This window comes from Enterobacter sp. 4974935, assembly GCF_058661735.1.
On the sequence record NZ_JBZWGT010000003.1, the window covers coordinates 3,707,903 to 3,936,391 of the forward strand.

Here is a 228,489-nt window from a genome sequence, read left to right on the forward strand (position 1 = left end):
AACATGATTGTTCACCCTGTACGAACGCTGAGTTCTTGATTGTCCATCTTATCATGCAGCTGACCACTTAATAGACTAGCCTCAACACAACGCATTCATTGAGGAGAACACCATGTCTGTTAAAGCCATTGCCGTTAACCCAGAAAATCCCTCCACCTTCGTTGAAATCATCCCGCCGATGCCGCAGCCCGGCGAGTACGATCTGCTGGTGGAGGTGAAAGCCGTCTCCGTAAACCCGGTGGACACCAAGGTACATGCAGGCATTGCTAAAAGCGGGCTGAAGGAGCCGCGCATTCTCGGGTGGGATGCCAGCGGGATCGTCAAAGCCGTCGGGCCTGGCGTCACCGGATTCAAACCGGGTGACGAAGTATGGTACGCGGGGGATATCACCCGACCGGGCAGCAATACCACGCACCAGCTTATCGATGCGCGCATTGTCGGGCACAAGCCTGCAAACCTTGGCTGGGCCTCTGCGGCAGCACTGCCGCTGACGGCGCTCACCGCGTGGGAAGGCCTGTTTGAACGGCTGAAGATTCAGGATGCCGACGCAGATAAAACGCTGCTGATAATTGGCGGCGCGGGTGGAGTCGGATCGCTGGCGATCCCGTTTGCGAAGCACAACAGCAAGGTGAAGATCGTCGCAACCGCCTCACGAGAAGATTCCGGCCGGTGGTGTCGCGATCGCGGGGCTGACGTTGTCGTAAATTACCGCGACCTGAAGGGTGAACTGGCGAAACAGGGGCTCACCTTTGTGGATTACATTTTTATCCTCAACGACACCGACGGGCACTGGGATGCGGTCAGCGATCTGATTGCCCCTCAGGGACACATTTGTTCCATCGTTGAAAATGCGCATCCGCTAAACCAGGACAAGCTGAAGTCCAAATCTGCCGCCCTGCACTGGGAATTTATGTACACCCGCAGCATGTACCAGACCGCGGATATGGCGCGCCAGGGCGAGATTTTAAATGAGGTGGCGAAGCTGGTGGATAACGGCGTGGTGGAAAGCTCGCTCAGCGAAACGCTGCACGGGCTGAGCGTGGAAAGCATTACCGAAGCGCACCGCATGGTGCTAGAGGGGCATATGCGTGGGAAAGTGGTGGTTGAGTTCTGAGTGGTTTGTTCCCCCTCACCCTGCCCTCTCCCCACGGGGGAGAGGGTAAAGACAGCTCCGTGCGATCCCCTCTCCCCTTTGGGGAGAGGGTTAGGGTGAGGGGTAAGTTTTTTACCCCTGCTCACCCATCATCTCTTTCACCAGCTCGACGCAGCGCAGGAAACGGGTGTCGTAATCCGACTCTTCCACATGCACAAACTCAACGTTGTTCTCGTTGAGCATCTCCACCAGCATGGTCTGGAACTCACGCCTGTCTACCGAGCTGCCCAGGCTGCGCATACCGTCGGCTACCCATGGGGTGTTGTTTTCCAGCAGGATAACCAGATCAAAGCGGTATTCATCAATCAGCGCCTGCACAAACGGGTGCTCGCGCCCCTCGTACTTTTTACAGAACGCCTGCGTGGTGACGAAATCGGTATCAATAAAGGCGACTTTATTGGCGTATTTCACCGCGAAATCAATGTACTGGGCATGACCAAGCGCGATTTTATCGTAGTCGGAATACTGTAATGCCATCTCGTCACCACCGAGGTGTGAGAAGACGTAATCGCGGCCATACTCCCACGCACTGGTGGTATTGAAGATATTCGCCAGCTTATTCACCAGCGTCGATTTCCCGCTGGACTCGCCGCCGAGGATCGCCACCGTACGCACGAAGAATGGCTTCACCTCGGTCGGAATGTAGTCCCAGTAGCGGAACGGGTTCTCGCGGATCTGCGCCCCGCTGATGTTCATAAAGGTGCGTTTAGGATCGATCAGCACGGTTTCGATGCCCAGATGCTCGCGGAACTGCGGCGCGTCGGACTCTTCAGAGGTGTAGATCCAGTTAGGCGCAATGCCCTTCTCTTCCATAAACGCTTTGATGCCGTTGCTCCATACGTCCCAGCCGTGCGGGTACGGCTCCATGCCCTCTTCGTTAAAGGCATGAATACGAATATTTTTCTGATACTTAAAGGTCTGAAGCAGCCAGCGCAGGCGATCCGGCACGGTGGGCTGCTGCGACATGGCGCTGTCTTCAAACAGCTGGCGATCGCGGGTTTCATCATAACCCATGATGATATGCAGCTCGTCGACCTGGCTACAGGCGCGCTGGATCAGATAGATATGCCCGGTATGCAGCGGGTAGAACTTACCGAACACCACGCCAATGTTCTTTTGCATCCGCGGAAATTCAAGCCCCAGAAAACGGTGCAGCGCTTCCAGCTTCTGCGCGCTGGGGCTTTTGATTTTGGCGTTCAGCAGTTGGCTCAGGTAGCCCTTGGTCATGCCGCTGGCGTCCGCTACCTGCTGTAATGTGCAACCCTTCTGGCGGATAGCGGTCTTGATGTAGTCAAATGATGACATAAATTACGGTGCCTCCTGCAAAATCGAATACGTAATTATAAGTCGTCAAAGACATTTAACGCATCTGCGAGTTTTTTAACGCCAAAAACCTGCATCCCTTCCGGGATTTTTTTCGGCACGTTGGCGGCCGGAACAATTGCGCGGCGGAAGCCATGTTTTGCCGCTTCGGAGATACGCTCCTGACCGCTCGGCACCGGGCGAATTTCGCCCGCCAGCCCTACTTCGCCAAATACCACCAGATCCTGCGGCAACGGTCTGTCGCGCAGGCTGGAGACCATCGCCAGCAACAGCGCCAGATCCGCGCTGGTTTCCGTAACCTTCACCCCACCAACCACGTTGACGAACACGTCCTGATCCGCCATTTGCAGGCCGCCGTGACGGTGCAACACCGCCAGCAGGATCGCCAGGCGGTTCTGTTCCAGACCGACCGCCACGCGCCGCGGATTACCCATCATCGAGTGATCCACCAGCGCCTGAATTTCAACCAGCAGCGGACGCGTCCCCTCCCACAGCACCATCACCGAACTACCGGACGTAATTTCGTCGCCACGGCTCAGGAAGATGGCCGACGGGTTGCTGACTTCGCGCAGCCCCTGCTCGGTCATGGCAAACACGCCCAGTTCATTCACCGCGCCGAAGCGGTTTTTATGGCTGCGCAGGGTACGAAAACGGGAATCCGCATCGCCGTCGAGCATCACCGAGCAGTCGATACAGTGCTCAAGCACTTTCGGGCCGGCCAGCGAGCCGTCTTTGGTGACGTGGCCCACCATCACTATCGCTACGCCGCGCGTTTTGGCAAAGCGCGTTAAGTACGCAGCCGTTTCACGCACCTGCGCCACGCTCCCCGGTGACGACTGAATGTCCGCCATGTGCATCACCTGGATGGAGTCGATCACCATGAGCTTCGGCTGCTCTTCTTCGGCGATCATGCAGATCTGCTCGATGCTGGTTTCCGAGAGCATATTCAGATTGCCGGTCGGCAGACCGAGGCGGTGCGCGCGCATCGCCACCTGCTGGAGTGACTCTTCGCCCGTGACGTACAGGGTTTTCATCTGTTCGGCGAGCTTGCAGAGCGTTTGCAGCAGCAGGGTCGATTTACCCGCGCCCGGGTTACCGCCGATCAGAATAGCGCTGCCCGGCACTACGCCACCGCCGAGCACGCGGTCAAATTCTTTGAAGCCGGTTGAGAAGCGCGGCAGCGCCTCAAGGCTGATATCCGAAAGTTTTTGTACCTTCGACACGCCTGCATTGCCCGCATAGCCGCTCAGCCGTTCATTGCGGGCCACGCTCGGCGAAGCCGCCACACCACGCACTTCGGTGATGGTGTTCCAGGCATGACAGGCGCTGCATTGCCCCTGCCAGCGCGGATAATCCGCACCACATTCATTACAGACAAATGCGCGTTTTGGAGCTTTCGCCACGGTTTACCTCGTTATTTCTGTGCGGTCTGCGCGCCGGATAGCGCTGACGCTTACCCGGCCTACAAAAGCAGGCCGCTATTTTTGATTAATGCTGCCGGAGAGAATGCAGAACACGCCCATCAGGTCAGCATGACGGATAGTGACTTCCGTCTTTTCATTCACTTTCGGCTTGGCGTGGTAGGCAATACCCAGTCCGGCAACTTTGATCATCGGCAGATCGTTCGCGCCATCGCCGATGGCGACGGTCTGTTCGACCGGAATGGCGTATTTCTCCGCCAGACGCGTCAGCGTATTGGCTTTGTACTGCGCATCCACGATGTCGCCAATCACTTGTCCGGTGAGTTTGCCGTCCATGATCTCCAGCTCGTTTGCCACCACGGTGGTCAGACGCAGCTTGTCACGCAGGTAATCGGCAAAGAAGGTGAACCCACCGGAGGCAATCGCCACTTTCCAGCCGAGCGTCTCCAGCTTGAGCACCAGCTGCGTCAGCCCTGGCATCAGGGGCAGTTCATCGCGCACCTGACGCAAAATGTTAGCATCGGCCCCCTTCAGGGTCGCCACGCGCTGTCTCAGGCTGGCGGTGAAATCCAGCTCGCCGCGCATCGCGCGCTCGGTGACTTCAGCCACCAGCTCGCCGCTGCCCGCCAGTTTAGCAATCTCGTCAATACACTCGATCTGAATGGCGGTAGAGTCCATGTCCATCACCAGCAGGCCCGGCGTTTTCAGATGCGGGATCTTGCCGAGCGGGGCTACGTCCAGCCCGGCGTCGTGCGCCAGACGCGTGGCGCGCTGCGTCAGGGAACCCGCCAGGCGAATAACCTGATAATCTTCCACGCACCAGGCCGCAACGATGACCATCGCTGCGCCCAGTTTAGTTTGATACTGGGTGAGGCGTTGCTTATCCAGGCCGCGTCCGTACAGCAGCCAGCCGCTACGGCCAGCGTGGTAATCGAGAGGCATCACCTCATCGCCACTTAAAGAGAGCGGCAATCCTGGCCATAAAGAGACATCCGTTGGCAGGTCGCACCAGGTAATGTTCGGCATTGAAGCTCCTGTAATTTCGTTCGCGCCGGAAGGTTCCAGAGGGAAAATAACGCATGAGGCTACCCTGTAACCATCACTTCTGGCAACATTAAGCCGTAAATTTTAAGCAGGTGGAATATGGCTCGCGCAAAACTGAAATTCCGGCTTCATCGCGCCGTGATTGTCCTGATCTGTCTCGCACTATTAGTGGCGCTTATGCAGGGGGCATCCTGGTTTAGCCAGAATCACCAACGACAGCGTAACCCACAGTTTGAAGAACTGGCCCGTACGCTGGCGCGCCAGGTGACGCTCAACGTTGCGCCGTCTATGCGCACCGAAACGCCGGATGACAAGCGGATAGCCCAGGTATTGCGCCAGCTTACGGAAAACAGCCGCATTCTGGATGCGGGCGTGTACGATGAACAGGGCGACCTGATTGCCCGCGCGGGTGAGCATGTCGACGTGCGCGACAGGCTGGCGCTGGACGGCAAAAAAGCTGGCGGTTATTTCAATCAACAAATCGTTGAACCCATTCAGGGCAAGAATGGCCCACTCGGCTATTTACGTCTGACACTCGACACCCACACCCTGCCAACCGAAGCCAAACAGGTGGATAACACCACCAATATTTTGCGCCTGATGCTGCTGCTCTCGCTGGCGATTGGCGTGGTACTGGCGCGCACGCTGCTGCAAGGCAAGCGCACCCGCTGGCAGCAGTCGCCGTTCCTGTTAACCGCCAGCAAGTCAGTTCCCGAAGAGGAAGAGAGCGAGAAGAAAGAATAGTGATAAAGTAGGCGGATGATTCGGAAAAGGAACTCTGCCATGTCGACGTTACGCCTGCTTATCTCTGACTCTTACGATCCCTGGTTTAATCTCGCGGTAGAAGAGTGCATCTTCCGCCAGATGCCCGCCACCCAGCGCGTCCTGTTTCTCTGGCGCAACGCTGATACGGTCGTTATTGGCCGCGCGCAAAATCCGTGGAAAGAGTGTAACACCCGCCGTATGGAAGAGGACAACGTCCGCCTGGCGCGCCGCAGCAGCGGCGGCGGTGCGGTGTTCCATGATCTCGGCAACACCTGCTTTACCTTTATGGCGGGCAAGCCGGAATACGACAAAACCATCTCGACCTCCATTGTGCTCAACGCGCTCAATTCGCTCGGCGTGACGGCTGAAGCCTCGGGTCGTAACGATCTGGTGGTGAAAACACCTGAAGGCGACCGGAAAGTGTCAGGCTCAGCCTACCGCGAAACGATGGATCGCGGATTCCACCACGGCACATTATTGCTGAATGCCGATCTGAGCCGTCTGGCAAACTATCTGAACCCGGACAAGAAAAAGCTCCAGGCGAAAGGCATTACCTCCGTGCGCGGTCGCGTGGCGAATCTGGTGGATCTGCTGCCGGGGATTACTCATGAGCAGATTTGCGACGCGATCCGTGAAGCCTTTTTCAAGCATTACGGTGAACGCGTAGAAGCCGAGGTGATTTCTCCGGATAAAACCCCGGACCTGCCCAACTTCGCGGAAACCTTTGCGCGCCAGAGCAGCTGGGAGTGGAACTTCGGTCAGGCACCGGCGTTTTCACACCTGCTGGATGAGCGATTTACATGGGGCGGCGTTGAGCTGCACTTTGACGTGGAGAAGGGCCATATCACCCGCACGCAGGTCTTTACGGATAGTCTCAATCCTGCACCGCTGGAGGCGCTGGCCGCACGTTTACAAGGCTGTCTGTATCGGGCGGATATGTTGCAGCAGGAGTGTGATGCATTAATTGGGGATTTTCCGGAGCAGGAAAAAGAGCTGCAGGATGTATCGGCGTGGATTGCTCAGGCCGTGCGCTAAGTGCAAACTGGTGCCCTCACCCCAACCCTCTCCCACAGGGAGAGGGAGGGAAGAGACAGAATTACTCTTTATCGCCCAGCAGAACGGATTCCAGCGCGATTTTGATCATGTCGTTGAAGGTGGTCTGACGCTCGGCAGCGGTGGTCTGCTCGTGAGTACGGATATGGTCAGACACGGTGCAGATGGTCAGCGCTTTCGCACCGAATTCAGCCGCCACGCCGTAGATACCGGCCGCTTCCATTTCCACGCCCAGAATGCCGTATTTTTCCATCACGTCGAACATGTCGCCTTCTGGCGAGTAGAACAGATCGGCAGAGAACAGGTTGCCCACGCGCGCGTCAACGCCCAGCGCTTTTGCTGCGTCAACCGCGTTACGCACCATGTCAAAGTCAGCGATGGCCGCAAAGTCATGATCTTTAAAGCGAATGCGGTTGACTTTAGAGTCGGTGCACGCGCCCATGCCGATCACCACGTCACGCAGCTTAACGTCCATGCGCACCGCGCCGCAGGAGCCGACACGGATGATTTTCTTCACGCCGAAATCGGTGATCAGCTCTTTGGTATAGATGGAGCAGGATGGGATACCCATGCCGTGACCCATCACGGAGATTTTGCGGCCTTTATAGGTACCGGTGAAGCCCAGCATGCCACGCACGTTGTTCACTTCACGCACGTCTTCGAGGAAGGTTTCTGCAATGTGTTTCGCGCGCAGCGGGTCGCCCGGCATCAATACGACGTCAGCGAAATCACCCATTTCTGCATTAATGTGAGGAGTTGCCATCTTCAGTTCCTTTTACATTGTTGTTTTTGCCGGGTGGCGGCTGCGCCTTACCCGGCCTACATTCTGTTCTCCCTCTCCCTGTGGGAGAGGGTCGGGGTGAGGGCATCAGGCCTCACCCAATCCGTTTAGAACATAGCCTTGCCATATTCCATGTCAGACGTACCAAAGTATTTCGCAATCGTCTGGCCGATGTCCGCGAAGGTTTCACGATGACCCAGCGAGCCCGGTTTGACTTTCGGGCCGTACACCAGCACCGGAATGTGCTCACGGGTGTGGTCGGTACCGGTCCAGGTCGGGTCACAGCCATGGTCAGCGGTCAGGATCAGAATGTCATCTTCCCCCACCAGCTCCATCAACTCTGGCAGACGGCGGTCAAACAGCTCCAGACCCGCAGCATACCCGGCGACGTCGCGACGGTGACCCCAGGAGGAGTCGAAGTCCACGAAGTTGGTGAAGACAATGGTCTTGTCGCCCGCTTCTTTCATCTCTTTGATGGTGGCGTCGAACAGCGCATCCAGACCGGTCGCTTTAACCTTTTTGGTGATGCCGCAGTTAGCGTAGATGTCCGCGATTTTACCTACGGAAATGACCTGGCCGTCTTTCTCGTCGACGAGTTTTTGCAGCACGGTCGGCGCCGGTGGCTCCACGGCCAGATCGTGACGGTTGCCGGTACGCTGGAAGTTACCCGCTTTGTCGCCGATAAACGGACGCGCGATAACACGGCCAATATTGTAGCCGCCTTCGGTCAGCTCTTCACGGGCGATCTCGCACAGCTCGTACAGTTTATCCAGGCCAAACGTCTCTTCGTGGCAGGCGATCTGGAACACAGAGTCAGCAGAGGTATAGAAAATCGGTTTGCCGGTTTTCATGTGCTCTTCGCCGAGCTGATCCAGAATCACGGTACCGGAAGAGTGGCAGTTGCCGAGGTAGCCCGGCAGGTTGGCGCGCTTCACCAGCTTATCGAGCAGCTCCTGCGGGAAGCTGTTCTCGTGATCGGAGAAGTAACCCCAGTCAAACAGCACCGGCACGCCAGCGATTTCCCAGTGACCGGACGGCGTATCTTTACCGGAAGAGAGCTCGTGCGCCCACGCGTAGGCGCCCACCACTTCCGCGTTTCCGTCCATACCGGCTGCGATTTTACCGGTAGAACCTTCATGCGCTTTTACCAGCCCGAGGCGGGTCAGGTTTGGCAGGTTCAGAGGGCCTTTACGACCGTTGTCCGCTTCGCCTTTTGCACAGGCTTCCGCGATGTGACCCAGGGTATCGGAACCCACGTCACCAAAACGTTCTGCATCTTCGGTTGCGCCGATGCCGAATGAGTCCAGCACCATAATAAATGCACGTTTCATAATTGTTCTCCGTACTTAGTGCTTCATAAAAATGCGATCAGATCAGTATACCGCTATTCAGTGATACGACGATAGACCGTCGGTGTGGTTTCCGGTGCTTTATCGTCAAGAGTTATTGCCGCCTTCACCGCTTTCGCCGCGTCCTGCCAGCTGGCTTCGTCTTTCGCGTGGATCACCGCCAGCGGACGTTGGCCGTCAACGCTGTCGCCCAGACGGGCCATATCGGTAAAGCCGACGCTGTAATCAATGGTGTCCGATGCCTGACGACGACCGCCGCCCATAGACACGACCGCCATGCCGAGCGCGCGGGTATCCATAGCCGAGACAAAGCCTTCACTGTCCGCATAGACCGCTTTGCTGAGCATCGCGGTGGGCAGGTATTTCGCGTAGTTTTCCACGAAGTCGGTCGGGCCTTTCTGCGCCGCCACCATCCGACCAAAGATCTCCGCCGCTTTGCCGTTGTCCAGCACAGCCTGAAGCTTCGCGCGCGCGTCAGCGTCGTCTTTGGCCAGCTTGCCGGAGATGAGCATCTCAACGCACAGCGCCATGGTGACATCGAACAGGCGCGGGTTACGGTATTCGCCTGTGAGGAACTGCACGGCCTCGCGGACTTCAACGGCGTTACCGGCGCTGGACGCCAGCACCTGGTTCATGTCCGTCAGCAGTGCGGTGGTGCGCACGCCCGCGCCGTTGGAAACGCCAACGATCGCTTCAGCCAGCGCCTCAGAGAGTTCATAGGTCGGCATAAACGCGCCGCTGCCCACTTTCACATCCATCACCAGCGCGTCCAGCCCTTCCGCCAGCTTTTTGGCGAGGATAGAGGCGGTGATCAGCGGGATGGAGTCTACGGTCGCGGTAATGTCACGCGTCGCGTAGAAACGCTTGTCTGCTGGCGCAAGAGAGCTGGTCTGGCCGATAATCGCCACGCCAACGTCTTTAATAATGTCGCGGAAGCGGTTGTCATCCGGGAAGATATCGAAGCCCGGAATGGCTTCCAGTTTGTCGAGCGTACCGCCGGTATGACCCAGGCCGCGCCCGGAAATCATCGGGATGTAACCGCCGCAGGCTGCCACCATCGGGCCAAGCATCAGGGAGGTCACGTCGCCCACGCCGCCGGTGGAGTGTTTGTCCACAATCGGGCCGTTGAGGTTAAGGCTTTTCCAGTCCAGAACGGTTCCTGAATCTCGCATCGCCATGGTCAGGGACACGCGCTCAGGCATCGACATATCGTGGAAAAAAATGGTCATCGCCAGAGCCGCAATCTGCCCTTCAGAGATGGTGTTATCACGAATGCCGTTGATAAAGAAGCGGATCTCTTCGTCGCTTAATGCATGACCATCACGTTTTTTACGAATAATTTCTTGTGCGAGAAACACGGTAACCTCCATGCGGAATCGGGTGAATGGCGGCGGGTATGTTGACCCGCCCTACGATCCTGTAGGCCGGGTTAGCGTAGCGCCACCCGGCAATTCAAACTTAGTAGCTGCTTGCGCTCTTACCGTCACCGTGACCCAGCGCTTTCAGCAGGCTGGCCAGCAGGCTGGACGCGCCGAAGCGGTAGTGGCGGGAGTCCGCCCAGTCGGCGCCGAACAGCTCGTCGGCAATCGCCAGGAACTGCTGCGCGTCTTCTGCGGTACGCACGCCGCCTGCCGGTTTGAAGCCAACGGTTTTGGACACGCCCATATCACGGATAACTTCCATCATGATGCGTGCGCTTTCCGGAGTCGCGTTGACCGGCACTTTACCGGTAGAGGTTTTAATGAAATCCGCGCCCGCTTTGATGGAGATTTCAGACGCCTTACGAATCAGCGCCTCTTCTTTCAGCTCGCCGGTTTCAATGATCACTTTAAGCAGCACGTTTGCCGCCGCACACGCGTCTTTACAGGCTTTCACCAGGTCAAAACCGACCTGCTCGTTGCCGGCGATCAGCGCGCGGTACGGGAATACCACGTCAACTTCGTCTGCGCCGTACGCAATCGCCGCGCGGGTTTCCGCCAGCGCGATCTCGATGTCGTCATTACCGTGCGGGAAGTTAGTCACGGTCGCAATGCGCACGTCCGGCGTGCCCTGTTCTTTCAGCGTTTTGCGGGCAATCGGGATAAAACGCGGGTAGATACAGACGGCGGCGGTATTACCCACTGGCGTTTTTGCCTGATGGCACAGGGCGATGACTTTTTCATTGGTGTCGTCATCATTCAGGGTGGTCAGGTCCATCAGTTTCAACGCGCGCAGGCTGCTTGCAGTTAAATCGGTCATAACATTCTCCAACGGCAGTGCCGTATAAATTTTACCTTGCGGGTCTGTGAGTATTCTAACATTCACCCGCATCCACACTTCGACATTCATCACAGTTAATGAAAACTGTGTGCAAATTTGCATTACTGTAATGAGATCTTCTTCAAACTTTCATGCGTCAACCGCCGACAAAAGCAGCGATACCCCCTGTCGGATCAAAAGCCCCGGCAGGCTGGCTTCTTACAATTCGTTCACCATCCGCAGAACCCTCAAGGAAGTTGAACATGCCCGACGCCCTGCAACAACGATGCCAGCACATTGTGACCAGCCCGGTGTTAACCCCGGAACAAAAACGTCATTTTCTGGCGCTGGAAGCGGAGAACAATCTGCTCTATCCCGCTCTGCCAGAGGCGGCCCGCGCCGCGCTGGACGAGGGATACATCTGCGACATGTTCGAAGGTCATGCGCCTTACAAACCGCGCTACGTGCTGCCGGACTACGCTAAATTTCTGGCTAACGGCTCAGAATGGCTGGAGCTGGAAGGGGCGAAAGATCTGGATGATGCCCTCTCACTGCTCACTATCCTTTATCACCATGTTCCGTCCGTCACATCGATGCCAGTCTATCTGGGTCAGCTCGATGAGATACTCAACCCATATGTTAAAATTCTAACACAGGATGAAATCGATAGCCGAATAAAACGTTTCTGGCGTTACCTGGACAGAACCCTGCCCGATGCCTTTATGCATGCCAATATCGGCCCGGCGGATACGCCCGTCACGCGTGCCATTTTGCGAGCGGACGCAGAGCTGAAGCAGGTCGCGCCGAACCTGACCTTTATTTACGACCCGGACGTCACCCCTGACGATCTGCTGATGAGCGTGGCGAAAAACATTTGTGAGTGTAGTAAGCCGCATATTTCCAATGGCCCGATAAATGATAAAATTTTCACAAAAGGTCGCTATGGCGTGGTGAGCTGTTACAACTCCCTGCCGCTGGCGGGCGGCGGCAGCACGCTGGTGCGCCTTAACCTGAAAGCGATTGCGGAGCACAGCCGCTCACCGGAAGACTTTTTCACCCGTACCCTTCCCCACTACTGCCAGCAACAAATCGCGATCATCAATGCGCGCTGCGATTTTTTATATGAACAATCCGGCTTCTTTGAGAATAGCTTCCTGGTGAAAGAGGGGCTGATTGATGCCGATCGTTTTGTACCGATGTTTGGCATGTACGGTCTGGCCGAAGCGGTAAACGTGCTGTGCGAGAAAGCAGGCATTACGGGACGGTACGGTAAAAACGAGCAGGCCAATGCGCTGGGTTACCGCATCAGTGAACAGCTGGCGGCGTTCGTTGAAAACACGCCGGTGAAACACGGCTGGCAGCACCGCGCGATGCTGCACGCGCAGTCAGGGATCAGTTCTGATTCAGGCACCACGCCGGGGGCGCGTCTGCCGTACGGTGACGAGCCAGATCCCATCAGCCACCTGCTGGCCGTAGCCCCGCACCATAAACACTATCATTCGGGGATCAGCGATATTCTCACCCTGGATGAGACGGTTAAACGCAATCCTCAGGCGGTGGTGCAGCTGTGCCTGGGAGCGTTTAACGCCGGTATGCGTGAGTTCACCGCGAATGTGGCCGGAAACGACCTGGTGCGCGTTACCGGGTATATGGTGCGGCTCTCCGATCTGGAGAAATATCGGGAGGCCGGCTCGCGCACCAACACCACCTGGCTCGGCGAGGAGGCCGCGCGCAATACCCGTATTCTGGAACGTCAGCCACGCGTGATAAGCCATGAACAGCAGATGCGCTTTAGTTAGTCAGGTTATTCCCTTCTCCTGCGTGGACGGGCCGGGCAGCCGCCTGGCGCTGTTCCTCCAGGGCTGTAACCTGCGCTGCAAAACCTGCCACAACCCGTGGACCATCGGGCGCTGCAACGACTGCGGCGACTGTGTTCCCCACTGTCCTCATGATGCGCTGACGATTCAGGCCGGGCGCGTCTGGTGGCAGGAGAGTCACTGTCAGCAGTGCGATACCTGCCTGCACCTGTGTCAGCAGCAGGCGACGCCGATGGCGCAGCGATACAGCGTCGAGGAGATCCTCTCACGGTTCCGCACGTCCGCGCCGTTTATTGAGGGAGTGACCGTCAGCGGGGGTGAGGCCACCACGCAGCTGCCGTTTGTGGTTGCGCTGTTCACCGCGATCAAAGCCGATCCGTCCCTGCGCCATCTGACGTGCCTGGTGGACAGCAACGGCCTGTTAAGCGAAACCGGCTGGCAAAAGCTGTTACCGGTGTTTGACGGCGCGATGGTGGATCTGAAAGCCTGGGGCAATGAACATCACCGTTTTCTGACCGGGCGTGAAAACACGCTGATCAAGCAGAGCATCCGCTGGCTGGCCGATCGTCATCGCCTGACGGAGCTGCGCCTGCTGGTGATCCCCGATCGGTGTGATTATCTACAACATCTGTCATCGCTGACCGCTTTTATCCACGCGTTGGGGAACGTTCCGGTGCGGATCAACGCGTTTCATGCCCATGGGGTTTACGGGGAGGCGGCGCGATGGCGGAGCGCCACGCCGGAGGACATCGAGCCGCTGGCGCAGGCCCTGGAACGACAGCAGATCACGGTGATCCGCCCGGCCCTTTATCTATAGCGTGATGCCGAAGACCGCGCGGGTATTTTCCAGCAGCGCGCTGGCAATCACATCTTCAGGCTCCTGACGCAGCTCGCACAGCACATCAAAAACGCGCGCCGCCTGCTCCGGGCGGTTGGGCTGGCCCTGAAAACCATTCAGCGGCATGTCAGGGGCATCCGTTTCCAGCAGGAGCGAAGACAGGGGGAGCTGCGCCATCACATCCCGGGTTTTGCTGGCACGCGGATAGGTGATAGTGCCACCGACACCAATTTTATAGCCCAGCTCGATAAAACGCTGCGCCTGCTGAAGGCTTCCAGCGAAACCATGGACCACGCCCCTGCGCGGCACGTCGATGCGCTTCAGGTGCATCGCCAGTTTGTCATGGGTGCGCCTGGAGTGGAGGATCACCGGCAGATCGTGGCGCTTTGCCAGCCGGAGCTGCGCATCCAGGATCGTCTGCTGGCGTTCAAACTGCGGATCTTCACGATAGAGATCGAGGCCGATCTCACCGATGGCAACCAGCTTCGTATCCGCGTTTTGCAGCGTGGCATCCAGCCTGTCGAGATGGTCATCAAGATGGTGCTCAATCACGATCGGATGCAGACCCAGCGCGGCATACAGCGCATCGTGACCCTGGGCAAGCGCCAGGACTTTCTCGAATCTCGCCGCTTCAATAGCGGGCACAATAATGGCTCTCACACCGGCCTCAGCCGCACGCGCAATACTTGATGTTTCCACCCCGCTAAACGGCGGGAAATCAAAGTGGCAATGGGTATCGATAAAAGAGTGCGTCACGCCAGGTCCTCGTTATCGAGTATGCCGTCGTTGGCCTGCGGCGCGTCCACCAGCGGCATCGCCACCGCGTCATTGGCCACACTAGCGGGTGGCAATATGATGCTTTTATGCCGATGAAGAGGCGGTTGCTCGGCCAGCATTTTCCCGACGGTCGCCAGGAAGTAACGCCCGCATAGCCGCCCCGTTTTGTAATCCATACGCAACGCAGGCAGCCGACTGCCCAGCGCCATGCTCAGCAGCGGCTTCGGCGGATAAATTTCAAAGATGCGCAGCTTGCCCGGTGGTTTTTCAATAAAACGCTGCATCGCGCCGTAGGTGGTTTCATGCTGCTTCGCGATATTCACCAGCGGTTGCAGGCTGCTGTCGCCCAGCCAGCGTTCCATCCGCTTAAACCACTGTGGGGTGTAATACATCTGCGAAGGTACCGTGCGGATCACCACAATGGTTTTCGCCCCGCGCCGTGCGGCCTCCTGTACCGGCACCGCGTCGCTGATACCGCCGTCAAGATAGTTTATCCCCTCCAGCAGCGCGCCGGTACGGTAGAAACCCGGGATCGCGCTGGAAGCGCGAATGATATCCAGCCAGTTCTCTTTCTGCGGCGAAAAGTAACCCGGTGAATAGTCATCGCCACGGCTGGCGCACATCCAGAACGCTTTGCCGGTATCGAACAGTCGTGACGCGGTATCCATGGCCAGCGGCATCTGGCTGGAGGTGGCATCCAGTAACCAGTCGAGATCGATCAGGTTCCCGCCGCGCACGAAGCGTACCGGATTGAAGAATTCTTTGGAGGTGGTGTAGCGCATAATCACTTTGCGCGCATAGCCGGGCTGGTTGCAGACATAGGCGGAGAGGTTCTGCGCCCCGGCAGAGGTACCGAAGTAGAGATCGAACGGGTTGAATTGCGCGCGCATAAATTCGTCGAGCACGCCGGCGGTAAAAATACCGCGCTGCCCGCCCCCTTCACAGACCAGCGCAAGCTGGCCTGCATGAAACGGTTTTAACGTCAGCGGCGCAATATTGCCGAGCGTCACGGGAATTCGTTGCCCCACCTCTGCCTTCCTGTTTTCATTATTTTGATGAGACACAGTAACGCACATTCCCGATGGTTCTCAAACGAGAAAAAGCCAGTCACGAGGACTGGCTTGAGTTTGTTTAATAACTATTGCGTTTGCTACGGGCGACGTCGACCCGTAAACAGGCTGACCAGGAACAGAATAATACCGACGACGAAAACAATTTTCGCTGCCCATGCCGCGGTACCCGCCAGTCCACCAAAGCCCAATGCGGCGGCAATTAACGCGATAACCAGAAATATAATGCCCCAACGAAACATAAGCCTCTCCTTTACCATAGTTAATGTCGGCCGCTAAACGTGAGCGCTCAGGTCACTCACCGGCTTTTCCAGAGTCGTTTTTATTTCGCCCGCGGTTTTCAGCCAGACGGGCGAGTGGTACTGCTTTACTTCGTTTTCAGATCGTTTTTGACGCTTTTCACACCATCAATAGCTTTCGCAATTGACTCGGCACGATCGCTTTGTGCCTGGTTCTCAACCGTACCGGACAGCTGGACCACGCCATCGGTGGTTTCAACTTTCACCATACGGGATGGCACGATGTCGTCAGCTAACAGTTTAGCTTTGATTTCGCTGGTAGTTGCTGCATCTCCGGCATAGCCCTTCACCGACGATTCTTTGCTGTCACGTACGTGCAGTTTGTCGCTTACAGAGCTTACGCCCTCAACGCCTTTCGCTACTTTAACGGCCTCTTCAGCCTGAGTCTGGCTTTCAACGAAACCGCTCAGAGTGACAACCTTGTTGTCGGTTTTAACAGAAATATCGGTGCTCTTAATGGATTCATGATCCACCAGTGCGGCTTTCACTTTTGCTGTGATAGAGCTGTCATCCATGAAATTACCGACTTTATTCATAGAGCTATCGATTTTTTCCCCTGCGGTATTAGCGGTATTTTGCGCTTTATCCATGGTGCTGGATTCCGCCAGAGCAGAACCGCTTACCAGGACACTACCCAACGTTACAGCCAGCAGAGTTTTAGAAATCTTCAGTCTTGTCATATTCATCGATTTATTCCTGTGTTTTGCCCGTTATTTGGGCGACATACTTCCCTAAATCTTGGTTTTATATATTGCGAATTAACACACGGGCGAAATGGAGAACCAGTGGACATGCATTGAACAGTTAATTCATCCACGCCCGGTGCTAAACACTGAGTTAAATATAGATCACAATCAGAGGGGTGCATTCAGAATTGGGGAAAAAACGAACGAATAGCGAAAAATTACGTTGAATTAAGAACATTCCGCAAGGGTTTAATAACACTGGAATTAAAGAAGAGCACGGCGGCTGCCGTGCTCTGTGAGGGAATTAATGCTCGCGCGTTTTGCGGAACTGAACGTCGGGATAACGTTCCTGCGTCAGGTTCAGGTTAACCATAGTCGGGGCGATATAGGTCAGATTATCGCCACCGTCCAGCGCCAGCTGAACTTCGTTCTTACGCTTAAACTCTTCGAATTTCTTCACGTCTGAACATTCAACCCAGCGCGCGGTCGCCACGTTCACCGATTCGTAAATCGCTTCCACGTTGTACTCGCTCTTAAGACGGGCAACTACCACGTCAAACTGGAGCACACCCACCGCGCCCACGATCAGATCGTTGTTGGCGATAGGGCGGAACACCTGTACAGCCCCCTCTTCCGAAAGCTGGACCAGGCCTTTCAGCAGCTGCTTCTGCTTAAGCGGATCGCGCAGGCGAATGCGACGGAACAGTTCCGGCGCGAAGTTCGGGATACCGGTGAACTTCATCATCTCGCCCTGCGTGAAGGTATCGCCGATCTGAATGGTACCGTGGTTGTGTAAACCAATGATGTCACCCGGATAGGCTTCTTCCACGTGCGAACGGTCGCCCGCCATGAAGGTCAGCGCATCGGAGATCACTACGTCTTTGCCAATACGCACCTGACGCAGCTTCATGCCCTTTTCGTACTTACCGGAAACCACGCGCATAAAGGCGACGCGGTCGCGGTGTTTCGGGTCCATGTTGGCCTGAATTTTAAAGACGAAGCCGGAGAACTTCTCTTCCTTCGCTTCTACTACGCGGGTGTCGGTTTTACGCGGCATCGGCTGCGGGGCCCACTCAACCAGACCGTCGAGCATATGGTCAACGCCGAAGTTGCCGAGTGCAGTACCGAAGAAGACCGGGGTAATGTCACCGCTCAGGAACAGCTCTCTGTCGAACTCGTGAGAGGCGCCTTTGACCAGCTCAAGCTCATCGCGCAGTTGCGCGGCCAGCTCTTCACCGACAGCGGCGTCCAGCTCCGGGTTGTCCAGCCCTTTCACGATACGGACTTCCTGAATGGTGTGGCCCTTACCGGTCTGATACAGGTAGGTTTCGTCTTTATAGAGGTGGTAAACCCCTTTGAACAGCTTGCCGCAGCCAATCGGCCAGGTGATTGGCGCGCAGGCGATTTTCAGCTCGTTTTCCACTTCATCCATCAGCTCCATCGGATCACGGATGTCACGGTCGAGTTTGTTCATAAAGGTAAGGATCGGCGTATCGCGCAGACGAGTGACTTCCATCAGCTTGCGGGTACGATCTTCAACACCTTTCGCGGCGTCGATCACCATCAGGCAGCAGTCCACCGCCGTCAGGGTACGGTAGGTATCTTCGGAGAAGTCTTCGTGCCCCGGGGTGTCCAGCAGGTTCACCAGGCAGTCATGATACGGGAACTGCATCACGGAGGTGGTAATCGAAATACCACGCTGCTTTTCCATCTCCATCCAGTCGGATTTAGCATGCTGGCTGGAGCCACGGCCTTTAACGGTACCCGCGGTCTGGATCGCCTGTCCGAACAGCAGCACCTTCTCGGTGATGGTCGTTTTACCGGCATCCGGGTGCGAGATAATGGCAAAAGTGCGGCGTTTGGCCACCTCTTGCAGATAAGGAGACAACGTCATAATCAATTCTTCTTAGGTAAGCGCGGCAGCAGGCCGCGCATCATGGAATACGAAAAATGCGGCTATTTTACCCATCAACAGGGGGCAGGCAATCATTGTTTACACAGGAGCTGCTCCAGTTCGTTCAATGACGTAACGGTCCAGGTCGGCTCGATGCCTTCCGGCAGCGTGCGGCCATGCGCATTCAGCCAGACGGTCGACAGGCCCGATCTCATACCTCCCAGAATATCAGATTCTGCCGTATCCCCCACCATCAGCACGCGATCGCGGTCAGGATTGCCCGCTTGCGCCAGCGCATAATCGAAAATACGCGGATCCGGCTTCGGCACGCCTACCTCTTCGGAGATCACCAGCGCGTCGAAATGATCGCGCAAGCCAGTGCGTTCAAGGCGGATCTGCTGAAGCGCGGTAAAGCCGTTGGTGATGATCCCAAGCTTCACCTTCCCTTTCAGCGAATCCAGCAGAGAAACGGCGCCGGGCAGCGGCGCGCAGATATCCGCCATCGCATTCAGGAAGGCCTCGTTCAGCACCCCAGGACTGATGTTTAACCGTTCAGCCCAGACGTCAAAACGCTGATGCTGAAGCTGTAACGCGGTGATGGCACCGTTCTGGTAATCCACCCACAGCGGCTTGTTCACCGCCTGATAGTCCTGAAAATCTTCCGCGGTGAACGTCACGCTATAGTCGAGAAACATCCGCTGTAGGCCGCCGAACGAGTCAAACGTAAACAGCGTTTCGTCGGCATCAAAGAAAATCCAGTCCCATTTCATCGTTACAACCTTATTTTCGTTATCCAATCGGCAGAGCCATGATAATGGCGTCTTCACGTCCCTCTGCGGTGGGGTAGTAGTTACGGCGGATAGTCGCCTCGTTGAAGCCTAAGCTTTCATAGAGCGCGATGGCGGCGACATTGGACGCGCGCACCTCCAGCCACAGGGTGAAAACGTCACGGGTTTCCAGCTCACGAATGAGGTGCTCAAGCAGTTCCCTGCCCAGCCCGCGGCGCTGGTAAGCGGGATCGACCGCGATATTAAACAGCGTCGCCTCGTCCAGAACGACCTGCGTGATGGCGAACGCGGCCATCGCACCGTCAACGTCCAGGCGGAGATTTAAATAGCGTTCGCCCTGATTGCTGGCAAACGTCTTTTCGCTCCACGGAAAGGCATGGGCGCGTGTTTCAATCGCGAACGCGGTGGCCAGGTCAGCCGTCGTGAGGGAAGAAATCGTGTTCATATTCGCAAATTTGTTGCCATAGCGCGCTACGCGCTTTTGGGTTGGCTTTCAGTTCGTCCAGCGCTGGCGAGCTGATCTGGCTTCCTTCAAGAGGTAGCTCATCCACCGCCCCGATTCGCCAGCTGTTACAGCGGCTGTCAGGGGGAAGCATCGCGACGCTTTCGGGCGCCAGCTGTAATACCTGATCGTTTGTCACCTTCAGGGTGCGAAGGACATCCTCAATCAGGGGTTCGTTCAGGGCAGGCGGCGCTTCTGCCACCATCACCAGGCGGACATGCGCAGGGATGGAGATGGCTATTTCGCCCCGCAACGCCGTCGGGCGACGCAAAGCCCACTGGGTGATGCCCAGCTGCTGCAACTGCCAGTCTCGTCGGGATGTCATAGCGAAAACTCCTGTCTCTCAGGCGCGCAAATATAGCAAATGTGTCGAAACTGCGCCATCTACCTACTATAATCCCCGCCTGAGTTTATTGAGGAACAATTCATGTCTGCATTTACCCCGGCAAGTGAAGTCTTGCTGCGTCACAGTGATGATTTCGAAGAAAGCCGTATTCTGTTTGCCGGAGATATGCAGGATGACCTGCCCGCACGTTTCGACTGTGCTGAAAGCCGTGCCCACACCCAATACTACCACCACTGGCAGGTGCTGAGCCGACAGATGGGCGAGCGCGCACGCTTTAGCCTTGTGGCGGAGCAGAGCGATATTGCTGACTGCGATACGCTCATTTACTACTGGCCGAAGAACAAACCGGAAGCCCAGTTCCAGCTGATGAACCTGCTTTCTCTGCTGCCGGTCGGCTGCGATATTTTTGTCGTCGGTGAGAACCGCAGCGGGGTGCGAAGCGCAGAGCAGATGCTCGAAGGCTACGCGCCGTTGACGAAAATCGACAGCGCCCGACGCTGCGGCCTGTATCATGGCCGTCTGGAAAAACAGACCACTTTTGATGCCAACACCTTCTGGGACGAGTACCAGCTTGACGGCCTGACCATTAAAACCCTGCCGGGTGTGTTTAGCCGTGACGCGCTTGATACGGGCAGCAAGCTGCTGCTGTCCACCCTGACGCCGCACACCAAGGGCAAGGTGCTGGATGTCGGCTGTGGCGCGGGCGTGCTGTCAACGGTTCTCGCCAGCCACTCACCAAAAGTGCGTTTAACCCTGTGTGACGTGAGCGCCCCGGCGGTAGAAGCCAGCCGCGCCACGCTTACTGCGAACGGCATTGAAGGCGAAGTGATCGCCAGCAACGTCTTCTCCGACGTGACCGGTCGCTTTGACATGATCATCTCTAACCCGCCGTTCCACGACGGGATGGAGACCAGCCTTGAAGCGGCGCAAACGCTGATCCGTGGCGCAACCCGTCACCTTAACAGCGGCGGTGAGCTACGTATTGTGGCGAATGCCTTCCTGGCGTATCCGAAAGTGCTGGATGAAACCTTCGGCTTCCACGAAGTAATCGCCCAGACAGGCCGCTTTAAGGTGTATCGCACCGTGATGACGCGCCAGGCGAAAAAGTAATTCCTCTGCCCGGCGATGGCTGACGCTGCCATCGCCCATTTTTGCAGCAATCAAAACAACGTGCGCAATTTTCTGTTGACGTAAAGCTGAAAACATCTAGAATGCGCCTCCGTGGTTACGATACTTTTACAGTGTCGATGGTATGCGAAGGTGGCGGAATTGGTAGACGCGCTAGCTTCAGGTGTTAGTGTCCTTACGGACGTGGGGGTTCAAGTCCCCCCCCTCGCACCATAAATCACGTTGATATTGCTCGCACTGGGCGAAGGTGGCGGAATTGGTAGACGCGCTAGCTTCAGGTGTTAGTGTCCTTAGGATGTGGGGGTTCGAGTCCCCCCCCTCGCACCAACGAGGCGATATCAAACCAGTAAGATGACTGTGCGAAGGTGGCGGAATTGGTAGACGCGCTAGCTTCAGGTGTTAGTGTCCTTACGGACGTGGGGGTTCAAGTCCCCCCCCTCGCACCAATTATCTTACATCCCTTCAGCAGTACCTCTTTTTTTCCCTTTTATTTCAAACTCATCAGAATCACCAGCAGTCCACTGATTAGCGCAACGCATGATGGCAACAGCACGTAATGCCGTAACTGTTTGTGCCAGATCATCGCGGATGTCACCAGCAAGCCCGAAACAATCATTGCTTTCCAGACATCAATGGGAAGATCGGCAAACATCAGCCCACCGATAATGGAACCAGGCAGCAATATTCCCCACCCACTTCCCAGCGCTTTGCTCAACATGGTTTCACCTCTCGCACTGATAATGATAACCAGTATCATATGATAGTAATTATCACTTGTCAGCATGCGACGTAAGAAATTGCGCCAGCAATTGCTTTCCCATAATGACAGAGAATGTGTAAGGTGATAAATTGCCCACCTGTTAACTTCCGATAACGTTTTTCTGATAATAAAAATTCAATTTTGTAGCGACCAATAATACATAACAACACCTTGCTCATTGTTTTAATTGAGTTTTAATAAAAACGCACGCATATGACATCACAATCCTGGCTGTCCTTAGTCAACAAGAAATATCAGCTTTCTTTACGTTTATTTTTATTTCTGAACGCTGCATCAGCATTGTTCTCGGTAACAAACCCTCTCTATTCCGTTCGTGTGTTATCATTCCCCCTGTTTGCCGTATTGACTGCCAGCACTGGCTTACTTATCTGGCACTGGAAAAATAGCACGCGAAAAATAAATATCCCTGCTGTTTCAGCTATTTTTGGGTTTTTATGGGCATGGCAGATCGTCTCAAAATTTCTGTTAATAACGCACGATCACGCAACCTATTTAATGATGGCGCTATTAACAGTGCTTTTTATAGGGTCTCTGGCTTTCGCCAGTAATATTAAAGCCTTTACGTTACATTCATTTCCCGCTTTTATATCCTGCCTGTGGCTTAGCCCGTCCGAAAACTGGCTGAGAATGGCCTATTTTTTCGCGCTGCCGGTGGTCGCCATTGGTATCCATCATGTTCTTCAGCGGCGTAATGACCGTTTCGCCCAGGAGCTGCTTTCCGAACTGCTGGAAGAGCGTGAAACCCTGACCGATCTCAGCATGATGGACCCGCTCACCGGCCTATATAACCGTCGCGGGCTGCAAAGCCGGCTTGAGAACCTCCCCAGGCCTGACGCTGGCGAGCACTTTGTGCTGCTGATGGATATCGACCATTTCAAAGCCTACAACGATCATTACGGCCATATGATGGGCGATCAGGCCTTGATCAGGGTCTCGGCTGCGATCCGCGACGCCGTGCGCTCACGCGATGTTGTCGCCCGGTTTGGCGGGGAAGAATTTATGGTGCTGTTAAGTAACATCCCACTGGAGCAAGCGCGCCAGACAGCTGAACGCATACGTCAGAAGGTTTACGATCTCAAAATCCCCCACATGTTTAACGAAAGCGTCGCCACTAACGTGACCATCAGCATTGGCATAGCCATGTTCGAAGGTGAAGACGTTGATGGCGCACTGGCGAAAGCCGATAAAGCCCTCTATGAAGCCAAGCATATGGGACGCAACAGCATTCTGCTAAGCGACGAGCTTCATATCGCCTGAAACCGCCTTCACAGCGCCAGGATAAAACGCTTGCGCTCGGTTTTATCTATAGTTAGGATTGGCAATCATTATCATTTAGATTTGTAATCCACACTATGGCGACTCGTACCGCACACATCGTTGAGCCACTGCTCTGGCGAGCTCCACTCTCCGCCGGAGAAACGACGCTTGCGGATGCCATTCGGGAAAAAATCGCCGTAACACGCGCCCATCTGCTGGATTTCATCAAACTGGATGAAGCACCGCCGCATCATGCTCTGACGCTGACTCAGTGGCAACGACCTGCCGAGCTGCGGTCACTGCTGGCAACCTATTCCGACCATATTTATCGTAACCAACCGACGCTGGCGCGGGAAAATAAACCGCTGCTTTCCCTCTGGGCACAATGGTATATCGGGCTGATGGTGCCGCCTGTCATGCTGGCCCTGTTGACCCAGGAAACGATGCTCGATCTCTCGTCGGAACATTTCCACGTCGAATTCCATGAGACCGGACGCGCCGCCTGTTTCTGGATTGATGTACACGAAGATCCGAGCGCGAGTCACCTGTCAGCGCAGGCGCGAATGGAACGACTGATTACAAGAGCGCTGGTTCCGGTCATTGATGCGCTGGAAGCGACGGGGGAGATCAACGGCAAACTGATCTGGAGTAATACCGGGTATCTTATCCACTGGTATTTAACGGAGATGAAGCCGTTGCTCGGCGACGAGAAAGTGGATGCGCTGCGTCAGAGCTGTTTCTTTGCCAGACAGCTGTCGGATGGGCGGGATAACCCTCTTTACCGCACCGTGGTTCCGCGTGAGGGACTTCTGGTGCGTCGTACCTGCTGTCAGCGCTACCGTCTGCCGGATGTCCAGCAGTGCGGCGATTGCACGCTTAAGTAGTCTGGCCCTGCCTGAAACCCGCAGAGAGAGAACAAACACTAAAAACGGCAACCTGCGTTGCCGTTTTGCTTTTACCTAAGCGACCTGCTGATTTTCCTCTTCCCCATTACGCTGTGCTTCTTCCGCTTCCTGCTGAAGCAACTGTTTCTCGTACACCTTGAAGAACGGGAAATAGATAATGGCGGAAACGCAGGCCAAAACCAGCACCAGAATGGCTGCACGGAAATCCCAGCCCAGCGCCCAGGCGGCACCAACCGGAGCCGGTGCCGTCCACGGCACAACGGAAATCACGCGGCCAATCAGATCAAACTTCATCGCTGCCCATGCCAGCACGGCATTGACCATCGGCGCCAGCAGGAAAGGAATAAAGAACACCGGGTTCATCACAATCGGCGTACCAAAAATCACCGGTTCATTGATATTGAAAATGCTTGGCACCACGCTCAGACGTCCAATGGAGCGCAGGTGCGCGGAGCGGCTACGCAGGTAACAGAACACCAGCCCCATCGTCGCTCCTGACCCACCGATCACAATAAAGAACGTCCAGAAGGCTTCCATAAAGATGTGTGGTAAAGGCAGGCTCGCCGCCAGCGCGGTCTGGTTCGCCCCCAGGTTCGTCAGCCAGAACATTTGCAGCATACCCGAGACAATCGCTGCACCGTGGATCCCGGCAAACCACAGCAGGTGGCCAATCAGCACCGCCAGCAGGATCGCTGGCAGCGAGTCCGCCGCAGAGACCAGCGGTTTGAATATCGACATGATGGCCTGCGGGATCAGCATACCGAACTGCGACTGGATCAACAGACTCAGCGGATAGAGCGTCAGCACCACCACCAGCACCGGGATCAGCAGGTCAAATGAGTTTTTGATCATCGGCGGAACCTGGTCTGGCAGGCGGATCCCGATATTGTGTGCTTTCAGGAAACGCATCATCTCAACGCAGTAAATCGCCACCAGGATCGCGGTGAAAATCCCGGTGCCTCCAAGGCTATCAACCGGTAAGGCGCCTTTGGTTTTAGGGGCGGCGACCAGCAGGAACGCCATCAGCGACAGCATCGCGCACATGAACGGATCCAACTGATGGGTTTTAACGTAATGTTTGCCCAGGTTGTAGGCGATAGCCGCACAGATATAGAGGGACATCACCCCCATCGTCATATCAAACGGCGTCAGAATTTGACCTTCAAACTGCTTCGCCATATCCAGCCAGGCGCGAGCAAAGCCCCAGGTGGTATCTGGCGAAAAAGGTGGGTAAGCGAACACTAATAAAAACGACCCGACAATCATAAACGGCATTGCCGAGATGAACCCGTCACGAATCGCCATAACGTGACGCTGGGAAGAGATGCGCCCGGCAATAGGGCTGACATAATTTTCAACGAAGCGGAAAATCAGATTAAATGCAGCATGGTTGGCAGACATAGCAGATCTCCTGTCAGACGTTCGTTTCGGACGTTCTCACGTCACACGTTGTTCCATACATCAGCGTCACAACCTTGCCGGATCGTGTACCTGCGGTACTGCTCAAACGGAATGGTTTCATACTTAGCTCTTATTATTAGATACAGGGGAAGTTACACACTCAGTATTAATCTCTGCATCACGCTCTGCAACCGGTTACTGTAACCGGTTTCTGTGAATGTGAAGGCGATCCAGAAATCGCCCCTGACGGATATTTGTTACTTAAGGGATATTTACAGCGACTAAATTCTTATGACAGATTACGGAAGATATTTGTCAGGAGGAATCAATGAGTTTGCAGTCTGTACAGCAGTTTTTCGCCGAACACGCTCCGGATATAGAAATCATCGAGCTTAACCAAAGCACAGCGACTGTTGCCCTTGCTGCTGCCGCGCACAACGTTGAACCCGGCCAAATTGCCAAAACGCTGTCACTGAAAATTAAAAATGATGTGATTCTGGTGGTTGCAAAAGGCGATGCGCGTCTGGATAACAAAAAGCTCAAAGAGACATTCGGCGCAAAAGCCCGCATGCTCAGCTGCGATGAGGTAGTAACCCTGACGGGTCATCCTGTTGGCGGGGTCTGCCCTTTTGGACTGGAAAATCCGCTCTCTGTTTACTGTGACATCACTTTAAAACAGTACGCCGAAGTGTTACCCGCAGCGGGCGCCATCCACAGTGCGGTGCGTATATCGCCCGACAGAATGGCGGAACTGACCGCAGCAAAATGGGTTGATGTCTGTATTTGAACGTTGCGCCAGAAAAATTCTGGCGCATCACTTAACACTACGAGAAAGAAGGAACGGTGAGAGCGGAACGGCGTATTTCCCTGACCGGGAGATGCGCCAGGATATCTGCCGCATCCAGTAATCCCACATCAGAATTGACGCCCAGTTTTACCATTGCGTTAAACTTATGCGCCCGGATGGTTTTGATATTGCGTTCAAGCTGTGCCGCAATTTCAGGGATCGAAAAACCCGATGACATATATCGCAGAATCGCCCTTTCAGTTGGGCTTAGCATACGATGCTGGCTCACACACCAGTGATTGTACACGTTGTCGTTCACGTGATGCGTTTCGCTGAGTAATGTCTCCAGCCCCTCCATTAACTGCTTCAGCGGAACCGATTTACTGATAATTCCATGTAAGCGAGAAGGCGAAAGATGGCTGACCAGTCTCGCCTCCATTTCATCAGAGGCCAGCACGATACGCTTGACGTCGCTGTGGGTGAAGGTGAGATCCCGCAAACAGGCCAGACAGTTTCGCCGCTCCTCACGCTCATCGGACAATGAATAAATTACGGCAAAGAATGAGATTTCCGAGAGCGCCGCTTTGAAGTTGTCAAATCTGGCAAACAGGTGCACCTGGTAATGGCTCAGGGCGGGCATCGCAAAAAGATGCTTCAGCCCCATAGCGCTCATTGAGCAGCTTTCGATGACGGCGATATGTTTTGTTGCAGTGGTCTTTTCCATTCCTCAAACTCTCCATAAGCCGACATTAAACTGAGTTCTCGCATTCCCTGGGTACTGCTTATCCACGCGTACATATCGGCATTACTGCGAAGTGATAAGCGACGCATTGCACTGTTTTTCTGTGCACTGATCGTTTTATTACTTTTATTAAGTAGCGTGGCTATTTGGTTGATTCCCCAACCTTTACCTAACAAACGCAACACCTTGCGTTCAGAGTGGGTAAGCGCAATCATTTGCTCACTCTCCTCTTCAATATCAGGATTTTCCGGTATCAATAACGTCTGGCTTATTCGCTCGGCACGTTCACTCCCCGCGCGAATAGCGTTAATTACGCCTTCAATGGGTTCCATATCCGAAAGCAGCGTGCTTTCCGGACGCATAAGAAGCTCTACTGCAAGTGGATAAAGGGGGCGCGAAACGAGGAATATCCAGTGAATATCCCGGTACTGATTCATTAACCCATAATATTGCTCAAGCGTGCCGCGTGGATTACGATACTCACCCGAAATATCGGCAATAACGACCCCAGCGCGACGCAATTGTAATAACGTCAACTCCTGCATCGAACGGCAGTACGTTATCTCAAAATCGGGAAAATGACGCGACATGACGCCACCTAACCCATTTTGCATAACCGGTACTCTGCTGATCACCACTCCGTGTTTACCATTCAATGGCAACATAGACCCTCCCTGTCATGAATTCTTTATTTAAGAACGAACTAACCCTGCAAGGTTAAACACGTTTGCATTCCGAAGTACAAACGGGTTAATACTCGCAAAATAGAACAAATATCACATGGGTTAAGAAACGCCCAATACAGGCCTAATATCGCATAAAGACCATTTAAATTTAATTCAAATTGCGTGAAAAGATCGAAAATATGAAATTAGAAATACTTAATATATTGTTTTTATAAATCCTAATTTCATATTCATTAAATAAATAACAATGCTGTCTTTCCTCCGCCCCCATCGCGCCACTGATCGCACAAATGTTGATCTGGCCCAGCGCAAAGGGCCCTGCACTTTGTGTTAAAAGTAAGCAATCTCTCTTCTCTTCAGGGCGTTTCATGCAGGCAGATCGGTCTACGCAACGTGCCACCACGCGGCTATGTATTCAGTGCGGGCTTTTTCTCTTACAGCACGGCGCAGAAAGCGCCCTCGTCGAAGAGCTCTCCACACGCCTTGGGCTGGCGCTGGGGATGGACAGCGTTGAGAGTTCCATCTCGTCAAATGCCATTGTGCTGACCACCATTAAAGACGGACAGTGCCTGACCTCCACCCGTAAAAATCATGACCGCGGCATTAACATGCACGTCGTGACGGAAGTGCAGCACATCGTGATCCTTGCTGAACACAAGCTGCTCGATCTCCGGGAGATAGAAAAACGTTTCAATCAAATCAAACCCCTCCGGTATCCGCGCTGGCTGGTTGTGCTGATGGTGGGACTGTCCTGCGCCTGCTTCTGCAAGCTCAACGCGGGCGGCTGGGACGGCGCTGTCGTGACCTTCTTTGCCAGCAGCATCGCAATGTATGTCCGCCAGCTGTTGACGCACAGACAGCTACATCCGCAAATTAACTTCTGCATCACGGCATTTGTGGCGACAACCGTATCCGGCCTGCTTTTGCGCCAGCCCTACTTCGCCAGCACGCCTACTGTTGCGATGGCCGCCAGCGTATTGCTGCTGGTGCCGGGTTTTCCCTTAATTAATGCCGTCGCTGATATGTTCAAAGGCCATATCAACACCGGTCTGGCGCGCTGGGCGATAGCCAGCCTGCTGACGCTGGCGACCTGTATCGGGGTGGTTATGGCCATGACACTCTGGGGGTTACGCGGATGGGCGTGATGGATTTTATGCTCGCACTGGCACAGGACATGCTCTTGTCTGCCCTTCCCGCCGTTGGTTTTGCGATGGTGTTTAACGTCCCACAGCGTGCATTACCCTGGTGTGCGCTGCTGGGTGCCATTGGCCACGGCTCTCGTATGATCATGATGACAGCGGGCTTTAATATTGAATGGTCGACGTTTATCGCCTCCATGCTGGTTGGCAGCATCGGTATTCAGTGGTCCCGCTGGTATCTGGCGCACCCGAAGGTATTCACCGTGGCGGCAGTGATTCCTATGTTCCCGGGCATTTCAGCCTATACGGCGATGATCTCCGCCGTCAAAATCAGCCATTTTGGCTACAGCGAACCCCAGATGATCCTGCTCCTGAGCAACTTCCTTAAAGCCTCGTCGATCGTGGGTGCGCTCTCCATCGGCCTGTCGATCCCCGGCTTATGGCTTTACCGCAAACGTCCACGCGTATAATAAAATCGCTTGCAATTGTATCGCGCACTATCTATATTCATTTCATGGACGCAAAAACGAACGACACCACCAACGCGCTTCTGCTGGATAACCAGCTCTGTTTTGCCCTCTATTCGGCAAATCTGGCGCTTAACAAGCTGTACCGGCAACTGCTGGCGCCGCTTAATCTGACCTACCCGCAATACCTGGTGATGCTGGTGCTCTGGGAACAGGATGATATTACGGTGTCAGACATTGGCGAGCGGCTGTTCCTGGATTCCGCCACGCTGACTCCCCTGCTGAAACGCCTGGAAAGCGCAGGATTGATCCTCCGCCAGCGTTCCCGTCAGGATGAGCGTCAGGTCGCCGTCACCCTGAGCGACGCGGGTCGGGCGCTGCAACAGCAGGCCGTGACGATACCCCACGCCGTGGGCTGTGCAGCGCAGTGTGATACCGACACCATGCTGGCGCTCAAGCAACAGCTCGAAAGTTTGCGCCAACAGCTGCATCGCGCGTAAGGCTGTACTTTACGCGTCTAATTTTAACTTAAAACATCGCGCGCTATTTAATAGCGCATATAAACGTAAGATGAGGAACCTGCCATGTCTTTAGAAAAAGTTGTCTACACTGCCAAAGCCAAAGCAACCGGAGGCCGTGATGGCCGCGCCACGTCTTCCGATGGCGTTCTGGATGTCAAACTGGGTGTGCCAAAAGAGATGGGCGGCATGGGGGGTGAAGTAACCAACCCTGAACAGCTGTTCGCTGCGGGCTACTCCGCCTGCTTCCTGGGCGCAATGAAGTTCGTTGCGGCACGCGATAAATTCGCTCTGCCAAAAGACGCCTTTATTGAAGGCGAAGTAGGGATCGGCCCGCTGCCAACCGGTTTTGGTATCGAAGCGAAGCTGAACATCCACGTTGAAGGGATGGACGCAGCGGAAGCCAAAAAACTGGTGGATGCGGCGCACATCGTCTGTCCGTACTCTAACGCGACGCGCGGCAATATCGACGTGACGCTGAACATCATCGCGTAACCAGCCCCTGTGATTTTAGCCCCGGTAAGCGTAACGCCACCGGGGAAATCCTCTCCTTTCCTCCCCTCTCTCTGTGCTACCATAACCCTCAATCACGCCCGTAGTAATCAGTTGAGAAAGTGTTATGTCCTCCAGAATTCTGACCACCAGCATTGCTGGCATTGATGCCTTTATGCGCGATCCTCGCGGTGTGTTGACGCACGCCGAAGGCGGCACGCTCGCGGTATTTGCCGACAACGCCCCGGCGTTTTATGCGGTCACGCCGGAGCGTCTGGCGCAGCTTCTGGAAATTGAAGAGAAGCTGTCGCGCCCGGCGAGCGATGTCATGCTGGATAATCAGTTTTTTGACGAACCCGCCAGCGCCCCGGTGGCCGTTCCAATGGGGAAATTTCCCATGTACGCCGGTTGGCAGCCGGACGCCGATTTTCAGCGGCAGGCGGCCTTATGGGGAATAGCCCTCTCGCAGCCCGCAACACCGGAAGAGCTGGCAGCCTTTACCGCATACTGGCAAGCTGAAGGAAAAGTCTTCCACCATGTTCAGTGGCAGCAAAAATTCGCGCGCAGTCTGCAAATCAACCGCGCCAGCAACAACGGCCAGCCAAAACGTGATATCAATGCTTTTTCAGAACCGGACAAAAAAATCCCTGATGGATTCCGAGGTGCGAAATGAAAAACGTCGGCGACCTGATGAAACGTTTGCAGAAGATGATGCCTGCCAACGTGAAGCCCGCCTTCACCACCGGTGAAGAGCTGCTGGCATGGCAAAAAGAGCAGGGTAAAATTCGCGCGGCTGCCCTCGCCCGCGAAAACCGCGCGATGAAAATGCAGCGCACCTTTAACCGCTCGGGCATTCGCCCTCTGCACCAGAACTGCTCCTTCGAGAATTATAAGGTCGAGTCTCAGGGGCAGATGAACGCCCTTAACCAGGCGCGCCAGTACGTGGATGAATTTGACGGCAACATCGCCAGCTTCATCTTTAGCGGAAAACCCGGCACCGGGAAAAATCACCTCGCCGCCGCTATCTGCAACGAGCTGCTGCTGCGCGGGAAGTCAGTGCTGATTATCACCGTGGCCGATATTATGTCCGCCATGAAAGACACCTTCAGTAATCGCGAAACCAGCGAAGAACAGTTGCTAAATGATTTAAGTAACGTGGATTTGCTGGTCATCGACGAGATCGGTGTCCAGACGGAGTCCCGCTACGAAAAAGTGATCATCAACCAGATTGTCGATCGCCGTTCGTCGTCAAAACGCCCAACCGGTATGTTGACGAACCACAATATTGACGAGATGACCCGACTTCTTGGCGAGCGGGTGATGGATCGCATGAAGCTGGGTAACAGCCTGTACGTCATCTTCGACTGGGACAGCTACCGCAGCCGCGTCACCGGCAAAGAGTATTAAGATATTTCCAGGGAGCGCCGGAAGAGCAGAGGTATATACTGAACCCACTTCTGGCCCAAAACGGACCTTGTTGAGTAAATCATTATGAAAAAACAATTTTTTATCAGCATCCTTACTGGCGCCCTGCTGGTGACTGGCGCAGCGCAGGCCGCATCATGGCAGGAGTCGCTCTCCAGCGCAGCAAGTGAGTTAACCAAAGAGAGCGGCACGTCCCAGGGCGGGCTGTCAGCCTCGTCCCTCACCGGCCTGCTGGGCAACAGCTCCCAAAGCCTGAGTGCCGGAACGATGAACAACGCCGCGGGTATTCTGGAATACTGCGCGAAGCAGAAACTGGCTTCCGTCACCGATACCGAAAACATCAAAAACCAGGTGTTGGGTAAACTGGGACTGGACACCCAGGAGCAGAAAGCGGACACCAACTATATGGACGGTATTCAGGGCCTGCTTAACGCGCAGAATGGTCAGCAGCTGAACCTCAGCACCCTTGGAAATTCATCTCTGGCGAAACAGGTGAAAACGAAAGCCTGCGATCTGGTGCTGAAACAAGGCGTTAATTTCCTCTCCTGATTGTCCCCCTTTTTCTGCCACAACACGCCGCGTTTATTACATTAGTCTTATACCGCGGCGTGAAGTGCGTTTTTTTACCCCCTGCCACCACCTCAGCCTCCGTATGCCACGATGCGACTGTATTCAAAAATCCGATTTTATAAACCAAATCCTAACAACAGCACACTTTCGTGACACTAAAATTGCAGCTAAGCGACATCGCAATTACATTGTATTACCCAAAAAATAAGCAATTAGCCGGCTAAGCGTCCGGCATGATGAGGATCTGCTGTTGTCAGAGTTAATGTCCCTTGTCCTTTTCCTGGCTTCCATCGGCGTTTATGCCTGGAAAGCCGGTCGTCACACCTGGTGGTTTGTGGCCACCCTGGTGGTGCTCGGTATTTTTATTGTTTTAAACATTACGTTATATGCCAGCGATTACTTTACCGGCGACGGTATTAACGACGCGGTGCTCTACACATTGACCAACAGTCTGACCGGCGCAGGTGTGGGTAAGTACATCCTTCCGGGTCTGGGGCTGGTGGTCGCCCTGGTGGGCATCTTCGCCGCGCTGGCCTGGGTTCTGCGCCGTCGCCGTCACCGTCCGCATCATCATGGCTACAGCCTGCTGGCGCTGTGCCTGGCGCTGGCCTCCGTGGATGCCAGCCCGGCATTCCATCAAATTACCGAGCTGGTAAAATCCCAGTCGCGCGATGGCGATCCGGACTTTGCGGCCTATTACAAAGAACCCTCGAAGAAAATCGACAACCCTAAACTCAACCTGGTCTATATCTACGGCGAAAGTCTGGAACGCACCTGGTTTGACAACGATGCTTTCCCGAACCTGACGCCAGAGCTTGGCGCGCTGAAAAACCAGGGCCTCGACTTCAGCCACACCATGCAGTTGCCTGGCACGGATTACACCATCGCCGGGATGGTGGCTTCCCAGTGCGGCATTCCCCTGTTCGCCCCGTTTGAAGGCAACGCCTCCGCCTCGATGTCGAGTTTCTTCCCGCAGAACATTTGTCTCGGCGATATCCTGAAAAACTCGGGCTATGAAAACTACTTTATGCAGGGCGCTAACCTGCGCTTTGCCGGGAAAGATGTGTTCCTGAAATCCCACGGTTTCGATCACTTATATGGTTCCGAAGAGCTGAAAACCACGGTCGCCGATCCGGCCTACCGCAACGACTGGGGCTTTTACGACGATACCGTTCTGGATGAAACCTGGAAGAAATTCGAGGAGCTTTCCCGCGCCGGTAAACGCTTCTCGCTGTTTGCGTTGACCGTCGACACGCATCATCCGGATGGTTTCGTCTCACGCACCTGTAAACGTCAGGGCTACGACATTGACGGTAAAAACAACAAGTCGTTCAGCGCTGTGACCTGTAGCCAGGAACATATCGCGGCGTTAATCGAGAAAATCAAAGCGTCGCCGTATTTCAAAAATACGGTCATTGTCGTTTCATCTGACCATCTGGCGATGAAAAACAGTGCCTGGGATGAGCTGAATAAGCTGGATCGCAGCAACCTGTTCTTTGTGCTGCGCGGCGATAAACCGCAGCAGGAGATCATTGCCGCTAAACGTAACTCGATGGATAACGGCGCTACCGTGCTGGATATTCTGGGTGGCGATAACTTCATTGGCCTGGGCCGCAGTACGTTGTCGGGCCAGTCCCTGTCGGAAATCTTCCTCAACATGAAGGAAAAAATCCTCGCCTGGAAGCCGGATATCATTCGCCTGTGGAACTTCCCGAAAGAGATAAACGACTTCACCATCGATCAGGATAAAAAAATGATCGCGTTCTCCGGCAGCCATTTCCGCCTGCCTCTGCTGCTGCGCGTGTCGGATAACCGCGTCGAGCCGCTGCCGGAAAGCGAATACTCCGCGCCACTGCGCTTCCAGCTGGCGGAATTCGCCCCGCGCGATAATTTCGTCTGGGTCGATAAATGCTACAAAATGGGCCAGCTCTGGTCACAAGAGCTGTCACTGTCCACCGACTGGTGCGTCTCACAGGGGCAACTCGGCGGCGAGCAGACCGTGCAACACGTTGATAAACCGCAGTGGCAGGGGAAAACCGCGTTTAAAGATACGGTTATTGATACCGCACGCTATCAGCGCAACGTTGACCTGCTGAAAATCGTCGACAACGACATTCGTTATAAAGCTGACAGCTTTATTTTTAACGTTGCCGGCGCGCCTGAAGAGGTGAAGCAGTTCAGCGGTATTTCACGTCCCGAATCGTGGGGGCGCTGGTCTAACGCGCAGTTAGGTGATGAGGTGAAAATTGAGTATACCCATCCGCTGCCGGAGAAATTCGATCTGGTGATCACCGCCAGGGCATTTGGTCCCAACGCAAACCGTCCTGTGCCGGTGCGCGTCGGCGATAAAGAACAGATGCTGACGCTGAGCAATGATGTCACCACCAGCACGCTGCATTTCGTTAACCCCACGCGCAGCAATACGCTGGTCATTGTGCCGCCCGAGCCGCAGTCCACTAACGAAGGGAATATTCTCGGTCACGCTCCGCGCAAGCTGGGGATCGGCATGGTGGAGATTAAAATTGTGAGCAGCGCTGGCTGATGACGGCGTTCACACTCCGCCCGACGCGCATCGACGACGTCGCTGCCCTGCCCGCCATTGAACGCGCGGCGGGGCAGCGATTTCGCGATGTTCCTGAGCTGGCCTGGCTGGCAGACAGCGAGGTTATTTCCGTTGAAGATCACCTCGGTTACGCCGGACGCGGATTAAGCTGGCTGGCGCTGGCTGACGACAGGCCCGTGGGCTTTATTCTCGCCGAAGCCCAGCCATCTTCGCTGTTTATTGTGGAACTTTCGGTTCATCTGGACTGGCAGGGACGAGGTCTCGGACGCCGGTTGATTAACCGTGTCGCAGAGCATGCCCGCACGCTGGGGCTAACCTCGCTGACGTTAACGACGTTTCGTGATGTCCCGTGGAACGCGCCCTACTACAGGCGATTAGGGTTTGAAATGATGACGACGCTGACGCCGGAAATGCGCCAGAAACGTGAAGAAGAGACGGCGCACGGTTTAGCGTATGGTTCCCGCTGCGCCATGCGCCTGCCTCTGTAAAATCGCCCGGTGGCGCTGCGCTTACCGGGCCTACAAAACCCAATTCCGCAGCCGCCACCCGGCAAAATGCACATCCCGTAGGCCGGGTAAGGCGCAGCCGCCACCCGGCAAAACCCACAATCCGTAGGCCGGGTAAGGCGCAGCCGCCACCCGGCGAAACGCACATCCCGTAGGCCGGGTAAGGCGCAGCCGCCACCCGGCAAAACCCACAATCCGTAGGCCGGGTAAGGCGTAGCCGCCACCCGGCAAAACGCACAACGTCAGAACGTTTCCCAGTTATCGCCCGCATCTGCGGTCGCCGGTTTACGCGCCACTACCGGTGCGACAACGCTTTTCGCGGAGGCGAACTCGCGCGCCTTCATCTGTTCCTGCTGAATACGGAACACCGCAACGGCCTGCGTCAGACGGCTCGCCTGCTCTTCCAGTGCCGCCGCGGCCGCCGCAGACTCTTCCACCAGCGAGGCGTTCTGCTGGGTCACGCGATCCATCTCCGCCACCGCCAGCCCCACCTGGTCGATACCGCGGCTCTGCTCATCAGACGCAGACGCGATTTCGCCCATGATGTCCGTCACGCGCGTTACCGCATTCACGATCTCACCCATGGTTTCACCGGCGCTTTCCACCAGCGTTGAACCCACTTCCACCCGGCCAACGGAGTCCTCAATCAGGCTCTTGATCTCGCGCGCCGCCTGGGCGCTACGCTGCGCCAGATTTCGCACTTCACCTGCAACTACCGCAAAACCACGGCCCTGCTCGCCCGCACGCGCCGCTTCTACCGCCGCGTTCAGCGCCAGAATGTTGGTCTGGAAGGCAATGCCGTCGATTACGCTGATAATGTCGGCAATCTTCTGCGAACTGCCGGCGATGTCGCGCATGGTCTGCACCACGTTATCCACCACTTTACCGCCTTTTTGCGCCGTCTCAGAGGCGCTCAGCGCCAGGTTGCTCGCCTGACGGGCGTTCTCGGCGTTCTGCTTCACGGTGGCAGTCAGCTGTTCCATGCTGGCCGCCGTCTCTTCCAGAGAGGCAGCCTGCTGCTCGGTACGGGATGAGAGATCGTTATTGCCCATCGAGATTTCGCTCGCACCGCTGTAAATGGCGTTTGCGCCGTTACGCACGTCACCCACGGTACGCACCAGCTCGCCCTGCATATGGCGCAGGGAGTCAGCCAGTTCACCCATCTCGTTGGAGCCTTCCACGTCGATGCGCTTCACCAGGTCGCCGCTGGCGATATGACGAATGCTGTCAATCAGACGGTTCAGCGGCGAAATCAGTGCCTGACGAATACCCAGCCAGACGGCAACAATCACCACCAGCACCGCAGCCAGCACGCTAATCAGCACCCAGATAGCCTGGCGGTAAGAGCTGTTGCTGTCTTCAACCGCGGTCTGATAGAGCGCGTCGTTTTGTTGCAGGTAGCTGACGTACTGCTTCTCAAAGCCATCCTGATAGCTCTGGGTCGGCTGGTCGAAGAACTCGTTGATCTTGCCCGCCCCCAGCAGCTGGATCAGCTCGGCCAGCGCGCCGTGGTAGATATCGTAATTACGTTTGATTTCCAGTGCCGCAGCGTCGCTCTGACGCGGGTCACGCGGAAGTGCTTCGTAATCCGCCCAGTTTTTTTCCGCCTGTTTCAGAGACGCAGAGGCAATCTGCATCAGCTCGGCGACGGTTGAGCCGCTGCCGATATTGTTCTGATCCATCATGTAGCGGATACCCGCGCGGTTCAGGGTGTTACGGGTTTGCAGCAGCGCCACCCAGCTACCGTTCAGGGTGGATTGTTGCTGGCGAATGGTTTGCAGAATGGTGAAATTCTCTTTGTCATGCTTCAGGGCATTGAAGAAAAGACCACCGGATGTGAGTTGTAAAAGGCCAAATATCGCTAAAACCAGCAGTAAGCTGGTGACAATCTTGATACGATTTAACATGTTTTCTCTTTCCTCAGGCAGATACAGAATATTCGGCCTGGCATGAGAAAACTTTACGAAAATCATCCTGGAATTTAGGGTTTTTACGCTTCGTCCCGCGCGGCAATATGTCGGTTTCCGAGTTCAATAAACTCTTCCAGCAGCGCCGTGAGCTGCTTCATCTTCTCCGGGGTATATTCCGCCTCAATCTGCTGGTACGCCTCTTCCACCTGAGCCTGAGCACGCTGGTACAGCGCGTTGCCTTCTTTCGTCAGCGATACGTACAGCTTGCGCTGGTCATTCACCGGCTTTAAGCGCAGCACCAGACCGTCGCGCTCCATCCGCGTCAGAATGCCGGTCAGGCTTGGGCGCAAAATGCAGGTGCGGAACGCCAGATCGTGAAAATCCATGGAGGGATGCTCGGCCAGCACGCGGACGATACGCCACTGCTGCTCGGTCAGATTATGCCGCTTCACTATCGGGCGGAAGTAGCCCATCGCCGCTTCACGCGCCTGCAACAGCGCGATGGTTAATGAATCATGCATCACCTTCCCCCTTACATCATTAACAAGTAAACAATTTAAAACAGATGCTTTTATAGACAATACGTTGTAACCCCAAAAGTCTAACAGAAACAAAGTCATTTTTTTAATGCATTGATTTAAATGATAATTAACCCATTGGTGTAAATTTATTGTTATTCATATCACAAATTATTCACTTCTGATTGCGAAACGAACAGCAAAAGCATAAAACCAGATCATTAACATATTAATGAAATCATAACTGGACAGTCGGTTTGAGGAGTATGGGAATGAAAGGTACTGTTTTTGCCGTAGCGCTAAACCACCAAAGCCAGCGTGCGGCCTGGGCTGAGGCGTTTGAAAAAGCCCCCTATAACGCGCCGCCAAAAACGGCGGTGTGGTTTATCAAGCCACATAACACCGTTATTCGCGCAGGCGAGCCGATTCCCTTCCCGCAGGGAGAAACCGTGTTAAGCGGCGCAACGGTGGCGCTGGTGGTGGGCAAAACCGCCAGCAAAGTACGCGTTGAAGAGGCGGCGGCGTACATCGCCGGCTACGCGCTGGCCAACGAAATCAGCCTGCCGGAAGAGAGCTTCTACCGCCCGGCGATCAAGGCCAAATGTCGGGATGGATTTTGCCCGCTCGGCGAACCTGTCGCCGTTGATAACGTGGACAAACTGACCATCATCACCGAGATCAACGGTCGCGAAGCGGACCACTGGAACACGGCCGATCTGCACCGCAACGCCGCCGAACTGCTGAGCGCCCTGAGCGAATTTGCCACCCTGAATCCCGGCGATGCGATATTGCTCGGTACCCCGCAAAGCCGCGTCGAAATTCGCCCGGGCGATCGGGTACGCATTCTGGCAGAGGGATTTCCGCCGCTGGAAAACCCGGTGGTGGAGGAACGCGACGTTACCATCGCTTCGCGCACGCCGCCGCACGCCACGCTGTTCGCCCTCGGCCTGAACTACGCCGATCATGCCAGCGAGCTGGACTTCAAACCGCCCACCGAGCCGCTGGTGTTTATCAAAGCGCCGAACACCTTTAACGGCGACAACCAGACCTCGGTGCGCCCAAACAACATTGAATACATGCATTACGAAGCCGAGCTGGTAGTGGTCATCGGTAAAACCGCGCGTAAGGTCAGCGAAGCCGAGGCGATGGACTATGTTGCGGGCTACACGGTGTGCAACGACTACGCCATCCGCGATTATCTCGAAAACTACTATCGCCCGAACCTGCGGGTGAAAAGCCGCGACGGGCTGACCCCCATCAGCCCGAACGTAGTGCCAAAAGAAGCCATCCCTGACCCGCACAACCTTCGTCTTCGCACCTACGTCAACGGTGAACTGCGTCAGGAAGGCACCACCGCCGATCTCATTTTCAGCATCCCATTCCTGATTGCGTATCTGAGCGATTTCATGACCCTGCAACCGGGCGACATGATTGCCACCGGCACGCCGAAGGGGCTGTCCGACGTGGTACCGGGCGATGAGGTGGTAGTGGAAGTGGAAGGCGTAGGCCGTCTGGTAAACCGAATTGTCAGTGAGGAGACTGCAAAATGAAAAAGATTAACCACTGGATCAACGGGAAAAACGTCGCCGGAAGTGAGTACTTCCAAACCACTAACCCGGCCTCCGGCGAGGTGCTGGCAGAAGTGGCCTCCGGCGGCGAAGCCGAAATCCATCAGGCCGTTGCCGCCGCCAAAGAGGCGTTCCCGAAATGGGCCAACCTGCCGATGAAGGAGCGTGCGCGCCTGATGCGTCGCCTGGGGGATCTGATTGACCAGAACGTGCCGGACATTGCCGCGATGGAGACCGCCGACACCGGCCTGCCGATCCACCAGACCAAAAACGTGCTCATTCCACGCGCCTCGCACAACTTTGAGTTCTTCGCCGAGGTGTGCCAGCAGATGAACGGCAAAACCTACCCGGTCGATGACAAGATGCTCAACTACACCCTCGTGCAACCGGTAGGCGTTTGTGCGCTGGTGTCGCCGTGGAACGTGCCGTTTATGACCGCCACCTGGAAGGTCGCGCCGTGCCTGGCGCTGGGTAACACCGCGGTGCTGAAGATGTCCGAGCTCTCCCCGCTGACCGCCGACCGTCTGGGCGAGCTGGCGCTGGAGGCGGGCATTCCGGCGGGCGTGCTGAACGTAGTGCAGGGCTATGGCGCCACGGCGGGCGACGCGCTGGTGCGTCATCATGACGTGCGCGCCGTCTCCTTCACCGGCGGCACCGCCACCGGGCGTAACATCATGAAAAACGCCGGGCTGAAGAAGTATTCCATGGAGCTGGGCGGCAAATCTCCGGTGCTGATTTTTGAAGACGCGGACATTGAGCGCGCGCTGGACGCCGCCCTGTTCACCATCTTCTCCATCAACGGCGAACGCTGCACCGCCGGCTCGCGCATCTTCATCCAGCAGAGCATCTACCCGGAGTTCGTCAAACGCTTTGCCGAGCGCGCCAGCCGCCTGCGCGTGGGCGACCCGACCGATCCGAACACCCAGATTGGCGCGCTGATCAGCAAGCAGCACTGGGAGAAGGTCTCCGGCTACATCCGCCTCGGCATTGAAGAGGGGGCAACCCTGCTGGCGGGCGGCCCGGACAAACCGACCGATCTGCCTGCGCACCTGAAAGGCGGCAATTTCCTGCGCCCGACCGTGCTGGCGGATGTCGATAACCGCATGCGCGTGGCGCAGGAAGAGATCTTCGGGCCGGTGGCCTGCCTGCTGCCGTTTAAGGACGAAGCGGAAGGCCTGCGCCTGGCAAACGACGTGGAGTATGGCCTGGCGTCGTACATCTGGACGCAGGACGTCAGCAAAGTGCTGCGTCTGGCGCGCAACATTGAAGCCGGCATGGTGTTCGTCAACACCCAGAACGTGCGCGACCTGCGCCAGCCGTTTGGCGGCGTGAAGGCCTCCGGCACCGGGCGTGAGGGCGGCGAGTACAGCTTCGAGGTCTTCGCGGAGATGAAAAACGTCTGTATCTCCATGGGCGACCATCCGATTCCAAAATGGGGGATCTGATCATGGGAAAATTAGCCTTAGCAGCAAAAATCACCCACGTGCCGTCAATGTATCTCTCTGAACTGCCGGGCAAAAACCACGGCTGCCGCCAGTCAGCCATCGACGGGCATAAAGAGATCAGCAAGCGCTGCCGCGAGCTGGGCGTCGACACCATTATCGTCTTCGACACCCACTGGCTGGTGAACAGCGCGTATCACATCAACTGTGCGAACCATTTTTCAGGCATCTACACCAGCAACGAGCTGCCGCATTTTATTCGCGACATGACCTACGACTACGACGGCAACCCGGAACTCGGCCAGCTGATCGCCGACGAAGCGGTGAAGCTTGGCGTGCGCGCCAAGGCGCACAACATCCCGAGCCTCAAGCTGGAGTACGGCACGCTGGTGCCGATGCGCTACATGAACGCGGATAAGCACTTCAAAGTGATCTCCATCTCGGCGTTCTGCACGGTACACGACTTCGCCGACAGCCGCAGGCTGGGCGAGGCCATCGTCAGCGCCATCGAAAAATACGACGGCACCGTGGCGGTGCTCGCCAGCGGCTCGCTGTCGCACCGCTTTATCGACGACCAGCGCGCGGAGGAAGGGATGAACAGCTATACCCGCGAGTTTGACCGCCAGATGGATGAGCGGGTAGTGAAGCTATGGCGCGAGGGGCAGTTCAAAGAGTTTTGCAGCATGCTGCCGGAGTACGCCGACTACTGCTACGGCGAGGGCAACATGCACGACACGGTGATGCTGCTGGGGATGCTCGGCTGGGACAACTACGACGGTAAGGTGGAGTTTCTCACCGAGCTGTTCGCCAGCTCCGGCACCGGCCAGGTCAACGCCGTTTTCCCGCTGCCCGCGTAAGGAGCCACCATGCCGCACTTTATTGCTGAATGTACCGACAACATCCGCGAGCAGGCCGACCTGCCGGGGCTGTTTGCCAAAGTGAACGAGGCGCTCGCCGCCACAGGTATTTTCCCGCTCGGCGGTATCCGCAGCCGCGCCCACTGGCTGGACACCTGGCAGATGGCCGACGGCAAGCACGATTACGCCTTTGTGCATATGACGCTCAAAATCGGCGCCGGGCGCAGTCTGGAGAGCCGGGAAGAGGTCGGTGAAATGCTGTTTGCGCTGATCAAAACGCATTTTGCAGCGCTGATGACCGCCCGCTATCTGGCGCTGTCTTTCGAGCTCGACGAGCTGCACCCGACGCTCAATTACAAGCAGAACAACGTGCACGCGTTGTTTAAGTAGCCGTCTGCTCGCCCGGTGGCGCTTCGCTTACCGGGCCTACAACGGCTCGAACGTAGGCCGGGATCGCTACGCGCCACCCGGCAACAACAGGATATCGCCATGCTCGACAAACACACCCATACCCTGATCGCCCACCGCCTGCATCAGGCGGAACAATCCCGGGAGCAGATCCGCGCGATCTCGCTGGAGTACCCGGAGATCACCATTGAAGACGCCTACGCCGTCCAGCGCGAATGGGTGAGCCTGAAAATTGCCGAAGGCCGCGTGCTGAAAGGCCACAAGATCGGCCTTACCTCCAAAGCGATGCAGGCCAGCTCGCAGATCAGCGAGCCGGACTACGGCGCGCTGCTGGACGATATGTTCTTCCACGACGGCAGCGACATCCCCGTGGATCGCTTTATCGTCCCGCGCATCGAAGTGGAGCTGGCCTTCGTGCTGGCAAAACCGCTGCGCGGCCCGAACTGCACGATCTTCGACGTCTACAACGCCACGGATTACGTCATCCCCGCCCTGGAGCTGATCGACGCCCGCTGCCATAACATCGACCCGGAAACCCAGCGTCCGCGCAAGGTGTTCGACACCATCTCCGATAACGCCGCCAACGCGGGTGTGATCCTCGGCGGCCGCCCGATTAAACCCGACGAGCTGGATCTGCGCTGGATCTCCGCCCTGCTCTACCGCAACGGCGTGATCGAAGAGACCGGCGTGGCCGCAGGCGTCCTTAATCATCCGGCGAACGGCGTGGCGTGGCTGGCGAACAAACTCGCGCCATACGACGTGCAGCTTGAGCCAGGCCAGATCATCCTCGGCGGCTCGTTTACCCGCCCGGTTGCAGCCAGCAGAGGCGACACCTTCCACGTCGACTACGGCAACATGGGCTCCATCAGCTGCCGCTTTGTGTAAGGAGATGATCATGCAAAACGCATTCAAAGCGGCGCTGAAAGCAGGCCGTCCGCAAATTGGGTTATGGCTGGGGCTGACCAGCAGCTACAGCGCTGAGCTGCTGGCCGGGGCAGGTTTTGACTGGCTGCTGATCGACGGGGAGCACGCGCCGAACAGCGTGCAGACCGTCCTGACTCAGCTCCAGGCCATCGCCCCTTATCCCAGCCAGCCGGTGGTGCGCCCGTCGTGGAACGATCCGGTGCAGATCAAACAGCTGCTGGACGTGGGGGTGCAAACCCTGCTGGTGCCGATGGTGCAAAACGCCGACGAAGCGCGGCTGGCGGTCAGCGCCACCCGCTATCCGCCCGCGGGCATTCGCGGGGTGGGCAGCGCCCTGGCGCGCGCCTCGCGCTGGAACCGTATCCCGGACTATCTGCATCAGGCTAACGACGCCATGTGCGTGCTGGTGCAGATCGAAACCCTAAGAGCGTTAAAAAACCTGCCGCAGATCCTGGACGTGGACGGCGTCGACGGCGTGTTTATCGGCCCGGCGGATCTGAGTGCCGACATGGGCTTTGCCGGTAATCCGCAGCATCCGGAGGTGCAGGCCGCCATTGAGCAGGCGATCGCGCAGATACGCGCCGCCGGTAAAGCGCCCGGCATCCTGATGGCCAACGAGCAGCTGGCGAAACGTTACCTTGCACTCGGCGCGCTGTTTGTCGCCGTCGGCGTCGACACCACCCTGCTCGCCCGCGGCGCGGAAGCGCTGGCGGCACGCTTTATCGAACAACCGGTTACGTCAGTTAATAACAATAAATCCGTCTACTAAACGTAAGATCTGGAGCGCAGCATGACGACCTCTACCCTGCAAGATAAGAAAGCTATAGAACATCGCGTTATCAACAAGCTGTTCCGTCGTTTGATCGTGTTTCTCTTTATCCTGTTTGTCTTTTCGTTTCTCGATCGCATCAACATCGGCTTTGCCGGGCTAACGATGGGCAAAGATCTGGGCCTCACGTCGACCATGTTTGGCCTGGCCGCGACCCTGTTTTACGTCACCTACGTGCTGTGCGGGATCCCCAGCAACATCATGCTGGCGAAAATCGGCGCGCGGCGCTGGATCGCCGGGATCATGGTGGTGTGGGGCATCGCCTCTACCTGCACCATGTTCGCCACCAGCCCCGAAACGCTCTACGTCCTGCGCATGCTGGTGGGCATTGCCGAAGCCGGTTTCCTGCCGGGGATCCTGGTCTATCTCACCTGGTGGTTCCCGGCCTATCACCGCGCCCGCGCCAACGCGTTGTTTATGATCGCCATGCCGGTGACCATGATGCTCGGCTCGATCCTCTCCGGGTACATTCTGGCGATGGACGGGCTGTGGAACCTGAAGGGCTGGCAGTGGCTGTTCCTGCTGGAGGGGCTGCCGTCGGTGGTGCTCGGCGTGGTGACCTGGTTCTACCTTAACGACACCCCGGATCAGGCCACCTGGCTGGATGATGACGAAAAGCAGGCACTCAAAACGATGATCGCCCGCGAGCAGGAGCTGGCCATTGCGCACGTCGCCACGCCGCGCTCGACGCTGCGCGAGGTGCTGACGCCCGCCGTGCTGCTCTACACGCTGGCCTACTTCTGCCTGACGAATACGCTGAGCGCGATCAACATCTGGACGCCGCAGATCCTGCAAAGCTTCAACACCGGCAGCAGCAATATCGTGATTGGCCTGCTGGCGGCGATCCCGCAGTTTTGCACCATCCTCGGGATGATCTGGTGGAGCCGCCGCTCCGACAGGCTGAAAGAGCGAAAAAAGCACACCATCCTGCCGTATCTGTTTGCGGCGGCGGGATGGATGCTGGCCTCGGCGACCGATCACAGCCTGATCCAGCTGCTTGGCATCATCATGGCCTCAACCGGATCGTTTACCGCCATGGCGATATTCTGGACCACGCCGGACCAGGTGATTAGCCTGCAATCCCGCGCGGTGGCGCTGGCGGTGATCAACGCCATCGGCAACGTCGGGTCTGCCGTCAGCCCATTGCTGATTGGTATTCTGCGCGACGCGACCGGCAGCTTCAGCTCGGGGCTGTGGTTCGTGGCGGGTCTGCTGGTAGTGGGCGCGCTGGTGCTGACGCGCATTCCGATGACGCAGCGGGTTCAAAAGAGGAACGATCATGTGCCAGAGCCCTATCGCCAACATTGATATCAGCAAGGAGTACGACGAAAGTCTGGGCACCGACGATGTGCACTACCAGTCGTTCGCCCGCATGGCGGCCTTTTTTGGCCGCGACATGCAGGCGCACCGCCACGACCAGTATTTTCAGATGCATTTTCTCGACACCGGGCAGATTGAGCTGCAGCTCGACGACCACCGCTACTCGGTGCAGGCGCCGCTGTTCGTTCTGACGCCGCCGTCGGTGCCGCACGCGTTTATCACTGAATCCGACAGCGACGGCCACGTGCTGACGGTGCGCGAGGATCTTATCTGGCCGTTGTTAGAAGTGCTCTACCCCGGCACGCGGGAGGCGTTCGGCCTGCCGGGGATCTGCCTGTCGCTTGCCGACAGGCCTGACGAGCTGGCGGCGCTGAAGCATTACTGGCAGCTCATTGCCCGGGAATCCACGGAACAGCTGCCGGGCCGTGAGCATACGCTGGTCCTGCTGGCGCAGGCCGTATTTACCCTGCTGCTGCGCAACGCGAAGCTCGACGACCACGCTTCAGGCGGCATGCGCGGCGAGCTGAAGCTGTTTCAGCGCTTTAACCAGCTGACAGATGCGCATTACCACGAGCACTGGACGGTGCCGGAATACGCCAGCGAACTGCATCTTACCGAATCCCGCCTGACCGATATCTGCCGCCGCTTTGCCAACCGCTCGCCGAAACGGCTGATCTTCGACCGCCAGCTGCGGGAAGCCAGGCGCTTGCTGCTGTTTTCCGACAGCACAGTGAGCGAAATTGCCTGGCAACTGGGGTTTAAAGATCCGGCCTATTTCGCCCGTTTTTTCAACCGACTGACGGGGTGCTCACCCAGCGCATACCGGGCGCAGAAAGTACCGGTTTCCTGAACGCATCACGGTTCGTAGGGCGGGTAAGCGCAGCGCCACCCGCCGAAAAGCCGCACAGATCACAAAACAACATCCCACCCGAAAAGTACCTGCCGTTGTCCCAATCGTCCCTTCACGTTCCGCCCCTCTCACGCTTCAATTAAACAACAAAAACAAAACATAAATTTAACAACCATCTTCCGATACGAGGTCCCTATGAAGCCTGAAGATTTCCGCGCTAATGCCAAACGTCCGTTAACCGGTGAAGAGTATTTAAAAAGCCTGCAAGATGGCCGTGAGATTTATATCTACGGCGAGCGCGTTAAGGACGTTACTACCCACCCGGCATTTCGCAATGCGGCGGCGTCCATCGCCCAGATGTACGATGCCCTGCACAAGCCAGACATGCAGGATACACTCTGCTGGGGCACCGACACCGGCAGCGGCGGCTACACCCATAAATTCTTCCGCGTGGCGAAAAGCGCCGACGATCTGCGCCAGCAGCGCGACGCCATCGCCGAGTGGTCGCGCCTGAGCTACGGCTGGATGGGCCGCACGCCAGACTACAAAGCCGCGTTCGGCTGCGCGCTGGGGGCTAACCCTGCCTTCTACGGTCAGTTCGAGCAGAACGCCCGCAACTGGTACACCCGTATTCAGGAAACCGGCCTGTACTTTAACCACGCCATCGTCAACCCGCCTATCGACCGCCATAAACCGGCGGACGAGGTGAAAGACGTTTACATCAAGCTGGAGAAAGAGACCGACGCCGGGATCATCGTCAGCGGCGCGAAAGTGGTGGCCACCAACTCTGCGCTGACCCACTACAACATGATTGGTTTTGGCTCTGCGCAGGTGATGGGCGAAAACCCGGACTTCGCGCTAATGTTCGTCGCGCCGATGGATGCCGAAGGGGTGAAGCTGATCTCCCGCGCCTCTTACGAGATGGTGGCAGGGGCGACCGGCTCCCCGTACGACTACCCGCTCTCCAGCCGCTTTGACGAGAACGACGCCATTCTGGTGATGGATCATGTGCTGATCCCGTGGGAAAACGTGCTGATCTACCGCGATTTCGACCGCTGCCGTCGCTGGACGATGGAAGGAGGCTTCGCCCGCATGTACCCGCTTCAGGCCTGCGTGCGTCTGGCAGTGAAGCTCGACTTCATCACCGCTCTGCTGAAGAAATCGCTGGAGTGCACTGGCACCCTCGAGTACCGCGGCGTGCAGGCGGATCTCGGCGAAGTGGTGGCGTGGCGCAACATGTTCTGGGCGCTGAGCGACTCCATGTGCTCCGAAGCCACGCCGTGGATAAACGGCGCGTACCTGCCTGACCACGCGGCGTTACAGACCTACCGCGTGATGGCGCCGATGGCCTACGCGAAAATCAAGAACATCATCGAACGCAACGTGACCTCCGGGCTGATCTACCTGCCGTCCAGCGCGCGGGACCTGAACAACCCGCAGATCGACCAGTATCTGGCGAAGTACGTACGCGGCTCCAACGGGATGGATCACGTCGAACGCATCAAGATTCTGAAACTGATGTGGGATGCCATCGGCAGCGAGTTTGGCGGACGTCACGAGCTGTACGAAATCAACTACTCCGGTAGCCAGGATGAGATCCGCCTGCAATGCCTGCGTCAGGCGCAAAGCTCCGGCAACATGGACAAGATGATGGCGATGGTTGACCGCTGCATGTCCGAGTACGACCAGCACGGCTGGACCGTACCGCACCTGCACAACAACACTGATATCAACATGCTGGATAAGCTGCTGAAATAACGCAGCGGGAGGTTTCAATGCAATCTGAAGAACGCCTGCGTTTTCGCGACGCGATGGCCAGCCTGTCGGCGGCGGTGAATGTGGTCACCACCGAGGGCGATGCGGGCCGCTGCGGCATTACCGCCACCGCCGTCTGTTCGGTCACGGATACCCCGCCCTCGGTCATGGTCTGCATCAACGCCAACAGCGCCATGAACCCGGTCTTCCAGGGCAACGGCAAACTGTGCGTCAACGTGCTGAACCACGAGCAGGAGATCATGGCCCGCCACTTTGCCGGGATGACCGGCATGGCCATGGAGGAGCGCTTTGCTCTCTCCTGCTGGCAGAAAGGACCGCTGGCGCAGCCGGTGCTGAAAGGCGCCCTGGCAAGCCTGGAAGGTGAGATAACCCAGGTGCAAACCATCGGTACCCATCTGGTCTACCTTGTGGAGATTAAGAACATCATCCTCAGCAGCGAGGGGCACGGCCTGATCTACTTCAAACGCCGTTTCCACCCGGTGATGATGGAGATGGAAGCCGCGGTTTGATCCCGTTGCACAAAAAAACGCTAAGGTTTCCGCAAAGGTGCGCCGTTAACTATCCATAAGATAAATTTTCCGGGGCGGCTGGCGACGTCGTCAGCCGCCCCCTTAACGCTGGAAAGTCTTATGGCCCCTTCACCCCGAAGCCGCTCGGCTGAGCGTCTGGTTGACATCATTATTGCTCTGCACCGCAACGGAAGCGTTAATCGCCGCGATCTGATGCAAAAATTTGGCATTACCGAACGTACGGTGTACCGCGATCTACAGGCCCTTTCCCCAATTATCGAACACGACGGCAAAGGACGCTATCAGCTGCTGCCCGCATATCAGCCCTGCCGCTGCACGCAATGCCCTGATGCGAACGACGAAACCCCGCAGGGCTAGATTATTCTCAGTGATCTCAATCACATATTTTCTCCCGCCGGGGGTGAGCCTTAACCACTCACCCTCGCTTTTGACCGCTCACGCATCGCTTTCAACCACTCACCCATTTACCGTGCTTTACACGCGCGAGGATCTGGCACGATCGCTCCAGCATTAATCAATACCTCCTCACAACGAACCCTGACCCTTTTTTCTTTACATAAAAAACCAGGTCTTACTATGGATACTAAAAAACTACTTAAGCACGTGCCCTGGGCCATCCTCGGGATCATCGGCGCTTTCTGTCTGGCGGTTGTCGCATTACGCCGGGGCGAGCACGTCAGCGCCCTGTGGATCGTGGTCGCGTCGGTTTCCGTCTATCTTGTGGCTTATCGCTACTACAGCTTGTACATCGCGCAGAAGGTCATGAAGCTCGACCCGACGCGCGCCACCCCGGCGGTCATTAACAATGACGGCCTGAACTATGTGCCAACCAACCGTTACGTGCTGTTTGGTCACCACTTCGCCGCCATTGCAGGCGCGGGTCCGCTGGTCGGTCCGGTGCTGGCTGCGCAGATGGGCTACCTGCCGGGTACGCTCTGGCTGCTGGCGGGCGTAGTGCTGGCGGGAGCGGTGCAGGACTTTATGGTGCTGTTTATCTCCTCGCGCCGTAATGGTTCGTCGCTGGGCGAGATGATCAAAGAGGAGATGGGCCGCGTGCCGGGCACGATCGCCCTCTTCGGCTGCTTCCTGATCATGATCATCATCCTGGCAGTGCTGGCCCTGATCGTGGTGAAAGCGCTGGCCGAAAGTCCGTGGGGCGTCTTCACCGTCTGCTCTACCGTGCCGATTGCGCTGTTCATGGGCATCTACATGCGCTTCCTGCGCCCTGGCCGCGTTGGCGAGGTGTCGGTCATCGGTATCGTGCTGCTGGTCGCCTCTATCTACTTCGGCGGTGTGATTGCGCACGACCCGTACTGGGGCCCGGCGCTGACCTTTAAAGACACCACCATCACCTTCGCGCTGATCGGTTACGCGTTCATCTCAGCGCTGCTGCCGGTGTGGCTGATTCTGGCTCCGCGTGACTACCTGGCGACCTTCCTGAAAATCGGCGTGATCGTCGGGCTGGCAATCGGGATTGTGATCATCAACCCTGAACTGAAAATGCCGGCGGTGACGCAGTACATTGACGGTACCGGTCCGCTGTGGAAAGGTGCCCTGTTCCCGTTCCTGTTTATCACCATTGCCTGCGGTGCCGTGTCTGGCTTCCACGCGCTGATCGCCTCCGGCACCACGCCGAAGCTGATGGCCAACGAAACCGACGCGCGCTTCATCGGTTACGGCGCAATGCTGATGGAATCCTTCGTGGCGATCATGGCGCTGGTTGCGGCGTCGATTATCGAGCCTGGCCTGTACTTCGCGATGAACACCCCACCAGCGGGTCTCGGCATCACCATGCCAAACCTGCATGAGATGGGCGGCGAAAATACCGCGCTGATCATGGCGCAGCTGAAAGACGCCAGCGCACACGCGGCGGCGACCGTCAGCTCCTGGGGCTTCGTGATTTCGCCTGAGCAGATTATGCAGACCGCGAAAGACATCGGCGAACCATCCGTGCTGAACCGCGCAGGTGGCGCACCGACGCTGGCGGTGGGTATCGCACACGTGTTCCACAAAGTGCTGCCGTGGGCGGACATGGGCTTCTGGTACCACTTCGGTATCCTGTTTGAAGCGCTGTTCATCCTCACCGCGCTGGATGCCGGTACGCGTGCAGGCCGCTTCATGTTGCAGGATCTGCTGGGTAACTTCGTGCCGTTCCTGAAGAAAACCGACTCTCTGGTAGCAGGTGTTCTGGGTACTGCGGGCTGCGTAGGTCTGTGGGGTTACCTGCTGTATCAGGGCGTTGTAGACCCGCTGGGCGGCGTGAAGAGCCTGTGGCCGCTGTTCGGCATCTCTAACCAGATGCTGGCGGCTGTGGCCCTGGTGCTGGGCACCGTTGTCCTGGTGAAGATGAAACGCACCAAATACATCTGGGTAACCGTGGTGCCTGCGCTGTGGCTGCTGCTCTGCACTACCTGGGCGCTGGGTCTGAAACTGTTCAGCACCAACCCGCAGCTGGAAGGCTTCTTCTTCATGGCTAACCAGTACAAAGAGAAGATTGCCGCAGGCGGCGCGGATCTGACCGCGCAGCAGATTGCCAACATGAACCATATCGTGGTGAACAACTACACCAACGCGGGTCTGAGCATTCTGTTCCTGGTGGTGGTGTACAGCATTATCTTCTACGGCATTAAAACCTGGATGAAAGTGCGTAATGCCGATGGCCGTACGGACAAAGAAACCCCGTACGTGCCGGTGCCGGAAGGCGGCGTGAAGACGTCTTCACACCATTAATAAAATGGCGGGTGGCGCTGCGCTGACCCGCCCTACAACGTTACTGTAGGCCCGGTAAGCGTAGCGCCACCGGGCTTTTTCTTATCAGGACACGTTATGTTTGGTAACTTAGGCGAAGCAAAAAAATACCTCGGTCAGGCGGCGAAAATGCTGATTGGCATTCCGGACTATGACAACTACGTTGAGCATATGAAGACCAACCATCCGGATAAGCCGTACATGACCTACACTGAATTCTTCCGCGAGCGTCAGGAAGCGCGCTACGGCGGAAGTGGAGAAGGCGGCGTCCGCTGCTGCTAAAGGAGAAACCATGACCCCGATTGCCGTTACCCTGCTGACCGGTTTTCTCGGTGCCGGTAAAACCACCCTGCTGCGCCACATCCTGAATGAACAGCACGGCTTCAAAATCGCCGTCATTGAAAACGAATTTGGCGAAGTCTCCGTTGACGATCAGCTGATTGGCGACCGCGCCACGCAGATCAAAACCCTGACCAACGGCTGCATCTGCTGCACCCGCTCCAGTGAATTAGAAGACGCCCTGCTGGACCTGCTCGACAGCCGCGATCGCGGTGACATCCACTTCGACCGTCTGGTGATCGAGTGCACCGGCATGGCCGATCCCGGCCCAATTATTCAGACCTTTTTCTCCCACGATATTCTGTGCCAGCGCTACCTGCTGGACGGCGTCGTCGCGCTGGTGGATGCGGTACACGCCGACGAGCAGATGAACCAGTTCACCATCGCCCAGTCTCAGATTGGCTACGCCGACCGCATTCTGCTGACCAAAACCGACGTGGCGGGTGAAAGCGAAAAACTGCGTGAGCGCCTGACGCGCATCAACTCGCGCGCACCCATTTATACCGTGACGCACGGCGATATCGACCTGTCTCAGCTGTTCAACACCAACGGCTTTATGCTGGAGGAGAACGTCACCGCGAAACCGCGCTTCCACTTTATGGCAGACAAGCAAAACGACGTAGCGTCGATTGTGGTGGAGCTGGACTACCCGGTGGACATCAGCGAGGTCTCGCGCGTGATGGAGAACCTGCTGCTGTCGTTTGCCGACAAGCTGCTGCGCTATAAAGGAATGCTGTGGATCGACGGCGAGCCGAACCGCCTGCTGTTCCAGGGCGTGCAGCGCCTGTACAGCGCCGACTGGGATCGTCCGTGGGGCGATGAACCGCCGCACAGCGTGATGGTGTTTATTGGAATACAGCTGCCGGAAGAGGAAATTCGGGCAGCGTTTACGGGACTGAAAAAGTAAATCGTCGCTCCCCTTTAAACAGTAAAGGGGGCGTATTTCATTAAGGCAAAATGCGGGTTTCGCCCTTTCTGTTTGCAATATTGTCTGTTAATGTTCTTATCATGAATGAAATCATGCTTTGATTAATATTGGTTACAATATTAATTAATTGGATTCATATAATTTTCATGAATTGGTAGGCGTAATATGGCAATCATTATTCCCACGGTTAGCAGCTGTAGCGAGAAAATTACGGCAGGAGAAAAAAGACTGGCAAGGCTTCTGGAGGGTGGGCTCAGCGAACAATGTACCTGCTGGTATGATACCCGAATGGGAGACAAAGACGATCATCCTGATTTTGTGATTCTGGCCCCCGATAAAGGGCTGCTGTTTATAGAAGTGAAAGACTGGTATATCACAAAAATAAAATCGGCTAATAAAACCCATATTAATTATGAAACCAAAAACGGCATAGAGCCGTTGAAGAACCCACTCGAACAAGTTCGACAATATACCTTTCATATCATCAATAGCCTGAAAAAAGATCCCCTGCTTCGCCAGAAACAGGGAGAGCATGAGGGCGGTTTTATTATGCCGTATGGATACGGTGTTTATTTGAGCAACATCACTCGGGCACAGCTGGAAAAGAGTTTTACACCTGAGGAGTTGAATGAAATATTGCCCGCCAGCCAGGTGATATGCAAAGACGAACTCAACGAGTTTATGACTCGAGAACAAATCTCTGGCCGGCTCGAATCCCTTATCAAACATCACTTTGTTCATAACACAACACCACAGCAGCTCGACCGCATCCGGTGGCATCTTTATCCCGATGTCCGCATTAACCCATCCGTTACGCGGGTTGACCTGGATAATTTTACTTTCCACACCCCTGATGTGGTATGCATGATGGACAGGAACCAGGAACAACTCGCCAGAAGTATGGGGGCGGGACACAGGGTAATTCATGGCGTGGCAGGTTCGGGCAAAACGCTCATTTTGCACCACCGATGTATTGAGCTTGCCAACAACATTGAAAACACCAAACCGATACTGGTGATTTGCTACAACATTACGCTGGCTAAAAAACTCAAAGCGCAGCTCGAACAGCATAGCCTCAGACTTCCCGTCGAAGTTATCCATTTCCACGCCTGGTGTTATCAGCAATTAAACGCGCATCGGCGTCTTCCCCCCAGGAGCAAAAACTTTATTGAGCTGATGGAAAATGCGCTGACGGTGGCATTTGAAGAGGGAGCAATCAAACCGGAGCAGTACAGCGCCGTTTTGATAGATGAAGGACACGATTTTAAACCGGAATGGCTAAGAATCCTCGCCAAAATGCCGGACAATAAAGATAGCTCCCTGCTGTTTCTGTACGATGACGCTCAGTCAATTTATCAGAAAAAGAAAGCTCTCGATTTTACCCTGTCCAGCGTCGATATAAAGGCTCAGGGCCGTACAACTATTTTGGATACCAATTATCGCAACACCCGGCAAATACTCCATTTTGCCAGCAGCGTAGCATTTAATTATCTCAATAATCACATAGAAGCTTCTCTCAAATACCAGCAGCCTGCCGCAGGTGGCCTGTCCGGGAAGTATCCCGCGCTGGCCAGCTTTGATAATCAGGACGAGGAGATTACGCGCGTCCTCGATTGGGTCACAGAGCAGCGACAGGAAGGTGTTGCGTGGTCAGAAATCGCCATACTGTGCCCCTCAACCTACAGCATTTCAGGCATGCTCGCGCCAAGGCTTGAAGCCCGCAAGATCCCATACCAGATGATTGTCTACAGCGATGATAAAAAGCACTGGTCCCCGCAGAATGATTACCTCTGCGTCATGCCGCTGCCCAGCAGCAAGGGGCTTGAGTTTAATTCGGTCGCCATTATGGATGCGGCAAAGGAAAGGGACAGTGAAGATCTGAGTGACGATATCAAGCGCCTTTACGTCGGCATTACCCGCGCACGACAGAATCTTCTGGTGACAATGCACGGAACCGGAAGCCTGCGAGATCATCTGGTCGAGACCTGGGAAAAGAGCGTTAAGTCGATCTAACTATTCTGCGTTGAAAAGTATCTGCACCGAACAATCCCCTCTCCCCTGTGGGGAGAGGGCCAGGGTGAGGGGTAAAGTCCAATATTATTTCAACGCCTCCGGCAGCGTCACAATCCATAGCTCGCTGTCGGAATCCGGCTTCTTCAGCGGCTTGACGCTGAGGGTAGTTTCAACCGCTTTGTCATCCAGCGTCAGCTTGCCTTCCGCGTTCACCCGATAATCCTTGAGCTTCTTGCCCTCGGCCGGGTTGTGCATCGCCACCTTCACGCCAAAGTCATTATCGTTCGCCACCGCCAGCGTTTTGTCGTCAATCAGCGCCAGCCCTTCGGCCTTTTCCTGCTGCCAGCCCAGCGCACGCAGATCGACCACCTGCGTTTTTTCCGCAAGTGAAATGCCGCGCTGCGCCAGCGTTTTCTCATCGTCAAATTCCGGGTATTCGCCCGGCTTGTCGAAGGCGGCCAGATCGCTCGCCTTGCTCAGATCCACCCTGTAGATGAGGTTACGCATTACGTCGTTTTTATCTTCGCCCTGTTCAATCAGCAGGATAGTGTGGTTATCCAGCGCCACGATATCGCCGATTTTGGCGTCGCTGTTTTTGCTGTAGGCCGCGCTGTCGACAGGGTAGCCGTACATCGCGGTTTTTCCGGTCGCCGGATCGAAGCTGACCAGTCGCGTAAACAGCGCCTGCTTTTTGCTCTTCCCGTCGATATCCAACGTACTCTGGACAGCGGCGATAATACGTCCGTCCGGCATGCGGGTCAGGCCTTCAAATCCCCGGTTTGCCTGGCGCCATTTGATAACATTTGGCAGACCGCCGGCGATGGATTTCTCCCCTTCCGCCGCCTGTGGGCCGTGGATCGCGAGGATTTTCCCTTTACTGTCAATATTAATCAGGAACGGACCATACTCATCGCACAGCCAGTAGCCGCCCTTCCCGTCCGGCGTGATGCCTTCCGTATCCAGCCCGCGGTTATCGCCTTTCAGCACTTTTAAGGTGTCGCTTAGCGCGATTTCATTGGTGGAACCAATCACGCCACTTTGCAGCGGCAGACCGTTGATTTCGCCTTTATCGTCATGCAAAGGACGCGCGTCCACGGCCTCCGCTTTACCGTTTTGCACGCGGATCGTCATTAGCAGCGGGGCGAAATCCGGGGTAACAAAGATTTTAGCGTCATTTTTCCCCATTTTTGGCGAATCCGCGTTAGGACCGCGATCGGTCACGGTCGTAAACGTCAAGGCATCGCCCTGCTTGCCCGTAAACAGCAGGCCAGAGCCAGTCCCCACAGGCAGCCCGTTCGGAAACGCGCTGGCAAACGCACCGCTGTATTTGACATGCGCGCCTTCGGGAAAACTGACGACGTAACGCTCCGCGGTTGGCTGTGCCGCCAGGCCAGAGAAAGAGAGCGCACAACCAATTAGCACAGGAATGATTTTTCTTTTCATAGTGTTAGCACCCAGTAAGTGAAGCCAACAACGTAATGAAGAAACGTGTCAGAAAAATGACATGGTGAAAGCGGTTCGGCACAACGGGGCGTATAGCCACCTCCAGAAATGTAAACCTGTGTCTTTATCTGTGACAACTGAAACACTTTTGGAAATTATTAGAAACTCAATTAATTCATCCTGAACTAATTTTTCCGACCCGTTCAGCGTACGTTTAATGAGAATCCTGAACCCTTCCTAAACGCGAATGCATTACGTATTGACTCCTTGCCGGGTCAACATTCGAACAACATTTAAAATTCAAAAACCAAACAAAATCAGCATAAAAACGTGACAAGCATCGCATTTGCAGAGATAAACAGCTCTTGTTAAGGTGCCCTCAGATTAATTTGATGACGAGGAAAAACTCATGAAAAAGCTCAACGTTCTCCTTCTTTCCGCTCTGACTGCCGTATCGGGCTCCGCACTGGCCATGGGCGGCAGCATTGAGCAGGGTAAAAACTTTACCAACCTGAATGTGGAAATGGGGAAATCAACCTCCGGTCTGTACACCGAAGGTAGCTGGCTGAAAAACACCGATGACGGCACCACAACCGGTGGCGTAGGAGCAGGCTACAACTTTGAAGTCGGCCCGGTGATGCTGAACGCAGGCGCTAAGGCCCTCTACGTTGGCCCGAAAAAAGGCGATAACGGCGTGGCGTTCCCGGTCGGCGGCGGTGTGAACGTTGCCCTGACCGACAGCATCAGGGTATTCGGTGAAGGCTACGTTGCGCCAGACGGCCTGAACAACAGCGTGAAAAACTACGTTGAAGCGAATGGTGGCGTAAGCTGGACGCCAGTGAAGCCGGTGACGCTGAAGGTGGGTTATCGTCACGTGAGCGTTGATGGTAAAGACGGTCGTCCTAACCACACGCTGATTGACGGCGCATATGTTGGCGGTGGCGTGTCCTTCTAAGCCTGTTTGCCCGTTTCGCCCGGCGGCGCTACGCTTGCACGGGCCTACAATGAAGGGTGCAATTTATGAATATTATTGCACCTTGTAGGCCGGGTAAGCGCAGCGCCACACGGCAAAAAAGGCGATGAGACTGTTAATAAAAAAACCTGCCGGATGGCAGGTTTTTTTATGTCCGACATTACTTGCGAACGACCACCAGCTTCTGGTTCACAAACTCTTTGATCCCCAGGTCCGACAGCTCGCGTCCGTAACCCGAACGTTTTACGCCGCCGAACGGCAGTTCTGCCGCCGTATCGGTGAGCCAGTTGATGTACACCATCCCGGTCTCAATACGCGATGCCATCTTCTTCGCGCGCTCAATATCCTGGCTGAACACCGCTCCGCCCAGGCCGTAGTGGGAGTCGTTCGCCAGCGCGACCGCCTCGTCGTCGTTTTTCACCACGTAAATCTGCGCTACCGGGCCAAAGAACTCTTCGAAGTACGCCGGGTTGTCGCGTGAGATGTTGGTCAGGATGGTCGGCTCAAAGAAGCTCCCGTCTCGCTGCACAGGTTTGCCGCCATAGTGCAGCGTAGCGCCGTTTTTCACCGCCTCGTTAACCTGTTTGGTCAACGTGTCGAGCGCGTCTTTAGAGGACAGCGGCCCCAGCGTGGTGCTTTCGTCCAGCGGATCGCCAATCTTCACCTGCTTAAATGCCTCGGTGAATTTGCTCAGGAAGGCATCGGCAATCTTTTCATGCAGGATAAAGCGCTTCGCCGCGGTACAGACCTGCCCGGCGTTGTTGAGCCGCGCGTTAACGCCGATCTTCACCGCTTTATCCAGGTCCGCATCGTCGAGCACCACGAATACGTCGTTACCGCCAAGCTCCAGCGTGGATTTCTTAATGTGCTTCGCCGCCTGGGCCGCTACCACGCTGCCCGCTTTTTCTGAACCGGTTAGCGCCGCGCCCTGTACGCGATCGTCAGCGATGATGTTCGCCACCTGATCGGACGAGATAAACAGGTTGGTCCACGCCCCTTCCGGCGCGCCCGCCTCACGCACCAGATGGGCGAAGGTTTCCGCACAATGTGGCACAATGCTGGCGTGTTTAGCGATGACAGGGTTACCCGCCGCCAGGTTTGGCGCCAGAACGCGCATCAGCTGATAGTATGGGAAGTTCCATGGTTCGACGGCCATCAGCACGCCGATGGGGTGATGTTCAACCCATGCTTCCCCGAGTTCAGAGTCATACTTCACCGGGGCCAGGAACTGCTTCGCGTTGTCCGCATAGTAGCGGGCGATTTGCGCGCACAGCTTCACCTCGCCGCGGCTCTGTTCGATGAGCTTACCCATCTCCTGGCTGGCGATTTTCGCCAGCTCCTCCACGCGTTCGTCGATCAGGTCCGCCAGCTTATGCAGTACCGGCAGGCGCTGGCTTATGTCGCCTTTCGCCCAGTCGGAGTGATAGAGCGCATCGGCTGCCTTCAGCGCCGCTTCAACATCTGCGTCAGTGTGGGAGGGATATTCTTTGATGAGCTGGTTAGTGGCAGGATTTACTGTCTGATAAGCCATATCGAATCTCCATGTTTTACCGCTTAGGGTATTAAGGGTAGTCAACATGACTGGCTATGGACGTAAAGTTGGGTATATCCGGAAGGTTCTGAGTAAAGCGATGCCATACCGTGGCTGGCGTGGTATAAAAAACCTTCATAAGGAGTTGCTATGACCGATACCCGCCACATCCGTCAGACCTTTCACCGCGCCTCGGGCCTTGAACTACGCAGCACGTGGCAGAGCATGCAGGCGTACAAACGCCATTGCCACCCTCAGCTCTCCATCGGCGCAATTGTGGAAGGCCAGACATGCTGCGTGTGTAATGGCAGAGAATACATCCTCCAGCCCGGGGACCTGATTGTGATCCCGGCTTATGTCCCACACAGCTGCAACCCTGTTGCCGGGCAGCCGCGTAGTTATCATATGCTTTATATCGATACGGACCTTCCCCTTGCGGTTCAGGTGATTCGCAACGCTACGCTGTTTATGTATTACCGGGAAGTTGTTGAGAGGATGTCCCCTGCGTCCGTAGACAGGCTGCTTACTGCCCTTCCCCATTGCATGGATGAGGCAGAAAAGCCTGGATCAACCAGCCAGCAGGTTCAGCAGGCATTTCTTTCCAGTCTTTCCAGCCCGCCTTCCCTCGACGCACTTGCGCAACGATTCTCGCTGCGAAAGGAGACGCTGATCCGTACCTTCAAGAAGGACACGGGCCTGACGCCTGGCAGCTTCCTCAATATCTCCCGCGTTGAGTACGCCAAAGCGCGGCTGCGTGCCGGGGATGATATCGCCGATGTCGGCTACCAGAGCGGGTTTGCCGACCAGAGCCATTTTCATAAGACCTTTGTGCGCTACACCGCCGCCACACCGCGCCAGTACGCTACGGGCCGATCAATATCAGACAATAAATAGGTTCTGTGTTTTCGTAGTCTGGCCCCAGTTTTGCATTCTGAGGTCGCTATGGAACTGTTCTTCCCTTCCGCTTTTCTCGCCCTGGCGCTGGCGCATTTTGTTGCCCTGTTAAGCCCGGGCCCGGATTTTTTCCTGCTGATGGGCTACGCCGCCCGCTACCGACTGCGCGGCAGCGCCGGATTGTGCATCGGGATAGCGGCAGGAAATGGGCTTTACATTTTGCTGGTCATTATGGGATGGAGCGCGCTGCGTCAGTTCGCGTGGCTGTTCACGTTGATTGAATTATCCGGCGCACTGTATTTGCTCTGGATCGGCTCGCATCTTGTACGCAGCCGACCGCAGACGCTGGCGCTAAATGAAACACATGAGCGCTGCCCCTCGCTGCGTAAGCAGATCCTGCTGGGGCTGGGTTCGGCGCTGTTGAATCCCAAAAACGCGTTGTTCTACCTGGCGCTGATGACGGCGTTACTCGGGCCGGACGTCACGCTGCTTCAGCAGGCGACCTGCGGCGTCTGGATGGTGATGGTAGTACTGGTATGGGATTTTGCGCTGGTGTCGCTGATGGGGTTACCGGCGGTTCAGCGAAAGCTCAGCCGTTCGCTCTGGCTGATAGAGCGCACGGCGGGGGTGGTATTGATGGGGTTTGGTGGGTGGGTGCTGTGGCGGTTTTTGCACTTTTCCCCCGTATCCCTCTATCCTTAACCCATGGAAAAACATACCGAACTCAAACGCGCCAAGCTTCTCGCGCTGTCGCTGCTGCTGATTGCCGCTGCGGCCTTTATCACTACCCTGTTCCTGCCGCAAACCTTCTGGGTACGCGGCGCAAAAGCTATTGCCGAGGCGGCGATGGTCGGCGCGCTGGCGGACTGGTTTGCCGTTGTCGCGCTGTTCCGCCGGGTGCCAATTCCCTTTATCTCGCGCCATACGGCGATTATCCCGCGCAATAAGGACCGCATCGGCGACAATCTTGGCCAGTTCGTGCAGGAAAAGTTTCTGGATACCCAGTCGCTGGTCGCATTAATTCGCCGCTACGAGCCGGCCCAGATGATTGGTGCCTGGTTCAGCAAGCCCGACAACGCCCAGCGCGTCGGGCTGCATCTGATGCAGGTGATGAGCGGTTTTCTTGAGCTAACTGACGACGGGCGCATTCAGCGCCTGCTCAAACGCGCGGTGCATAAGGCTATCGACAAGGTCGATTTAACCGAGACCAGCGCCGTCATGCTGGAAAGCATGACCAAAAACAACCGTCACCAGGTGCTGCTGGACGCCATCATCAACCGTCTGATAACCCTGATTCAGCGAGAGAGCACGCGGGAATTTATCTCTGACCAGATCGTCCACTGGCTGAAGACCGAGCATCCGCGCAAGGCGATGGTGCTGCCCACCGAGTGGCTGGGCGATCAGAGCGCAGAGATGGTGTCGAACGCGGTGAACACGCTGCTGGATGATATCAGCCACGACCGCACGCACCAGATCCGTCGGGCATTTGACCGCGCCACGCTGAAGTTTATCGACAACCTGAAAAACGACCCGGAGATGACGGCCAAAGCCGACAACATCAAGCACTATCTGAAGAATGATGAAGCATTTAACCGCTACCTGGGTGAAATGTGGGCTGACCTGCGCCAGTGGCTGAAAAATGACATGCAGAGCGACGATTCCCGCGTGAAGCAACGTATCGCCAACGCCGGGCTGTGGTTTGGTGAGACGCTGTCGAATGATGCCAGCCTGCGTGCGTCGCTGAACGAGCATCTGGAGCAGGCCGCGCACCGCGTCGCGCCGGATTTTGCGGCATTCCTGACGCGCCATATCAGCGACACGGTGAAAAGCTGGGACGCCAAAGATATGTCACGCCAGATAGAACTCAATATCGGTAAAGATCTTCAGTTCATTCGCGTAAACGGTACCCTGGTAGGCGGAACGATTGGCCTGATCCTGTTTTTACTTTCTCAGTTGCCCGCCGTGCTGGGGCATTAATCCGCTTTTGGCGGCGCGATAACGTAGCGCGTCGCCTCGAAGCGGTTCAGGATCAGGTGCACCAGAAAGACCATCGTCAGCGTGACCACCAGCGCGAAGGTAACGGAGGTGATACGGTACAGATCGCTGAACACCAGATCGCTGTCCGGATGCATGTTTTGCCCGAACATAATGCCGATGGTGGTAATGCTGGAAAATCCCACCCCGGCCCCGACCTTCTCCATCACGTGCAGGCGCGCGCCAAATGCCAGCCCGAGGCCGATCAGCGGCATCATCAGCAGCATATGGCTGCTGTGATCGTACAGAATAAGCTGAACGACGAGGATATAGAGACAGCCCAGCACCACGCCGACCACGCGCCAGATGGAGCTCATGACCGCGCCGCGGTAGTGCATCGGGAACAGGATCAGAATGCCCGCCATCAGTGCCGAGAGCGAATCGCTTAAGTCGCTCATCTGAAATACCACGAAAATCAGCGTCGCCACGGTGCCGGAGAGCAGCGACTCGTGGCGCACGCGGGCATCGTCTTTCTCTATCAGCGGCGGCGGTTTACGTGGCTCCACGTCCGGCAGCAGGTAATTCATCAGCGCGCTCAGACACACCGCCATCACACTCGCTTCAATGTTGGAGAACAAAAGCGTGTGCCAGTTGGTGGTGGGGTAGCTCATAAAGTTGAGCATTACGCTCTGGCACACCACGCCCATCGAACCGAACAGAAACAGCGGCCCCTTGCTCATAAAGCGAAAGCGCATCACGTACAGGGCAAAGACCACCAGCGTCATAATGACCGGCCATTGCGACAGAAAGCCGATGATGATCACCATTTCGACGCAGTTGAGCGATGCGCTGAAGATAAACTGCTTCGCCACGTGGCGGTTAAACACCGGCACCAGCGACAGCAGCATGATCGGATAGACCACAAAAAACACGCCGTAGCTGGTGTTATAGAAGCTCGAAATACTGAGCGCAATCATCCCGGCAAAGACAATGCGCAGGGTCTGGCGGAAGTCGTTTGCCGTGTAGACGATGTTGCCGTGCGGGGTAAATACCCGCGCCAGGGTGCTAATAGACATAGTGAAGCAGGCTCACCAGATGGATTTGCATCCCGGAGAAGAAGCGCGCAAAGGGCCCTTCGCTGTTGTAGAGCTGTACGGTGGCGCGCGCGCCGGTCGGCAGCGACTTCGGTAAGGCTTCGTCCAGCGCCACGTGAATGCGCATTCGCTGGGCATCGCGCACCCAGCGGTTAGAGGTTTCCGGTTCAGAAAGTTGACCGTTAACGGCTTCCTGACCGGCGAGGATCCCCGCGTCACTGCTGGTCACGTGGGCGCGGAAAACCCGTCCCGGAAAGGCGTCAAACACCACGGCGGCGTCGGTCCCCTGGTGGGTATGACGCAGGCTCTTCTCGCGGAAATCCGCCACAATATCCGTCTGCGTATTCACCAGCGCCAGCGCTGCCGAACCGGACGAGGCGTAAAAACCGGGGCTTAATTGCAGATTACTCACCGTGCCGTCCGCCTCGGCGTAGACCTTCGTCCAGCCAAGATTCAGCTCCGCTTCATCCAGCGCGTTACGGTATTTTTGCAGCGTCACGTTACGGTGTTCATTCCGCTCGCCGCGCTGAATGCGCAGGTTACGAATATTCGCCTGAATCGAGCTGACGGACTGCTCGCTGCTCTGCCAGGTAGTGCGGACCTTATCCAGATCCGCCTGCGACACGTTCTGCAGGGTGCTCAGTTTCTGGTAGCGGTCGAAAGTCACTTTGTCGTTACGCGCGGTCAGCACGGCGGTCTTCAGGCTGGCCTGCGCGGCGGCGATCTGCGCGTCCAGTTGTTCGTTGGAAAGGCGAGCTTGCTCAAGCGCGATCTGCGCCGCTTCCACTTTATTGCGAAACGGGGTGTCGTCGAGCTCAAACAGCAGATCGCCTTTCTTCACCTGGCTATTGTTGTGGACATGGACCGCCGCCACATAGCCGGAGACACGGGCAGACACCGGCGTCACCACGCGCATCACGGTGGAATCCGGCGTCAGCGGGATCCAGATATCCGCGACGATAAAGTAGACAAACATCAGCAGGAAAGAGGCAATACTTACCCTTACCCAGCGGGCAAACTTTTGTTCAGGAGTCATTATTTTTCGGTCTTGTTATCTTCTTCGCGGATTGTCCGCAAATTGCAGGCGATTTGATTCAGGGTGGCGCTGAAAATGTCGAGATGTTCAGGCGCGATGTTTTGCGATACGCGCGTCTGAAGCGTCTCAATTACCTGGGTGAGCCTGTTAAGTACAGCTTTTCCCTCAGGCGTCAGCGTCAGAAGCCGGATGCGCTTGTCATACGGCGAGACGGTGCGCAGCAGGTAACCCTGTTTTTCCAGCTGTGTCAGGGTGCGCATTAGCGGCGGCAGTTCAATGCCCTGCACCTCCGCCAGCTCACTCACCGAGACGTTATCCCCGAGCTGATGCAGCTGCATCATCACCGTCCAGCTCGACTGGGTTAACCCGGTATCGAGAATGGCGTCGTCAATGACGGCACGCCACTGGCGCACGATCATCGCCATCCGCATGCCCATCGGCCTGCGGCTAAACAGTTCTTCTTCACTCATGGGGAAACCTCTCGTCACACGCGGTCACAATAATAGTTATCAGGGTAAGTATCAAGAAACGAGAAGTTAAAGCGCAGGAATTGCGAAATGAGATTCTCCCTCTCCCTGTGGGCTGAGGGTTCCCCACAAATTAATGCGAGCACTGAGCAATCCCCTCGCCCCTCCGGGGAGAGGGTTAGGGTGAGGGGAACATACGGCGGTGGTGGTCATTCCGTTCACTTTATGTTCCTTGCTACTCTGTAACGACATGACCGGTGAACGTGCCAGGGTGGCTCAGTCGCCACCACCCTGGCGACCCGGGCTCCCGGCGGTAAATCGCCGCTTCGCGGTGCCCTCGGCTTATTCCTTCCGGCTTATCGGGTACGGGCGGAGGCAACGTCCCTGTAAAGCCGCCCTCTCGGCGCATCCCTGCGCCTCGCCCCGGCCGGAAGGCAAACGCCTCAGCGATTTACAGCCGGACCAGGGCATCGCTGACAGCCCTCAGTCATTTAGAAAGCAACTTTATTGCTTCTGCATAAAAAAATTACTGGGGATCCCTCAGCCCTGTGGGAGAGGGCCAGAGTGAGGGCACAGCCCGCAGCGGAGTTTAGCGGCTAAAATGTCTGGTGATGGCGCCCTGTCCTGAAGCCGTCACAACCACCTCCCTGTACCCCGCCACCCGCTGGATCCACCCTTTGCTTTCCAGATAAAGAAGCAGCGCTGCGCCGGCTTCGCCTCCGAGATGAAACCGCCGCTCGCTCCAGTCCAGGCAGGCGCAGCACGCTTTTCGGCGCGAATGAGCGCTTAACGAAACGCCGAGCTTCAGAAATTGCTCCCGACCATACGGCGTAAGCGCTGAACCGTCTGCCTCCAGCCAGCCTGCTGCCTGCATGAAATCGTAGATCTGCACCGCCACCGCGCCTGCGAGATGGTCGTAGCAGGTCCGGGCTTTACGCATGGCTTTCGGCGCGGTAGTTTCCGGCGGGGTAATGCGGCTCCACGAAAGCCCCATCATCTGTTCCACCAGCGCCGCCACGTCGTGCCCGGCAAGACGATAATAACGATGCCGCCCTTGCGACAGGCAGGTAATTAGCTGCCCTTCAACCAGCCGGGCGAGATGCCCGCTGGCGGTCGACGGCGCAACGTCTGCCGCCGCACTCAGTTCGGTGGCCGTCCACGCCCGCCCGTCCATTAGTGCACAGAGCATTTTCACGCGCGACGGATCGGCCATTGCAGCCGCTACAGCGGCAATGGCCTTTTCCAGCATCGCGCTGTTATCAGAGGGTAAGCTCGTCTTTAACATTTGTCGCCCAGGGTGTGGTGATCTCAGCGGCCAGCTTATCATCATCCGTCAGCAGAATAAGGTGATTCGCGTGGTCGCTGTACTGAGTCAGGATAGACACGCCCTTTGCGGCCAGCGCCGCCGCTATCTCGCCCAGCTCGCCAGGACGCTCCTGCTTAAGCTTTCTGATCACCGGCTTTCGCAGCGCCTGCACGGTAAACCCGGCGTCGAGCAGCACACGGCGGGCTTTTTCCCCGTCCTCCACCAGGAAATGGGCATCCGTACCGAAAACGCCGCCCCCCTCCAGCCCCACGCCGTTGCGGCCTAACAGCTGTCCAAAGCGCGCCAGCTCGCCGGGCCTGTCGCTAAAAATCACGTGAACGTCATACATCCGCGTGCCCTCTCGTTTCAGAGCTGTACTCCCGCACCAGCTGCGCCACGCGAATACGGTAGAAAGAAAAAATCGACTCCCGGCCTTCGGCCTGCGCGGCCTGATGGAAGACATTCTGCTTCCAGCGGCGGACGGCCTCTTCATCCCGCCACCAGGAAAGGGACAGGATTTTGCCGTCGATGCTCAGGCTCTGAAAACGTTCTATATCAATAAAGCCGTCGATGTCCGCCAGCAAAGGCTTGAGTTCAGCGGCAAGCTGCAGATAGCGCGCCTGATGATGAGGCTCCGCTTTGGCTTCAAAAAGGACTGCGATCATGGGTGTCTCTCCGTTGTGAGGGTGTGGAGAGAATGCAGGAGGAAAAACCACAATGCTTCGGTATGGAGCGAAGTGTTTGCCGGATGGCGCTGCGCTTATCCGGCCTACGGGCTCATGTAGGCCCGGTAAGCGTAGCGCCACCGGGCAGGGTTTAACCCACCATCGACTTCGACTCCATAAACGCCCCAATCCCCCACTCGCCTGGATTACGGGCGCTGATGGCGATGATCCGCGAGCGCGGAATTATTCCAGGTTAGCCTTGTTCAGACCGTAAGCCGCATCCAGCGCGCCCGGCTCCATGCGGGAGGTAATGCCCAGGCGGTTCCAGGCGTTGATCGCTACGATGGCGAAGTTCAGCTCTGAAATCTCGACGTCCGAGAAGTGCTCCGCCACGCTGCGGTACAGTGCATCGCTCACACCATGTACGCCAATCTGGGTCAGCGCTTCGGTGAAGGCCAGCGCCGCTTTTTCACGGGCGCTAAACAGCGGGGACTCGCGCCAGGCCGCCAGATGGTACAGGCGCAGCTCGCGCTCACCGGCGATTTTAGCCTCTTTCGAGTGCATATCCAGACAGAAGGTGCAGCCGTTCAGCTGCGATACGCGAATGTCGATAAGGTGCTTAAGCGCCGGGTCGATGGAGGTTTTCGCCACCTCCATGCTCAGGGCAGAAAGCGCGTTGGCAAGTGCAGGTGTGGCTTTGTGGTGGTTTACGCGGGTGCTCATTGTCTTTCCTCTTTTTGTGCCGTTTTTTTCATGCGATAAGGCAAATCTACGCCGTAAATGACATAGTAAAAAGACACAAAAAGCGTGAAATGAGGTAGGACATGAAGCCGGGCTATCATGAGATTTATTCCCGCTATCGCGACAACATCACGCGCGGCGTGCTGAAGCCGGGCGATAAAGTGCCTGCCATCCGCGTGCTGGCGGAAGAGCTTAAGGTCGCGCGAAAAACCGTCGAGACGGCGTATGCCATTCTGACGGGCGAAGGGTATCTGGTAAGCCAGGGCGCGCGCGGGTCGCGGGTGAACCCGGATCTTCTGCTGCCCACGCAACACGCCCCCACAGAACAAACGACCGGCACGCTGCCGGCGTCGTTGATTAACCAGCGCGAACGGGCCGGTTTTCTGCGCCCCGGCATTCCGGCGCTCGACAGCTTCCCCTATAAAAAATGGCTGCTGCTGGCGGGCCAGGCGACGCGCGCCATGCGTCAGGATGAAATGCTCAACCCGCCGGTGCTGGGCTGGTATCCGCTGCGCGAGGCGATTGCCCGCTATCTCAATATCTCGCGCGGGTTATCCTGCACCGCCGAACAGGTACTGATCACCAGCGGCTACAGCGGCAGCCTGCGCCTGATCCTTGACACGCTTGCCAGCCGCAGCGACAAGGTGGTGTTTGAGGATCCGGGCTATTTTATGGGCCAGCAGCTGCTCAAGCGGATCGTGCCCCGCCTGCACACCGTGCCGGTTGATCGCTGCGGCATCGATACGGACTACCTGCTCCGTCATCATCGCGACGCGCGTTTTGCCATCGTGACCCCGTCGCATCAGAGCCCGCTGGCGGTGACGCTCTCACTGCCGCGCAAGCAGCAGCTGCTCGACTGGGCGTCACAAAACGAGGCGTGGATTATCGAAGACGATTACGACGGGGAATTTCACTACACCCGCAAAGTGCTGCCGTCGATGAAAAGCCTCGATCGGCATGACAGGGTGATCTTTATGGGCACCTTCAGCAAAACCATCATGCCTTCACTGCGCATGGGCTACGTGGTGATGCCCGCCAGCACCGTCGGGACCTTTACCGACTGCGCGGACATTACCACCAGCGGCCAGCCGGTGCTGACGCAAAAAATCCTCACCGCATTTCTCAACGAAGGGCATTTTTTTCGTCATCTGAAAAAGATGCGCGCCCTGTATCAGATCCGCCGCGACTGGATGATTGCCGCCCTGGGTGAGGTCTATGGTGATCTGTTCTTCACCGAGCAAAACGACGGTGGAATGCATATTGTCGCGTTCCTCGCAAAGGGAAGCGCTGACCGGGAGATCGCCCGCTGCTGGCAGGAACAGCAACTACAGGTTAATGCGCTGTCGGAGTGGTATCGCGGGTCGGGCAAACGCTACGGGCTGGTGATGGGCTATAACAACGTGCGGTCATATCAGGAGGCGGTTGAGCTGCTGGAAAGGCCGAAACGGCAGACGCTTGCGCTGTTGAGTTGAAAACCGCCGGGTGGCGGCTGCGCCTTACCCGGCCTACGGTCTCCTGCAGGCCCGGTAAGCGTAGCGCCACCGGGCAACCCTATGCTTACACATCATATCGCGATAACCCAACGTCCTTGAGCTGCTCGTCGCTCATCTGGCTCAGAATGCGGCGGGTACGGTTGATGCGATACCAGTTACGCAGCGTTTTCGCTACCCAGACAAACGCGATAAACGGACGTTTTGAACGATTCTCGTAGAATTCCATGATGCTCTCCTCGCTGTGCCAGTGGGGTTATCATCATGGAAAACGGCCAGTACAATACAGATTCAAAAACTGCTTTTGTTTACCATACAGATCCGCTAAAACGGTATCTGCATGGCGTTTTACCCACCAGTCTGTACTGGTTTAATAATCTGTATGGTGAAAACAAAGGATACAGCATGACGCGCTATCAACATCTGGCCAACCTACTGGCAGAACGTATCGAACAAGGGCTGTATCGCAGCGGCGAACGTCTGCCGTCGGTACGCACGCTGAGCCAGGAACACGGCGTGAGTATCAGCACCATACAGCAGGCCTACCAGATCCTCGAAAATCTCCAGCTGATCACGCCCCAGCCGCGCTCCGGTTATTTTGTCTCGAAACGCAAAGCGCAGCCGCCCGTACCGGCGATGACGCGCCCGGTGCAGCGCCCCGTGGACGTCACCCAGTGGGATGAGGTGATGATGCTGCTGGACGCCCGCGCCGACAAAGAGATGATCTCCTTTGGCGGCGGCTCGCCGGACATCAACCAGCCGAGCCTGAAGCCGCTGTGGCGCGAGATGAGCCGCATTGCGCAGCATAACCCTGGCGAAATGCTGAGCTATGACGTGCTCGATGGTCGTCTGGAGCTGCGCGAGCAGATCGCCCGCCTGATGCTGGACGGCGGCTCCACCGTGGCGGCAAACGAGATTGTGATCACCAACGGCTGCCACGGCGCGCTGTCGATCGCCCTGCTCTCGGTGTGCAAGCCTGGGGACATCGTGGCGGTCGAGTCGCCGTCGTTTCACGGCACCATGCAGATGCTGCGCGGATTCGACATCAAGGCGATTGAAATACCTACCGATCCCGAGACCGGGATCAGCATCGAGGCGTTAGAGCTGGCGCTGGAGCAGTGGCCGATCAAAGCGGTGATCCTGGTCCCCAACTGCAATAACCCGCTCGGGTTTATCATGCCGGAAGCACGTAAAAAGCAGGTGCTGGCGCTCGCCCAGCGGCACGATATTGTGATTGTGGAGGATGATATCTACGGCGAGCTGGCCGCAGAGTACCCGCGCCCGCGCACCATTCACTCGATGGACATTGATGGCCGCGTGATCCTCTGCAGCTCCTTTACCAAAACCGTGGCGCCCGGGCTGCGCGTCGGCTGGATTGTGCCGGGGCGCTATTACGACCGGGTGATGCACATGAAATACGCCGCGGGCGGTTTTAACGTGCCGGGCACGCAGATGGCGGTGGCGGCGTTTATTCGCGACGGCCATTACCATCGCCACGTGCGGCGCATGCGCCAGATTTATCAGCAGAATATGGAGACCTATACCTGCTGGGTGCGGCAGTATTTTCCGGCAGAGATATGCGTTACCCGCCCGCAGGGCAGCTTCCTGCTGTGGGTCGAGCTGCCGGAGACGGTCGACATGGTGTGCGTCAGCAAGCAGCTGTGCCGTCTCAAAATCCAGGCTGCGGCCGGGTCGCTGTTTTCCGCCTCCGGTAAGTACCGCAACTGTCTGCGGATCAACGTGGCGCTGCCGCCGACGGATAAACATCGCGAGGCGTTGAAGAAGATGGGTGAGGCGATTGTGATTGCGATGGAGGGGTAGTGCGGCCTGTTGCCCTCACCCCGGCCCTCTCCCACAGGGAGAGGGTGAAAACCGATCCCGTAGGCCCGGTAAGCGCAGCGCCACCGGGCATTGGCTAACGACTCAGAACGTCCACGAAACGCTGCCGACAATGCTGCGCTCTGCACCGAAGTAGCAGTAAGAGAGCGAATTACACGCCGCAACGTAGCTTTTGTCCGTCAGGTTATTGACGTTCAACTGCGCGCTCACGCCCGTGAGCCCCACTTTCGACAGGTCATACCCCACGACCATATCCACCAGGGTGTATGACGGTAGCGTATGGGTGTTCTGACGATCGCTGGCGATCCCGTTGACATAGCGCACGCCGGAGCCGACGGTCAGGCCGTCCAGCGGGCCGCTTTTGACGTCGTAGCTCAGCCAGGCGCTGGCCATGTTACGCGGGGCATAGACGGCGCGCTTGCCCTCCTCTTCCGGGCTGCTCTTCTTGTAGCGAATATCCGTATAGGTGTAGGCCGCCTGCATGCGCAGGCTGTCGGTCAGCTGTCCAATCGCCTCCAGCTCAACGCCTTCGGATTCGATTTCACCGATGGAACGGTACGGATCGGTCGGCTCCTCTTTAGTGGCAATGTTCTTCTGGTTGATGCGGAACACCGAGGCGCTGAACTGGCTGTTCATCCCCTCCGGCTCATACTTCACGCCCGCTTCCCACTGCTTGCCCTTCATCGGATCCAGGATATTCCCCTGCTCGTCGGCAAAGCTGGTCGGCGTAAAGGCGGTGGAGTAACTGACGTACGGCGCGACGCCGTTATCAAACAGATACAGCAGCGCCGCGCGGCTGCTGAAGTTGTTTTTATCCAGATCGCTGCGGGTATGGTTGAAGTTGTCGACGTTCGACACGCTTACCTGGTCGTAACGCCCACCCAGCGTGAGGCGCCAGCGGTCAATGGACATCTGATCCTGCAGGTAGTAGCCGGTCTGGCGCAGCTTATGCTTTTCCCTGCTGTACTGGGTGATGTAGTCCGGCTTCGCGCCATAAGCAGGATGGAAAGCGTCAATCGGCGGGAAGCCGCCGTAGTAGCCGGTGACGTTGTTGGTGCGGTCCTGGTAGTCCATGCCGATCAGCACGCGGTGGTTCACCTCGCCGGTATCGAAGCTGCCGTCGACCTGGTTATCCAGGGTGATGGCGTTCATCTTCTCATCGGAGCCGGAATAGCCGCGGTTCAGCTCGGTGTCGTTCAGCCAGCCTGCGGCATACACCTGGTTCAGCTCGACTTTGGTGTGCAGGTAGCGCAGCTTCTGGCGCACGGCCCAGCCGCTGTCAAACAAGTGCTCGATGTTATAACCGACCATGTTTTCCCGACGATCGTACTTGTCGTAATCGTCTTCACCTTCAAAAAAGGTGTTGGAGATTTTCTTACCGCTGTGCGGCACGACGGTGCCCTCATACGGCAGGCCGGAGTGGCTGCCGCCTTCCGGATCGCGGTGCAGGTAGGCCATCAGATCCAGACGGGTATTATCGGTGATACGCCAGGTCAGGCTCGGCATCAGCGCGTAACGCTCTTCTTTGAGCGGATCGAACTGGGAATCGGCATAGCGGGTCATCCCGCTGAGGCGCACCGCCACGCGGTCGTTATCATCAACCGGGCCGGTGACGTCGAACATCGCCCCGCGCTGGTTATTGTTACCGGCGAAGAGCTTGATCTCCCCGCCCGGATCGAACGATGGCTTACGGGAGGTGAGCGCCACGATGCCGCCCGGCGATGAGCGACCGTACAGCACGGAGGCCGGGCCGCGCACGACTTCGATACTGTCCAGGAACCACGGATCAACCACCAGCGAGCTGTGGGAATTGGTGTCGCCCATCATCTTCAGTCCGTCGAGGTAGACGTTGTCCAGGCTGCCGTCCGAGAAGCCGCGCAGCACCATGTAGTCGAAGCGGTTTGATGCCCCAATCTGGTTGCTGTAGACCCCCGGCGTGTAGCTCACGGCCTGACGCACGCTGGTTGCGCCCTGCTCTTCGAACTGCTCGCGGGTGACGATAGAGACCGATTGCGGGGTTTCAATATCCGGCGTTTCAAGCTTGGTGGCCGCAGACTGCATCTGCGAGGTCACCACCACGGTGTCAGTTTTTTGGGCATCCTGCGCCAGTAAAGGAAAAGCGACGCTACCGGTAACCCATCCCACCAGCAGTGCCAGACGCGATTTAGCAAACATAACCCTCTCCAGAGATATTTCTTATTGTTAATAAGAATTATTACCTTTTTGAGGGTGCAAACAGCTATGCGCGCCGCCAGGTTATGTATGCGCGATGCTAAACCGCACGGGATACGTTCGCGCGATGGACAAAATTACGTTAGCGGAGTTTGCGCACGTCACCCGGTGAAATCCCGTAATGACGACGAAACGCGGTGGCGAAGTTGGTGGCATGCTGATACCCGCACATCCACGCCGCCTGCTGTACGCTGTGGCCTTCCAGCAGATAGCGACGCGCCAGCGCAAGGCGACAGTCGCGGAGATAATCGAAGAGTGTGCAGCCGTAGCGTTGACGGAACTTGCTGCGCAGGCTGCTTGGGCTCATGGCAGCAAGGGCTGCCAGCTGCGCGAGTGTATGGTCACGTTCAGGAGACTGTTCCAGCAGGCACCGGACGCGTTCCAGACGCGCATGCTCAGGGCGGCTCGGGCAGGGCAGCTGGCACTGGTTCAGGCCGTGGCCGAGCAGCTGGTACATGAGCCCCTCCAGCAACAGCTTACGCGTGAGCACGCTTCCCCCCTGCCGCTGTGCATGCTGAATGCCTGACATCACAAACTCGGGAACGTGCCAGACAAACGCGGGGGTATTCAGGCTTTGCCATTCCAGCAGTAGCGACTCAAGCAGGGCTTCACGTCCGGCATCGTGCGGGTACACGCCAAACGAGAGCGTTTTCAGCGTGCTGTCAGCATCGTGACGCGCGCTCATCACCTGATCTTCACTCAGACGCGAGCTGAACGCCATGCCCGGGCGGACGGGATAATCGATACCATTGAGCGTGAGCGTCACGCACCCTTCCAGCACCACCAGCATATAAAGCGGGCTGCTGTGGCGAGAGGTGGTTTCATAGGGCTGTAATACACGTACGTCGGAATGGGTCAGTGAAATGCCGGACGAGAGCGTCATCTCTTCAACATTCCCCTGCAACACGGGGCTGCCGCTGACCTGCTCATCTTTTAGCTGCGGGAAACGGTAGTCGATGCCGTAGCGCTCGCCGAATATTTGAAAATCCTCAACAAAAAATATGCGCTTCGCTGATGTATTTTCACTCTGGAGCATAATTCGGAGCCTGCATCGGGGAAAGGACAGGCAAAACAGTACCATTCATTTGCCATGGCAGCAATCACCGGGCGCAGACACTATTACGCTCCGGACGAAGCCGGAGCGAAGGCGTATATTTCTTTACGAGAAATATATTTATGCTTCCTGCCACTCAGCAAAAACCTCTTTATGGTTTTTGGTCAGGACAACTTTATTATCTTCGACCTTATCGACCCAGCCGAGAGGAATAAAGTGGTGCTTGCCGCCTGATTCCGGGTCGCTCTTCGCAAGCTTGATACGCTCACCATCAAGATGGTCTACAACCCCGACATGCGTTCCGCAGCTGGCGACAACCTGAGTGTGATCCTTAATTGCGCTTTTATCTACCATATTCATTCTCCTGTTTCGGTTATTTGCCTGTTGCACGAAATTAACTGTAGCGCATAAATTCGGACCTGAAATGCGTATTAGCATTTTGAAACATCATTGACAGAACCGAATATTATGTCTATTTAGCGCCGAATTGAAAAAATAAGAATAAGATTAATTATTAGCGACTGATTATTTCCCGTTCATAATTAAAGTATCGCAACCAACGAGGAGGTATTTATGACGATTCGCAACAATCGGACAGAAATTTCGCTGGCTCTTGGTGAAGCGGTCTTAGACATCGTGCAAAAAGGCCATGAGGTATCGCGAGAAAATCTCGCCCAGGCGATGAAAATCAAAGCGGAAAAAGAGCGCGACGATGAGCGGCTTCTGAACTACTGGAAGGCCTGTAATATGCTGGTTTGAACGTAGCGGCGTTTAGTCTGACTAAACGCCGCTGTCTGTTACTCGTCGAAGTACCAGTATCCCTGGTTAATCAATCCGGTCAACTCTTCCACAAACGCCGGATTATTCAGCGCTACACCCAGCTCGGCCTGGCCGAGCTGGGTGTAGCGGGACAGCGCGTCCGCCCCGTTCACATCCGCCGTCTCCAGCTGTTCGCTGTTGATAAAGAAGCTGCCGTTGACGTTCAGCACGCGCAGCCCGCTCAGGCGTGAAAGCGTTTCGCCCCCTTGCAGCGCGTCGAGCACCTCGTCTGCGGAATACGGCGGCTCGGCGGCGGCAATATCCAGCTCGTGACGCGGCGTGGAGACGAAGCTGCCGAACCATTTTGTAAAATCATCCGGCTTGCTAATCATGTCGATCATCATCTGGCGAATGCGATCGAGCTCGTACTGCTCCACGCGGCCCGGGTGTTCGCGGCAGGTCAGATCCGGATCGCTGTAGTGCTCGCCACCCAGATCGTTTTCCAGCGCGTAATCGGCAAAGCTGCTAATCAGATCGCGACCGTTCGGCCCGCGGAAACCGACAGAGTAGTTGAGCGCGGTTTCATGGGTGAAGCCGTCATGCGGGAATCCAGGCGGAATATAGAGGATATCGCCCGGGGCCAGATCTTCGTCAATGATTGGCTCAAACGGATCGACGTGCAGCAGGGCCGGATGCGGACAGAACTGACGCATCGGCAGCTTGTCACCCACGCGCCAGCGACGGCTACCCATCCCCTGAATAATAAACACATCGTACTGATCGATATGCGGCCCAACGCCGCCGCCCGGGACGGAGAAGGAGATCATCAGGTCATCGAGACGCCAGTCCGGCAGGACGCGGAACGGACGCACCAGCTCTGCGGCGGGCATATGCCAGTGGTTCACCGCCTGCGCCAGCAGAGACCAGCCGGTTTCACCGAGGTTATCGAAATGCTCAAACGGGCCATTGCTCGCCTGCCACTTGCCGTTAGCATGGCTTACCAGGCGGCTATCGACTTCCGGCTCCATCGCCAGACCCGCCAGTTCATCAGGGGTAATGGGGTCGACAAAATTCGGGAAGGCATTTTTCAGCACAACGGGTTGTTTTTGCCAGTATTTCTCAAGAAATTCCGGCCAGTCGAGGTTCAGTTGATACGCCATGGTTAGCACCAGTGAGAGGGGAGACAGGCGCGATTATAGAAGAGACAGCCAGGGGGGAACTTGTCATGGGTCAATCGAGCGCGCGTAGGTCGGGTAAGGCGAAGCCGTCACCCGACGCACGCGCGGGCTAAAACTTAATCCAGGTTCAGCTCGTCATAATGGGTGATCAGTTTGCCCACGATGCCGTAGTCCAGCGCTTCCGCCGGTGACATCCAGAAGTTACGGTCGGTGTCCTTCTTCACTTTCTCCAGCGGCTGGCCGGTGGCGTCAGCAATCAGTTTGTTCACGCGTTCCAGCATGCGGATAATCTCGCGCGCTTCGATTTCGATATCCGTTGCCTGACCGCGCACGCCGCCCAGCGGCTGGTGGATCATAAAGCGGGTATTCGGCAGCGAGTAGCGGTGCTCTTTTTTCGCCGCCAGGAAGATGGTGATCCCGGCGCTTGCCACCCAGCCGGTGCCAATGACGTGCACTTCCGGTCGGATAAACTTAATGAAGTCGTGGATGGTGTCGCCCGCTTCCACGTGGCCGCCCTGGCTGTTGATGTACAGCTTGATCGGATCGTTGCTGACGCTTTGCAGCAGGATCATCTGAGTGATGACTTTCTGGGCCAGCTCCTGGTTGATCTCACCGGAGATGACAATCGAACGGGATTCCAGCAGTTTTTGCTGTAGAGCGCCCGCGCCGCTTGTTCCTTCCGCTTTTTCTTTATCGTCACTGCTTTTCAGTGTGTAGTGCATCGTTATGTCCTCAGCTTGTCGCGCTCAAAATCAGAGTGTAGCCTGTTTTACCCGTCGGCGTCCTCACACAAAACATCGTGGCTCAGGATGAATATCGCCTGTGTCACGCTCTGGCTTCGCAGCCGGAAAGGTCTCTAAAAACAGCGTTCCGATCCTAACCAATTCGCCACATTTTTATTACACTTTCATATCATCTTCATATTGCCGAATGATAATAATTATTAATGTGTTAGTATGAATGAGGATAGCAAACAGTCGCTTACGTTCAAAAAGGCGCATTTTATTCTCGATGGTTTACTGATCACACCGGGGCGGTGAATGGAACACATTGTTTATGTGGTTGATGACGATGACGCAGTCAGGCAGTCCGTTGTTGGGCTGCTGGAATCAGCGGATATACACGCCCTTGGCTTTTCCTCAGCAGAAGCCTTTCTCAGCCATCCCTTTGAGGATCTGCCCTCCTGCGTGATCCTCGATATGCAAATGCCCACGATCACCGGGTTTGATGTCGCAGATGCGCTGAAAGCCAACGGGCGGGAAATACCGATCATCTTTCTCACCGGTCACGGCACTATCCCTATGTCCGTCCGGGCGATCAAAGGCGGGGCCTACGAATTTCTCACTAAACCCGTTGAATCCAGCGCCCTCATTGGCTCTATCGAATCCGCGCTCAGGCTGGCACAGCACAACGCCGCCCGCGTCAAAGAGCACTACGCCCTGAAACAGCGCCACATGTCCCTCACGCCGCGCGAGCATGAGGTGCTTGAGCTTGCCATCAGCGGCAAGCTCAACAAGCAGATCGCCGCCGAGTTGGGCGTCAGTGAGATTACGGTGAAAGTACACCGCCGCCGGGTGATGGAGAAAATGCAGGTCCGCTCCGTGGCCGAGCTGGTCAGGGCCGTCGAGCGCCTGACAAAACATCAGCCAGCGGAATAACCGTTACGCCTCCTGTCCGGCAAGCGGCAACGCGAAGGTAAACACCGTGCCGTACGGCTCTCTGCGGCGCGCGCTCAGTTTTCCCCGGTGCCGTTCAATGATGCTGGCGCTGATGGTCAGCCCCATCCCCATTCCCTGCGCTTTGGTCGAATAGAACGAGTCAAAGATCCGCTCGGTGAGCTCCGGCTCAATGCCGCTGCCGGTATCGGCGATCTCAAAGATCACCTTCCCTTCGGCGCAGTTCGCGGTGGCGATCGTGATGCTGCACGGGCGATCCGTCACTTCCGCCATCGCTTCCATCGCATTCATCACCAGGTTAAGCAGCACCTGCTGGATCTGCACGCTGTCGCCGATGATAAAGCTGTCGTCAGCGTTCAGGAGATAATCAACGCTTATGTGTCGCAGCTCAAGTTCGCTGCGGGAGAGCATAATGATGTGGTGGATCAGGAAGTGCAGATCGATTCGCGTAAACGTGGGGTCCTGTTTGCGCGTCAGAGATTGAATGCTGCGGATGATCTCCCCTGCCCGCTCGCCCTCGGCGGCGATCTCCTCCAGCCCCTCTCGCACTTTGTCCAGCCGCGCCGGATCGCGGTTGAGCCAGCGCAGGCTCGCGCCGGCGTTCGAGACAATCGACATCAGCGGCTGGTTGATCTCGTGCGCGATCGAGGAGGTGAGTTGCCCGACGGTGGTGGCCCGTGAGACTCGCGCCAGATCCGCCTGCGCCACCCGCATCGCATCCTCCGCCGCCCGCTGGCTGGTGATGTCGGTAATGATGCCGTAATACTCATTCACTTCGCTGCCCACGCCCACCGGATCGCCAATCCCGAGAATGTAGCGAACGGAGCCGTCGGTGCGGATAATGCGAAACTCCGCGCGCATCGACAGCCCGTCACGCACGCTCTGATTAACGAGGTTACCAATCCGGCCATAATCATCCTCATGCACGAAGGTCAAAAACTCCGCCATTGAGATCATCTTTTGCTGCTCCGGCAGGCCAAGAATACGGGCGTACTCTTCGGACATAAACATCAGATCCTGCACCAGCTCCCAGCGCCAGCTGCCGGTATGACTGATCTGCTCACCCAGCATCAGCGAGGTCTGGCTGGCGCGCAGCTCTTTCTCCACCCGTCGGCGGTGGATGTTTTCCGCCAGCAGCTCGGCGTAAAGCCGCGCCGTCTCCAGCGAAACCGCCGCCTGCGCGCCCAGCAGGCTGACCACGCGCGAATGTTCGGCGGTAAACACTTCCGGCATCAGGCGGTTTTCCAGATACAGCACCCCCACCAGTCGCGCCTGTTTGAACATCGGCACGCACATCACGGCGGCGCCGGACGTCACCAGATAAGGATCCTGGCTGAACGGGTGAAATTCCTCCGGTTTGCCGGTGCGGATCTCCTGCCCGGTGCGGATCACCGCGGCCAGCACCGACAGTGGCATGTCCGTCGCCATCGGTGTCTCTTTCAGGATGCGAACCCGCACCCCGTCGGTGCTGGTCCAGGCGCTGGCTTCGATCTCCGGGATGTGATTATCGCTGACGCGAAGCAGCAGGCCACGCTGCGCCCCGGCCCGTTCAAGCAGCAGCGTCATCAGGTTTTCAATTAAACGCTCGAGGTTGATTTCTTCGGACAAGGCGCGTGAGGCTTTGATGACGCTCTGTAAATCGCGGATCACCTCGTTCTGGGCAAATGCCACGGTGTCGTACGCGCGGCTCTGCCCGGAGGCCAGCAGATGCGGGAAATCCTGCTCCAGCTGACGCACCTTGGCCTGCGCCCCGGCGCGGCCCCAGGCGGCAATCGAACCGCGGAAATGGGCGTCGGAGGCGGTCGGGTAGCCGCAGGCCAGCGAGAAACGCCCTGCCAGCTCGTGGGCCAGGGCATTGATCGGGTTAAACCCGCCCTCCCGCGAGAGCCGCACCGCCTTTTCATACTGCTCCAGCGCGATGCTGTTCATGCCGTCCAGACGGACGATTTCGGCATAAATCAGCGCCTCTTTATCGGCAAACGTGCCCGGATTGATCCGCGCCCAGAGGGCAATTTTGTCGTAATGGTGATGAATACTGCGGCGATAATCCGCCGAGAAGGTCTCCGGCGTAAGCTGGCGGGAGAGCGCCAGCGCGCTGTAAAAATGGTAATCCAGCAGATGGATATGGCCCGGTGCGGACCACGCATACCAGCCCGCCCTCTCTAAATCCGCCTGCGCGTCGGCGTATTCGCCGCAGGTAAAGTGCGCCATCCCGCGATAGAGCCAGTACCAGAACAGCATGGTCGAGGTCTGCTCGGGCGCCTGCTCCGGCGGTGCGGGCAGCAGATCGTCAGGCAGCGCCTGGGCGGCGCTCCATGTGCCCGTCACCGGCGTGCGTAAAAACTCCACGTAGCGGCGCTGAATGTGCAGAACGGTTTCAATGTCCTGATAATCCGTTTTACGCACAAAGGCCAGACCGCGATCGATGCTGGTCAACACGCCGTCCAGATGATCGCCCCGGGAGAGGAAGTTAATGATCTGATGACAGGCCGCGAAGCAGGCCATCGTCATGTCGCCGTGGGTCACCGCCGAGGTAAAGCAGGCCTTGGCGCACTCGATAGTGTACGACAGCGGCTGGGTCCAGACGCTGAGCTGGTCGAGCGGCAGCAGAGTTTTAGCTTCATAGGCATCATAGCCGTGGCGGTTCACCAGCTCGCGAGCCAGCGTGCCGTACTCAAACCCGAGACGGTATTCGGCGTAGCGGTGGCCAATCAGCACGCCAAACCAGGCCATCGCCGTGGTGGATGCGCCGGTTATGCCGCGATCGAGCGTGAGGTGCATCATCCGGCACAGGAGTAAAAAGTGCAGGCGCGGGCAGGTAAAGCTGGCGAAAATACTGGCGCTGTAAAGCAGGTTCATTACCGCTTCGGTCTCCGCGCTCTCCATCAGCTTAAGCTGAGTAAACGGGTTCTGCGGCGCGTCGGCGGTGCGTTGACAGAACTGCTGCCAGGCCTCGTCACATTCGGCATTTTCCGGGTAGCGGCTGATCTGGATCCCGAACACGCCCAGCCAGCATAACGACGCCTCCAGCGCCAGGCGGATCTCCGACTGGCGCATATAGACTTCCGCCAGCAGGTTAGCGGCCAGCGCTTTCTCCGTCAGCCCGCCCGGTGAGCCGAGGATCGTATCGCACAGCGCGCGCGTGCGCTCCAGGTGCCCGAGCGCGAACTCACAGCCCGCCTCTTCGATATCCAGCATAAAGTCCGAGACCGGACCCGCGTTCCCCAGCGCTCTGGCGGTCTGGATGTAACTTAAGGCGGAAAGGTAATCGCCGGTACGCTTCGCACGCCGCGCGGCCTGGAGGCTCAGCTCACGGAATCTCTGGCGCTGCGGCGCAGGCTGGATGCAGTCCAGCGCGGCGCTGACGTGGTGAACCGCGCGGAACAGCAGTTCGTTACCCGCCGTCTGCCGCGCGGCATCCGCCAGCAGGCTGGCGGTGGTCAGGTGCAGATGGCTTTTCTCGCCCTCATCCAGCAGGGCAAAGGCGGCTTCCTGCACCCGATCGTGGGTAAAAGCGTACTCTTTCTCCGTCAGCACAATCAGCTGAGCGGTAACCGCCGGATGAAGGGCGTAGCGGATTTCCGCCGCCGACTGCCCCACCACGCGGCACAGCATCTCCAGCTCGCCCGTGCAGCCGAGGCAGGCGATGCTGCCCAGCAGGCGGCGCGTCTCGTCGGGCATCTCTTTGAGCTGTTCAAGCACCAGCGTCACCACGTTCTCGGTGTAATGCCGGGCGCGGATGGCCTGGAGATCGTAATGCCATTTCCCCTGATATTTGTTGTGCACCACCAGTCCGTCATCGACGATGCGGCGGAAAAATTCCTGAACGAACAGCGGGTTGCCGCCGGTTTTTTCATGGATCAGCGTGGCAAGATCGGAGGTGCCGGTACTGCGGGCATGAAAAATCCCCCCGAGCCAGCGTGCCACGGCCTTCACCGACAGCGGCTGCGGCACGATCGTCATGGCATGCTGCGCCGCCTCCGGCAGGCTCGCCAGCGCGGTCTGCAAGCTGGGTTCAGAAAGCGAACTGAGATCGCGGTGCGCCGCCACCACCAGCAGCGGGATGGCGCCGCAGGCGCGCAGCAGGTAATCGAGCGTTTGCAGGCTGGCGGCGTCGATCCACTGCACATCATCCAGCAGCAGCACCAGCGGCGCGCCCTGGGTGGCGAAGGTTTTCACCAGCGCCAGCACCATATGGCTGAAGCGCGCCCGCGCGTCGATGGAAAATGTATCCGCAGAGAAACGCGGTTTGTTCTCAAGAAGTAAATTCAGCTCCGGCACCAGGCTGACAGCCAGCTCCTCGAAGCCTTCCAGCGCGCGCGACAGGCGGATTTTCCACGTCGCCACCTCCCCGGCTGGCAGCCCGAGCAGGTGCAGCGTGAGCGTCCGAAACGCCGAACTCAGCACGCCGTAGGGCAGCGTGGGAGAGTATTGATCGACCTTGCCCACCGCCAGCAGCACCTTGCGCTGTTGCAGCGATTTCAGCGTGGTGGCGATCACGGAAGATTTACCGATCCCCGACGGACCGCCAATCGTCACCAGTTCCGGCGCACCGCTCTGGCTGACCCGCTCAAACGCGGCGATGACGTCGCTGGCCTGCGGATGCGCAGAGAAAAGCGAATCGGCAAGATGGATCGCCGGAGAGCGATCCTGCTGGCCGGGAATAAAGTCGACGATCTCACCTTCGGCGGTCAGCGTCGCCTGGCAGCGCCTGAGGTCGGCAATCAGCCCGTCGACGGTCTGATAGCGATTCTCCGGATTCTTCTCCAGCAACTTAAGGATAATGGTCGAGAGCATGCCGGGTACGTCCGGACGCACCCGGCCCGGCGCAAGCGGCTCAGAGGCAATATGGTAATGCGCCCAGTTAGTCTGGTCATCAGCGCTCAGTTCAAACGGCAATCGCCCGGTCAGAAGTTCATAAAGCACGATACCCAGACTGTAGAGATCGCTCCGGCTGTCGACGGCGCGCCGGGTACGCGTGGTGTGTTCCGGTGACATGTAGGCGGGCGTGCCGCCAGACGCGGCAAGCCGGGACCGGGAGAATGCGTCGGAGGTGGCGCAGGAAAGACCAAAGCTGCACAGACGGCTGGTGGCGTCGTGATGAACGAAGATCGACCCGGGTTTGATATCGCCGTGGATCAGGTTGTGCAGATGCATCTGGCGCAGGGGACCGCAGATGCGGATCGCCATCTCGATAAAGCGGGCGATCCCGGAAATCGCCTTACCTGCCCGGCACGCCAGCAGTTCAAAGCAGAACGGCGCGTAGACCAGCGCAAAACGTCCGCGGTACTGGGTTGAAGCGACGGGCCGGATAGCCCAGCCGTCATGAAGTCGATCGCGCAGGGCAAACTCGTTTTTAAGCAGCCGCGTTGCCCGCTCCTCTTCTTCATCGCTGACCGCGGTGGCGATAATAAACGAACCGCCTGACTGGGGATGCCGCCCGTTCATCCAGGAGATGCCGCCCTCCTGCGCCAGCACGGTAAAAATAACATCCTCTTTCAGAACAAAAGCCCGCCCTTCATGGAGACTTCCCCGGGCGGGCCAAAATGCAGGCGACGTTTGTTCGTTCATCCGCGATCCTTATTGTCGGCGGGTCAGCTCCCGCTGAATATGATCCAGCAGAATATCGATGTTAATCGGCTTACGCAAAAATGCAGCGGCGCCCAGGCTGAGTGCATACCGCTGCATATTTTCATCCGCATGGCCGGAGATAAACAGTATTGGCGGCGGCGGCGTGGCCAGCAACCGCAGCTTCTCAAACAGCTCGATCCCGTTCATGCCGCGCAGCTTGATGTCGGTGATCACCAGCGACGCGCCTGAAAGGGCGAGAGGGTGGCTCAAAAACACCTCTGCCGAATCGAAGGTATCGGTAGCATACCCTTCCGATTGCAGCAGGTTACTGAGCCCGCTGCGAACAGAGCGTTCGTCATCAATGATGGCAATGCGCCACGGCAGCGTCATGCTGTCTTTCCTCAAACAATTCGTTACGCGTCGCGGCTTTCCTTCGCGGGCGCTGGGGGCGCGGTACCGCTGATTTTCGGTACGCATTCATGACGAAACCAGGCCAGGGTCAGCGGTTCGCGGCTCACCAGACGCCGTCCGATGGGGATCAGTTGTTCACCCACCAGCATGCCGAACAGGCCAAGCAGCGCGACGACCGGCGGCGCCGGGGAATGCACGTCGAGCAGGGCGTAAATTACCCCAGCCGCGACCCCGCACACCAGCGAAATAATCCAGGCCTTCATGATGACGCTCCGGACAGGTGCTGAACGTGGGGAACCGTCACCTGCACGCCAGCGGGATTATCGCGGGATAAAAGATGACGCATCGCCTGTTCCCCTGCCAGCATCCCCAGCAGGCCAATTAGCGCCAGCGCGGGCGGCGCGGGGGAACGCACCTTCAGCACGGCATACATCAGGCCAATCAGCACGCCTGCCGCAAGGGATATCAACCCTGTACTCATTGTGAACTCCAGAGAAAAAGGCAGTGACGAGCCGGATGAGGGACCAGCCCGCCGCCGGGATTTAGCGTGCCGGAACCGGCGCTAAGGTACGGTGCTCGCTCTTCTGGCGAGACGGCGCTTTGTGCACCATGGTGTAGGCATAATCCACGCCCATGCCGTAGGCGCCGGAGTGCTCGCGCACGATATCCATCACCGCGGTATAGGTCTCTTTATGTGCCCAGTCACGCTGCCACTCCAGCATCACCTGCTGCCAGGTCACCGGGATCACGCCCGCCTGGATCATGCGCTGCATCGCGAAGTCGTGGGCTTCTTTGGAGGTGCCGCCGGACGCGTCCGCCACCATATAAATTTCGTAGTCCCCTTCCAGCATCGCGCACAGGGCAAAGCTGTTGTTGCACACTTCGGTCCACAGGCCCGCGACAACCACCTTCTTCTTGCCGTTAGCCTTCAGCGCGTCACGCACCTTCTGGTCGTCCCAGGAGTTCATGGAGGTACGCTCCAGAATGTCCTGACCCGGGAACACGTCCAGCAGCTCCGGATAGGTGTTACCGGAGAAGCTTTCGGTTTCAACGGTGGTGATGATGGTCGGGATGTTGAACACTTTTGCCGCTTTCGCCAGCGCCACGGTGTTGTTTTTCAGCACCTGGCGGTCAATAGACTGCACGCCAAACGCCATCTGCGGCTGGTGGTCGATGAAGATGATCTGACAGTTGGCTGGGGTTAAGACTTCGAGTTTTGTAGTGGTCATAAGATTATCCAGTGAGGTTAAAGGTTAAAATCGCCGCGAACAGCACGCCGATAAAATCGCATTCATCCTATGACCCACGCCGCTGGCGCGTAATTATCTCTTCGTATAGTTAACCTTAGGTATAGTTATACTTTGGTATACCTATCCTATTGTATAACTGGATCTTTCCCGAAACCGGTTCCCATAATCCTGACCATTCCCCTCTCAGTCTGGAGCAGTTATGGTTACCCTCGGTAAAGCCGATCTCATTCTGGTTAACGGCCAGTTTCACACCGTCGATCGCGAGAACCCTCTCGCGGAAGCCGTTGCCGTGCGCGACGGGAAATTCCTGGAAGTGGGCACCGTCGCCGAGGTGATGCAACACCACTGCGACGGCACTAAGATGGTCGACTTAAAAGGCCACACCGCCATCCCCGGCCTGAACGACTCGCACCTGCACCTGATCCGCGGCGGGCTGAATTACAACCTCGAGCTGCGCTGGGAAGGCGTACCGTCCCTGGCAGATGCCCTGCGCATGCTGAAAGAGCAGGCCCTGCGCACGCCGTCGCCCCAGTGGGTGCGCGTGGTGGGCGGCTGGAGCGAGTTCCAGTTTGCCGAGCGCCGTATGCCAACTTTAGACGAGATCAACGACGCCGCGCCGGATACGCCGGTTTTCATCCTGCACCTGTACGACCGCGCCCTGCTCAACCGCGCCGCGCTGAAGGTGGTCGGCTACACCTGGGACACGCCGAATCCGCCGGGCGGGGAGATCCAGCGCGACGCCAACGGCAACCCGACCGGGATGCTGATCGCCCGTCCTAACGCCATGATCCTGTACTCAACCCTCGCCAAAGGGCCGAAGCTGCCACTGGAGCAGCAGGTCAACTCCACGCGCCAGTTCATGCGCGAGCTGAACCGCCTGGGGCTGACCAGTGCCATCGACGCGGGCGGCGGCTTCCAGAACTACCCGGAAGATTACGAGGTAATTGCCGAGCTGCACGAGAAAAAGCAGATGACCATCCGCATCGCCTACAACCTGTTTACCCAGCGTCCGGGCCACGAGCTGGAAGACTTTGAAAAATGGACCGACATGCTCACGCCGGGCCAGGGCAGCGACTTCTTCCGCCACAACGGCGCGGGCGAGATGCTGGTCTTCTCCGCCGCCGATTTTGAAGACTTCCTCGAGCCGCGCCCGGATCTCGCGCCGGGCATGGAGGACGAGCTGGAGCGCGTGGTGCGCCATCTGGTCGAACACCGCTGGCCGTTCCGCCTGCACGCCACCTATAACGAATCCATCAGCCGCATGCTGGACGTGTTCGAGAAGGTGAACCGCGACATTCCGTTCAACGGGCTACACTGGTTCTTCGACCACGCCGAAACCGTGTCACAGGCCAACATCGACCGCATCAAAGAACTGGGCGGCGGCATTGCCGTGCAGCACCGCATGGCCTTCCAGGGGGAATACTTCGCCGAGCGTTACGGCATCGAAGCCACCCGCCACACGCCGCCGGTGGCGAAAATGCTGGAGACCGGTGTGCCGGTGGGCTTAGGCACCGACGCCACCCGCGTGGCGAGCTATAACCCGTGGACCGCGCTCTACTGGCTGGTCTCCGGCCGCACCGTTGGCGGGATGCAGATGTACGATCACAGCGCCCGTCTGGATCGCGATACCGCCCTGATGCTCTGGACCCAGGGCAGCGCGTGGTTTTCCAGCGAGCAGAACCAGAAGGGGCAGATCAAAACGGGCCAGCTCGCGGATCTGGCGGTGCTCAGCAAAGATTACTTCCGCGTGCCGGAAGAGGAGATCAAGGGCATCGAGTCCGTCCTCACCGTGGTCAACGGCGATATCGTCTACGCTGCTGGCAGCTTTGGCCCGCTCGCGCCGCCCGCCATTCCGGTCCTGCCCGAGTGGTCCCCGGTGGTGAAGGTGCCGGGCCACTACCGCAGCGCGCCGCCGCAGGCCGCACGCGTCGGCATGAGCGCCGTCCACCACTGCAGCGGCCCGTGCGGGGTTCATAGCCACCAGCATGATTTCGCCCGCACGTCAGAGATGCCGGTGTCCGACGATAACGCTTTCTGGGGGGCGCTGGGCTGCAGCTGCTTTGCATTCTGATGAAACAAAATGACGCTTCGCCCCGGATCGATCCGGGGCTGTTCTTCCTGCGCCTGACCGGCAGCCTGCTGCTGCTGTACGTACACGGCCTGCCTAAGGTGCTCCACTTCAGCGAAGAGCTGACGCGCATCGAAGATCCGTTTGGTTTCGGACCTTACGCGAGCCTGATCCCGGCGATCGTCGCCGAGGTCATCTGCCCGCTGTTTATCATTGCAGGGGTTTACACCCGCCTGGCGTGCCTGCCGATTATCGCCGTGCTGCTGGTGGCGATGCTGGCGGTGCACCCGGACTGGTCGATTGCCGAAGGGCAGTTTGGCTGGCTGCTGCTGATTATCTTCACCACCCTCGCCCTCACCGGACCGGGCCAGTGGCGGCTGCAGCGTAAGACGACGGAGAGGTTCGCATGACCCAGGTTAACGACGTTCGCGACGCACACGTCGAGACGACGCCCGCATCGGCGGCTTCGCCCTGGCAGCCGCTGAGCCAGCCGGTGTTCCGCATGCTGTGGATCGCCACGGTGGTCTCTAACGTCGGCTCATGGATGAGCGACGTCGGCATCAACTGGAGCATGCTGACGCTCAGCGCCGATCCGCTGGATATCGCGCTGGTGCAGGCGGCCAGCAGCCTGCCGATGTTCCTCTTCGCCCTGCCGTCCGGGGTGATGGCGGACATCGTTGACCGACGAAAATACCTGCTCTTCTCCCAGCTATGGGTATTCATCGCCGCTGCCGGGCTGACGCTGCTCTCTTTTACCGGACACGTCACCCCCACCGTTCTGCTGGCGGCAACGTTTCTGCTGAGCGTGGGCGCGGCCATGAGCTCGCCGCCGTTTCAGGCGATTGTGCCTGACCTGGTGAGCAAGCCCGAGCTGGGTTCCGCCGTGGCGCTTAACTCGCTCGGGGTCAACATCAGCCGGGCGATTGGCCCTGCGCTGGGCGGTTTCCTGCTGTCGCTGGCCGGGCCGTGGATGGTGTTTGCGCTTAACGCGCTCTCCGTGGTCGGCGTGGCGTGGGTGCTGTGGCGCTGGCGTCCGGCGCCTTCCGTGCAGCGGCTGCCGCCGGAGCACTTCTTCTCGGCGGTGCGGTCCGGCATTCGCTACGTGCACGCCGCCCCGGTGCTGCGTAACGTGCTGGTGCGTACCGTGGCGTTCTTCGTTTTCGGCAGCGCGGGCTGGGCGTTACTGCCGCTGGTGGCGCGCCGCGAGCTGGGCTTAGGCCCGGCGGGCTACGGCGTGATGCTGGCGTGTATCGGCCTGGGGGCGATTGCCGGGGCGATCCTGCTGCCGCGCCTGCGCCAGCGGCTGAATGCCGATCGGCTGATGGTGGCCGCCAGCCTGACGTTTGCCCTCACCATGCTGGCGCTGGCGTTCGTGCGCCACGTCTGGCTGCTGAACCTGTTTGAGTTTTTTACCGGCTTCGCGTGGATTGCGGTGCTCTCCACCCTCAACCTTGGCGCACAGCGCAGCGCCGCCCGCTGGGTAAAAGCCCGGGCGCTGGCTGTGTATCTGACGGTGTTCTTCGGCTCGATGACCGCAGGCAGCGCCGTCTGGGGGCAGATCGCCTCGCAGTTCGGCACCCCGACCTCGCTGGTGGTTGCCACGCTGGGGATGGTGCTGGCAAGCGCGACGGCGTTCCGCTGGAAGCTGGAGAAAGATCCGAATTTAAATCTCGACCTGAGCGGGCAGCCGCTGGACGGCGTGGAGATTGAACTCCCGAACGAGCGCGGCCCGGTGCTGGTGTCGCACGAGTACATCATCGACCCACAGGACGCGAAAGCGTTTTTGCAGGCCGTGCACGAGCTACGCCGGGTGCGCCGCCGCGCCGGAGCGATGAGCTGGGCGGTGTACGAGGATATCGAACGTCCAGGGCTGTTTATCGAGACCTTCCTGATGGGTTCCTGGATTGAGCATTTGCGCCAGCAGGAACGCCACACCATGAATGACCTCCTGTTGCAGAGCCGCGTTCTGGCTTTTCATCAGGGCACAATATCACCGGCAATTCGCTATCTGGTCGCGCCGGTATAACCATAACGATCACCTGCACAGGAACACACTATGGCACTGTTTAAGGCAAAAGACGGCACGCAGATTTACTACAAAGACTGCGGCGCGGGCAAACCGATCCTCTTCAGCCACGGCTGGCCGCTGGACGGCGACATGTGGGACAGCCAGCTGAACTACCTGGCCGAGCGCGGCTTCCGCGCCATCGCCTTTGACCGTCGCGGCTTTGGGCGTTCGGATCAGCCGTGGAACGGCTATGACTACGACACCTTTGCGTCCGACATTAACGACCTGATTACTACCCTGGATCTGCGCGACGTAACGCTGGTGGGCTTCTCCATGGGCGGCGGCGACGTGACCCGCTACATCAACAACTACGGCAGCGAACGCGTGGCTGGTCTGGCGCTGCTGGGCGCGGTGACGCCAATCTTCGGCAAATCCGACTCCTTCCCGCAGGGTGTGGATCAGAGCGTGTTCGACGGCATTCGCGACGGGCTGCGTAAAGATCGCGCCCAGTTCATCAGCGACTTCGCCACTCCGTTCTACGGCATCAACGCCGGGCAGACCGTCTCTGCCGGTGCCCTGACCCAGACGCTGAACATCGCCCTGCTGGCGTCCCTCAAGGGCACCATCGATTGCGTGACCGCCTTCGCCGAAACCGACTTCCGTCCGGATATGGCGAAAATCGACGTGCCGACGCTGGTGATCCACGGCAGCAACGACCAGATCGTGCCGTTTGAAAGTACCGGCAAGCTGGCGGCGGAGATGATCAAAAACGCCACGCTGAAGGTGTACGACAACGCGCCGCACGGCTTCGCGCTGACCCACCAGGATCAGCTCAACGAAGATCTGCTGGCGTTTGTGAAGTCGCTGTAAGTCTGAGGGCTGACGCCAACGGCGACAGCCCCCTTTTCACCTCAACCCACCTGAACAAGCAGTGACACCATTCAGATTAATCCTATAAAATACTGACCTTTACCGCCTTTACCCGACTTCCGGAGTTTGTGATGGTTCAGGATCGCACCGCGTTAGCCCCCTTCTTTAATGAGCATATCAATAACAACAGCCGATACAGCCCTAAATGGGGGCCAGCCTATCACCAGATGGTCAAACGCGTAGCGACAGAGCGACCCGAGTTTCGTGATCAAAGCCTTATCAAGGCACTTTGGTATGAACGCTCCAACGGCGTCGCCAGCATTAAACAGGGTGGAATGTCGCAGAACGAATACAATGCGGCCCAGATTCACCTGCGGGAAATCACAACCCTGATGGCACAGGGCTGCACCCCGGCCGTATATGAAAAGGTGGTCAACAAGCTACAGGCGCTTAAGGCCAAATCCATTCTCAAGAAACAGTACTGGGCGTTGTGTCACCGGGCTTTTGCCACGCTGTACCCTGAGCGGGTTTCGAACGTGGTAAATACCAAAATGTTTTCCCGCATTTATAACTACTGTAATAACCGCTTCGGGCTTGGGCTCGCCGGGAAAGGGACGTGGTTTGAAAAAAACCTGGAGCTGAAGGCGGCGCTGAACCGCGAGCTGGGCGGCCATGTAGACCCTGTCGAACTCAATATGTCGCTGTGGCATCTCTACACGCATTTCATCAAAGATAAGAGTGATATCGGCCTGGTAGGTAGCGAGTCCTGGGCCGAAGACGACGATCAGGATACGGATGAGAGCGTGGCGGATGTTCCACTGAACGTCATTCTCTATGGCCCTCCGGGGACGGGTAAAACCTATTCCACCGTTGAGCATGCCGTCCGCGCCTGTGAACCCGCTGAGTATTCCCGCCTGCTGGATGGCCTTCAGGGCAGTGATTACCGGAACGCACTTAAAGCGCTTTATGACCGGCTGGTCTCCGAACAGCGCATCCGCTTTGTCACTTTCCACCAAAGCTTTGGTTATGAAGAGTTTATTGAAGGGCTACGCGCCGATACCACCCGTGACGGTAACGTTCGCTATGACATTAAATCCGGCGTCTTTAAGCAAATCTGTGAGGATGCGGCGTTTGGTTACGCAGGTGAACAGCTGGCGCTGAACGAGGCGCTATCAAAGTTTCAAAAAGAACTGCTGAATGGCGAAGCCGCCACGCTCAAAACGACATCAGGTAAACCGTTCGGCGTCACCTATAAAAGTGAAACGAACTTCGGCATCTTCCCTTTAAACAGCAAAAAAGGGGATCTGGGGAATGGATACAACGCCTACGTGAAGGACATCAAAGCCTGGTATCAGAACAACGGGATTGATATCCACAACGAGTCGTATGTCCGGGGTATCCTCAACTATCTTCATGATAATTATAATCTTCCCGTCACACCGAAAAAAAATGCACCGGCAAAACGCCAGAACTACGTGCTGATTGTTGACGAGATTAACCGTGGCAATATCTCCAAAATTTTCGGAGAGCTCATCACCTTAATTGAGAAATCCAAGCGCATGGGTGAACCCGAGGCCCTGAGCGTGACGCTACCCTATTCGGGCGAAAAATTCAGCGTGCCAAACAACCTGTTCCTGATCGGCACCATGAATACCGCGGACCGTTCCCTGACCGCTCTGGACACCGCCCTGCGCCGCCGCTTCGAGTTTAAGGCCATGCTGCCGAAAGCCTCCATTCTGGAAGGCCACGTCATCAAAGGTATCGATCTCAAACGGCTACTGCAGATGCTCAATGAACGCATTGAGGCGCTGTACGATAGCGAGCACACGCTCGGGCACGCTTTTTTCATACCGGTAATTGAGACGGAGGACGATGACATTGCTTTCGCCCGTCTGCAGCGGGTGATGAAAAATAAAGTACTGCCGCTGCTGGAGGAGTACTTTTACAACGACTGGCAGAAAATTCGTCTGGTCCTTGGAGATAACCAGAAGCAGGATCCCGCCCTGTGCTTCATCCGTTCGATCAAAAACGAGGGAAATATTCAGCGGCTGTTTGGAACGGATGCATCGGACGATCTGCAGGAAGAGGGAGAGCGCTATCACCTTGCAGGCGAAGACGATCCTGTCTGGAATAATGCCATCGCCTGGCGTCAGATTTACGATGCAGGTGCGCGAGGCGCGGAGAACGACGAATGACCGGGCGGCGGCAGTGGTCCACCTTTGAATACGGTTATTTGGTCAGTAAAAAGGACAGCGGCCGGGTTAAGGACGCAGTGGAGCTTCCTCCGGCCTGTTTTGCGTGGCTGGAGCAATGCTGCCTGAACGACGATGCGGAATACGACGCGCGCCTGCTGACGCTGAAAACGGTCGGGCGCGTGAAGGTGCTGCAGGTGAAAAACTATGTCGGCGTCATTGCGCTGCCGGGAGGAGCGTTCATCGAGGTGTTGCCAAAGACCGGCCATGATAACGCCCGCGAACAGCTGATGATGATGCTGCGCACGCTGAAAACCTTCCGGCACATCGCCACAACCTCCGCCAGTATCAAAACCTCGCGCATGCCGCTGATGGATATCTTTATTCATCAATTTATCCAGAGCGTCCAGGCGGTCCTGCTGCAGGGTCTTAAGCGTGACTACCTTCGCCAGCAGGAGAATCTACCGTGGATGAAGGGAAAACTGCGGGTTTCAGCACAACTGTCGACAAATAGCGTTCGCCGGGATCGCTTTCAGGTGGAGTATGACGAGTACAGTGTTGACCGACCGGAGAACCGCATTCTCAAAACGGCCATCGATACGGTTTCGCGCCTGACCCGCAACCCTCAGCTCATCCAGCAGCTTCGCCCCTTGCAGTCGGCCTTCGAAGGTATTCCTCCCGTTGTTGATACCGCTCACGCGTTCGATCTGGTTCGCCTCGACAGGCATATGCATCACTATGAACAGGCGCTGGAGTGGGCCAAATTGATCCTACACGGGGAGTCACCACTTTGTATGCAGGGTCATGCTGATGCCATATCGCTGCTCTTTCCAATGGAAGCGGTATTTGAATCCTTTGTTGCGGCGTGGATGAGGCATCATCATCATCAACGTTACCAAATTGATACCCAAGCAAAAACACACACTCTGGCTCGCTATCACACCAGGTATATGTTTAGACTCAAGCCGGATATCTGGCTTCGCCCGTATGACACGTCGAAACATTCTTCAATTATTTGCGATACGAAATGGAAAAAGATTAAGCCTCATAAACCTGGCTTTAACATTTCGCAAAGCGATCTTTACCAGATGCTGGCCTACGGAACGAAATATCTCGATAGCCGCGGCGATATGATCCTGATCTACCCGCAGCATGACGGTTTTAGCGATGCGCTTCCCCATCCCTTCGAACTTCATAAGCCGGACAGCCATGCGCTACGTTTGTGGATCGTCCCTTTTACCATCGGAACCAGTATTCAGAGCTCGATACTCCACCTCCCCGAGTCCCTGAAGCTGCGGAATTAGAAGCAGACGCCTGCAAAGCAGGCGTCTGAAGCGATTAATTGACCGATACCGGGCGGGTCAACGCCTCATCCACGATGCCATTCTGCTCGCTCCCCCGCCTGCGTTCTGCCAGCAGCCGACACACTTCCGCATGCTTCTCCTCGGTAAAGGTAAAGCGCGACATAAAGCCCATGCGGATCAGCGACCCAATCGCCGGTAACAAACAAATGCCGAAGAACAGCCCCGACAGCACGCTGTCGCTCTGTGACTGCGCCTGCGGCACATAGTTGATCATCGTCAGAAACACGCCGATTAACCCGCCGCCCACCGCCACCGACATCTTGCCGGTAAAGGTCTGCCCGGAGAAGGTGATCGCCGCGCAGCGCTTGTGGGTGTGGTATTCCGCATACTCGATGGTGTCGGCAATCATCGACGAGGTGAGGATGTTGGTCATCATCACGAACAGCGTGCTCAGGCCGAGCAGGATAAACAGCAGCGCCGTGTGCTGATAGCCCGTGAACCACATCACCACGCGCACCGCCACGTCCAGCCCGCAGAGGATCATAAACAGCTTCCGCTTCTGCATCCGGCGCGTCAGCAGCGGGGCGACCAGGCACAGCACCGCCGCCACTATCCCCATCACGCCAATTGCCATTTGCAGGCTGCTGTCGCCCATGTTGTTGATAAAGAAGTAGATATAGAGTCCGCCCGCCACGTTATGGAACACGCAGAAAAAGAACGACAGCAGGACGATAAACAGCGGCTTGTTCTGGCGCAGGTTGTGGAAGGTGTCGCGCATCGTCACCTTTTCCGGGCTGGGCGGGACGCGCTCTTTGATCTGCATAAAGCCGTTGAGCATCAGCGGCAGCCCCACCAGCATCATCACCAGCGCCGCCATAAAGTAGCCTTTATCGTTGCTGTACTGGGCAAAGAACGCCGCCAGCTTCGGGAAGAAGATGTTGGCGCAGGCAATCCCGGCGTTCACCCCGAGCATCGCCGCCGTTACCGCGCGGGTGCGCTGGCCGGAGTCGTTGGTCATCACCGACGACATCGACCAGAACGGGATATCGGAGATGGCGTACAGCGTCCCCCACAGGATATACGTCACCCCGGCGTAGAGGATTTTGGTGGTCATGTCCGCTTCGATTTTATAGAATGCCAGCAGGGTGACGCCGGTAATCAGCAGCGGCGCAATCAGTAAAAAGTGGCGAAACTTGCCGAACCGGCTGTTAATGGTGTCCATAATGCTGGCAAACAGCGGATCGTGAACCGCGTCCCACGCGCGGGCAATCAGGAAGATGGTACTTGCCGCCAGCGCCGAGATCCCCAGCACGTCGGTGTAAAAATAGTTTATAAACGAACCCACTAAACCAAAGCTAAAACACTGACCTAAACCATAGCCAAAGTAGGACCATAACTCGCGAGACGGTATTTTCATTGTCATTGCCATAGTGCGTACCTGGTTGCCCGGCGACAGCGCGCCGGGTCGTTATTATTAGCCCTGCGGATCCGGGGCGATATTGCGCAGCTTCTTCATCAGCGCGATTTCAGCGCGTGAAAACGGGATACCGTTCTCCTCGAACACGTCGTGGAACCACAGGCGGCAGTAGTCCGTGGACTCCTTCATCACCACCGGCCACGGCAGCCAGGTCTGGGTTTTACCGCGCACCAGCCCCCACTGATACGGCGCGACCTTTGCCATGTACATCAGCGGGAGCTGCTCTTCGATGGTGCCGCCCACGTGACGCGCCAGCCATTCGGTGCAGAAGATTGGGCGGCCCAGCGCCTGAAGTTGCTGGATAATCGCCGTCATGCGCCCGGTATTGGTGTAGGCGTGATAGCTCACCACGTCCGACAGTTCCAGCGCGGTCTGGTCCAGCGGGTGCTGATAAAACGTCTCGCCCTCCTCTTCCGCCGGCAGACGCCACGCGCAGACGGTAAGCGGCTGGGTCGGATCTTCCTCACGCACCCAGCGGAACGCCAGCTTCATCAACTCGTGCGCGCAGGTCTCCAGCTTCTCGTCGTACAGCACCTCTTCCGTGCCTGTCGCGAAAATGCCGCGGTTTCCCGGCTCGTTATACAGATCCCACAGCAATACGCGCTTATCCTCGCGGAACTGGCGCACAACGTCGCGGATATAGCGCTCAATCTGTGGCCAGCAGTCTCGATCGCACACCTTGTCGCGCCCCGGGCTCGCCGCCGCCTGGCTGTTGTGTTTGCCCGGTACGGGCGGCTTTTGCGGGCCGAGGTACGGCTCGTCGCCGGAGAAGCCGCAGTCGTCCATCAGGGTCAGCATGGTGCTGAAGCCGTGACCGTCGGCAATCGTCAAAAAGCGGTCGATGCGCGCCATCAGCCCGTCGCGGTCATGCTCCCAGACGATGAACGGCAGGTTGATGCGCAGGGTGTTATAGCCCGCGTCCGCCGCCCAGCCCAGCTCGCGGTCGATAGTGGCGGGATCGAAGGTCTCTTCCTGCCAGATATCGGTCCAGTTCACCGCTGTCGACGGCAGATAGTTGAACCCGCACAGCCAGCCTTTTTGCTGATACCACGCCTGTGCCTGTTCTTTACTCCACTGCTCTTTCATTACGCATCCTCTTGCTGATAATGTTTAGCTAATAAATATTAGCCGCGGGATAAATGCGCAAATCGCGGTGCAAAGAAAAGCGACGCCTCTCACAAAGTTCACGCTTCGATGAATGAGAAACGTGATCGGCGGCGCTAAAGCGTGCGGTTAGGGTATGATGCGAAATCGCGAAAGGGAGAGGACGGATGAAGCGAAAAACGAAAGTGACGATGAACGATATTGCGCGGGCGGCGGGCGTGTCGCAGGCGACGGTATCGCTGGTGCTTAACCAGTCCCGCAACATCAAGCTCAGCGACGACACCCGTCAGCGGGTGATCAACGTCGCTACCGAGCTCGGCTACGACCGTCTTCCTGCCATTCACGCTCCGCGCAACCAGGAGGAGATCGCCCTGCTGGTCAGCTCGTTGCAGAGCTTCGACCCATTTATCGACGCCATCAGCCAGGCGCGGGAAGGGGCGTGGCGCAACGAAACGTTGCTCACCGTCTACGACTACGGCGACGACGTGGAGCTGGCCCTGAACATCATCCGCCAGCTGGACAAGCGCAACTGCATCGGGATTATTCTTGCCTCTCCGGTCACGAACGTCGTCGATATGACGCCATTTCAGGACTGTACCCGCATCCCGCTGGTGCTGCTCAACCAGCGCGACCCCGGCTCCCCGCTGCTGCCGTCGTTTATCCCGGACGACTACGCCAACGCTTTTCAGGTGACTAAACACCTCATCGCCTGCGGCGCCACGCGCATCGCCCACATCACCGGCGAGAGCTGGATGGAGGCCTCGCGCCAGCGTCTGGCGGGCTACCAGGCGGCATTGAAGCAGGCCGGTTTAACGTGTGACGAGAGCCTGGTGCGCCAGACCAACTGGCAGTTCAGCGAGTCCTTTACCGCCACCACGTCCCTGCTGGAACTGACCGAACGCCCGGACGCCATTTTCTGTGCCAGCGACTGGCTGGCGATTGGCTGCTACCAGGCGCTGGCGGTGAACGGCGTGCGTATCCCGCAGGACATGCTGCTGGCGGGCTACGACGACCAGAAGATTTCCGAGCAGCTCACCCCGCCGCTGACCAGTATCCAGCTGCCCTACAGCGAGCTGGGACGGCTGGCGGTGGAGTACCTGTGCAATCAGGAAGATGCCGCCACACACGTGACGCTGGCGGGCAGGCTGAAGGTGCGCGCCTCAAGCCCCGTCTGAAGTAAATACCATGCCCGCATAGGGCTTCTCGCGACACGCCGCCAGCCGCGCGGCGAGGCTGCCCACGTGCAGCTCCAGCTTGTGCCCGTCCGGGTCGAGAAAATAGAACGACGCCCCCTCGCTTTTGTTCTGCTTCCAGACGGTGACGCCCGCCTGCTCAAGCCTTTGCGAGAGCGGTTCAAAATCCTCTTCCGCCACGGTAAACGCGTAGTGGGTGTAGTCGCTCTCCTGCGGTGGCACGTACTGGCGCGCCTCGTCGTAGGACAGGCAGACCCATAGATCGCCGCAGGTGAGATAAGCCCCGGTATTCCAGCGGGCGTGCAGCGCAAGCCCCAGTAGCTCGTGCCAGAAGGTGACGCTTTTTTGCAGGTCGCTGACCGCGAGGGTCAGATGATTGAGAGATTGCAGCATGACGTGCCCTTTTGTTTTTCGCGCCGGACGTGGTACGGTAAAGAGATGAACATAAACCACGCCGTGCTCACCGTAAACCGCTGGTGGCTGCCTTCTTAAAGGCGGCACGGAGTAGTTTTCCCCATTTTCAGATAGCCGCCGAAAGGCGGCTTTCACATTTCTAAGACCCCTTTCGGCAATTGCACATTAAGGAGTCTTTATGAACGCACCCACCATCCTCACCGGCGACCGCCCAACCGGCCCGCTGCACCTCGGTCATTTCGTCGGATCGCTGCGCCAGCGCGTGGCGCTCCAGCAAACGCACAACCAGTTTGTGCTGATTGCCGACCTGCAGGGGCTGACCGACAACGGCAGCAACCCGCAAAAAATTCGCGACAACATCCCTGAAGTGCTGGCCGACTACCTCGCCGCCGGTATCGACCCGAACCTGACCACGATCTGCCTACAATCCGCCCTGCCCGCCCTCGCCGAGCTGACGATGCTGTATATGAACATCGTCACCGTCGCCCGCGTGGAGCGTAACCCGACGGTGAAAAATGAGATTGCGCAGAAGGGCTTCGCCCGCTCGCTGCCGGTCGGGTTTATGGCCTACCCCATCAGCCAGGCAGCGGACATCACCGCGTTTAAGGCCGAGTGCGTGCCCGTCGGCGACGACCAGCTGCCGATGATTGAGCAGACCAACGAGATTGTGCACAAGATGAACAGCCTGCTGCCCGCCCCGGTGCTGCGCCACTGCAAGGCGATGCTGAGCGACACCAGCCGCCTGCCCGGCATCGACGGCAGCGCCAAGATGTCGAAATCGCTGGGCAACACGTTGCACCTGTCGGCCAGCGAAGAGACGATCCACCGTGCGGTCAGCGCCATGTACACCGACCCGAACCACCTTAAGGTGAGCGACCCGGGGCAGATTGAGGGGAACGTGGTGTTTACGTATCTCGACGCGTTTCATCCGGACAAGGAGAAAGTGGCGGCGATGAGGGCGCACTATCAGGCGGGCGGGCTGGGTGACCGGTCGTGCAAGAACGAGCTGGAGGCGTGTTTGCAGGAGCTGATTGCGCCGATGCGGGAGCGGAGGGCGATGTATATGCAGGACAAGGGGGAGCTGATGGCGATGCTGAAGCGCGGGACCGAACGGGCGCAGGGGGTGACGCAGGAGACGTTGAGGGAGGTGAAGGTTGGGCTGGGGGTGCCGGTGTTTTGAGAGTGTGAGTTAAGAGAGTTCGCGGTGGAGTGTATGGTACCGGCATGAAGCCGCTAACTCTTTTATTACGAAAATAAGCAAGGCGCAATAATTCTTAAACGCATTATTAGCCATAGTTGTTTGTCATTCTGTTAAGAGCGCTATATTTATAGACTCTTTTTATTTTAAACGTCGCGGCAAGCATTATGAGTAAGTTTATTATTTCCATGCTGAATACGTTACTTTGTGCTTTTGTGATTGTGTTATGCCTCATATGCGTGGGCGTCACTGATAACTGGAAAGAATGCACTATAGCAATAATCATCACTTTAGGATGCGCACATTTCATGGCCATTTTACTGAATCGTGTATTGCCTCATAAGTTATCGATCTTAGAAGGAATAGTGGAATTATTGGGAGGGCCATTATTAGTTATAGGCGCAATTGTGTGCTTTGATGTATTCGAACCCTGGCCGCTAAAAATCATTGGGATGTTTGCGTGGACTGTTTTGATTTTCTTTGTACCTTCAATAATAAATCCCAGACGTTAATTCGGTTTATTAATCAATGTCTACGTCATTTCTTCACCCACGGAATCCAACATAATGTACCCCACTCTTTCGCAGGTCATTGAGGTTGTACGTCAGTCCTCGGGACATCATCGCAAGCGCATTGATGAGAACACCCTAATCGAAGCCGACCTCGATATATGCGGCATGGATGGCGATGCCCTGATTGAAGACTGCGAGGAAGCGTTTGGCGTTACGCTCGTCACTGAAGAAGATGGTTATGAGAAAATTTTTTCCCTCGCTGAAAACGAGTTTCTTTTTAGCACCGAGGGCATAGATTACTTTGGTTTCTGCCGTTTGATTCGCAGGATACGTGGTCTACCGGAACCTGTGATACGCGATTTAACCGTTGGCGAACTTCATGCTGTACTGGATAAGGCTGTGAAAGAGCAGATAAAGCACGAGTGATTTTTTCTTACTACGGGCATGGGATTACATGCCCGTTACCTATCACTTTGGTCAGTTCAATGTCACCCGTAGCGGTATTAAAGTACAGATAGAAAAAATCTGCGTTTAACCGTTCGGGTTTCGACCAGACCTCCTTCACTTCCAGGCTACGCTTTTCCTTCACATACCCTAACGTTTCGAGATAAGCGCGCAACGGCACAGCACTGGTAGCGCCTTTAAAAATGATACTGTTTGAAGGTTCGTAACCATCGCCCGAATGCGCCTCAAAATAATAGTCGTCCGTTACTTTTGGGGCGTTCTTAATATCCTTGTCTGTCAGTATCCGGTAGTGGAAAAAATCGTTTTCCGTATAAACAGTCGTCTCATCAGAACCGAATGCCACAAGCCAGACAAACAGCCATCCGAGGATAAATACCGTAGCAGCCGAAAGTGCGCACCACTTCAGGACTTTTGACGGGAGTGTCATAGAAAGCGTCAATGAAATATCTCAAGCACGTTTCAGGCTGCATATCTTTCGGATGGTATACATCAGTAGCGCGTTAACGACGACCATCATCCCACACAACACCCACAGGAATGATGGGTCTGCTTCACCATCAGCAAACCCCAGACCGGTACGATTTAAAAAATCATTGCTGGCTTGAGACAAGTAATCGAGCAAGCCTCCCAGAGGAAACAGGACGATAAAGAAGGAAGCAATGAGGCATGCCAGACCAATCAGGATATTATTTTTTAACTTTGCATGAAGCATAATCAGTCCTTCCTGTCACATCAATACGTCCATATGCCATCAACCCTTTACCACCAGGAACACGAATCTTCTTACGTGCAAGCAAAGATTGTCTGACCAGTTGAAAATGAGGGATATTATAGAACGTTATGCATCCCCACGACCCTCCCTCACCATTCGGCCTCAATGGATGAAGTCGAAATGAGCCTCTGTCGACCCCATTCACAAATACGTTATCAGCCATGGTCGAAGCATTAAACAAGCCGAACCATTCAGAATGATCGGTCCCGTTCTTGAAGTCTTTTACAAACCGCTCAACCCGATTAGCAATACTGCCTTCCGGTGCATCAACGATCCAGTACGTACCCACTGGTAACGCAGCATTCCTGATAAAGGCGCACTCAGCAATATTGGTTACAGGTTCAATCCCTGAAAAAATGGGAAACGTCCCAACGCCATAAACGTGTAGTTTCAGCCTTCTTCCATCGGCTGAGACATCGTTGTAATCCATCCTACAAATCTGCATAGCAATCCTCCCTGTCGCTTTGCGGAGAATGTTACAACCGATTTATTGGGTGCACCAGCGGAGTTAGATAATGCATTTAAAAAAGGAAAGATACGGGCATGCGTATTCAAGCCCGTATTAACTTATCCTTTTACATGATTAATGAAGGGATATTTTAGATATTATTCTTACTTTGCCAGACCATTTCCGCGCTTCACCATAGGTATATCTCCCGTATCATTCAGCGCTCCCGGAAACGTTTTTAACCACTGGGCGACTTTCTGCTTATTTAAATTCACCACACTCATCCCTTCCAGGCATCCCCATAATTCTCTTGTATGCTGTGGCGTAATCACAATGCAGTCTTTCATAGCACGGATTTTCACGGGCATACCGTTGATAAAGCCTGCACGGGTTAACCAATCGCCGCCCAGAAGAAGGTATTTCATGTCTATGCGTGCATAGAGTTCGCAACAGGCGGCACTGTCCTGCGGTGTTTCCGCGCGGGGATGAATAGGGGCCGCGTTGGGCTGGTTGCCGTGCAGACGGCGGGCGCTGTTTTTGCGTACCAGCTCGCGGTTTTCAATCATGCCGGTGAAAGCGTCTGATTCTGTTTTGCAAACGGTAAACTCTGGCTTAAAATTCGTCGCAGCCATTTTCAACTCCTTCATAGTTGTTTGTGGTTAGCGATATGGGGGTGTTGCAGCACCTTCATATCGCGAATTCTCACTTTAAATATTCTTTGATACTTCCTTTGCCGTTCGGCGTAATTTCTGGTGCTTATTATACAGGGCTGAATATAAATACAGCGGTTTTGGGTGGGGTAAATCTGGAATTTGCGAGGGGGATTCAGGAAATAGGATTTTAATTCGAGAAATGAAAACGCTTCGGCTGGAAACCTGTTCAACTCACCTCTTCCAGATATCTGTTCGTTTGTAAAACTGCGCTAATGCCGTATCGGTTGTCCCGATAACTTCCTCTCTGACCTCTCAAAAATTCATCAAACCTATAGATTAACGATTTACATCATCCTGATTTTGTTATGTGATCCTGTTACAGGCTTTAGTAACGCCCTGCCCAGCCAACCGTAACAGGACTTCATCGATGGAATTTTATCAGGCCGATCCGACGCTTGAGAACTACTGGCGTGGTGTGATCCTCTTTGGAAGAAACGTCGCATCTTACAAGTTCGCGCTGGCGTCAGCGTTGTATGAAGTGGATAAGACGGGCAGCGATTTGATTACGCTCGACCAGCTTGCCGTGCCGTTTAGCCGCTATCTTTGCGAGCACCTGAAACATGCGCCAAAACAGATCACCTCCCGCAGCAGTCAATTTCTGGAAACCTGCCTGAAGTTCAACCGAGGTGAAATCACCCACGCCCAACTCATTGAAGCGACGGTGCGCCTTGGCTTTAACAACGTGATCGATGCCTTTCACTACGTGAACCAGGGCGAGATCGATAAACGTTTTTTCCTTGATGAGCGCAAAACCAACAACGGGATTCGCCTGACGGACAACTTCTATTTACTGGGCGAACGCCTGCAGTATAAAAACCTCGCCTTTGAAACTAATGCCCGCTGGAACCTGGTAGAACAGGCCTGGTCTATGGGGATTTCACGTAACCTTGTGGGCGTGGAGTTTGATGAAGATAATCAGTTGCTGTTCACGAGGGTGAACGCGCGGCGCGTAGACATCACCAGCTGTCGCGACAGCCTGAATGGTTACCAGAAAGGACGATGCTTTTACTGCTTTAAACCCATCAGTCTGGTACCGGGAGATGCAGAACTGGCGGACGTCGACCACTTTATTCCCTGGGCTGCCCGCCATGAAGTGAGCAATATTAACGGCGTATGGAACTTAGTGCTGGCCTGTCGGTGCTGTAACCGTGGCGTCGAAGGCAAATCTGCACGCATTCCCGACCTCAGGCTTCTGCAGCGGTTACACACCCGCAATGAGTATTTTATTCAGAGCAAACTGCCGTTACATGAGACGATTGTTCTACAGACAGGGCAACGTCCTGAAGCACGGAGAAGCTTTCTTCAGCGTAACTGGCAGGCCGCGCTGTACAAACTTATCTATACCTGGAAACCCAACGCGGAAGGCGAGGCAACGTTTTAATGACACTTCACTACTATCAGAACCACGCGCAGGATTTCTTCGATGGCACGGTCAATGTCGATATGACCCCGCTATACGAGGCCTTTACCCAACATCTGCCTCACGGTGCCCGGGTTCTTGATGCGGGCTGCGGTTCAGGCCGGGACGCAAAAGCCTTTAATGAGATGGGTTATCAGGTGGATGCTTTTGATGCCTCTTCCGCGATGGTGGAGCTGGCAAGGCAACATACCGGGCTACCCGTGCAGCTAATGACCTTTTCAGAGATCGACGGTAAAGCGCAGTACGATGGGATCTGGTGCTGTGCCTCTTTGCTGCATGTCCCCTCTTCCGAGCTGCCTGCGGTGATGCAGAAGCTTGCGGATGCGCTTAAACCTGGCGGCGTCTGGTACGTGTCCTTTAAGTATGGCAACGGTGAGCGGGTGCAGGGTGAAAGACGGTTTACGGATCTGGATGAAGAGGGGTTGCGGGAGTTGCTGAGGGCGATTCCGGGGATGGAGATAGCTTCGCTGTGGGCGACTCAGGATAACCGCCCAGACAGGGATGAGACATGGCTGAATGGGATATTACGAAAAAACATTCATTGTTCATCATGTTGAGCTAATCGACAGGTAGTATGTTAACTAGTGATTCAAAATTTTCTGTCAGCTCAACTTCACCCGTGGCGGTGTCAAAAAGTAAAGATAGAATGAATCCCCATTTGATTGTTCAGATTTCGACCAGACCATTCATTTACACAAACTCGTAAAGCCTTACTGCTAGAAAGGCACTCTTATCAAACGTACAATCAAAACCCTAAAATAGCCCTTTTCGAAAAAAATTGCTTCTAACAGGACTCATTGTGAATAAACAACAGCTTGCGGCAAAAATCTGGGAATCAGCCAACCAGATGCGTTCTAAAATTGAAGCCAACGAATACAAAGACTACATACTCGGCTTTATCTTCTATAAGTACTTAAGCGACCAGCTGGTGCAGTTTGTCACCAAACAGGGGATGACGTCCGTAGATATCAAAACCCTAAATGAAGAAGACGCTGACACTGTTGAATACGTGCAAAGTAACCTAGGCTACTTTATTGCCTACGATAATCTGTTTTCTACATGGGTTGATCCAACATCCGAATTTAACGAATCTAACGTACGTGATGCACTTTCGGCCTTTAGCCGTTTGATTTCGCCAACTTACAAAAAACTGTTTGACGGTATCTTTACCACCTTAGAAACAGGTTTAAGTAAACTGGGTGAAAGTGCGGGCAAACGTACCAAAGCCATCAGCGACTTACTACACCTGATCAAAAGCATCCCCATGAATGGCAATCTAGGGTATGACGTACTGGGCTACATTTACGAATACCTGATTGAAAAATTTGCCGCCAATGCCGGTAAAAAAGCAGGTGAGTTTTATACGCCTCATGAAGTTTCGGTACTTATGTCGAACATCATCGCCCATGAGTTAAAGCACAAAGATACTATCAAAATTTACGACCCTACTTCTGGCTCAGGTTCGTTGCTGATCAATATCGGTGAGGCATTCGAGAAATACGCGAAAAATAAAGATTGCATCACCTATTACGCTCAAGAGTTAAAAGCTAACACCTACAACCTAACCCGTATGAACCTCATCATGCGCGGTATTAAAGCTAGCAACATTAAAACCCGTAATGGCGACACCCTAGAAGAGGATTGGCCGTATTTTGATGACAGCGATCCTCAAGGCTCATACTACGCCTTACATGTTGATGCCGTGGTGTCCAACCCTCCTTACTCACAAAACTGGGACCCCAGCTTTAAAGAGAGCGATCCGCGCTATTCATGTTTTGGCCTGGCACCTAAAACCAAAGCGGATTTTGCTTTTTTACTGCACGACCTCTATCACCTAAAGCCCGATGGCATTATGGCTATCGTGCTTCCTCATGGTGTCTTATTCCGTGGTGGTGAAGAAGGTGAAATTCGCAAGCAACTCGTTGAACAGAATCATATTGATGCCATTATTGGTCTACCGGCCAATATCTTTTTTGGCACCGGCATTCCCACAGTGATTTTGATACTCAAGCAAAAACGCCAAAACACCGATGTATTGGTGGTCGATGCCTCCAAACACTTTATGAAAGAAGGTAAAAACAACAAACTGCAAGCCAGTGATATCAAGCGTATTACTGATGCGGTGATTAACCGCGAAAGTATCAACAAGTTCTCGAAACTGGTGAGCAAACAAACCCTACGCGACAATGGTTACAACCTCAACATACCGCGCTATGTGGATTCCTCTGCGACGGCAGAAAGCTGGGATTTACACGCCACCATGCTCGGCGGTATTCCCAATAGGGAAATTGCCGAGTTAGACAACTTTTGGCAGGCCTTCCCTCAATTGCGCAGTACTTTGTTTACACCAAAATCAGCTGCTTACAGTGAGCTTGCCATTGATAAACAGGACGTCAACGACCGCATTAGCGGGCACCCGCAAGTGTTAGAGTTTATCAGCGCCTACAACCAGGCTTTTAATGGCTTTGATGACCACCTAAACACCGAATTAATACAAAACTGGCAAAGCGTAAAGCGTAATCAGCAAGAAGCAGTATTAAGTGCTGAGCTATTTGCCCGCTTAGCACCTATTGCCTTAATCGACAAATACCAAGCCTACCAATGTCTGAACAACCAATGGCAAATCATCAGCGCTGATTTAGAAATGATGCAAACCGAAGGATTTGCCGCCACCAAACAAGTTGACCCCAATATTGTTATAAAGAAAAAAAACGGCCAGGACACCGAAGTACAAGAAGGCTGGAAAGGCCACATACTGCCCTTTGATTTAGTGCAGAAAACTTACTTAATTGATGACTTAAAATCTCTGGCAGATAAAGAAATCCGCCTAACGGAAATCGCCAGCACGCTAGAAGAAATTTTAGAATCCCTGACCGAAGAAGAAAAAGAACAAGATACGGTTAAAGAAAGCAAAGATGGCTTTGCCAATTCCGAATTAAGCAAAGCGGCCAAGGCCTTCCTGAAAGAACAAAAAGACAGTAAAGTTAAATTCGCAGAGGAAAGCTATGAAGCTAAAATCATTCGCGCGAACAAATTAATCGATGAAGAAAAAACCCTGAAAAAAACAGTCAAAGATGCCGCCACTACCCTGCACTTGCAAACCAAAACGACTATCGAAACATTAACTGATGAGCATGTGAACAACCTGCTGCACCTTAAATGGATTGCACCATTGAGCACAGAACTTGCCGCCATGCCAAACGCAGTTATTAGCCAACTTACTAGCCAAGTGCAAGCCCTTGCTGATAAATATGCCGTCACCTATTCGCAAGTCTCCCATGCGATAAAAACCACCGAGCAAGAGCTGGCAGAGATGATGGGCAAGCTCACAGGTAATGAGTTTGATATGCAGGGCTTGGCAGAACTCACCAACTTATTGAAAGGTGAATAAGATGAGTGTGGATAACAAAGCACCAGAAATTCGCTTTGAAGGGTTTAGTGGGGAGTGGGTTGAAAATAATCTAGGTGAACTAATAGATATTAAGTCAGCCGCGCGAGTTCATAAAGAGCAATGGACTGAAGCAGGCGTGCCATTTTTTAGAACAAGCGATGTTGTATCTATTTACAAAGGACAAAAAAACACTAAAGCCTATATTTCTCATGAAGTTTACAATGGCCTCTCTGAGAAGATTGGCAAGGTAGTAAAAGATGATCTTCTTATAACTGGCGGCGGCTCGATTGGTATTCCCTACCTGGTCCCGAATGATAATCCTTTATATTTCAAGGATGCTGATTTACTTTGGTTAAAGAACAATAAAAAGTTTAATGGATACTTTCTATATACATTTTTCTTTAGCGAATGCTTCAAAAAACATATTAAAAGTATTTCTCATACAGGAACTATTGCGCACTATACAATTGAACAAGCTAAAGCAACGCCGATAAATACATGCAACGACGAAGAGCAAACCCAAATCGGCAACTATTTCCAAAAGCTCGATAGCCTAATCAATCAACACCAACAAAAGCATGACAAGCTCAGCAACATTAAGAAAGCCATGCTAGAAAAAATGTTCCCAAAACAAGGGAAAACCATCCCAGAAATCCGCTTTAAAGAATTTAGTGGGGAGTGGGAGGAGAAGCCGTTTGGAGACTGCTTTGTTAACGTACCGAACAACACGCTTTCTAGAGCCAACTTAAACTACAAAACTGGATTGGCCAAAAATATTCACTACGGCGACGTACTAATTAAACTTGGTGAAATTCTGGATGCAAGTAATGAGATCTTACCATTTATTACTAACGATGACGTGGCCAACAAGCTAAAACATGCCACCTTACGCGATGGTGACGTTATCATTGCTGATGCAGCCGAAGATAGTACTGTTGGAAAATGCACGGAATTATTTAATATAAATGAGCAGTTAATTCTTTCTGGATTGCACACGATTGCCGTTAGACCTACATTGCCGTTTGCTTCCAAGTATCTTGGTTACTACTTAAATTCATCTTCATACCATGATCAGCTTTTATCATTGATGCAAGGTACAAAAGTATTATCAATATCAAAAACTGCAATACAGAACACAAATGTTGCATTTCCAAAGAGTTCGGAAGAACAAGCCGCAATAGGAAATTACTTCCAGAAACTCGATATGCTAATCAATCAACACCAACAACAAATGACCAAACTCAATAACATCAAGCAGGCTTGCTTGAGCAAAATGTTTGTATAGGGAGTGCACATGATCACCTTCAAAAACGAAGCGCAGTTTGAGCAAGCCTTTATTGAAGTACTCACCAACAAGGGCTGGGAACCGGAGATACTCAAAAACAAAACCGAAGCCGATTTGCTACAAAATTGGGCGTCCATTTTGTTTGAAAATAATCGTCAGCGGGATCGCTTAAACGATGTCCCGCTTACCGCGACTGAAATGCAGCAAATTATTGAGCAAATCAAAGAGCTTAAAACCCCGCTCAAGCTGAACGGTTTAATTAATGGTAAAACCGTGGCTATTAAGCGCGATAACCCAGCCGATACCTTGCATATAGGCAAAGAAGTCAGCTTAAAAATATACGATCGCCAAGAAATCGCCGCAGGACAAAGCCGTTATCAAATTGTACAACAGCCAAAATTTGAACGTGGCGGTCCTTTACGTAACGACAGACGAGGCGATGTGCTGCTGCTGATTAACGGTATGCCAGTGATCCATGTGGAGCTAAAGCGTAGCGGTATTCCGGTTAGCCAGGCCGTAAACCAAATTGAAAAGTACAGTACAGAAGGCTTATTTAACGGCCTTTTTTCGCTCATCCAGGTATTTGTGGCTATGGAGCCAAACGAGACCAAATACTTTGCCAACCCCGGACTAGACGGCAAGTTTAACCCCGATTATCAGTTTAACTGGGCCGATTTTAATAACGAACCCATGAACCACTGGAAAGACATCGCGTCTACCTTGCTTTCTATCCCTATGGCGCACCAATTGATTGGCTTTTATACCGTCGCCGACGATACCGACGGTATGCTTAAGGTAATGCGCAGTTATCAGTATTACGCCGCCAATGCGATATCAGACAAAGTAGCCAAAACCAACTGGCAACAGCTGGGTAGCGCTAATAACCCTGATCGTCTCGGGGGCTATGTGTGGCATACTACCGGTTCGGGAAAAACCATGACCAGTTTTAAATCGGCACAGTTAATTGCCCAATCGAAAGATGCCGATAAAGTGATTTTTTTAATGGACAGGATTGAGTTGGGTACCCAGTCGCTGACAGAATACCGCAATTTTGCTAGCGATGGCGAAGACGTTCAAGCCACAGAAAATACTCATGTGCTTATTACAAAATTAAAAAGCAGCGCAACTTCCGATACGTTAATTGTTAGCTCCATTCAAAAAATGAGTAATATTTTTGAAGAAGCTGATGATGAGGGAACAGCAACAAATTCAGCTGATATAGAAAAAATCCGTGCTAAGCGCTTGGTATTTATTATTGATGAAGCACATCGATCAACGATGAGTGGAGGCAAAGAAAATAAACTAGGCATGCTGGTAAGCATTAAAAAAACATTCCCTAAGGCACTCTTTTTTGGTTTTACCGGCACGCCGATTCATGATGAAAATAAAATCAATAGCAATACTACCGCTGATGTATTTGGTAACGAGTTGCATCGCTATAGCATAGCAGATGGTATACGTGATGGTAACGTTTTGGGATTTGATCCTTACAAAGTACCTACTTTTAGAGATAGTGATCTAAGGAAAGAAGTTGCATTAGAACAAGCTAGGGCTGAATCGGTTGCTGATGCGATGGCTGATCCAGCAAAAAAGAAAAAGTTTAATCACTTTATGAAAGATGTGCCTATGGCAGGCTATAAAGATGGCACTGGAAAATATCACAAAGGCATTGAAGACTATATACCTAAAAGCCAATATTTAACTAATGCCCACCAGGAGAAAGTGGTCAGTGATATCTTAGATAAATGGGATGTACTCAGCCAAAATAATAAGTTCCATGCGATTTTCGCCACGAATAGTATCGCTGAAGCGATTGACTATTACCGGCGTTTAAAAGCGGCTAAACCCGAACTTAAAATATCAGCTTTATTTGATCCTAATATTGATAACGATGGCAGTGGTGACCGTGGCCCAACATTTAAAGGTGATGGTTTGAATGAAATTATGGATGACTACAATAAGCGCTATGGTCACGATTTTGATTTTGCCCGCCACGCCGCTTTTAAAAAGGATTTAGCGGCACGTCTTGCCCATAAAAAACCCTACGAACGTATTCATACCGAGCCTTCGAAGCAATTAGATTTATTGATTGTAGTGGATCAAATGCTTACTGGTTTTGATTCTAAATGGCTTAATACTTTGTATTTAGACAAGGTAATTAAATACCAAAATATAATTCAAGCGTTCTCACGCACCAATCGCTTGTTTGGTCCCGACAAACCCCACGGTATCATCCGTTATTACCGCTATCCGCATACAATGGAGCAGCACATTAATGCTGCAGTAAAACTCTATTCCGGCGATAAGCCTATCGGCTTGTTTGTTGACAAGTTAGAAAGCAATCTTAAAGCCATAAATGAATTAGTAGCTGACATTACCGAGCTGTTTGTTACAGCTGGAGTTGAGAATTTTGAAAAACTGCCAGACGATATAGAAACCTGTGCCCAATTTGCCAAGTTGTTTAATACCTTTAGCCAGCATTTGGAAGCGGCTAAAGTACAAGGCTTCCATTGGGAACAGTCGGTCTATTCCTTTACTGAAAATAATGCAGAACATGAAGTAACGCTGGCTATAGACGAACAAACTTACCTGAGTCTGGTCCTGCGCTATAAAGAATTAACAGCCAAAGGTGAGCACGATGGTGCAGGTGGTGGCGATGTGCCTTTTGATATCAGTGGGTATTTAACTGAAATAGATACCGGCAAAATCGATGCCGACTATATGAACAGCCGCTTTGATAAATACTTAAAAGAGCTGAACAAACACCAGGACCCAGCGAGCATTGAAACTACATTAAATGAGTTGCACAAGTCGTTTGCATCACTCACCCAAATCGAGCAAAAGTATGCAAAACTCTTCTTGCACGACTTACAGCGCGGTGATGCACAGTTAATTGAAGGCCATACTTTCAGAGACTACATCAACATCTACAAAGATAACGCTGAAAATGCGCAAATAAACGCCGTTGTTAGTGCTCTTGGTTTAGATAAAAGATTACTCACAGCATTAATGGCTGATAATGTTAATGATAAGAATCTCAATGATTTTGGTCGCTTCGATGCATTAAAAGAATCGGTAGATAAGGAAAAAGCAAAAGCCTATTTTGAAAAACAAGATGGCGTAAGCATACCTTTATTTAAGTTGAATATACGCATCGAACAATTTTTAAAACAGTTTATTTTTGCACAAAAAAATGATTTTTTAAGTGACACAGATGTTGTTGGTGATGTGATTTGATGTGATTCACTCAGCATAAGACTTGCCACATTTATGCTGAGTGTTCTTATTTCAGAGGTACTACATCATGAACTCAATAAAATTGATTGGTAATATTCTGGTAAAATCTACCTTTCAGAACTGAACCTACCTTTTTCCCCTGCAAGTGTCTGATGGTGGATACAGCAACGCCTGTCTATACAAAACAGGCGTTGCAAATTCATGCAGGCAAGTACGTTTTCTTAAGCGGCACCAATAACTTAGTCTCTATATCCACTTGCTCATAGTTTTCCACTAACGCACGAACCAGATCGTCAAGCGTCCATAGCGTCAACGGGATTGTAGAACGATCGGCCTCATAGCGTGCATCTTTGCTGAATCCGCCTGTGCTGACATACAGCCCGCGATCGTCTTTATGGCGGCCACCGATAAAGCTACGGATTTGCTGGCTGCTCATCTGTTCCCGCCGATGCTTCACCTCGACAATAATGCGCGGATTTTCGAAGCCAAAACCGTCAGGCGAAGCAATGATATCTTTACCACGGTCAGCACCTGCAGGCGATACCTGAGTTTTATATCCCATGCTGCGTAACACGCCTGCAACTAGATTCTGCATCTCATCCCAGTCGAGACGGTTGATACGATCTTTGATGCCTTCAAAAGCGATCATTTCCATGTCCCGCAGAGGATTAGAAACAACATCATCCTCTTCACCTAAAACAGTTACTTCCGGCGCGACATCTGAAACAGGCTTTTTGCCCTGCATTAATTCATTCACGGCAAACTCAGGCACCTGAAAAACCGTTAGCGTAGAGCCAAGGGTGTTTCTGGTTGCATCGCTCAGACTATCACGCTTGATTTCTTCAGCGTTCCACTTCACTTTACGGGCGATGCCCATGCCATCTTCAAGCCACTCGGCATGAAACTCAAAATCTGAGGCGATTTTCCCTATCAAATAAGTCCGATTAGAAGGTGAATAAGTGATAGCCCAGTCACCTTTCTGCATCTCATTCACAAAGCGCCAGACCTGGGAAGCACCGGAACGAACTGTGCCTGGCTTAGTCTGTGGCTCAAGCTCCTGATACCGGGTAAACAACTGCTCTCTTGAGCATCCCGGTTTCACATAGGGAGCGAGCTGCGACCAGCCGATTGCAACAACCTGTTTATCCCTGAAGTCATCGTACAATTTTCCGCCATCACCGCGGATCATCCACATTTTAGTCGCCACAATAATTCCTTCTGAAAATGCCTCACCGTGCGGGCAGAAACTGTCTACCAGAATATGGTCATTCCATTCAACCATCTTATGCTGGAAAACAGTCGATAAGATGGCCAATCAAATTCCTACCCTAAACCTGACGCCTCTCAAGACTATTGTAAATTGCCTCAATCTCGCCCTTCAGGTTATCACCGCAATAAACCATTGATGTATCGTATCGTTCATATCGCGCTTCACGTGTCGCGCTAAACCAGTTGAACGATCCCACGCACAGCAAACCATCATCTCCAATAACAATTTTGCTATGAACACGATTGACCAGTTTTGTCGCAATACCAAGGGCGTTCAGTTTCTCCAGCGCCGCTTTGAGGTTCTGCTGCTTCTCTTTTCGCTTCTCAAAATCATTATGTTCAGTGTTGTAGCTTCTGTCAGTGACAATCGTGACGTTAATACCACGTGAACACGCCGCAATCATAGAATCAAGAAAACCGGTTTGCTCCAGTTTTTGCCAGGTCAGCCATGGAGAAACTATCGTGATGTGTTTACCGGTATTTTCAAACGTCTGATTCAGGAAATTATCATGCTGCTCCACACCATGGAGTGTGTATATTTTGGTCTCGGCAGTTTTTAAATCCTTACGCTCTTTATAGTCAAAAGAGAGCGCATTCTTTTCTGACTCAAAGAGATATTTTGCCAGTAATCCCCGCGGAGATGAGGCTGGCTGGATCTCAAACAGGTCCATATCGCCGAAGACCAGGAAACTGTCCTTCGCACGGGAGATAGCAACGTTCAGCATGCTGTTATCGCTATCAATAAACCCGCCATCCTCATGCTTTGAATAGACTGGCGAGAATATAACAATCGCTCTTTCCGCCCCCTGAAGAGAATGCACGGTGCCCACCGTGAGCGACGTTTCATTCGCGCCTGTACTGATGCCTTGTTTACCCAACGCCTGTTTGATGGTCGATACCTGAGCGCTAAAAGGCGTCACGATACCGACAACCTCATGAAGCGATTTGCCGTAATGCGCTTCAATATCTTGCTGGTTATCTGTCAGCCAGGCAGCTATCGTTTCAGCTTCAAGCAAATTATATCGACTTCCGCTACTTGCCAGTTCTCCTTTACCATCAATATGGAGATAACCCATGGCGGGCATTAAATTGCTCTCTTCACACCCTCTTTTAGGCAACAACTTACCGTGATAGCAGAGCGTATTGCAGTATCCAATAATATTATCGAAGCACCGGCGGTGTTCATATAAGTACATTCCACGAGCCAGTTCGGGATCATATTGATAGCGTGAGGCACACTGCGCTATTTTCATGACGCTGCCAGATGCGGCGCTTTTACCAAGCTCTGCGATTGCCGTATATTTCTCAGTAATCTCTTCTTGTGTACTACCTGACAGAATTTTTTCCGCCAGCATGTTACCTATATCAATAGCGGGAGCAATACTCCATATTGGCGGGATCTGTTCCGTATCACCAATCACTAATGCCTTTTTAGCTAAGGCAAACGAGGCAGCAGCCACTTCAGGAAGCACCTGCCCGGCTTCATCGACAATGAGTAAATCGGCAAAATCATATAAATAACTTTTCTCGAATTTACGCTGACCTTTGTGTTCACTTATCTGCATATTGCCGGGCAGCATATAGCAGGTCATGACCACGCATGGGGTAAGTTTCATTCGGCGTTGCCAGCGGGCGGCTACCCCTTTAGCACCTTTCTTGCCCTTCTCTTTTTGCAGATCATCGATCTTCGCCATATCCATTAGCCAACGACCTTCCCAGTAGTGGGTCGTCAGTAAGAATGCAGGGAAGCGAATCTGCGTATCAGCCAGTTCATCTGCCTGTGAGAAGCTCAGCTCCTCGTTGCCCTCATGCCCTAAATCAAGTGCCAGATTCTGCCACTTCTGAGCCGCCTGCTGTTCTTTAAGAACAATTTCATGGGCGGAGTCAATCTGCTGCCGGTAGGTTGTTTGCTCGCGCTCAGCGGAGTTGAGCAGTCCATCTATATTACGTTCGATGGTTTCAGGATCAGACCAATTATTTCCCGCAATCAACGCACCTAATTTATCTTCTAGAAACAGCTGTATTTGGTACTGCCGCTTACTGCGAACCGCTGGTAGCCATGAAAATAATGAATAGATCAGTGATTCACTGGCTCGATATTTTTTCCATTCCGCTTTAGCACTCTTCAGTAGAGTGACTTTTTGTTCTTGCCCGGAAAGTAATTTATTTAAATTAGCGAGATATTGCTCAATGTCGTTAGCAATAAGCTCACGCGCAGCCCGAACCTGGCTTAACGTTTGCCATGTTGCGTTCAGTCTTACCAGTTGTTCGAATTTTTCTGCCAACTGGCCATGCAGGAGTTCAATGACCTTTTCAGGGGATGAACAATCTTTTTCAGGAAAGGCTGCCTTAGCTTTCTCCAGATAAAACAGCAGTGCATCCTCTACATACTCTTTTGACTCAACCTGGTTGAAGAAATCTTCAGTTTGGTATTTTTTGGCTGCTTCGGCGTTACGAGTGCTTGAGGGGAAATAAGCGCCGAAGCTTTTCAGCTCTGGCAACCATCGTCCGGCCATAGCACCAGTACCCTGGGAAAAGTCTTTCCCGAACGCCTCGATAATGTTCGTTACAGCCTGGTTATTCGTTGAAGTTGCGATAATAACCGGAGGTTCTGCTTTTTTGAGAGCCGCTCTGGCCCATTGAGTGGCAATAATAGAAAGCACCAGCGTGGTTTTCCCGGTACCCGGAGGGCCGTTAACGGCAAGGATATCGCCATGCCTGGCATCCAGAAAATGGCTTAAGGTATCGCGCTGAGCCTTTGCAAGCGGGAACTTATCTCCGGAGTGTCCAAGCCTGTCGCTGAATTTTGCTTCCGGAGCGAGCAAAGACTCTGCAGCATGAACCTCCCGCGAGGCGAAACGATTGAAGAGCGGCACATCCTTTTTGCAAATAAGCAGGTGATCATAAAGCGAAAGGATATGGAAACTGGCACCGCCAGATTGCGCAGTTTTAACAATATAACCGTGCTCAGCGAGTTCATATTGCTCGGGATTTTTAATCCAGTCGCCGACAACGTTCTTCAGTAGTCTCTCTGAATCATCCAGATATTGACGCCAATCCTGCTGCCAGGCTGCATATCGTGCTTCTCGTTCTTCATCTGTTTCGGCGGTCTTATCAACGCTGTCATCAAAGTTGATAGAGAATGACGTATGTGTCGTTATGTATTTGTCATACTGCTCAATCTCACCAATCGAAAATGCTCCTTTTAGCAAAGGTTCAAGCAGGTCTCTGGGAATGGTGGTCGCTGGCGTCGGATATAAAAAACCTTCACGGCTCAACAGGGCTGGCGTCACTATCGGGGTAACAATATCAGGCGCACCAGCGGAACGGTCCTTTCCATGCTGCAGTAACCGGAAATAAACCTTTGGCCGCAAGATGACATCGACTGTTTCGACGTCGTCTTTTTCTCCTTCAAAAAATTTATCGACGATCGCTTCGTCAATACGTCCCGCCGCTATCCCATGCCAGTGAGTGAAATTTTTGGCATCTTTCCGTTCAAAACTGCCCTTTCCTGACTCAGCATCTGCAAGCGAGTTGCGCCAGTATGAGGCAAACCCTAAAGCATTTTCATCCATTATCAGTCCTATGACTCAATGAAATCCATTGATTTATCGAATATAAAATCACCGTATGGATAACCATTGTCCACGTTGAAAAGCTGGCTGCAATGTTTTGTTCACGCTTCGATAAAAATACTCGGGTTATACGGAGTTCAGGAGGCAAGCATATCCTGCTGCATGGCGCATAAAAGCTTTATAACCGAAGCAGCAGAGGGTTACCGGTTACACGGCACGCTCCAGAAGCCCGTGAGCCCTACTGGCAGCGTTCAATGCAATATTGGAACCTGTAAATTCAGACAATAGCGCTGTCGAAGATGGTTCTGTATGTAGGCTCTCCAGCTATTGTTTTGTCCGATGCTTGCGAATAAAAGCATTCAAAATGTCGCCTTCACCATGCATGACAGAAAAAGAATATTCACATTCTTTCTTTATCAAGATTCCACATAATTCCTTGTGCAAATCTACATTAACTCCCTTTCCTTTCTGCGCTTTCTTCACACCGAGCTCACATGAACTGATTAATTCAACGTTACAGGGTTTCTTCAAACAATTCACACCATCAATAAAGCCCTGGAGAATGCATCTATTTGCGGTCGTATCACTGTAGGAGAAGGTCAGATATTTTATTTTCCCTTCGCATTCCAAAACAACTTCCGCCGAACCTTCACGTGTTGCAGCATCACAACTTCCTGTTGAATATATTTTTACCATCTTCACTTTGTACCTTTCCCCCTACCAAACGAATCATTACATCCTATATCAAAGGCATTCTCGTCAAAACTTAACTATCTCAGTAAATTCTCACGATGCCATTCCAGATAACAATACGATTCAACAGAAAACGCCTTTATTTTCTCGGGCAACAAACACTGCTCTTTAACACTAATATCCAGCTCATTACTAATTAATAAACGCCCATCGTTCTCAAACGAAATCCATCCCTGATCAAATAGAATATCAATGTGCGCAGATAATATAATACCATTATAAGGATCAAGACGTTCATTCCCATTCTCGCAGGCAGCCCACGGTTTTATATGGCTGGCACGGAGTAACGGCGCAAACGTCGTCCCCGTAACAGGGCATGCCGGATACAACATGAGACAATCTTTCCGAAAGGTACCCTGCCCCAGCCGTGCCGCAATCAACTGCTCGCGTACAGTATCTTCAATACTTTTATCCTGCTGGATAGCCAGGCAATCACGTTGTGCCTGTTCCTCTCCATCAGACGATATTAACGAAAGAACGTGCTGCTCAATTGCACTATCAGAAAGCACACTCAATCGCTGATGCACACGCTGCGCTGAATGAGAAAGCGCAGCAGGAGCGCCCTGCTCGTCACACCAGCCGACACGCACATCACTAAGCCAGGAATCAAAACGGTCACGACTATTTTTCAGACTATTGTGAAACTCGCTGGCGGTTTTACCCGCTCCAAAGCGAGGATAAAACAAGGCAAAAGCCTCTTTCCATTTCTGAACACCCAGTCCTACGGGTGGTTGAGATTTACCGTACTTCGACAAATACCACGCCACTTCAAGCAAATCGTCTTCCGAGCTATTCAATGTTACATCCTGTTTTTCCAGCGTAATTCATCACCAGATTATGTCTGAAAAGATCGTTAACTAAACTGATCAGGTTAGTTGTTTTAGAAAAAACATCTCACATCGGTTTTCACCATCAACAAGCACGACACGCAACCAACAACACAAAAAGGAATACGCCATGCCCCCAAATAGAATCCGCCTGGAGTGGCTGGCGCTGGACGAGGCCGCATAAGTCATCCAGCAGCACAACACCACATCACCTTATAAAGATTATCCAATAAACTGTCAGGTATGCTGGTTGCCGATACAACCAGCAATCAATGTGGCGAATATTAGTTCACCGTACCAATCAGCGCGGACATGAATGTGCTGAAGTTAGCGTATGTTTCAATGACATAAGCCGTAGATGCTTTATCGCGGCTCTCGAAACAGTCATCAGCGAAGTTGTAGGCAAATACGGACAAAACATCTTCACCAATCAGTACCTTTTCAGAAAGGTTCGGATCGACATACATCTCGTTGTCACGTGTTTCAAAGTTGCGTATGTAGATATTCGACCATACGGGTTCACCGTTCTCCGCCTGCACCACGCTATATAGCGTCAAACCGTTGTACTTAAATCCATCCATGATTTTGAACATATCTGAGTAGTCCAGCCGTTTGAACATCAGGCGCTGGATATCCTCAAAAACCTTTCTCTTCTGTGCCTTCCATTCAGCAGGGGCTATTTGGCGCATCAAGTCTGCCATTACGTCTGGGTCTACTGAGTTGACTACCGGGTAATTATTTTCAACAAGCATTTTTTTGAGGATGCCAGGAGTGAGTTAACTCTTTAGCTGAGCAGGTAGCAAAGCAGGCATTGCTATTGTTCTTCCTTCCTCGTCGCAAAACTCGACAAGATAGCCCAATGTCGGGGTATCGAAAACGATGACAATCGTACCAACAGCCCCTTTTACCAGTCCTTCATTCGGTAAATCCTCGTCTAAAACCACTACGTCTAATTCGGCTCTTTTCATTTTTTTCTCTCATTTAACGAATATGGTTGTAAGTCGGGGAACTAGCGCGTCTGTTTCATACATCCAGCCTGTACGCACGATCGCTGTTTCACCGTTAACGCCTAAAATGGGCATATCGACAGCTATTGTTTGGCCATAATTATTTGCCTGCAACACTTTAGCTGGGGCCGATAATACGCCTTCCTGAATTCTTGCTGCTAAGACATTTGCATTAGTTGGGTTGTATCCCAGCGCTGACTCAAACACCCGGGCTTTATGCCCCCCTGTAGGATGTGTTGAATCTAAAGCATAGGCCGCGAGTTTTTTCGGGTCGATAACGGCGTGTTCAGCATTCACTAATGTACCACTCTCAGAGGTGAAACCTTTTACATATGGGCTTTCAAGTGCTGGTATTTTACTGAGCCCCGATAGTTCATCTATTTCGCTTAAAGGGTTCAACCTGCCCATTGTTAATCCTGCCGCAACAGAGGCACCCGCAATGATTAACCCTTTGTTGTTCATAATTTGATCGTAGCCCGCTGGAGCATCCCCACCAAGCTGCTGCGCTGTTTCATGGAAACCATCAATATTGCCGTTATACACACCACCAGCGGCCAGCATTCGGCCAACGGCTTTACTATTCAGCGTCTTCCCCGATGGTGCAGTTGTTGGCCCGTAATAATCGTAATGCATCCGTTGAGTGGGGGCAGGCTTCCTGCCTTGCCGATCGGCTATTGCGTAACGATAAGCGCTAGTAATTTCGCCCTTAAACCATGAATGCCGCGATGAGGCGGTAGGTGTAAAAATCAAATCACCATTATCGTCGATGTAAAATGGATTCCTGTCGCTACTCCAACGCCTAGAGATATCTACACCAACAAGCCAGCCAATTTGCAGTTCTTGCTCTACCTGATCGTAGATGGGATCTGCGTAGCTACGATCTTTTCGCTCATACGGTCTTTGATGTGGAGATACGGTATATTTCTTTTCTGGAAGACCAAAAGAGAGACTGTGACCGTTCGCTTCATAAGATAGATCGTAATGAATACACGCTTCTCTCAGCGAGACAGCTGGCGTCAGAATGTATTGAAAATCTTCTGGGTCTAATCGCCGTGTTAAATCGTGTGACCGGTAAAGTCGAAACATGTGAAATCCTTATCCTTGAATTTGATAAGGATTCTCCGCCCCGACAGATTAAAAATCAACCGCTGAATACACAGAATTTATAATAATTCGTTGCTGACAACTAATAAAGGCAGAATTTCAGTTCAAAAAAATACTTTAAATTCAGCCAGCAAATACCTACAGAAAATATAATAAATAATATTTATCATTTAAACCATAGCAGCCTTCTTAGCGTAATAGATTTCTCAGATATCCATTCCAGATAACAATACGACTCAACAGAAATGGCTTTATTTTTGAAGCAACAAAAGCTGATCATATTAGTTGTTTTAGTAAAAACTTCTCACACAGGTTTTCATAATCAACAAGCACTACACGCAAACTACAATAAAACAAGGAACGACCCGCCAGGGTTCATCTGAATGTAGAGACCGTTACAGTCAAAGTATCTGTATTCCGTGCCAGGTGGCCAAGGTGTGGATAGATAAAAAATGAATAAAACGGAAAGACCATAAATTAAGAATGTTTACTTTCGAGAGGTAAATTATGTTTTTACTACAGTCGGATATGGACAATTACGGACGGAAATGGACACAAAAAAAGCCGCCCTTAAGCGACTTTGATTTGCATCTTATGGTGCCGAAGGCCGGACTCGAACCGGCACGTATTTCTACGGTTGATTTTGAATCAACTGCGTCTACCGATTTCGCCACTTCGGCACTGAAGGGGATGCGGAAACGTTGTGGATTATACCTGTCGCGCGCCGCCATGCAAGCGACGACGCGCTAAACCCGCGCTAAGTGCCCAAAAAACCAGCGCCCTTCGTCACTCCAGCTCAGACACCGCCAGCCGAATCACCCCCGCCGCCTTCTGCTCCGGCAGCGCCAGCACCTTCGCCCACATGTCCTGCACCATATCGCAGGAGAGCTTCTCTTTGCCCACCGCCTTCTCAGGCATCTGCAGCAGCTGGATGTCCTCGCCGTACTTATCGGCAAGTTCCTTCATAATCGGTCGCACATCCTCGACGGCCGCCTCACGCTCGGCCTGCGTCACGGTGTGGCGATTTTTACCGTAGGCCGCACGCATCATGTCGGCATCGGCCTGCATGCGCCGCGCCATCAGGTCTTTATCCAGCATGCGCATCGGGTTGATGCCGCCCTTCACCATCGGGTAGAGGAAGCGGAAGCAGGCGTCGTCGCTCACCTTCTGGATGGCGGCGGTCTGCTCCATGTTGATGGTCATGTAGTTCACCACGTTGGCGTCCGGGGCGTTTTGCAGGCGCGTCATCTGCAGATGCAGGATCTGCGGCTGGATGGTGTCGATAATCTGCTGCTCCGGCTCGCCCGCTTTTTGCAGGGCGGCCATCTGGTCGAGGATGCGCTGATGCAGCGCGGGCTCCTGCTCCTTAATCACCTGCCAGGCGGGCATCGCGTTGAGGGCGTTATCCATCTGCCGTTCCGGGGCGCGCTGCCTGTCGAAAAACACCCAGAACGCCACGGCGGCAGCCGCAATGACGATAATCACAATACGGGTCCACTTTTTATTCATCTCGCATCCTTATCCTTGAGTTATGCCGGTTTACACCGGCACGCCGCTGTGGAAGCGAAACTCGTGGTCCGGTGTCGAGATAAGTGTGGCTTCAATTTCGCCAAAAAGCTGTATGCGCGGTGAGATATCGTCGTCGCTCACCTGCTGAGCCAGCGTCAGGTAGTCCTGATAATGGCGCGCTTCCGAGCGCAGCAGCGAGAGATAGAACTTCTGCAGGTCGTCGTCGAGGAACGGGGCCAGCGCGGCGAAGCGTTCGCAGGAGCGGGCTTCGATGTAGGCGCCGCAGATGAGCTTGTCGATCAGCGTCAGCGGTTCGTGGGTGCGCACTTCCTTTAGCATCCCTTTGGCGTAGCGGCTGGCGGTGATTTTGACGTACGGAATGTCGCGAGCCAGCATCGCCTCGCGCACCTGCCAGAAGTGGTGCAGCTCCTCTTTAATTAGCAGCACCATGCTGTCGATGAGCGCCTGGCCCCACGGGTCGTCGGTTTTGGGCATCACGCTTTTGCCAATCTGCCTGTGCAGGGCGATGAAGTCCGGCTCCGGGCCGTCGCGGAAGGTGAACAGTTCGTAGGGTTTGAGCCAGTCGAGCAGCGCATCGGCACCGCTTTCGTCGGCGACGTATTTACGCACGAGTAATAGCGCAGTCTGGGCGGCCTTGAGCTCGCACACCATATGGTCGGTGAGCAGCAACGGTAGGTTCGCCGGGTCGCGGGCTTTATCAATCCATGCTTGCGGGGTCGGGCACTGAAGGAAGTTGAGTACGGGGGCGAGTATCTGCGGGTAATCCATGGTTCTGCCTTGAAAAAGCGGTGGCGCGCGCCACCGCCTGAAACGCTTAGTGACGCACGCCGTCGTCGTCTTCGTCGACGTAATCTTCGTCGTCGCCTTCTTCGCCGTCTTCACCGTTCGGATCTTCGAAGTAGGTTCCCCAGCCGTCGTATTCCACTTCAAACTTCTCGGCCAGGTTCATCAGCTGTTCGACCTGCGCGTCGATCAGCTCCGCCTTCAGCGCGCCTTCGCTCAGGATATCGCAGCAGATGACGGTGTCGCCCTCTTCCACTTCCAGCTCTTCCGGCTCGGTCACTTCGTAACCCAGCTTGAAGGCTTCCACGGCCATTTTTTCCAGCGCTTCAAAGTCGTCCGCAGAGAAATGGTGTTCGATGGTGTACAGCGCGTCCGGATCGCTACCGTCTTCCAGCAGTTCTTCAATAATCAGACGCGTCTCTTCGCGTTGCTCTTCCAGTAATTCCGGGTTTGCCATGGGTCAATCCTCTTTAAAGTGCGGCAGATACTTCTATTTTCACACACGGACGGGTTTGCCTCCACCTTTGTTGGAAAGATTTGTGAAACGGAGTTGCAAATGAATAATTACACATATAAAGTGAATTTTAATTCAATAAATGGCGTTCGCCATGCGAGGATAAAATGTCTGATCTGTACAAGAAACACTTTCTGAAATTGCTCGACTTTACCCCTGCACAGTTCACTTCTCTGCTGACTCTTGCCGCACAGCTCAAAGCCGATAAAAAAAATGGCAAGGAATTACAAAAGCTTACTGGAAAAAACATCGCACTCATCTTCGAAAAAGACTCAACCCGTACACGTTGCTCTTTCGAAGTTGCCGCATTTGATCAGGGCGCGCGCGTTACCTGGTTAGGGCCGAGCGGCAGCCAGATTGGGCATAAAGAGTCAATTAAGGATACCGCACGCGTGCTCGGGCGGATGTACGATGGCATTCAGTATCGCGGTCACGGCCAGGAAGTCGTCGAAACGCTGGCGCAGTATGCGGGCGTGCCGGTGTGGAACGGGCTGACCAACGAGTTCCACCCGACGCAGCTGCTGGCGGATCTGCTGACCATGCAGGAGCACCTGCCGGGCAAGGCGTTTAACGAGATGACGCTGGTCTACGCGGGCGACGCGCGCAACAACATGGGCAACTCGATGCTGGAAGCGGCGGCGCTGACGGGGCTGGATCTGCGCCTGGTGGCCCCGAAGGCCTGCTGGCCGGAAGAGAGCCTGGTGGCAGAGTGCAGCGCGCTGGCGGAAAAGCACGGCGGGAAAATCACCCTGACGGAAGACGTGGCGGCGGGCGTGAAGGGCGCGGACTTTATCTATACCGACGTGTGGGTGTCGATGGGCGAAGCCAAGGAGAAGTGGGCGGAGCGGATCGCGCTGTTGCGCGGGTATCAGGTGAACGCGCAGATGATGGCGCTGACCGGCAACCCGAACGTGAAGTTCCTGCACTGTCTGCCGGCGTTCCATGACGACCAGACTACGCTCGGCAAGCAGATGGCGAAGGAGTTCGACCTGCACGACGGGATGGAGGTGACGGACGAGGTGTTTGAGTCGGCGGCGAGTATCGTCTTCGACCAGGCGGAAAACCGGATGCATACGATTAAGGCGGTGATGGTGGCGACGCTTGGGAAGTGATTGACTCCTCTGCGGTCTGGTGCCCTCACCCCGGCCCTCTCCCACGGGGAGAGGGAGAACACCCAGCCCGTAGGCCCGTGCAAGCGCAGCGCCGCCGGGCGAATCAGGCGACGATGCGGCCTGGTGCCCTCACCCCGGCCCTCTCCCACGGGGAGAGGGAGAACACCCAGCCCGTAGGCCCGTGCAAGCGCAGCGCCGCCGGGCGAATCAGGCGACGATGCGGCCTGATGCCCTCACCCCGTCCCTCTCCCACAGGGAGAGGGAGAAAACACAACCCGTAGGCCCGTGCAAGCGTAGCGCCGCCGGGCGAATCAGGCAACGATGCGGCCTTATGCCCTCACCCCGGCCCTCTCCCACGGGGAGAGGGAGCAAACCGGCGCCATTTCATTGATTTTTCACCCCGAAAAAGGTACGTTTTCGCCTTCATTCCAGCGTGGACATGCCAGCATTATGCCGATTATTCAGTCTGTTGAACGTGCGTTGCAGATCCTCGACCTGTTCAACGAGCAGGCCACCGAGCTTAAGATCACCGACATCAGCAAACTGATGGGGCTGAGCAAGAGTACCCTCCACTCGCTGCTGAAAACCCTCCAGCTTCACGGCTATATCGATCAGAACCCGGAGAACGGCAAATATCGCCTCGGCATGAAGCTGGTTGAGCGCGGTCATTTCGTCGTGGGCTCCATCGATATTCGCCAGAAGGCGAAAGGCTGGCTGACGGAGCTGTCCCAGCGGACCGGGCAGACCACCCATCTGGGGATCCTGGACGGTCGTGAAGGGGTCTATATCGAGAAGATTGAAGGCAAGCTGGCCGCCATAGCCTATTCGCGCATCGGCCGCCGCCTGCCGGTTCACGCCACCGCCATCGGCAAAGTGTTGATTGCCTGGCTGGGCGAGGCCGAGCTGAACGCCCTGCTGGAGGGCTATCAGTACACCACCTTTACGCCCGCTACCCTCGCCTCTCGCGAAGCATTAATGGCCGCTCTGGCGCAGACCCGCGAACAAGGCTATGCCCTGGACAGCGAAGAGAACGAGCAGGGCGTGCGCTGCGTGGCGGTGCCGGTGTGGAACCACGAATCCCGCGTGATTGCCGCCCTGAGCCTGTCGACCCTGACCTCGCGCGTGGACGACGCCGAGCTGGCTAATTTCCGCGAGGAGCTTCAGCAGGCCGGGCTCGAGCTCTCACGCGCACTGGGCTATGCCGGCTCGTAGGTGAAGTAGTCGAAGTCCGCGTGGCAGCCGTCGCCGCTGATGTCCTCGCAGTGCAGTCCCACAAACGCACCGGTAAAGAAGCCGCGCCCGCCGATATAGTCGTCCGACAGCTTCCACGCCTCATACGTCACCGGAACGGTGTGCCACGTCTCGTCGTCGAACGAGTAGCTGTAGCGGTAGACCAGTTTATCCACGTCCACCCGCAGCCAGACGCTCTCGGCCTGTTCCGGCACCGGAATCGGCTGCTCGTGCAGCGGCCATGACGGCACGTTGTGGTCAAGCTGGATCACCTTAATCGTTCTGCCCTGCCCCTCCTCGTAATCCACAAAGCAGTAGCTCCAGTTTTTGCTGTTGTAGTAGCAGGTCAGCCCCGCGCTCTGCTGGAAGTGGACCGGCGAGAACTGCATCCGCGTCTCGGCCCGGAAGGTGAAATGCTGCCAGCGGCGCGCCACGGTCGACTGGGTGAATGTCGAGTTGAGCGAGTCGTTGCCGTAGAGCCGTAAGTAGCCCGGGCGGGTGGTAAGCGAGCCGAGGGTATCGTCGAACGGAATGCGCAGGGTCTGCAGTTCCGGGTCAAGCGAACTGGCGTCGAAATCGTCCCGCCAGATGCCCGGAACGGCTGCAGGCTGCTGCGCCATCTGCGGGCCTTTCACGGTCAGCTGCGCGTGCCTGCCGCCTTCCACGTAAGGCCAGCCGTCGCGCCATTCAATGCGGGCGATGCCGGTCTCGCGCCCCAGCGGGCAGTATCCGCGCCCGCCGGAGGCCAGCAGCGGCACGCCGGGCAGGCGCAGCGGGCGGCTGGTAAGGTAGGCCATGTACCACTCCCCGGTGTGGGTTTGCAGCAGCGAGCCGTGGCCGCTCTTTTGCAGCGGGTTCTCCGGCAGGTGCCAGCTGGTCATCATCGTCACGTCCGGGTGCAGCTCGTACGGCCCGTCGATGGTTTTTGCGCGCAGCACCACGACGGCGTGCTCGTAGCTGGTGCCGCCCTCGGCAACCATCAGGTAGTACCATCCCGCGTGGCGGTACAGGTGCGCGCCTTCGGTGTAGCAGAGCGGCGTGCCGGTAAACAGCGTTTTGCGCTCGGGCGAGAGCGTGCCAGTCTGCGAATCAAACTCCTGCATCACGATGGTGTTGTGCGGGTTGCTGTGGTGGCGCGGCCCCCACGGGCGGTAGAGGTAGTATTTGCGGCCATCGTCGTCGTGGAACAGGGAGGGATCGAACCCGCCGTTGCCCATCGGGATCGGCTCGCTCCACGGCCCCTCGATGGACGGCGCGGTGACGAGAAAATTGCGGCCGTTTTTCCACGGCGAGTCGACAATCTTCACGTCGGTGTAGAGCAGCCAGAACCTCCCGTCGGCGTAGCTCAGGCACGGTGCCCAGATGCCGCCGGAGTCCGGGTTGCCCTTCATGTCCAGCATCGACACGCGGTCCAGCGGGGTGCTGACCAGCGACCAGTTTTTCAGATCGCGGGAGTGGTAGATGCGCACGCCCGGGAACCACTCGAAGGTCGAGGTGGCGATGTAGTAGTCCTCGCCCTGACGGCACAGGGACGGGTCCGGGTTGAAGCCGGTGAGTATCGGGTTAGTAATTTCCATGTTGCCTCCGGTTAATGGGATGCGGCTGTCGCAGCGTCGGGAACGGCCTCGCCCTGCGACGCGCGGTGCTTGATCAGCTGCTGGCTGATGGCCTCCACGCGGGCGTCGGTGAGCTTGTAGAACGAAAGCATGATGAACATGCCCGCGTAGAGCACCACCGGCACCACGCAGAACAGAATTTTGATGGTGGTCAGCACCTCGACCGGCTGCACGCTGCTGCTGGCGGAGTAGTTGACGTACGCCAGGATCCAGCCCACCACCGCCCCGCCAATTGCCAGGCCAATCTTCAGGCTGAACAGGTAGGTGGAGAACACCAGCCCGTCGAGACGGCGACCGCTACGGCTCTCCTCGTAATCCACCACGTCAGAGGCCATCAGCCACTGCAGCGGCGTGGTGGTGTTAAAGACGAACAGGAACAGAATGTTGAGGGCAAAAATCAGCGCGATGTGCTCCGCCGGGGTGACGAAAATCAGCAGGCTAATCAGCGAGTAAGCGACGATGATCCACTTGAAGGCGGTAACGCGGTCGAAGCGGCCCAGCAGGCGGGAGGAGCAGAGCGAGCCGAACATGGTGGCGAGGCTGCCGTAGAGTAAAAACTGGGTCGCCATCTCCGGGTGATCCATCACGTATTTCACGAAGTAGAGCGTCGCCCCGCCGCGCACCACGTTGGAGCAGGTCGCCATCATCTTGAAGGCACACATGATGCGCCACTGGCTGTTGCCCAGCAGCAGCTTAAGGTCTTTCGCCACCGACGAACCCGGCTGCACCTCAAAGGTGTAGCGCTCTTTGGTGGTAAAGAAGCAGACGTAGAGCAGCACCACGCCGCTCAGCCCCAGCACGCACATGGCGCCGAAATAACCCACCTGCTCGTTGCCTTTGCCAATGATGCTGACCAGCGGCAGCGCGATGCCACTGATTGCGAGCGACCCCGCGGCGGCGAGGAAGAAACGCCAGGACTGCAGGGCGTGACGCTCTTTCGGGTCGGCAGTAATGACGCCCGGCATGGCGCAGTACGGCACGTTAACGAAGGTGTAGACCAGAGTCAGCAGAATATAGGTCACGCAGGCGTAGATGATTTTGCCCTGCGCGGAGAAGTCCGGCGTGTAGAAGGTCAGCATGCAGACGATGCCGAACGGGATGGCGCCCCACAGCAGGAACGGGCGAAACTGGCCATGCCGCGTGCGGGTGCGGTCTACCAGCAGCCCCATCAGCGGGTCGGTCACGGCGTCGAGCACGCGGGAGACTAAAAACAGCGTCCCCATAATGCCCGCGGAGAGGCCAAACACGTCGGTGTAGAAATAGGCCAGCAGGAACATCGTGGCCTGCCAGACGAAGCCGCAGGCGGTGTCACCCAGCCCGTAGCCAATTTTGTCTTTCATGGTTAATTGCGTCATCAGAATTACACCCTTATGTAGTGTGCTGAATTACAACATCGTGTTAATGGAGTGTAATGAGCTGTTCAATTAACCAGCAATGCTCATATCTTATTTCTGTATTACGTTATTTCGCTTTTGTGACGTCAACGATATATCGCAACTTATTGTTTAAATTAGTAAATTGCAGACACGCAAAAACCGCCCGCGGACTATTTTCCGCAGACGATTTTCTCTCACAAAATAATTAAATACCGAGCGCTTTTTTACCGGCGTTAATTACCTCAATGATTTTATCGGTGTCATAAATACAGCCTTTCCAGGTGCCGCCGCTCACGGACTGTAATGCCGCCCACAGCCGGGTATCGTCCGGCAAAAAGTCGTGAGCGTGCAGGTCCGGATGCACCTGCCGCCGTGCCAGCTCGCGCGCGCCCACTTCCGGCGTCAGCGGGTTGTCCGCGGTACCGATAAAGTTTACGCTGCCTGTTAATGTCAGGCGGTCGACCGCAATCTCAATGATGTCGTTATCGCGCAGCTTGCCTATCGGCCCGCCCGCCAGCGCCTCCGGCGACACGTGGCCCAAACAGGCGCCCGTCGACACGCCCGAGAAGCGCGCATCGGTGATTAACGATACCGTTTTGCCCCACGAGATGTGTTTGAGCGCGGAGGTGAGCTGGTAGGTCTCCTCCATGCCGGTGCCGGACGGTCCACCGCCGATCACCACCATGATATCACCCTGCTTAATCTCTTCCCGCTTGATGGCCCTGATCGCCTGCGCTTCCGAGACAAACACCCGCACCCGGCCGGTGTGGCGGTACACGCCATCTTCGCCCACCACCGACGGGTCGATCGCCGTGGCCTTGATCACCGACCCTTCCGGCGCGATGTTGCCCGTCGGGAAGCAGACCGTCGAGGTCAGCCCTTTGGCTTTTGCCTTCTCCGGCGGCAGGATCACGTCATCCGGATCCACGCCGTCCTGCTCGCGCAGGCACTGGCGGAAGCGCGCCCGGCGCTCGGACGCCTGCCACCAGTCGAGGTTCTCGCCGACCGTCTGGCCGGTCACGGTCATGGCATCAAGATGCAGCAGGCCGAGATCGCGCAGGTGGAGCATCACCTCCGGCACGCCGCCCGCGAGGAACGCGCGCACGGTCGGATGATAGTCCGGGCCGTTGGGCAGCACGCTTACCAGGCGAGGCACCCTGCGGTTAACGCGTGTCCAGTGCTCAACGTCCGGAATAGTGCAGCCCGCCGCGTGGGCGATGGCCGGAATGTGCAGCAGTAAATTGGTGGAGCCGCCGAACGCCGCGTGGATCACCATCGCGTTTTCGATGGCTTTGTCGGTGAGGATATCGCGCGTGGTGATGCCGCGGTTATCCAGCTCGCTCACCGCCCGCGCCGACTGGCGGGCGATCTCCAGCCACACCGCCTGTCCGGACGGCGCCAGCGCGGAGTGCGGCAACGCCAGACCCAGCGCTTCCGCGACCACCTGCGAGGTGCCCGCCGTGCCGAGGAACTGACACCCGCCGCCCGGCGACGCGCAGGCGCGGCAGCCCAGCTCGGCGGCCTCCTGCAAGGAGAGTTCATGGTTGGCGAAGCGCGCGCCGATGGTCTGCACCTTGCCCGCATCTTCCCCCACTGTCGGCGGCAGCGTCGCTCCGCCTAGCACCAGAATGGTCGGCAGGTCGTGCATCGCGGCCAGCGCAATCATGGTGGCGGGCAGCCCTTTATCGCAGGTTGCCACGCCGATCACCGCCCGCCGCGTCGGAAGAGAGCGGATAAGACGACGAAACACGATCGCCGCGTCGTTACGATACGGCAGGGAGTCGAACATGCCGTGCGTGCCCTGCGAGCGCCCGTCACACGGATCGCTGACGAAGGCCGCGAACGGGATCCCCCCGTTGCGTGTGATCTCCTTCGCCGCCGCCTGCATCTGCATGCCGATTTCCCAGTGTCCGGTGTGGTAGCCCAGCGCAACCGGGCGTCCGTCTCCGGCGCGGATGCCGCCCTGAGTACCGATAATCAGCACCTCTTTGCCGGTCAGCTTGTTGGCGTCCCAGCCCATCCCGGCGTTCTGCGTCATGCCGAACAGGTTGCCGCTGGGGGATTCCATCAGCATCTGCGGAGTCAGCGGCAGCGCGCCCTGCGGCCCCGCCGCGTGGGTGATCACCGCATAAAACGCGTCGTCCTGTGGGGTGAAAATTTTCTCAATGGTCATCGTTATCGTCCGGCTCAGCAGAGCTTGAGCTGTTGTAGCAGGGTTTTCAGCTGCGCCTTACGCGGCTCGTCCAGCGGCGAGGCTGGTGGCAGGACGTGCGTAGAAATTGGACGACCGCAGAGCACGATCGCCTCTTTAATGACGTTCACAAACGGCGTATCCAGCTGATACATCTGCGGGATTTGCAGCAGGGTCTGATGATACTCAGCCGCTTTCGCCACGTCTTTATCCCGCCAGGCTTTCAGAAGATTTACCGACACCTGCGGAGCAAAGTTACCGCTGGCCGAGATCGCCCCGTCACCGCCGAGCAGCAGGGTATTAAACAGATGATCGTCGTAGCCGCAGAGCACGGTGAAGTGGGGATGGGCCGCTTTAACGGTGTGGATCATGCTGCGCAGGTGGGCGACGGAGTCGATGGTGTCTTTGATGCCGACGATGTTACTGCGCGAGTCGGCGAGGGTTTTCACCAGCGCCGGGGTCAGATCCTGCCCGGTCAGCGCCGGGAAGTTATAGAGCATCACCGGCAGCGTGACGCTGTCCGCCACCTGCTCGAAGTAGCGGATCAGGTTCGCTTCCGACACTTTCCAGTAGTAGGGGTTGATCACCACGATGCCGTCCGCGCCCGCCTGCTGGGCGTGCTGGCTCAGTTCAATGGTTTCCCGGGCGTTGGTGCCGCCGGTGCCGATCAGGACCGGCACACGACGATCGACATGATCGATCGCAAACCGGGCAATGGATTTACGCTCTTCGGCGCTGAGCTGGGAGAACTCACCGCCGCTGCCCAGGAAGAACAGGCCGTCGACGCCTGCCGCGATCAGATCGTCGATCAGCGCGACGGTGCCCGGCTTATCAAGCTGGGCATCGGCGGTAAAGATGGTGGAGACAGGGGGAATGATACCCGTGAACAACGCGGACTGCGGCATATGATCTCCTTGCTGAATCATTTTGTTCTACATTATAGAACAGCGTTCATTAATTTAACGATCATACTATGACGGAGAAAAAGCACAGGTAAATGGGAGATGAGGAGGGAGTGCGGGAAGTTTAAGCTGGATCACATAATGCGTGGGTGCGGTCTGGTTCCCTCACCCTAACCCTCTCCCAAGGGGAGAGGGAACTTTTACACCCTCTCCCCTTGGGAGAGGGCCGGGGTGAGGGGTTACTCTACCAGCATCTTCACCACAACCTTACGCACCTGCGCCGGCGCCCCCACCGCGCACAGCGGCTTATGCACTTCGCCCGGGTAAAACACCACGAAATCTCCTTCGCTCAGCACCACGGTTTTCTCCTGCTCGCCTTCCGGCAGGAACGCGATGTCTTTGTCCGCCAGCCAGTCGGTGTCCGGCGTGCCGTGAGGCAGGGTGCTGAAGGTCATCCCTTCCTGCCCCTTCAGCACAATCTGAATATCCAGGTAGCGTGCATGGTATTCAGCGCGACGCTCAGCGAACGGCTGGGTCATGTCCTCCGATACCAGATAAAACAGGCTGTTGCCGCTGATGTCGTGCTTGCCGGTCGGCGTCGCGTCGGTGACGTGGGCCTTGACGTGCTCAATGGCCTGGCGCAGCTCTTCTGGTAGCCAGGACTGGAGATGATGAATATTGCCAATAATCATGATACAACCCTCAAATTAAAACATTGTTTCATTTTAATCTTTTATACGAGAATCGCCTCTCCCATACCAGCCCTTTTTAGACAAGATTTGCGCCAGCGCATGTTTATTGGAAAATGTGTTAATTCACTGTTAATTACATAAAGGCATTTATGCAGTCGTTATGCATAACCTCATTTCCTAAGCTTTACGCAACTTATCTAACTCGCTGAATTTAAAACGTAACTCACAAAACCTGTTGTTGCATCACACTTTATCACTTCGGTTATTTCCTTCAAAAATCCATAATTATTTATCGATTTCTCTTAAGTGAAAAATAGTTAACTGTCATTATTGCATAGCTATTCTCGAGGAAAAATTTTATTCATTAAAATCAACAGCATAACTAAATATTTCAAAGCATGTAATTCTACAAAACAATAACAACCTCAAATATTGCCACCCGTTCCTGCTTAGCTATTCATCCCGTAATAATATGAAATTAATCATTATCTGATACGAATCATGCAATTGAAAATAAACTGCTCGATATCGGTTTTCGCGTGAGCAGCGTCACAATAACCATTATTTAAGCGCCTACTATGAATCACGAAATCAATTGAGCTTAGCCGCCATGAAATTAAACACATCACATGGCGCATGCCCTTTTTATTCTGAAAAAAAGTTAAAGGAATAATTATGGAAAAGCATTACGTCGGTTCTGAAATTGGTCAATTGCGTAGCGTTATGCTACACCGTCCTAATTTAAGTCTTAAACGTTTAACGCCATCGAATTGTCAGGAGCTGTTATTTGATGACGTGCTCTCGGTTGAGCGGGCGGGAGAGGAGCATGATATCTTCGCAAACACGCTGCGCGAGCAGGGTGTGGAAGTCCTGCTATTAACCGACCTTCTTACGCAAACGCTTGATATTGCCGAAGCAAAAGCCTGGCTTCTTGAAACACAAATCTCCGACTACCGCCTCGGCCCAGCCTTTGCCGGAGACGTCCGCGGCTGGCTGGCGGATATGCCGCACCGCGAACTGGCGCGCCGATTAAGCGGCGGATTAACCTACGGTGAAATTCCGGCGGCTATTAAAAATATGGTGGTCGATACCCACACGGCGAATGATTTTATTATGAAACCGCTGCCGAACCACTTATTTACCCGCGATACCTCCTGCTGGATTTATAACGGCGTGTCCATTAATCCGATGGCGAAACCCGCCCGCCAGCGCGAAACCAATAATCTGCGCGCAATATATCGCTGGCACCCCGCATTTGCCGATGGCGAGTTTATTAAGTATTTCGGCGACGAGAATATTAATTACGACCACGCCACCCTGGAAGGCGGCGACGTATTAGTGATTGGCCGCGGGGCGGTATTGATCGGCATGTCAGAGCGCACGACGCCGCAGGGCGTGGAGTTCCTCGCCAACAGCTTGTTTAAACATCGTCAGGCCGAGCGCGTGATCGCCGTTGAGCTGCCGAAACATCGCTCCTGCATGCACCTCGACACCGTGATGACCCACATCGACGTGGACACCTTCTCCGTTTACCCGGAAGTGGTGCGCAAGGACGCCCAGTGCTGGACGCTCACCCCGGACGGACGCGGCGGCCTGCTGCGTACCCAGGAAACCGACCTGCTGCACGCCATCGAGAAAGCCCTCGGCATTAACCAGGTGCGCCTGATCACCACCGGCGGCGATGCCTTTGAAGCCGAACGCGAGCAGTGGAACGACGCCAACAACGTCCTGACCATCCGTCCGGGCGTGGTGATCGGCTACGAGCGCAACGTCTGGACCAACGAGAAATACGACAAGGCGGGCATCACCGTGCTGCCGATCCCGGGCGACGAGCTGGGGCGCGGTCGCGGCGGCGCGCGCTGCATGAGCTGCCCACTGGAACGCGACGGAATTTAAAGGAGCCATCATGGAACGAAAACCCACTCTGGTTGTGGCCCTTGGCGGCAACGCGCTGCTCAAGCGCGGCGAGCCGCTGGAAGCGGACATCCAGCGCCAAAACATCGAGCAGGCCGCCCGCACCATCGCAGGCTTAACGGAGCAATGGCGCGTGGTGCTGGTGCACGGCAACGGCCCGCAGGTCGGGCTGCTGGCGCTGCAAAACAGCGCCTACGACAAAGTCACCCCCTACCCGCTGGACGTTCTTGGTGCAGAAAGCCAGGGAATGATCGGCTACATGCTCCAGCAGGCGCTGAAAAACAATCTGCCCCAGCGCGAGGTGAGCGTCCTGCTCACGCAGGTGGAAGTGGACGCCGCCGACCCGGCGTTCAGCAACCCGACCAAGTACATCGGCCCGGTCTACAGCGAAGCCCAGGCGAAAGCGCTGGCCGCGGAAAAAGGCTGGGTGTTCAAGGTCGACGGGGCCTATTTCCGCCGCGTGGTGCCCTCTCCGCAGCCGAAGCGCATCGTGGAGAGCGACGCCATTACGGCGCTTATTCAGCGCGACCACCTGGTCATCTGCAACGGCGGCGGCGGCGTGCCGGTGGTGGAAAACGCCAACGGTTATCGCGGCATTGAGGCGGTGATCGACAAAGACCTCTCCGCCGCTCTGCTGGCGCGGCAGATCGAGGCCGATGCCCTGCTGATCCTCACCGATGCCGACGCGGTGTACCTCGACTGGGGCAAGCCGACCCAGCGCCCGCTGGCGCAGGTCACGCCGGAACTGCTCAGAGGCATGCAGTTCGACGCCGGATCGATGGGGCCAAAAGTGGCCGCCTGCCGCGAGTTTGTTGAAGCCTGCAACGGCATTGCCGGGATCGGCGCGCTGGCCGACGGCGCGGAGATCCTGGCGGGCGAGAAAGGCACGTTGATTCGTAACTGAGCACCCATTTCCCCTCACCCTAACCCTCTCCCCAAAGGGGAGAGGGGACGATTACACCCTCTCCCCTTTGGGGAGAGGGCTGGGATGAGGGGTAAGGTCTTAGACATTAATTTTAAAAAGGATTTACCCATGACCATCAACCTGAAAAACCGCAACTTCCTGAAACTGCTGGACTACACCCCGGCGGAGATCCAGTACCTGATCGATCTCGCCATCGAGCTGAAGGCGGCCAAAAAAGCCGGGCGCGAAAAGCAAACCCTGGTCGGGAAAAACATCGCCCTGATCTTTGAAAAAACCTCCACCCGCACCCGCTGCGCCTTCGAAGTGGGCGCGTTCGACCAGGGCGCGCAGGTCACCTACCTCGGCCCAAGCGGCTCGCAGATTGGCCACAAAGAGTCGATGAAGGACACCGCGCGCGTGCTGGGCCGCATGTATGACGGCATCGAGTACCGCGGCTACGGCCAGGCCATCGTTGAGGAGCTGGGCGAATATGCGGGAGTGCCGGTGTGGAACGGCCTGACCGACGAGTTCCACCCGACGCAAATCCTTGCCGACCTGATGACCATGCTGGAGCACTCTCCGGGCAAAACCCTGCCGGAGCTGAGCTTTGCTTACCTCGGCGACGCGCGCAACAACATGGGTAATTCGCTGATGGTCGGCGCGGCCAAAATGGGGATGGATATCCGCCTTGTGGCGCCGAAATCCTTCTGGCCGGAGGCCGGGCTGGTTGAGCAGTGCCGCGCCATCGCCAAAGAGACCGGCGCGCGCATCACCCTCACCGACGATGTGGAAGAAGGCGTGCAGGGCACCGATTTCCTCTACACCGACGTGTGGGTTTCCATGGGCGAGCCGAAGGAGGCGTGGGCCGGGCGCGTTAGCCTGATGAAGCCGTATCAGATTAATGCGGACGTGATGAAGGCCACCGGTAACCCGAACGTCAAGTTCATGCACTGCCTGCCGGCGTTTCACAACGAACATACCAAAGTGGGCCGCGAAATCGAGATGGCGTACGGCCTGAAGGGGCTGGAGGTGACGGAGGAGGTCTTTGAATCCCCGAACTCCATCGTCTTCGACGAAGCAGAGAACCGCATGCACACCATTAAAGCGGTCATGGTGGCGACACTCGGCGACTAATCACCGCCCGGCGCGCCGCGGGGTGCGCCGGGTTCAGGAGAACATCATGGGCAAGTTCAAATTTCCCTCCGCTTATACCATTCTCTTTTTTCTGATTGCCGTGGTTGCCGTGCTGACGTGGATTGTTCCGGCCGGGCAGTACCATATGGCGATGAACGAGGCGCTCGGCAAAGAAGTGCCGGTTGCGGGCACTTACGCGCACGTGGCAGCGCACCCGCAGGGGCTCGTCTCCGTGCTGATGGCGCCGATTGCCGGGCTGTACGATCCGGAGTCCGGCCAGGCCGGGGCGATCGACGTGGCGCTGTTTATTCTGATCATCGGGGGGTTCCTCGGGATCGTCACTAAAACCGGGGCGATAGACGCCGGGATCGAGCGCGTCACCACCCGACTGCGCGGCCGCGAAGAGTGGATGATCCCGATCCTGATGGCGCTGTTTGCCGCCGGCGGCACGATTTACGGCATGGCCGAAGAGTCGCTACCCTTCTATACCTTACTGGTGCCGGTGATGCTGGCAGCGCGGTTCGATCCGGTGGTTGCGGCCTCTACCGTGCTGCTCGGCGCGGGGATCGGCACGCTCGGATCCACCATCAACCCGTTCGCCACGGTGATCGCCGCCAACGCCGCCGGGATCCCCTTCACCAACGGCATCATGCTACGCATCGCGCTGCTGGTGATCGGCTGGATCATCTGCGTGGCGTGGGTAATGCGCTACGCCCGCAAGGTGCGCAAGGATCCGTCGCTGTCGATCGTGGCGGATAAGCAGGAAGAAAATCTCGCCCACTTTCTCGGTAACAAGGGCGAGCAGTCGCTGGAATTTACCCCGGTGCGCAAACTCATCCTGGTGATCTTCGCCCTCGCCTTCGCGGTGATGATCTACGGCGTGGCGGTGCTGGGCTGGTGGATGGCGGAGATTTCGGCGGTGTTCCTCGCCAGTGCCATTATTGTCGGGCTGATCGCCCGCATGAGCGAAGAGGAGCTGACCTCAACCTTTATCAACGGCGCGCGAGATTTGCTGGGCGTCGCGCTGATAATCGGCATCGCGCGCGGTATCGTAGTGATCATGGATAAGGGCATGATTACCCACACCATTTTGCACAGCGCCGAGGGAATGGTCACCGGATTGTCGACGGTGGCGTTCATCAACGTGATGTACTGGCTGGAAGTGGTGCTGTCGTTTCTTGTGCCTTCTTCGTCCGGCCTGGCCGTTCTGACGATGCCGATCATGGCGCCCCTTGCCGATTTCGCTAACGTCAACCGCGACCTGGTGGTTACGGCTTACCAGTCGGCGTCCGGCATCGTCAACCTGATCACTCCCACCTCTGCCGTCGTGATGGGCGGGCTGGCTATCGCCCGCGTGCCCTACGTGCGTTATCTGAAATGGGTCGCGCCGCTGCTGGGGATTTTAACGGTGGTGATTATGGTGGCGTTAAGCCTGGGCGCTTTGTTGTGATTTGCCGGATGGCGCTGCGCTTATCCGGCCTACGGATCGGTGCGGTGCCACCGGTTATTTCGGGAACTGATATGGGAACTATGATGGATTACGAAGAGTACTCTCCCAAAGAGCAACTACAGCTAACGGTCTGCCAGCGTCTGATCGCGGAAAAGAGCTATCTCTCCCAGGAAGAGATCCGCCGCGACTTACAGGAGCATGGTTTTGAGACCATCAGCCAGTCCACCGTTTCACGTCTGCTCAAGTTGCTTGGTGTCATAAAAATTCGCAATGCCAAAGGGCTAAAGATTTATTCGCTGAATCCCCAGCTGCGCCCGGCCCCCGACGCGGCGCGTACGGTCTCTGAAATGGTGGTGAGCGTGGAGCACAACAGCGAATTTATCCTTATCCATACCGTCGCCGGATATGGCCGCGCGGTGGCGCGTATTCTGGATTATCACCAGTTACCGGAAATTTTAGGTGTAGTGGCCGGGAGCAGTATTGTCTGGGTCGCGCCCCGCGTAGTGAAGCGCACCGCGCTGGTGCATAAGCAAATTAATTATTTACTCAGAACGCATTAATATTCACAAAGAACCGTTTGCATTGAGTAAAGCGTGCATTAAATCGCTTGATCCCAAAAGCGAGCTGCGTATAATGCCCGACAATTTGCCGGGAGGAAGCATGGTCAAGCGTGTACGACATAACGTCTTACCGCGTCTGAAATCAGACGCTGGCCTGCCGTTTTTCTTCCCGTTGCTAAACCTATTCCCAGAGCCCCTCATTTGAGGGGCTTTTTTTTGCCCGGCGTCAGGAGATAAACATGAATCCGCTTTATCAAAAACACATCATTTCCATAAACGACCTCAGCCGCGAAGAGCTGGAACTGGTTCTGGAAACCGCGGCAAAACTGAAGGCCAATCCGCAACCGGAGCTGTTGAAGCACAAGGTGATTGCGAGCTGCTTCTTCGAAGCCTCGACCCGCACCCGCCTCTCCTTCGAAACCTCCATGCACCGTCTGGGCGCGAGCGTGGTGGGCTTCTCGGACAGCAGCAACACGTCGCTGGGCAAAAAAGGCGAAACCCTGGCGGATACCATTTCGGTTATCAGTACCTACGTTGACGCGATTGTGATGCGCCACCCGCAGGAGGGCGCGGCGCGTCTGGCGACCGAGTTTTCCGGCGGCATTCCGGTGCTGAACGCCGGTGACGGTGCTAACCAGCATCCGACGCAGACCCTGCTGGATCTGTTCACCATTCAGGAGACGCAGGGCACGCTTGAGAACCTGAACATCGCCATGGTCGGCGACCTGAAATATGGCCGCACCGTCCACTCCCTGACCCAGGCGCTGGCGAAATTTAACGGCAACCGCTTCTTCTTTATCGCGCCGGACGCGCTGGCGATGCCGCAGTACATTCTCGACATGCTGGACGAGAAAGGCATCGCGTGGAGCCTGCACGCCAGTATCGAAGAGGTGATGGGCAACGTGGATATTCTCTACATGACCCGCGTGCAGAAAGAGCGTCTGGATCCGTCCGAGTACGCCAACGTGAAGGCGCAGTTCGTGCTGCGCGCCAGCGACCTTGAAGGCGCGCGTGACAATATGAAGGTGCTGCACCCGCTGCCGCGCATCGATGAGATCACCACAGACGTGGACAAAACGCCGCACGCCTGGTACTTCCAGCAGGCCGGAAACGGCATCTTCGCTCGCCAGGCGTTACTGGCACTGGTTCTGAATCGCGAATTAGCTCTGTAAGGGGAGACGACCATGACACACGATAACAAACTCCAGGTTGAAGCCATCAAGCGTGGCACCGTGATTGACCACATCCCTGCGCAGGTGGGCTTTAAACTGCTGACGCTGTTCAAACTGACCGAAACGGACCAGCGCATCACCATCGGCCTGAACCTGCCGTCGGGCGAAATGGGCCGTAAAGACCTGATCAAAATCGAGAACACCTTCCTGACCGACGAGCAGGTTAACCAGCTGTCGCTGTACGCGCCGGACGCCACGGTTAACCGCATCGACGATTACGACGTGGTGGGCAAATCCCGCCCAAGCCTGCCGGATCGCATCGAAAGCGTGCTGGTCTGCCCGAACAGCAACTGCATCAGTCATGCTGAGCCGGTTTCCTCCAGTTTCGCAGTGAAAAAACGCGCCAAAGACATCGCACTCAAATGCAAATACTGCGAAAAAGAGTTTTCTCATTATGTGGTGCTGGCCAACTAATTGAGGTTGGTAATGAAATCCCGGCTGTTATAATGGCCGGGAACATTCTTAACGCTGTAATTCTGGAGAAAAAATGAGCAAAGTACTCGCGACGGAAAATGCACCAGCGGCTATCGGCCCATACGTTCAGGGCGTTGATCTGGGCAGCATGATCATCACTTCTGGTCAGATCCCGGTGAACCCAAAAACCGGTGAAGTGCCCGCCGACGTAGCGGCGCAGGCGCGTCAGTCGCTGGAAAACGTGCAGGCGATCGTGGAATCTGCCGGTCTGAAAGTGGGCGATATCGTCAAAACCACCGTGTTCGTGAAAGATCTGAATGATTTCGCGACCGTTAACGCCACTTACGAAGCGTTCTTCACCGAGCACAACGCGACCTTCCCGGCTCGCTCTTGCGTGGAAGTGGCGCGTCTGCCAAAAGACGTGAAAATTGAAATTGAAGCGATTGCCGTACGTCGCTAATTCAATTCAATTAAGAAAGGGCAGCTTAGCTGTCCTTTTTATTTCGACTATTTTTACTCTCCATATAAAATGACAAATCGCACCGTCCATTATTAAGCTTCTCCACCCGATAATATTCTCTAATAATGGATGAGTAATGAAACTTTCAAAAATTGCACTTGCCCTCGCGACAGTGACCGTTGCATCGTCGGCATTTGCTCACGGCTATATTGAATCTCCAGCCAGCCGCGCCTATATGTGTAAGCTTGGCCAAAATATTGATTGCGGCGCTGTACAGTATGAACCGCAGAGCGTGGAAAAAACTTCCGGTTTCCCGACCGGCGCTATGCCGCCGGACGGCCAGCTCGCCAGTGCAGGTATTTCCCAGTATTCTCAGCTGGATAAGCAAAGCCTGAATGCCTGGACCAAAAACCCGATAACAGCAGGCCCGCATGAGTTCGTCTGGCATCATACTGCACCGCATAAAACCACTAACTGGCGCTATTACATCACCAAACAAAACTGGGATCCAAATAAGCCGCTGACTCGCGATCAATTTGAATTAACTCCATTCTGTACGATCAACGGAAATAGTCAGGCACCAGCCGTAACAAAATCTATGACTTGCAATGTTCCTGCGCGTACGGGGTACCAGGTTATTTACGGCGTGTGGGAAATTGCGGACACCTCAAATAGCTTTTATCAGGCCATTGACGTTGATTTCGGGAATGGTGGCAACGTAACCCCGGACGAAACGCCTGCGATCGTTTCCGAATGGAGCAAAACCCTGAGCGGCCAGATTGCCGGTAATAACCTGAACGTGGGCGATAAGGTTATCGCACGCTTCTTCGACGCCAACGGTGAAGTGACCGCCATGCGTACCGAAATGACCATCGGCTCTGCTGAACAAGGCGACGCTAACCAGTGGTCTTACGATCTGGCGCAGAAGATCAACACCGCTCAGAGCGATGTCCGCGTCGGTGTTAAAGATGAAGCCGGTGACATCAGCCCGGTTCACGGCGCCAACAGCGTATTCGTGAAAGACGGCAGCACGCTGAAATCCGTTGCCATCTCCTATGAAGAGCAAAAAGCGCAGGTGAGCGAGACCATCGCCGTTTCCGATCTGCAATACAGCAAAATCGAACATGGCAACGCGACCGTCACCTTCCACGTCAACACGCAGGGTGACGTTAATTTTGAAGCGCACGTGATGAACCACCACGGTGCGGAAAAAGGTTACCTGAAGCAGGACATGAACAACGTCAATCAGGACGTGACCATGACGTTGACTGACGTGACGGCGGGTCACCATATGCTGAAATACTACGCGACCAATAAAGACGGCACGATGTTCGCCCAGGACGTGCTGAACCTGATGCTTGAAAGCGATGCGGCTGCGGACAGCACCGGCCACCACGACTTTACCTTCCCGGAGAATATCGCCTCGTACAAAGCAGGCACAGTGGTACTACAGCCAAAAGACGGTAAGACCTACGAATGTAAGCCTTTCCCGTACAGCGGCTACTGCGTGCAGTACAGCCCAACCGCAAACCAGTTTGAGCCTGGCGTTGGCGCGCACTGGAAAGAGGCGTGGGTGTTGAAGAACTGAGTGTTCTGATTCCCTCACCCCAGCCCTCTCCCAAAGGATAGGGTGTATATATTCCCTCTCCCTTTGGGAGAGGGTTCTTTACTACTGATTCCGCGTCGCTCTGAGCAGCGTTTCCAGCGGGTACACCGCCGCAATCACCACTTCGTCCTGGATTGTCGCCGCGTTATCCAGTTCGCTCTGGATCGACGCGATCTCTTTATCATCCAGCGTTCCCTGACGTGCCACCAGATCCGTCAGCCGCAGGCCAATCGAGGCCAGCTTGTCCACCTCCTGAATTACCGGTTTGATGGCCTTCAACTGATAGCTGTTTTCGCTCAAGGCCAGCACGTCGCTGGTGTTGTTCTGCCAGCGGTTAAAGACGTGGCGCAGCGCGTCGGCGCTCTCCGTGTCTTCCGCATCGCTCACCAGACGGTCAGCCCATTTATTCATCTGACGCACGGTCGCACTTTCCGCGTTTAGCGCGTCAGCGAGCCGGTTGAGCGGCTCAAACTGATGATAGTTTCCAGCCAGGAACTTAAGATGCTGACGGGTGTAATACTGCGCCGGTTCAAGCGCCTGGGCGAGGATTTGCAGCGGCAAGGTATCCGCATTGTTAGCGAGGCGCGTGAATTGTATCTGCTGCTGGGTATGCTGCTGTAGCCCAACCGATACCGTGGACCAGCTGTCCATCGCCTGGAGCCGGGTATACATGTTGTCGATGTCGTTGACGTCCTTCGCCGACCAAAGCCGCTCCGCCACCGCAAAGGCGCGCGGCCACAGACGGATATCCAGCACTGGCGCGATCACGTTTTCCGCCCACAGCGCGGCTTCACCGCCGAGCAGATTGGCCTCGTTCGCCGGGTCCGGCACCACCGGCGGAACGCCTTTCGGCACCTCGTCCAGACGCGTGCCGCTAATCGGGTAGCGGGCGTTACCCACCAGGAAATAGCCGCTGAGCTTATCGTTCTCAACAGAAACGACCGGACGCGTTTCACCCATCCAGGTATCAACGGTAAACGTTACCTGATTGTCGTCCCGCCACTGAATGTTATCCACCGCCCGACGCGATTTCCCGGCAAAATCAATGAATCCGCGCCAGCCAGCATCGCCTTTCACCAGCGTAAAGCTGCCTTCCACCGGCTTGCCTTTCAGACGCGGCATCGAGAAAGCCCAGCTCTGGACGCTGTCGGTGTCTGCTATCACATCCACGCCGTTCAACCCCTGCGGCACAATTTCATTGCGGTAGTGGTAGGCGGTGGATTGCGGCTGATCGAGGTAGAAACCGGTAGAGAGAATGCCCTTATAGCCGTTCTGCGCCACCTGCCCCAGCGCGTCCTGTCCCTGCCAGGACTGGATCAGAATGCTTTTCGGCAGATCGGGATGGTAGATCTCATCCCAGCCAACCATCTGCCGGTGGTGCTTCTCAAGGATCGTCTCCAGCTTGCGGTTGAAATACGCCTGCAACGCATGGCTGTCCGCCAGTTTGTTGTCGCGCATGAATCTCTGGATCGCAGCGTTCGCTTTCCACTGGCTGTCGTCAACCTCATCGCCGCCAATATGCAGATACGGATCCGGGAAGATCGCCGCCAGTTCGCTGACCATCGCGTCGGCAAAGGTATAGGTCGCCTCTTTGGTGGGATCCAGCACTGGCTTAAGCACGCCCCAGTGGCGCTCCATGGCGTACGGCCCCGGCGCGCTCATCAGCTCCGGGTAGGCGACGGCAATCGCCGAGGCGTGGCCCGGCATATCAATTTCCGGCACCACGCGTATGCCGCGCTCGGCAGCGTAACGCACAATCTCGCGCATCTGCTCCGGGGTGTAGAACAGCCCATCGCTGGCAAGCTGGGTTAATTTTGGATAACGCTTCGAGGTAAAGCGCCAACCCTGATCGTCCGTCAAATGCCAGTGCAGGACGTTGAGCTTAGCCGCGGCCATGCCGTCGATCTGGCGTTTGATATCGGGTAACGGGATGAAATGGCGCGCTGAATCGAGCAGCAGCCCGCGCCACGGGAAGCGCGGCGAATCTTCAATGGTAACCCACGGAATCGAGGTGTTTTCGGCACCGTTCTGCATCAGCTGGAGCAAGGTTTCCATGGCGCGCAGCGCGCCGAAGCGGGTGTTGGCGGAGATATTTACGCCGTTGGCGTCCACCGTGAGTTTATAGCTCTCATCGCTGTCCGGCAGCGGCTGCGGCTTCACTTTTTTAGCGATGGAAATACGGATGGTTGGCTTGTCAGGTTTTTCGGCCTGCGGCTGTAGCGTCCAGCCAATTTGCAGGGCGATGCGCTGGCGCAGGCGGTTGACCGCATCCCCCAGATCGTCGCCGCTGACGCTCACGGAGAGTTGATTGTTAAGCACCAGCGCACCCTGTGTGGTCGGGCGTTCAACCTTCGCAGGCCAGGGCATTAAGGGAAGGTCGCCTGCCGGGGCGGCAAAGGCGGAGGCGCCGAGCATGAGCCCGGCGGTTAAGAGGCTGTACCGTAACATGAATGTTCCTTATCTGACGGGCCAAATAAAGGCAAAACATTCTGTTAACATGCGCTCAAATTGTCGTCAAGCGAATGCGCCGACGGAGATCACAGGTTGTTGAATTTGGGAGGAAAGCCAGCTGCCGGGTGGCGGCTTCGCCTTACCCGGCCTACGTTCGGATCGTAGGCCCGGTAAGCGCAGCGCCACCGGGCTTGCCGTTACTGCCATCCATACCGACGGCTATAGAACCCTTTGACCATCTGCGTCAGCACCATGTAACCCGCGAGGATCGCCACCAGCCACGGGAAGTAGCTCAGCGGCAGCGCCTGAAGTTGCAGGTAACTTGCAAGCGGCGAGAACGGCAGCGCGATCCCGAGCGCCATCACAATGCCCGTCATCACGATCAGCGGCCATGCGGCACGGCTCTGGATAAACGGAATGCGGCGGGTGCGGATCATATGCACAATCAGGGTCTGGGACAGCAGCCCCACCACGAACCAGCCGGACTGGAACAGCGTCTGGTGTTCCGGGGTGTTGGCGTGGAACACAAACCACATCAGGCAGAAGGTCAGAATGTCAAAGATGGAGCTGATCGGCCCAAAGAACAGCATAAAGCGCCCCAGATCGGCGGGGTTCCAGCGCTGCGGCTTCTGGATCTGCTCGTCGTCCACGTTATCAAACGGGATGGCGACCTGAGAGACATCGTACATCAGGTTCTGGATCAGCAGGTGCAGCGGCAGCATCGGCAGGAACGGCAGGAAGGCGCTCGCCACCAGCACGCTGAAGACGTTACCGAAGTTGGAGCTGGCGGTCATTTTGATGTATTTGAGCATATTGGCGAAGGTGCGACGCCCTTCGATGACGCCCTCCTCCAGCACCATCAGGCTCTTTTCCAGCAGAATGATATCTGCCGCCTCGCGGGCGATATCCACCGCGCCGTCCACGGAGATACCGATATCCGCCGCACGCAGGGCTGGCGCATCGTTGATGCCGTCGCCCATAAAGCCCACCACGTGCCCTTCACGACGCAGCAGAGTGACGATGCGTTCTTTATGCATCGGCGTCAGGCGGGCAAACAGCGTGGTGCGCAGGGCAAGCTCGGCCAGCTCATCGTCGGACAGGTGCTCAATGTCGCTCCCCACCACGACGTCGCCCGCGTCCAGGCCCACTTCGTGGCACACTTTGGCCGCCACCAGCTCGCTGTCGCCGGTCAGGATTTTGACGGTGATCCCGCTCGCTTTCAGTGCTTTCAGCGCCGGCGCGGTGGTCTCTTTCGGCGGATCGAGGAATGCGATGTAACCCTCGAGGATCAAATCGGATTCATCGATACGCTGGTAGTCCCCTTCCCGCGCGGGCAGGAACTTGCTTGCTACCGCCACCACGCGCAGCCCCTGACGGTTCAGGTTATCAGTGACGCGTTTGATGCGGCGCAGCATGGTCTCATCCAGCGGCACGATCTCGCCGTTATGACGCACCTGCGTGGAAACATTCAGGATCTCCTGCAATGCCCCTTTGCAGATCAGCTGATGTACGTCCGGCTGCTCGCTGACCACCACCGACATGCGTCGCCGTTCAAAGTCGAACGGAATTTCGTCCACCTTCTGCCAGCGGCCGGAGAGCATGCGGGCAGACTCTTCATCCACACCTTCCAGCACCGCCACGTCGAGCAGGTTTTTCAGCCCTGTCTGGTAGTGACTGTTCAGCCACGCGCTGTACAGCACCCGTTCGCTGGTCTTCCCGGCGATATCGGTGTGGTTCTCCAGCACGATTTTGTCCTGGGTCAGGGTGCCGGTTTTATCGGTGCAAAGAATATCCATCGCGCCAAAGTTCTGGATGGCATCGAGGTGTTTGACGATCACCTTTTGTTTAGAGAGTTTGACCGCCCCGCGCGCCAGCGTGGAGGTGACAATCATCGGCAGCATTTCCGGCGTTAAGCCGACAGCCACGGAGAGGGCGAACAGCGCCGCTTCCCACCAGTCACCTTTGGTGTAGCCGTTGATCAGCAGGACAATCGGCGTCATGACCATCATAAAGCGGATCAGCAGCATGCTGACGCGGCCAATGCCTTTCTGGAATGCGTTCGGCTCGCTCTCCTGCTCGCTGACGCGTCCGGCAAGCTGTCCAAACCAGGTGTTGCCGCCGGTAGCGGTGACAATGGCCTGCGCCGTGCCGCTGACCACCGTGGTGCCCATAAAGCACAGGGTGTCGCATTCCAGCGGATTCATCTGCTGCGGATCGCGGGTCCTCGCCACCTTCTCTACGGGCAGGGATTCACCGGTGAGTGACGCCTGCGCGACGAACAGATCCCGCGCCTGGATGATGCGTAAATCCGCCGGGATCATGTCCCCCGCCGCCAGCTTCACCAGATCGCCCGGCACCAGCTGGTCAATGGGCAGTTCAATCCAGGCGTTTTCGCCGAGGTCGTTAATCACGCGCGACACGGTGGCAGTATTGCTGACCATCGCTTTCAGCGCATCCGCCGCTTTGGTGGAGCGCGCTTCCTGAATAAAGTTAAGCAGCGTGGAGATCCCCACCATCAGGGCAATTACGCCTGCGGCAAACAGATCTTCAGTGGCGTAAGAGATAATCCCGAGCACCGTCAGCAGCAGGTTGAACGGATTGCGGTAGCAGAGCCACAGGTGGACCCACCATGGAGAGGGTTTTTGCGCCGGGATCTGGTTATCGCCATGTTCCTCGCGGATTTTTGACACTTCTTGCGCGTTCAGCCCTTCCGGGTGGCCGCCAAAGGCGCGCCAGACTTCGTTTTCATCCATCGCCGCCACGTTCAGGCAGCGCTCGGTCAGGGAAGCGGGGATTTCCGCGCCCGCCAGGGTGTTGGCATTTGGCAGCGGATCGCGCGCAATCAGGCGATGTGGCAGGTGGCGGCTCAGCTGCGCGAACAGCTGCCGGGTGATATTTTTCAGCATAGTCATTCCCCCGCATCCGCAAAGGCGGACGCAGTTTTCCCGCAGGCGTGGCAGAGCCGTACCTGTCAGGCACTTAATTTATCAAGCAGGAACGTATGAACGTTGCTGCCTCACGCCGGTGAGACAGCAAAAGGCTGGCTTACCGGAAAGAAGGTTTTCTCCTGGTCAGGAGAGGTGTGGGATCGGGATCCATGTGGCCTCCGGTAAGTTAAAAATGGGATGTCGTCGCGCAGTATAAGGATTTAACCATACCTTTTGTGACTATTCGGGCGGTATGATACCCCCTCGTAAATAAACCGCACGTAAACCAGACTTTGCCCATAGCGAATTCGCAGGATAGCATTAGGCTCAACTGATTATTTTATCGTTGTTACAGGGAATACAGCATGCAGAACCGCCTTACGATTAAAGACATCGCGCGTTTAAGCGGCGTGGGGAAATCGACCGTCTCACGCGTGCTTAACAACGAAAGCGGTGTCAGCGAGCGCACACGCGAGCGCGTCGAGGCGGTGATGAATCAGCACGGTTTTTCCCCTTCCCGCTCCGCGCGCGCCATGCGCGGGCAGAGCGATAAAGTGGTCGCCATTATTGTCTCGCGTCTGGATTCCCTCTCCGAAAACCTCGCCGTACAGACGATGCTGCCCGCGTTCTACGAGCAGGGCTACGATCCGATCATGATGGAGAGCAAGTTCTCGGCGCAAATGGTGGAGGAGCATCTCGGTATGCTTCAGCGCCGCAACATTGATGGCGTAGTGCTGTTCGGGTTTACCGGCCTTAAAGAGGACATGCTTAAACCCTGGCAGCCGTCTCTGGTGCTGCTGGCGCGCGACGCCAGCGGGTTTGCCTCTGTCTGTTACGATGACGAAGGGGCAATCGTGATCCTGATGCAGCGCCTGTATGAACAGGGCCATCGGCATATCAGCTATCTCGGCGTGCCGCATGCCGACATCACCACCGGCAAGCGTCGCCATGAAGCGTACCTGGCGTTTTGTAAAAAAAACAATCTCCCCGCCGTGGCCGCGCTGCCTGGACTGGGTATGAAACAGGGATATGAGCAGGTCGCCAGCGTGCTGACTGCACAAACCACCGCCCTGGTGTGCGCCACGGATACCCTTGCATTGGGTGCGAGCAAATATTTGCAGGAGCAACGCATCGGGGAGCTGCAGTTAGCGAGCGTGGGAAGCACGCCGCTGATGAAGTTCTTACACCCGGAGATTATCAGCGTTGACCCGGGTTATGCCGAGTCTGGCCGGCAGGCTGCCGCGCAGCTGATCGAGCAAATTACCGGGCGTACCGAGCCCCGTCAGATCGTTATTCCAGCCCGCCTCTCATAATTTTTTTTGAATGGATTATTGTGATCTTCGCCCGATTTCGGGAACGTTCCCATTTTCGCCGTCACGTTGAAGGAGTAGGCTTGCGCACAGGTCATAACCCCTTTCACCATCTGTCATGAGGTTTCATGATGAGTAAAGTCAAACAAGCCGATATCGATCAGCTGATCGTCCTGGTCGGCGGACGCGAGAACATCGCCACCGTCAGCCATTGCATTACCCGCCTGCGCTTCGTGCTGAACGATCCGGCCAAAGCCAATCCGAAAGCCATTGAAGAGTTGAAAATGGTTAAAGGCTGCTTCACCAACGCCGGGCAGTTCCAGGTGGTGATTGGTACCGAAGTGGGCGATTACTATCAGGCTCTGCTGGCGACTACCGGGCACTCTTCCGCCGATAAAGAGCAGGCGAAGAAGGCAGCGCGCCAGAATATGAAATGGCATGAGCAGCTGATTTCCCATTTTGCGGAGATCTTCTTCCCACTGCTGCCGGCGCTGATCAGCGGGGGCTTAATTCTGGGCTTCCGTAACGTCATCGGCGATGTGCCAATGAGCGACGGCAAAACCCTGGCGCAGATGTACCCGGCGCTGCAAAGCATCTATGACTTCCTGTGGCTGATTGGCGAAGCCATCTTCTTCTATCTGCCGGTCGGGATCTGCTGGTCAGCGGTGCGCAAGATGGGCGGAACGCCCATTCTCGGAATCGTACTCGGCGTGACGCTGGTCTCTCCGCAGTTAATGAACGCTTACTTACTTGGTCAGCAAACGCCAGAGGTGTGGAACTTCGGCCTGTTTACCATCGCCAAAGTGGGCTACCAGGCGCAGGTTATCCCGGCATTGCTGGCGGGTCTGGCGCTGGGCTTTATTGAGACGCGTCTGAAGCGCATCGTGCCGGACTATCTCTATCTGGTGGTGGTCCCGGTCTGCTCGCTGATCCTGGCGGTGTTCCTGGCGCATGCCTTTATCGGTCCGTTTGGCCGCATGATTGGCGACGGCGTGGCCTTCGCGGTCCGTCACCTGATGACCGGCAGCTTCGCACCGATTGGCGCCGCACTGTTCGGCTTCCTGTACGCTCCGCTGGTGATCACCGGCGTGCACCAGACCACGCTGGCGATCGATATGCAGATGATCCAGAGCCTCGGCGGCACGCCGGTCTGGCCGATTATCGCCCTGTCTAACATTGCGCAGGCCTCCGCTGTAACCGGCATTATCATCGTCAGCCGTAAGCACAACGAGCGTGAGATCTCCGTTCCGGCGGCCATCTCCGCCTACCTCGGCGTCACTGAACCGGCGATGTACGGTATCAACCTGAAATATCGCTTCCCGATGCTCTGCGCGATGATCGGCTCCGGTCTGGCGGGCTTGCTGTGCGGCCTGAACGGCGTAATGGCAAACGGGATTGGCGTCGGCGGCCTGCCGGGTATCCTCTCCATTCAGCCTTCATTCTGGCAGGTATTTGCGCTGGCTATGGCGGTGGCGATTATCATCCCAATGGCGCTGACTACCGTGGTTTACCAGCGTAAGTTCCGTCAGGGCACGTTGCAGATTGTTTAATTCCCTTTTTCGGGGCGCAGTTGCGCCCCTTCGCATTTGCAGGAACGTACTATGAATACCCTTCCTCACTGGTGGCAGAACGGCGTTATCTATCAGATTTACCCAAAGAGTTTTCAGGATACCACCGGCAGCGGCACCGGCGATCTGCGCGGCGTAACGCAGCGCCTTGACTACCTGAAAACCCTTGGCATTGACGCCATCTGGCTGACGCCGTTTTATATCTCGCCGCAGGTGGATAACGGTTACGACGTGGCGAACTACACTGCCATCGACCCGACCTACGGCACGCTGGACGACTTTGACGAGCTGGTTGCCCGGGCGCATGAACGTGGCATCCGCATCGTGCTGGATATGGTCTTTAACCACACGTCCACGCAGCACGCCTGGTTCCGCGAGTCGCTGGATAAAGCGAGTCCGTACCGTGAGTTCTATATCTGGCGCGACGGTACGCCGGACGCGCTTCCCAACAACTGGCGCTCAAAGTTTGGCGGCAACGCCTGGCGCTGGCATGCCGAAAGCGAGCAGTATTATCTGCATCTGTTCGCGCCGGAGCAGGCGGATCTCAACTGGGAAAACCCGGCGGTGCGCGCCGAGCTGAAAAAAGTGTGCGAGTTCTGGGCCGATCGCGGCGTGGACGGCTTGCGTCTGGACGTCATTAACCTGATTTCAAAAGATCAGGATTTCCCGGACGACACCATCGGGGATGGCCGACGTTTCTACACTGACGGGCCGCGCATCCACGAATATCTCCAGGAGATGAGCCGGGATGTCTTTACGCCGCGCAACCTGATGACAGTGGGCGAGATGTCCTCCACCTCGCTGGAGAACTGTCAGCAGTATGCGTCGCTCGACGGGCGCGAGCTGTCGATGACCTTTAACTTCCATCATCTTAAGGTGGATTACCCCGGCGGCGAAAAGTGGACGCTTGCGAAGCCGGATTTTGTGGCGCTGAAAACCCTTTTCCGCCACTGGCAGCAGGGGATGCACAACAAAGCCTGGAACGCGCTGTTCTGGTGTAACCATGACCAGCCGCGCATCGTGTCACGCTTTGGTGACGAAGGGGAACACCGCGTGGCGGCGGCGAAAATGCTCGGTATGGTGCTGCACGGGATGCAGGGCACGCCGTATATTTATCAGGGTGAAGAGCTGGGCATGACCAACCCGCATTTCAGCCGTATCACCGACTACCGCGACGTGGAAAGTCTGAACATGTTCGCCGAACAGCGGGCTAACGGACGCGATACCGATGAACTACTGGCGATTCTGGCGAGTAAGTCACGCGATAATGGCCGCACGCCGATGCAGTGGGACGCCTCGCACAATGCGGGCTTTACCGGGGGCGAACCGTGGATTGGTGTCTGCGACAACTACGAAACCGTGAACGCCCGCGCGGCGCTGGACGACCCCGATTCGGTGTTCTACACCTATCAGTCGCTGATTCGCCTGCGCAAAACCCTGCCGGTGCTGACGTGGGGGGATTATGAGGATCTCCTGCCTGACCACCCTTCCCTGTGGTGCTATCGCCGCCAGTGGCAGGGGCAAACGCTGATGGTGGTGGCGAACCTGAGCCATTTGCCTCAGGAATGGCAAGCGGACGCTATCAGCGGCGAGTCGCAGGTGGTGATAAGCAACTACCCCGCCCCTCAAACCTCAATGCTTCGTCCGTTTGAAGCCGTGTGGTGGTTAAAGCAGTAATTCCTCCGCCGGGCACGATGCCGTGTCCGGCTTACTTTACTGTTTTTGTTGAATAATTAATCAGATTTTTCCTTCATGTCTTTACAATTGCCTCAGCGCCCGCCGTTTGTACTCTCGTCTTTTTACTTTGTCCTGCATCAAAAAAATCGCAAACATGTTTGATGCAAATCACTATATGTAGCACTTAAAATGCACGCCGACCCAACATCTTGTATTTATCGTCTACTATTCCAACAACAAGACGGCGCGAACGCTGGCCGGAATTGTGGATAACACGAGCTGGGCACGCGGGAAGTCTTTGCCTCGGCGAGGAATACGCCCGGTGAATACTTCTCCACCTCTGTGGATAACCTGTTTTTAAAATGGAGTGATCATGACACCGCATGTGATGAAACGTGATGGCTGTAAAGTGCCGTTTAAATCAGAGCGCATCAAAGAAGCCATTCTGCGTGCAGCTAAAGCAGCGGGAGTCGATGACGCAGATTACTGCGCCACCGTCGCAGAAGTCGTTAGCAGCCAGATGCACGAACGCAGCCAGGTGGATATCAACGAGATCCAGACCGCGGTTGAAAACCAGCTGATGTCTGGTCCGTACAAGCAGCTGGCGCGCGCCTACATTGAGTATCGTCACGACCGTGACGTCCAGCGTGAGAAACGCGGTCGCCTGAACCAGGAGATCCGCGGCCTGGTAGAGCAAACCAACTCGTCGCTGCTCAATGAAAATGCCAATAAAGACAGCAAAGTGATCCCGACCCAGCGCGACCTGCTGGCCGGTATCGTCGCCAAGCACTATGCCCGCCAGCACCTGCTGCCGCGCGATGTAGTCTCGGCGCACGAGCGCGGTGAAATCCACTACCACGATCTCGACTACTCGCCGTTCTTCCCGATGTTTAACTGCATGCTGATCGACCTGAAAGGCATGCTGACCCAGGGTTTTAAAATGGGTAACGCCGAGATTGAGCCGCCGAAATCCATCTCCACCGCGACGGCGGTCACGGCGCAGATCATCGCCCAGGTGGCGAGCCACATCTATGGCGGCACCACCATTAACCGCATCGATGAAGTGTTGGCCCCGTTCGTGACCGAGAGCTTCAACAAACACCGTAAAACGGCGGAAGAGTGGCAGATCCCGGACGCCGACGGTTATGCCCGTTCCCGCACCGAGAAAGAGTGCTACGACGCGTTCCAGTCGCTGGAATATGAAGTAAACACGCTGCACACCGCCAACGGCCAGACGCCGTTTGTGACCTTCGGGTTTGGCCTCGGAACCAGTTGGGAATCACGCCTGATCCAGCAGTCTATTCTGCGTAACCGTATCTCCGGCCTCGGTAAAAACCGTAAAACGGCGGTGTTCCCGAAACTGGTGTTCGCCATTCGCGACGGCCTGAACCACAAGTTTGGCGATCCGAACTACGACATCAAACAGCTGGCGCTGGAGTGCGCGAGCAAGCGTATGTACCCGGACATTCTGAACTACGACCAGGTGGTAAAAGTCACCGGTTCGTTTAAAACGCCAATGGGCTGTCGCAGCTTCCTCGGCGTGTACGAAGATGAGAACGGCGAGCAGATCCACGACGGGCGCAACAACCTGGGCGTCATCAGCCTGAACCTGCCGCGCATCGCGCTGGAAGCCAAAGGTAATGAAGCGGCCTTCTGGGCGCTGCTGGATGAACGTTTACAGCTGGCACGTAAGGCGCTGATGACCCGCATCGCCCGCCTTGAAGGGGTGAAAGCCCGCGTCGCGCCAATTCTCTATATGGAAGGGGCCTGCGGCGTGCGCCTGAAGGCGGATGATGATGTGTCGGAGATCTTCAAAAACGGTCGCGCGTCGATCTCTCTCGGCTATATCGGCATTCACGAAACCATTAACGCGCTATTTGGCGACAAGCACATCTATGACAACGACGCCCTGCGTGAGAAAGGTATCGCGATTGTGCAGCGCCTGCGCGATGCGGTAGACCAGTGGAAAGAGGAAACCGGCTACGGTTTCAGCCTGTACAGCACGCCGAGCGAAAACCTTTGCGATCGCTTCTGCCGTCTGGATACCGCCGAGTTCGGCATCGTGGAAGGGGTGACCGACAAAGGTTACTACACCAACAGCTTCCACCTCGATGTGGAGAAGAAGGTGAACCCGTACGACAAGATCGACTTCGAAGCGGCCTATCCGCCCATCGCGAACGGCGGTTTTATCTGCTACGGCGAGTACCCGAACATTCAGCACAACCTGAAGGCGCTGGAAGACGTGTGGGATTACAGCTATCAGCACGTTCCGTACTACGGAACCAACACGCCAATCGACGAGTGCTACGAGTGCGGCTTTACCGGTGAGTTCGAGTGTACCAGCAAAGGCTTCACCTGCCCTAAATGCGGTAACCACGATGCAGCCCGCGTCTCCGTGACCCGCCGCGTGTGCGGCTACCTCGGCAGCCCGGACGCCCGTCCGTTTAACGCCGGTAAGCAGGAAGAGGTGAAGCGCAGGGTGAAACATCTGGGAAATGGGCAGATCGGGTAATCCACTGCCATGTTAATGCCCGGTGGCGCTGCGCTTACCGGGCCTACGGACCGCTCTCTTTTGTAGGCCGGGTAAGCGCAGCGCCACCCGGCGTGGTTATTCGCGATGAACTATCACCAGTACTACCCCGTCGACATCGTCAACGGCCCCGGCACCCGCTGTACCCTCTTTGTATCAGGCTGCGTTCACGAGTGCCCCGGCTGCTATAACAAAAGCACCTGGCGCCTGAACTCGGGTATGCCGTTTACCGCTGAGATGGAAGACCGCATCATCAACGACCTGAACGACACGCGCATTAAACGTCAGGGGATCTCGCTCTCCGGCGGCGACCCGCTCCATCCGCAAAACGTGCCGGCGATCCTGAAGCTGGTAAAACGCATCCGCCGCGAGTGCGCGGGAAAAGACATCTGGGTCTGGACGGGTTACAAGCTGGATGAACTGAATGCGCAGCAGAAGGAAGTGGTGGATCTGATTAACGTCCTGGTCGACGGCAAGTTCGTGCAGGATCTAAAAGATCCTATGCTTATCTGGCGCGGCAGCAGCAACCAGGTTGTGCATCATCTGCGTTGAATGAAGGCGGATATCCGCTGTCCGCCTGAACGTCAAAACCGACTTACACTCTCCATTGCCTCAGCCTTAAACGCCGCAAAATCCTCGCACTGGCACAGGCGCGCCATCGCGCGTTCACGCAGGAAAGTGACAAAAATATCGTAAATCGCCATTGCCTCTTCGTACTCGCTTTTGCTGATGGCGAGCAGAAAAATGACATGGGCGGTTTCATCTCCCCACTGAATGCCCTGCGGCGCCAGCACGGTGTAGACCACCGTTTTTTGCGCCAGCAGGCCGAGGGAGTGCGGCAGCGCGATGCCGTCGCCGAGCATAGTGCTGACGATAGCTTCACGCTCGATAACCGATTCCAGAAATTCCGCGCCGACAAAGCCTTCGCTTTCAAGCTGCCCACACAGTTCGCGGAACAGCGTTTGCTGGTCGACAGGCTTGTCGAGAATGCGGAAATGGGCCGCGTCGAAGTATTTCTCCAGCATCCACGGGCGGGTACGGTCCACCAGCACCAGCTTGCCGATCTGCTCTAACTGATAATCGGTCGGGAACGGGGCGATTATCACCACCGGTTTGGATTTTTCGCTCACGCGAGCGGTGGAGATCACGAAGTCTTCGCCGATGGCATCGGCAAGTTCGTACTCGCGCAGGGTGAGCGTGCGCGTCACCTCAATCTGCGGGTATTTGCGCTGAAGCACCGCCTCGATCATGCGCACCATCGCGTTACCGGCGTCACATACCAGCAGCACGCGCGGCTGACGCTGGTAGCCGATGTTGTAGTGGCGCTCCAGACCGACACCGATATGCAGCACCAGAAAACCGATTTCGTTTTCGCTGATCACATACGGCGTGTATTTGCCCCAGCTCGACACCGCCGCGAGGGTCATATCCCACGCCATCGGGTAGTGCTGCTTGATGTTATCCAGCAGCGGATTGGGGATCATGATTTGATACCGCACGCGGGTAATCATGGTTTTGATGTGCGTGAGCAGATCTGCATGCAGTTGCTCGTCGCTCAACAGGTTGTAGTTATAGTGGGTGTTGATGTAGCGCAGGATATAGTTGACCAGGGCTTCGTCGTCGTCAGCATTAATGGCGCTGGGGGCGATCTCCTGGATCTGCCGCGCCGCAATGTGCACGCACAGCCAGCTCTCTTCCGATGGTGAAAGCGCTTTGCCCGCCAGCTCCTGGATAGCCACGGCGATATCTTTCGCCGCCTCGCGTACGTTCTCTTCCACGTCTTCAGCGTGGAATTCCGGCAGCGGATACCCCTCGCTGATGCGCCGCACCGACACCGCGCAGTACAGGCGCAGGAACAGCTCGCCTTCATCGGTCAGGCGAATGTGATGGCGCGTCAGCGCGTCGTGCAGGACAGGGACCATCTTTTCCGCCACGCCCGCGTTGAGCGCCACGTCGGTCACCAGCGGGTTCAGGCTATCCTGCTGCGCCAGCTCCCACAGGAGGTCGGTCAGGCAGGCGCGGATCGCCATCTCGCTGCCAAACAGCTTCATGCCGTGGCGCGGGCGGGTTTCCAGCGTCAGGTTGTAACGGTGAAACCACTCGCGTACTTCCACCATGTCGCTTTGCAGCGTGGCCCGGCTGACGAACCACTCATCTGCCAGATCCTCCAGCTTAAGGGAAAAGGCTGACGTCAGAAAACGCACCACCAGATAGTGCACGCGCTCCGGTCCGGTTCGCGGAATGCGCAGCGCGCGCGGGTGGGACGACTGCAATTGTTGATAGCGCACCACATCATTGATTTTGAGCTGATAGCCGTTGCCCCGGCTCAAAATGAACTGCGCGCCGTGGCTGGCCAGCAGCGCGTTCAGGGCGGTGATATCCGCCCGGACGGTTCGCGTGGAGACCGACAGCCGCTGCGCCAGCTCGTCCTGCGGCAGCGTCTCGTTTTGCAACAGATCGAAAAGTTGTGCTAAACGTTGGTTCGGAAATCGCACGTCGTTGTCCTCTTACTGCTCAGGGTGAAATGACCATCTGGGATGGGCTGCCGACCGGGGTATAGTCTGACTCGGCGCTCAGCTTGCCGTCCGGCGCCACGCGGAAACGGGTAATGTTGTCGCTGCGCTGGTTCATGACGTACAGCCAGCGCCCCTGCTTATCAAGCGTCAGGGTGCGCGGATAGTCGCCCCGCGTCCAGACATCGTCCTGATGTGTCAGCGTGCCCTCCGCCGTTACGGTAAAGTGCCCGATGCTGTTATGCAAACGGTTAGCGACATACAGCTGTTTCCCGTCGGCGCTTAGCGCCAGCCCGGCGGCAAAACTGGTGCCTTTATAACCGTCCGGCAAGGCTGAAACCGTTTTACCCTCTTTCAGCCTGCCGTTGCTGTCCAGCGCATAATGGGTGAGCGTAGAGGCTTCTTCGTTAATCAGCCACAGGGCATCCCCCTTCGGCGTAAAGACGAAGTGGCGCGGCCCGGCCCCTTTTGAGGAGGCGCTTATAAACGGCGGATCGTTCGGGGTCAGCTTTCCGGTTCGATCGTCAAAACGGTACTGATAGATGCGATCCAGCCCCAGATCGGTGGAAAAAACGTATTTCCCGCTCGGATCGGCGGCGATCATGTGCGCGTGAGGGCCGTTATGATCGCTGATGGCGAAACTGCCCTCGACGGCAGCTTCCGGCTTTGCCGCGCCCGGTTCGCCTTTGTCCTGATGGGTGTCCGTAGCATCGCCCAGGCTGCCGTCTGCGTTAACGGGCAGCACCGCGATCGATCCGCTGACGTAGTTCGCCACCAGCAAATGTTTGCCGTTCGGCGTCAGGGAAAGATACACCGGCCCCGCGCCGCCGGAGGCCACCTGATTCAGCTCGCTCAGCGCGCCGTTATCGCCTATTCGCAACGCCTGCACCACGCCCTGCTCCACCTCGCTTGCCAGGTAGAGCGTTTTGCCGTCGTGCGAGACGGTAAGCTGCGCAGCGTTCGGGAGTTGGCTCACCAGCGTTTTGTTATCGAGCGCGCCGGTTTGCGGGACGACGGTAAAACGGTACAGCCCTTCGCCGTTGGGATTATAGGTGCCCACCCAGGCGTATTGCGTCTGGGCGACAGCGGCGGTGGCGAGCATTGAGAGTGAAGCGACAAGCAGGGTACGGGTGTGCATGGTGGCTCCTTCGGGTGTGTGCGGTGTGTTTCCCCTCACCCTAACCCTCTCCCCAAAGGGGAGAGGGGACGATTACACCCTCTCCCCTTTGGGGAGAGGGCTGGGTGAAGGGCAGGTTCTACTTCACCAGCTTCTTCGTCATCGCCAGCAGCGTACGCACATCTTCCGGACGCGTGTCGCCGCTGGCTTTGTCGATAATCGAGCTGTAGATATGCGGGATGATTTTGCTCACGCCCGCGTCGAGGGCGATCTGCAGGATCTCCTCAAAGTTCTCCAGATCGATTCCCCCGGTCGGCTCCAGCCAGAAGTCGTGACGGGCGCAGGCTTCCGCCACCGCTTTATACTCGTCACGGCACTTGAGGCCGCCCATCGGGAAGTACTTGATTGAGCTGCCGCCGAAATCTTTCAGCAGGGCAATCGCGGTTTCCACCGGCACAATGCCGTCCGGCGCGTTGCTGCTCAGCGGGCCGGTGGAGATTTTCACCATGCCGACGGTGCCGGTCGGGGAGACCAGACCGTTGACCACGGACTCATTCTGCCCCAGCAGCGCGCGGCTGGCGGCCACGCCGGTAAAGACCTGATTGACGTGCTGCGGCTGTACCTGGCGGGAGATTTCACTCACCATCGCCGACTGGTTCGGATCGCCTGCGCCCAGCCCCACAGAGAGCGCGTTATCAATCAGTGCCGCGTACTCGCGCATATCCGCGACGGCGCTCGCCACGTCGGGGTAATTTTTGGAGAGCACGCCCACCAGCACATGACCTTCCGCCGCCTCGTAAATGGCGCTGGCGTTGGCTTTCGATCCTGCCAGCACGTTCAGGCAGACGCGGTCACGGTAAAAGTTGGGGGTCAGTTTCATGCTTTTTTCTCCTGTCCTAATACTTCGCTAATGCGGCGGTACACGATGTTTAGCTGGTCAGCATTCACGCTGCGCACATCCGCTTCGATAATCCCTTCGTTGGCCTTGTAGCCACGGAAGTAAACGGCGTATTCGCCCTGCTTGAGTGCGTTCACCAGTTCACCGGTGCCGACGCCGGTGGTCGCTTCGTCAAACTTAATCTCGGTGCGCGCGATATCGCGACCCGCGCTGTCCCAGACCACGCGGGCGGTGACGCCGTTCAGGGTGTTGAGCGCGTCAATAAACGGCGTCATCTTCGCCACCATCTCGGCCCCGCTCTCCCTGGTGGCCGTCAGGTAGTGTTCGATGGCGCAGGTCAGGCCGAGGATCCCCTCTTTGCCCACCTTCATCGCGCGGCCAATGCCCGCCGTCTGGCGCTTCACCCACTCAACGTACTGGGTTTTGCCGATCACCAGGCCGCTGGTTGGGCCTTCAATCGCCTTCGCGCCGCTGTAGATCACCAGGTCCGCGCCGGAGCGGTAATAGGTATGCAGATCTTCTTCCGCCGCGGCATCAACGATCAGCGGCAGGTCGTGTTTACGCGCCACCACCGCCGCCTGCTCGACGCTGAGCATGCTTTTCTGTACGCAGTGGTGCGATTTAATGTAGAGGATAGCCGCTGTACGCGGGGTGATCGCTGCCGCCAGCTGATCGGCAGAGCATTCGTTGGCGTAGCCCGCTTCCACCAGCCTGCCGCCGCCCAGCGCTACCATGGTGCCTACCGGCGCGCCAAAGTTAACGTTGTGGCCTTTCGGCAGGACGATCTCGTTGTTCTCAATCGGTGTGACGTGCAGGTTTTCCAGCAGCCAGTCGCTGTCTTTCACCAGTACCGCCGCCACGGACTGGGCAATGCCCGCCGACGCGCAGGAGACCACCGTTGCGCCTTCCACCTCCAGCAACTTCGCGATGTATTCGCCGGTTTTATTGACCAGATCCTTTATCTCGAAATAGTGATTCATGCCGTCCATCGCCGCCTGCACCACTTCCGGGCGCGGCGTGGAGACACCCAGCGCCGTCATGCGGCCAGAGGTGTTGATAACCTGCTTTAAGTTGTACTTCTCATAAATCGAAGGCATGTTCCGTGCTCCCTTGTTCGGTCATGTAGCCCTTGCCCGCGCGGATCGCGGCAAGCGGCACCAGAATGTGTTCAGCCTGCAGGCTGTCGTTTTCAGCATCCGTCAGCACCGTCGGCTGGCGTTTGAGGGTGAACAGCGTCAGATCAGCGTCGAGACCAGGCTGAATGCGGCCTTTGCGCGTCAGGCGCAGGCCGTCTGCGGCGTTGGCGGTGACGCAGTCAATCACCTGCGGCAATGACATGCCGATGGCGAGGAATTTCGACATCACGCTGGCCAGCGAGCCGACCGGGCCGTTGATGCGGTTGCGGCAGTAGATATCCGAGCTGATGGTGTGCGGCAGAATGCCCATCGCGATGGCGCGTTTCGCCACCTCAAAGCTGAAGCTCGCCGTGCCGTGGCCGACGTCCAGACGCACGCCGCGCTTCAGCGCAGACGTAATGGAGGCGCGCAGCTCGCCGGAGGGCGTCAGAATGCGGTTGGGCTTGCCGTTGTAGCAGTGGGTAATGATGTCGCCGGAGCTTAACAGCTCGGCAATCTCATCGAGGTTCGGCGGGTTGTTGCCGATGTGCACCATCAGCGGCAGGTTGCCGTTCTCTTTCTGAATGGCTTTAGCGCGCTCCAGCGGGGTAATACCGTTTTCACCGACCACGCTGCTGCTCATGCGCGCCTTCAGGCCGACGATAAAATCCGGGTAGCGCGTCACCGCCTGCTTCACCGCATCAGCATCAATATTGGCCATATTGGCCAGCTCGTTCTGGGCAATCAGCCCCACGCGGGAGATGTTCAGCAGGGCAAACACCTCGGTGGATGCTTTGCGGGTGATGGCGTAAAAATCATCCACGTCGTCGGCCCCGGTACTGCCCGCGTCCACCACGGTGGTGACGCCGGTGGCAATGCCCACGCTGTCCGGCTCGTCATGGTAAATCGGGGAGTTCGGGTAGCAGTGGACGTGGGAGTCAATCCAGCCCGCGCTGACGAACACGTCGCCGTTCAGCTCAACCGTTTTGCGGGCGGGAGCGTCAATGTCGCCTGTCGCGGCAATCTTCCCGTCCTGGATGGCGATATCGGTCAGGGTATCGTCGGCGAGGCGCGCACGGCGCAGGAGTAAATCAAACATGAGGATCTCCTGATAAAGCGGGCACCGAAGCGCCCGCGGGTATTAAAGGGCGACCGGGAACAGCCAGCCCAAAATCATTGCGCCGAGGATGGCGCCACCGGTAATCGGCTTCTGCCAGATGTAGAACAGCAGCGCGCCCACCAGGGAACCGACGCCGATTGGAATGGAGGCGGTCATGGCGCTGAGGATAATCAACGGCCCGAGGAAGCGGCCGGAGGCGTTACCCGCGCCCATCATCACGTCTGCACCGTAGGTGGAGTTACTCTGGTTGATGGTGAACTTACGCGCCAGGATGATGACGTAGCCAATCGCCAGACCAATCACCAGGCCGGTAATCAGCGAGGCAATAAAGTTGGTCACCGGGAACATGATCCCCGCGCCCAGCAGCAGCGCCGGTACGCCGAGGCCCACGCCGGTCTGGATCGCCCCGCCGATGTCGAGAATCCCGACCAGCGACCCTTCGATGATACGGGCGAACAGGAAGCTTGCGCCGAACGCCGCCACCGCGCCGTAAACGCCGGTATCGATTCCCGCTTTCAGCATCGCCACGAAGGCCACTTCGTTAAACGCGCCGATGCCGTAGAGGTAGTACATGTGCGTCCCGGCGAAGACGCCGGAGGAGAGCAGGCCAACGAAGATCGGGAACGACCAGTCGGCATACCAAAAACCTTTATTCTGTTCCATTTAGAGGCTCCTGTTATTTACCGCTGAGCGAGTTGTGGATCATATCGAGCCAGTTCGGCACGGTCAGATGGAAGGATTCGATCATCTTCATGTCGAAGCCGCGGAAGAAGCCGCTCAGCACGAACAGCAGGACGATCGCCGCCATCATCACTTTGGTGACGTGGTTCCAGCCGCTCTCTTCCACGCCTTTACCGATCAGGATCCCCAGCACCAGGCCCGGCACGGCGTTACCCATGATCAGCTGCGCTGCGCCGCCAAAGATGGTGGCCCAGAAGCCCGATTTTTTACCCGCGTCGATGGCTGCCAGCCAGAAGATCACCGGCATCACGGTGTTGACCAGCAGGTTCGCGGCAGGCACCAGCACCTTCACGGCGGTGACCTGAAGCGCAGCCGGAACGGAGGAGGCGGTCAGGTTAAGGAAGGTCACGACAATCATGCCGATAATGCCGCAGGCAATCGCCATTTTGCGCGGGTCATGCAGCGTTTCACCGACGTTACGGTTTTTGATCATCAGTGCAGCAGCACCCCAGTTCGGGATGATGCGGTGGTCAACGTCCTGTGTGAAGGCACCTGCGGCCACGGAAGAGGCCCAGGCGTTAAAGAAGAAACCTAACCCAAAGGAGAAGTGGGACGCCGGATCCCCTTCACAGGAGTTCAGTTCCCCCAATGTACGAAACGCGCCCATACCCTGAGTGGTAGGCGCATGAAACATGCGTGCAGCCCCGGCTCCAACACCGACGCCAACCAGGCCGCCAATGATGAGCGATTTTATTAATATAATTAAGAACATCAGTCTGCCCTTTTATGAATAATCAGCGTTGCGTGACGAAATCCACCTGGTCGAGATTGATGGCGGTCACGTTGACGGTCACATCCAGCTCCACGCTGTAGGTGCGTCTTTCCCGACGCAGAAAGAAGAACAAAAACGCTTCTTTTCGCACCGCTTCTTGCGCCTGAACAACCTGCACATCCTGTGGCTCAATACGCAGTAAGATATGCGGTGAGGCTTTCATCACCGCGGCCTGTACGTGATTGAGGGCGTCGGCAAAGGCGCGCGCTTTGGCATCGCCCTTCCCCTTCACTCTCACCGTGGTCGTGAACTGTTCTTTCATGCTTACGCGCCGTATTTCTTCTGCCACGCCTGTACCAGACGCTCGCCCAGCTCTTCTTTATCCATAAAGCCAAAGCCCAGCACGTTGCAGCCTTCGTTGATAGCGGTCACCCCCTCATCCACGGAGCGCATGCCGTATTTGGCCTTGTAGCCGTATTTGGTCTGGGCGGTGATGGCACCCGCGCCGCCGCTGCCGCAGAACGAGATCCCGAAGGTGGCGTTTTCTGCTTTCATCACGTCACCGAGCTTCATATCCGCTGCCATGCCCGGTACGACAACCGCGCGTCCGCCGGCTTTTTCCACACCCGCAGCCACTTTCTGACCTTTACCCAGGCGATCGCCAATCACGACTGTAATCTGTTCCATGTGTTGCTCCTTAAAGGTTGTCTTTCGCGACTTCGAAGTGAACGGAGAGCAGCCAGGCTTCTTCATCAGGAAGATTGCCAAACTGCGCTACCACTTCACGGGCAAGTTGCATTGAATCTGGTGAAATTTCGTCGAACAGCTCTGCTTCAACCTCCGGCAGCGGCTCGCCGGTCACAGACCGGTGCGCCATTGCGCGAACGTGGGAGGTCAGCATCTGCTCCTGTACCGCGTTGGGGATGATGTTGTGCCGGGCCAGCAGGGCGTAGACCTGCTGAAGCATGGTGTTCGCGAGCTGTTCTGTTTGCACCGCCTGTTCCCCAACGTCGTTCATTACCGCTCCGTTAATCACTCGTCTTACCCCGTTAATGGCTCTGGAATAAAACTAACGTCGAGGGGGCGTTGTTTGTAGCGAGTTGTTTTCCACTTCGAAGTGGAAAGGCGAGCCGCGGCAGTGATCTGTGCCACATAAATGCGGTGAATCTGGATTAATCGCTGGATTTACGTGATGAATATCACGCTATTACGCGGCACTAAACAGGTAAGCGGAGTGGAAAAGATTACGAGCAGGCTCGTAGAAATGTGACGTGGATAAGGTTTTCTTATGGGGAGGGAGGAGAGTGTGAGCGGGGATGCTTAACGCGCCCCGCTCATCCAGACTATCAACGATACTTTTTGTGATACGCGTTGCGGGTCGCCGCAAACTGGTCGGCTGCCGCCTGGGCTTCCTTCACTTTGCCTTCGTTCGCCAGCTTCAGCGCGCCGTCGATCTGGCCGACCAGCACGTCAAAACCGTGGCGGTAGTCTTTCATCTCGGCGCTGTCCGCCGCTTTGCTTTCCAGCTTCGGCGGCGTCGCTTTTTGCGCATCCAGCGCCGCTTCACGCATTTTGGTCAGTGCGTCTTTCATCTCCGCCGCATCGTCGGTTTTCTGCACCACCTTCAGGTTTTGACTGAGGATGTCCATGTTGTCTTCAAGATCGGCAGCAAACGCAGATGAACCAAGAACCAGCGTTGAAGCCGCGACGATCGCTAACAGGTGTTTACGCATTGCTCACTTCCTTTTTTATTATAAATCACGCTTTTACGGGGATTATTGCCCGGCGATTTTCATCTCCGGCAGTAATACAGAACCACACTGAATATTGCTGCGTGTTTCAATATCGTTACCGACCGTAACAATATTGCGCCACATGTCCTTGAGGTTGCCGGCGATGGTGATTTCGCTCACCGGATACTGAATTTCACCGTTTTCCACCCAGAAGCCCGCTGCGCCGCGAGAGTAGTCGCCGGTGATACCGCTCACGCCCTGCCCCATCAGCTCGGTGACCACCAGACCGGTGCCCATCTCTTTCAGCATCTGTTCAAAATTCAGGCCCTGCCCGGCAATGCGCCAGTTATGAATGCCGCCCGCGTGCCCGGTGCTTTTCAGCCCCAGCTTACGCGCGGAGTAGTTGGTCAGCAGCCACTGGGTCAGAATGCCGTCTTTAACGATATCCCGGCGCTCCGTGCGCACGCCTTCGCTGTCGAACGGCGTGGAGGCCAGCCCTTTCAGCAGGTGCGGGTGCTCTTCGATGGTCAGCCATTCCGGCAGGATCTGCTTGCCCAGCGAGTCGAGCAGGAAGGTCGATTTACGGTACACCGAACCACCCGCAATCGCCCCCACCAGATGACCAAACAGACCGGTTGCCACTTCGTTGGCAAAAATGACCGGGGCTTTCATGGTGGAGAGTTTACGCGGCGAGAGGCGTGACAGCGTGCGTTCGGCGCACTCTTTTCCCACCCACTCCGGAGACTGCAAATCCCCCAGCGCGCGGCCAATGGTATACGCGTAATCACGCTCCATATCGCCGTTCTCTTCGGCGATCACGCAGCTGGAAAGCGAGTGGCGGGTTGAGCAGTACCCCTGCAACATGCCATGGGAGTTACCAAACACTTTGATGCCGTAGTGGCTGTTAAAGCTGCCGCCTTCGGTATTGGTGATGCGTTTGTCAGCCTGCAAAGACGCCTGCTCGGCGCGCGAGGCCAGCTCAATGGCTTCATCCGGAGTCACTTCCGCCGGATGGAACAGATCGAGATCCGGCGCGTCAAACGCCAGCAGCTCTTTATCAGCCACGCCAGCGTAAGGATCCGGGGAGGTGTACCGCGCGATATCCAGCGCCGCCTGCACTGTACGGGCGATGGCATCCGGGCTGAGATCGGTAGACGACGCGCTGCCTTTGCGATTCTGGTGATACACCGTGATCCCCAGCGCGCCATCGCTGTTAAATTCTACATTCTCCACTTCGCCATAGCGGGTGCTCACGCTAATACCGGTGGTTTTGCTGACCGCCACTTCGGCGCCATCTGATTTACCTGAAGCGAGCATCAGCGCGGTGGAGACGGCTTCTTCCAGGATCTTACGCTGCGCTTCAACTTGTGAGGTTACTTTCATCGCAAATGCCATACTGTAAGAGAGAGTTAAGTGAAGTCTAACAGAGAACCGTTTTTCAGTGCGCGTCTTAACTGGTAACATTAGCCTCTTTTTTTAAGGAGCCTGACATGACTAAGCAGCCCGAAGACTGGCTCGACGACGTTCCCGGTGATGACATCGAAGACGAAGATGATGAGATCATCTGGGTCAGTAAAAGTGAAATTAAACGTGACGCCGAAGAGTTAAAACAGCTTGGCGCAGAAATGGTAGAACTGGGTAAGAACGCGCTGGATAAGATCCCGCTCGACCAGGATCTGCGCGATGCCATTGAACTGGCACAGAAAATCAAGAAAGAAGGGCGTCGCCGCCAGCTTCAGCTTATCGGGAAACTGCTGCGTCAGCGCGATGTTGAGCCGATCCGTCAGGCGCTGGATAAACTTAAGAACCGCCACAACCAGCAGGTTGCGCTGTTCCATAAGCTGGAGCAGATCCGCGACCGTCTGATCGAGCAAGGTGATGACGCGGTACCTGAAGTGCTGAACCTGTGGCCGAATGCCGACCGCCAGCAGCTGCGTTCTTTGATCCGTAACGCGAAGAAAGAGAAAGAAGGGAATAAGCCGCCGAAGTCTGCGCGTCTGATTTTCCAGTATCTGCGCGAGCTGTCTGAGAACGAAGAGTAAACCCCTCACCCCAGCCCTCTCTCCAAAGGGGAGAGGGAGAAGAGATAATGTAGGCCCGGGAAGCGCTAACGCCACCGGGCCTTTTTTTACTCTGCGGCCGCGGCTTTCTTCGCCAGACCGTCCAGCAGCTTCTGATGGATCCCACCAAACCCGCCGTTGCTCATCACCAGAATGTGATCGCCAGGCTGTGCGGCTTTCACCACCATATCCGCTAAGACATCCACGTCCGCACTCCAGTGCGCTGGCTGAATGCAGGCGTCGGCCACTTCGGCCACCTGCCACGGAATATGCTGCGGTTGCAGGAGGAAGACCTCGTCGGCACGCCCTAAGGACGGCGCGAGATCGTCTTTGCATATCCCCATTTTCATGGTGTTCGAACGCGGTTCCAGCACGGCCAGAATACGCGCGGTGCCGCCAACTTTGCCACGCAATGCGGCAAGCGTCGCCAGAATGGCGGTTGGGTGGTGCGCGAAATCGTCATACACCGTCACGCCGTGGGCTTCACCGCGCAGCTCCAGACGGCGACGGGCGTTGATAAACGAGCCCAGCGCATTGGCGGCATCCGCAGGCAGTACGCCCACGTGACGCGCCGCGGCGATCGCCATCAGGCCGTTGTGCATGTTGTGCTCGCCCACCAGGCCCCACTTCACCTCGCCCACTTTCTCACCGTCGAGCAGCACTTCCCATTCGGAAGCATCCGCGTTGAGCTTTTTCGCCTGCCAGTGCCCCTGCTCGCCAACCAGCTCCTGCTCGCTCCAGCACCCCATCGCCATAGTCTGCTTCAGGTTGATGTCGTTCTCCGGCAGGATAATGCGGCCCTGACCCGGAACAATGCGCACCAGATGGTGGAACTGTTTCTGAATCGCTTTCAGGTCGTCAAAGATATCCGCGTGATCGAACTCAAGGTTGTTGAGGATCAGCGTGCGTGGGCAGTAATGCACGAACTTGGAGCGCTTGTCGAAGAACGCGCAGTCGTATTCATCCGCTTCAATCACAAAGAACGGGCTGTCGCCCAGACGCGCGGAGACGTCGAAATTCCCCGGCACGCCGCCGATCACGAACCCCGGCTTGTAGCCGCAGGCTTCGAGGATCCAGGTCGCCATACCGGCGGTGGTGGTTTTGCCGTGCGTCCCGGCAACGGCGACAACCCAGCGGTCGCGCAGGACAAAATCATGCAGCCACTGCGGGCCAGACATGTACGGGATATTGCGTTCCAGCACCGCTTCAACGCATGGATTCCCACGGGTCATGGCGTTACCCACGATCACCAGATCCGGCTGCGGCTCCAGCTGGCTGGCATCGTATCCCTGAATCAGAGAAATTCCCTGCTTCTCGAGCAGCGTGCTCATCGGCGGATACACATTGGCGTCCGAACCTGTCACTTCATGGCCCAGCGAGCGCGCCAGCATTGCCAGTCCGCCCATGAAAGTGCCACAAATCCCCAATATATGAATGCGCATACGTCACTATCCTTCTTCAATGTGGCGCACATTTTACTCACATGTCAGCGGCTGTGAAACGCATTTCAGGTAAATCCGTATTTTGCTGGCGCGATTCACCTCTGCGCTAATATTTGAATGTTTGTTAAGATTGTTGGACATCAACCGCTTTACTCAACATAAGATGCAGGGAAAGTGTTATGAAAACGTTAGGTGAATTTATTGTCGAAAAGCAGCACGAGTTCTCTCATGCTACGGGTGAGCTCACTGCTTTGCTGTCGGCAATAAAGCTGGGCGCTAAGATCATCCACCGCGATATCAACAAGGCCGGTCTGGTCGATATCCTGGGTGCCAGCGGTGCCGAGAACGTTCAGGGTGAGGTTCAGCAGAAACTCGACCTGTTCGCCAATGAAAAACTGAAAGCAGCACTGCGCGCGCGCGACATCGTTGCGGGTATCGCCTCTGAAGAAGAAGATGAGATCGTCGTATTCGAAGGGTGTGAACACGCAAAATACGTTGTTCTGATGGATCCGCTGGACGGCTCCTCCAACATCGACGTTAACGTTTCTGTCGGTACCATTTTCTCCATCTACCGTCGCGTCACCCCGGTTGGCACACCGGTGACGGAAGAAGACTTCCTGCAGCCGGGCAGCAAGCAGGTTGCTGCCGGTTACGTGGTGTATGGCTCATCCACCATGCTGGTGTACACCACCGGCTGCGGCGTGCACGCCTTTACCTACGATCCGTCGCTGGGCGTTTTCTGTCTGAGCCAGGAGCGCATGCGCTTCCCGGAGAAGGGCAATACCTACTCCATCAACGAAGGCAACTACATCCGATTCCCGAATGGCGTGAAGAAGTACATCAAATTCTGCCAGGAAGAGGATAAAGCCACCCAGCGCCCGTATACCTCGCGCTATATCGGCTCGCTGGTGGCGGATTTCCACCGTAACCTGCTGAAGGGCGGTATTTACCTCTACCCAAGCACCGCCAGCCACCCGGACGGAAAACTGCGTCTGCTGTACGAGTGCAACCCGATGGCATTCCTGGCCGAACAGGCAGGCGGCAAAGCGAGTGACGGTAAAGAGCGTATTCTGGATATCGTGCCGGAAAGCCTGCACCAGCGCCGTTCGTTCTTTGTCGGCAACGACCACATGGTGGAAGACGTTGAACGCATGATCCGCGAATTCCCGGACGCGTAACGCGTAAATAGGGGAGCCCGACAGGCTCCCCTATTTTTATCATGCCGTTTGCGCCGTCAGTTTGAAGGATGCCATCGCCTCCATCAGCTCGCGCGATTGTTCCTCCAGGGAACGCGTTGCCGCAGAGGATTGCTGAACCAGCGCCGCGTTTTGTTGCGCCGTTTCATCCATCTGATTGACGGCAATGTTAACCTGCTCAATACCGCGGCTCTGCTCCTGAGACGCCGTCGCAATTTCTCGCATCAGTTTGGTCATACGCAGCACTTCGGTGGCGATCTCGTCCATCGTCTCACCGGCCTGTTGCGCCAGCTCGCTGCCCTCGTTCACGTGGGTTTGCGAATCGCTGATCAGCGAGCGGATCTCTTTCGCCGCATCGGCACTGCGGCTGGCGAGATTGCGCACCTCACCCGCCACGACCGCAAAACCCCGTCCCTGCTCGCCCGCGCGCGCCGCTTCCACGGAGGCGTTCAGCGCCAGAATATTGGTCTGGAAGGCAATGCCGTCGATGACGCTCAGGATATCGGCGATGCGCGCCGAGCTGCCGGCGATGTCGCGCATCTTCTCAATGACGTAGCAGACCATTTCGCTGCCATGATCGGCGGTATCGGAGACCGACTGCGCCAGCTGGTGCGCCTGCCCGGCGTTATCGGCGTTAAGTTTCACCGTGGCGGTGATCTCTTCCATGCTGGCGGCCGTCTGCTCCAGCGAGGTGGCGGTGGATTCCGTGCGCTGGGCCAGGTTCAGGTTCCCTGCCGTCAGCTCGCGGCTGCCGGTATCAATCTGCGAGCTGGCGTCACGCACCCGCAGAACGGAATTCATCAGCGACTGGCGCATCTCTTCGATGACCGCGTTGAGGCGATTAAATTCCTGGCTCGCCGGCGCGTTCAGGGTGTGGGTTAAATCCCCGGCCGCTACGTGCTCCAGCTGGGCAATTGAGGCTGAAAGCGGCTTAAGCAGCATATGGCGCAGCACCAGCCAGGCCAGCACGATAATGCCTGCCGTCAGCAGCGCCGCGACGATAATCAGGATCAGCACACGGGTTTTACTCGCCTGCACGGCGCTCACCTCCGCTTTGCCGCGCGCCTCGCTCCACGTCTGGAACGCCTGCATATCGTTATCAAACTGCTTCGCCACCGGGACCAGCTTGCTTTCCAGCAGATCGTAATAGCCGTCCGCACTTTGCTCGTTCAGGGCTTTCAGCATCGGGCTGATACCCTGCTGGTTGTACACCGCCAGGCTCGCGGCGACGTTATCCAGCAACTTTTGTCCCTGCTCATCCGCCACGCCGCCGCCGATCACGCCCTTGAGCGTTTTCTGTGCCAGCGCCACTTCCTGGTTAATGGTTTTGACCGCCCTGGCCGCATCGTCCAGCAGGCCGACCTCCATCATGCGGACGGCCTGTCCCGCTTCATTACGTGCGCGCAGGATCAGCGTATAGCCGGCATTCAGCTGCACCATCTGTTCACCCTGAAGATGATTGATGCGCTGGAGAGAAGCAGAACTTTGCGTAAGGGCATAAATGCCAATGCCGCTGACAATCAGCAGCAGAAGGGTCATAACGGCCAGTAAAGAGAGCAAGCCGGTACGAATCGATAGCGTTTTAAGCATGATGTTATTTCCGGTAGCGAGATATTTCTGGGCATAAAAAAAGAGTATCGACCGCTACCGGAAAATGTTTAGAGTTTAAGCAATTTCAGCATGTTATCGCCCTGTTAAAGATGTATTCACACGGGTAACAGGCGAGCTCTGGCGGTTCTCCCACAGCACCGTCAGGCCGCGCTGGAGCGCGATAAAAATAAACAGCAGAATACCGATGGCGATTTTGGTCCACCAGGAGCTGAGCGTGCCGTCGAAGTTGATATAGGTCTGAATCAGCCCCTGGATCGCCACGCCAAACAGCGTACCGAGCACCGTCCCTACCCCGCCGCTGAGCAGCGTACCGCCAATCACCACCGAGGCAATGGCGTCAAGCTCAACGCCCACCCCCGCCAGGGCATAGCCTGCCTGGGTGTATACCGAAAACACAATCCCCGCGAGCGTGGCAAGGCCGGTCGAAAGCATATAGATGCGGATGGTGGTGCTGCGCGTGGAAATCCCCATCAGGTTCGCGGACGTGGCGCTGCCGCCAATGGCATAAACCTGGTTACCAAACCGGGTACGGTGAGCGAGGAAGATCCCGATAACCACCACGCCCAGCATCAGCAGCCCCATTGCGCTCAGGCGCCCTCCGCCGGGAATTTTCCACGCCAGGCTGGAGAGCGTGTCGTAGATCGGATGGTTAATCGGAATTGACTCCTCCGACACCAGATAGCTCACGCCGCGCAGGAAGAACATCCCGGCGAGGGTGATGATAAACGCCGGTATTTTCAGCGCGTCGATCAAAAGCCCCATAAAGGCGCCGAACGCGCAGCCCATGACCAGCACCAGCGGAAACGCCAGCAGCGGCGAAATACCCCAAAAGCCAATCGCCTTGGCAAGGAAAACGCCGGTAAAGGCGATCACCGACCCAACGGAGAGATCGATCCCGCCGGAGAGGATCACAAACGTCATGCCGACGGCGATAATGCCTAAAAAGGCGTTGTCGGTCAGGATGTTGCAAATCACCCGCGTGGAGGCGAAGCCCGGGAACTGGGTCAGGCAGTAAAGGTATCCCAGCACGAACACGCCCAGCGTGATCATTAACGGCAAATTACGTTTTATCATGACCGCGGAACCCCTTAATGAGAGTGATAAAGCGCGGCGACTGCACGATAAGTACGATAAGCACCACGACCGCTTTGACGACCTGATTAAGCTCCGGCTGGAACCCGGAGAGCAAAATACCGGTATTCATACCCTGAATAATTAACGCCCCCACCACCGAGAGCAGCAGATTAAAACGTCCGCCCATCAGCGACCCACCGCCGATAACCACCGCGAGGATCGCATCAAGCTCCAGCCAGAGTCCGGCGTTGTTGGCATCCGCCCCGCGAATGTCGGCCGCCACAATCACCCCGGCAATCGCAGCACAGACGCCGCTCAGCACGTAAGTCAGCATCACCATCAGCCGTGTATTTACCCCGGCGTTTTTCGCGGCCCGAATGTTAATCCCCACCGCTTCGATGAACATCCCGAGCGCCGTTTTGCGGGTGAAAAGCCAGAACACCACCAGCGTCACCAGCGCGACGATCACCGGGGTCGGGAAGAACAGAAAATTACCGCTGCCAATCCACGCAAGATTCGGGGAGGTAAAGGTGACGATTTGACCGGAGGTGATAAGCTGCGCCACACCGCGCCCGGCCACCATCAAAATCAACGTCGCGACAAACGGCTGGATCTTGAGCACCGCGACCAGAATGCCGTTCCACAGCCCGGCTAATACACCGGAGCCCAGCGCGGCCAGCAGAACCACCGGCAGGCTGTGCCCGGCAACGGTCATCGAGGCGGCGGTGGCGCCCGCAATCGCCATTACCGCACCGACGGAGAGGTCGATCCCGCCGGTGGCAATGACCAGCGTCATACCCATCGCCAGCAGCGCCACGGGCGCGGCACGGTTTAAGATGTCGATCGGGCTACCAAACAGGCGGCCATCCTGCACGACGATCTGGAAGAAATGCGGAGCCACCAGGCTATCCACCAGCAGCACCAGCAGCAGCGCCACGATTTGCGGCGTGCCGGTCGGCCAGCTGAAGCGGCGCTTCGCTTCGCCAGTTTGCGAAAGAGAACGGGACATCACATATGACTCCTTACGCCGCGATGGCATTCATGATCGCCGGAACCGACAGTTTATCCAGCGGGATCTCTGCCACCTGCCTGCGATCGCGCATGATGATGACGCGATCGGCATAGCCAACCAGCTCCTCCAGCTCAGACGAGATCACCAGCAGCGCCAGACCGTCGGCGCACAGCGTTTCGATAAGCCGGATGATTTCGGCATGCGCGCCCACGTCGATACCGCGCGTGGGCTCGTCGAGGATCAGGAACTGCGGTTTGGTCAGCAGCCAGCGCGAGAGCAACACCTTCTGCTGATTACCGCCCGAAAGGAACTCGATGGGCTGTTCCGCGCTCGGGGTACGGATACCGAGCTGGCGGATGAAGCGCTCGGCAATCGCGTTCTGCTCGCGCTTAGGGATCGGACGCAGCCAGCCGCGCTGGGCCTGTAGCGCCAGAATGATGTTTTCCCGCACCGAGGCGGCGGCAATAATCCCGTCCGTTTTTCTGTCCTCCGGGCAGAAGCCCACGCCGAGGCACGACGCCTGATGCGGTGAACGTAGCGTTTGCGGTTTGCCTTTGATCAGCGCCGTTCCGCTGTCGGCAGGTTTGATCCCGAAGATCACTTCGGCGGTTTCGGTGCGCCCGGAGCCTAACAGCCCTGCCAGACCCACAATTTCACCGGGGCGTACCTCGAGGTTAAACGGCGCGATGGTCCCTTTTTTGCCGTAATCGTGAAACGCGGCGATCGGTTTTTCGCTCAGCAGCGTGCGGCCCGCACGCTGGAGTGCGTTGGTCTCCAGCTCGCGGCCCAGCATCATTTTGACCAGCTCAATCTGCGGCAGCTCGCGGGTTTCCCGGCAGCCGACAAAGCCGCCGTTGCGCAGCACCGTAATACGGTCGCTCACCTCGTAAACCTGATCGAGGAAGTGCGTAACAAAGATAAGGCTCACGCCCTGATCGCGCAGCTGGCGCATCAGGGTAAAAAGCATCTCCACTTCCTGGGTATCGAGGCTGGCGGTGGGTTCATCAAGGATCAGCACTTTCGCCGAGAGATCGATAGCGCGACAGATCGCCACGATCTGCTGCATCGCCACGGAAAAACGGTTCAGCGGTTCGCGCACGTCGAGAGAGAAGCCATACGATTCCATCAGCTTCGCGGCGCGCGCTTCCATCTCTTTACGGCGCAGCAGGCCAAAACGTCTGGGCTCGCGGCCAATAAACAGGTTATCCGCTACCGACATGTTTGGCAGCAGGTTCACTTCCTGGTAGACCGTGCCGATCCCCAGTTGCTGCGCATGCGCGGTGTTTTTGGGCGAAATAGCATTACCTTCCAGCCAGATAGCGCCGCGATCGGCGTGATAGACCCCGGTCAGGGTTTTAATCAGCGTCGACTTCCCCGCCCCGTTTTCGCCGAGCAACGCCATGATCTCCCCACGCCGCAGGCTGAAATCAACGTTATCCAGCGCCTTAACGCCAGGGAAAAATTTACTCAGGCCCTCTGTGCGGAGGATTTCCTGGTGTTGTTCGGTGGTCATGGTTTCCCCTCACCCTGACCCTCTCCCCGGAGGGGAGAGGGGATTATTCGTGCCAGTCTTTAATATTCTGCCCAAACTGCCCTTTTCCCTCTCCCCTCCGGGGAGAGGGCTAGGGTGAGGGGGGCTGAGCTTAGTAGCCCATATTTTTCTTCTTCTCTAACTCTTCTTTCGCCGTGTCCGGCAGGTAGAGCGTGGATTTGGTGATGGTCAACTTCTCAGGCTGGGTGCCGTCTTTCTTGAATTTCTCCAGCGCATCGAATGCCGGGCCCGCCATGTTCGGCGTCAGCTCCACGCTGGCGTTCGCTTCGCCGTCAATCATCGCTTTGTAGATGTCCGGTACGCCGTCGATCGAGCCGGTGAGAATATCTTTGCCCGGCTTCAGGCCCGCTTCTTTGATGGCCTGGATGGCGCCGATCACCATGTCGTCGTTGTGGGCGTAAACCATGCAGATATTTTTGCCGTTATTTTCTGCCTTGATGAAGCTTTCCATGACCTCTTTACCCTTGCTGCGGGTGAAGTCGCCGGACTGAGAACGGATGATCTTGATGTTTGGTGCTTTGGCGATGGCTTCCGCGAAACCTTTCTTACGGTCGATAGCCACGCTCGCCCCGACGGTGCCCTGCAACTCAACCACGTTACACGGCTTGCCATCCACCTGCTTCACCAGCCAGTCACCAATCAGTTTGCCTTCCAGCACGTTATCGGCGGTGACGGTGGTCATATAGAGAGATTTGTCTTTTACGTCGATGGAACGGTCGAGCAGGAACACAGGAATTTCAGCCTCTTTAGCTTCCTTCAGCACCGGCTCCCAGCCCGTGGCAACAACCGGGGCAATAAAGATGGCATCCACGCCCTGAGCGATAAAAGAGCGCACCGCTTTAATCTGATTCTCTTGCTTTTGCTGACCATCGGCGATTTTCAGGGTAATACCGCGCTTTTCGGCCTCACTTTTCGCCACGTTCGTTTCAGCGGCGCGCCAGCCGGATTCAGATCCGACCTGCGAAAATCCAACGGTTAACGGTGCGGCCATCGCCATAGACGACATGGCTGCCGAAACTGCTGTAACAAGAAGTAAGCGCTTCCACATATGAACGTCCTCGTAGGGTAGGTTATTGTTGGTTAAAAGATGTTCTGCGGATGAACTATAGCCAATGGAATATGTTACGGATTGCGTTACATCACACTTCAGAAAAGTGAATAAAACGTTAATCACAAGTTTGTAATCGCTTTCATTTCCACATTTAAAATGCGGCTGAGTTTATGGATTATCCTGTCATGGAAACGGTCTGAAAAGTGAAAGCGCGAGGGAGATAAGACGAAAACAGGCGAAGACTTTCAGCGCCAGTTGGCTATAATACCTGCCACTTGTTTACCATCCATTTTAAAGGACACCGACATGAGCTTACTCAACGTCCCTGCGGGTAAAGAACTGCCAGAAGACATCTACGTTGTGATCGAAATCCCGGCCAACGCAGATCCAATCAAATACGAAATCGACAAAGACACCGGTGCGCTGTTCGTTGACCGTTTCATGTCTACCGCCATGTTCTATCCGTGCAACTACGGCTACATCAACCACACTCTGTCTCTGGACGGTGATCCGGTTGACGTACTGGTCCCAACGCCATACCCATTGCAGCCAGGCTCCGTCATTCGCTGCCGCCCTGTTGGCGTGCTGAAAATGACTGACGAAGCGGGTGAAGATGCGAAACTGGTTGCCGTACCGCACACCAAGCTGAGCAAAGAGTACGATCACATTAAAGATGTGAACGACCTGCCAGAGCTGCTGAAAGCGCAGATCGCCCACTTCTTCGAGCACTACAAAGATCTCGAAAAAGGCAAATGGGTTAAAGTTGAAGGCTGGGATAACGCAGAAGCGGCGAAAGCAGAAATCATCGCCTCTTTCGAGCGTGCTGCTAAGAAGTAATTCTTACTGCTGATACTAAGCCCCGCGCGTCGGGGCTTTTTTGTGCCTTTCGATGCGCCCGGCGGCGCTACGCTTGCACGGGCCTACAATCAGCAAGAGGCGCAAAACGATAACGCCACCTTACGGTGGCGCTGTCGTTTTTCAGAACTGGTCTCTGTCTAACCAGTTACCGCTTTCAATCAGCGTTAACCCGTTGACCGAACGTTGGTACACATACATCCATGCACTGCCGTAAGGCGTCTGGATCAACTGGCGAGCGTATTCACCGCCCCTGGTGCGCAAGGCATCAAGTTCGGCCAACGTAGCATTATCAATACGATAAACCTCACCCTGTACCGTTCCGTTCCCCGGAACCGCGCCTGGATAGTGGCCCAGACTGTACAACTGGTAGTTTTCGATTGTGTAATTTCCCAGCAACTGGGCGTTGGTCATCCAGTGGCTGTTGCCTTGCTTGGTTCGTAAACTGCCATAAACAAATATTCGCATTGCTAAAACTCAAACTGATAGAGCAGATCAAGTGCCTGGTCTACGCCGGACACTGCTTCCAGATATAGCTTAGGCATCAGGCGATAACGTAACGTGAGTGTAGCCAGTGAGTCAAAGATCCCCACGCCATATTTTACCTGTAGACCCGGCAGTACATAGCCGCTGACCACTACCTGCGAAGAGTCACCCACGCCCTGAGTGTCCAGCGCCAGATTGCTTACGCCAAACGTCTCGCCGATTTTACCCACAACCTGACCACTTTGTGCAACCCCCAGACCGACTAACATCGATGTCATTGCCGCACCATCGCCCTGTTGGCTATCCAGACCCTGGCCGCGCAGCAGGTAGGAGAGCGCTTCCTGCTGCGACATGGCCGGGTCAGAGAAGATCTCTGCCTTAGGTTCATCGGCGGAGCCCGTCACGCGCACGCCCGCAATCACATCATCTTCGGTGGCTTCCGGGTTACGGATCGCTTCGATATTGAGTACCGGCTGATCCGGTGGGCCGGAGAACAGCAGCTCACCTTTACGCACAATCAAATCCTGACCGTAGGCATGGAAGCGCCCTTCAGGAATATTGATTTGTCCATTGAGGCCAAGCCCCTGTTGATCCTGCGCCACCTTCAGGTCACCCGTGAGTCTCGCCTTCAGCCCAAACGCGTCCAAACGCACGTTATTCCCCACGTGCACAATAAGATTACTATTGATCGGTATGCCAGCGCTCTTCTGTTCAACAGGTTTCAGATTTTCATTGAGCATAACTTCATCACTGGAGACGCCAACCGCGCTTTCCGGCACTTCGTGAACCACGATGCGCGCCCAGGGCACGTCGACGCGGCCGTCCAGGGTGAAGAGACTCGGCGTTGCCTCAAAGACTACGTCTGGCGACACGTCCAGGCGCACCATCGGCGGTACCGTGATACGCACCCTGCTGCCCTTGGCCGCTATACGGGCGCGCCAGTTGTCGAGCTGGCTCCAGTCTGCGTCACCAGTCAGGTTGATTTGTCCCTGCTGTGTCAGCACTGAGCCACTGAGGGTTGAGCTTTGGCCGTTAAAGTTCATCGTCAGCTGGCTTGGCTGCATATCGAACGGCATAAAGTTACCGTCAATGTCCACGCCGTTTAACCGCATCTGGCCAAACAGCTGTGGGCTTTGCGCATCCCCCGCCAGACGCAGGTTGGCGCTGAGCATCCCCGCCGCCTTTTCTCCCCGCGAGAAAATCGGATTCACCATCGCCAGGTTGAAGTTGCGAATATTGACGTTGCCGCCGAGATTGCGCCGCCCTTGCGGATCGGTAATTTGCACCTGTCCGTCAAGCTGACCGTTGTTGGTCAGACGAATAAGCCATCCCAGTTCCGCACGATTGTTACGCAGGTCAGCGTTCACATTCAGGGTGTCGAACGCCACCGGCAGCGGCGCGTCATTGACCTCCTGCGTCACCTTCACGTTACGCCCGGAGAGGGTAACGCTGCCCTGCGGCAGTCCCTCTTTGGTGGTGTCCCACGCGACGTCCGCTTTACCGCTGAAGACCCCGCTGGCCTGGGTGGTTTCCGGCATAAACGGTTTCAGCATCGCCAGGTCAAAACGGTTGAGGTTGATCTGCGCGCGTCCTTCCGCGCCCGCATCAATGGTCTGCGGCACGCACAGCTCAGCATTCGGGTTGGTCCAGCAGTGTGGCCCAATGCTGATCTTTTGCTCCGCATTGCGGTAGTCCAGCGCGATGGATCGGGACAGCACCAGCGGGCCGACCGGCGTGCTGAAGCGGGTGTTATCCAGCACGCCCTTCCAGCGCGTTGCCTGGCGGTCAAAACTGCCCGTCAGGTGCAGCTGCCCGGAGACCGGCTCGCCCTGCACGCGCAGCTGGAGATCGTGCTGCTTTTCGTTACCTTTTGCCGCCAGCGTGACCAGACTGATGTTCACGTCCGGCTGGGAGATACGCTCCACGCGCAGGTCCAGGTTTCCGCCGATCTGATCGGTGGATTTCACGTCCCCTTCGACGCGCACGCGGGCAATGGAAAGTTCCTGCCAGCGCAGGTTATTGGCGGTGATGTCCGCCAGCAGCTGCGGCGCCTCCACTGTACCGCGAACCTTCACTAACCCCTTCGCCGTCCCGCCAAGACCCGGCAGGGCGTTATCGAGATTTGGCGCGTCGATGGTGGCATCCAGATCGAGATCTTTCACCCCCAGCTCGCCTTTGATATCTGCCGTGTTGCGGCCCAGCGCCACGTGCAGGCCCGGGATCACCCACTGGAGATAGCTGTTGCCCTTAAGCGAGCCCTCTACGTTGACTTTGTTCTGCTTCACATTACCGGTGAGCTTGAGTTCCGGCACGTCCATCTGCCAGGTGCCGCCGTACAGGCTACCGCGGGTTTTGATCAGACCATTCAGTTTTGACGGCCAGTCCGGGACTTCTTTAGCGGTGTTGATCCCGGTCAGCTTCAGCTCGCCGCGCCAGCTGATCGCCTGCTGCCAGTCGAGCAGCGCGGTCAGCTCGGTTTTCCCTTCCAGCGCCGCCACGGTCAGCTTGTCGAGGTTAACCTGCAACTCGTTACCCTTCGCATCCAGAGTAATATCGGCGGGCGGTACTCCCTGCCCCTTCACTGCCGTACGGAACGACAGCGTGTAGTCGGTCATTTTGCCACTCAGCTTCAGCTTTAGATCGTCGGCCTGGAACTGCTTTTCACCGGTGAACGGCCAGTAAAGCTGCTTGCTGACAATCTCAAGGTTGAGCGGTAGACCGGCCTCTGCCAGCTGGGTTTGCCCGCGCAGTACCATATCCACAGGGCCGGAGAGGTTCACGCCGAACTCCAGCTTCTCGCGCAGCGCGCCGCCGACTTTCACCTTAACCTTCTCGCCTTTCAGCGGATCGATGTTCAGGGCGCTGTTAAGGGTAATATCTACCGGCCAGTTATCGCGCAGCAGCGCATTGCCTGAGGCATTTACCGACCCCTGGTTGGTATCGATATCCAGCGCGTCGAGCTTCATGTTGCCGTCGATACTGCTGACTTTAAGCAGCATGTTGAAGACCGTCAGATCGGTATCGCCGGTCAGACGCAGCTGCTCGCCCTTAAACTCTTCGATATTGAGGTTCAGCGGCAGATGCACGTCGGTCATCTCCGGCAGAACCGGTTTCGAGAAGAGATCTTTCAGCGTTTCACCCAGCGGTTTTTCTTCCGGCTGCGGGTTCTGGATCTTCGGCTCGACGATCTCTTCCTGCGCCACGTCGGCCACCTTCGGCAGCGCAATCAGCAGCCCTTGCAGGGAGGTTGGGGTCAGGGTGAGGTTTTTCTCCTGCCAGCGCAGACCGGAGGTGAAATCCATCACGGATACCGTCGTGTCGTCGATTTTGATATTGACGTTATCCAGCGCGACCCGGTAGAGCGCAATCGGGTACGGCGTGGAGAGATTCAGCGGGCCGCTGTCCTCTTCTTCGACAGGCTCAGACTTCGGCATTTTTTTGGAGTCTATCGCCACGTTCACATCTTTTAGCGACAGATCGTTTACGCAAAGCTGGCTGTCCCGCAGGCAGCCGAGCTTTACCGCCAGATGAAATTCGCCCGCGTTCACCGCCACGCCGGGCTGTTCATAACGAATATTCTTCAGGCGCAGATCGCGCCAGCCGCCCGTCACCTGGCCGATTTCCAGCCCTGGCACCCAGCGGTTCGCGGCGTTAAACAGCAGATGCAGACCCGTGGTGGTGCCCACCAGAAACGCCACCGTACCGAGCAGTAATACGATAAAAATCAGCACCCCGAGGCTTATCTTCTTCCATAAACTCATAATTCAGGCCCCAGACCGATGTAAAACTGTAAACCGTGTTCTTCTTTGTCGCCCACCGGAACGGCGAAATCGAGCTTGATCGGCCCGACCGGTGACTGCCAGCGCACGCCCACACCCGCGCCGGTTTTGAAATCGCTGCGGCGGATGTCGTTCACCGCCTCGCCGCTGTCGACAAACATGGCGCCCCACCATTTGCCGCTGACGTTGTACTGATACTCCAGCGAGCCGGTCGCCAGTTTAGAGGCCCCGGTCAATTGGCCTTTCTCGTTTTCAGGTGAGATCGATTTGTACTTATAGCCGCGAATGCTGCGGTCGCCCCCGGCGAAGAAACGCAGATCTGGCGGAACGCGTTCGAAGTCACCGGTTTCGATCCAGCCCAGGTTGCCGCGAACCACAAAGCGGTGCTTGTCGTAGAGGGTACGGATCCAGACGTTTTGCGCCTGCACGACGGAGAAATCCACGTCTGAGCCCCAGGCGGAGTTGGAATAATCGATGGAGTAGCGCTGAGAATCGCCCCAGGTCGGCATCAGGCCACCGCGCGAGCGGGTACGGCTGATCATCACGCCCGGATAAAGCAGCATGGTGGTGTTGGTGACGTTTGCCTGAGTAAAGTGGTCAAGGCTCCAGCGCAGGTTAATGGCGCGCTGCCAGCCGCTGGAGAGATCCCAGAAGCGTGATACCGCAAGCGTCGTCGAATCCTGCTCGGTATCGTTCAAATCGGTACGCTTAAAGCCGCCCTGCACGAGGTAGTATTGCTCAAGCGGATTTTTCAGCAGCGGCATTTTATAGCTGAAGTCCAGCTGCTGTTCAGGCGCAGACAGGCTGAGGCTGGTGGTCAGGCTGTGACCGTAGGAGTTCATCCACGGTTTTTTCCACGAGGCTTTCACACGCGGGCCGACGTCCGTGGAGTAGCCGACACCGGTCTCAATGGTGTTCTCGGTGCGCGGTGAGACCACGCCATGCAGCGGTAACACTTTCGTTTTACGGGATTTATCAAATTGCGGTGCCACCACCACGGAGTTAAACCAGCCGGTGGCAGATAAACGACGGTTCAGCTCGCCCAGGTCGCTAGACTGGTAGTAGTCGCCCTTTTTGAACGGCACCAGGTTTTGCAGATACTCATCACGGATTTGCGATCCTTCAAAGGTTACATCGCCAAACCGATAGCGCTCGCCGCTGTCGTAATCGATATCCCAGAATGCCTGACGTCGTTCAAGCGCAACGCCCAGCTGGCTTTTGTTGAACTGGCTGTCAAAGTAGCCTTTGCGCAGCGAAACGCTGGTTAAGGATTTTTTAAAGCGATCGTAATCCCCGTGATTAAGCACGGTGCCCACTTTCGGGCGGTTGCTGAGCAGATCCAGGTAGTCACGATCCGTGCGTGCACCGCCGCGCAGCACCACGTTCGTGCCGCCAATCAGGACGGGTTCTCCCGGCGAGACGCGGGCAATCAATACCTGACGTCCTTTAGCCGGCGGCGGCCGTAAATCGAAATCAATGGTGGGTTCGTAGTACCCCAACGCCTTTAAGCCTTCGCGAATGGCGTCATCCACGCGCGCGCGAAAACGCCGATCCGGCGTGACTTCATCGCTCTGGATGGTGGAAAGCTGCGCACGCACGTTTTTTTCCAGCGCCCCGGATAACCCCTCAACCTGCAAACGGACATTCGCCGCGCTGGCAATCCCGCTTGTCAGCATTAAACTGACTAAACATAACTGGCGGATCTTTGTCACGTTTTCTCCTGAATATCCCTGTTTCCACCCTGGAAGCAAATGCAGTGCCGCTCCGCGGCAAAATACGGCCTGAAAGCCAAAAACCCAAATTACGGGTTGAAAAAGGGCCTAACACCCAAATATTTCTTATGATTAAATCTAGACTCATTCATCGCATTTATTGTGTTCAATTAAACGCTTCGTGACAACCTTAACCGAAACAACGCTACCCCGGAGGCCCCACCGTGAGTTTATTTGATAAAAAGCATCTGGTATCACAAGCCGATGCGTTACCGGGACGCAACACCCCTATGCCAGTGGCGACATTACACGCCGTAAACAACCATTCAATGACAAACGTTCCTGATGGAATGGAGATCGCCCTGTTTGCCATGGGCTGCTTCTGGGGCGTAGAACGCCTGTTCTGGCAACTGCCGGGCGTGTACAGCACCGCTGCGGGCTACACCGGAGGATATACGCCTAACCCAACCTACCGCGAAGTCTGTTCCGGTGAGACCGGTCATGCTGAAGCGGTACGTGTGGTGTATGACCCGAGCGTCATCAGCTATGAACAGCTGCTCCAGGTGTTCTGGGAAAACCATGACCCGGCGCAGGGCATGCGTCAGGGTAACGATCACGGCACCCAATACCGCTCGGCCATCTATCCGCTCACCCCTGAGCAGGAGGCTGCAGCCCACGCCAGCCTGACGAGTTTCCAGGAAGCGATGCAGGCAGCCGGTGATAAACGTCAGGTCACGACGGAAATCGCTACTGCGAAACCGTTCTACTATGCCGAAGACGACCACCAGCAGTACCTGCATAAAAATCCGTACGGCTACTGCGGCATTGGCGGCATCGGCGTCTGTCTGCCTCCACAGCAGGACTGATTACAACATCAGCGCCACGCGAGCCGCGTGGCGCGCCTGTAAGCAAAAGTGTCAGTTCATTACTTAACCACTCACTGCCTTTTCATCCGGCCACTTTTTGCCGAAAACGTGACCTCTGGCAGATTTACACGCCTTTACGCTATACTACCGCTGAAATAATCGGCTCAACGCTACGAGCTGAGTTCAATGTGTCTTCACACGAATGGTATCAACTCCCCTTCTGAGGATCTGGCGAGAAGCCGGATAAACTATGTTAAACAGTATTTTAGTAATACTTTGTCTTATTGCCGTCAGTGCATTTTTCTCGATATCGGAGATCTCGCTGGCTGCCTCCCGTAAAATCAAACTGAAGCTGCTTGCCGACGAGGGCAACATCAACGCATCACGCATTCTGAAAATGCAGGAAAACCCAGGCATGTTCTTTACCGTGGTGCAGATTGGCCTGAACGCGGTCGCCATTCTTGGCGGTATCGTGGGCGATGCAGCATTTTCTCCGGCGTTTTATAGCCTCTTTGTAAAGTACATGTCCGCAGAGCTGGCCGAGCAGTTGAGCTTCATCCTCTCCTTCTCGCTGGTCACCGGTTTGTTCATTCTATTCGCGGACCTGACCCCGAAACGCATCGGTATGATTGCGCCAGAAGCTGTGGCTTTGCGTATCATCAACCCGATGCGCTTCTGCCTGTATGTCTTCCGTCCGCTGGTGTGGTTCTTCAACGGCCTGGCGAACGTCATTTTCCGCATCTTCAAGCTGCCGATGGTGCGTAAAGACGACATCACCTCCGACGATATTTATGCGGTGGTGGAAGCCGGGGCGCTGGCAGGCGTGCTGCGCAAGCAGGAGCACGAGCTGATCGAGAACGTTTTCGAACTGGAATCCCGTACCGTGCCGTCCTCCATGACCGGCCGTGAGAACATCATCTGGTTCGATCTGCATGAAGACGAGCAGAGCCTGAAGACCAAAGTGGCGCAGCATCCGCACTCCAAGTTCCTGGTCTGTAACGAAGATATCGACCATATCATCGGCTATGTGGACTCCAAAGACCTGCTGAACCGCGTGCTGGCAAACCAGAGCCTGGCGCTGAACAGCGGCGTGCAGATCCGCAACACCCTGATTGTGCCGGACACCCTGACGCTCTCCGAAGCGCTGGAAAGTTTCAAAACCGCCGGTGAAGACTTCGCGGTGATCATGAACGAATATGCGCTGGTGGTGGGCATTATCACCCTCAACGACGTCATGACGACGCTGATGGGCGACCTGGTCGGCCAGGGGCTGGAAGAGCAAATTGTGCAGCGTGATGAGAACTCATGGCTGATCGATGGTGGTACGCCGATTGAAGACGTCATGCGCGTGCTCGACATCGACGAGTTCCCGCAGTCCGGAAACTACGAGACCATCGGCGGCTTTATGATGTTTATGCTGCGTAAGATCCCGAAACGTACCGACTCGGTGAAATTCTCTGGCTTCAAGTTTGAAGTGGTGGATATTGATAACTACCGCATCGACCAGCTGCTGGTAACGCGCATTGATAGTAAACCGACCGTGCTGGTACCGAAGCTGCCAGACGCGGAAGATAAGGTGTCGGCGTAACCCTTTGTATGTCCCACAAACATCAACGGCTCCCATCGGGAGCCGTCTTTTTAACTACTACTGCATAGCACGTTGGTTAAGCCATCTCAGTTTGCAGACGCATAACCTGACGGTTGACTTCGGACATCACAGACAAGTGCTGTTTGTCCTTCACTTTCGGGATAAGGATTTTGCCCTTATCGAACTCAAAAGCGCCAACATCCTTGATATACAACCGTCCACGGAACAGGATCTTCACGTACTTCGCCACCTGAAGCGGGTTGTAGCGTTGGAAAATTTTCATTCTTGTATCTCCTGCGAATCATACGCCCTTGCGGTGCCACAATCGGCCCGACTGTCCTGAGCGCAAATTTTGATGCCCAATGACTATAGACCAGAACCTCGTACTTACCCAGTGTGCATAAGTTTATTTACCGTTTGATTACAATTATTCAGAATAATCTTTGCAAAGCGTGATACAGAGCAGTATATGCCGTCGTTTTTGCGTGGATATGTGCGTTCGCCCGCAAACTGGCATCGGGATTGCGGGAAAAGCCCATTGATCGCACTTATGATTAAAAGCGCATGACCAAGTGGTCGGATCACCTGCTCACAATAAGGAAACACCATGACCCTACGTAACCTCCTGGCAGCAGCTTGCCTGTTGCTGCCGCTGATGGCTTCCGCACACAACATTGAAAAAGGACAACGTGTCCCGCCGGTCGGCATTGCTGACCGGGGAGAATTGATTCTCGACAATGATAAGTTTAGCTATAAAGCCTGGAATAGCGCGCAGCTTGCGGGCAAAGTGAGAGTTGTACAGCATATTGCCGGACGTACATCCGCTAAAGAGAAAAACGCCACCCTCGTGGAAGCGATCAAGGCCGCAAAACTCCCGCACGATCGCTATCAGACCACCACCATCGTGAATACCGACGACGCGATTCCCGGCTCCGGGATGTTTGTGCGCTCAAGCCTTGAGAGCAATAAGAAGCTCTATCCTTGGTCGCAGTTTATTGTCGACAGCAACGGCGTGACGCGTAAAGCGTGGCAGCTGGAAGAAGAGAGTTCAGCGATTGTTGTGCTGGACAAAAACGGTCGCGTACAGTGGGTTAAGGACGGCGCGCTGACGCAGGATGAGGTGCAGCAGGTGGTTGCCCTGCTGCATAAGCTGCTGACTCAGTAAAGTGACACCCTGAAGCCAGGATTGAGGAATGACTCGCGCGGGGTGTAGTCCAGTGGCTTACCCTGCCAGTCATGCACATGCGCGCCTGCGGCCGCAGCCACCGCATGCCCTGCCGCCGTATCCCAGACGTTCGTCGGCCCGAAACGGGGGTACAACTGCGCCTGCCCTTCCGCCACCAGACAGAACTTCAGCGACGAGCCAATCGACGTCGTCTGGTGTTCCCCCAACTGTTGCAGGTACTCCTCCAGCTCGCTGTCGCTGTGCGAGCGGCTGATCACCACCAGCGGAGGACGGGCATCTCGCACCTGGATCTGCTTACGCACGCCGCACTCTTCCTTCCAGGCTTTACCTTCCGCCGCGCTGTACATCACCTTCATCACCGGGGCATAAACCACGCCAAGCACCGCCTTTCCTTTTTCAATCAGGGCGATATTCACGGTAAATTCACCGTTACGCTTGATGAACTCTTTCGTGCCGTCCAGCGGGTCCACCAGCCAGTAACGCTGCCAGTGCTGACGTTCGTCCCAGCCCTGGGGCGCTTCTTCAGAAAGGACCGGAATATCCGGCGTCAGGGTCTGCAAACCTTTCAGGATCACCGTATGCGCCGCGATATCCGCCGCCGTCACCGGGGAGTCGTCCGCTTTGCTGACAACATCCATCGGTTTCGCACCGTCGTACACCTGCATAATGGCATCACCCGCATCCCGTGCGAGCTGACAAATTTGATCTAACATTCTCCACCTCTTCGTTAACGCAGTGGGCATAACTTATTGTTTTAGTTATATCGTAATGTGAACAATTCCGCTATCTGTGAAGCAATTCTGGTTTCAGCGTTCTTTTTTCTGGCAGCATTCACACTTCTGTAAGCAACAAATACTACATACATACTCTTTTGTGGCTTGGATCGAAAAAAGGACTCCTCAGATGATTAAGTTTAGCGCAACGCTCCTGGCAACGCTGATTGCGGCAAGCGTTCAGGCAGCGACGGTGGATCTCCGCATTCTGGAAACCACCGATCTGCACGGCAACATGATGGACTTCGATTACTACAAAGATACGCCTGTCGAAAAATTCGGACTGGTACGTACGGCAAGTTTGATCAACGCCGCCCGCGGTGAAGTGAAAAACAGCGTGCTGGTCGATAACGGGGACTTAATTCAGGGCAGCCCGCTCAGCGACTACATGGCGGCGAAGGGGCTGAAGAAAGGCGAGATCCATCCTGTTTATAAGGCAATGAATACGCTGGACTATGCCGTCGGCAACCTGGGCAACCACGAATTTAACTACGGCCTGAAATACCTGCACGATGCGCTGGCAGGGGCAAAATTCCCGTACGTTAATGCCAATATCATCGACGTTAAGACGAAAAAGCCGCTCTTTACCCCTTACCTGATTAAAGAGACCGAGGTTGTCGACCAGGACGGTAAAAAACAGACGCTGAAAATCGGCTATATCGGCTTTGTGCCGCCGCAGATCATGACGTGGGATAAAGCCAACCTCGACGGGAAAGTAACCGTCAACGACATTACCGAAACGGCGCGCAAATACGTGCCGGAGATGCGGGCGAAAGGCGCAGATGTGGTGGTCGTTGTGGCCCACTCTGGCCTCTCGGCCGACCCGTATCAGGCGATGGCTGAGAACTCCGTGTATTACCTCAGCCAGGTACCGGGCGTCGATGCGATCCTGTTTGGTCACGCCCACGCCGTCTTCCCGGGCAAAGATTTCGCCAGTATCAAAGGCGCGGACATCGAAAAAGGGACGCTCAACGGTGTGCCATCGGTGATGCCGGGCATGTGGGGCGACCACCTTGGCGTGGTAGATCTGGTGCTGAATAACGACAGCGGGAGCTGGAAAGTCACGCAGTCGAAAGCGGAAGCGCGTCCGATTTATGATGCCGCTGCAAAAAAATCCCTGGCCGAAGAAGATAAAAAGCTGGTCGACGTCCTGAAGCATGACCACGACGCAACGCGTGAATTTGTCAGCAAGCCGATCGGTAAATCGGCTGATAACATGTACAGCTTCCTCGCGCTGGTACAGGATGACCCGACCGTGCAGGTAGTCAACATGGCGCAGAAAGCCTATGCCGAGCACTATATTCAGGGCGATCCGGATCTGGCCAATCTGCCGGTTCTGTCTGCCGCGGCGCCATTCAAAGTGGGCGGGCGTAAGAACGATCCGGCCAGCTACGTTGAGGTGGAAAAAGGCCAGCTGACCTTCCGTAATGCCGCCGATCTCTACCTCTATCCCAACACCCTCGTGGTGGTGAAAGCCACCGGGAAAGAGGTGAAGGAGTGGCTGGAGTGCTCTGCCGGACAGTTCAACCAGATCGATCCGCACAGCAGCAAACCGCAGTCGCTGATAAACTGGGACGGTTTCCGCACCTACAACTTCGACGTGATCGACGGCGTGGAATATCAGATTGATGTAACCCAGCCCGCGAAATATGACGGCGAATGTCAGGCCATTAATCCGCAGGCAGAACGCATTAAACACCTGACCTTCAACGGCAAAGCGATTGATCCGAATGCCACTTTCCTGGTGGTGACCAACAACTACCGCGCCTATGGCGGTAAGTTTGCCGGTACGGGTGACAGCCACATCGCCTTTGCCTCGCCGGATGAGAACCGTTCGGTGCTGGCGGCGTGGATTAGCGCGGAGTCGAAAAAAGCGGGTGAAATTCATCCGGCGGTGGATAACAACTGGCGTCTGGCGCCGATCAACAGCGACACTACGCTGGATATTCGCTTTGAGACATCACCGTCCGATAAAGCAGCCGCGTTTATCAAGGATAAGGCGCAGTATCCGATGAAACAGGTCGCGACGGATGATATTGGGTTCGCGATTTATCAGGTGGATTTGAGCAGGTAGCGATGATTGTGCCGGGTGGCGCTTGCGCTTACCCGGCCTACGGGATCGAGGATTGCGGGTAGGCCGGGTAAGGCGAAGCCGCCACCCGGCATTTCATGCCGCACGATCGTCCCGATTCGCCATCACCTTCGGCGTATTCACCTCAATCCAGTCAGCCAGCGCGGCCACCTTCTCGCTCACCTCCAGCCCCATCGGCGTCAGGCTATATTCCACGTGCGGCGGCACAGCCGGATAAGAAACGCGATCGACAAACCCGTCCTGCTCCAGCGCCTGAAGCGACTGGGCCAGCATCTTCTCGCTGACACCACCCAGCTTGCGGCGCAGATCGCTAAAACGATGCGTCCCCTGACGTAACGCCACCAGGATCAGCACGCCCCAGCGGCTGGTAACATGTTTGAGCACTTCCCGTGACGGGCACTGTTCTGCAAAGAGATTGCCATCGCGCATTTGCTCGCTGAGCGTCGGTATCGGTGTTTTCATACTTACCTTTTTGTGCGTACTTACTAAAAGTTAGTTATGGTGATAGTGTGCCACAACACCAGACAAACACGAAGGAGATTCATCATGATCGCGATTACCGGCGCAACCGGCCAGCTTGGCCAACACGTTATTGAAGAACTGCTGAAAACCATTCCGGCCAGCCAGATCGTGGCTATTGTGCGTAACCCGGCAAAAGCCGACGCCTTAAGCCAGCGGGGAATTGTGGTACGTCAGGCGGACTATACCGACCAGGCCGCGTTCACCACCGCCCTGAACGGCGTGGATAAGCTGCTGCTTATCTCCTCCAGCGAAGTGGGCCAGCGCGCCGCACAGCATCAGAACGTGATTAACGCCGCCAAAGCCGCCGGGGTGAAACTTATCGCCTACACCAGCCTGCTGCATGCGGACAGATCCCCGCTGGGTCTGCACGTTGAGCACGTCGAAACCGAAAATGCACTGGCGGCTTCAGGCGTGCCTTACGCCCTGCTGCGCAACGGCTGGTACACCGAAAACTACCTGGCAAGCGCGCCGCCAGCGCTGGAACATGGCGTATTTATAGGTGCCGCAGGCGAAGGCAAAATTGCCTCTGCGACCCGTGCGGATTACGCGGCGGCTGCGGCAAAAGTGATTTCTGAAGAGGGTCACGCCGGCAAGGTGTATGAACTGGCAGGTGACAATGCCTGGACGCTGAGCGAACTGGCTGCGGAGCTTAGCAAGCAGAGCGGTAAGCCGGTAACGTATCAGAACCTCAGCGAAGCCGATTATGCCGCTGCACTGAAAGGCGTTGGTCTGCCTGCCGGGCTGGCGGAGATGCTGGCGGATTCCGATACCGGTGCGTCCAAAGGCGGCCTGTTTGACGACAGCCGTACCCTGAGCAAACTGATTGGCCGTCCGACCACGCCGCTGGCGGAGAGCATCAAAGCCATTCTGTAATTGTTAAGAATTGGTTATTTTTTGTGGCATCCCTTCGGGTCATCTCGGATAATGAAGCGATGACCCACAAGGAGGCTCACCGTGCAAGGCGTACCGGAACAGTTTACTGATGAGAGAGACAGCGCGCGCTTTCGCCATCTGGCGCAGTTGCCGGGTCTGGAGCTATATCACGCGCATATTGCTGACTACGCCTTTGAGCCTCACACGCATGAAGCCTTCGGTATCGGCACCATTGAAACCGGCGCCGAACGCTTCCGCTATCGCGGTACCCAACACTTAGCCGCTGAAAAATCGGTCGTGACCATGAACCCGGACGAGATCCACACGGGCGAATCCGCCACCGAAGGCGGCTGGCGCTACCGGATGGTCTATATCGAACCCGACCTGCTGGAAGAAGTCACCGGCCTTCGCCACTGGTGGTTTAGCGACGTGACCCGCCACGACCCGCTGCGCTCGCAGCAAATTGGCCAGCTGATTTACGGCCTTTGGCATACGAACGATGCGCTGGCACAAAAAGGGTTGCTGCTGGATCTGATTGAGACGTTCCAGCCGCTGGCCCGTCACGCGCCGGTAGCCCGGGAGGGCGCGCACCGCTTTGAGCGCGTTCGCGACTATCTGCACGACAACTATATGCGCGCGCTCACCCTGGACGAACTGGCGAGCGTCGTGTCGCTCAGCCCGTACCATTTCCAGCGCCAGTTTAAGGCCCATTTTCACGTCACCCCACACCAGATGCTGATGGCCATCCGGCTGTGGCGCGCCAAAGCATTCCTCACCCACGGCATGCCTGCCGCCGAGGTGGCCGCCGCAACGGGGCTGACCGATCAGTCTCACCTGACCCGCGCCTTTACCCGCCGCTACGGCATTACGCCCGTGCGTTACCAGAAGCAGGTTTCGCCGCGCTAATGCGCAACCTCATACAATACGCGTGCATCTGTGCCTCCTACACTGGCTACAACATGTATTACTGTGGACGAAAAGATGATTAGTGGCGTGTTGTATGCCCTGCTTGCAGGGTTGATGTGGGGGCTGATTTTCGTCGGCCCGCTGATTGTGCCGGAGTACCCGGCAATATTGCAGTCGACCGGACGCTATCTGGCGCTGGGGCTTATTGCCGTGCCGCTGGCATGGCTGGGGCGTGCGCGTCTGCGCCAGCTGAGTCGCCAGGACTGGCTCACCGCGCTGTGGCTGACCATGATGGGTAATCTTATCTACTACGTCTGCCTGGCGAGCGCCATTCAGCGCACCGGTGCGCCGGTGTCGACCATGATTATCGGCACGCTACCGGTGGTCATCCCGGTTTTCGCGAACCTGCTTTACAGCCAGCGTGACGGCAAACTGGCGTGGTCAAAAATGGCGCCCGCTCTGGTCTGCATCGCCGTGGGGCTGGTGTGCGTGAATATTGCCGAGCTACGCCACGGCCTCGAAAACTTCAGCTTGTGGCGTTACGGTTCAGGGATCTTTCTGGCGTTTATCTCGGTTGTCTGTTGGGCCTGGTATGCCCTGCGCAACGCACGCTGGCTGCGGGAAAACCCGGATAAACATCCGATGATGTGGGCGACGGCGCAGGCGCTGGTCACGCTTCCTGTCTCGTTGCTGGGCTATGTGGGTGCATGTATCTGGCTGGGTAGCCAGCATCCGGATTTCGCCCTGCCCTTCGGACCGCGCCCGTGGGTATTCGTCGGGTTAATGGTCGCCATTGCCGTGCTCTGTTCGTGGGTTGGCGCGCTGTGCTGGAACATTGCCAGCCAGAAGCTGCCGACGGTGATACTGGGGCCACTGATTGTCTTTGAAACGCTGGCCGGGCTGCTCTATACCTTCCTGATGCGCCAGAGCGTGCCGCCGCTGCTAACGGCCTGCGGGATCGCGCTGCTGGTCGTTGGGGTGGTGATTGCGGTGAGAGCGAAGCCGGAAAAACCGATGGTCGTTCCGGCGTCGGAGGGGTGAGCTTTTCGACCAGCGGCGCTTAGCTTGCAGGGCCTACAAAACCGTAGGCCGGGTAAGCGTCAGCGCCACCCGGCACAGTATCAGAACGTTTCCCAGTTCGCTTCAGACGCCGCTACGGGCTGCGCTTTAGGTGCATAGGTCTTTACCGGCGCGGCTTTCACCGCCTGGTTACGGGTGATCTTAAACACCGCCACCGCGTCGTTCAGGCGCGCGGCCTGATCTTCCAGCGCCGCCGCCGCCGCCGCAGACTCCTCCACCAGCGAGGCGTTCTGCTGGGTAACGCGATCCATCTCCGCCACCGCCTGGCCCACCTGGTCGATACCGCGGCTCTGTTCGTCGGAGGCCGACGCAATCTCACCCATGATGTCAGTCACGCGCGTAACTGCATTGACGATCTCTGCCATCGTCGCGCCCGCTTCATTTACCAGCTGAGAGCCCGCGTTAACGCGCTCGCCGGAATCATCGATCAGGGCTTTGATCTCTTTCGCCGCCTGAGCGCTGCGCTGGGCAAGGGTACGCACCTCACCCGCGACAACCGCGAAGCCACGCCCCTGCTCGCCCGCACGCGCCGCTTCTACCGCCGCGTTCAGCGCCAGAATATTGGTCTGGAAGGCAATGCCATCGATTACGTTGGTAATTTGCGCAATTTTGCTGGAACTGGTGGCGATTTCGTCCATGGTGCGCACCACGCCTTCTACCACGTTTCCGCCCTTCTTCGCGGTGGAGGAGGCGTCCAGCGCCAGACGCGACGCCTGACGCGCGTTATCGGCGTTTTGCTTCACGGTGGCGGTCAGCTGTTCCATGCTGGCTGCCGTCTCTTCCAGAGAAGCGGCCTGCTGCTCTGTGCGGGAAGAGAGATCGTTGCTGCCCGCCGAGATTTCACCCGCGCCGGTGTAGATGGTATCTGCGCCTTCACGCACTACGCCCACCGTGTTGGCCAGCGCAGTCTGCATCTCCTGAACGTTGCGCGCCAGGATCGCCATTTCATTTTTACCCTCAGCCTGAATCGGCTGGGTTAAATCCCCTGCCGCAATGGCGCGGATATGGCTGATCACCTCTTCCAGCGGCAGCAGCAGCACGCGGCGCATCGCAATCCAGCTGGAAATAATCACCGCGATCACCAGCAGCATCACCGCAGAGAGGATCCACAGAATGCGTTTGTAGTCGCTTTCATTGTCTTTGATGCCTTTGTCGGTGAGCGCGGCCTGCGCCTCGCGCCATTCGCGATAGACCTTTTGCATCGCGGTCTGCTTCTGTTCGGCATTTTGTTTGAACATATCTTCCAGATTGCCCTGCCCCAGCAGAACGTTCATTTGCGTCAGCGTGGCGGAGTAGATGCGGTAGTGCTCTTCCAGCCTGTCGGCCAGGTGCTCGTCCATACCCGGCGTTTCCGGCAGCGCGTAATATTTATCGTAATGTGTCTGGGCATCAGCCAGCAGGTTTTTCGCGGTATTGACCAGCTCGTTCAGCTGCCCGCCATTAATCTGCGACGCCATGCTGCTTTGCAGACGCAGCATGCCGCGGTTAAGGGTGACACGCGCCTGATTCAGGCTGATCCAGGCGTCGGTAAACTCCGCGACGTTCTGGCTGGAAAGCTGAGAAACGGTGAAGTTCTCTTTGTCGTTATTGAGCGCATTAATGAAAATGCCGGCGGAGATCAATTGCATGATGCCGAGCACAAGCAGCACCGAAATCAAAAGAGTAATGACTTTTATACGTTTAAACATGCGTTGCCTTTTTTATATACAGGTATTGTCTGACCTGTATCTATCGGCACGCGCGGCAGGTTGTTTACTGTTTCTCCACCTTTAAAAACTTTCGAAAGCCCTTTTCTGCATTCAATCAGCAAGTTAAAAGCACGCTTTTTTTGTGATCCCTTTCTCATTTTTACCCTTGCCTCTAAAGGGTTATAGTATCCTCATAAAGATGCATCTAAAATGCATCTTATATTCCTGATGATGAGGTAACTGCTATGGCCTTCCGCGACCAACCCTTAGGCGAGCTGGCGCTCTCCATCCCTCGCGCTTCAGCGCTGTTCCGTAAATACGATATGGATTACTGCTGCGGCGGTAAGCAAACGCTGGCGCGCGCAGCGTCGCGTAAAGAGCTGGATGTAGAAGCTATCGAAGCGGAGCTGGCTAAGCTGGCAGAACAGCCTGTCGACAAAGACTGGCGCACCGCGCCGCTGGCTGAAATCATCGACCATATCATTGTGCGTTACCACGACCGTCACCGCGAACAGCTGCCGGAGCTGATTTTACAGGCCACCAAAGTTGAGCGCGTTCACGCCGATAAACCTTCCGTACCGCGCGGCCTGGCGAAATACCTGACCATGCTGCACGAAGAACTATCCAGCCACATGATGAAAGAGGAGCAGATCCTCTTCCCGATGATCAAACAGGGCATGGGCAGCCAGGCAATGGGGCCAATCAGCGTGATGGAAAGCGAACATGATGACGCCGGAGAACTGCTGGAAGTGATCAAACACACCACCCACAATGTCACACCGCCGCCAGAGGCGTGCACCACCTGGAAAGCGATGTACAACGGCATCAACGAGATGATCGACGATCTGATGGAACACATCAGTCTTGAGAATAACGTTCTGTTCCCGCGTGCATTATCGGGTAAATAAAAAAGCCCGGTGGCGCTAGCGCTTACCGGGCCTACAACGTCCTCGAACGTAGGCCGGGTAAGCGTCAGCGCCACCCGGCAACATGCTTAACGCATGCCTGCCATCCGTTTCTTACCGATAAACAGCCAGCCCAGCCCCAGCGCGATAAACCACAGTGGCGTGACGATGAGCGCCTGACGGGTATCTTCTTCCAGCGTCAGTAGCACCAGCACGAAGACGAAGAACGCCATACACACCCAGCACATCAGCTTGCCCAGTGGCATCTTGTAGATCGACTTCTCATGCAGATGTGGACGCTGTTTGCGGTACACCAGGTATGAGCAGAGGATGATGGTCCAGACGAACATAAACAGGATCGCCGACACAGTGGTGATCATGGTGAACGCGCCGATTACGCTCGGGTTAACGTAGAGCATCACCACACCGCCCAGCAGACAGATGCAGGAGAAGGTCAGCCCTTTCGCCGGTACCGCACGTTTAGACAGTTTGGCGAACGCGCTCGGGGCAACGCCCTCCTGCGCCAGACCAAACAGCATACGGCTGGTGGAGAAAACGCCGCTGTTCGCGGAAGAGGCCGCAGAGGTCAGCACCACGAAGTTAATCAGGCTCGCGGCAGCGGGCAGCCCCACCAGCACGAACAGCTCGACGAACGGGCTCTTGGTTGGCACTACCGAGCTCCATGGCGTCACGGACATAATGATGATCAGCGCGAACACGTAGAACATGATGATACGCAGCGGAATGGAGTTGATCGCGCGCGGCAGGGATTTCTCCGGATCTTTAGTTTCCGCCGCCGTGGTTCCCACCAGCTCAATCCCGACAAACGCGAACACCGCAATCTGGAAACCGGCGAAGAAGCCGCTGATGCCTTTCGGGAACCAGCCGCCATCATTCCACAGATGGGCAAACGAGGCCTGAACGCCAGTTGGCGACTGGAAGTGCGTCAGCACCATTACCAGCCCGACGACAATCAGCGCGATGATGGCGACGATTTTGATCATCGCGAACCAGAACTCCATCTCACCGAACATTTTAACGGTCGCGAGGTTGAGGCTCAGCAGCAGGACAATCACCGCCAGCGAGGCCACCCAGTCCGACAGGCCGGGGAACCAGAATTGGGCGTAGGCCGTAATAGCGACAACATCCGCCATGCCGGTAACCACCCAGCAGAACCAGTAGGTCCAGCCGGTAAAATAGCCCGCCCACGGGCCAAGCAGGTCTGACGCGAAGTCGCTGAAGGATTTGTATTCGAGGTTCGAGAGCAGCAATTCACCCATTGCACGCATCACGAAAAAGAGCATAAAACCGATGATCATATAAACGAAGATGATCGACGGGCCTGCAAGACTGATGGTTTTGCCCGAGCCCATAAATAGCCCTGTGCCGATGGCGCCGCCAATGGCAATAAGCTGAATGTGACGGTTCGTGAGATTTCGCCGTAGCGACTGTTCAGACGTCGCCTCTTCTGCGGCGGCGACTTTGACCTGATCTACCATGTGATATTTTCCTGTTTATGCCTGTCTGTGTTGTTAAGGCTCTTCTGGCCTTTAAATACGCCAAAAAAAATGACGTTCCCTTTATAAGGGCTTATCGATAGTAGGTAAGAATCGGCGGGATGAATACTATGATTTGAATATTATGTTAATAATATGTTGAAAGTGAGTGTCATATCACTCATACAGCGCGAAACAGCTCACAAAAATACACGTAACAGTTTCGTTTGCAATACAAAATGTTGATTCCGTCGTAACTCCAGGTTTTATCGCTATTTTCCTCTCCCCGATCGGAGAGAGGAAAATAAGAAAAACCGATTACAGGATTTCCAGCAGTTCGACTTCAAACACCAGGGTGCTGAATGGCGGAATGGACGCGCCAGCGCCACGCTCGCCGTATGCCAGGTTGTGCGGGATAGTGAGTTCCCATTTTGAACCTACTGGCATCAGGGTCAGGGCTTCGATCCAGCCTGCAATCACGCCGTTGACCGGGAATTCAGCCGGTTCGCCACGCGCGACGGAGCTGTCGAACACGGTGCCGTCGATCAGCTTACCGGTGTAGTGTACGCGAACGTGGTCGGTACGCGCCGGGATTGCGCCATCACCCTGATTGATTACGCGGAACTGCAAGCCGGACTCGGTGCTGTTCACGCCTTCACGCTCACGGTTCTCTTCCAGATATTTCACGCCTTCTGCCGCCATCTCTTCGAAACGCGCGCGACGTACAGTGTCAGCACGTTCGTGGATTTCACGCAGCGCACGGTGCACAACGTCAACCGGCACAGCGGGCTGCTTGCCTTCCAGCGCGTCAGCGATACCCGCCACCAGCGCTTCCGGTAACAGACCTTCCAGGCCGGATTCGCTCAGCTGCTGTCCTACCTGCAAGCCGATGCCGTAGCTTGCCTGCGCTTCGATAGTGTCAAAAGTCGGGGTGGTCATGGGTTTTCCTTCCATCACATTTAAAGTAGCGGGCAGCATATCAGCCATGCCCTTATGGGTAAAACTTTGTCTTAAGTAAAGGTGACAAACTGCGACGAAACGGAAACAATAGTAGCCGTCAGGATTTTCCCTAATATATGTCACGAAAGCTGGCTTTGTTACGCCCATCAGGCAGTTAGCAAACTACACTTCTCAGGACAGGATAAAAAGACGCGGAGCAGGAGGAGAGCCATGCCCGGGCGATTTGAACTGAAACCTACCCTGGCGAAAATCTGGCATGCGCCGGATAACTTTCGCATCATGGACCCGCTGCCGCCTTTGCACCGCAGAGGCATTATCATCGGCGCGTTGCTGATGGTCATCGGTTTCCTGCTTCCTTCCGGCAGTGACAACGTTGATACCGGGCCGGTAAGCCGCAATGCTGAGCTGGATATCCAGTCGCAAAGCCAGCCGCAGCCTGATTCACAGCCGATGCAGACGCAACTGGTCACACCGTCTAACGATCCGGGCCAGGTTGCGCCGGTTGAACCTGAACCTGTTCAGGAAGATCAGGAGCAGGCCGCCGCCCCTTCAGAGCCACAGGCGCAACAGCCCACCGGCATTGAGCAGCAGTGGCGTTCGTATCGCGTAGAGCCAGGTAAAACCCTTGCTCAGCTGTTCCGCGACCACAATCTGCCGGCAACGGATGTGTATGCCATGGCGCAAGTCGAGGGGGCTGGCAAGCCGCTCAGCAACTTGCAAAATGGTCAGATGGTGCAGATCCGCCAGAATGCCAGTGGGGTGGTGACCGGGTTAACGATCGATACCGGAAACGGGCAGCAGGTACTGTTTACCCGCCAGCCGGACGGCAGTTTTATCAGAGCACGTTAATAGCCCAGGCCGGGTAAGGCGAAGCCGCCCCCCGGCACTTTTGTTCTCAGGCACGACGTTTATTCACCCACCAGATCCCCGAGCAGACCAGCACCAGCGCAATCGCGTATTTGATGTCCAGAATGTCTTCGCCGAGGAATATGGCGGAGAGCACTGTTCCTGCTACAGGTATGACAAAGTTGAACGGGGCAATCATACTCACGCGGTTCACTTTCAGCAGCGCGCTCCACAGGGCGAACGCCACGGATGAGAGCAGCGTCAGATACCCCAGCACGGCGACGGCCTTCATGCTGTGCACCTCCAGCGCCCCGCCCGTGGCATAGCCTCCCGCAACCAGTGCCGCCCCGCCTATCGCCAGCTGCCATCCCGTCATCACCGTCGGGTCAACGGTCTGGGAAATGCGTTTCCCGTAAAGCGTGGCCGCAGAGAGAATAAAGGCCGCCAGCACCACAAATCCGTCACCTTGCCAGACAAACTGGAAATCACTTAACCCGCCGTGGAAGTTCACCAGCATCACGCCGGTAAAGCCCAGAACACAGCCCAGCGTTTTGTTATAGCTGAGTTTGTCGTTGTGGTAGATAAAGTGCGCCAGCAGCACGCTGAAGAAGGTCCCGGTGGCATTCATGATCGAACCGTTCACCCCGGTGGTGTAAGCAAGGCCGATATAAAAGAAGGTGTACTGGATGGTGGTCTGGGTCAGCCCGAGGATCGTGAGCTGACCAAACTGCGTGGGTGTGAGCCTGGCAATCGGTTTACGTTGGGCCAGGGCAAAGAGCAGCAGCAACGCACCGGCAAACAGAAAACGGTATCCAGCAAAGACGACTTTGGACGGAATATCATCGGTCGCGATCTGGAAGAGTTCGTAGCCGCTTTTAATGGCCGGGTATGAGCTTCCCCAAAGCAGACAGCAGAGCGTGGCGCAGGCATAGGCCACATTTCGACGGGCAAAGACGGGCGTGGGCAGAGCGGTATCCATGACAAATCTCATAAATAAAATTGCGTTTCAATTTATTATCAGAGAATGCATCAGGAATAGCGACCTTACAATCGCAAAACATGACGTAGGGTCACGCTAAAAAGCAAAACGCCGGCACAAGGCCGGCGCTTCGACGTGAGCAGAGTAAAAAATTACTCAGCTACTACGTTAACAACCAGTTTAGCGAACACTTCGCTGTGAACCTGGAAGTCAACTTCGTGCTCACCAGTGGTACGCAGAACGCCGTTCGGCATACGAACTTCGCTCTTAGCCACTTTAACGCCTGCCGCAGTAACTGCATCAGCGATATCGCGGGTACCGATGGAACCGAACAGTTTACCTTCGTCGCCAGCTTTAGACGCGATGGTAACGGTGCCCAGTGCGTTGATTGCTTCAGCGCGAGCGTTAGCAGCCGCCAGAACGTCAGCCAGTTTGGCTTCCAGTTCAGCACGACGTGCTTCGAAAAACTCTACGTTTTTCTTAGTAGCTGGAACAGCTTTACCCTGTGGTACCAGGAAGTTACGAGCGTAACCCGCTTTAACGTTTACCTGATCACCCAGGCTGCCCAGGTTTGCTACTTTATCAAGCAGAATAACTTGCATTACCTTATCCTCTTAAAGTCGTATTAATGGACCGTGCCCGATTACTGATGACGATCAGTGTACGGCAGCAGAGACAGGTAGCGAGCGCGTTTGATAGCGCGAGCCAGCTGACGCTGATATTTTGCACGAGTACCGGTGATACGGCTTGGGACAATCTTACCGCTTTCGGTGATGTAGTTTTTCAGCGTTGCGATATCTTTATAGTCGATCTCTTGAACGCCTTCCGCGGTGAAACGGCAGAACTTGCGACGACGGAAATAACGTGCCATTTGGCTAGTCTCCAGTATCTATCAAATCAATCTGCTCGGCATGCAGAACCATTTTGCTCAGGCCGTTCTTTGCCTTGTGGCAAGAGATGAACCCCTGAACGATTACTGCACTACCGACCGTTAAACTGTGAGTAATGGCCTGGTTTTCGTGTCCGCTAATGATAACGGGCATTTGGCACCACGCCTGCCGGTGAAACCCGGCTTCCTCTTGCACAGAACGATGCTCAAGCACGAACTGGCAATGCGGAATTCCTGATGGGCTGACCTTTCGAAGGGGGGTCCTGCACACGGTGCCGGACAACACCAGACGGTTGGTCATCAGAAATTACTCTTCAGAATCCCCAGCATCAGAATCATCTGCGGTTTCGTTTGCGAAATCATCGCGACGCTCACGGCGCTCGTCTTTCGCTTTAACCATCGGAGATGCTTCGGTCACTGCGTGTTTGGTACGCATAACCATGCTGCGGATAACGGCATCGTTGAAGCGGAAGGTAGTTTCCAGCTCATCAATCACTTCCTGCGGCGCTTCAACGTTCATCAGAACGTAGTGAGCTTTGTGCAGTTTGTTGATTGGGTAAGCCAGCTGACGGCGGCCCCAGTCTTCCAGACGGTGGATCGTGCCTTCTGCACCAGTGATGGCAGCAGAGTAACGCTCGATCATACCCGGAACCTGTTCGCTCTGGTCAGGATGGACCATAAAAACGATTTCGTAATGACGCATCGAATTGCTCCTTACGGATTATTCAGCCTCCTGTCTGGGTCAGCCGAGGCCCGGGGAGGCAAGGAACGTGTTAAAGGTCGGCTGAAAAATTGACGCGTCATAATACTTGCGCGCCCCGCTAAACACAAGGTGATTGCACAAATAATTCGCACAAAGGGTAAAGCTGTTCTAAGTGGGTGATTTAAAATCTCACTTATCAGAAACGCTGTTTTTTTGAACAACACCATCAGAAATGGTCACCCATCGCAACCCGAGTAGCGATTACACTTTAATCAGAAGCCTTAAGCAGAGAAGGAGAGCATTACCCCATATCACAGCACGCAGTCGTGGAGCGCATATCATGAAAAGAATCGCATTCGCCATTTTGGCTGCGCTTTTGCTCAGTGCAAACGCGATGGCAGCCATCAAGATAGACAGCCGACAGGCCAGAAACATGGATGATGTGCAGAGCTTAGGCGTTATTTACATCAATCATAACTTCGCCACTGAAAGTGAAGCAGATCAGGCGCTTAATGAAGAAACCGATGCGCAGGGCGCAAAATACTATCACGTCATACTGACACGTGAGCCCGGCAGCAACGGCAATATGCGCGCCAGTGCAGATATTTACCAGTAACGCTTTATCTCCAGCACCAGGAAAGCCAACGAAAATCATAGCTATATATGATTGCCCCCTGCCGGGGGCTTTTTTTATGAATGGCTCCGGAATACCACCGGTTACAACTGTTTCGGTATTCCAGAGCACTTATTCACTTCTGCCCGTAATAAGCATTCGGGCCGTGCTTACGCATGAAATGCTTGTTCATCAGATAATCATCAATGCCCTGAAGCTGTGGGTTAATGCCGCGCGCAATCCACGCCATTCGAGCCACCTCTTCCATCACCACCGCGTTATGCACGGCGTCATGCGCATCTTTACCCCAGGAGAATGGACCATGCTGGTACACCACAATACCCGGCGTATGCAGTGGTTCCGTCTCACCCAGCGTTTCGATAATGACCCTGCCGGTGTTAAGTTCGTACTCGCCTTCGACCTCAGCCTGCGTTAACGCCCGCGTGCAGGGAATATCGCCGAAGAAGTAGTCCGCGTGCGTCGTACCCAAAGCAGGGATCGCCAGCCCGGCCTGTGCCCAGGCGGTGGCGTGCGTGGAATGGGTATGCACAACACCACCCAGGGACGGGTAACGCTGGTACAGCGCCAGATGGGTTGCCGTATCTGAAGAAGGACGCCATTTGCCTTCAACAACGTGTCCTTCCAGGTCAACCACCACCATATCGTCCACTTTCATGGCGTCATAGGCCACGCCGCTCGGCTTAATCACCACCAGCCCCTGATCGCGATCGATGGCGCTTACGTTGCCCCAGGTAAACGTCACCAGTCCATAGCGCGGGAGATCCATATTGGCCTCAAAGACCTGCTGTTTCAGCTTAAGCATGTTCCGCCTCCAGTAAGCCTGCCCGCGCCATGCGCTCGCGCACCCAGTCCCGGGCTTTCGCCACTTCTGCCGCCGGGTCGTCCGCGGTTTCGCTCCACATCTCAATCAGGTAAGGTCCGCAATAACCTGTCTGTTTGAGCGTCTGGAAGCACCGTTCGAAATCCACCACCCCGGTGCCGAACGGTACGTTTTTAAACACGCCGGGACGGGTATCTTTTACGTGCACCGCCACGATATGCCCGATGCCCGCCTGCAACTCCATCTGTACGTCGTTATCCCATGCCGACAGGTTGCCGATATCCGGATAAAGCTGGAACCACGGATTGTTCAGATAGTGCGCGTAGCCCAGCGCCTTGCTAATGGAGTTCATCAATGGATAATCCATGATCTCCATCGCCAGCGTCACCTGCGCACGGCTTGCCATCTCAACGCTCTCTTTCAGGCCGTCACGGAAACGACGGCGCGTCTCATCGTTGGCTTCCTGATAGTAAACATCGTAACCCGCCAGTTGGATCACGCGGATGCCAACATCCTGTGCAAAGCGAATGGCTTTACGCATGATCTCCAGCCCTTCGGCGCGTACGGCATCATCTTCGCTGCCAAGCGGAAAACGACGGTGAGCGCTCAGGCACATGGACGGCACGCGCACGCCGGTTTCGGCAATGGCGCTCACCAGCGCCAGACGCTGGTCGCGGCGCCAGTCCAGGCGAGAAAGACGCTCGTCCGTCTCATCCACCGACATTTCGACAAAATCGAAACCCAGCTGCTTCGCCAGCTGTAACCGCTCCAGCCAGCACTCCCCCGCAGGGAGTGCCTTTTCATAGATGCCAAGCGGGACCTGTTTTGACAACATACCCGCTCCTTAACCCCAAAGCTGAGCGATTGAGCGTTTAAACTGACGCGCAGCTTCCACCGGAGATTCCGCATCGCGAATGCTACGACCGGCAATAAAGACGTGGATTGGAATACCCTTGAACAGCGGCAGATCTTCCAGCGCCAGACCACCGGTCACGGTCACTTTGAAGCCCATATCGGCCAGGCGTTTGATCGCGTTGATATCGGCTTCGCCCCACGCCACACCTGCGGCCTGCGCATCACGGCTGCGGTGATAAACCACCTGCTGGATACCCGCTTCGCGCCACTCCTGTGCCTGCTCCCAGGTCCAGAAGCCGGTCAGTTCAATCTGCACGTCGCCGTTGAACTCTTTCGCCACGTCCAGCGCGCCTTTCGCAGTGTTGATATCTGCACAGCAGATCACGGTGACCCAGTCGGCGTTGGCTTCAAAGCACATGCGAGAGAGAATTTTGCCCGCATCGGCAATTTTGGCATCCGCCAGCACGATTTTATGCGGATAGAGCGCCTTCAGGTCACGAACCGCACGAACGCCTTCGCCCACGCACAGAATGGTGCCGACTTCGATGATGTCCACCTCTTCCGCAATCAGACGGGTGGTTTCGTAAGCGTGAGACAGCGTCTGGTTATCCAGCGCGACCTGCAACATTGGTAATGACATTTTCAATTCCTCTTAAACGGCCGCCGCAGTGGCGTTATCAATTAAATCCAGCACGTCCTGCGCGGTACGGCAGGCACGTAAACGGTCAAAATTAGCTTCGTCATCAAACAGGTTAACGATCTGCATGATGCCCACCTCCTGGTGGGTGTTGGCATCGACAGCTGCCATGGTGATCAGAATGTCGACCGGGTCGTTATCTTCGTGGTTGAACACCAGCGGGGTTTTCAGCGTCACCAGCGCAAATCCGGTTTTCTTGACACCCTCTTCCGGGCGGCCATGCGGCATTGCCAGCCCCGGGGCAATCACAAAATAGGGGCCGTGCTGCGCCACGCCATCCAGGATGGCCTGGTAATAACGCGGCTCGACAACGTCCGCCTTAACCAGCAGGTCCACGCTCAGCTTCACCGCTTCCTGCCAGGTACTGGCTTCGGCCTGTAAAAGGATGGAGTTATTCTCAGCCAGCGAATCACGTAGTTTCATGTGGCATCCTTACTTCACGTCTTGTGGGAAGTGCTCTTTGATCACTTCCAGCAGTTTTGGCCCAAAATCTGCAGGCGACAGCATGTTGCGCACGCCTACCACGTATTTGTTGCCCGACACGCTAATCTCGCCGGCAATGTGCGTTGAAGCGATGATGATGTCCGCGCCGTTCAGTTCACTTTTGTATTCACCCACTGCGCAGCTGTTCACCGTGTGGTCAATGTTTGACTGGGTTAAAAACTGGTCCACTTTCATTTTCATGATCATGGAGCTTCCTTGCCCATTGCCACACACAGCCAGGATACGTACGGTCATAATCGAAACTCCTTAGTGAGCAGAAACTTCTGCTGTTTGTTTTTCCGCATCTTCTTCAGCTCGCAGCGAACGGCCAGCGAAGAACATATAAGTCAGTGCAATCAGGATGATGACGGCCATAAAGACCAGCCCGACGGACGCAAAGCCCTGCATCATCGGCGGCGCCAGAATTGACCAGTCCGCCATGCCCATCCAGGCGCTCATGCCGGTGAGCTTGACCGCCCACACGCACCCGAAGATCTCAACCATGCCCATCACCAGGCAGATCTTGAGCGCGGCGCGCCATCCGCCGAAGTGGTTAGCAAACACGCCGATAGTGGCGTTGGAGAAGAACATCGGGATAAAGCCAGGAATAATCAGGATTGAGGAGCCACAGCCCACCAGGATGCCGACCGCAATCAGCTGGCCGATGGTGCCCCACATAAAGCCCCAGACGACGGCGTTTGGCGCAAAGCTATAGATAGCCGCACAGTCAATCGCCAGCACCGCGCCAGGGATCAGGCGCTGAGAGATACCGTTGAACGCTTCCGACAGCTCGGCGACGAACATACGCACGCCCTGAGTGATGATGAAAATGGCCACGGCAAAGGAGAAACCGGTTTGCAGGATATAGACCGTCCAGTGGGTTTTACCCGCCATCACCTGCACCACGTCAATGCCAAAGGAGAGCAGGATGGCACCGAAGAAAAGGGTCATCACAATCGCCGTGGAGACGATGTTGTCGTGGAAGATATTCAACCAGCCAGGCAATTTGAGGTCTTCAACACTCTCCTCTTTTTTACCCAGGTACGGTGCAACTTTGTACGCAATCCAGGAGGCGAACTGCTGCTGGTGACCGATGGAGAAGCCGCAGCCGTCAGTAACGTCCTGCGTTGGCTTATACATCATGTTGGAGGTGATGCCCCAGTAAAGCGAGACCAGCACTGCCGTGCAGATGACCGTGGTCCACATTGGGTAGCCGAAGATATAGAGAGAAACGGCAATCAGCCCCGCCTGCTGGAACATGATGTGCCCGGTGAGCATGATGGTGCGAATACCGGTGATGCGGCGCAGGAGTACGTAAATGATGTTCAGCGCCAGCGCGAGCAGTACCGCATACCCAACCCAGCTGTACGCATCCCCCATGCGATCGATGGTGGCCATCATGGACGCGTAAGTGTCAGAGATGGCGCCGTTAATGCCATATACCTCAGACATTTTGGCAACGACCGGCTTAAACGTGCTGGTCAGAATGCCAGACCCCGCCTGCAACAGCATAAAACCAATGATGGTTTTGATGGTGCCTTTGATAATCACGCTGACGCTTTTGCGCAGCAGGATGTACCCCAGGCACGTCACGATACCCAGCAACAGCGGGGCGTTGGTCATTACCTGATTAAAGAAAACGGTAAAGACGTTGTAGAGGATCTCCATAACTCTCTCCAGAAAATGAGAACACGAGGGGCAATCCCTGTGTGGTTGGTGTCATCACTCTATTAATCACAAATAATCACCACAAGATTGCATTTGATTATTTGTGACGGATCACGCAATTTATTTCCATGGAGTTAGTAATGATTTTCACTACCGATCCAGAAAGATAAATAAATTCTTAATTTTCAATATATTAATTATATGTAGCGGTTATCTTAACAACGCCGAGGTGTATTTTCTGTGATGTGGCGAGGGGAATTTTCCGCAAATCAGCCATTGCAAATCGATTCAAACAGTGCCAGCATTAATCACAACAAGTCACAGTATGATTACTTTTGATTAAAACCAGGAGTCAAACGATGAGTAAAGTGAAAACCATCACCCGTGAATCATGGATTTTGAGTACCTTTCCGGAGTGGGGTAGCTGGCTGAACGAAGAGATCGAGCAGGAACAGGTTGCTCCTGGCACATTTGCGATGTGGTGGCTGGGATGCACCGGGATCTGGCTGAAATCAGAAGGCGGCGCCAACATTTGTGTCGATTTCTGGTGCGGCACCGGCAAACAGAGCCACGGCAATCCACTGATGAAAAAAGGCCACCAGATGCAGCGTATGGCCGGCGTTGAAAAGCTCCAGCCGAACCTGCGCACCACGCCTTTTGTGCTTGATCCTTTCGCCATTCGCCAGATCGACGCCGTTCTCTCTACCCACGATCACAACGATCATATCGACGTGAACGTGGCGGCAGCGGTAATGCAAAACTGCGCGGACGACGTACCCTTTATCGGGCCGCAGACCTGCGTGGATTTGTGGATTGGCTGGGGCGTGCCAAAAGAGCGCTGCATTGTGATGAAGCCGGGCGACGTGGTGAAAATCAAAGACGTTGAAATTCACGCGCTGGATGCCTTTGATCGCACCGCGCTGATCACCCTGCCTGCCGACCAGAAAGCCGCAGGCGTACTGCCAGACGGGATGGACGAGCGCGCAGTGAACTACCTGTTCAAAACGCCTGGCGGTTCCCTGTATCACAGCGGTGACTCTCACTACTCCAACTACTACGCGAAGCACGGTAACGAGCACCAGATTGACGTGGCGCTTGGCTCTTACGGTGAAAACCCGCGAGGGATTACCGACAAAATGACCAGCGCGGACATGCTGCGCATGGCCGAAGCGCTGAACACCAAAGTGGTGATCCCCTTCCACCACGATATCTGGTCAAACTTCCAGGCCGATCCGCAAGAGATCCGCGTCCTGTGGGAGATGAAAAAAGACCGACTCAAGTATGGTTTCAAGCCGTTCATCTGGCAGGTTGGCGGCAAGTTCACCTGGCCGCTGGATAAAGACAATCTCGAGTACCACTACCCGCGTGGTTTTGATGATTGCTTCACCATTGAGCCAGACCTGCCGTTCAAGTCCTTCCTCTGATTGTGCAGCCAATCGCCAGACACTGTGTCTGGCGATGTCATATTTAATTTAGTAATTTCATGCTATTTCAAATATCATCTTTTCAAATCAATTCTTTTCGGAATAGCTCATGACGGAAGCGCAACGGCATCAAATTTTACTGGAACTCCTGGCGCAAACAGGGTTTATCACCGTCGAGAAAGTGATCGAACGTTTAGGGATCTCCCCTGCTACCGCGCGGCGGGACATTAACAAGCTGGATGAAAGCGGCAAGCTGAAAAAAGTCCGCAACGGCGCAGAGGCCATCAGCCAGCAGCGTCCACGCTGGACGCCGATGAATATTCACCAGGCGCAGAATCACGATGAAAAGGTGCGGATTGCCAGAGCGGCATCACAGCTGGTGAATCCCGGGGAAAGCGTGGTGATTAACTGCGGCTCGACAGCGTTTTTACTGGGCCGAGAGATGTGCGGCAAGCCGGTGCAAATCATTACCAACTATCTGCCGCTGGCCAACTATCTCATTGACCAGGAACATGAAAGCGTGGTGATCATGGGGGGCCAGTATAACAAGAGCCAGTCCATAACCCTGAGCCCGCAGGACAGTGAAAACAGCCTCTACGCCGGGCACTGGATGTTTACCAGCGGCAAAGGCCTGACGGCGGATGGCCTGTATAAAACCGATATGCTCACCGCAATGGCAGAGCAGAACATGCTCAACGTGGTGGGTAAACTGGTGGTGCTGGTCGACAGCAGCAAGGTCGGTGAACGCGCCGGCATGCTTTTCAGCCGCGCCGAGCAAATCAGCATGGTGATCACCGGCAAAAACGCCAACCCCGAGATCCTCAGCAAGCTCGAGGATCAGGGTGTCACGGTGCTGCGCGTTTAAAGGTGCTGACGGAAAAACTCCACGGTGGCTTCCAGCGCAGCCGGAGTAATACGGTGCCGGACACCGGCACCCCACAGGCAGGTCAGATTGCTGTCCAGCCCTTCACGCTGTAGCGCCTGTTGCAGACGGAACGTTTCACCGGGCGGTACGACATCGTCGGCATCCCCATGCCACAGCAGCAGGGGACGATCGGCCAGCTGCGAAAGCGCATGGCTGACGTCCCATTCAGACAACAGGGCCTCAATCTCCTGAGGTGCCTGCGGCGGGAACAGCGTCTTTGCCAGTGACATAAAGTAGCCCGATCCCATCAGGCAAGCCACGGACGTCACCTCCGGATGCCTGGCCATGAGCCCCAGCGCCGTCATTCCGCCCATTGATGCGCCTGCGACCGCCAGCCGTTTCCCCTCCACCAGCCCGGCCTGTAAAAGCGCGTCACGCAGCCCGGCGAACTCGGTCAGATTGCCGTGCAGCGTTTGCCAGAACAGCCCCAGCCGCGCCTGTTCATCGCCCGTAAAGCGTGCCCCATGATCCGGCGCATCAGGCATGACCACCCGGAAACCGGCCTGCGCCAGCGCGACGGCAAAATAGCTGTAGACCAGCTTTGAGGAGAGAAAACCATGATAGAAAACTACCGTCGGCAGCGGCTGTTCACCTTTACCAGCCGGAAAAGCATGGATGATTTCATGCTCACTAAGCAGGCGAGTTTCAATTTCAATCATTGTCGATCCTGTGCTGATGAATGATTCATAATGTTGAGAGCTGGATTACGGTTTCACGATATTTTCATTCGAAATCTACGTCCCAGATAACACTTCGGGAACATTCCCCCAAAACTAAATTCGCAGACCACTACACTATGGCTATCAGGAAAAGAGACAGGTTTATGCGCAGGCTTACCGCTTTATTGCTGGTCTCACTGCTCAGCGGATGTTCCGTATTGCAGGGTACGCCAGAACCGGCACCGCCGGTTACCGATCATCCTCAGGAGATTCGTCGTAATCAGACGGAAGGATTACAACGCCTGGGAACCGTATCCGCGATGGTTCGCGGTTCACCGGATGATGCAGAAGACGCAATTGAAGCACAGGCCGTTGCCGCAAAAGCAGATTATTACGTCATCACGATGATTGATGAAACCATTATTACGGGACAGTGGTATGCGCAAGGCATTTTGTACCGTAAGTGAGCATCATCATTTGAACGACCTTTACACTGCTTTGCGTCCGTAGACATTTTCCTGTCCACAATAAACTCCATGCCAGCAACAATGGAAATGAGTTTATTCGCGAAGGATTGCCCGGCGGATACCGGAGACAGGTGAAAAGGAGCTGACGATGAAACGAACCCTTGCTTTAACGACGCTATTGCTTTCAGCGGGCCTGCTGAGCACCACGGCGCAGTCGGCTGAATTTGCCAGCGCGGATTGCGTCACGGGCCTGAATGAGATTGGTCAGATCTCCGTCAATAATATCACGGGGAGTCCGCAAGACGTTGAACGTGTCGTCGCCCTGAAGGCCGATGAACAGGGCGCATCCTGGTATCGCATCGTCCAGATGCAGGAAGATCACCATGTTAATCACTGGCGCGTGCAGGCTATTCTTTATGCATAATCCCCTCCGATAAAAGCCGCTTAATTGTAGTGGCTTTTCACTTTTGCAAATTTTTTATCTCTCCCGAAACTCAATAAAAACAAACGCGTAACATTCAGTTACATTAAACAGATAAACGTTCTCTCCGCTCTGCCGTTGAACAGCCATCACTTTTCAATAATGAGCAATTTATGATCACCTTTTTCCGCCGGGCAGGACTGGGCACGAAGCTATCGCTGCTAACAGGTGTAAGTGTCGCTACGCTTTTTTTGCTGTTCACTTTCCTGTTGAGCCACAACGCCAGCCAGCAGCTTGAAGATCTTGCGGTTGAAGACCTGCATAACCAGTCCACCGGCATGGTGGATATGGTAGAGATGTTCAACACCAGCCTGAGCGAAGAGGTTGAAAGCTATACCCGTCTGTTCACCACCTTTTTGCCACAGCCATTAAACAGCGACAGCAGCCAGAGCCGGACCATAAATGGGCTTACCGTTCCTTTGCTGAAAGGCGGCGAAACGGAGCTGCATGAAAACAATACGCTTTCTGATGACTTCCTGAGCCGAACGGGAGCCATCTCGACGCTGTTTGTCCGCAGCGGTAACGATTTTGTCCGCGTGGCGACGTCGCTGCGCAAAGAGAATGGCGACCGCGCCATCGGAACCGTTCTTGATACCACCAGCCCGGCATTTGCCGCCGTCACTAAAGGGGAGGTCTATCGTGGCCTCGCGCTGCTGTTCGGCAAGCGCTATATCACGCAGTACCAGCCTGTTAAGAATGCGGAAGGCCAGGTTATCGGGATTATCTTTGTCGGCGTGGACATCACCCATTCGTGGAACGTCATGCGCGAGAAAATCCTTAACCGTCGTCTGGGCGAGAGCGGCCACTTCTTTGTACTGGATCGCAGCAGCGGCAAAACGCGCGGACAGTATCTGTTCCATGCCAGCGAAGAGGGCAAACTGCCTAACTGGGACACGGCGACACAGCAGCAGCTTCTAAGTGATAAAGCCGGCACGCTGGAACGCGTGAGCGCGGATGGCCGTACGCTCAAAGTTGCCTACACGCCGCTACCGGGCTGGAACTGGACCATCGTGGGTGAAGTGGATAAAGCCGTACTGCTTTCAAGCGTCACCACACTGCGCGATCGCTTCCTGATGGCGGGCGTGGTGCTATCCGCACTCTTCGCGGGCCTGTTCGTTATACTCATTCGCCGGATGCTAACCCGCCCACTGCGCGAGGTGATCGCGCTTGCCCGGCAGTATGCCGCAGGCGATCTGCGCGCCAGCCTGCCGGTTACCCGCCAGGATGAAGTCGGCCAGCTGATTGACGCCATCAACGGGATCGGGGAAGGCCTGCAAAAAATTGTGTTGCAGGTCCGCGAGGCCGCAGGCGAGATCCATCTGGGGACTAACGCGCTGGCTTCAGACACCGGCGAGATCTCTGAACAGATCAACAAGCAGGCCAGCAGCGTTGAGGAGACCTCCGCCAGCATGGAGCAATTAGCCGCCACCGTGCAGCAAAATGCCGCCAACATGGAGCAAACGCAGCAGCTGGTGGGTGAAACCTCGCGCGCGGTGCATCAGGGTGGAGAGACGGTGACCCACGCAGTCTCCACCATGGATGATATTCGCGATGCATCGAAACGCATTGAAGACATCACCCGCGTGATTGAGTCCATCGCTTTCCAGACCAATATCCTGGCGCTCAATGCGGCGGTTGAAGCGGCGCGGGCGGGCGAGCACGGGAAAGGTTTCGCAGTGGTGGCGCAAGAGGTACGCGCCCTGGCCGCACGCAGCGCCAACGCGGTAAAAGAGATTGAACAGCTGATTGGGGATACGCTGAACAAGGTGAGCGAAGGCCATGCGCTGTCTGAGCAGACGCGTCTGGCGATGGATGCCATCATTGTTCATATCGATAACATCAGCCAGCTTGTCACCGAGATCAACCACGCCTCCCGCGAGCAGTCGGCGGGAATTGGCCAGGTGAATCTGGCGATGACGCACATCGGTGAGGCATCGCACATCAATGCCGATCGCATCTCACGCAGCGAGCAGACAGCACAGACGCTGCGCGAGAAGGGTTCACATCTCACCCGGCTGGTGAGCCTGTTCCAGCTGAAGGCTTAACCGACCCGGCCCGTGGCGCGCAGCAGCAGGTCGTTTTGCACCTGCTCGCTCATCAGCGTGCCGCCCCGGGTATCCAGCATCATGCGGCACCACGCCTGCGCCACGGGCGGCGATGCGTGCCGCAGCATTTGACTTCCGGCCCCGAGTAAAAAGAGCTGCTGCGCGATCTCCCTGCCCTGCGCTTCCTGCGGTTTCCACAGCTTCTGCTGTAGCTGACGCCAGCTGCGATCGAAGTGCCTGTCCTGACCTTTGACCTGCGCGAAATCATCGGCGAGCAGGTCGAGAATGCCCGGCTGCTTCGCCAGCACGCGCAGTACATCCAGGCACATAATATTGCCAGAGCCTTCCCAGATGCTGTTGACGGGCATTTCACGGTACAACCGCGGAAGCTCACTCTCTTCGCAATAGCCTGCACCGCCCAGCACCTCCATTGCCTCTGCCACAAACGGTATGCCCGCTTTGCAGACGCTGTATTTTGCCGCCGGAGTGAAAAGCCGCGCCCATGCGGCTTCCTGTGGGTCGTTGCGGTTGTCCCACGCCCGGGCGAGTCGGAACAGCAGTGCCGTGTGTCCCTCCAGCACCAGCGCCATACGGCTTAGCACGTCGCGCATTAACGGCTGGTCGATCAGATTTTTGCCGAAGGTCTGCCGCTGATGGGCATGATAAAGCGCCACCGAGAGCGCACGGCGCATCAGTCCGTGACTGCCCAGCGCGCAGTCAAAGCGCGTCAGCCCGCCCATCTTCAGAATTTGCCGGACGCCTTCCCCCTCTTCGCCCAGCAGCCAGCCGGAAGCATCAAGAAATTCAGCCTCACTGCTGGCATTTGAGCGGTTGCCGAGCTTGTCCTTCAGACGCTCAAGGCGCACGGCATTACGTTGCCCGTCGGGTAAGAAACGCGGGACAAAAAAGCAGGACAACCCGCCCTTCGCCTGCGCCAGCACCAGATGCGCATCGCTCTGCGGCACGGAGAAAAACCATTTGTGCCCCACCAGCCGGTAACGGCCATCGCTGCATTTCTCTGCTTTGGTAGTATTACTGAGTACGTCCGAACCGCCCTGCTTTTCCGTCATCCCCATGCCGATCAGCAGGCCGCGCTTTTGCGCCCCCGGCGCGAGATGGGGGTCGTAGCGATCGCTCATTAGCGGCGTTAACCACTCATGAAACGGTTTGGGCAGCGACTGTTGCAACAGCGGCGTAGCCGCAAAGGTCATGGTCACCGGGCAAAGCGTTCCCGCCTCCACCTGAGCATGAAGTACGAAACGCGCGGCCCTGGCGACGAACGATCCTTTCCGCGCCTCCTCCTCCCACGCCAGGTTGTGCACCCGGTTGGCGCAAAGCCCCTGCATCAGAAGATGCCATGCCGGATGAAAGCGGACGTCATCCAGCCTCGCTCCCGTGGCGTCATAACGCAGCAGCTCCGGCGGATTAACGTTCGCCAGTCTGCCCAGCTCCAGCGACTCTGCCGTACCCAACTGCTGGCCGATGCTGGCAAGAAGATCCACATCCCACTCAGCCCCTTCGCGCGCTACCGCATCGCGCAGGGCGCAATCAGAGAGAAAAAGGTTGCTGTTCGATAGCGGTGCAGGTTGATTAAAAACGGTATGTGTCTGCCAGTGCATGCTGTCTCCCTCCTTTCATTGGCAATAAAGATAAGTATGGACAGAGGGCATGCACGCTGCATGGGAGGGGGGTCACACGATGACGATCGTGTTGATATCATTCGTGAAATAGCTCACAGAACATAAGAATAAACTATTTCCTTACTTCACTAATGCTGAATAATTTATTCTTACCCCGTTTTTGTGAGGATCGTTATGCAACAGGCTGCGCACAAGCGTGCATTAATTGCAGGCTCCATCGGTAATTTCATCGAGTGGTATGAATTTGCGGTCTATGGTTTTCTGGCAACGGTGATTGCCAGAAACTTCTTCCAGCTTGAGGGGGAAGCGGAGCTCACCAGCCTGATCCTCACCTGGGCCTCATTCGCCATCGCTTTCTTCTTCCGCCCGCTGGGTGCGGTGGTCTTTGGCCGCATTGGCGACAGGATTGGCCGTAAACCGACGCTGATTATTGTGCTGGTATTGATGACGCTCGCCACCGCTGCCATCGGTATTGTGCCGGTCTACGCCAGTATCGGGATTGCCGCGCCGCTGATCGTTACACTCCTGCGTATTCTGCAAGGACTGTTCGCGGGCGGTGAGTATGGCGGCGCGGTCTCGTTGATGACGGAGTTCGCCCCGCGCGGCAAGCGCGGTCTTTACGGGGCATGGCAGTCCTTCACCGTGGCGCTCGGACTGTTAGCAGGCGCAGGCATTGTCGCGTTGCTCTCTGCCCTTCTCTCCCCTGAAGCCTTGCACGACTGGGGCTGGCGCATTCCGTTCTTCCTGGCGTTGCCGATGGGTGCGGTCGCGCTATGGCTGCGGGTAAGCATGGAAGAGACACCGAGCTTTGTGCAGCAACGGGAAAAACCGGTTGTTACTCAGGCCAGCACCGCCGCCACGTTCAAAACCATTCTGATGGGCATTGGTCGCGTGATGGTCTGGTCTGCGGCGGGTTATACCTATCTGGTGATTATGCCGACCTATCTGCAATCTGCGCTGCACACCGGTTTTAACCAGGCGCTGCTGATTGCGGTGATTTCTAACATTGGGTTTGCGCTCACGATCATTCCGTCGGGCATACTGAGCGACAGGATCGGGCGGCGGACGGTGATGATTATCGCCACCGTGCTCCTGCTGATCCTCGCCCTGCCGCTGCTGAAAATTTTGCAGGCGGAGTCCAGCACGTTGGCTGTCAAAGCGATTGTGGTGTTGATTGCGGGGGGTTTGGTTGGGATGCTGGCAGGGCCGGGGCCGGCAATGCTGTCTGAGATGTTCCCGACGCGCGTGCGTTATACCGGGCTGGGGCTGGCCTATTCTCTGTCGAATGCGATCTTCTCGGGCTGTGCGGGGCTGATCATTACCGGGCTGATTAAAGAGACGGGCAATCTGGATATTCCGGCGTACTACGTGATGGCAACGGCGGTAGTGAGTATTTTCGCGCTGATGACGCTGAGAAAGGATGACCATTTGCGGTCGTTAGAGGAGTGAGATTGTTGCCCGGTGGCGCTGCGCTTACCGGGCCTACGGTACCATGCTTTTGTAGGCCGGGTAAGGCGAAGCCGCCACCCGGCACAACAGGCTACCCGCGCTGACGCACCGCTTCAAACAGGCAGATACCCGTCGCAACAGAAACGTTCAGGGACGATACGCTGCCCGCCATCGGAATGCTGATCAGCTCATCGCAGTGCTCGCGGGTCAGGCGACGCATGCCTTCACCTTCTGCCCCCATCACCAGCGCCATACGGCCGGTCATTTTGCTCTGATACAGGGTGTGATCCGCTTCACCGGCCGTGCCGACGATCCAGATATTTTCTTCCTGCAACAGACGCATGGTGCGCGCCAGGTTAGTCACGCGGATCAGCGGAACGTTTTCCGCCGCGCCGCAGGCCACTTTTTTAGCGGTAGCGTTAAGCTGCGCGGAACGATCTCTTGGCACAATCACCGCATGCACGCCTGCTGCATCGGCGCTACGCAGGCACGCGCCCAGGTTGTGCGGGTCGGTTACGCCATCGAGGATCAGGAAGAACGGGTTATCCAGCTCAGCGATCAGATCCGGCAGATCGTTCTCCTGATACTGACGGCCTGGCTTCACGCGCGCGATAATGCCCTGGTGTACAGCACCTTCGCTTTTTTCATCCAGATACTGGCGGTTCGCCAGCTGGATCACGACGCCCTGCGCTTCCAGCGCGTGGATCAGCGGCATCAGACGTTTGTCTTCACGCCCTTTCAGAATAAAAACTTCCTGAAAACGCTCCGGCGCGCGCTCCAGCAGGGCCTGCACCGCGTGGATGCCGTAAATCATTTCACTCATTGATGGTTCTCGTAATAAATATTTTCCCTCTCCCTGTCAGGGAGAGGGTAAGGGTGAGGGGAAATTACTCCGCCTGCTGTTTCTTCGCCGCGCGCTTCGCTTTGGTCGCGGCCGCTATTTTTTGGGTCTTGGTCGACGGTTTTTTCGCTTTACGAGCGTCTTTTTTCGCCGCCTTGGGCTTCTGCTGCTTCTCGCCACGGAAGGCGCTGTCTGGCTCAAAGTTTACTCTTTTACCTGCCTGACGTCGCTTGCCGCCCGCTTTACCGTTGCCGCCTTTTTTCGCTTTCTCACGCTCGGTTTTCCCGACGTTACGCGGAGCCCGTTCGCTGGAGATGAGGCTGAAGTCGATTTTACGGTCGTCCATATTCACGGCTTCAACCTTCACTTCCACCCGATCGCCCAGACGGTAGGTCTGACCGCCGGATTCACCGATCAGACGTTGTCCGACCTGGTCGAAGCGGTAGTAATCGTTATCAAGGCTGGAAACGTGCACCAGACCGTCGATAAACAGCTCATCCAGACGTACGAAGAAGCCAAAGCCGGTGACGCTGGCAATCACACCTTTAAAGACGTTACCCACCTGATCCAGCATAAAGTCACACTTCAGCCAGTCCACCACGTCGCGCGTTGCTTCATCCGCACGACGCTCGGTCATGGAACAGTGCTGGCCCAGTTGCAGCATCTCTTCCATGGAGTAGTGATACCCACCGGTTTCGGTCGTATTGCCTTTGTGACCTTGCTCGTGCGCCAGCAGATACTTGATCGCACGGTGCAGGGACAGATCCGGATAACGGCGAATCGGCGAGGTAAAGTGCGCATACGACTGTAACGCCAGACCAAAGTGGCCTCGGTTTTCCGGATCGTAAATCGCCTGCTTCATGGAACGCAGCAGCATGGTTTGCAGCATTTCCGCGTCAGGACGATCGCTGATGGATTCCAGCAGCTCGGCATAATCGCGTGGCTCAGGCTTATTGCCGCCAGGCAGTTCCAGGCCGAGTTCGGCCAGCACGGAACGGAACGAGGTTACGGCTTCCGTGGTTGGCTTATCGTGAATACGGAACAGAGCAGGCTCTTTGGCTTTCTCAACGAAACGTGCCGCCGAGATGTTCGCCAGGATCATACACTCTTCAATCAGCTTGTGCGCATCGTTACGCTGAGTCTGCTCGATTCGCTCGATACGACGCTCAGCGTTAAAGATGAATTTCGCCTCTTCACTCTCAAACGAGATCCCACCGCGCTCTTCGCGCGCCTGATCCAGCGTTTTGTAGAGGTTGTGCAGCTCTTCGATGTGTTTGACCAGCGGCGCGTACTGTTCGCGAAGATCCTGATCGCCCTGCAACATATGCCAGACCTTGGTATAGGTCAGGCGCGCATGAGAACTCATCACCGCTTCGTAGAACTTATAGCCCGTCAGACGTCCCTTGCTGGAGATGGTCATTTCGCAGACCATACACAGGCGGTCCACCTGCGGGTTGAGGGAACACAGGCCGTTAGAGAGCACTTCTGGCAGCATCGGTACAACCTGCGACGGGAAGTAGACCGACGTACCGCGGCTGCGCGCTTCGTTATCCAGCGGCGTGTGTGGACGTACGTAATAACTCACATCCGCGATAGCCACCCACAGACGCCAGCCACCACCGCGTTTTTTCTCACAGTACACGGCATCATCGAAGTCGCGGGCGTCTTCACCATCAATGGTGACCAGCGGCAGATCGCGCAGATCCACGCGGCCTGCTTTGGACTCTTCCGGCACTTCTTCACGCAGGTTTTCGATCTGGTCTTCAACCGCTTTCGGCCAGACGTAAGGAATTTCATGGGTGCGCAGCGCCATATCAACGGCCATGCCGGTGCCCATGTTATCGCCCAGCACTTCGACGATTTTACCTACCGCTTTGGTACGGCGGGTCGGGCGCTGGGTAAGTTCAACCACTACCACAAAGCCCATGCGTGCGCCCATCACCTCTTCAGGCGGGATGAGAATGTCGAAGCTCAGACGGCTGTCGTCCGGCACCACAAAGCCTACGCCCGCATCGGTAAAGTAACGGCCTACAATCTGGCTGGTTTTCGGCACCAGCACGCGGACCACGCGCGCTTCGCGGCGGCCTTTACGATCTGCACCCAGCGGCTGCGCCAGGATCTGGTCGCCGTGAATACACATCTTCATCTGTTCAGATGAGAGGTACAGGTCGTCTTTACGGCCTTCCACGCGCAGGAAGCCGAAGCCATCGCGATGACCAATAACGGTGCCTTTCAGCAGATCGAGGCGTTCTGGCAGCGCGTAGCACTGGCGACGAGTAAAGACCAGCTGGCCGTCGCGCTCCATGGCGCGCAGGCGGCGGCGAAGGGCTTCAATTTGCTCTTCACCCTCAATGTTTAATTCAACGGCAAGTTCTTCACGATTGGCGGGTTTTTCGCGTTTTGTTAAGTGTTCAATGATGAACTCGCGGCTGGGGATAGGATTCGCGTATTTTTCGGCTTCGCGTTCCTGGAAAGGATCTTGTGACATGTCGGTTCCTCCGTTGTCAGCTCCGGTGGAAATTTTCTTCATTCCACCAGCAATAATTTATAAAGCGGTTGATTCTCTTCAACCAAATCGGCCAGCGTGTAGTTATCCAGTTCCTTGAGAAAACTTTGCACGGCCTTTGAAAGCGCCTGTTTCAGGCGGCAAGCGGGCGTAATGTGGCAAAACGCACTGCTACAGTTCACCAGAGATAGCGGCTCCAGTTCACGTACCACATCGCCGATACGGATACTCTGTGCCGGTTTACCGAGACGGATCCCTCCATTCTTCCCGCGGACGGCAGCAACGTATCCGGCACGACTAAGTTGATTGATTATTTTGACCATATGATTACGGGACACACCGTACACCTCTGTGACTTCAGAGATGCTGGTCATCTTCCCATCGGGTAACGACGCCATGTAAATCAGCGCGCGTAAGCCGTAATCGGTGAAACTTGTTAACTGCACATCAACCTCAGGAAAAAGGGAAAACGCGGTCAAACCGCAGAGATATTCATTAATGATGATAAACCAGCCAGATAGTTAGCGGCTAATTTATTTGACAGACGGGGCGAAAAAGCGGAGATCCAGGAGCGGTCGCCGGATGGCGCTGCGCTTATCCGGCCTACGGGTTTCCCCGCAGGCCAGCAGTCACGAAGATTATGCGTCGAACGGGTCGCGCAGGATCATCGTTTCAGTACGATCCGGGCCGGTAGAAATAATATCGATCGGCACTTCGGTCAGTTCTTCAATACGCTTAATGTAGTCCAGCGCAGCTTTTGGCAGGCCACTACGTTCTTTCACACCGAAGGTGGTCTCAGACCAGCCCGGCATGGTTTCGTAGATTGGCTCAATGCCTTCCCAGTCGTCAGCGGCCAGCGGAGTGGTAGTCACTTCGCGACCATCTGGCAGACGGTAGCCCACGCAGATTTTCACTTCTTTCAGGCCGTCCAGTACGTCCAGCTTGGTCAGGCAGAAGCCAGACAGGGAGTTGATCTGCACAGCACGACGCACGGCAACGGCGTCCAGCCAGCCGGTACGACGACGACGACCGGTGGTTGCGCCAAACTCGTTACCCTGCTTGCAGAGGAACTCGCCGGTTTCATCAAACAGCTCGGTCGGGAATGGACCTGCACCCACGCGAGTGGAGTACGCTTTGATGATGCCCAGAACGTAATCCACATAACGTGGGCCCAGGCCGGAGCCGGTTGCCACGCCACCCGCGGTGGTGTTAGAGGACGTTACATACGGATAGGTACCGTGGTCGATGTCCAGCAGGGTACCCTGCGCACCTTCAAACATGACGAAATCGCCACGCTTGCGCGCCTGGTCCAGCAGATCGGACACATCAACAACCATGCCGGTCAGAATGTCAGCAATCGCCATGACGTCATCCAGCACTTTCTGGTAGTCAACGGCTTCGGCTTTATAGAAATTCACCAGCTGGAAGTTGTGATATTCCATCACTTCTTTCAGTTTTTCAGCGAAGGTCGCTTTGTCGAAGAGGTCGCCCACACGCAGACCGCGACGAGCCACTTTATCTTCGTATGCCGGGCCGATGCCACGACCGGTAGTGCCGATCGCTTTCGCGCCACGCGCTTTTTCACGCGCCACGTCCAGCGCCACATGATAGTCCAGGATCAGCGGGCAGGCTTCGGAGAGCAGCAGACGCTCACGAACAGGGATACCACGGTCTTCCAGACCTTTCATCTCTTTCATCAGCGCAGCTGGAGACAGCACAACGCCGTTACCGATGATGCTGGTGACGTTTTCGCGAAGAATGCCTGATGGAATAAGATGGAGGACGGTTTTTTCACCGTTGATTACGAGAGTATGGCCTGCGTTGTGACCGCCCTGGTAGCGTACAACATATTTAGCCCGTTCAGTCAGAAGATCGACAATCTTCCCTTTACCTTCGTCACCCCATTGGGTGCCCAGTACGACGACGTTGTTACCCATTTTTTTCAAAATCACCGTTTGCTTAAAAATGGATTCTACCATCGCTTTTTCAGATATACAGCACTTTTTGACCCTAAAATATGCCGATTGCGATTAGTTTTTGATCAGCCAATCGTTTTCCTCAACATGTAGTAGATAACGATACCGGCAACCACAAGTCCACCACCAAAACGACGCAAAATATTGTCCGGAAGTTGGCTCATTGTCGCGATCATCCGTCGCCATGCGCGTGGATAGAGCATCGGGCCGAGGCCTTCCAGCACCAAAACCAAAGCCAGTGCGAGCCAGATCGTTGAATTCATTTTTCATCCTTATAAAAGAAAACCACCGCTCCGTGAAGAGCGGTGGTTTGAATACTCAAACGAGCCTGAGTTTATCGCGTTGCGTTAGTCGGCGTCTTCATATAACGGAAGAAATCGCTGTCCGGGCTGAGTACCATCACATCCTGGTTGCTCTGGAAGCTATTCTCGTAAGCACGCAGGCTACGGATAAAGGCGTAGAAGTCGGGATCCTGGCTGAAGGCATCGGCAAACAGCTTCGCGGCTTCGGCATCGCCTTCACCACGCAGGATACGGCCCTGACGCTCAGATTCCGCCAGCGTCTTGGTCACTTCGTAGTCCGCTGCGGCACGCAGTTTCTCGGCCTCTTCCTGACCCTGTGAACGGTGACGACGGGCTACCGCTTCACGCTCGGCGCGCATACGGTTGTAGATCGCCTCGGACACCTCCGCTGGCAGGTTGATCTGCTTGATACGCACGTCAACCACTTCGATACCCAGTGCAGCCATACTGTTCGGGTTGATCACCGGTACTTTACCGTTGGTTTCAGCCTGAACGCGTTCAGCCGCTTTGGCAATCGCGTCATCCGCTGCCGGTGTTTCCACTTCGTCTTCGGTACCCGCTGTACCTGAGTTCAACGCATCACGCACTTCCAGTGTCAGACGACCACGGGAGTCGGTCACGATGTCTTTTACATCCAGACGACCAATTTCAGAACGCAGACGGTCAGAGAACTTACGTTTCAGCAGCACTTCTGCCTGAGAAACATCACCACCGCCGGTTGCCAGGAAGTAGCGGCTGAAGTCGCTGATACGCCATTTGATGTAGGAATCAACGATCAGGTCTTTCTTCTCTTTAGTCACGAAACGGTCGGCCTGGTTATCCATGGTCTGGATACGTGCGTCGAGCGTTTTGACTGACTGAATGAAAGGCACCTTGAAGTGCAGACCCGGCTCGTAGATCACCGGACGCTTGTCGCCGTCACGCACGACGCTGCTAAACTGGAACTTGATCCCACGTTCGCCCTCTTTCACCACAAAGATGGAGGTGTAGAGCACGACCAGTGCGATGATGATGATCGCAATAACTGACTTACGCATCCTTATTCCCCCTGACGCTGGTAGTCGTTACGCTGCGCGTTAGCACGGCGTTGGTCCATAATGTCACCATCGTTCGAAGAAGGCGTTGTGTTCGCGCTGGAGCTGCCAGACGAGGCTGGCGGCAGACGCAGCAGGTTGTTGGCTCCGCTGTTGTCTTTTGCTGCCGGTGCAGAACCGCCTTTAAGCATCTGATCCAGCGGCAGGACCATCAGGTTTCCGCCTTTGTTGTCGTTAACCAGCACTTTACGCGTATGGCTCAGCACTTTTTCCATGGTCTCGATATAGAGACGCTCACGGGTAATTTCCGGCGCGGCTTTATATTCCGGCAGGATCTTCGCGAAGCGAGCCACTTCACCCTGTGCTTCCAGGATGGTCTGGGTCTTATACGCGCGCGCTTCTTCCAGAATACGCTGCGCCTGACCGTTTGCACGCGGCTGAACTTCGTTGGTGTACGCTTCCGCTTCACGGATGTACTGCTGTTCGTTTTCACGCGCGGCAATCGCATCGTCAAACGCCGCTTTCACCTCTTCCGGCGGACGTGCAGCCTGGAAGTTGACGTCCAGCAGGGTGATACCCATGTTGTACGGACGGATGGTCTCTTCCAGCTCGCGCTGGGTATCGCTACGAATAACGGTACGACCTTCGGTCAGGATACGGTCCATGGTGTATTTACCGATCACGCCACGCAGGGCGCTGTCGGTCGCCTGACGCAGGCTGTCATCCGCGCTGGTCACGCTAAACAGATAACGCTCAGGATCGGTCACGCGGTACTGGACGTTCATCTCAACGCGCACCACGTTTTCGTCAGAGGTCAACATCACGCCAGACGCCGCCAGTTCACGGACGGACTCCACGTTCACTGCGGTCACGTTATCAATGAAGGTCGGTTTCCAGTTCAGGCCCGGCTCAACCAGATGGCTGAACTTACCGAAACGGGTTACCACGCCGCGCTCTGCTTCTTTAATGGTGTAGAACCCGCTGGCTGCCCAGATGATGACTACCGCCGCGGCCACAATGCTTACTACGCGGCCACCCATAGGCGGGCGCGGACTCTGAGTGGAGTTGCCACCCGAGCCAGAACCTTTTCCTCCGCCAAGGCCACCAAGCTTTTTGCTCAGTTTGCGGAAGATATCATCCAGATCCGGCGGCCCCTGCTCGCGACCACCTTTGTTGCCATTTCCCCCAGAGTTGCCGCCTTGATTATTGCTGCTTCCCCACGGGTCGCGGTCTTGTCCGTTATTACCGGGCTGATTCCACGCCATGTATATGCTCCATATTTGTTATGCAAGGGCGAATTTTTCAGGCTTCCCCTTTCTGATCAGACGATATAGTCCGCCAGCGCAGGTTCTTGTTTACAGAGGCGACGCCAGTCAACGATCGGCATACGCACCTGCATCCCCACGCTGCCGTCATCCTCCATCCACTCTTTTTCTATCGCCTGAAGCTGATAAAACCGGCTACGCAGCCTGCCTTCCTGTGGCGGCAGTCGCAGCGTGTGCTGAGCTACCTCACCGGAAAGACGTTCTGTCAAAGCCTGGAAAAGCAGTGGCACACCAATCCCGGCCTGAGCAGATAGCCAGACCCGAATTGGTTTGTTCTCTTCATCTCGGTCAATACGCGGTTCGAAATCGTCCAGCATATCGATCTTGTTCATCACCAACAGGGTGGGAATTTCGTGGGCGTCAATCTCTTCGAGCACCACATTCACCGCGTCGATGTTCTCCTGCACGCGTACGTCAGCCGCATCAATCACGTGCAGCAGCAGGGTCGCCTGACGCGTCTCCTGCAACGTCGCTTTAAACGCCGCCACCAGATCGTGCGGCAGATGGCGGATAAACCCTACGGTATCCGCCAGTACCGTTTCACCGACGTCTGCGACGTCAATACGGCGCAGCGTAGGGTCCAGGGTCGCAAACAGCTGGTCTGCGGCATACACCTGGGCCTCGGTTATCTGGTTAAACAGGGTGGATTTACCGGCGTTGGTATAGCCCACCAGCGACACCGTTGGGATGTCGGCTTTGGTTCGCGCCCGACGCCCCTGTTCGCGCTGTTTCTCGACACGCTCCAGACGAGAAAGGATCTGGGTTATACGGCCACGCAGCAAACGACGGTCGGTTTCGAGCTGGGTTTCACCCGGGCCACGTAAACCAATCCCGCCTTTTTGTCTTTCAAGGTGTGTCCAGCCACGCACCAGACGCGTCGCCAGATGGCGCAACTGCGCCAGCTCAACCTGCAACTTACCCTCGTGGGTACGCGCACGCTGAGCAAAAATATCTAAGATCAACCCCGTGCGATCGATAACACGACATTCGCAGAGAGCTTCCAGGTTACGTTCCTGAGCCGGAGACAGCGCATGATCAAACAGCACGACTGATGCGCCGGTTGCTTTTACGGCATCCGCAATTTCAACTGCTTTACCTTCACCAACAAAGTACTTCGGGTGCGGCGCTTTACGGCTACCGGTAATCACCTGCATTGCTTCGACACCGGCGGAAGAGACCAGAGATTCAAACTCCTGGAGGTCTTCCATATCTTTGTCTTGCGAAAAATAGATGTGTACCAGCACCGCCTGCTCACCGGCGTCATAACGGTCAAACAAGCGTAAACCTCTCTAAAAAGATCAGCGGGGAACGCAGGATCCCTGGCTCCCCGTGTGGAAAACAGCCCAAAACCTTATTCGGTTTCTTCGCTGTCCTGCGCAGGAGCAGATGAACCCTGCGCGTTGCTGCCATGATGGTAGTTACTGCCAGTGCCGCCGCCAGCGTTATTGCTGTGATGAGATACCGGACGGGACGGAACAACAGTAGAAATCGCGTGCTTATAGACCATCTGGCTGACCGTGTTTTTCAACAGGATCACGAACTGATCGAAAGACTCAATCTGACCTTGCAGCTTAATACCATTCACCAAATAAATAGAAACTGGAACACGCTCCCGACGCAATGCGTTCAGGAACGGATCTTGTAAAGATTGCCCCTTAGCCATTCTATCTTTTCCTTATATGCTTGTTTTGTACTTAGAACCTTGCGATTCTGAAAAATTGCGCACGATACGGCTTAATTGTACACATTCAGTCAGCGATATCACCAATAACCTCAATCACTTCGTTTAACGCCTGTTGTGGTTTTTCACTGTCTAACCAGTGAACCCCCTCCCAACCGCGCAACCAGGTGATCTGGCGCTTCGCTAACTGTCTCGTGGCGCAAACACCTCGATAAACCATTTCATCGTATGAAATCTCGCCTTCAAGATACGACCACATCTGGCGGTATCCCACACAACGAATGGAAGGCATGTCCGTATGCAAATCTCCACGGGCAAAAAGCGCCCGCACTTCTGCTTCAAAATCTGAAGCCAACATCTGATGAAAACGCTGCTCAATTCGTTGATGGAGCAGTTCACGGCTCGCCGGGGCGATGGCGAACTGATGCACCTGATACGGCAGAGCGTCTCCTGACGTTTGCGTCAGTTCCGTTAAAGTTTTACCCGAAATGAAAAAAACTTCCAGTGCCCGGGAAAGCCTTTGCGGATCGTTTGGGTGGATCCGCGCTGCGGCAAACGGGTCAATCTCTTCCAGTTGCCTGTGCAAAACGTCCCACCCCTGCTCTGCCGCCTGCCGCTCAATCTTCGCTCTCACTTCCGGATCGGCCGATGGCAGAGGCGATAACCCCTCCAGCAGCGCCTTAAAGTAGAGCATCGTGCCGCCAACTAACAGCGGTATGCGTCCCGCGGCGGTAATCTCGGCCATCTCAGCTAAGGCGTCGCGGCGAAAATCTGCTGCGGAGTAAGCCTGTGCCGGGTCGAGAATATCCAGTAAACGGTGCGGTGCCGCACGCAGTTCGTCTGCGTTGGGCTTCGCCGTGCCGATGTCCATTCCTCGGTAAATGAGGGCTGAATCAACGCTAATCAACTCTACTGGCAAAACTTTACGTAACTCAATGGCTAACGCCGTTTTACCGGAGGCCGTTGGCCCCATTAAAAAAATCGCCTTTGGCAGGCTCGCCTTACATACATCAGTCATGTTTCAGGGCGGTCATCGCCGTTTTTAAATCAACAGGTTGTAACAAACCACCTGGCGGCGCTTTCACCAGTTGTGGACAGAGGCGTTCCACCTCTGCCAGAACGGTAATCGCCTGCGCCATACTCCACGGCGAATGTTCGCTGGCCAGATGGCGGGCGATCCACTGCGCGGTATCGGCGGCATCAAACGTCGTTTGTTGCGCCAGGTAGCCTATCAGTTCAGGAATCAAGTTTTGTAAATTTTGTTGGCGTAAGGGTAAAGGCACTGCGCGAATTGTCACATGCTGCGCGTCCAGTACGATTTCAATCCCCATTTCGGCAAGAAGCGCCTGGGCACGCTGCAAAACCCCTGTTTCCTCATGGTTTATTTTCAACCGAACCGGGATCAGTAACGGCTGAGCACAGGCGGCGTTTTCCCCTGGCGTCAGTTGCGCCTGTTTAAGCCAGCGTTCCGCTACCGGCAACGCCAGCAGCATCAATTTCCCCTCACGTTCAAGCAGTGCCATGTCCGGGGCGACAATCGTCAATACCCGGCCAAAACTCTGGCTATGTCCGTCAAGGGAAAACGGCGATACCTCAATATGTTCTTTCCGTTCCACGGCTGGGGTGCCCAGCAATTTACGGTATAACGCCCCTTGCTGCTTTCGATACCCCGGCTGGGCATTCGGGTAGTTGGCGCCCGTCGGGCGCGGTGCGCTTCCCGCTGACGAAAAACGCGGAGCCACTGGTTCGCGCGCGGCTGCGGGTTCAGCGAAATGGTTACGTCCGGCCGCCACGCGATTTTCTGGCAGCGATCGCGGTGCAGGAACGTCGTTTTCCAGCGGCAGCGTTGGCTCAGCCTGCTTCTGCAAAACGCTAACGACGCCCTGATAGATAAAATCATGCACCAGACGCGACTGGTGGAAACGCACCTCGTGCTTGGCGGGGTGCACGTTGACGTCAACCTGATGCGGGTCGATCTCCAGATAAAGCACAAAGGCGGGCTGTTGATCGGCGCCGAGCTTATCTTCACAGGCCTGGCGAATGGCGTGGTTAATCAGACGGTCGCGCATCATGCGACCGTTGACGTAGCAGTACTGAATCTCAGCAAACGCGGCGCTACTGGCGTTCGGATCGGCAACCCAGCCGCGCAGGGCCAAATCGCCATGCTGCCACTCAATGGCCAGCGCTTTTTCCAGGAACGGCGTGCCGCAGATGGCGCCCAGCCGACGCTCCTTTTGCCCGCCTTCCGCCACTGCCCGGTACTGACGCATCACCTTACCGTTATGACTGAGGTTAAGAGTGACATCAAAGCGTGCCAGCGCGATGCGGCGGATGATCTCGTCGATATGTCCGAATTCGGTCTTCTCGGTTCGCATAAACTTGCGCCGGGCGGGCGTGTTATAGAAAAGATCCAGCACTTCAAGCGTGGTGCCTACCGGGTGCGCCGCTGGTTTAACCGTGACGTCCATATCGCGCCCTTCGGCGTAGGCCTGCCAGGCTTCCTGCTGGTCGGCCGTGCGGGAGGTCAACGTTAAGCGGGAAACGGAGCTGATACTGGCCAGCGCTTCGCCGCGAAAACCCAGGCTGATAATCGCTTCCAGATCGTCAAGTGACGCAATTTTACTGGTGGCATGACGCGCCAGCGCCAGCGCCAGCTCGTCCTTTTTGATGCCACAGCCGTTATCACGAATGCGGATAAGCTTTGCGCCCCCGCGTTCAATATCGATATCAATGCGGGTCGCCCCTGCATCGAGGCTGTTTTCCACCAGCTCTTTTACCACCGATGCAGGGCGTTCCACCACCTCACCGGCGGCGATTTGGTTCGCGAGCTGCGGCGGTAGAACCTGAATCGGCATGAACTCTCCTTAATTAGTCGCGGTCATCTCACCCGGCAGCGCGGCGCTTGCCGTCTGGGCTGCCCCGCCCTGCGGCGCAGACTGAAGCGGATGCGCGTCAAAGTATTTACGCAGACCGTTATAAATCGCTTCAGCAATTTGCTGCTGATAGCTGTCGCTTCCCAGTAAACGCTCTTCACCGTGATTACTGATAAAACCCGTCTCTACCAGAATCGACGGAATATCCGGCGAACGCAGGACACCGAGGCTCGCATGTTCCGGACGACGCTTATGCAGCGATCCGACGCTTTGCAGCTGGTTGAGTACGTTAGTGGCGACATCATACCCGACGCGCTGAGAATGACCGAACTGTAAATCCAGCACCGCCTGGCTGAGATACGGATCGGCCTGGCTGTTTGCCAGCACATCGCCTGCCCCGCCTAACAGTTCAGACTGCTTCTCGTGCTCTTCAAGCCAGTTCGCCATTTCACTGTTGGCACGACGGTTCGACAGTACCCATACCGACGCGCCGGTGGCGTTACGGTTCGGCGCAGCATCCGCGTGAATCGACACCAGGAAGTTGGCGTTTTGCTTACGCGCCACATCCGAGCGTCCCATCACTGAAATAAAGTAATCTCCGTCGCGGGTCATGACCCCTTTAAACATCGGATCGTCATTCAGAAGCGCACGCAGCTTACGGGCAATGGCGATAGTGACGTTTTTCTCCCGCGTGCCGCCCGGGCCAATCGCGCCAGGATCTTGCCCGCCGTGTCCGGCGTCGATGGCGATAATCACTTTGTCGCCACTGACCGGCGTTCGCCGCGCGCTGACCGCCGGACGCGTCACCGTGTTGCTGCTGGTCACGGCGGTAAGTCGGTCATTTTGTGATTTAAACGGATTACGGGCTGGCTCAGACGGCCTTGGGGTATAAACCGGCGCTTCTACGCGTTTTGCTACCACAGGTGCAGGCGGTGGCGGCGGCGGAACATCAGCATTAATGGTAAAAACCACCGTATAACTGGCGCCGTTTTGCTGCTTAACCGCCTTCGTTTTGCCCTTTTCGGTGAGATCGACCACCAGACGCAGAGACTGCGCATCCTTCGGCGTCCCCGAACGGATGCTTTTCACCAGATTGTTGCCGCTGAACTGGAGCGGCAGCCCCTGGATCACCCCGGACTGTTTAATATCGAGCGCCACGCTGCGGCTGTCGATTTGTGAGAAAGCATATTCAGGATCGCCCATAAAGCTGAAGGTAATGCGGGCCTGGCTATCGCCATTCGACACCTGAATATCCGAGAGGCTGGCCGCACCGGCCTGCGCGCACAGCAGAACCGTGGCTGCCAAAATCCAACCTTTAACGCGATTAATCATCCCGTTATCCCTACGCTCAACCGGCTAAACGCGCCAGTAAGGAACAGCCTGATGAGGAAACCGCACTGATGCGCGCCTCACGCCCTTGTGCCTGATAATCCAAGTGAATTTCGACATCCGGGTCAGGCAGCACACCCGCACCTTGTTGCGGCCACTCCACCAGGCAAATGGCGTCGTTGGCAAAGTAATCGCGGATCCCCATAAATTCCAGCTCCTCAGGATCCGCAAGACGATATAAATCAAAGTGGTACACCATGATATTTTCAAGCGTGTACGGTTCTACTAGCGTATAAGTCGGGCTTTTTACGTTCCCGTTATGGCCTAACGCCTGCAAAAAACCACGGCTGAAGGTTGTTTTACCCGCGCCTAAATCACCATACAGATAAATGACGGTCGCCCCCTGACAGGCATGCGCCACGCGCTTGCCGAGATCTAAAGTGGCTTGTTCATCAGGTAAAGGAATCGCTCGATTAGTCATTTTCTACGTCAATCACATCCGGGTTAACAACACGCCGCAGCGTGCAAAAAAGATCGGTGGCCAGCATACCGCGCGTTCCGTAACGAGCAGCCAGCCTGTCAGCCGCCGCACCGTGGGCCACGCAGCCAGCACAGGCTGCATCATAAAGGGGAAGTTTCTGTCCGAGCAATGCGCCAATGATGCCAGAGAGCACATCACCCATGCCGCCGCTCGCCATGCCTGCATTACCGGCATCAACGATGCCCATCGCATCATCGCTGGCAATAACGGTCCCCGCCCCTTTCAAAACGACAACACCTCCGTAACGTTTTACCAGACGTTGGGCTGAAAGTAAGCGATCGCTTTCAATTTCTGCCACGCTACAGTTAAGCAGCCGTGCGGCTTCGCCGGGGTGTGGCGTCAGAATGCGATTGTGACGCTTATCCGGGTTTATTGCCAGAAGGTTAAGCGCGTCGGCATCCCAGAGCATCGGCTTACGAAAATTCTCGGCCTTTTGCAGGGCCTGTTTACCCCACTCCTGCTGACCCAGGCCCGGACCAATGACTACCACGTCCGCCCACTCAAGACCCTCTTCAATCGCCTGTGGGGCAAGCTCGTGGACCATCAGCTCCGGCCGCGCGGTAATAATCGGCGGAATGTTTTCGCTGCGGGTCAGCACGCGTACTAATCCGGCACCGCTGCGCAACGCGGCCTCTCCTGTCATGCGAATCGCACCTGCCGTGCCATGATCGCCACCGATAATCAGCAGCCGGCCATGATCACCCTTATGGGATGTGGGGCGGCGCGGAGGCAGCCACTGAGCAAGCAGGGAGGCATCAAAGCGGGTGATGTGGGTATCCTGTCCAGCCAGCCAGTTTTCCAGCCCCAGTGCGTTGTAATGTAACGTCCCCACGACATCCCGCGCTTTACCGGTAAGCAAACCCGGCTTCAGGGCGATAAAGGTCACGGTGTGCGCAGCCTCAATCGACACGCCCGGCGTCGCGCCGGTTTGCGTCATCAGGCCGGAGGGAATATCCAGC

The 228,489-nt window shown here is 55.9% G+C and carries 212 protein-coding genes, 4 tRNA genes and 1 pseudogene (2 of these 217 only partly in view); 95 read left to right on the plus strand and 122 right to left on the minus strand.

Annotated features, from left to right (window positions below; all coding sequences use genetic code 11):
• A protein-coding gene (locus AC4OVS_RS18975; RefSeq protein WP_199125676.1) for a LysR family transcriptional regulator crosses the window boundary here: on the minus strand, positions 1-5 show its 5' portion. The gene continues 895 nt to the left of window position 1, outside the view; 5 of the gene's 900 nt are visible here — the first part of the coding sequence; the start codon lies at positions 3-5; the stop codon falls past the left edge of the window.
• Between the two features lie 107 nt (positions 6-112).
• On the opposite strand from AC4OVS_RS18975, the gene AC4OVS_RS18980 reads away from it, so the two are divergent.
• Positions 113-1,114, plus strand: coding sequence for a zinc-binding alcohol dehydrogenase family protein (locus AC4OVS_RS18980; RefSeq protein WP_180243521.1), 1,002 nt, complete (start codon positions 113-115; stop codon positions 1,112-1,114).
• A gap of 111 nt (positions 1,115-1,225) precedes the next feature.
• On the opposite strand, the gene nadR is transcribed toward AC4OVS_RS18980, so the two are convergent.
• From nadR to serB, 3 genes are all read right to left on the minus strand, one after another.
• A complete protein-coding gene (gene nadR / locus AC4OVS_RS18985) occupies positions 1,226-2,458 on the minus strand; it encodes a multifunctional transcriptional regulator/nicotinamide-nucleotide adenylyltransferase/ribosylnicotinamide kinase NadR (RefSeq protein WP_003856522.1) in 1,233 nt (410 codons plus the stop codon).
• A 35-nt stretch (positions 2,459-2,493) separates the two neighbouring features.
• Positions 2,494-3,879, minus strand: a complete 1,386-nt coding sequence (radA, locus tag AC4OVS_RS18990; protein WP_003856523.1) for a DNA repair protein RadA — start codon at positions 3,877-3,879, stop codon at positions 2,494-2,496.
• Positions 3,880-3,954: 75 nt separating this feature from the next.
• On the minus strand, positions 3,955-4,923 hold the full coding sequence (serB, locus tag AC4OVS_RS18995; protein WP_003856524.1) for a phosphoserine phosphatase: 969 nt from the start codon (positions 4,921-4,923) through the stop codon (positions 3,955-3,957).
• A 117-nt stretch (positions 4,924-5,040) separates the two neighbouring features.
• Here serB and AC4OVS_RS19000 point away from each other — a divergent pair, with 117 nt between their 5' ends.
• Both AC4OVS_RS19000 and lplA read left to right on the plus strand, forming a co-directional pair.
• Complete coding sequence (locus tag AC4OVS_RS19000) at positions 5,041-5,685, plus strand: YtjB family periplasmic protein (RefSeq protein WP_015572615.1); 645 nt, start codon at positions 5,041-5,043, stop codon at positions 5,683-5,685.
• Positions 5,686-5,724: 39 nt separating this feature from the next.
• Complete coding sequence (gene lplA, locus AC4OVS_RS19005) at positions 5,725-6,741, plus strand: lipoate--protein ligase (RefSeq protein ID WP_337257895.1); 1,017 nt, start codon at positions 5,725-5,727, stop codon at positions 6,739-6,741.
• 61 nt (positions 6,742-6,802) lie between these two features.
• Here lplA and deoD read toward each other — a convergent pair whose 3' ends face one another.
• The 4 genes from deoD to deoC all read right to left on the minus strand — a co-directional run bounded on the left by deoD (position 6,803) and on the right by deoC (position 11,127).
• A complete protein-coding gene (gene deoD, locus AC4OVS_RS19010; RefSeq protein ID WP_003856538.1) occupies positions 6,803-7,522 on the minus strand; it encodes a purine-nucleoside phosphorylase in 720 nt (239 codons plus the stop codon).
• A gap of 125 nt (positions 7,523-7,647) precedes the next feature.
• Complete coding sequence (gene deoB, locus AC4OVS_RS19015) at positions 7,648-8,871, minus strand: phosphopentomutase (RefSeq protein WP_063146396.1); 1,224 nt, start codon at positions 8,869-8,871, stop codon at positions 7,648-7,650.
• A 53-nt stretch (positions 8,872-8,924) separates the two neighbouring features.
• The gene (deoA, locus tag AC4OVS_RS19020; RefSeq protein WP_023299277.1) at positions 8,925-10,247 is read right to left on the minus strand and encodes a thymidine phosphorylase; all 1,323 of its coding nucleotides are present in this window, start codon (positions 10,245-10,247) and stop codon (positions 8,925-8,927) included.
• Between the two features lie 100 nt (positions 10,248-10,347).
• Positions 10,348-11,127: a deoxyribose-phosphate aldolase gene (gene deoC / locus AC4OVS_RS19025; protein ID WP_003856543.1), complete on the minus strand. Its 780-nt coding sequence runs from the start codon at positions 11,125-11,127 to the stop codon at positions 10,348-10,350.
• A 263-nt stretch (positions 11,128-11,390) separates the two neighbouring features.
• Between deoC and AC4OVS_RS19030 the strand changes: the two genes are divergently transcribed.
• Together AC4OVS_RS19030 and AC4OVS_RS19035 are read left to right on the plus strand one after the other, a co-directional pair.
• The gene (locus AC4OVS_RS19030; RefSeq protein WP_479426733.1) at positions 11,391-12,926 is read left to right on the plus strand and encodes a YjjI family glycine radical enzyme; all 1,536 of its coding nucleotides are present in this window, start codon (positions 11,391-11,393) and stop codon (positions 12,924-12,926) included.
• Complete coding sequence (locus AC4OVS_RS19035) at positions 12,901-13,761, plus strand: YjjW family glycine radical enzyme activase (RefSeq protein ID WP_491922629.1); 861 nt, start codon at positions 12,901-12,903, stop codon at positions 13,759-13,761. The genes AC4OVS_RS19030 and AC4OVS_RS19035 overlap by 26 nt, the downstream gene beginning before the upstream one ends.
• Here AC4OVS_RS19035 and AC4OVS_RS19040 read toward each other — a convergent pair.
• From AC4OVS_RS19040 to AC4OVS_RS19075, 8 genes are all read right to left on the minus strand, one after another.
• A complete protein-coding gene (locus AC4OVS_RS19040; RefSeq protein WP_063146394.1) occupies positions 13,756-14,538 on the minus strand; it encodes a TatD family hydrolase in 783 nt (260 codons plus the stop codon). The two genes, AC4OVS_RS19035 and AC4OVS_RS19040, sit on opposite strands and share 6 nt — an antisense overlap.
• On the minus strand, positions 14,535-15,587 hold the full coding sequence (locus AC4OVS_RS19045) for a patatin-like phospholipase family protein (protein WP_023299272.1): 1,053 nt from the start codon (positions 15,585-15,587) through the stop codon (positions 14,535-14,537). Before AC4OVS_RS19045 ends, AC4OVS_RS19040 begins: the two co-directional genes overlap by 4 nt.
• Before the next feature lie 122 nt (positions 15,588-15,709).
• Complete coding sequence (locus AC4OVS_RS19050; protein WP_003856556.1) at positions 15,710-15,871, minus strand: DUF1328 domain-containing protein; 162 nt, start codon at positions 15,869-15,871, stop codon at positions 15,710-15,712.
• Between the two features lie 125 nt (positions 15,872-15,996).
• On the minus strand, positions 15,997-16,614 hold the full coding sequence (osmY, locus tag AC4OVS_RS19055) for a molecular chaperone OsmY (protein WP_022646982.1): 618 nt from the start codon (positions 16,612-16,614) through the stop codon (positions 15,997-15,999).
• 304 nt (positions 16,615-16,918) lie between these two features.
• Positions 16,919-18,508 (minus strand): peptide chain release factor 3, encoded by a 1,590-nt coding sequence (gene prfC, locus AC4OVS_RS19060; RefSeq protein WP_046619833.1) that lies wholly within the window; start codon positions 18,506-18,508, stop codon positions 16,919-16,921.
• A 92-nt stretch (positions 18,509-18,600) separates the two neighbouring features.
• Complete coding sequence (gene yjjG, locus AC4OVS_RS19065; RefSeq protein ID WP_022646980.1) at positions 18,601-19,278, minus strand: pyrimidine 5'-nucleotidase; 678 nt, start codon at positions 19,276-19,278, stop codon at positions 18,601-18,603.
• 19 nt (positions 19,279-19,297) lie between these two features.
• Positions 19,298-19,741, minus strand: a complete 444-nt coding sequence (rimI, locus tag AC4OVS_RS19070) for a ribosomal protein S18-alanine N-acetyltransferase (RefSeq protein WP_032625392.1) — start codon at positions 19,739-19,741, stop codon at positions 19,298-19,300.
• Positions 19,710-20,123, minus strand: a complete 414-nt coding sequence (locus tag AC4OVS_RS19075; protein ID WP_022646978.1) for a DNA polymerase III subunit psi — start codon at positions 20,121-20,123, stop codon at positions 19,710-19,712. Before AC4OVS_RS19075 ends, rimI begins: the two co-directional genes overlap by 32 nt.
• A gap of 102 nt (positions 20,124-20,225) precedes the next feature.
• Between AC4OVS_RS19075 and rsmC the strand changes: the two genes are divergently transcribed.
• From rsmC to AC4OVS_RS19095, 4 genes are all read left to right on the plus strand, one after another.
• Positions 20,226-21,254: a 16S rRNA (guanine(1207)-N(2))-methyltransferase RsmC gene (rsmC, locus tag AC4OVS_RS19080; protein ID WP_022646977.1), complete on the plus strand. Its 1,029-nt coding sequence runs from the start codon at positions 20,226-20,228 to the stop codon at positions 21,252-21,254.
• 144 nt (positions 21,255-21,398) lie between these two features.
• A tRNA-Leu gene (locus tag AC4OVS_RS19085) sits at positions 21,399-21,485 on the plus strand.
• A 28-nt stretch (positions 21,486-21,513) separates the two neighbouring features.
• Positions 21,514-21,599: transfer RNA gene (locus AC4OVS_RS19090), tRNA-Leu, on the plus strand.
• A 32-nt stretch (positions 21,600-21,631) separates the two neighbouring features.
• Positions 21,632-21,718 (plus strand) — tRNA-Leu (locus AC4OVS_RS19095).
• Between the two features lie 41 nt (positions 21,719-21,759).
• Here the strand turns inward: AC4OVS_RS19095 and AC4OVS_RS19100 are convergent.
• The gene (locus tag AC4OVS_RS19100) at positions 21,760-22,029 is read right to left on the minus strand and encodes a DUF1435 domain-containing protein (RefSeq protein WP_026080652.1); all 270 of its coding nucleotides are present in this window, start codon (positions 22,027-22,029) and stop codon (positions 21,760-21,762) included.
• Positions 22,030-22,245: 216 nt separating this feature from the next.
• Between AC4OVS_RS19100 and AC4OVS_RS19105 the strand changes: the two genes are divergently transcribed.
• A complete protein-coding gene (locus AC4OVS_RS19105; protein WP_063853311.1) occupies positions 22,246-23,310 on the plus strand; it encodes a GGDEF domain-containing protein in 1,065 nt (354 codons plus the stop codon).
• Positions 23,311-23,405: 95 nt separating this feature from the next.
• Entirely contained in the window at positions 23,406-24,194 is a 789-nt protein-coding gene (gene fhuF / locus AC4OVS_RS19110; RefSeq protein ID WP_022646974.1) for a siderophore-iron reductase FhuF, read from the plus strand.
• Between the two features lie 75 nt (positions 24,195-24,269).
• On the opposite strand, the gene AC4OVS_RS19115 is transcribed toward fhuF, so the two are convergent.
• Positions 24,270-25,616 carry a PTS cellobiose transporter subunit IIC gene (locus AC4OVS_RS19115; protein ID WP_006810218.1) on the minus strand — a complete coding sequence of 449 codons (1,347 nt, stop codon included), beginning with the start codon at positions 25,614-25,616 and terminating at the stop codon, positions 24,270-24,272.
• Between the two features lie 328 nt (positions 25,617-25,944).
• Here AC4OVS_RS19115 and AC4OVS_RS19120 point away from each other — a divergent pair, with 328 nt between their 5' ends.
• A complete protein-coding gene (locus tag AC4OVS_RS19120; RefSeq protein ID WP_022646971.1) occupies positions 25,945-26,403 on the plus strand; it encodes a YbaK/EbsC family protein in 459 nt (152 codons plus the stop codon).
• Positions 26,404-26,440: 37 nt separating this feature from the next.
• Here AC4OVS_RS19120 and bglJ read toward each other — a convergent pair whose 3' ends face one another.
• Positions 26,441-27,076 (minus strand): DNA-binding transcriptional activator BglJ, encoded by a 636-nt coding sequence (gene bglJ, locus AC4OVS_RS19125; RefSeq protein ID WP_032625381.1) that lies wholly within the window; start codon positions 27,074-27,076, stop codon positions 26,441-26,443.
• Positions 27,073-27,810: a helix-turn-helix transcriptional regulator gene (locus AC4OVS_RS19130; protein ID WP_022646969.1), complete on the minus strand. Its 738-nt coding sequence runs from the start codon at positions 27,808-27,810 to the stop codon at positions 27,073-27,075. The genes bglJ and AC4OVS_RS19130 overlap by 4 nt, the downstream gene beginning before the upstream one ends.
• A gap of 389 nt (positions 27,811-28,199) precedes the next feature.
• Here AC4OVS_RS19130 and AC4OVS_RS19135 point away from each other — a divergent pair, with 389 nt between their 5' ends.
• The 9 genes from AC4OVS_RS19135 (at position 28,200) to AC4OVS_RS19175 (ending at position 35,493) form a co-directional block, all read left to right on the plus strand.
• On the plus strand, positions 28,200-28,976 hold the full coding sequence (locus AC4OVS_RS19135) for a threonine/serine exporter family protein (RefSeq protein WP_017383842.1): 777 nt from the start codon (positions 28,200-28,202) through the stop codon (positions 28,974-28,976).
• Entirely contained in the window at positions 28,967-29,440 is a 474-nt protein-coding gene (locus AC4OVS_RS19140) for a threonine/serine exporter (protein ID WP_032621429.1), read from the plus strand. The genes AC4OVS_RS19135 and AC4OVS_RS19140 overlap by 10 nt, the downstream gene beginning before the upstream one ends.
• A 44-nt stretch (positions 29,441-29,484) precedes the next feature.
• The gene (locus tag AC4OVS_RS19145) at positions 29,485-29,937 is read left to right on the plus strand and encodes a MarR family winged helix-turn-helix transcriptional regulator (protein WP_022646966.1); all 453 of its coding nucleotides are present in this window, start codon (positions 29,485-29,487) and stop codon (positions 29,935-29,937) included.
• Between the two features lie 84 nt (positions 29,938-30,021).
• Complete coding sequence (locus AC4OVS_RS19150) at positions 30,022-30,450, plus strand: organic hydroperoxide resistance protein (RefSeq protein WP_003856578.1); 429 nt, start codon at positions 30,022-30,024, stop codon at positions 30,448-30,450.
• A gap of 124 nt (positions 30,451-30,574) precedes the next feature.
• Positions 30,575-31,120, plus strand: a complete 546-nt coding sequence (gene dnaT / locus AC4OVS_RS19155) for a primosomal protein DnaT (protein WP_023299265.1) — start codon at positions 30,575-30,577, stop codon at positions 31,118-31,120.
• Entirely contained in the window at positions 31,117-31,854 is a 738-nt protein-coding gene (dnaC, locus tag AC4OVS_RS19160) for a replicative helicase loader DnaC (protein ID WP_003856580.1), read from the plus strand. The genes dnaT and dnaC overlap by 4 nt, the downstream gene beginning before the upstream one ends.
• 84 nt (positions 31,855-31,938) lie before the next feature.
• A complete protein-coding gene (locus AC4OVS_RS19165; protein WP_491922630.1) occupies positions 31,939-32,421 on the plus strand; it encodes a YjjA family protein in 483 nt (160 codons plus the stop codon).
• A 271-nt stretch (positions 32,422-32,692) separates the two neighbouring features.
• Entirely contained in the window at positions 32,693-34,984 is a 2,292-nt protein-coding gene (gene opgB / locus AC4OVS_RS19170; RefSeq protein WP_417930052.1) for a phosphatidylglycerol--membrane-oligosaccharide glycerophosphotransferase, read from the plus strand.
• Positions 34,984-35,493 (plus strand): GNAT family N-acetyltransferase, encoded by a 510-nt coding sequence (locus AC4OVS_RS19175; protein ID WP_023305400.1) that lies wholly within the window; start codon positions 34,984-34,986, stop codon positions 35,491-35,493. Before opgB ends, AC4OVS_RS19175 begins: the two co-directional genes overlap by 1 nt.
• A 260-nt stretch (positions 35,494-35,753) precedes the next feature.
• Here AC4OVS_RS19175 and tsr read toward each other — a convergent pair whose 3' ends face one another.
• Both tsr and hpaR read right to left on the minus strand, forming a co-directional pair.
• Positions 35,754-37,418 carry a methyl-accepting chemotaxis protein gene (gene tsr, locus AC4OVS_RS19180; protein ID WP_491922631.1) on the minus strand — a complete coding sequence of 555 codons (1,665 nt, stop codon included), beginning with the start codon at positions 37,416-37,418 and terminating at the stop codon, positions 35,754-35,756.
• Between the two features lie 83 nt (positions 37,419-37,501).
• Positions 37,502-37,942 (minus strand): homoprotocatechuate degradation operon regulator HpaR, encoded by a 441-nt coding sequence (hpaR, locus tag AC4OVS_RS19185; protein ID WP_045621229.1) that lies wholly within the window; start codon positions 37,940-37,942, stop codon positions 37,502-37,504.
• Between the two features lie 269 nt (positions 37,943-38,211).
• Between hpaR and hpaG the strand changes: the two genes are divergently transcribed.
• The 15 genes from hpaG to AC4OVS_RS19260 all read left to right on the plus strand — a co-directional run bounded on the left by hpaG (position 38,212) and on the right by AC4OVS_RS19260 (position 54,471).
• Positions 38,212-39,489 carry a 4-hydroxyphenylacetate degradation bifunctional isomerase/decarboxylase gene (gene hpaG, locus AC4OVS_RS19190; protein ID WP_063148730.1) on the plus strand — a complete coding sequence of 426 codons (1,278 nt, stop codon included), beginning with the start codon at positions 38,212-38,214 and terminating at the stop codon, positions 39,487-39,489.
• Positions 39,486-40,952 (plus strand): 5-carboxymethyl-2-hydroxymuconate semialdehyde dehydrogenase, encoded by a 1,467-nt coding sequence (hpaE, locus tag AC4OVS_RS19195; RefSeq protein WP_022646959.1) that lies wholly within the window; start codon positions 39,486-39,488, stop codon positions 40,950-40,952. Before hpaG ends, hpaE begins: the two co-directional genes overlap by 4 nt.
• 2 nt (positions 40,953-40,954) lie before the next feature.
• Positions 40,955-41,806, plus strand: coding sequence for a 3,4-dihydroxyphenylacetate 2,3-dioxygenase (hpaD, locus tag AC4OVS_RS19200; protein WP_048965826.1), 852 nt, complete (start codon positions 40,955-40,957; stop codon positions 41,804-41,806).
• 9 nt (positions 41,807-41,815) lie between these two features.
• A complete protein-coding gene (locus AC4OVS_RS19205) occupies positions 41,816-42,196 on the plus strand; it encodes a 5-carboxymethyl-2-hydroxymuconate Delta-isomerase (protein WP_046619808.1) in 381 nt (126 codons plus the stop codon).
• A 99-nt stretch (positions 42,197-42,295) separates the two neighbouring features.
• Positions 42,296-43,099 carry a 2-oxo-hept-4-ene-1,7-dioate hydratase gene (hpaH, locus tag AC4OVS_RS19210; RefSeq protein ID WP_301240770.1) on the plus strand — a complete coding sequence of 268 codons (804 nt, stop codon included), beginning with the start codon at positions 42,296-42,298 and terminating at the stop codon, positions 43,097-43,099.
• Positions 43,100-43,109: 10 nt separating this feature from the next.
• The gene (hpaI, locus tag AC4OVS_RS19215) at positions 43,110-43,907 is read left to right on the plus strand and encodes a 4-hydroxy-2-oxoheptanedioate aldolase (RefSeq protein ID WP_022646955.1); all 798 of its coding nucleotides are present in this window, start codon (positions 43,110-43,112) and stop codon (positions 43,905-43,907) included.
• 21 nt (positions 43,908-43,928) lie between these two features.
• Complete coding sequence (gene hpaX, locus AC4OVS_RS19220) at positions 43,929-45,275, plus strand: 4-hydroxyphenylacetate permease (protein ID WP_032625355.1); 1,347 nt, start codon at positions 43,929-43,931, stop codon at positions 45,273-45,275.
• Entirely contained in the window at positions 45,247-46,137 is an 891-nt protein-coding gene (gene hpaA, locus AC4OVS_RS19225; protein WP_022646953.1) for a 4-hydroxyphenylacetate catabolism regulatory protein HpaA, read from the plus strand. The genes hpaX and hpaA overlap by 29 nt, the downstream gene beginning before the upstream one ends.
• 195 nt (positions 46,138-46,332) lie before the next feature.
• Complete coding sequence (hpaB, locus tag AC4OVS_RS19230; RefSeq protein ID WP_491922632.1) at positions 46,333-47,895, plus strand: 4-hydroxyphenylacetate 3-monooxygenase, oxygenase component; 1,563 nt, start codon at positions 46,333-46,335, stop codon at positions 47,893-47,895.
• A gap of 17 nt (positions 47,896-47,912) precedes the next feature.
• The gene (locus AC4OVS_RS19235; RefSeq protein WP_003856606.1) at positions 47,913-48,422 is read left to right on the plus strand and encodes a 4-hydroxyphenylacetate 3-monooxygenase reductase subunit; all 510 of its coding nucleotides are present in this window, start codon (positions 47,913-47,915) and stop codon (positions 48,420-48,422) included.
• A 120-nt stretch (positions 48,423-48,542) separates the two neighbouring features.
• The gene (locus tag AC4OVS_RS19240) at positions 48,543-48,800 is read left to right on the plus strand and encodes an HTH domain-containing protein (protein ID WP_022646951.1); all 258 of its coding nucleotides are present in this window, start codon (positions 48,543-48,545) and stop codon (positions 48,798-48,800) included.
• A gap of 219 nt (positions 48,801-49,019) precedes the next feature.
• Entirely contained in the window at positions 49,020-51,173 is a 2,154-nt protein-coding gene (locus AC4OVS_RS19245; protein ID WP_022646950.1) for a carbon starvation CstA family protein, read from the plus strand.
• Between the two features lie 96 nt (positions 51,174-51,269).
• The gene (locus AC4OVS_RS19250; protein WP_003856610.1) at positions 51,270-51,473 is read left to right on the plus strand and encodes a YbdD/YjiX family protein; all 204 of its coding nucleotides are present in this window, start codon (positions 51,270-51,272) and stop codon (positions 51,471-51,473) included.
• Positions 51,474-51,483: 10 nt separating this feature from the next.
• Positions 51,484-52,437 carry a GTPase gene (gene yjiA / locus AC4OVS_RS19255; protein WP_022646948.1) on the plus strand — a complete coding sequence of 318 codons (954 nt, stop codon included), beginning with the start codon at positions 51,484-51,486 and terminating at the stop codon, positions 52,435-52,437.
• A gap of 186 nt (positions 52,438-52,623) precedes the next feature.
• Positions 52,624-54,471: a 3'-5' exonuclease gene (locus AC4OVS_RS19260; RefSeq protein ID WP_491922633.1), complete on the plus strand. Its 1,848-nt coding sequence runs from the start codon at positions 52,624-52,626 to the stop codon at positions 54,469-54,471.
• Between the two features lie 84 nt (positions 54,472-54,555).
• Here AC4OVS_RS19260 and AC4OVS_RS19265 read toward each other — a convergent pair whose 3' ends face one another.
• Positions 54,556-55,914 carry an esterase-like activity of phytase family protein gene (locus AC4OVS_RS19265; RefSeq protein WP_180243514.1) on the minus strand — a complete coding sequence of 453 codons (1,359 nt, stop codon included), beginning with the start codon at positions 55,912-55,914 and terminating at the stop codon, positions 54,556-54,558.
• A 409-nt stretch (positions 55,915-56,323) separates the two neighbouring features.
• Between AC4OVS_RS19265 and AC4OVS_RS19270 the strand changes: the two genes are divergently transcribed.
• Positions 56,324-56,869: a YfaZ family outer membrane protein gene (locus tag AC4OVS_RS19270; RefSeq protein WP_023299248.1), complete on the plus strand. Its 546-nt coding sequence runs from the start codon at positions 56,324-56,326 to the stop codon at positions 56,867-56,869.
• 178 nt (positions 56,870-57,047) lie between these two features.
• Here the strand turns inward: AC4OVS_RS19270 and AC4OVS_RS19275 are convergent, their stop codons facing one another.
• Positions 57,048-58,418 (minus strand): NAD-dependent succinate-semialdehyde dehydrogenase, encoded by a 1,371-nt coding sequence (locus AC4OVS_RS19275; protein ID WP_023305391.1) that lies wholly within the window; start codon positions 58,416-58,418, stop codon positions 57,048-57,050.
• A gap of 150 nt (positions 58,419-58,568) precedes the next feature.
• Between AC4OVS_RS19275 and AC4OVS_RS19280 the strand changes: the two genes are divergently transcribed.
• The 3 genes from AC4OVS_RS19280 to AC4OVS_RS19290 are packed head-to-tail and all read left to right on the plus strand — an operon-like array spanning position 58,569 to position 61,289.
• Positions 58,569-59,312 carry a helix-turn-helix domain-containing protein gene (locus AC4OVS_RS19280; protein ID WP_022646943.1) on the plus strand — a complete coding sequence of 248 codons (744 nt, stop codon included), beginning with the start codon at positions 58,569-58,571 and terminating at the stop codon, positions 59,310-59,312.
• Positions 59,313-59,360: 48 nt separating this feature from the next.
• Entirely contained in the window at positions 59,361-60,014 is a 654-nt protein-coding gene (locus AC4OVS_RS19285) for a LysE family translocator (protein WP_022646942.1), read from the plus strand.
• Positions 60,015-60,017: 3 nt separating this feature from the next.
• The gene (locus AC4OVS_RS19290; protein WP_022646941.1) at positions 60,018-61,289 is read left to right on the plus strand and encodes a DUF445 domain-containing protein; all 1,272 of its coding nucleotides are present in this window, start codon (positions 60,018-60,020) and stop codon (positions 61,287-61,289) included.
• Here AC4OVS_RS19290 and AC4OVS_RS19295 read toward each other — a convergent pair.
• The 7 genes from AC4OVS_RS19295 to AC4OVS_RS19325 form a co-directional block, all read right to left on the minus strand.
• Positions 61,286-62,362: a DUF2955 domain-containing protein gene (locus AC4OVS_RS19295; RefSeq protein ID WP_022646940.1), complete on the minus strand. Its 1,077-nt coding sequence runs from the start codon at positions 62,360-62,362 to the stop codon at positions 61,286-61,288. The genes AC4OVS_RS19290 and AC4OVS_RS19295 overlap by 4 nt on opposite strands.
• Positions 62,352-63,419, minus strand: coding sequence for an HlyD family secretion protein (locus AC4OVS_RS19300; protein WP_139154049.1), 1,068 nt, complete (start codon positions 63,417-63,419; stop codon positions 62,352-62,354). The genes AC4OVS_RS19295 and AC4OVS_RS19300 overlap by 11 nt, the downstream gene beginning before the upstream one ends.
• On the minus strand, positions 63,416-63,886 hold the full coding sequence (locus AC4OVS_RS19305; RefSeq protein WP_022646938.1) for a MarR family winged helix-turn-helix transcriptional regulator: 471 nt from the start codon (positions 63,884-63,886) through the stop codon (positions 63,416-63,418). The genes AC4OVS_RS19300 and AC4OVS_RS19305 overlap by 4 nt, the downstream gene beginning before the upstream one ends.
• Before the next feature lie 586 nt (positions 63,887-64,472).
• A complete protein-coding gene (locus tag AC4OVS_RS19310) occupies positions 64,473-65,168 on the minus strand; it encodes an ArsR/SmtB family transcription factor (protein WP_154850286.1) in 696 nt (231 codons plus the stop codon).
• Positions 65,143-65,538: an amino acid-binding ACT protein gene (locus tag AC4OVS_RS19315; RefSeq protein WP_022646936.1), complete on the minus strand. Its 396-nt coding sequence runs from the start codon at positions 65,536-65,538 to the stop codon at positions 65,143-65,145. Before AC4OVS_RS19315 ends, AC4OVS_RS19310 begins: the two co-directional genes overlap by 26 nt.
• Positions 65,531-65,854 carry an antibiotic biosynthesis monooxygenase family protein gene (locus AC4OVS_RS19320; RefSeq protein WP_023305388.1) on the minus strand — a complete coding sequence of 108 codons (324 nt, stop codon included), beginning with the start codon at positions 65,852-65,854 and terminating at the stop codon, positions 65,531-65,533. Before AC4OVS_RS19320 ends, AC4OVS_RS19315 begins: the two co-directional genes overlap by 8 nt.
• 243 nt (positions 65,855-66,097) lie before the next feature.
• Positions 66,098-66,577 (minus strand): carboxymuconolactone decarboxylase family protein, encoded by a 480-nt coding sequence (locus tag AC4OVS_RS19325; protein WP_022646934.1) that lies wholly within the window; start codon positions 66,575-66,577, stop codon positions 66,098-66,100.
• Between the two features lie 101 nt (positions 66,578-66,678).
• On the opposite strand from AC4OVS_RS19325, the gene pdxR reads away from it, so the two are divergent.
• Entirely contained in the window at positions 66,679-68,067 is a 1,389-nt protein-coding gene (gene pdxR, locus AC4OVS_RS19330) for a MocR-like pyridoxine biosynthesis transcription factor PdxR (protein WP_241512144.1), read from the plus strand.
• An 85-nt stretch (positions 68,068-68,152) separates the two neighbouring features.
• On the opposite strand, the gene AC4OVS_RS19335 is transcribed toward pdxR, so the two are convergent.
• Complete coding sequence (locus AC4OVS_RS19335) at positions 68,153-68,314, minus strand: DUF1127 domain-containing protein (protein WP_003863073.1); 162 nt, start codon at positions 68,312-68,314, stop codon at positions 68,153-68,155.
• A gap of 176 nt (positions 68,315-68,490) precedes the next feature.
• Between AC4OVS_RS19335 and AC4OVS_RS19340 the strand changes: the two genes are divergently transcribed.
• Entirely contained in the window at positions 68,491-69,906 is a 1,416-nt protein-coding gene (locus AC4OVS_RS19340; protein ID WP_022646932.1) for an aminotransferase-like domain-containing protein, read from the plus strand.
• Between the two features lie 102 nt (positions 69,907-70,008).
• Here AC4OVS_RS19340 and foxA read toward each other — a convergent pair whose 3' ends face one another.
• The 3 genes from foxA to AC4OVS_RS19355 form a co-directional block, all read right to left on the minus strand.
• The gene (foxA, locus tag AC4OVS_RS19345; RefSeq protein ID WP_103891573.1) at positions 70,009-72,117 is read right to left on the minus strand and encodes a ferrioxamine B receptor FoxA; all 2,109 of its coding nucleotides are present in this window, start codon (positions 72,115-72,117) and stop codon (positions 70,009-70,011) included.
• Between the two features lie 121 nt (positions 72,118-72,238).
• Positions 72,239-73,192 carry a helix-turn-helix domain-containing protein gene (locus tag AC4OVS_RS19350; RefSeq protein ID WP_063202101.1) on the minus strand — a complete coding sequence of 318 codons (954 nt, stop codon included), beginning with the start codon at positions 73,190-73,192 and terminating at the stop codon, positions 72,239-72,241.
• A gap of 138 nt (positions 73,193-73,330) precedes the next feature.
• Positions 73,331-73,564 (minus strand): DUF2171 domain-containing protein, encoded by a 234-nt coding sequence (locus tag AC4OVS_RS19355; protein WP_003863067.1) that lies wholly within the window; start codon positions 73,562-73,564, stop codon positions 73,331-73,333.
• Between the two features lie 219 nt (positions 73,565-73,783).
• Between AC4OVS_RS19355 and AC4OVS_RS19360 the strand changes: the two genes are divergently transcribed.
• Positions 73,784-73,969, plus strand: a complete 186-nt coding sequence (locus AC4OVS_RS19360) for a hypothetical protein (protein WP_010427252.1) — start codon at positions 73,784-73,786, stop codon at positions 73,967-73,969.
• Positions 73,970-74,007: 38 nt separating this feature from the next.
• Here AC4OVS_RS19360 and AC4OVS_RS19365 read toward each other — a convergent pair whose 3' ends face one another.
• Together AC4OVS_RS19365 and AC4OVS_RS19370 are read right to left on the minus strand one after the other, a co-directional pair.
• Entirely contained in the window at positions 74,008-75,129 is a 1,122-nt protein-coding gene (locus AC4OVS_RS19365) for a ribosomal protein uL16 3-hydroxylase (protein ID WP_022646929.1), read from the minus strand.
• A gap of 134 nt (positions 75,130-75,263) precedes the next feature.
• Complete coding sequence (locus tag AC4OVS_RS19370; protein ID WP_022646928.1) at positions 75,264-75,869, minus strand: ATP-dependent Clp protease proteolytic subunit; 606 nt, start codon at positions 75,867-75,869, stop codon at positions 75,264-75,266.
• 318 nt (positions 75,870-76,187) lie between these two features.
• On the opposite strand from AC4OVS_RS19370, the gene AC4OVS_RS19375 reads away from it, so the two are divergent.
• Positions 76,188-76,805 (plus strand): response regulator transcription factor, encoded by a 618-nt coding sequence (locus AC4OVS_RS19375; RefSeq protein WP_022646926.1) that lies wholly within the window; start codon positions 76,188-76,190, stop codon positions 76,803-76,805.
• 3 nt (positions 76,806-76,808) lie between these two features.
• Here the strand turns inward: AC4OVS_RS19375 and AC4OVS_RS19380 are convergent, their stop codons facing one another.
• From AC4OVS_RS19380 to AC4OVS_RS19400, 5 genes are all read right to left on the minus strand, one after another.
• Complete coding sequence (locus AC4OVS_RS19380; RefSeq protein WP_491922634.1) at positions 76,809-82,394, minus strand: trifunctional serine/threonine-protein kinase/ATP-binding protein/sensor histidine kinase; 5,586 nt, start codon at positions 82,392-82,394, stop codon at positions 76,809-76,811.
• Between the two features lie 9 nt (positions 82,395-82,403).
• Positions 82,404-82,784 (minus strand): response regulator transcription factor, encoded by a 381-nt coding sequence (locus AC4OVS_RS19385; RefSeq protein ID WP_006810275.1) that lies wholly within the window; start codon positions 82,782-82,784, stop codon positions 82,404-82,406.
• 23 nt (positions 82,785-82,807) lie between these two features.
• Positions 82,808-83,068 carry a XapX domain-containing protein gene (locus AC4OVS_RS19390; protein ID WP_006810276.1) on the minus strand — a complete coding sequence of 87 codons (261 nt, stop codon included), beginning with the start codon at positions 83,066-83,068 and terminating at the stop codon, positions 82,808-82,810.
• Complete coding sequence (locus tag AC4OVS_RS19395; protein WP_017383875.1) at positions 83,065-83,286, minus strand: DUF1427 family protein; 222 nt, start codon at positions 83,284-83,286, stop codon at positions 83,065-83,067. Before AC4OVS_RS19395 ends, AC4OVS_RS19390 begins: the two co-directional genes overlap by 4 nt.
• A 61-nt stretch (positions 83,287-83,347) precedes the next feature.
• The gene (locus tag AC4OVS_RS19400) at positions 83,348-84,034 is read right to left on the minus strand and encodes a hydrolase (RefSeq protein ID WP_022646922.1); all 687 of its coding nucleotides are present in this window, start codon (positions 84,032-84,034) and stop codon (positions 83,348-83,350) included.
• 220 nt (positions 84,035-84,254) lie between these two features.
• Between AC4OVS_RS19400 and AC4OVS_RS19405 the strand changes: the two genes are divergently transcribed.
• From AC4OVS_RS19405 to AC4OVS_RS19430, 6 genes are all read left to right on the plus strand, one after another.
• Complete coding sequence (locus AC4OVS_RS19405; protein WP_491922635.1) at positions 84,255-86,126, plus strand: amidohydrolase; 1,872 nt, start codon at positions 84,255-84,257, stop codon at positions 86,124-86,126.
• Positions 86,126-86,533, plus strand: a complete 408-nt coding sequence (locus AC4OVS_RS19410; protein ID WP_023299234.1) for a DoxX family protein — start codon at positions 86,126-86,128, stop codon at positions 86,531-86,533. The genes AC4OVS_RS19405 and AC4OVS_RS19410 overlap by 1 nt, the downstream gene beginning before the upstream one ends.
• The gene (locus AC4OVS_RS19415) at positions 86,530-88,149 is read left to right on the plus strand and encodes an MFS transporter (RefSeq protein ID WP_491922636.1); all 1,620 of its coding nucleotides are present in this window, start codon (positions 86,530-86,532) and stop codon (positions 88,147-88,149) included. Before AC4OVS_RS19410 ends, AC4OVS_RS19415 begins: the two co-directional genes overlap by 4 nt.
• Positions 88,150-88,179: 30 nt before the next feature.
• Positions 88,180-89,001 (plus strand): alpha/beta fold hydrolase, encoded by an 822-nt coding sequence (locus AC4OVS_RS19420; protein ID WP_323634404.1) that lies wholly within the window; start codon positions 88,180-88,182, stop codon positions 88,999-89,001.
• A 131-nt stretch (positions 89,002-89,132) separates the two neighbouring features.
• Entirely contained in the window at positions 89,133-91,196 is a 2,064-nt protein-coding gene (locus AC4OVS_RS19425; protein WP_491922637.1) for an McrB family protein, read from the plus strand.
• Positions 91,193-92,497, plus strand: coding sequence for an McrC family protein (locus tag AC4OVS_RS19430; protein WP_038415215.1), 1,305 nt, complete (start codon positions 91,193-91,195; stop codon positions 92,495-92,497). Before AC4OVS_RS19425 ends, AC4OVS_RS19430 begins: the two co-directional genes overlap by 4 nt.
• Before the next feature lie 34 nt (positions 92,498-92,531).
• Here the strand turns inward: AC4OVS_RS19430 and AC4OVS_RS19435 are convergent, their stop codons facing one another.
• Positions 92,532-93,926 (minus strand): MFS transporter, encoded by a 1,395-nt coding sequence (locus AC4OVS_RS19435; protein WP_491922638.1) that lies wholly within the window; start codon positions 93,924-93,926, stop codon positions 92,532-92,534.
• Between the two features lie 45 nt (positions 93,927-93,971).
• A complete protein-coding gene (locus AC4OVS_RS19440) occupies positions 93,972-95,060 on the minus strand; it encodes a cellulase family glycosylhydrolase (protein WP_491922639.1) in 1,089 nt (362 codons plus the stop codon).
• Between the two features lie 185 nt (positions 95,061-95,245).
• Between AC4OVS_RS19440 and AC4OVS_RS19445 the strand changes: the two genes are divergently transcribed.
• The gene (locus AC4OVS_RS19445) at positions 95,246-96,253 is read left to right on the plus strand and encodes a LacI family DNA-binding transcriptional regulator (protein WP_491922640.1); all 1,008 of its coding nucleotides are present in this window, start codon (positions 95,246-95,248) and stop codon (positions 96,251-96,253) included.
• Here the strand turns inward: AC4OVS_RS19445 and fosA are convergent.
• A complete protein-coding gene (gene fosA / locus AC4OVS_RS19450) occupies positions 96,239-96,664 on the minus strand; it encodes a FosA/FosA2 family fosfomycin resistance glutathione transferase (RefSeq protein ID WP_045307851.1) in 426 nt (141 codons plus the stop codon). The two genes, AC4OVS_RS19445 and fosA, sit on opposite strands and share 15 nt — an antisense overlap.
• A gap of 199 nt (positions 96,665-96,863) precedes the next feature.
• Between fosA and trpS the strand changes: the two genes are divergently transcribed.
• Together trpS and AC4OVS_RS19460 are read left to right on the plus strand one after the other, a co-directional pair.
• Positions 96,864-97,865 (plus strand): tryptophan--tRNA ligase, encoded by a 1,002-nt coding sequence (gene trpS / locus AC4OVS_RS19455; RefSeq protein WP_276350176.1) that lies wholly within the window; start codon positions 96,864-96,866, stop codon positions 97,863-97,865.
• Between the two features lie 584 nt (positions 97,866-98,449).
• A complete protein-coding gene (locus tag AC4OVS_RS19460; protein ID WP_491922641.1) occupies positions 98,450-98,821 on the plus strand; it encodes a hypothetical protein in 372 nt (123 codons plus the stop codon).
• Positions 98,822-98,831: 10 nt separating this feature from the next.
• Here the strand turns inward: AC4OVS_RS19460 and AC4OVS_RS19465 are convergent, their stop codons facing one another.
• The 4 genes from AC4OVS_RS19465 to AC4OVS_RS19480 all read right to left on the minus strand — a co-directional run bounded on the left by AC4OVS_RS19465 (position 98,832) and on the right by AC4OVS_RS19480 (position 100,712).
• Complete coding sequence (locus tag AC4OVS_RS19465; protein ID WP_491922642.1) at positions 98,832-99,299, minus strand: hypothetical protein; 468 nt, start codon at positions 99,297-99,299, stop codon at positions 98,832-98,834.
• Positions 99,300-99,308: 9 nt separating this feature from the next.
• Entirely contained in the window at positions 99,309-99,572 is a 264-nt protein-coding gene (locus AC4OVS_RS19470; RefSeq protein ID WP_491922643.1) for a hypothetical protein, read from the minus strand.
• Positions 99,547-100,077 (minus strand): DUF2778 domain-containing protein, encoded by a 531-nt coding sequence (locus AC4OVS_RS19475; protein ID WP_491922644.1) that lies wholly within the window; start codon positions 100,075-100,077, stop codon positions 99,547-99,549. The genes AC4OVS_RS19470 and AC4OVS_RS19475 overlap by 26 nt, the downstream gene beginning before the upstream one ends.
• A 167-nt stretch (positions 100,078-100,244) precedes the next feature.
• Positions 100,245-100,712 carry a SymE family type I addiction module toxin gene (locus tag AC4OVS_RS19480; RefSeq protein ID WP_491922764.1) on the minus strand — a complete coding sequence of 156 codons (468 nt, stop codon included), beginning with the start codon at positions 100,710-100,712 and terminating at the stop codon, positions 100,245-100,247.
• Between the two features lie 448 nt (positions 100,713-101,160).
• Between AC4OVS_RS19480 and AC4OVS_RS19485 the strand changes: the two genes are divergently transcribed.
• From AC4OVS_RS19485 to AC4OVS_RS19505, 5 genes are all read left to right on the plus strand, one after another.
• Positions 101,161-102,174 (plus strand): HNH endonuclease family protein, encoded by a 1,014-nt coding sequence (locus tag AC4OVS_RS19485; RefSeq protein WP_462824872.1) that lies wholly within the window; start codon positions 101,161-101,163, stop codon positions 102,172-102,174.
• A complete protein-coding gene (locus AC4OVS_RS19490; RefSeq protein ID WP_462824873.1) occupies positions 102,174-102,770 on the plus strand; it encodes a class I SAM-dependent methyltransferase in 597 nt (198 codons plus the stop codon). The genes AC4OVS_RS19485 and AC4OVS_RS19490 overlap by 1 nt, the downstream gene beginning before the upstream one ends.
• Before the next feature lie 242 nt (positions 102,771-103,012).
• Complete coding sequence (locus AC4OVS_RS19495) at positions 103,013-105,604, plus strand: type I restriction-modification system subunit M (RefSeq protein WP_462824874.1); 2,592 nt, start codon at positions 103,013-103,015, stop codon at positions 105,602-105,604.
• A 1-nt stretch (position 105,605) separates the two neighbouring features.
• A complete protein-coding gene (locus AC4OVS_RS19500) occupies positions 105,606-106,889 on the plus strand; it encodes a restriction endonuclease subunit S (RefSeq protein WP_491922645.1) in 1,284 nt (427 codons plus the stop codon).
• Positions 106,890-106,898: 9 nt separating this feature from the next.
• Positions 106,899-110,126 carry a type I restriction endonuclease subunit R gene (locus tag AC4OVS_RS19505; RefSeq protein WP_491922646.1) on the plus strand — a complete coding sequence of 1,076 codons (3,228 nt, stop codon included), beginning with the start codon at positions 106,899-106,901 and terminating at the stop codon, positions 110,124-110,126.
• Between the two features lie 199 nt (positions 110,127-110,325).
• Here the strand turns inward: AC4OVS_RS19505 and AC4OVS_RS19510 are convergent, their stop codons facing one another.
• The 11 genes from AC4OVS_RS19510 to rraB form a co-directional block, all read right to left on the minus strand.
• Complete coding sequence (locus AC4OVS_RS19510; RefSeq protein ID WP_462825336.1) at positions 110,326-111,315, minus strand: restriction endonuclease; 990 nt, start codon at positions 111,313-111,315, stop codon at positions 110,326-110,328.
• A 139-nt stretch (positions 111,316-111,454) separates the two neighbouring features.
• Positions 111,455-114,970: an AAA domain-containing protein gene (locus AC4OVS_RS19515; protein WP_462824877.1), complete on the minus strand. Its 3,516-nt coding sequence runs from the start codon at positions 114,968-114,970 to the stop codon at positions 111,455-111,457.
• 324 nt (positions 114,971-115,294) lie between these two features.
• Positions 115,295-115,666, minus strand: a complete 372-nt coding sequence (locus tag AC4OVS_RS19520; RefSeq protein WP_462825337.1) for a ribonuclease H family protein — start codon at positions 115,664-115,666, stop codon at positions 115,295-115,297.
• Positions 115,667-115,740: 74 nt separating this feature from the next.
• On the minus strand, positions 115,741-116,520 hold the full coding sequence (locus AC4OVS_RS19525; RefSeq protein ID WP_058688920.1) for an HNH endonuclease: 780 nt from the start codon (positions 116,518-116,520) through the stop codon (positions 115,741-115,743).
• Positions 116,521-116,834: 314 nt separating this feature from the next.
• Positions 116,835-117,302 carry a YrhA family protein gene (locus AC4OVS_RS19530; protein ID WP_058688919.1) on the minus strand — a complete coding sequence of 156 codons (468 nt, stop codon included), beginning with the start codon at positions 117,300-117,302 and terminating at the stop codon, positions 116,835-116,837.
• 24 nt (positions 117,303-117,326) lie between these two features.
• On the minus strand, positions 117,327-117,518 hold the full coding sequence (locus AC4OVS_RS19535) for a DUF4926 domain-containing protein (RefSeq protein WP_058688918.1): 192 nt from the start codon (positions 117,516-117,518) through the stop codon (positions 117,327-117,329).
• A gap of 9 nt (positions 117,519-117,527) precedes the next feature.
• Entirely contained in the window at positions 117,528-118,643 is a 1,116-nt protein-coding gene (locus tag AC4OVS_RS19540; protein ID WP_058688917.1) for a DUF8093 domain-containing protein, read from the minus strand.
• Positions 118,644-119,256: 613 nt separating this feature from the next.
• A tRNA-Leu gene (locus AC4OVS_RS19545) sits at positions 119,257-119,341 on the minus strand.
• A 106-nt stretch (positions 119,342-119,447) separates the two neighbouring features.
• Positions 119,448-120,170, minus strand: a complete 723-nt coding sequence (locus tag AC4OVS_RS19550; protein WP_206228028.1) for a topoisomerase II — start codon at positions 120,168-120,170, stop codon at positions 119,448-119,450.
• Positions 120,171-120,200: 30 nt separating this feature from the next.
• Positions 120,201-120,959, minus strand: a complete 759-nt coding sequence (miaE, locus tag AC4OVS_RS19555) for a tRNA isopentenyl-2-thiomethyl-A-37 hydroxylase MiaE (RefSeq protein ID WP_058677508.1) — start codon at positions 120,957-120,959, stop codon at positions 120,201-120,203.
• A gap of 46 nt (positions 120,960-121,005) precedes the next feature.
• On the minus strand, positions 121,006-121,431 hold the full coding sequence (rraB, locus tag AC4OVS_RS19560; RefSeq protein WP_017694625.1) for a ribonuclease E inhibitor RraB: 426 nt from the start codon (positions 121,429-121,431) through the stop codon (positions 121,006-121,008).
• 99 nt (positions 121,432-121,530) lie between these two features.
• Between rraB and argL the strand changes: the two genes are divergently transcribed.
• The 3 genes from argL to xynR all read left to right on the plus strand — a co-directional run bounded on the left by argL (position 121,531) and on the right by xynR (position 123,812).
• Positions 121,531-121,626, plus strand: a complete 96-nt coding sequence (gene argL, locus AC4OVS_RS19565) for a putative translational regulatory protein ArgL (protein WP_491922647.1) — start codon at positions 121,531-121,533, stop codon at positions 121,624-121,626.
• Complete coding sequence (argF, locus tag AC4OVS_RS19570) at positions 121,596-122,600, plus strand: ornithine carbamoyltransferase (protein ID WP_491922648.1); 1,005 nt, start codon at positions 121,596-121,598, stop codon at positions 122,598-122,600. The genes argL and argF (AC4OVS_RS19570) overlap by 31 nt, the downstream gene beginning before the upstream one ends.
• 450 nt (positions 122,601-123,050) lie before the next feature.
• Positions 123,051-123,812: a DNA-binding transcriptional repressor XynR gene (gene xynR, locus AC4OVS_RS19575; protein WP_491922649.1), complete on the plus strand. Its 762-nt coding sequence runs from the start codon at positions 123,051-123,053 to the stop codon at positions 123,810-123,812.
• On the opposite strand, the gene AC4OVS_RS19580 is transcribed toward xynR, so the two are convergent.
• From AC4OVS_RS19580 to AC4OVS_RS19600, 5 genes are all read right to left on the minus strand, one after another.
• Complete coding sequence (locus AC4OVS_RS19580) at positions 123,797-125,407, minus strand: glycoside hydrolase family 43 protein (protein ID WP_491922650.1); 1,611 nt, start codon at positions 125,405-125,407, stop codon at positions 123,797-123,799. The genes xynR and AC4OVS_RS19580 overlap by 16 nt on opposite strands.
• An 11-nt stretch (positions 125,408-125,418) precedes the next feature.
• Entirely contained in the window at positions 125,419-126,801 is a 1,383-nt protein-coding gene (locus AC4OVS_RS19585) for an MFS transporter (RefSeq protein ID WP_023299198.1), read from the minus strand.
• 226 nt (positions 126,802-127,027) lie between these two features.
• A complete protein-coding gene (gene yagF, locus AC4OVS_RS19590) occupies positions 127,028-128,995 on the minus strand; it encodes a xylonate dehydratase YagF (RefSeq protein ID WP_491922651.1) in 1,968 nt (655 codons plus the stop codon).
• Between the two features lie 14 nt (positions 128,996-129,009).
• Entirely contained in the window at positions 129,010-129,918 is a 909-nt protein-coding gene (yagE, locus tag AC4OVS_RS19595) for a 2-keto-3-deoxygluconate aldolase (RefSeq protein WP_491922652.1), read from the minus strand.
• Positions 129,919-130,154: 236 nt separating this feature from the next.
• Complete coding sequence (locus AC4OVS_RS19600; protein ID WP_491922653.1) at positions 130,155-130,607, minus strand: YhcH/YjgK/YiaL family protein; 453 nt, start codon at positions 130,605-130,607, stop codon at positions 130,155-130,157.
• A 675-nt stretch (positions 130,608-131,282) separates the two neighbouring features.
• Here AC4OVS_RS19600 and arcA point away from each other — a divergent pair.
• The 5 genes from arcA to AC4OVS_RS19625 all read left to right on the plus strand — a co-directional run bounded on the left by arcA (position 131,283) and on the right by AC4OVS_RS19625 (position 136,569).
• The gene (gene arcA, locus AC4OVS_RS19605; RefSeq protein WP_045620964.1) at positions 131,283-132,503 is read left to right on the plus strand and encodes an arginine deiminase; all 1,221 of its coding nucleotides are present in this window, start codon (positions 131,283-131,285) and stop codon (positions 132,501-132,503) included.
• 10 nt (positions 132,504-132,513) lie between these two features.
• Positions 132,514-133,425 (plus strand): carbamate kinase, encoded by a 912-nt coding sequence (gene arcC / locus AC4OVS_RS19610; RefSeq protein WP_022646884.1) that lies wholly within the window; start codon positions 132,514-132,516, stop codon positions 133,423-133,425.
• Positions 133,426-133,554: 129 nt separating this feature from the next.
• The gene (gene argF, locus AC4OVS_RS19615; RefSeq protein WP_491922654.1) at positions 133,555-134,559 is read left to right on the plus strand and encodes an ornithine carbamoyltransferase; all 1,005 of its coding nucleotides are present in this window, start codon (positions 133,555-133,557) and stop codon (positions 134,557-134,559) included.
• 46 nt (positions 134,560-134,605) lie between these two features.
• Positions 134,606-136,009: a YfcC family protein gene (locus AC4OVS_RS19620; protein ID WP_022646882.1), complete on the plus strand. Its 1,404-nt coding sequence runs from the start codon at positions 134,606-134,608 to the stop codon at positions 136,007-136,009.
• 80 nt (positions 136,010-136,089) lie between these two features.
• Complete coding sequence (locus AC4OVS_RS19625; protein WP_042322591.1) at positions 136,090-136,569, plus strand: arginine repressor; 480 nt, start codon at positions 136,090-136,092, stop codon at positions 136,567-136,569.
• A 3-nt stretch (positions 136,570-136,572) separates the two neighbouring features.
• Here the strand turns inward: AC4OVS_RS19625 and AC4OVS_RS19630 are convergent.
• A pseudogene (locus tag AC4OVS_RS19630) lies at positions 136,573-136,690 on the minus strand (hypothetical protein).
• On the opposite strand from AC4OVS_RS19630, the gene AC4OVS_RS19635 reads away from it, so the two are divergent.
• The 5 genes from AC4OVS_RS19635 (at position 136,670) to gbpA (ending at position 140,263) form a co-directional block, all read left to right on the plus strand.
• On the plus strand, positions 136,670-136,774 hold the full coding sequence (locus tag AC4OVS_RS19635) for a pyrBI operon leader peptide (RefSeq protein WP_022646880.1): 105 nt from the start codon (positions 136,670-136,672) through the stop codon (positions 136,772-136,774). The pseudogene AC4OVS_RS19630 and the gene AC4OVS_RS19635 sit on opposite strands and share 21 nt — an antisense overlap.
• A gap of 34 nt (positions 136,775-136,808) precedes the next feature.
• Positions 136,809-137,741 carry an aspartate carbamoyltransferase gene (gene pyrB / locus AC4OVS_RS19640; RefSeq protein ID WP_003863368.1) on the plus strand — a complete coding sequence of 311 codons (933 nt, stop codon included), beginning with the start codon at positions 136,809-136,811 and terminating at the stop codon, positions 137,739-137,741.
• A 12-nt stretch (positions 137,742-137,753) separates the two neighbouring features.
• The gene (gene pyrI, locus AC4OVS_RS19645) at positions 137,754-138,215 is read left to right on the plus strand and encodes an aspartate carbamoyltransferase regulatory subunit (RefSeq protein WP_491922655.1); all 462 of its coding nucleotides are present in this window, start codon (positions 137,754-137,756) and stop codon (positions 138,213-138,215) included.
• Positions 138,216-138,288: 73 nt separating this feature from the next.
• Positions 138,289-138,675, plus strand: a complete 387-nt coding sequence (gene ridA / locus AC4OVS_RS19650; RefSeq protein WP_003863373.1) for a 2-iminobutanoate/2-iminopropanoate deaminase — start codon at positions 138,289-138,291, stop codon at positions 138,673-138,675.
• A 136-nt stretch (positions 138,676-138,811) separates the two neighbouring features.
• Complete coding sequence (gbpA, locus tag AC4OVS_RS19655; protein WP_048966074.1) at positions 138,812-140,263, plus strand: N-acetylglucosamine-binding protein GbpA; 1,452 nt, start codon at positions 138,812-138,814, stop codon at positions 140,261-140,263.
• 81 nt (positions 140,264-140,344) lie between these two features.
• Here gbpA and AC4OVS_RS19660 read toward each other — a convergent pair whose 3' ends face one another.
• A complete protein-coding gene (locus AC4OVS_RS19660) occupies positions 140,345-142,729 on the minus strand; it encodes a beta-N-acetylhexosaminidase (RefSeq protein ID WP_491922656.1) in 2,385 nt (794 codons plus the stop codon).
• A gap of 200 nt (positions 142,730-142,929) precedes the next feature.
• Positions 142,930-145,638 carry a magnesium-translocating P-type ATPase gene (gene mgtA / locus AC4OVS_RS19665; protein ID WP_022646877.1) on the minus strand — a complete coding sequence of 903 codons (2,709 nt, stop codon included), beginning with the start codon at positions 145,636-145,638 and terminating at the stop codon, positions 142,930-142,932.
• A gap of 386 nt (positions 145,639-146,024) precedes the next feature.
• On the opposite strand from mgtA, the gene treR reads away from it, so the two are divergent.
• From treR to nrdG, 5 genes are all read left to right on the plus strand, one after another.
• The gene (gene treR, locus AC4OVS_RS19670) at positions 146,025-146,972 is read left to right on the plus strand and encodes a trehalose operon repressor TreR (protein WP_022646876.1); all 948 of its coding nucleotides are present in this window, start codon (positions 146,025-146,027) and stop codon (positions 146,970-146,972) included.
• Between the two features lie 128 nt (positions 146,973-147,100).
• Complete coding sequence (gene treB / locus AC4OVS_RS19675) at positions 147,101-148,519, plus strand: PTS trehalose transporter subunit IIBC (protein WP_022646875.1); 1,419 nt, start codon at positions 147,101-147,103, stop codon at positions 148,517-148,519.
• A 51-nt stretch (positions 148,520-148,570) separates the two neighbouring features.
• Positions 148,571-150,214, plus strand: coding sequence for an alpha,alpha-phosphotrehalase (gene treC / locus AC4OVS_RS19680; RefSeq protein ID WP_126490150.1), 1,644 nt, complete (start codon positions 148,571-148,573; stop codon positions 150,212-150,214).
• Between the two features lie 373 nt (positions 150,215-150,587).
• A complete protein-coding gene (gene nrdD, locus AC4OVS_RS19685) occupies positions 150,588-152,726 on the plus strand; it encodes an anaerobic ribonucleoside-triphosphate reductase (protein WP_022646868.1) in 2,139 nt (712 codons plus the stop codon).
• 105 nt (positions 152,727-152,831) lie between these two features.
• The gene (nrdG, locus tag AC4OVS_RS19690; RefSeq protein ID WP_022646867.1) at positions 152,832-153,296 is read left to right on the plus strand and encodes an anaerobic ribonucleoside-triphosphate reductase-activating protein; all 465 of its coding nucleotides are present in this window, start codon (positions 152,832-152,834) and stop codon (positions 153,294-153,296) included.
• A gap of 32 nt (positions 153,297-153,328) precedes the next feature.
• Here nrdG and AC4OVS_RS19695 read toward each other — a convergent pair whose 3' ends face one another.
• The 12 genes from AC4OVS_RS19695 to pmbA all read right to left on the minus strand — a co-directional run bounded on the left by AC4OVS_RS19695 (position 153,329) and on the right by pmbA (position 164,088).
• Positions 153,329-155,239: a BglG family transcription antiterminator gene (locus AC4OVS_RS19695; RefSeq protein ID WP_023305322.1), complete on the minus strand. Its 1,911-nt coding sequence runs from the start codon at positions 155,237-155,239 to the stop codon at positions 153,329-153,331.
• Between the two features lie 19 nt (positions 155,240-155,258).
• Positions 155,259-156,395, minus strand: a complete 1,137-nt coding sequence (locus AC4OVS_RS19700) for a lactonase family protein (protein ID WP_491922657.1) — start codon at positions 156,393-156,395, stop codon at positions 155,259-155,261.
• A gap of 118 nt (positions 156,396-156,513) precedes the next feature.
• A complete protein-coding gene (dagF, locus tag AC4OVS_RS19705; protein ID WP_022646864.1) occupies positions 156,514-157,254 on the minus strand; it encodes a 2-dehydro-3-deoxy-phosphogluconate aldolase in 741 nt (246 codons plus the stop codon).
• Complete coding sequence (locus AC4OVS_RS19710) at positions 157,251-158,369, minus strand: DgaE family pyridoxal phosphate-dependent ammonia lyase (RefSeq protein WP_063849838.1); 1,119 nt, start codon at positions 158,367-158,369, stop codon at positions 157,251-157,253. Before AC4OVS_RS19710 ends, dagF begins: the two co-directional genes overlap by 4 nt.
• A complete protein-coding gene (locus tag AC4OVS_RS19715; protein ID WP_491922658.1) occupies positions 158,353-159,486 on the minus strand; it encodes an amidohydrolase/deacetylase family metallohydrolase in 1,134 nt (377 codons plus the stop codon). The genes AC4OVS_RS19710 and AC4OVS_RS19715 overlap by 17 nt, the downstream gene beginning before the upstream one ends.
• 42 nt (positions 159,487-159,528) lie before the next feature.
• The gene (locus tag AC4OVS_RS19720; RefSeq protein WP_003856081.1) at positions 159,529-160,170 is read right to left on the minus strand and encodes a DUF4310 family protein; all 642 of its coding nucleotides are present in this window, start codon (positions 160,168-160,170) and stop codon (positions 159,529-159,531) included.
• Between the two features lie 13 nt (positions 160,171-160,183).
• Entirely contained in the window at positions 160,184-160,960 is a 777-nt protein-coding gene (locus tag AC4OVS_RS19725; protein ID WP_006810337.1) for a DUF4311 domain-containing protein, read from the minus strand.
• A gap of 22 nt (positions 160,961-160,982) precedes the next feature.
• The gene (locus AC4OVS_RS19730; protein WP_006810338.1) at positions 160,983-161,282 is read right to left on the minus strand and encodes a DUF4312 family protein; all 300 of its coding nucleotides are present in this window, start codon (positions 161,280-161,282) and stop codon (positions 160,983-160,985) included.
• A 2-nt stretch (positions 161,283-161,284) separates the two neighbouring features.
• Positions 161,285-161,647 carry an SFCGS family glycine-rich protein gene (locus tag AC4OVS_RS19735; RefSeq protein ID WP_006810339.1) on the minus strand — a complete coding sequence of 121 codons (363 nt, stop codon included), beginning with the start codon at positions 161,645-161,647 and terminating at the stop codon, positions 161,285-161,287.
• Positions 161,648-161,657: 10 nt separating this feature from the next.
• Positions 161,658-161,996: a PRD domain-containing protein gene (locus tag AC4OVS_RS19740; RefSeq protein WP_026080657.1), complete on the minus strand. Its 339-nt coding sequence runs from the start codon at positions 161,994-161,996 to the stop codon at positions 161,658-161,660.
• Positions 161,997-162,306: 310 nt separating this feature from the next.
• Positions 162,307-162,693 (minus strand): cytochrome b562, encoded by a 387-nt coding sequence (gene cybC, locus AC4OVS_RS19745; protein WP_022646861.1) that lies wholly within the window; start codon positions 162,691-162,693, stop codon positions 162,307-162,309.
• A 42-nt stretch (positions 162,694-162,735) separates the two neighbouring features.
• Positions 162,736-164,088 carry a metalloprotease PmbA gene (gene pmbA, locus AC4OVS_RS19750; protein WP_023299182.1) on the minus strand — a complete coding sequence of 451 codons (1,353 nt, stop codon included), beginning with the start codon at positions 164,086-164,088 and terminating at the stop codon, positions 162,736-162,738.
• Between the two features lie 95 nt (positions 164,089-164,183).
• Between pmbA and yjgA the strand changes: the two genes are divergently transcribed.
• Positions 164,184-164,735, plus strand: coding sequence for a ribosome biogenesis factor YjgA (yjgA, locus tag AC4OVS_RS19755; protein ID WP_003856072.1), 552 nt, complete (start codon positions 164,184-164,186; stop codon positions 164,733-164,735).
• Positions 164,736-164,821: 86 nt separating this feature from the next.
• Here yjgA and mpl read toward each other — a convergent pair whose 3' ends face one another.
• Entirely contained in the window at positions 164,822-166,195 is a 1,374-nt protein-coding gene (mpl, locus tag AC4OVS_RS19760; RefSeq protein ID WP_017694649.1) for a UDP-N-acetylmuramate:L-alanyl-gamma-D-glutamyl-meso-diaminopimelate ligase, read from the minus strand.
• Positions 166,196-166,374: 179 nt separating this feature from the next.
• On the opposite strand from mpl, the gene fbp reads away from it, so the two are divergent.
• The gene (gene fbp, locus AC4OVS_RS19765) at positions 166,375-167,373 is read left to right on the plus strand and encodes a class 1 fructose-bisphosphatase (protein WP_022646858.1); all 999 of its coding nucleotides are present in this window, start codon (positions 166,375-166,377) and stop codon (positions 167,371-167,373) included.
• 39 nt (positions 167,374-167,412) lie between these two features.
• Here fbp and AC4OVS_RS19770 read toward each other — a convergent pair whose 3' ends face one another.
• The 5 genes from AC4OVS_RS19770 to ytfQ all read right to left on the minus strand — a co-directional run bounded on the left by AC4OVS_RS19770 (position 167,413) and on the right by ytfQ (position 173,688).
• Positions 167,413-168,981, minus strand: a complete 1,569-nt coding sequence (locus tag AC4OVS_RS19770; protein ID WP_063200737.1) for a methyl-accepting chemotaxis protein — start codon at positions 168,979-168,981, stop codon at positions 167,413-167,415.
• Positions 168,982-169,074: 93 nt separating this feature from the next.
• Positions 169,075-170,076 carry a galactofuranose ABC transporter, permease protein YjfF gene (gene yjfF / locus AC4OVS_RS19775; RefSeq protein ID WP_022646856.1) on the minus strand — a complete coding sequence of 334 codons (1,002 nt, stop codon included), beginning with the start codon at positions 170,074-170,076 and terminating at the stop codon, positions 169,075-169,077.
• Positions 170,063-171,088 carry a galactofuranose ABC transporter, ATP-binding protein YtfT gene (ytfT, locus tag AC4OVS_RS19780; protein ID WP_161177600.1) on the minus strand — a complete coding sequence of 342 codons (1,026 nt, stop codon included), beginning with the start codon at positions 171,086-171,088 and terminating at the stop codon, positions 170,063-170,065. The genes yjfF and ytfT overlap by 14 nt, the downstream gene beginning before the upstream one ends.
• Positions 171,089-171,098: 10 nt before the next feature.
• The gene (gene ytfR, locus AC4OVS_RS19785; protein ID WP_022646854.1) at positions 171,099-172,601 is read right to left on the minus strand and encodes a galactofuranose ABC transporter, ATP-binding protein YtfR; all 1,503 of its coding nucleotides are present in this window, start codon (positions 172,599-172,601) and stop codon (positions 171,099-171,101) included.
• 130 nt (positions 172,602-172,731) lie between these two features.
• Positions 172,732-173,688 (minus strand): galactofuranose ABC transporter substrate-binding protein YtfQ, encoded by a 957-nt coding sequence (gene ytfQ / locus AC4OVS_RS19790; RefSeq protein ID WP_022646853.1) that lies wholly within the window; start codon positions 173,686-173,688, stop codon positions 172,732-172,734.
• Between the two features lie 309 nt (positions 173,689-173,997).
• Between ytfQ and ppa the strand changes: the two genes are divergently transcribed.
• Positions 173,998-174,528, plus strand: coding sequence for an inorganic diphosphatase (gene ppa, locus AC4OVS_RS19795; RefSeq protein WP_006810347.1), 531 nt, complete (start codon positions 173,998-174,000; stop codon positions 174,526-174,528).
• Between the two features lie 141 nt (positions 174,529-174,669).
• On the opposite strand, the gene AC4OVS_RS19800 is transcribed toward ppa, so the two are convergent.
• The 3 genes from AC4OVS_RS19800 to tamA are packed head-to-tail and all read right to left on the minus strand — an operon-like array spanning position 174,670 to position 180,523.
• Positions 174,670-175,014: a gamma-glutamylcyclotransferase family protein gene (locus AC4OVS_RS19800; protein ID WP_022646852.1), complete on the minus strand. Its 345-nt coding sequence runs from the start codon at positions 175,012-175,014 to the stop codon at positions 174,670-174,672.
• A 2-nt stretch (positions 175,015-175,016) separates the two neighbouring features.
• On the minus strand, positions 175,017-178,793 hold the full coding sequence (gene tamB / locus AC4OVS_RS19805; protein ID WP_045307821.1) for an autotransporter assembly complex protein TamB: 3,777 nt from the start codon (positions 178,791-178,793) through the stop codon (positions 175,017-175,019).
• Positions 178,790-180,523 (minus strand): autotransporter assembly complex protein TamA, encoded by a 1,734-nt coding sequence (gene tamA, locus AC4OVS_RS19810; RefSeq protein WP_022646850.1) that lies wholly within the window; start codon positions 180,521-180,523, stop codon positions 178,790-178,792. Before tamA ends, tamB begins: the two co-directional genes overlap by 4 nt.
• A gap of 224 nt (positions 180,524-180,747) precedes the next feature.
• Between tamA and msrA the strand changes: the two genes are divergently transcribed.
• Together msrA and paeA are read left to right on the plus strand one after the other, a co-directional pair.
• Positions 180,748-181,389 (plus strand): peptide-methionine (S)-S-oxide reductase MsrA, encoded by a 642-nt coding sequence (gene msrA, locus AC4OVS_RS19815; protein ID WP_108367490.1) that lies wholly within the window; start codon positions 180,748-180,750, stop codon positions 181,387-181,389.
• A 250-nt stretch (positions 181,390-181,639) separates the two neighbouring features.
• Positions 181,640-182,977: a polyamine export protein PaeA gene (gene paeA, locus AC4OVS_RS19820; RefSeq protein WP_022646849.1), complete on the plus strand. Its 1,338-nt coding sequence runs from the start codon at positions 181,640-181,642 to the stop codon at positions 182,975-182,977.
• Positions 182,978-183,053: 76 nt separating this feature from the next.
• On the opposite strand, the gene AC4OVS_RS19825 is transcribed toward paeA, so the two are convergent.
• On the minus strand, positions 183,054-183,260 hold the full coding sequence (locus tag AC4OVS_RS19825; protein WP_003856054.1) for a DUF1107 domain-containing protein: 207 nt from the start codon (positions 183,258-183,260) through the stop codon (positions 183,054-183,056).
• 324 nt (positions 183,261-183,584) lie between these two features.
• Between AC4OVS_RS19825 and AC4OVS_RS19830 the strand changes: the two genes are divergently transcribed.
• Complete coding sequence (locus AC4OVS_RS19830) at positions 183,585-184,142, plus strand: YtfJ family protein (RefSeq protein ID WP_017383934.1); 558 nt, start codon at positions 183,585-183,587, stop codon at positions 184,140-184,142.
• Here the strand turns inward: AC4OVS_RS19830 and cysQ are convergent.
• Positions 184,136-184,876, minus strand: a complete 741-nt coding sequence (gene cysQ / locus AC4OVS_RS19835; RefSeq protein WP_022646848.1) for a 3'(2'),5'-bisphosphate nucleotidase CysQ — start codon at positions 184,874-184,876, stop codon at positions 184,136-184,138. The genes AC4OVS_RS19830 and cysQ overlap by 7 nt on opposite strands.
• A gap of 190 nt (positions 184,877-185,066) precedes the next feature.
• Here cysQ and AC4OVS_RS19840 point away from each other — a divergent pair, with 190 nt between their 5' ends.
• Positions 185,067-187,010, plus strand: coding sequence for a bifunctional 2',3'-cyclic-nucleotide 2'-phosphodiesterase/3'-nucleotidase (locus AC4OVS_RS19840; protein ID WP_250115990.1), 1,944 nt, complete (start codon positions 185,067-185,069; stop codon positions 187,008-187,010).
• Between the two features lie 93 nt (positions 187,011-187,103).
• Here the strand turns inward: AC4OVS_RS19840 and AC4OVS_RS19845 are convergent, their stop codons facing one another.
• A complete protein-coding gene (locus AC4OVS_RS19845; RefSeq protein ID WP_491922659.1) occupies positions 187,104-187,490 on the minus strand; it encodes a winged helix-turn-helix transcriptional regulator in 387 nt (128 codons plus the stop codon).
• 84 nt (positions 187,491-187,574) lie between these two features.
• On the opposite strand from AC4OVS_RS19845, the gene AC4OVS_RS19850 reads away from it, so the two are divergent.
• The 3 genes from AC4OVS_RS19850 to AC4OVS_RS19860 all read left to right on the plus strand — a co-directional run bounded on the left by AC4OVS_RS19850 (position 187,575) and on the right by AC4OVS_RS19860 (position 190,370).
• Positions 187,575-188,423, plus strand: a complete 849-nt coding sequence (locus tag AC4OVS_RS19850; protein ID WP_250115991.1) for an SDR family oxidoreductase — start codon at positions 187,575-187,577, stop codon at positions 188,421-188,423.
• Between the two features lie 81 nt (positions 188,424-188,504).
• Positions 188,505-189,329, plus strand: coding sequence for an AraC family transcriptional regulator (locus AC4OVS_RS19855; protein ID WP_023299151.1), 825 nt, complete (start codon positions 188,505-188,507; stop codon positions 189,327-189,329).
• Between the two features lie 75 nt (positions 189,330-189,404).
• Positions 189,405-190,370 carry a DMT family transporter gene (locus AC4OVS_RS19860; RefSeq protein WP_058677071.1) on the plus strand — a complete coding sequence of 322 codons (966 nt, stop codon included), beginning with the start codon at positions 189,405-189,407 and terminating at the stop codon, positions 190,368-190,370.
• Between the two features lie 80 nt (positions 190,371-190,450).
• Here the strand turns inward: AC4OVS_RS19860 and AC4OVS_RS19865 are convergent, their stop codons facing one another.
• The gene (locus AC4OVS_RS19865) at positions 190,451-192,097 is read right to left on the minus strand and encodes a methyl-accepting chemotaxis protein (RefSeq protein ID WP_023299149.1); all 1,647 of its coding nucleotides are present in this window, start codon (positions 192,095-192,097) and stop codon (positions 190,451-190,453) included.
• 245 nt (positions 192,098-192,342) lie between these two features.
• Between AC4OVS_RS19865 and ytfE the strand changes: the two genes are divergently transcribed.
• On the plus strand, positions 192,343-193,005 hold the full coding sequence (gene ytfE / locus AC4OVS_RS19870; RefSeq protein WP_023299148.1) for an iron-sulfur cluster repair protein YtfE: 663 nt from the start codon (positions 192,343-192,345) through the stop codon (positions 193,003-193,005).
• An 86-nt stretch (positions 193,006-193,091) separates the two neighbouring features.
• Here the strand turns inward: ytfE and cycA are convergent, their stop codons facing one another.
• Positions 193,092-194,501, minus strand: a complete 1,410-nt coding sequence (cycA, locus tag AC4OVS_RS19875; RefSeq protein ID WP_022646840.1) for a D-serine/D-alanine/glycine transporter — start codon at positions 194,499-194,501, stop codon at positions 193,092-193,094.
• Positions 194,502-194,816: 315 nt separating this feature from the next.
• On the minus strand, positions 194,817-195,437 hold the full coding sequence (gene bamJ, locus AC4OVS_RS19880; RefSeq protein WP_022646839.1) for a BamJ family beta-barrel-assembly machinery protein: 621 nt from the start codon (positions 195,435-195,437) through the stop codon (positions 194,817-194,819).
• A 231-nt stretch (positions 195,438-195,668) separates the two neighbouring features.
• On the opposite strand from bamJ, the gene AC4OVS_RS19885 reads away from it, so the two are divergent.
• Positions 195,669-196,307 (plus strand): OapA family protein, encoded by a 639-nt coding sequence (locus tag AC4OVS_RS19885; RefSeq protein ID WP_032625204.1) that lies wholly within the window; start codon positions 195,669-195,671, stop codon positions 196,305-196,307.
• A 46-nt stretch (positions 196,308-196,353) separates the two neighbouring features.
• Here AC4OVS_RS19885 and AC4OVS_RS19890 read toward each other — a convergent pair whose 3' ends face one another.
• From AC4OVS_RS19890 to rpsF, 5 genes are all read right to left on the minus strand, one after another.
• The gene (locus AC4OVS_RS19890) at positions 196,354-197,283 is read right to left on the minus strand and encodes a DMT family transporter (protein WP_032625201.1); all 930 of its coding nucleotides are present in this window, start codon (positions 197,281-197,283) and stop codon (positions 196,354-196,356) included.
• Positions 197,284-197,435: 152 nt separating this feature from the next.
• A complete protein-coding gene (gene rplI / locus AC4OVS_RS19895; RefSeq protein ID WP_006810372.1) occupies positions 197,436-197,885 on the minus strand; it encodes a 50S ribosomal protein L9 in 450 nt (149 codons plus the stop codon).
• 41 nt (positions 197,886-197,926) lie between these two features.
• Positions 197,927-198,154: a 30S ribosomal protein S18 gene (gene rpsR, locus AC4OVS_RS19900; RefSeq protein WP_000135199.1), complete on the minus strand. Its 228-nt coding sequence runs from the start codon at positions 198,152-198,154 to the stop codon at positions 197,927-197,929.
• Between the two features lie 4 nt (positions 198,155-198,158).
• Positions 198,159-198,473, minus strand: coding sequence for a primosomal replication protein N (gene priB / locus AC4OVS_RS19905; RefSeq protein ID WP_022646836.1), 315 nt, complete (start codon positions 198,471-198,473; stop codon positions 198,159-198,161).
• Positions 198,474-198,479: 6 nt separating this feature from the next.
• Complete coding sequence (gene rpsF, locus AC4OVS_RS19910; RefSeq protein ID WP_003856034.1) at positions 198,480-198,875, minus strand: 30S ribosomal protein S6; 396 nt, start codon at positions 198,873-198,875, stop codon at positions 198,480-198,482.
• A gap of 340 nt (positions 198,876-199,215) precedes the next feature.
• Between rpsF and yjfY the strand changes: the two genes are divergently transcribed.
• The gene (gene yjfY / locus AC4OVS_RS19915; RefSeq protein ID WP_023299144.1) at positions 199,216-199,491 is read left to right on the plus strand and encodes a DUF1471 family protein YjfY; all 276 of its coding nucleotides are present in this window, start codon (positions 199,216-199,218) and stop codon (positions 199,489-199,491) included.
• Between the two features lie 133 nt (positions 199,492-199,624).
• On the opposite strand, the gene AC4OVS_RS19920 is transcribed toward yjfY, so the two are convergent.
• Genes AC4OVS_RS19920 through ulaA form a run of 6 tightly spaced genes read right to left on the minus strand, consistent with a single transcriptional unit; the run spans position 199,625 to position 204,032 of the window.
• Positions 199,625-200,311 (minus strand): L-ribulose-5-phosphate 4-epimerase, encoded by a 687-nt coding sequence (locus AC4OVS_RS19920; RefSeq protein WP_045307814.1) that lies wholly within the window; start codon positions 200,309-200,311, stop codon positions 199,625-199,627.
• Positions 200,304-201,164, minus strand: a complete 861-nt coding sequence (locus AC4OVS_RS19925; protein ID WP_022646833.1) for an L-ribulose-5-phosphate 3-epimerase — start codon at positions 201,162-201,164, stop codon at positions 200,304-200,306. Before AC4OVS_RS19925 ends, AC4OVS_RS19920 begins: the two co-directional genes overlap by 8 nt.
• 9 nt (positions 201,165-201,173) lie before the next feature.
• On the minus strand, positions 201,174-201,824 hold the full coding sequence (gene ulaD, locus AC4OVS_RS19930) for a 3-keto-L-gulonate-6-phosphate decarboxylase UlaD (RefSeq protein ID WP_022646832.1): 651 nt from the start codon (positions 201,822-201,824) through the stop codon (positions 201,174-201,176).
• Between the two features lie 12 nt (positions 201,825-201,836).
• Positions 201,837-202,304 (minus strand): PTS ascorbate transporter subunit IIA, encoded by a 468-nt coding sequence (ulaC, locus tag AC4OVS_RS19935; protein ID WP_003856024.1) that lies wholly within the window; start codon positions 202,302-202,304, stop codon positions 201,837-201,839.
• A 9-nt stretch (positions 202,305-202,313) separates the two neighbouring features.
• Entirely contained in the window at positions 202,314-202,619 is a 306-nt protein-coding gene (gene ulaB / locus AC4OVS_RS19940; protein ID WP_003856022.1) for a PTS ascorbate transporter subunit IIB, read from the minus strand.
• A 12-nt stretch (positions 202,620-202,631) separates the two neighbouring features.
• Positions 202,632-204,032, minus strand: coding sequence for a PTS ascorbate transporter subunit IIC (gene ulaA / locus AC4OVS_RS19945; protein ID WP_023305301.1), 1,401 nt, complete (start codon positions 204,030-204,032; stop codon positions 202,632-202,634).
• Between the two features lie 359 nt (positions 204,033-204,391).
• Between ulaA and ulaG the strand changes: the two genes are divergently transcribed.
• Together ulaG and ulaR are read left to right on the plus strand one after the other, a co-directional pair.
• The gene (ulaG, locus tag AC4OVS_RS19950; RefSeq protein ID WP_023299142.1) at positions 204,392-205,456 is read left to right on the plus strand and encodes an L-ascorbate 6-phosphate lactonase; all 1,065 of its coding nucleotides are present in this window, start codon (positions 204,392-204,394) and stop codon (positions 205,454-205,456) included.
• A gap of 109 nt (positions 205,457-205,565) precedes the next feature.
• Positions 205,566-206,321, plus strand: a complete 756-nt coding sequence (ulaR, locus tag AC4OVS_RS19955; RefSeq protein ID WP_003856014.1) for an HTH-type transcriptional regulator UlaR — start codon at positions 205,566-205,568, stop codon at positions 206,319-206,321.
• On the opposite strand, the gene yjfP is transcribed toward ulaR, so the two are convergent.
• A complete protein-coding gene (yjfP, locus tag AC4OVS_RS19960; protein WP_491922660.1) occupies positions 206,318-207,040 on the minus strand; it encodes an esterase in 723 nt (240 codons plus the stop codon). The genes ulaR and yjfP overlap by 4 nt on opposite strands.
• A 137-nt stretch (positions 207,041-207,177) precedes the next feature.
• Between yjfP and bsmA the strand changes: the two genes are divergently transcribed.
• From bsmA to AC4OVS_RS19975, 3 genes are all read left to right on the plus strand, one after another.
• Positions 207,178-207,507 carry a biofilm peroxide resistance protein BsmA gene (gene bsmA / locus AC4OVS_RS19965; protein ID WP_003856011.1) on the plus strand — a complete coding sequence of 110 codons (330 nt, stop codon included), beginning with the start codon at positions 207,178-207,180 and terminating at the stop codon, positions 207,505-207,507.
• Positions 207,508-207,655: 148 nt separating this feature from the next.
• Positions 207,656-207,931 (plus strand): DUF1471 family protease activator YjfN, encoded by a 276-nt coding sequence (yjfN, locus tag AC4OVS_RS19970; RefSeq protein ID WP_003856009.1) that lies wholly within the window; start codon positions 207,656-207,658, stop codon positions 207,929-207,931.
• A 170-nt stretch (positions 207,932-208,101) separates the two neighbouring features.
• Complete coding sequence (locus AC4OVS_RS19975; protein ID WP_491922661.1) at positions 208,102-210,033, plus strand: methyl-accepting chemotaxis protein; 1,932 nt, start codon at positions 208,102-208,104, stop codon at positions 210,031-210,033.
• Here AC4OVS_RS19975 and AC4OVS_RS19980 read toward each other — a convergent pair.
• On the minus strand, positions 210,030-211,652 hold the full coding sequence (locus AC4OVS_RS19980; RefSeq protein WP_491922662.1) for an isovaleryl-CoA dehydrogenase: 1,623 nt from the start codon (positions 211,650-211,652) through the stop codon (positions 210,030-210,032). The two genes, AC4OVS_RS19975 and AC4OVS_RS19980, sit on opposite strands and share 4 nt — an antisense overlap.
• Before the next feature lie 195 nt (positions 211,653-211,847).
• On the opposite strand from AC4OVS_RS19980, the gene AC4OVS_RS19985 reads away from it, so the two are divergent.
• The gene (locus tag AC4OVS_RS19985; RefSeq protein WP_108367496.1) at positions 211,848-213,122 is read left to right on the plus strand and encodes an MFS transporter; all 1,275 of its coding nucleotides are present in this window, start codon (positions 211,848-211,850) and stop codon (positions 213,120-213,122) included.
• Positions 213,123-213,213: 91 nt separating this feature from the next.
• Here AC4OVS_RS19985 and rlmB read toward each other — a convergent pair whose 3' ends face one another.
• The 14 genes from rlmB to nnr all read right to left on the minus strand — a co-directional run.
• Positions 213,214-213,945, minus strand: a complete 732-nt coding sequence (rlmB, locus tag AC4OVS_RS19990; protein WP_003856001.1) for a 23S rRNA (guanosine(2251)-2'-O)-methyltransferase RlmB — start codon at positions 213,943-213,945, stop codon at positions 213,214-213,216.
• Between the two features lie 64 nt (positions 213,946-214,009).
• Positions 214,010-216,451: a ribonuclease R gene (rnr, locus tag AC4OVS_RS19995; RefSeq protein ID WP_491922663.1), complete on the minus strand. Its 2,442-nt coding sequence runs from the start codon at positions 216,449-216,451 to the stop codon at positions 214,010-214,012.
• Between the two features lie 38 nt (positions 216,452-216,489).
• Complete coding sequence (gene nsrR / locus AC4OVS_RS20000) at positions 216,490-216,915, minus strand: nitric oxide-sensing transcriptional repressor NsrR (protein WP_003855998.1); 426 nt, start codon at positions 216,913-216,915, stop codon at positions 216,490-216,492.
• 192 nt (positions 216,916-217,107) lie between these two features.
• Positions 217,108-218,406, minus strand: a complete 1,299-nt coding sequence (locus AC4OVS_RS20005; RefSeq protein ID WP_032621775.1) for an adenylosuccinate synthase — start codon at positions 218,404-218,406, stop codon at positions 217,108-217,110.
• Positions 218,407-218,510: 104 nt separating this feature from the next.
• Positions 218,511-218,708, minus strand: coding sequence for a DUF2065 domain-containing protein (locus AC4OVS_RS20010; RefSeq protein ID WP_003855996.1), 198 nt, complete (start codon positions 218,706-218,708; stop codon positions 218,511-218,513).
• A 71-nt stretch (positions 218,709-218,779) separates the two neighbouring features.
• The gene (gene hflC / locus AC4OVS_RS20015; RefSeq protein WP_022646821.1) at positions 218,780-219,784 is read right to left on the minus strand and encodes a protease modulator HflC; all 1,005 of its coding nucleotides are present in this window, start codon (positions 219,782-219,784) and stop codon (positions 218,780-218,782) included.
• A 2-nt stretch (positions 219,785-219,786) separates the two neighbouring features.
• Positions 219,787-221,046: an FtsH protease activity modulator HflK gene (gene hflK, locus AC4OVS_RS20020; RefSeq protein WP_022646820.1), complete on the minus strand. Its 1,260-nt coding sequence runs from the start codon at positions 221,044-221,046 to the stop codon at positions 219,787-219,789.
• 56 nt (positions 221,047-221,102) lie between these two features.
• A complete protein-coding gene (gene hflX, locus AC4OVS_RS20025; RefSeq protein ID WP_003855991.1) occupies positions 221,103-222,383 on the minus strand; it encodes a ribosome rescue GTPase HflX in 1,281 nt (426 codons plus the stop codon).
• A 74-nt stretch (positions 222,384-222,457) separates the two neighbouring features.
• Entirely contained in the window at positions 222,458-222,769 is a 312-nt protein-coding gene (hfq, locus tag AC4OVS_RS20030; protein ID WP_006810391.1) for an RNA chaperone Hfq, read from the minus strand.
• Positions 222,770-222,854: 85 nt separating this feature from the next.
• On the minus strand, positions 222,855-223,805 hold the full coding sequence (miaA, locus tag AC4OVS_RS20035) for a tRNA (adenosine(37)-N6)-dimethylallyltransferase MiaA (protein WP_491922664.1): 951 nt from the start codon (positions 223,803-223,805) through the stop codon (positions 222,855-222,857).
• Positions 223,798-225,642: a DNA mismatch repair endonuclease MutL gene (gene mutL, locus AC4OVS_RS20040; RefSeq protein ID WP_491922665.1), complete on the minus strand. Its 1,845-nt coding sequence runs from the start codon at positions 225,640-225,642 to the stop codon at positions 223,798-223,800. The genes miaA and mutL overlap by 8 nt, the downstream gene beginning before the upstream one ends.
• 9 nt (positions 225,643-225,651) lie before the next feature.
• Positions 225,652-226,992, minus strand: coding sequence for an N-acetylmuramoyl-L-alanine amidase AmiB (gene amiB / locus AC4OVS_RS20045; protein WP_022646817.1), 1,341 nt, complete (start codon positions 226,990-226,992; stop codon positions 225,652-225,654).
• A gap of 16 nt (positions 226,993-227,008) precedes the next feature.
• Positions 227,009-227,470 carry a tRNA (adenosine(37)-N6)-threonylcarbamoyltransferase complex ATPase subunit type 1 TsaE gene (gene tsaE / locus AC4OVS_RS20050; RefSeq protein ID WP_491922666.1) on the minus strand — a complete coding sequence of 154 codons (462 nt, stop codon included), beginning with the start codon at positions 227,468-227,470 and terminating at the stop codon, positions 227,009-227,011.
• Positions 227,463-228,489: the 3' portion of a bifunctional ADP-dependent NAD(P)H-hydrate dehydratase/NAD(P)H-hydrate epimerase gene (gene nnr / locus AC4OVS_RS20055; protein WP_491922667.1), read on the minus strand. It continues 497 nt past the right edge of the window; the window shows 1,027 of its 1,524 coding nt (coding positions 498-1,524); its start codon lies off the right edge, out of view — the gene reads right to left on this strand; its stop codon occupies positions 227,463-227,465. The genes tsaE and nnr overlap by 8 nt, the downstream gene beginning before the upstream one ends.

Excerpts from the sequence above, each read along its gene's own strand:
- AC4OVS_RS19660 (WP_491922656.1), bottom strand. The coding sequence starts at position 142,729 with ATGTTACGGTACAGCCTCTTAACCGCCGGGCTCATGCTCGGCGCCTCC.
- gbpA (WP_048966074.1), top strand. The coding sequence starts at position 138,812 with ATGAAACTTTCAAAAATTGCACTTGCCCTCGCGACAGTGACCGTTGCA.
- AC4OVS_RS19410 (WP_023299234.1), top strand. The coding sequence starts at position 86,126 with ATGAAACAAAATGACGCTTCGCCCCGGATCGATCCGGGGCTGTTCTTC.
- AC4OVS_RS19400 (WP_022646922.1), bottom strand. The coding sequence starts at position 84,034 with ATGACCACTACAAAACTCGAAGTCTTAACCCCAGCCAACTGTCAGATC.
- AC4OVS_RS19335 (WP_003863073.1), bottom strand. The coding sequence starts at position 68,314 with ATGGAATTCTACGAGAATCGTTCAAAACGTCCGTTTATCGCGTTTGTC.
- AC4OVS_RS19355 (WP_003863067.1), bottom strand. The coding sequence starts at position 73,564 with ATGGTAGATAAAAGCGCAATTAAGGATCACACTCAGGTTGTCGCCAGC.
- ytfR (WP_022646854.1), bottom strand. The coding sequence starts at position 172,601 with ATGACCACCGAACAACACCAGGAAATCCTCCGCACAGAGGGCCTGAGT.
- AC4OVS_RS19515 (WP_462824877.1), bottom strand. The coding sequence starts at position 114,970 with ATGGATGAAAATGCTTTAGGGTTTGCCTCATACTGGCGCAACTCGCTT.
- AC4OVS_RS19625 (WP_042322591.1), top strand. The coding sequence starts at position 136,090 with ATGATGGATTACGAAGAGTACTCTCCCAAAGAGCAACTACAGCTAACG.
- AC4OVS_RS19150 (WP_003856578.1), top strand. The coding sequence starts at position 30,022 with ATGTCTTTAGAAAAAGTTGTCTACACTGCCAAAGCCAAAGCAACCGGA.
- AC4OVS_RS20005 (WP_032621775.1), bottom strand. The coding sequence starts at position 218,406 with ATGGGTAACAACGTCGTCGTACTGGGCACCCAATGGGGTGACGAAGGT.
- dagF (WP_022646864.1), bottom strand. The coding sequence starts at position 157,254 with ATGAAACTGACCCCCAACTTTTACCGTGACCGCGTCTGCCTGAACGTG.
- AC4OVS_RS19585 (WP_023299198.1), bottom strand. The coding sequence starts at position 126,801 with ATGACGCAATTAACCATGAAAGACAAAATTGGCTACGGGCTGGGTGAC.
- AC4OVS_RS19350 (WP_063202101.1), bottom strand. The coding sequence starts at position 73,192 with ATGCTCCAGAGTGAAAATACATCAGCGAAGCGCATATTTTTTGTTGAG.
- AC4OVS_RS19460 (WP_491922641.1), top strand. The coding sequence starts at position 98,450 with ATGTACCCCACTCTTTCGCAGGTCATTGAGGTTGTACGTCAGTCCTCG.
- yjgA (WP_003856072.1), top strand. The coding sequence starts at position 164,184 with ATGACTAAGCAGCCCGAAGACTGGCTCGACGACGTTCCCGGTGATGAC.
- AC4OVS_RS19265 (WP_180243514.1), bottom strand. The coding sequence starts at position 55,914 with ATGAAAAGAAAAATCATTCCTGTGCTAATTGGTTGTGCGCTCTCTTTC.
- dnaC (WP_003856580.1), top strand. The coding sequence starts at position 31,117 with ATGAAAAACGTCGGCGACCTGATGAAACGTTTGCAGAAGATGATGCCT.
- AC4OVS_RS19920 (WP_045307814.1), bottom strand. The coding sequence starts at position 200,311 with ATGCTTAAGCTGAAACAGCAGGTCTTTGAGGCCAATATGGATCTCCCG.
- ytfE (WP_023299148.1), top strand. The coding sequence starts at position 192,343 with ATGGCCTTCCGCGACCAACCCTTAGGCGAGCTGGCGCTCTCCATCCCT.
- AC4OVS_RS19145 (WP_022646966.1), top strand. The coding sequence starts at position 29,485 with ATGGACGCAAAAACGAACGACACCACCAACGCGCTTCTGCTGGATAAC.
- AC4OVS_RS19725 (WP_006810337.1), bottom strand. The coding sequence starts at position 160,960 with ATGTTCTTAATTATATTAATAAAATCGCTCATCATTGGCGGCCTGGTT.
- AC4OVS_RS19165 (WP_491922630.1), top strand. The coding sequence starts at position 31,939 with ATGAAAAAACAATTTTTTATCAGCATCCTTACTGGCGCCCTGCTGGTG.
- AC4OVS_RS19280 (WP_022646943.1), top strand. The coding sequence starts at position 58,569 with ATGACCGATACCCGCCACATCCGTCAGACCTTTCACCGCGCCTCGGGC.
- AC4OVS_RS19470 (WP_491922643.1), bottom strand. The coding sequence starts at position 99,572 with ATGCTTCATGCAAAGTTAAAAAATAATATCCTGATTGGTCTGGCATGC.
- pyrI (WP_491922655.1), top strand. The coding sequence starts at position 137,754 with ATGACACACGATAACAAACTCCAGGTTGAAGCCATCAAGCGTGGCACC.
- AC4OVS_RS19520 (WP_462825337.1), bottom strand. The coding sequence starts at position 115,666 with ATGGTAAAAATATATTCAACAGGAAGTTGTGATGCTGCAACACGTGAA.
- treB (WP_022646875.1), top strand. The coding sequence starts at position 147,101 with ATGAGTAAAGTCAAACAAGCCGATATCGATCAGCTGATCGTCCTGGTC.
- AC4OVS_RS19505 (WP_491922646.1), top strand. The coding sequence starts at position 106,899 with ATGATCACCTTCAAAAACGAAGCGCAGTTTGAGCAAGCCTTTATTGAA.
- AC4OVS_RS19130 (WP_022646969.1), bottom strand. The coding sequence starts at position 27,810 with ATGTTGCCATTGAATGGTAAACACGGAGTGGTGATCAGCAGAGTACCG.
- rlmB (WP_003856001.1), bottom strand. The coding sequence starts at position 213,945 with ATGAGTGAAATGATTTACGGCATCCACGCGGTGCAGGCCCTGCTGGAG.
- AC4OVS_RS19430 (WP_038415215.1), top strand. The coding sequence starts at position 91,193 with ATGACCGGGCGGCGGCAGTGGTCCACCTTTGAATACGGTTATTTGGTC.
- amiB (WP_022646817.1), bottom strand. The coding sequence starts at position 226,992 with ATGATTAATCGCGTTAAAGGTTGGATTTTGGCAGCCACGGTTCTGCTG.
- AC4OVS_RS19500 (WP_491922645.1), top strand. The coding sequence starts at position 105,606 with ATGAGTGTGGATAACAAAGCACCAGAAATTCGCTTTGAAGGGTTTAGT.
- AC4OVS_RS19140 (WP_032621429.1), top strand. The coding sequence starts at position 28,967 with ATGGGCGTGATGGATTTTATGCTCGCACTGGCACAGGACATGCTCTTG.
- yjfN (WP_003856009.1), top strand. The coding sequence starts at position 207,656 with ATGAAACGAACCCTTGCTTTAACGACGCTATTGCTTTCAGCGGGCCTG.
- yjiA (WP_022646948.1), top strand. The coding sequence starts at position 51,484 with ATGACCCCGATTGCCGTTACCCTGCTGACCGGTTTTCTCGGTGCCGGT.
- AC4OVS_RS19120 (WP_022646971.1), top strand. The coding sequence starts at position 25,945 with ATGAGTTTGCAGTCTGTACAGCAGTTTTTCGCCGAACACGCTCCGGAT.
- AC4OVS_RS19840 (WP_250115990.1), top strand. The coding sequence starts at position 185,067 with ATGATTAAGTTTAGCGCAACGCTCCTGGCAACGCTGATTGCGGCAAGC.
- pyrB (WP_003863368.1), top strand. The coding sequence starts at position 136,809 with ATGAATCCGCTTTATCAAAAACACATCATTTCCATAAACGACCTCAGC.
- AC4OVS_RS19240 (WP_022646951.1), top strand. The coding sequence starts at position 48,543 with ATGGCCCCTTCACCCCGAAGCCGCTCGGCTGAGCGTCTGGTTGACATC.
- AC4OVS_RS19535 (WP_058688918.1), bottom strand. The coding sequence starts at position 117,518 with ATGAAAAGAGCCGAATTAGACGTAGTGGTTTTAGACGAGGATTTACCG.
- AC4OVS_RS19715 (WP_491922658.1), bottom strand. The coding sequence starts at position 159,486 with ATGTTTGATTTACTCCTGCGCCGTGCGCGCCTCGCCGACGATACCCTG.
- AC4OVS_RS19435 (WP_491922638.1), bottom strand. The coding sequence starts at position 93,926 with ATGGCAATGACAATGAAAATACCGTCTCGCGAGTTATGGTCCTACTTT.
- mpl (WP_017694649.1), bottom strand. The coding sequence starts at position 166,195 with ATGCGCATTCATATATTGGGGATTTGTGGCACTTTCATGGGCGGACTG.
- ulaB (WP_003856022.1), bottom strand. The coding sequence starts at position 202,619 with ATGACCGTACGTATCCTGGCTGTGTGTGGCAATGGGCAAGGAAGCTCC.
- AC4OVS_RS19235 (WP_003856606.1), top strand. The coding sequence starts at position 47,913 with ATGCAATCTGAAGAACGCCTGCGTTTTCGCGACGCGATGGCCAGCCTG.
- yjfF (WP_022646856.1), bottom strand. The coding sequence starts at position 170,076 with ATGATAAAACGTAATTTGCCGTTAATGATCACGCTGGGCGTGTTCGTG.
- arcA (WP_045620964.1), top strand. The coding sequence starts at position 131,283 with ATGGAAAAGCATTACGTCGGTTCTGAAATTGGTCAATTGCGTAGCGTT.
- ridA (WP_003863373.1), top strand. The coding sequence starts at position 138,289 with ATGAGCAAAGTACTCGCGACGGAAAATGCACCAGCGGCTATCGGCCCA.
- AC4OVS_RS19480 (WP_491922764.1), bottom strand. The coding sequence starts at position 100,712 with ATGGCTGCGACGAATTTTAAGCCAGAGTTTACCGTTTGCAAAACAGAA.
- rnr (WP_491922663.1), bottom strand. The coding sequence starts at position 216,451 with ATGTCACAAGATCCTTTCCAGGAACGCGAAGCCGAAAAATACGCGAAT.
- AC4OVS_RS18980 (WP_180243521.1), top strand. The coding sequence starts at position 113 with ATGTCTGTTAAAGCCATTGCCGTTAACCCAGAAAATCCCTCCACCTTC.
- nrdG (WP_022646867.1), top strand. The coding sequence starts at position 152,832 with ATGAACTATCACCAGTACTACCCCGTCGACATCGTCAACGGCCCCGGC.
- hfq (WP_006810391.1), bottom strand. The coding sequence starts at position 222,769 with ATGGCTAAGGGGCAATCTTTACAAGATCCGTTCCTGAACGCATTGCGT.
- AC4OVS_RS19850 (WP_250115991.1), top strand. The coding sequence starts at position 187,575 with ATGATCGCGATTACCGGCGCAACCGGCCAGCTTGGCCAACACGTTATT.
- AC4OVS_RS19270 (WP_023299248.1), top strand. The coding sequence starts at position 56,324 with ATGAAAAAGCTCAACGTTCTCCTTCTTTCCGCTCTGACTGCCGTATCG.
- AC4OVS_RS19360 (WP_010427252.1), top strand. The coding sequence starts at position 73,784 with ATGACGATTCGCAACAATCGGACAGAAATTTCGCTGGCTCTTGGTGAA.
- AC4OVS_RS19375 (WP_022646926.1), top strand. The coding sequence starts at position 76,188 with ATGGAACACATTGTTTATGTGGTTGATGACGATGACGCAGTCAGGCAG.
- AC4OVS_RS19260 (WP_491922633.1), top strand. The coding sequence starts at position 52,624 with ATGGCAATCATTATTCCCACGGTTAGCAGCTGTAGCGAGAAAATTACG.
- ulaA (WP_023305301.1), bottom strand. The coding sequence starts at position 204,032 with ATGGAGATCCTCTACAACGTCTTTACCGTTTTCTTTAATCAGGTAATG.
- AC4OVS_RS19290 (WP_022646941.1), top strand. The coding sequence starts at position 60,018 with ATGGAAAAACATACCGAACTCAAACGCGCCAAGCTTCTCGCGCTGTCG.
- AC4OVS_RS19830 (WP_017383934.1), top strand. The coding sequence starts at position 183,585 with ATGACCCTACGTAACCTCCTGGCAGCAGCTTGCCTGTTGCTGCCGCTG.
- mgtA (WP_022646877.1), bottom strand. The coding sequence starts at position 145,638 with ATGCTGAAAAATATCACCCGGCAGCTGTTCGCGCAGCTGAGCCGCCAC.
- AC4OVS_RS19380 (WP_491922634.1), bottom strand. The coding sequence starts at position 82,394 with ATGAACGAACAAACGTCGCCTGCATTTTGGCCCGCCCGGGGAAGTCTC.
- xynR (WP_491922649.1), top strand. The coding sequence starts at position 123,051 with ATGCCGATTATTCAGTCTGTTGAACGTGCGTTGCAGATCCTCGACCTG.
- AC4OVS_RS19325 (WP_022646934.1), bottom strand. The coding sequence starts at position 66,577 with ATGAGCACCCGCGTAAACCACCACAAAGCCACACCTGCACTTGCCAAC.
- AC4OVS_RS19035 (WP_491922629.1), top strand. The coding sequence starts at position 12,901 with ATGAACAGCAGATGCGCTTTAGTTAGTCAGGTTATTCCCTTCTCCTGC.
- AC4OVS_RS20010 (WP_003855996.1), bottom strand. The coding sequence starts at position 218,708 with ATGAATTCAACGATCTGGCTCGCACTGGCTTTGGTTTTGGTGCTGGAA.
- AC4OVS_RS19105 (WP_063853311.1), top strand. The coding sequence starts at position 22,246 with ATGACATCACAATCCTGGCTGTCCTTAGTCAACAAGAAATATCAGCTT.
- AC4OVS_RS19860 (WP_058677071.1), top strand. The coding sequence starts at position 189,405 with ATGATTAGTGGCGTGTTGTATGCCCTGCTTGCAGGGTTGATGTGGGGG.
- AC4OVS_RS19530 (WP_058688919.1), bottom strand. The coding sequence starts at position 117,302 with ATGCTTGTTGAAAATAATTACCCGGTAGTCAACTCAGTAGACCCAGAC.
- AC4OVS_RS19250 (WP_003856610.1), top strand. The coding sequence starts at position 51,270 with ATGTTTGGTAACTTAGGCGAAGCAAAAAAATACCTCGGTCAGGCGGCG.
- treR (WP_022646876.1), top strand. The coding sequence starts at position 146,025 with ATGCAGAACCGCCTTACGATTAAAGACATCGCGCGTTTAAGCGGCGTG.
- rraB (WP_017694625.1), bottom strand. The coding sequence starts at position 121,431 with ATGGCAAACCCGGAATTACTGGAAGAGCAACGCGAAGAGACGCGTCTG.
- rplI (WP_006810372.1), bottom strand. The coding sequence starts at position 197,885 with ATGCAAGTTATTCTGCTTGATAAAGTAGCAAACCTGGGCAGCCTGGGT.
- hflK (WP_022646820.1), bottom strand. The coding sequence starts at position 221,046 with ATGGCGTGGAATCAGCCCGGTAATAACGGACAAGACCGCGACCCGTGG.
- hpaB (WP_491922632.1), top strand. The coding sequence starts at position 46,333 with ATGAAGCCTGAAGATTTCCGCGCTAATGCCAAACGTCCGTTAACCGGT.
- AC4OVS_RS19490 (WP_462824873.1), top strand. The coding sequence starts at position 102,174 with ATGACACTTCACTACTATCAGAACCACGCGCAGGATTTCTTCGATGGC.
- AC4OVS_RS19445 (WP_491922640.1), top strand. The coding sequence starts at position 95,246 with ATGAAGCGAAAAACGAAAGTGACGATGAACGATATTGCGCGGGCGGCG.
- AC4OVS_RS19295 (WP_022646940.1), bottom strand. The coding sequence starts at position 62,362 with ATGTCTATTAGCACCCTGGCGCGGGTATTTACCCCGCACGGCAACATC.
- yjfP (WP_491922660.1), bottom strand. The coding sequence starts at position 207,040 with ATGATTGAAATTGAAACTCGCCTGCTTAGTGAGCATGAAATCATCCAT.
- AC4OVS_RS19075 (WP_022646978.1), bottom strand. The coding sequence starts at position 20,123 with ATGACATCCCGACGAGACTGGCAGTTGCAGCAGCTGGGCATCACCCAG.
- serB (WP_003856524.1), bottom strand. The coding sequence starts at position 4,923 with ATGCCGAACATTACCTGGTGCGACCTGCCAACGGATGTCTCTTTATGG.
- ppa (WP_006810347.1), top strand. The coding sequence starts at position 173,998 with ATGAGCTTACTCAACGTCCCTGCGGGTAAAGAACTGCCAGAAGACATC.
- AC4OVS_RS19600 (WP_491922653.1), bottom strand. The coding sequence starts at position 130,607 with ATGATTATTGGCAATATTCATCATCTCCAGTCCTGGCTACCAGAAGAG.
- AC4OVS_RS19710 (WP_063849838.1), bottom strand. The coding sequence starts at position 158,369 with ATGCCTTCGATTTATGAGAAGTACAACTTAAAGCAGGTTATCAACACC.
- AC4OVS_RS19890 (WP_032625201.1), bottom strand. The coding sequence starts at position 197,283 with ATGGATACCGCTCTGCCCACGCCCGTCTTTGCCCGTCGAAATGTGGCC.
- hpaE (WP_022646959.1), top strand. The coding sequence starts at position 39,486 with ATGAAAAAGATTAACCACTGGATCAACGGGAAAAACGTCGCCGGAAGT.
- AC4OVS_RS19580 (WP_491922650.1), bottom strand. The coding sequence starts at position 125,407 with ATGGAAATTACTAACCCGATACTCACCGGCTTCAACCCGGACCCGTCC.
- AC4OVS_RS19825 (WP_003856054.1), bottom strand. The coding sequence starts at position 183,260 with ATGAAAATTTTCCAACGCTACAACCCGCTTCAGGTGGCGAAGTACGTG.
- rimI (WP_032625392.1), bottom strand. The coding sequence starts at position 19,741 with ATGAACACGATTTCTTCCCTCACGACGGCTGACCTGGCCACCGCGTTC.
- tsr (WP_491922631.1), bottom strand. The coding sequence starts at position 37,418 with ATGTTAAATCGTATCAAGATTGTCACCAGCTTACTGCTGGTTTTAGCG.
- osmY (WP_022646982.1), bottom strand. The coding sequence starts at position 16,614 with ATGAATATGACAAGACTGAAGATTTCTAAAACTCTGCTGGCTGTAACG.
- cysQ (WP_022646848.1), bottom strand. The coding sequence starts at position 184,876 with ATGTTAGATCAAATTTGTCAGCTCGCACGGGATGCGGGTGATGCCATT.
- AC4OVS_RS19030 (WP_479426733.1), top strand. The coding sequence starts at position 11,391 with ATGCCCGACGCCCTGCAACAACGATGCCAGCACATTGTGACCAGCCCG.
- AC4OVS_RS19885 (WP_032625204.1), top strand. The coding sequence starts at position 195,669 with ATGCCCGGGCGATTTGAACTGAAACCTACCCTGGCGAAAATCTGGCAT.
- mutL (WP_491922665.1), bottom strand. The coding sequence starts at position 225,642 with ATGCCGATTCAGGTTCTACCGCCGCAGCTCGCGAACCAAATCGCCGCC.
- AC4OVS_RS19135 (WP_017383842.1), top strand. The coding sequence starts at position 28,200 with ATGCAGGCAGATCGGTCTACGCAACGTGCCACCACGCGGCTATGTATT.
- bsmA (WP_003856011.1), top strand. The coding sequence starts at position 207,178 with ATGGCTATCAGGAAAAGAGACAGGTTTATGCGCAGGCTTACCGCTTTA.
- AC4OVS_RS19385 (WP_006810275.1), bottom strand. The coding sequence starts at position 82,784 with ATGACGCTGCCGTGGCGCATTGCCATCATTGATGACGAACGCTCTGTT.
- AC4OVS_RS19440 (WP_491922639.1), bottom strand. The coding sequence starts at position 95,060 with ATGAAAGAGCAGTGGAGTAAAGAACAGGCACAGGCGTGGTATCAGCAA.
- argF (WP_491922654.1), top strand. The coding sequence starts at position 133,555 with ATGACCATCAACCTGAAAAACCGCAACTTCCTGAAACTGCTGGACTAC.
- AC4OVS_RS19275 (WP_023305391.1), bottom strand. The coding sequence starts at position 58,418 with ATGGCTTATCAGACAGTAAATCCTGCCACTAACCAGCTCATCAAAGAA.
- AC4OVS_RS19420 (WP_323634404.1), top strand. The coding sequence starts at position 88,180 with ATGGCACTGTTTAAGGCAAAAGACGGCACGCAGATTTACTACAAAGAC.
- AC4OVS_RS19485 (WP_462824872.1), top strand. The coding sequence starts at position 101,161 with ATGGAATTTTATCAGGCCGATCCGACGCTTGAGAACTACTGGCGTGGT.
- yjfY (WP_023299144.1), top strand. The coding sequence starts at position 199,216 with ATGAAAAGAATCGCATTCGCCATTTTGGCTGCGCTTTTGCTCAGTGCA.
- deoD (WP_003856538.1), bottom strand. The coding sequence starts at position 7,522 with ATGGCAACTCCTCACATTAATGCAGAAATGGGTGATTTCGCTGACGTC.
- deoB (WP_063146396.1), bottom strand. The coding sequence starts at position 8,871 with ATGAAACGTGCATTTATTATGGTGCTGGACTCATTCGGCATCGGCGCA.
- AC4OVS_RS19730 (WP_006810338.1), bottom strand. The coding sequence starts at position 161,282 with ATGAAAGAACAGTTCACGACCACGGTGAGAGTGAAGGGGAAGGGCGAT.
- AC4OVS_RS19310 (WP_154850286.1), bottom strand. The coding sequence starts at position 65,168 with ATGTTAAAGACGAGCTTACCCTCTGATAACAGCGCGATGCTGGAAAAG.
- ulaC (WP_003856024.1), bottom strand. The coding sequence starts at position 202,304 with ATGAAACTACGTGATTCGCTGGCTGAGAATAACTCCATCCTTTTACAG.
- AC4OVS_RS19050 (WP_003856556.1), bottom strand. The coding sequence starts at position 15,871 with ATGTTTCGTTGGGGCATTATATTTCTGGTTATCGCGTTAATTGCCGCC.
- arcC (WP_022646884.1), top strand. The coding sequence starts at position 132,514 with ATGGAACGAAAACCCACTCTGGTTGTGGCCCTTGGCGGCAACGCGCTG.
- pmbA (WP_023299182.1), bottom strand. The coding sequence starts at position 164,088 with ATGGCATTTGCGATGAAAGTAACCTCACAAGTTGAAGCGCAGCGTAAG.
- yagE (WP_491922652.1), bottom strand. The coding sequence starts at position 129,918 with ATGCCGCAGTCCGCGTTGTTCACGGGTATCATTCCCCCTGTCTCCACC.
- rsmC (WP_022646977.1), top strand. The coding sequence starts at position 20,226 with ATGTCTGCATTTACCCCGGCAAGTGAAGTCTTGCTGCGTCACAGTGAT.
- AC4OVS_RS19925 (WP_022646833.1), bottom strand. The coding sequence starts at position 201,164 with ATGTTGTCAAAACAGGTCCCGCTTGGCATCTATGAAAAGGCACTCCCT.
- AC4OVS_RS19720 (WP_003856081.1), bottom strand. The coding sequence starts at position 160,170 with ATGGAACAGAATAAAGGTTTTTGGTATGCCGACTGGTCGTTCCCGATC.
- yjjG (WP_022646980.1), bottom strand. The coding sequence starts at position 19,278 with ATGAAATGGGACTGGATTTTCTTTGATGCCGACGAAACGCTGTTTACG.
- AC4OVS_RS19395 (WP_017383875.1), bottom strand. The coding sequence starts at position 83,286 with ATGAGTACAGGGTTGATATCCCTTGCGGCAGGCGTGCTGATTGGCCTG.
- AC4OVS_RS19980 (WP_491922662.1), bottom strand. The coding sequence starts at position 211,652 with ATGCACTGGCAGACACATACCGTTTTTAATCAACCTGCACCGCTATCG.
- AC4OVS_RS19735 (WP_006810339.1), bottom strand. The coding sequence starts at position 161,647 with ATGGAACAGATTACAGTCGTGATTGGCGATCGCCTGGGTAAAGGTCAG.
- rpsF (WP_003856034.1), bottom strand. The coding sequence starts at position 198,875 with ATGCGTCATTACGAAATCGTTTTTATGGTCCATCCTGACCAGAGCGAA.
- miaA (WP_491922664.1), bottom strand. The coding sequence starts at position 223,805 with ATGACTGATGTATGTAAGGCGAGCCTGCCAAAGGCGATTTTTTTAATG.
- prfC (WP_046619833.1), bottom strand. The coding sequence starts at position 18,508 with ATGACGTTGTCTCCTTATCTGCAAGAGGTGGCCAAACGCCGCACTTTT.
- ulaD (WP_022646832.1), bottom strand. The coding sequence starts at position 201,824 with ATGTCATTACCAATGTTGCAGGTCGCGCTGGATAACCAGACGCTGTCT.
- AC4OVS_RS19635 (WP_022646880.1), top strand. The coding sequence starts at position 136,670 with ATGGTCAAGCGTGTACGACATAACGTCTTACCGCGTCTGAAATCAGAC.
- rpsR (WP_000135199.1), bottom strand. The coding sequence starts at position 198,154 with ATGGCACGTTATTTCCGTCGTCGCAAGTTCTGCCGTTTCACCGCGGAA.
- hpaI (WP_022646955.1), top strand. The coding sequence starts at position 43,110 with ATGCAAAACGCATTCAAAGCGGCGCTGAAAGCAGGCCGTCCGCAAATT.
- yagF (WP_491922651.1), bottom strand. The coding sequence starts at position 128,995 with ATGACCATTGAGAAAATTTTCACCCCACAGGACGACGCGTTTTATGCG.
- bglJ (WP_032625381.1), bottom strand. The coding sequence starts at position 27,076 with ATGAGCGCTATGGGGCTGAAGCATCTTTTTGCGATGCCCGCCCTGAGC.
- AC4OVS_RS19985 (WP_108367496.1), top strand. The coding sequence starts at position 211,848 with ATGCAACAGGCTGCGCACAAGCGTGCATTAATTGCAGGCTCCATCGGT.
- miaE (WP_058677508.1), bottom strand. The coding sequence starts at position 120,959 with ATGGATTACCCGCAGATACTCGCCCCCGTACTCAACTTCCTTCAGTGC.
- AC4OVS_RS19415 (WP_491922636.1), top strand. The coding sequence starts at position 86,530 with ATGACCCAGGTTAACGACGTTCGCGACGCACACGTCGAGACGACGCCC.
- dnaT (WP_023299265.1), top strand. The coding sequence starts at position 30,575 with ATGTCCTCCAGAATTCTGACCACCAGCATTGCTGGCATTGATGCCTTT.
- tsaE (WP_491922666.1), bottom strand. The coding sequence starts at position 227,470 with ATGACTAATCGAGCGATTCCTTTACCTGATGAACAAGCCACTTTAGAT.
- treC (WP_126490150.1), top strand. The coding sequence starts at position 148,571 with ATGAATACCCTTCCTCACTGGTGGCAGAACGGCGTTATCTATCAGATT.
- AC4OVS_RS19315 (WP_022646936.1), bottom strand. The coding sequence starts at position 65,538 with ATGTATGACGTTCACGTGATTTTTAGCGACAGGCCCGGCGAGCTGGCG.
- pdxR (WP_241512144.1), top strand. The coding sequence starts at position 66,679 with ATGAAGCCGGGCTATCATGAGATTTATTCCCGCTATCGCGACAACATC.
- ulaG (WP_023299142.1), top strand. The coding sequence starts at position 204,392 with ATGAGTAAAGTGAAAACCATCACCCGTGAATCATGGATTTTGAGTACC.
- AC4OVS_RS19475 (WP_491922644.1), bottom strand. The coding sequence starts at position 100,077 with ATGCAGATTTGTAGGATGGATTACAACGATGTCTCAGCCGATGGAAGA.
- AC4OVS_RS19550 (WP_206228028.1), bottom strand. The coding sequence starts at position 120,170 with ATGAATAAAAAGTGGACCCGTATTGTGATTATCGTCATTGCGGCTGCC.
- fhuF (WP_022646974.1), top strand. The coding sequence starts at position 23,406 with ATGGCGACTCGTACCGCACACATCGTTGAGCCACTGCTCTGGCGAGCT.
- AC4OVS_RS19340 (WP_022646932.1), top strand. The coding sequence starts at position 68,491 with ATGACGCGCTATCAACATCTGGCCAACCTACTGGCAGAACGTATCGAA.
- fbp (WP_022646858.1), top strand. The coding sequence starts at position 166,375 with ATGAAAACGTTAGGTGAATTTATTGTCGAAAAGCAGCACGAGTTCTCT.
- priB (WP_022646836.1), bottom strand. The coding sequence starts at position 198,473 with ATGACCAACCGTCTGGTGTTGTCCGGCACCGTGTGCAGGACCCCCCTT.
- AC4OVS_RS19510 (WP_462825336.1), bottom strand. The coding sequence starts at position 111,315 with ATGATCCGCGGTGATGGCGGAAAATTGTACGATGACTTCAGGGATAAA.
- AC4OVS_RS19305 (WP_022646938.1), bottom strand. The coding sequence starts at position 63,886 with ATGAGTGAAGAAGAACTGTTTAGCCGCAGGCCGATGGGCATGCGGATG.
- AC4OVS_RS19845 (WP_491922659.1), bottom strand. The coding sequence starts at position 187,490 with ATGAAAACACCGATACCGACGCTCAGCGAGCAAATGCGCGATGGCAAT.
- AC4OVS_RS19320 (WP_023305388.1), bottom strand. The coding sequence starts at position 65,854 with ATGATCGCAGTCCTTTTTGAAGCCAAAGCGGAGCCTCATCATCAGGCG.
- AC4OVS_RS19100 (WP_026080652.1), bottom strand. The coding sequence starts at position 22,029 with ATGATACTGGTTATCATTATCAGTGCGAGAGGTGAAACCATGTTGAGC.
- AC4OVS_RS19245 (WP_022646950.1), top strand. The coding sequence starts at position 49,020 with ATGGATACTAAAAAACTACTTAAGCACGTGCCCTGGGCCATCCTCGGG.
- hpaX (WP_032625355.1), top strand. The coding sequence starts at position 43,929 with ATGACGACCTCTACCCTGCAAGATAAGAAAGCTATAGAACATCGCGTT.
- paeA (WP_022646849.1), top strand. The coding sequence starts at position 181,640 with ATGTTAAACAGTATTTTAGTAATACTTTGTCTTATTGCCGTCAGTGCA.
- AC4OVS_RS19865 (WP_023299149.1), bottom strand. The coding sequence starts at position 192,097 with ATGTTTAAACGTATAAAAGTCATTACTCTTTTGATTTCGGTGCTGCTT.
- cycA (WP_022646840.1), bottom strand. The coding sequence starts at position 194,501 with ATGGTAGATCAGGTCAAAGTCGCCGCCGCAGAAGAGGCGACGTCTGAA.
- tamB (WP_045307821.1), bottom strand. The coding sequence starts at position 178,793 with ATGAGTTTATGGAAGAAGATAAGCCTCGGGGTGCTGATTTTTATCGTA.
- AC4OVS_RS19285 (WP_022646942.1), top strand. The coding sequence starts at position 59,361 with ATGGAACTGTTCTTCCCTTCCGCTTTTCTCGCCCTGGCGCTGGCGCAT.
- AC4OVS_RS19115 (WP_006810218.1), bottom strand. The coding sequence starts at position 25,616 with ATGTCTGCCAACCATGCTGCATTTAATCTGATTTTCCGCTTCGTTGAA.
- hpaD (WP_048965826.1), top strand. The coding sequence starts at position 40,955 with ATGGGAAAATTAGCCTTAGCAGCAAAAATCACCCACGTGCCGTCAATG.
- hpaA (WP_022646953.1), top strand. The coding sequence starts at position 45,247 with ATGTGCCAGAGCCCTATCGCCAACATTGATATCAGCAAGGAGTACGAC.
- hpaG (WP_063148730.1), top strand. The coding sequence starts at position 38,212 with ATGAAAGGTACTGTTTTTGCCGTAGCGCTAAACCACCAAAGCCAGCGT.
- AC4OVS_RS19700 (WP_491922657.1), bottom strand. The coding sequence starts at position 156,395 with ATGCACACCCGTACCCTGCTTGTCGCTTCACTCTCAATGCTCGCCACC.
- AC4OVS_RS19175 (WP_023305400.1), top strand. The coding sequence starts at position 34,984 with ATGACGGCGTTCACACTCCGCCCGACGCGCATCGACGACGTCGCTGCC.
- AC4OVS_RS19205 (WP_046619808.1), top strand. The coding sequence starts at position 41,816 with ATGCCGCACTTTATTGCTGAATGTACCGACAACATCCGCGAGCAGGCC.
- AC4OVS_RS19620 (WP_022646882.1), top strand. The coding sequence starts at position 134,606 with ATGGGCAAGTTCAAATTTCCCTCCGCTTATACCATTCTCTTTTTTCTG.
- argL (WP_491922647.1), top strand. The coding sequence starts at position 121,531 with ATGAATAATTACACATATAAAGTGAATTTTAATTCAATAAATGGCGTT.
- AC4OVS_RS19800 (WP_022646852.1), bottom strand. The coding sequence starts at position 175,014 with ATGCGAATATTTGTTTATGGCAGTTTACGAACCAAGCAAGGCAACAGC.
- hpaH (WP_301240770.1), top strand. The coding sequence starts at position 42,296 with ATGCTCGACAAACACACCCATACCCTGATCGCCCACCGCCTGCATCAG.
- nrdD (WP_022646868.1), top strand. The coding sequence starts at position 150,588 with ATGACACCGCATGTGATGAAACGTGATGGCTGTAAAGTGCCGTTTAAA.
- bamJ (WP_022646839.1), bottom strand. The coding sequence starts at position 195,437 with ATGACCACCCCGACTTTTGACACTATCGAAGCGCAGGCAAGCTACGGC.
- ytfQ (WP_022646853.1), bottom strand. The coding sequence starts at position 173,688 with ATGTGGAAGCGCTTACTTCTTGTTACAGCAGTTTCGGCAGCCATGTCG.
- AC4OVS_RS19370 (WP_022646928.1), bottom strand. The coding sequence starts at position 75,869 with ATGCACTACACACTGAAAAGCAGTGACGATAAAGAAAAAGCGGAAGGA.
- fosA (WP_045307851.1), bottom strand. The coding sequence starts at position 96,664 with ATGCTGCAATCTCTCAATCATCTGACCCTCGCGGTCAGCGACCTGCAA.
- hflC (WP_022646821.1), bottom strand. The coding sequence starts at position 219,784 with ATGCGTAAGTCAGTTATTGCGATCATCATCATCGCACTGGTCGTGCTC.
- nadR (WP_003856522.1), bottom strand. The coding sequence starts at position 2,458 with ATGTCATCATTTGACTACATCAAGACCGCTATCCGCCAGAAGGGTTGC.
- argF (WP_491922648.1), top strand. The coding sequence starts at position 121,596 with ATGTCTGATCTGTACAAGAAACACTTTCTGAAATTGCTCGACTTTACC.
- AC4OVS_RS19405 (WP_491922635.1), top strand. The coding sequence starts at position 84,255 with ATGGTTACCCTCGGTAAAGCCGATCTCATTCTGGTTAACGGCCAGTTT.
- hpaR (WP_045621229.1), bottom strand. The coding sequence starts at position 37,942 with ATGCATGATTCATTAACCATCGCGCTGTTGCAGGCGCGTGAAGCGGCG.
- deoC (WP_003856543.1), bottom strand. The coding sequence starts at position 11,127 with ATGACCGATTTAACTGCAAGCAGCCTGCGCGCGTTGAAACTGATGGAC.
- trpS (WP_276350176.1), top strand. The coding sequence starts at position 96,864 with ATGAACGCACCCACCATCCTCACCGGCGACCGCCCAACCGGCCCGCTG.
- cybC (WP_022646861.1), bottom strand. The coding sequence starts at position 162,693 with ATGCGTAAACACCTGTTAGCGATCGTCGCGGCTTCAACGCTGGTTCTT.
- AC4OVS_RS19540 (WP_058688917.1), bottom strand. The coding sequence starts at position 118,643 with ATGTTTCGACTTTACCGGTCACACGATTTAACACGGCGATTAGACCCA.
- ulaR (WP_003856014.1), top strand. The coding sequence starts at position 205,566 with ATGACGGAAGCGCAACGGCATCAAATTTTACTGGAACTCCTGGCGCAA.
- AC4OVS_RS19425 (WP_491922637.1), top strand. The coding sequence starts at position 89,133 with ATGGTTCAGGATCGCACCGCGTTAGCCCCCTTCTTTAATGAGCATATC.
- AC4OVS_RS19000 (WP_015572615.1), top strand. The coding sequence starts at position 5,041 with ATGGCTCGCGCAAAACTGAAATTCCGGCTTCATCGCGCCGTGATTGTC.
- AC4OVS_RS19390 (WP_006810276.1), bottom strand. The coding sequence starts at position 83,068 with ATGAAGGCCTGGATTATTTCGCTGGTGTGCGGGGTCGCGGCTGGGGTA.
- AC4OVS_RS19975 (WP_491922661.1), top strand. The coding sequence starts at position 208,102 with ATGATCACCTTTTTCCGCCGGGCAGGACTGGGCACGAAGCTATCGCTG.
- AC4OVS_RS19770 (WP_063200737.1), bottom strand. The coding sequence starts at position 168,981 with ATGCTTAAAACGCTATCGATTCGTACCGGCTTGCTCTCTTTACTGGCC.
- lplA (WP_337257895.1), top strand. The coding sequence starts at position 5,725 with ATGTCGACGTTACGCCTGCTTATCTCTGACTCTTACGATCCCTGGTTT.
- AC4OVS_RS19365 (WP_022646929.1), bottom strand. The coding sequence starts at position 75,129 with ATGGCGTATCAACTGAACCTCGACTGGCCGGAATTTCTTGAGAAATAC.